199 protein-coding genes, 5 tRNA genes, 4 pseudogenes and 1 riboswitch (2 of these 209 only partly in view) are annotated in these 227,069 nt (G+C 70.4%); of the genes and pseudogenes, 113 read left to right on the forward strand and 95 right to left on the reverse strand.

The features are described 5' to 3' along the window. The 6 genes from IEY95_RS05710 to IEY95_RS05730 all read left to right on the forward strand — a co-directional run. Positions 1–181: the 3' end of a DUF2017 domain-containing protein gene (locus IEY95_RS05710; RefSeq protein WP_189184771.1), read on the forward strand. 425 nt of this gene lie to the left of the window's left edge; the window shows 181 of its 606 coding nt (coding positions 426–606); the start codon falls outside the window, past its left edge; it ends in the stop codon at positions 179–181. Between the two features lie 358 nt (positions 182–539). Then, positions 540–1,991: an amino acid permease gene (locus tag IEY95_RS05715; RefSeq protein ID WP_189184772.1), complete on the forward strand. Its 1,452-nt coding sequence runs from the start codon at positions 540–542 to the stop codon at positions 1,989–1,991. Between the two features lie 121 nt (positions 1,992–2,112). After that, entirely contained in the window at positions 2,113–2,535 is a 423-nt protein-coding gene (locus IEY95_RS05720; RefSeq protein WP_189184773.1) for a M67 family metallopeptidase, read from the forward strand. 79 nt (positions 2,536–2,614) lie between these two features. Next, complete coding sequence (locus IEY95_RS50580; protein WP_313904860.1) at positions 2,615–2,716, forward strand: putative leader peptide; 102 nt, start codon at positions 2,615–2,617, stop codon at positions 2,714–2,716. Positions 2,717–2,829: 113 nt separating this feature from the next. Continuing rightward, positions 2,830–3,108 carry a MoaD/ThiS family protein gene (locus IEY95_RS05725; protein WP_189184774.1) on the forward strand — a complete coding sequence of 93 codons (279 nt, stop codon included), beginning with the start codon at positions 2,830–2,832 and terminating at the stop codon, positions 3,106–3,108. A gap of 17 nt (positions 3,109–3,125) precedes the next feature. Then, the gene (locus tag IEY95_RS05730) at positions 3,126–4,076 is read left to right on the forward strand and encodes a PLP-dependent cysteine synthase family protein (protein WP_189184775.1); all 951 of its coding nucleotides are present in this window, start codon (positions 3,126–3,128) and stop codon (positions 4,074–4,076) included. Between the two features lie 154 nt (positions 4,077–4,230). Here the strand turns inward: IEY95_RS05730 and IEY95_RS05735 are convergent, their stop codons facing one another. After that, positions 4,231–4,692 (reverse strand): type II toxin-antitoxin system PemK/MazF family toxin, encoded by a 462-nt coding sequence (locus IEY95_RS05735; protein ID WP_189184776.1) that lies wholly within the window; start codon positions 4,690–4,692, stop codon positions 4,231–4,233. A 260-nt stretch (positions 4,693–4,952) separates the two neighbouring features. On the opposite strand from IEY95_RS05735, the gene IEY95_RS05740 reads away from it, so the two are divergent. Then, entirely contained in the window at positions 4,953–5,705 is a 753-nt protein-coding gene (locus IEY95_RS05740; RefSeq protein WP_189184777.1) for an MBL fold metallo-hydrolase, read from the forward strand. Between the two features lie 113 nt (positions 5,706–5,818). Here the strand turns inward: IEY95_RS05740 and IEY95_RS05745 are convergent, their stop codons facing one another. Both IEY95_RS05745 and IEY95_RS05750 read right to left on the reverse strand, forming a co-directional pair. After that, on the reverse strand, positions 5,819–7,084 hold the full coding sequence (locus tag IEY95_RS05745; protein ID WP_189184778.1) for a PTS transporter subunit EIIC: 1,266 nt from the start codon (positions 7,082–7,084) through the stop codon (positions 5,819–5,821). A 285-nt stretch (positions 7,085–7,369) separates the two neighbouring features. Continuing rightward, on the reverse strand, positions 7,370–8,659 hold the full coding sequence (locus IEY95_RS05750) for a PTS transporter subunit EIIC (protein ID WP_189184779.1): 1,290 nt from the start codon (positions 8,657–8,659) through the stop codon (positions 7,370–7,372). Between the two features lie 174 nt (positions 8,660–8,833). On the opposite strand from IEY95_RS05750, the gene IEY95_RS05755 reads away from it, so the two are divergent. The 4 genes from IEY95_RS05755 (at position 8,834) to rdgB (ending at position 11,228) form a co-directional block, all read left to right on the forward strand. Then, on the forward strand, positions 8,834–9,067 hold the full coding sequence (locus IEY95_RS05755) for a PTS sugar transporter subunit IIB (protein WP_189184780.1): 234 nt from the start codon (positions 8,834–8,836) through the stop codon (positions 9,065–9,067). 240 nt (positions 9,068–9,307) lie between these two features. Next, entirely contained in the window at positions 9,308–10,054 is a 747-nt protein-coding gene (gene rph, locus IEY95_RS05760) for a ribonuclease PH (protein ID WP_189184781.1), read from the forward strand. Between the two features lie 144 nt (positions 10,055–10,198). Beyond that, entirely contained in the window at positions 10,199–10,591 is a 393-nt protein-coding gene (locus tag IEY95_RS05765) for a hypothetical protein (protein WP_189184782.1), read from the forward strand. A gap of 34 nt (positions 10,592–10,625) precedes the next feature. Further along, positions 10,626–11,228, forward strand: coding sequence for an RdgB/HAM1 family non-canonical purine NTP pyrophosphatase (rdgB, locus tag IEY95_RS05770; protein ID WP_189184783.1), 603 nt, complete (start codon positions 10,626–10,628; stop codon positions 11,226–11,228). 52 nt (positions 11,229–11,280) lie between these two features. On the opposite strand, the gene IEY95_RS05775 is transcribed toward rdgB, so the two are convergent. The 3 genes from IEY95_RS05775 to IEY95_RS48760 all read right to left on the reverse strand — a co-directional run bounded on the left by IEY95_RS05775 (position 11,281) and on the right by IEY95_RS48760 (position 12,569). Next, positions 11,281–11,365: transfer RNA gene (locus IEY95_RS05775), tRNA-Leu, on the reverse strand. Between the two features lie 53 nt (positions 11,366–11,418). Then, on the reverse strand, positions 11,419–11,700 hold the full coding sequence (locus IEY95_RS50365) for an HNH endonuclease (protein ID WP_308429280.1): 282 nt from the start codon (positions 11,698–11,700) through the stop codon (positions 11,419–11,421). A 212-nt stretch (positions 11,701–11,912) separates the two neighbouring features. Next, positions 11,913–12,569 (reverse strand): HNH endonuclease signature motif containing protein, encoded by a 657-nt coding sequence (locus tag IEY95_RS48760; protein WP_229702601.1) that lies wholly within the window; start codon positions 12,567–12,569, stop codon positions 11,913–11,915. 174 nt (positions 12,570–12,743) lie between these two features. Here IEY95_RS48760 and IEY95_RS05785 point away from each other — a divergent pair, with 174 nt between their 5' ends. Beyond that, the gene (locus tag IEY95_RS05785) at positions 12,744–13,310 is read left to right on the forward strand and encodes a GNAT family N-acetyltransferase (RefSeq protein WP_189184785.1); all 567 of its coding nucleotides are present in this window, start codon (positions 12,744–12,746) and stop codon (positions 13,308–13,310) included. Here IEY95_RS05785 and bcp read toward each other — a convergent pair. Next, positions 13,253–13,720: a thioredoxin-dependent thiol peroxidase gene (gene bcp / locus IEY95_RS05790; protein ID WP_189184786.1), complete on the reverse strand. Its 468-nt coding sequence runs from the start codon at positions 13,718–13,720 to the stop codon at positions 13,253–13,255. The genes IEY95_RS05785 and bcp overlap by 58 nt on opposite strands. A gap of 133 nt (positions 13,721–13,853) precedes the next feature. Here bcp and IEY95_RS05795 point away from each other — a divergent pair, with 133 nt between their 5' ends. From IEY95_RS05795 to sugE, 3 genes are all read left to right on the forward strand, one after another. After that, positions 13,854–14,192, forward strand: a complete 339-nt coding sequence (locus tag IEY95_RS05795) for a DUF3618 domain-containing protein (protein WP_189184787.1) — start codon at positions 13,854–13,856, stop codon at positions 14,190–14,192. Positions 14,193–14,289: 97 nt separating this feature from the next. After that, positions 14,290–14,592 carry a GroES family chaperonin gene (locus IEY95_RS05800; protein WP_187285621.1) on the forward strand — a complete coding sequence of 101 codons (303 nt, stop codon included), beginning with the start codon at positions 14,290–14,292 and terminating at the stop codon, positions 14,590–14,592. A gap of 70 nt (positions 14,593–14,662) precedes the next feature. After that, positions 14,663–14,745, forward strand: a riboswitch (guanidine-III (ykkC-III) riboswitch). A gap of 30 nt (positions 14,746–14,775) precedes the next feature. Next, on the forward strand, positions 14,776–15,096 hold the full coding sequence (sugE, locus tag IEY95_RS05805; RefSeq protein WP_189184789.1) for a quaternary ammonium compound efflux SMR transporter SugE: 321 nt from the start codon (positions 14,776–14,778) through the stop codon (positions 15,094–15,096). A 50-nt stretch (positions 15,097–15,146) separates the two neighbouring features. Here sugE and IEY95_RS05810 read toward each other — a convergent pair whose 3' ends face one another. Next, on the reverse strand, positions 15,147–17,705 hold the full coding sequence (locus IEY95_RS05810; protein ID WP_229702603.1) for a transglycosylase domain-containing protein: 2,559 nt from the start codon (positions 17,703–17,705) through the stop codon (positions 15,147–15,149). Positions 17,706–17,907: 202 nt separating this feature from the next. Between IEY95_RS05810 and IEY95_RS05815 the strand changes: the two genes are divergently transcribed. The 4 genes from IEY95_RS05815 (at position 17,908) to IEY95_RS05830 (ending at position 21,555) form a co-directional block, all read left to right on the forward strand. After that, positions 17,908–18,708 carry an ABC transporter permease gene (locus IEY95_RS05815; protein WP_189184791.1) on the forward strand — a complete coding sequence of 267 codons (801 nt, stop codon included), beginning with the start codon at positions 17,908–17,910 and terminating at the stop codon, positions 18,706–18,708. Positions 18,709–18,742: 34 nt separating this feature from the next. Beyond that, positions 18,743–19,609 carry an ABC transporter permease gene (locus tag IEY95_RS05820; RefSeq protein WP_229702737.1) on the forward strand — a complete coding sequence of 289 codons (867 nt, stop codon included), beginning with the start codon at positions 18,743–18,745 and terminating at the stop codon, positions 19,607–19,609. An 11-nt stretch (positions 19,610–19,620) separates the two neighbouring features. Then, entirely contained in the window at positions 19,621–20,631 is a 1,011-nt protein-coding gene (locus IEY95_RS05825) for an ABC transporter ATP-binding protein (protein ID WP_189184792.1), read from the forward strand. Between the two features lie 63 nt (positions 20,632–20,694). Further along, positions 20,695–21,555: a DUF1707 SHOCT-like domain-containing protein gene (locus tag IEY95_RS05830; protein ID WP_189184793.1), complete on the forward strand. Its 861-nt coding sequence runs from the start codon at positions 20,695–20,697 to the stop codon at positions 21,553–21,555. Between the two features lie 164 nt (positions 21,556–21,719). Here the strand turns inward: IEY95_RS05830 and IEY95_RS05835 are convergent, their stop codons facing one another. Continuing rightward, positions 21,720–23,054 carry an SGNH/GDSL hydrolase family protein gene (locus IEY95_RS05835; RefSeq protein ID WP_189184794.1) on the reverse strand — a complete coding sequence of 445 codons (1,335 nt, stop codon included), beginning with the start codon at positions 23,052–23,054 and terminating at the stop codon, positions 21,720–21,722. 421 nt (positions 23,055–23,475) lie between these two features. Between IEY95_RS05835 and IEY95_RS05840 the strand changes: the two genes are divergently transcribed. The 3 genes from IEY95_RS05840 to IEY95_RS05850 all read left to right on the forward strand — a co-directional run bounded on the left by IEY95_RS05840 (position 23,476) and on the right by IEY95_RS05850 (position 26,963). Further along, positions 23,476–24,846 carry a DUF445 domain-containing protein gene (locus IEY95_RS05840; RefSeq protein WP_229702605.1) on the forward strand — a complete coding sequence of 457 codons (1,371 nt, stop codon included), beginning with the start codon at positions 23,476–23,478 and terminating at the stop codon, positions 24,844–24,846. 51 nt (positions 24,847–24,897) lie between these two features. After that, positions 24,898–26,400, forward strand: a complete 1,503-nt coding sequence (locus IEY95_RS05845) for an MFS transporter (protein WP_189184796.1) — start codon at positions 24,898–24,900, stop codon at positions 26,398–26,400. Positions 26,401–26,498: 98 nt separating this feature from the next. After that, positions 26,499–26,963 carry a hypothetical protein gene (locus IEY95_RS05850; protein WP_189184797.1) on the forward strand — a complete coding sequence of 155 codons (465 nt, stop codon included), beginning with the start codon at positions 26,499–26,501 and terminating at the stop codon, positions 26,961–26,963. A 107-nt stretch (positions 26,964–27,070) separates the two neighbouring features. Here IEY95_RS05850 and IEY95_RS05855 read toward each other — a convergent pair whose 3' ends face one another. Both IEY95_RS05855 and IEY95_RS05860 read right to left on the reverse strand, forming a co-directional pair. After that, a complete protein-coding gene (locus IEY95_RS05855) occupies positions 27,071–27,580 on the reverse strand; it encodes a levansucrase (RefSeq protein ID WP_189184798.1) in 510 nt (169 codons plus the stop codon). A 56-nt stretch (positions 27,581–27,636) separates the two neighbouring features. After that, positions 27,637–28,113: a hypothetical protein gene (locus IEY95_RS05860; RefSeq protein WP_189184799.1), complete on the reverse strand. Its 477-nt coding sequence runs from the start codon at positions 28,111–28,113 to the stop codon at positions 27,637–27,639. A gap of 221 nt (positions 28,114–28,334) precedes the next feature. Here IEY95_RS05860 and IEY95_RS05865 point away from each other — a divergent pair, with 221 nt between their 5' ends. After that, positions 28,335–29,384, forward strand: coding sequence for a GlxA family transcriptional regulator (locus tag IEY95_RS05865; RefSeq protein WP_189184800.1), 1,050 nt, complete (start codon positions 28,335–28,337; stop codon positions 29,382–29,384). On the opposite strand, the gene IEY95_RS05870 is transcribed toward IEY95_RS05865, so the two are convergent. After that, positions 29,273–29,818 carry a MarR family winged helix-turn-helix transcriptional regulator gene (locus tag IEY95_RS05870; RefSeq protein WP_189184801.1) on the reverse strand — a complete coding sequence of 182 codons (546 nt, stop codon included), beginning with the start codon at positions 29,816–29,818 and terminating at the stop codon, positions 29,273–29,275. The genes IEY95_RS05865 and IEY95_RS05870 overlap by 112 nt on opposite strands. Positions 29,819–30,012: 194 nt before the next feature. Between IEY95_RS05870 and IEY95_RS05875 the strand changes: the two genes are divergently transcribed. Further along, a complete protein-coding gene (locus tag IEY95_RS05875; protein ID WP_189184802.1) occupies positions 30,013–30,396 on the forward strand; it encodes a tautomerase family protein in 384 nt (127 codons plus the stop codon). 40 nt (positions 30,397–30,436) lie between these two features. Here IEY95_RS05875 and IEY95_RS05880 read toward each other — a convergent pair whose 3' ends face one another. Together IEY95_RS05880 and IEY95_RS05885 are read right to left on the reverse strand one after the other, a co-directional pair. Continuing rightward, a complete protein-coding gene (locus IEY95_RS05880; protein WP_189184803.1) occupies positions 30,437–30,739 on the reverse strand; it encodes a hypothetical protein in 303 nt (100 codons plus the stop codon). A gap of 115 nt (positions 30,740–30,854) precedes the next feature. Further along, positions 30,855–31,172 carry a hypothetical protein gene (locus IEY95_RS05885; protein ID WP_189185461.1) on the reverse strand — a complete coding sequence of 106 codons (318 nt, stop codon included), beginning with the start codon at positions 31,170–31,172 and terminating at the stop codon, positions 30,855–30,857. Between IEY95_RS05885 and IEY95_RS05890 the strand changes: the two genes are divergently transcribed. From IEY95_RS05890 to IEY95_RS05905, 4 genes are all read left to right on the forward strand, one after another. Further along, entirely contained in the window at positions 31,171–31,584 is a 414-nt protein-coding gene (locus tag IEY95_RS05890) for a DUF2267 domain-containing protein (RefSeq protein WP_229702608.1), read from the forward strand. The genes IEY95_RS05885 and IEY95_RS05890 overlap by 2 nt on opposite strands. A 166-nt stretch (positions 31,585–31,750) precedes the next feature. Further along, complete coding sequence (locus IEY95_RS05895; RefSeq protein ID WP_189184804.1) at positions 31,751–32,206, forward strand: alpha/beta fold hydrolase; 456 nt, start codon at positions 31,751–31,753, stop codon at positions 32,204–32,206. A gap of 133 nt (positions 32,207–32,339) precedes the next feature. Then, positions 32,340–33,035 (forward strand): hypothetical protein, encoded by a 696-nt coding sequence (locus IEY95_RS05900; protein ID WP_189184805.1) that lies wholly within the window; start codon positions 32,340–32,342, stop codon positions 33,033–33,035. Positions 33,036–33,241: 206 nt separating this feature from the next. Then, positions 33,242–34,651 (forward strand): HNH endonuclease signature motif containing protein, encoded by a 1,410-nt coding sequence (locus IEY95_RS05905; protein WP_229702610.1) that lies wholly within the window; start codon positions 33,242–33,244, stop codon positions 34,649–34,651. A 213-nt stretch (positions 34,652–34,864) separates the two neighbouring features. Here IEY95_RS05905 and IEY95_RS05910 read toward each other — a convergent pair whose 3' ends face one another. Continuing rightward, a complete protein-coding gene (locus IEY95_RS05910; protein ID WP_189184807.1) occupies positions 34,865–35,083 on the reverse strand; it encodes a DUF397 domain-containing protein in 219 nt (72 codons plus the stop codon). Continuing rightward, positions 35,080–35,928, reverse strand: a complete 849-nt coding sequence (locus tag IEY95_RS05915) for a helix-turn-helix domain-containing protein (RefSeq protein WP_189184808.1) — start codon at positions 35,926–35,928, stop codon at positions 35,080–35,082. Before IEY95_RS05915 ends, IEY95_RS05910 begins: the two co-directional genes overlap by 4 nt. Positions 35,929–36,158: 230 nt before the next feature. Between IEY95_RS05915 and IEY95_RS05920 the strand changes: the two genes are divergently transcribed. Together IEY95_RS05920 and IEY95_RS05925 are read left to right on the forward strand one after the other, a co-directional pair. Next, positions 36,159–36,788 (forward strand): ATP-binding protein, encoded by a 630-nt coding sequence (locus IEY95_RS05920; protein WP_189185402.1) that lies wholly within the window; start codon positions 36,159–36,161, stop codon positions 36,786–36,788. A gap of 133 nt (positions 36,789–36,921) precedes the next feature. Continuing rightward, complete coding sequence (locus tag IEY95_RS05925; protein ID WP_189184809.1) at positions 36,922–37,857, forward strand: YDG/SRA domain-containing protein; 936 nt, start codon at positions 36,922–36,924, stop codon at positions 37,855–37,857. 53 nt (positions 37,858–37,910) lie between these two features. Here the strand turns inward: IEY95_RS05925 and IEY95_RS05930 are convergent, their stop codons facing one another. The 3 genes from IEY95_RS05930 to IEY95_RS05940 form a co-directional block, all read right to left on the reverse strand. Continuing rightward, positions 37,911–38,930, reverse strand: a complete 1,020-nt coding sequence (locus IEY95_RS05930; protein ID WP_189184810.1) for an SEC-C domain-containing protein — start codon at positions 38,928–38,930, stop codon at positions 37,911–37,913. A gap of 187 nt (positions 38,931–39,117) precedes the next feature. Then, a complete protein-coding gene (locus IEY95_RS05935; protein ID WP_189184811.1) occupies positions 39,118–39,555 on the reverse strand; it encodes a DUF3592 domain-containing protein in 438 nt (145 codons plus the stop codon). A 249-nt stretch (positions 39,556–39,804) separates the two neighbouring features. Then, the gene (locus tag IEY95_RS05940) at positions 39,805–41,280 is read right to left on the reverse strand and encodes a glycoside hydrolase (protein ID WP_189184812.1); all 1,476 of its coding nucleotides are present in this window, start codon (positions 41,278–41,280) and stop codon (positions 39,805–39,807) included. A 258-nt stretch (positions 41,281–41,538) separates the two neighbouring features. Here IEY95_RS05940 and IEY95_RS05945 point away from each other — a divergent pair, with 258 nt between their 5' ends. Beyond that, positions 41,539–42,351 (forward strand): class E sortase, encoded by an 813-nt coding sequence (locus IEY95_RS05945; RefSeq protein WP_189184813.1) that lies wholly within the window; start codon positions 41,539–41,541, stop codon positions 42,349–42,351. Positions 42,352–42,485: 134 nt separating this feature from the next. Here IEY95_RS05945 and IEY95_RS05950 read toward each other — a convergent pair whose 3' ends face one another. The 3 genes from IEY95_RS05950 to IEY95_RS05960 form a co-directional block, all read right to left on the reverse strand. Then, positions 42,486–42,923: a cupin domain-containing protein gene (locus IEY95_RS05950; RefSeq protein ID WP_189184814.1), complete on the reverse strand. Its 438-nt coding sequence runs from the start codon at positions 42,921–42,923 to the stop codon at positions 42,486–42,488. Positions 42,924–43,241: 318 nt separating this feature from the next. After that, positions 43,242–43,838, reverse strand: coding sequence for a tetratricopeptide repeat protein (locus IEY95_RS05955; protein ID WP_189184815.1), 597 nt, complete (start codon positions 43,836–43,838; stop codon positions 43,242–43,244). A 25-nt stretch (positions 43,839–43,863) separates the two neighbouring features. Further along, positions 43,864–45,279 carry an MFS transporter gene (locus IEY95_RS05960; RefSeq protein WP_189184816.1) on the reverse strand — a complete coding sequence of 472 codons (1,416 nt, stop codon included), beginning with the start codon at positions 45,277–45,279 and terminating at the stop codon, positions 43,864–43,866. Between the two features lie 114 nt (positions 45,280–45,393). On the opposite strand from IEY95_RS05960, the gene IEY95_RS05965 reads away from it, so the two are divergent. The 4 genes from IEY95_RS05965 (at position 45,394) to IEY95_RS05980 (ending at position 48,298) form a co-directional block, all read left to right on the forward strand. Beyond that, positions 45,394–45,921 (forward strand): winged helix-turn-helix transcriptional regulator, encoded by a 528-nt coding sequence (locus IEY95_RS05965; protein ID WP_189184817.1) that lies wholly within the window; start codon positions 45,394–45,396, stop codon positions 45,919–45,921. A 168-nt stretch (positions 45,922–46,089) separates the two neighbouring features. Then, entirely contained in the window at positions 46,090–46,407 is a 318-nt protein-coding gene (locus IEY95_RS05970) for a DUF6412 domain-containing protein (RefSeq protein ID WP_189184818.1), read from the forward strand. A 111-nt stretch (positions 46,408–46,518) separates the two neighbouring features. Further along, positions 46,519–47,247: a YidC/Oxa1 family membrane protein insertase gene (locus tag IEY95_RS05975; RefSeq protein WP_189185403.1), complete on the forward strand. Its 729-nt coding sequence runs from the start codon at positions 46,519–46,521 to the stop codon at positions 47,245–47,247. A gap of 193 nt (positions 47,248–47,440) precedes the next feature. Next, positions 47,441–48,298, forward strand: a complete 858-nt coding sequence (locus IEY95_RS05980) for a fumarylacetoacetate hydrolase family protein (RefSeq protein WP_189184819.1) — start codon at positions 47,441–47,443, stop codon at positions 48,296–48,298. A 93-nt stretch (positions 48,299–48,391) separates the two neighbouring features. On the opposite strand, the gene IEY95_RS05985 is transcribed toward IEY95_RS05980, so the two are convergent. Continuing rightward, complete coding sequence (locus IEY95_RS05985; RefSeq protein ID WP_189184820.1) at positions 48,392–48,856, reverse strand: heme-degrading domain-containing protein; 465 nt, start codon at positions 48,854–48,856, stop codon at positions 48,392–48,394. Continuing rightward, positions 48,853–49,968, reverse strand: coding sequence for a Gfo/Idh/MocA family oxidoreductase (locus IEY95_RS05990; RefSeq protein WP_189184821.1), 1,116 nt, complete (start codon positions 49,966–49,968; stop codon positions 48,853–48,855). The genes IEY95_RS05985 and IEY95_RS05990 overlap by 4 nt, the downstream gene beginning before the upstream one ends. A gap of 207 nt (positions 49,969–50,175) precedes the next feature. Between IEY95_RS05990 and IEY95_RS05995 the strand changes: the two genes are divergently transcribed. The 14 genes from IEY95_RS05995 to IEY95_RS06060 all read left to right on the forward strand — a co-directional run bounded on the left by IEY95_RS05995 (position 50,176) and on the right by IEY95_RS06060 (position 64,171). Further along, a complete protein-coding gene (locus tag IEY95_RS05995) occupies positions 50,176–51,339 on the forward strand; it encodes an ROK family transcriptional regulator (RefSeq protein ID WP_189185404.1) in 1,164 nt (387 codons plus the stop codon). 192 nt (positions 51,340–51,531) lie between these two features. Beyond that, positions 51,532–52,452: a hypothetical protein gene (locus IEY95_RS06000; protein WP_189184822.1), complete on the forward strand. Its 921-nt coding sequence runs from the start codon at positions 51,532–51,534 to the stop codon at positions 52,450–52,452. A 309-nt stretch (positions 52,453–52,761) separates the two neighbouring features. Continuing rightward, the gene (locus tag IEY95_RS06005; protein WP_189184823.1) at positions 52,762–53,532 is read left to right on the forward strand and encodes a GntR family transcriptional regulator; all 771 of its coding nucleotides are present in this window, start codon (positions 52,762–52,764) and stop codon (positions 53,530–53,532) included. A gap of 173 nt (positions 53,533–53,705) precedes the next feature. After that, positions 53,706–54,830 carry a TIGR03364 family FAD-dependent oxidoreductase gene (locus IEY95_RS06010; RefSeq protein WP_189184824.1) on the forward strand — a complete coding sequence of 375 codons (1,125 nt, stop codon included), beginning with the start codon at positions 53,706–53,708 and terminating at the stop codon, positions 54,828–54,830. Next, positions 54,824–55,543, forward strand: coding sequence for an HAD family hydrolase (locus IEY95_RS06015; RefSeq protein ID WP_189184825.1), 720 nt, complete (start codon positions 54,824–54,826; stop codon positions 55,541–55,543). The genes IEY95_RS06010 and IEY95_RS06015 overlap by 7 nt, the downstream gene beginning before the upstream one ends. Next, positions 55,540–56,592 (forward strand): ABC transporter ATP-binding protein, encoded by a 1,053-nt coding sequence (locus tag IEY95_RS06020; protein ID WP_189184826.1) that lies wholly within the window; start codon positions 55,540–55,542, stop codon positions 56,590–56,592. The genes IEY95_RS06015 and IEY95_RS06020 overlap by 4 nt, the downstream gene beginning before the upstream one ends. A gap of 43 nt (positions 56,593–56,635) precedes the next feature. After that, positions 56,636–57,622, forward strand: coding sequence for a 2-aminoethylphosphonate ABC transporter permease subunit (locus IEY95_RS06025; RefSeq protein ID WP_229702612.1), 987 nt, complete (start codon positions 56,636–56,638; stop codon positions 57,620–57,622). Further along, positions 57,609–58,406: an ABC transporter permease gene (locus IEY95_RS06030; protein WP_189184827.1), complete on the forward strand. Its 798-nt coding sequence runs from the start codon at positions 57,609–57,611 to the stop codon at positions 58,404–58,406. Before IEY95_RS06025 ends, IEY95_RS06030 begins: the two co-directional genes overlap by 14 nt. Positions 58,407–58,493: 87 nt before the next feature. Beyond that, on the forward strand, positions 58,494–59,576 hold the full coding sequence (locus IEY95_RS06035) for a 2-aminoethylphosphonate ABC transporter substrate-binding protein (protein WP_189184828.1): 1,083 nt from the start codon (positions 58,494–58,496) through the stop codon (positions 59,574–59,576). A 295-nt stretch (positions 59,577–59,871) separates the two neighbouring features. Then, positions 59,872–60,060, forward strand: a complete 189-nt coding sequence (locus tag IEY95_RS50585; RefSeq protein WP_373294436.1) for a hypothetical protein — start codon at positions 59,872–59,874, stop codon at positions 60,058–60,060. A gap of 110 nt (positions 60,061–60,170) precedes the next feature. Further along, the gene (locus IEY95_RS06045; RefSeq protein ID WP_189184829.1) at positions 60,171–60,950 is read left to right on the forward strand and encodes an HAD-IIA family hydrolase; all 780 of its coding nucleotides are present in this window, start codon (positions 60,171–60,173) and stop codon (positions 60,948–60,950) included. 340 nt (positions 60,951–61,290) lie between these two features. Continuing rightward, entirely contained in the window at positions 61,291–61,830 is a 540-nt protein-coding gene (locus IEY95_RS06050; RefSeq protein ID WP_189184830.1) for a hypothetical protein, read from the forward strand. A gap of 1 nt (position 61,831) precedes the next feature. After that, complete coding sequence (locus IEY95_RS06055) at positions 61,832–62,497, forward strand: class F sortase (RefSeq protein WP_189184831.1); 666 nt, start codon at positions 61,832–61,834, stop codon at positions 62,495–62,497. Positions 62,498–63,151: 654 nt separating this feature from the next. After that, complete coding sequence (locus tag IEY95_RS06060; protein WP_189184832.1) at positions 63,152–64,171, forward strand: glycoside hydrolase family 6 protein; 1,020 nt, start codon at positions 63,152–63,154, stop codon at positions 64,169–64,171. A gap of 74 nt (positions 64,172–64,245) precedes the next feature. On the opposite strand, the gene glxA is transcribed toward IEY95_RS06060, so the two are convergent. From glxA to IEY95_RS06075, 3 genes are all read right to left on the reverse strand, one after another. Then, positions 64,246–66,183 carry a radical copper oxidase GlxA gene (glxA, locus tag IEY95_RS06065; protein WP_189184833.1) on the reverse strand — a complete coding sequence of 646 codons (1,938 nt, stop codon included), beginning with the start codon at positions 66,181–66,183 and terminating at the stop codon, positions 64,246–64,248. Next, positions 66,180–68,126 carry a glycosyltransferase family 2 protein gene (locus IEY95_RS06070; protein WP_189184834.1) on the reverse strand — a complete coding sequence of 649 codons (1,947 nt, stop codon included), beginning with the start codon at positions 68,124–68,126 and terminating at the stop codon, positions 66,180–66,182. Before IEY95_RS06070 ends, glxA begins: the two co-directional genes overlap by 4 nt. 407 nt (positions 68,127–68,533) lie before the next feature. After that, positions 68,534–68,607, reverse strand: a tRNA-Lys gene (locus IEY95_RS06075). A 186-nt stretch (positions 68,608–68,793) separates the two neighbouring features. On the opposite strand from IEY95_RS06075, the gene IEY95_RS06080 reads away from it, so the two are divergent. The 14 genes from IEY95_RS06080 (at position 68,794) to IEY95_RS06150 (ending at position 93,731) form a co-directional block, all read left to right on the forward strand. Then, positions 68,794–70,194 (forward strand): peptidoglycan-binding protein, encoded by a 1,401-nt coding sequence (locus tag IEY95_RS06080; RefSeq protein WP_189184835.1) that lies wholly within the window; start codon positions 68,794–68,796, stop codon positions 70,192–70,194. Between the two features lie 160 nt (positions 70,195–70,354). Then, positions 70,355–71,593 (forward strand): SPFH domain-containing protein, encoded by a 1,239-nt coding sequence (locus IEY95_RS06085; protein WP_189184836.1) that lies wholly within the window; start codon positions 70,355–70,357, stop codon positions 71,591–71,593. Between the two features lie 109 nt (positions 71,594–71,702). Continuing rightward, positions 71,703–72,311, forward strand: a complete 609-nt coding sequence (locus IEY95_RS06090) for a lytic polysaccharide monooxygenase auxiliary activity family 9 protein (protein ID WP_189184837.1) — start codon at positions 71,703–71,705, stop codon at positions 72,309–72,311. A 135-nt stretch (positions 72,312–72,446) separates the two neighbouring features. Next, positions 72,447–72,917 carry a DUF3592 domain-containing protein gene (locus IEY95_RS06095; RefSeq protein ID WP_189184838.1) on the forward strand — a complete coding sequence of 157 codons (471 nt, stop codon included), beginning with the start codon at positions 72,447–72,449 and terminating at the stop codon, positions 72,915–72,917. Between the two features lie 70 nt (positions 72,918–72,987). Beyond that, positions 72,988–74,691, forward strand: a complete 1,704-nt coding sequence (locus IEY95_RS06100) for an AMP-binding protein (protein ID WP_189184839.1) — start codon at positions 72,988–72,990, stop codon at positions 74,689–74,691. 75 nt (positions 74,692–74,766) lie between these two features. Next, a complete protein-coding gene (locus IEY95_RS06105) occupies positions 74,767–76,149 on the forward strand; it encodes a sensor histidine kinase (protein ID WP_229702614.1) in 1,383 nt (460 codons plus the stop codon). Positions 76,150–76,154: 5 nt separating this feature from the next. Continuing rightward, a complete protein-coding gene (locus IEY95_RS06110) occupies positions 76,155–76,787 on the forward strand; it encodes a response regulator (protein ID WP_308429291.1) in 633 nt (210 codons plus the stop codon). 297 nt (positions 76,788–77,084) lie between these two features. Then, the gene (locus IEY95_RS06115) at positions 77,085–78,287 is read left to right on the forward strand and encodes an MFS transporter (RefSeq protein WP_189185407.1); all 1,203 of its coding nucleotides are present in this window, start codon (positions 77,085–77,087) and stop codon (positions 78,285–78,287) included. After that, on the forward strand, positions 78,262–82,080 hold the full coding sequence (locus tag IEY95_RS48765; RefSeq protein WP_229702741.1) for a type I polyketide synthase: 3,819 nt from the start codon (positions 78,262–78,264) through the stop codon (positions 82,078–82,080). Before IEY95_RS06115 ends, IEY95_RS48765 begins: the two co-directional genes overlap by 26 nt. Continuing rightward, positions 82,077–87,854, forward strand: coding sequence for a MupA/Atu3671 family FMN-dependent luciferase-like monooxygenase (locus IEY95_RS06130; protein ID WP_189184841.1), 5,778 nt, complete (start codon positions 82,077–82,079; stop codon positions 87,852–87,854). Before IEY95_RS48765 ends, IEY95_RS06130 begins: the two co-directional genes overlap by 4 nt. After that, positions 87,838–89,190, forward strand: a complete 1,353-nt coding sequence (locus IEY95_RS06135) for a M18 family aminopeptidase (protein ID WP_189184842.1) — start codon at positions 87,838–87,840, stop codon at positions 89,188–89,190. The genes IEY95_RS06130 and IEY95_RS06135 overlap by 17 nt, the downstream gene beginning before the upstream one ends. A 54-nt stretch (positions 89,191–89,244) precedes the next feature. After that, positions 89,245–89,958, forward strand: coding sequence for a thioesterase II family protein (locus IEY95_RS06140; RefSeq protein WP_189184843.1), 714 nt, complete (start codon positions 89,245–89,247; stop codon positions 89,956–89,958). Continuing rightward, a complete protein-coding gene (locus IEY95_RS06145) occupies positions 89,955–90,809 on the forward strand; it encodes a mycofactocin-coupled SDR family oxidoreductase (protein WP_189184844.1) in 855 nt (284 codons plus the stop codon). Before IEY95_RS06140 ends, IEY95_RS06145 begins: the two co-directional genes overlap by 4 nt. A 165-nt stretch (positions 90,810–90,974) precedes the next feature. After that, positions 90,975–93,731: an amino acid adenylation domain-containing protein gene (locus IEY95_RS06150; RefSeq protein ID WP_229702618.1), complete on the forward strand. Its 2,757-nt coding sequence runs from the start codon at positions 90,975–90,977 to the stop codon at positions 93,729–93,731. Between the two features lie 35 nt (positions 93,732–93,766). Here IEY95_RS06150 and IEY95_RS06155 read toward each other — a convergent pair. The 6 genes from IEY95_RS06155 to ehuB all read right to left on the reverse strand — a co-directional run bounded on the left by IEY95_RS06155 (position 93,767) and on the right by ehuB (position 98,153). Further along, positions 93,767–93,840: transfer RNA gene (locus IEY95_RS06155), tRNA-Lys, on the reverse strand. A 192-nt stretch (positions 93,841–94,032) separates the two neighbouring features. Next, entirely contained in the window at positions 94,033–94,800 is a 768-nt protein-coding gene (locus tag IEY95_RS06160; RefSeq protein WP_189184845.1) for an IclR family transcriptional regulator, read from the reverse strand. 241 nt (positions 94,801–95,041) lie between these two features. Further along, on the reverse strand, positions 95,042–95,818 hold the full coding sequence (gene ehuA / locus IEY95_RS06165) for an ectoine/hydroxyectoine ABC transporter ATP-binding protein EhuA (RefSeq protein WP_189184846.1): 777 nt from the start codon (positions 95,816–95,818) through the stop codon (positions 95,042–95,044). A gap of 10 nt (positions 95,819–95,828) precedes the next feature. Further along, complete coding sequence (gene ehuD / locus IEY95_RS06170; RefSeq protein WP_189184847.1) at positions 95,829–96,479, reverse strand: ectoine/hydroxyectoine ABC transporter permease subunit EhuD; 651 nt, start codon at positions 96,477–96,479, stop codon at positions 95,829–95,831. A gap of 37 nt (positions 96,480–96,516) precedes the next feature. Then, positions 96,517–97,245: an ectoine/hydroxyectoine ABC transporter permease subunit EhuC gene (gene ehuC / locus IEY95_RS06175; RefSeq protein WP_189184848.1), complete on the reverse strand. Its 729-nt coding sequence runs from the start codon at positions 97,243–97,245 to the stop codon at positions 96,517–96,519. Further along, the gene (gene ehuB, locus IEY95_RS06180) at positions 97,242–98,153 is read right to left on the reverse strand and encodes an ectoine/hydroxyectoine ABC transporter substrate-binding protein EhuB (protein ID WP_189184849.1); all 912 of its coding nucleotides are present in this window, start codon (positions 98,151–98,153) and stop codon (positions 97,242–97,244) included. Before ehuB ends, ehuC begins: the two co-directional genes overlap by 4 nt. A 97-nt stretch (positions 98,154–98,250) precedes the next feature. Between ehuB and IEY95_RS06185 the strand changes: the two genes are divergently transcribed. Next, positions 98,251–98,745 carry a DUF3830 family protein gene (locus tag IEY95_RS06185; protein WP_189184850.1) on the forward strand — a complete coding sequence of 165 codons (495 nt, stop codon included), beginning with the start codon at positions 98,251–98,253 and terminating at the stop codon, positions 98,743–98,745. 50 nt (positions 98,746–98,795) lie between these two features. On the opposite strand, the gene IEY95_RS06190 is transcribed toward IEY95_RS06185, so the two are convergent. Together IEY95_RS06190 and IEY95_RS06195 are read right to left on the reverse strand one after the other, a co-directional pair. Beyond that, positions 98,796–100,202, reverse strand: coding sequence for an amidase (locus IEY95_RS06190; protein WP_189184851.1), 1,407 nt, complete (start codon positions 100,200–100,202; stop codon positions 98,796–98,798). A 19-nt stretch (positions 100,203–100,221) separates the two neighbouring features. Then, positions 100,222–101,163, reverse strand: a complete 942-nt coding sequence (locus IEY95_RS06195) for a D-2-hydroxyacid dehydrogenase (RefSeq protein WP_189184852.1) — start codon at positions 101,161–101,163, stop codon at positions 100,222–100,224. A 256-nt stretch (positions 101,164–101,419) separates the two neighbouring features. Here IEY95_RS06195 and IEY95_RS06200 point away from each other — a divergent pair, with 256 nt between their 5' ends. The 3 genes from IEY95_RS06200 (at position 101,420) to IEY95_RS06210 (ending at position 104,230) form a co-directional block, all read left to right on the forward strand. Next, positions 101,420–102,199 (forward strand): maleate cis-trans isomerase family protein, encoded by a 780-nt coding sequence (locus IEY95_RS06200; RefSeq protein WP_189184853.1) that lies wholly within the window; start codon positions 101,420–101,422, stop codon positions 102,197–102,199. Then, positions 102,196–102,927 (forward strand): maleate cis-trans isomerase family protein, encoded by a 732-nt coding sequence (locus IEY95_RS06205; RefSeq protein WP_189184854.1) that lies wholly within the window; start codon positions 102,196–102,198, stop codon positions 102,925–102,927. Before IEY95_RS06200 ends, IEY95_RS06205 begins: the two co-directional genes overlap by 4 nt. A 211-nt stretch (positions 102,928–103,138) precedes the next feature. Continuing rightward, on the forward strand, positions 103,139–104,230 hold the full coding sequence (locus tag IEY95_RS06210) for an LLM class flavin-dependent oxidoreductase (protein WP_189184855.1): 1,092 nt from the start codon (positions 103,139–103,141) through the stop codon (positions 104,228–104,230). A gap of 118 nt (positions 104,231–104,348) precedes the next feature. Here the strand turns inward: IEY95_RS06210 and IEY95_RS06215 are convergent, their stop codons facing one another. Then, positions 104,349–106,268: a putative bifunctional diguanylate cyclase/phosphodiesterase gene (locus IEY95_RS06215; RefSeq protein WP_189184856.1), complete on the reverse strand. Its 1,920-nt coding sequence runs from the start codon at positions 106,266–106,268 to the stop codon at positions 104,349–104,351. Positions 106,269–106,622: 354 nt separating this feature from the next. Between IEY95_RS06215 and IEY95_RS06220 the strand changes: the two genes are divergently transcribed. Beyond that, positions 106,623–108,275 (forward strand): M6 family metalloprotease domain-containing protein, encoded by a 1,653-nt coding sequence (locus IEY95_RS06220; protein WP_373294450.1) that lies wholly within the window; start codon positions 106,623–106,625, stop codon positions 108,273–108,275. 138 nt (positions 108,276–108,413) lie between these two features. On the opposite strand, the gene IEY95_RS06225 is transcribed toward IEY95_RS06220, so the two are convergent. Continuing rightward, positions 108,414–108,487 (reverse strand) — tRNA-Lys (locus IEY95_RS06225). Beyond that, a complete protein-coding gene (locus tag IEY95_RS06230) occupies positions 108,478–109,167 on the reverse strand; it encodes a bifunctional DNA primase/polymerase (RefSeq protein ID WP_189184858.1) in 690 nt (229 codons plus the stop codon). The genes IEY95_RS06225 and IEY95_RS06230 overlap by 10 nt, the downstream gene beginning before the upstream one ends. A 237-nt stretch (positions 109,168–109,404) precedes the next feature. Here IEY95_RS06230 and IEY95_RS06235 point away from each other — a divergent pair. After that, positions 109,405–109,548, forward strand: a pseudogene (locus IEY95_RS06235) (MerR family transcriptional regulator); the annotation flags it as partial. A 92-nt stretch (positions 109,549–109,640) separates the two neighbouring features. Here the strand turns inward: IEY95_RS06235 and IEY95_RS06240 are convergent. The 5 genes from IEY95_RS06240 to IEY95_RS06260 all read right to left on the reverse strand — a co-directional run bounded on the left by IEY95_RS06240 (position 109,641) and on the right by IEY95_RS06260 (position 115,259). Beyond that, on the reverse strand, positions 109,641–110,018 hold the full coding sequence (locus tag IEY95_RS06240) for a DUF8844 domain-containing protein (protein ID WP_189184859.1): 378 nt from the start codon (positions 110,016–110,018) through the stop codon (positions 109,641–109,643). A 142-nt stretch (positions 110,019–110,160) separates the two neighbouring features. Next, the gene (locus tag IEY95_RS06245; protein WP_229702620.1) at positions 110,161–111,531 is read right to left on the reverse strand and encodes an AAA domain-containing protein; all 1,371 of its coding nucleotides are present in this window, start codon (positions 111,529–111,531) and stop codon (positions 110,161–110,163) included. Then, complete coding sequence (locus IEY95_RS06250) at positions 111,528–113,132, reverse strand: amino acid adenylation domain-containing protein (RefSeq protein WP_189184860.1); 1,605 nt, start codon at positions 113,130–113,132, stop codon at positions 111,528–111,530. Before IEY95_RS06250 ends, IEY95_RS06245 begins: the two co-directional genes overlap by 4 nt. Continuing rightward, positions 113,123–114,304, reverse strand: a complete 1,182-nt coding sequence (locus tag IEY95_RS06255; protein ID WP_189185410.1) for a hypothetical protein — start codon at positions 114,302–114,304, stop codon at positions 113,123–113,125. Before IEY95_RS06255 ends, IEY95_RS06250 begins: the two co-directional genes overlap by 10 nt. Then, a complete protein-coding gene (locus IEY95_RS06260) occupies positions 114,255–115,259 on the reverse strand; it encodes a phosphatase PAP2 family protein (protein WP_189184861.1) in 1,005 nt (334 codons plus the stop codon). Before IEY95_RS06260 ends, IEY95_RS06255 begins: the two co-directional genes overlap by 50 nt. Positions 115,260–115,498: 239 nt before the next feature. Here IEY95_RS06260 and IEY95_RS06265 point away from each other — a divergent pair, with 239 nt between their 5' ends. Next, positions 115,499–116,095 (forward strand): histidine phosphatase family protein, encoded by a 597-nt coding sequence (locus tag IEY95_RS06265; RefSeq protein WP_189184862.1) that lies wholly within the window; start codon positions 115,499–115,501, stop codon positions 116,093–116,095. 106 nt (positions 116,096–116,201) lie between these two features. Here IEY95_RS06265 and IEY95_RS06270 read toward each other — a convergent pair whose 3' ends face one another. Continuing rightward, on the reverse strand, positions 116,202–117,758 hold the full coding sequence (locus IEY95_RS06270) for an NsdA family TPR-like regulatory protein (RefSeq protein WP_189184863.1): 1,557 nt from the start codon (positions 117,756–117,758) through the stop codon (positions 116,202–116,204). A 298-nt stretch (positions 117,759–118,056) separates the two neighbouring features. Here IEY95_RS06270 and IEY95_RS06275 point away from each other — a divergent pair, with 298 nt between their 5' ends. Next, positions 118,057–118,494 (forward strand): hypothetical protein, encoded by a 438-nt coding sequence (locus IEY95_RS06275; protein WP_189184864.1) that lies wholly within the window; start codon positions 118,057–118,059, stop codon positions 118,492–118,494. A gap of 53 nt (positions 118,495–118,547) precedes the next feature. Continuing rightward, a complete protein-coding gene (locus IEY95_RS06280) occupies positions 118,548–119,453 on the forward strand; it encodes a spermidine synthase (RefSeq protein WP_189184865.1) in 906 nt (301 codons plus the stop codon). Positions 119,454–119,526: 73 nt separating this feature from the next. Here the strand turns inward: IEY95_RS06280 and IEY95_RS06285 are convergent, their stop codons facing one another. Further along, positions 119,527–120,042 carry a hypothetical protein gene (locus tag IEY95_RS06285; RefSeq protein WP_189184866.1) on the reverse strand — a complete coding sequence of 172 codons (516 nt, stop codon included), beginning with the start codon at positions 120,040–120,042 and terminating at the stop codon, positions 119,527–119,529. A gap of 169 nt (positions 120,043–120,211) precedes the next feature. On the opposite strand from IEY95_RS06285, the gene IEY95_RS06290 reads away from it, so the two are divergent. The 3 genes from IEY95_RS06290 (at position 120,212) to IEY95_RS06300 (ending at position 124,133) form a co-directional block, all read left to right on the forward strand. Next, positions 120,212–120,901 (forward strand): response regulator transcription factor, encoded by a 690-nt coding sequence (locus tag IEY95_RS06290; protein ID WP_189184867.1) that lies wholly within the window; start codon positions 120,212–120,214, stop codon positions 120,899–120,901. 28 nt (positions 120,902–120,929) lie between these two features. Continuing rightward, on the forward strand, positions 120,930–122,309 hold the full coding sequence (locus tag IEY95_RS06295) for a sensor histidine kinase (protein WP_189184868.1): 1,380 nt from the start codon (positions 120,930–120,932) through the stop codon (positions 122,307–122,309). Positions 122,310–122,657: 348 nt separating this feature from the next. After that, the gene (locus IEY95_RS06300) at positions 122,658–124,133 is read left to right on the forward strand and encodes a glycoside hydrolase family 18 protein (protein WP_189184869.1); all 1,476 of its coding nucleotides are present in this window, start codon (positions 122,658–122,660) and stop codon (positions 124,131–124,133) included. Positions 124,134–124,347: 214 nt separating this feature from the next. Here the strand turns inward: IEY95_RS06300 and IEY95_RS06305 are convergent, their stop codons facing one another. Next, positions 124,348–126,531, reverse strand: coding sequence for an MMPL family transporter (locus IEY95_RS06305; protein WP_189184870.1), 2,184 nt, complete (start codon positions 126,529–126,531; stop codon positions 124,348–124,350). A 329-nt stretch (positions 126,532–126,860) separates the two neighbouring features. Between IEY95_RS06305 and IEY95_RS06310 the strand changes: the two genes are divergently transcribed. After that, positions 126,861–127,514, forward strand: coding sequence for a TetR/AcrR family transcriptional regulator (locus IEY95_RS06310; RefSeq protein WP_189184871.1), 654 nt, complete (start codon positions 126,861–126,863; stop codon positions 127,512–127,514). A 211-nt stretch (positions 127,515–127,725) separates the two neighbouring features. Here the strand turns inward: IEY95_RS06310 and IEY95_RS06315 are convergent, their stop codons facing one another. The 4 genes from IEY95_RS06315 to IEY95_RS06330 all read right to left on the reverse strand — a co-directional run bounded on the left by IEY95_RS06315 (position 127,726) and on the right by IEY95_RS06330 (position 132,514). Further along, positions 127,726–129,156, reverse strand: coding sequence for a GH1 family beta-glucosidase (locus IEY95_RS06315; protein WP_189184872.1), 1,431 nt, complete (start codon positions 129,154–129,156; stop codon positions 127,726–127,728). A gap of 99 nt (positions 129,157–129,255) precedes the next feature. Continuing rightward, complete coding sequence (locus IEY95_RS06320) at positions 129,256–130,164, reverse strand: carbohydrate ABC transporter permease (RefSeq protein WP_189184873.1); 909 nt, start codon at positions 130,162–130,164, stop codon at positions 129,256–129,258. Beyond that, entirely contained in the window at positions 130,161–131,189 is a 1,029-nt protein-coding gene (locus IEY95_RS06325; protein ID WP_189184874.1) for a carbohydrate ABC transporter permease, read from the reverse strand. The genes IEY95_RS06320 and IEY95_RS06325 overlap by 4 nt, the downstream gene beginning before the upstream one ends. Further along, a complete protein-coding gene (locus IEY95_RS06330) occupies positions 131,186–132,514 on the reverse strand; it encodes an ABC transporter substrate-binding protein (RefSeq protein ID WP_189184875.1) in 1,329 nt (442 codons plus the stop codon). Before IEY95_RS06330 ends, IEY95_RS06325 begins: the two co-directional genes overlap by 4 nt. Positions 132,515–132,917: 403 nt before the next feature. On the opposite strand from IEY95_RS06330, the gene IEY95_RS06335 reads away from it, so the two are divergent. Beyond that, positions 132,918–133,973 carry a LacI family DNA-binding transcriptional regulator gene (locus IEY95_RS06335; protein WP_189184876.1) on the forward strand — a complete coding sequence of 352 codons (1,056 nt, stop codon included), beginning with the start codon at positions 132,918–132,920 and terminating at the stop codon, positions 133,971–133,973. Positions 133,974–134,219: 246 nt separating this feature from the next. Then, positions 134,220–135,047, forward strand: coding sequence for a serine/threonine protein kinase (locus IEY95_RS06340; RefSeq protein WP_189184877.1), 828 nt, complete (start codon positions 134,220–134,222; stop codon positions 135,045–135,047). Between the two features lie 50 nt (positions 135,048–135,097). Here IEY95_RS06340 and IEY95_RS06345 read toward each other — a convergent pair. The 4 genes and pseudogenes from IEY95_RS06345 to IEY95_RS06360 form a co-directional block, all read right to left on the reverse strand. Further along, a tRNA-His gene (locus tag IEY95_RS06345) sits at positions 135,098–135,170 on the reverse strand. Positions 135,171–135,276: 106 nt separating this feature from the next. Further along, positions 135,277–135,879 carry an oligoribonuclease gene (orn, locus tag IEY95_RS06350; RefSeq protein WP_189184878.1) on the reverse strand — a complete coding sequence of 201 codons (603 nt, stop codon included), beginning with the start codon at positions 135,877–135,879 and terminating at the stop codon, positions 135,277–135,279. Positions 135,880–136,005: 126 nt separating this feature from the next. Next, a pseudogene (locus tag IEY95_RS06355) lies at positions 136,006–137,251 on the reverse strand (helix-turn-helix domain-containing protein). Positions 137,252–137,625: 374 nt separating this feature from the next. Further along, positions 137,626–138,042, reverse strand: a complete 417-nt coding sequence (locus IEY95_RS06360) for a hypothetical protein (protein WP_373294438.1) — start codon at positions 138,040–138,042, stop codon at positions 137,626–137,628. 368 nt (positions 138,043–138,410) lie between these two features. Here IEY95_RS06360 and IEY95_RS06365 point away from each other — a divergent pair, with 368 nt between their 5' ends. Next, the gene (locus IEY95_RS06365; RefSeq protein ID WP_189184879.1) at positions 138,411–138,938 is read left to right on the forward strand and encodes a universal stress protein; all 528 of its coding nucleotides are present in this window, start codon (positions 138,411–138,413) and stop codon (positions 138,936–138,938) included. Positions 138,939–139,297: 359 nt separating this feature from the next. Continuing rightward, on the forward strand, positions 139,298–139,870 hold the full coding sequence (locus IEY95_RS06370; protein ID WP_189184880.1) for a GPR1/FUN34/YaaH family transporter: 573 nt from the start codon (positions 139,298–139,300) through the stop codon (positions 139,868–139,870). A gap of 226 nt (positions 139,871–140,096) precedes the next feature. Here IEY95_RS06370 and glmS read toward each other — a convergent pair whose 3' ends face one another. Together glmS and IEY95_RS06380 are read right to left on the reverse strand one after the other, a co-directional pair. After that, the gene (gene glmS / locus IEY95_RS06375) at positions 140,097–141,914 is read right to left on the reverse strand and encodes a glutamine--fructose-6-phosphate transaminase (isomerizing) (RefSeq protein WP_189184881.1); all 1,818 of its coding nucleotides are present in this window, start codon (positions 141,912–141,914) and stop codon (positions 140,097–140,099) included. A gap of 63 nt (positions 141,915–141,977) precedes the next feature. Further along, positions 141,978–142,235 carry a hypothetical protein gene (locus IEY95_RS06380; RefSeq protein ID WP_189184882.1) on the reverse strand — a complete coding sequence of 86 codons (258 nt, stop codon included), beginning with the start codon at positions 142,233–142,235 and terminating at the stop codon, positions 141,978–141,980. Between the two features lie 165 nt (positions 142,236–142,400). Here IEY95_RS06380 and IEY95_RS06385 point away from each other — a divergent pair, with 165 nt between their 5' ends. Further along, positions 142,401–143,966: a purple acid phosphatase family protein gene (locus tag IEY95_RS06385; protein ID WP_189184883.1), complete on the forward strand. Its 1,566-nt coding sequence runs from the start codon at positions 142,401–142,403 to the stop codon at positions 143,964–143,966. Positions 143,967–144,032: 66 nt separating this feature from the next. Here IEY95_RS06385 and IEY95_RS06390 read toward each other — a convergent pair whose 3' ends face one another. Beyond that, positions 144,033–144,911, reverse strand: coding sequence for a DUF4429 domain-containing protein (locus tag IEY95_RS06390; protein ID WP_189184884.1), 879 nt, complete (start codon positions 144,909–144,911; stop codon positions 144,033–144,035). A 111-nt stretch (positions 144,912–145,022) separates the two neighbouring features. Between IEY95_RS06390 and IEY95_RS06395 the strand changes: the two genes are divergently transcribed. Next, entirely contained in the window at positions 145,023–146,618 is a 1,596-nt protein-coding gene (locus tag IEY95_RS06395) for a beta-N-acetylhexosaminidase (RefSeq protein WP_229702622.1), read from the forward strand. A 45-nt stretch (positions 146,619–146,663) separates the two neighbouring features. Here the strand turns inward: IEY95_RS06395 and IEY95_RS06400 are convergent, their stop codons facing one another. From IEY95_RS06400 to IEY95_RS06425, 6 genes are all read right to left on the reverse strand, one after another. Next, positions 146,664–148,436 (reverse strand): IucA/IucC family protein, encoded by a 1,773-nt coding sequence (locus IEY95_RS06400; RefSeq protein ID WP_189184886.1) that lies wholly within the window; start codon positions 148,434–148,436, stop codon positions 146,664–146,666. After that, positions 148,433–148,990, reverse strand: coding sequence for a GNAT family N-acetyltransferase (locus IEY95_RS06405; protein ID WP_189184887.1), 558 nt, complete (start codon positions 148,988–148,990; stop codon positions 148,433–148,435). Before IEY95_RS06405 ends, IEY95_RS06400 begins: the two co-directional genes overlap by 4 nt. Continuing rightward, positions 148,987–150,270, reverse strand: a complete 1,284-nt coding sequence (locus IEY95_RS06410) for a lysine N(6)-hydroxylase/L-ornithine N(5)-oxygenase family protein (protein WP_189184888.1) — start codon at positions 150,268–150,270, stop codon at positions 148,987–148,989. Before IEY95_RS06410 ends, IEY95_RS06405 begins: the two co-directional genes overlap by 4 nt. Further along, a complete protein-coding gene (gene desA, locus IEY95_RS06415) occupies positions 150,254–151,720 on the reverse strand; it encodes a lysine decarboxylase DesA (RefSeq protein ID WP_189184889.1) in 1,467 nt (488 codons plus the stop codon). The genes IEY95_RS06410 and desA overlap by 17 nt, the downstream gene beginning before the upstream one ends. 161 nt (positions 151,721–151,881) lie before the next feature. Next, positions 151,882–152,757 carry a siderophore-interacting protein gene (locus IEY95_RS06420; protein ID WP_189184890.1) on the reverse strand — a complete coding sequence of 292 codons (876 nt, stop codon included), beginning with the start codon at positions 152,755–152,757 and terminating at the stop codon, positions 151,882–151,884. Between the two features lie 42 nt (positions 152,758–152,799). Then, on the reverse strand, positions 152,800–153,849 hold the full coding sequence (locus IEY95_RS06425; RefSeq protein WP_189184891.1) for an ABC transporter substrate-binding protein: 1,050 nt from the start codon (positions 153,847–153,849) through the stop codon (positions 152,800–152,802). A gap of 250 nt (positions 153,850–154,099) precedes the next feature. On the opposite strand from IEY95_RS06425, the gene IEY95_RS06430 reads away from it, so the two are divergent. Then, positions 154,100–154,528, forward strand: coding sequence for a hypothetical protein (locus tag IEY95_RS06430; RefSeq protein WP_189184892.1), 429 nt, complete (start codon positions 154,100–154,102; stop codon positions 154,526–154,528). 123 nt (positions 154,529–154,651) lie between these two features. On the opposite strand, the gene IEY95_RS06435 is transcribed toward IEY95_RS06430, so the two are convergent. From IEY95_RS06435 to IEY95_RS06450, 4 genes are read right to left on the reverse strand one after another with little or no spacing between them, the layout of a single operon-like run. Continuing rightward, positions 154,652–155,818: an acyl-CoA dehydrogenase family protein gene (locus IEY95_RS06435; protein WP_189184893.1), complete on the reverse strand. Its 1,167-nt coding sequence runs from the start codon at positions 155,816–155,818 to the stop codon at positions 154,652–154,654. A gap of 5 nt (positions 155,819–155,823) precedes the next feature. Then, a complete protein-coding gene (locus IEY95_RS06440) occupies positions 155,824–156,765 on the reverse strand; it encodes a hydroxymethylglutaryl-CoA lyase (protein WP_189184894.1) in 942 nt (313 codons plus the stop codon). Then, entirely contained in the window at positions 156,762–158,690 is a 1,929-nt protein-coding gene (locus IEY95_RS06445; RefSeq protein ID WP_189184895.1) for an acetyl/propionyl/methylcrotonyl-CoA carboxylase subunit alpha, read from the reverse strand. The genes IEY95_RS06440 and IEY95_RS06445 overlap by 4 nt, the downstream gene beginning before the upstream one ends. Before the next feature lie 13 nt (positions 158,691–158,703). Next, complete coding sequence (locus IEY95_RS06450; RefSeq protein WP_189184896.1) at positions 158,704–160,320, reverse strand: carboxyl transferase domain-containing protein; 1,617 nt, start codon at positions 160,318–160,320, stop codon at positions 158,704–158,706. A gap of 96 nt (positions 160,321–160,416) precedes the next feature. On the opposite strand from IEY95_RS06450, the gene IEY95_RS06455 reads away from it, so the two are divergent. The 5 genes and pseudogenes from IEY95_RS06455 (at position 160,417) to IEY95_RS06475 (ending at position 164,353) form a co-directional block, all read left to right on the forward strand. Further along, complete coding sequence (locus IEY95_RS06455; RefSeq protein ID WP_189184897.1) at positions 160,417–161,007, forward strand: SACE_7040 family transcriptional regulator; 591 nt, start codon at positions 160,417–160,419, stop codon at positions 161,005–161,007. A gap of 130 nt (positions 161,008–161,137) precedes the next feature. Further along, complete coding sequence (locus tag IEY95_RS06460; RefSeq protein WP_189184898.1) at positions 161,138–162,295, forward strand: acyl-CoA dehydrogenase family protein; 1,158 nt, start codon at positions 161,138–161,140, stop codon at positions 162,293–162,295. 35 nt (positions 162,296–162,330) lie between these two features. Next, positions 162,331–163,203 carry an acyl-CoA thioesterase gene (locus tag IEY95_RS06465; RefSeq protein WP_189184899.1) on the forward strand — a complete coding sequence of 291 codons (873 nt, stop codon included), beginning with the start codon at positions 162,331–162,333 and terminating at the stop codon, positions 163,201–163,203. 94 nt (positions 163,204–163,297) lie between these two features. Then, positions 163,298–163,498, forward strand: a pseudogene (locus IEY95_RS06470) (cation transporter); the annotation flags it as partial. A gap of 177 nt (positions 163,499–163,675) precedes the next feature. Further along, positions 163,676–164,353 carry a maleylpyruvate isomerase N-terminal domain-containing protein gene (locus tag IEY95_RS06475; protein ID WP_189184900.1) on the forward strand — a complete coding sequence of 226 codons (678 nt, stop codon included), beginning with the start codon at positions 163,676–163,678 and terminating at the stop codon, positions 164,351–164,353. An 82-nt stretch (positions 164,354–164,435) separates the two neighbouring features. Here the strand turns inward: IEY95_RS06475 and IEY95_RS06480 are convergent, their stop codons facing one another. Continuing rightward, a complete protein-coding gene (locus IEY95_RS06480) occupies positions 164,436–165,224 on the reverse strand; it encodes a phosphatase (protein WP_189184901.1) in 789 nt (262 codons plus the stop codon). A 321-nt stretch (positions 165,225–165,545) separates the two neighbouring features. Continuing rightward, entirely contained in the window at positions 165,546–167,072 is a 1,527-nt protein-coding gene (locus IEY95_RS06485; protein ID WP_189184902.1) for a PucR family transcriptional regulator, read from the reverse strand. 228 nt (positions 167,073–167,300) lie between these two features. Between IEY95_RS06485 and IEY95_RS06490 the strand changes: the two genes are divergently transcribed. The 3 genes from IEY95_RS06490 (at position 167,301) to IEY95_RS06500 (ending at position 171,485) form a co-directional block, all read left to right on the forward strand. Beyond that, a complete protein-coding gene (locus IEY95_RS06490) occupies positions 167,301–168,761 on the forward strand; it encodes a sodium:solute symporter family protein (RefSeq protein ID WP_189184903.1) in 1,461 nt (486 codons plus the stop codon). 73 nt (positions 168,762–168,834) lie between these two features. Next, a complete protein-coding gene (gene speB, locus IEY95_RS06495; RefSeq protein WP_189184904.1) occupies positions 168,835–169,803 on the forward strand; it encodes an agmatinase in 969 nt (322 codons plus the stop codon). Next, entirely contained in the window at positions 169,800–171,485 is a 1,686-nt protein-coding gene (locus IEY95_RS06500; RefSeq protein ID WP_189184905.1) for a thiamine pyrophosphate-binding protein, read from the forward strand. The genes speB and IEY95_RS06500 overlap by 4 nt, the downstream gene beginning before the upstream one ends. Positions 171,486–171,509: 24 nt before the next feature. Here IEY95_RS06500 and IEY95_RS06505 read toward each other — a convergent pair whose 3' ends face one another. Together IEY95_RS06505 and IEY95_RS06510 are read right to left on the reverse strand one after the other, a co-directional pair. After that, positions 171,510–172,313: an endonuclease I family protein gene (locus IEY95_RS06505; RefSeq protein WP_189184906.1), complete on the reverse strand. Its 804-nt coding sequence runs from the start codon at positions 172,311–172,313 to the stop codon at positions 171,510–171,512. A gap of 197 nt (positions 172,314–172,510) precedes the next feature. Next, positions 172,511–174,841: an ArnT family glycosyltransferase gene (locus IEY95_RS06510; protein WP_189184907.1), complete on the reverse strand. Its 2,331-nt coding sequence runs from the start codon at positions 174,839–174,841 to the stop codon at positions 172,511–172,513. 230 nt (positions 174,842–175,071) lie between these two features. Here IEY95_RS06510 and IEY95_RS06515 point away from each other — a divergent pair, with 230 nt between their 5' ends. From IEY95_RS06515 to IEY95_RS06525, 3 genes are all read left to right on the forward strand, one after another. After that, positions 175,072–176,010: a serine hydrolase gene (locus IEY95_RS06515; RefSeq protein ID WP_189184908.1), complete on the forward strand. Its 939-nt coding sequence runs from the start codon at positions 175,072–175,074 to the stop codon at positions 176,008–176,010. 226 nt (positions 176,011–176,236) lie between these two features. Further along, positions 176,237–176,452, forward strand: a complete 216-nt coding sequence (locus IEY95_RS06520; protein ID WP_189184909.1) for a hypothetical protein — start codon at positions 176,237–176,239, stop codon at positions 176,450–176,452. Positions 176,453–176,512: 60 nt separating this feature from the next. Continuing rightward, positions 176,513–180,322, forward strand: coding sequence for an ABC transporter ATP-binding protein (locus IEY95_RS06525; protein WP_229702624.1), 3,810 nt, complete (start codon positions 176,513–176,515; stop codon positions 180,320–180,322). 28 nt (positions 180,323–180,350) lie between these two features. Here the strand turns inward: IEY95_RS06525 and IEY95_RS06530 are convergent, their stop codons facing one another. Further along, entirely contained in the window at positions 180,351–180,854 is a 504-nt protein-coding gene (locus IEY95_RS06530) for a hypothetical protein (protein ID WP_189184910.1), read from the reverse strand. A gap of 164 nt (positions 180,855–181,018) precedes the next feature. Here IEY95_RS06530 and IEY95_RS06535 point away from each other — a divergent pair, with 164 nt between their 5' ends. Together IEY95_RS06535 and IEY95_RS06540 are read left to right on the forward strand one after the other, a co-directional pair. Beyond that, positions 181,019–181,408, forward strand: a complete 390-nt coding sequence (locus IEY95_RS06535; RefSeq protein ID WP_189184911.1) for a hypothetical protein — start codon at positions 181,019–181,021, stop codon at positions 181,406–181,408. 112 nt (positions 181,409–181,520) lie between these two features. Next, entirely contained in the window at positions 181,521–182,969 is a 1,449-nt protein-coding gene (locus IEY95_RS06540; protein WP_189184912.1) for a S28 family serine protease, read from the forward strand. 25 nt (positions 182,970–182,994) lie between these two features. Here the strand turns inward: IEY95_RS06540 and IEY95_RS06545 are convergent, their stop codons facing one another. Then, the gene (locus tag IEY95_RS06545; RefSeq protein WP_189184913.1) at positions 182,995–183,636 is read right to left on the reverse strand and encodes a hypothetical protein; all 642 of its coding nucleotides are present in this window, start codon (positions 183,634–183,636) and stop codon (positions 182,995–182,997) included. A 299-nt stretch (positions 183,637–183,935) separates the two neighbouring features. Then, the gene (locus tag IEY95_RS06550; RefSeq protein WP_229702626.1) at positions 183,936–185,825 is read right to left on the reverse strand and encodes a glycoside hydrolase family 3 protein; all 1,890 of its coding nucleotides are present in this window, start codon (positions 185,823–185,825) and stop codon (positions 183,936–183,938) included. Between the two features lie 480 nt (positions 185,826–186,305). Here IEY95_RS06550 and aroA point away from each other — a divergent pair, with 480 nt between their 5' ends. From aroA to IEY95_RS06565, 3 genes are all read left to right on the forward strand, one after another. Then, positions 186,306–187,592 carry a 3-phosphoshikimate 1-carboxyvinyltransferase gene (gene aroA / locus IEY95_RS06555; protein WP_189184915.1) on the forward strand — a complete coding sequence of 429 codons (1,287 nt, stop codon included), beginning with the start codon at positions 186,306–186,308 and terminating at the stop codon, positions 187,590–187,592. Between the two features lie 43 nt (positions 187,593–187,635). After that, the gene (locus tag IEY95_RS06560; protein ID WP_189184916.1) at positions 187,636–188,400 is read left to right on the forward strand and encodes a dienelactone hydrolase family protein; all 765 of its coding nucleotides are present in this window, start codon (positions 187,636–187,638) and stop codon (positions 188,398–188,400) included. Between the two features lie 83 nt (positions 188,401–188,483). Next, positions 188,484–189,128, forward strand: a complete 645-nt coding sequence (locus IEY95_RS06565; RefSeq protein WP_189184917.1) for a GNAT family N-acetyltransferase — start codon at positions 188,484–188,486, stop codon at positions 189,126–189,128. Here the strand turns inward: IEY95_RS06565 and IEY95_RS06570 are convergent. Both IEY95_RS06570 and IEY95_RS06575 read right to left on the reverse strand, forming a co-directional pair. Next, complete coding sequence (locus IEY95_RS06570; RefSeq protein ID WP_189184918.1) at positions 189,032–189,304, reverse strand: DUF397 domain-containing protein; 273 nt, start codon at positions 189,302–189,304, stop codon at positions 189,032–189,034. The two genes, IEY95_RS06565 and IEY95_RS06570, sit on opposite strands and share 97 nt — an antisense overlap. Then, positions 189,301–190,119, reverse strand: coding sequence for a helix-turn-helix domain-containing protein (locus IEY95_RS06575; protein ID WP_189184919.1), 819 nt, complete (start codon positions 190,117–190,119; stop codon positions 189,301–189,303). The genes IEY95_RS06570 and IEY95_RS06575 overlap by 4 nt, the downstream gene beginning before the upstream one ends. A 122-nt stretch (positions 190,120–190,241) precedes the next feature. On the opposite strand from IEY95_RS06575, the gene IEY95_RS06580 reads away from it, so the two are divergent. Then, complete coding sequence (locus tag IEY95_RS06580; RefSeq protein ID WP_189184920.1) at positions 190,242–190,658, forward strand: ATP-binding protein; 417 nt, start codon at positions 190,242–190,244, stop codon at positions 190,656–190,658. Here IEY95_RS06580 and IEY95_RS06585 read toward each other — a convergent pair. Then, on the reverse strand, positions 190,651–191,583 hold the full coding sequence (locus IEY95_RS06585; RefSeq protein WP_189184921.1) for a LysR family transcriptional regulator: 933 nt from the start codon (positions 191,581–191,583) through the stop codon (positions 190,651–190,653). The genes IEY95_RS06580 and IEY95_RS06585 overlap by 8 nt on opposite strands. Before the next feature lie 50 nt (positions 191,584–191,633). On the opposite strand from IEY95_RS06585, the gene IEY95_RS06590 reads away from it, so the two are divergent. Then, positions 191,634–192,221: an RBBP9/YdeN family alpha/beta hydrolase gene (locus IEY95_RS06590; RefSeq protein ID WP_189184922.1), complete on the forward strand. Its 588-nt coding sequence runs from the start codon at positions 191,634–191,636 to the stop codon at positions 192,219–192,221. Here the strand turns inward: IEY95_RS06590 and IEY95_RS48770 are convergent. The 5 genes and pseudogenes from IEY95_RS48770 to IEY95_RS06610 form a co-directional block, all read right to left on the reverse strand. Beyond that, positions 192,199–192,481: pseudogene (locus IEY95_RS48770) on the reverse strand (MFS transporter); the annotation flags it as partial. The gene IEY95_RS06590 and the pseudogene IEY95_RS48770 sit on opposite strands and share 23 nt — an antisense overlap. Positions 192,482–192,523: 42 nt before the next feature. Continuing rightward, on the reverse strand, positions 192,524–193,324 hold the full coding sequence (locus IEY95_RS06595; RefSeq protein ID WP_189184923.1) for a sugar phosphate isomerase/epimerase family protein: 801 nt from the start codon (positions 193,322–193,324) through the stop codon (positions 192,524–192,526). Between the two features lie 39 nt (positions 193,325–193,363). Next, positions 193,364–194,296 (reverse strand): bifunctional helix-turn-helix transcriptional regulator/GNAT family N-acetyltransferase, encoded by a 933-nt coding sequence (locus IEY95_RS06600; RefSeq protein WP_189184924.1) that lies wholly within the window; start codon positions 194,294–194,296, stop codon positions 193,364–193,366. Positions 194,297–194,517: 221 nt separating this feature from the next. Further along, positions 194,518–195,117, reverse strand: coding sequence for a dihydrofolate reductase family protein (locus IEY95_RS06605; protein ID WP_189184925.1), 600 nt, complete (start codon positions 195,115–195,117; stop codon positions 194,518–194,520). Positions 195,118–195,204: 87 nt separating this feature from the next. Beyond that, positions 195,205–196,254, reverse strand: coding sequence for a LacI family DNA-binding transcriptional regulator (locus IEY95_RS06610; protein ID WP_189184926.1), 1,050 nt, complete (start codon positions 196,252–196,254; stop codon positions 195,205–195,207). A 392-nt stretch (positions 196,255–196,646) separates the two neighbouring features. On the opposite strand from IEY95_RS06610, the gene IEY95_RS06615 reads away from it, so the two are divergent. The 3 genes from IEY95_RS06615 to IEY95_RS06625 are packed head-to-tail and all read left to right on the forward strand — an operon-like array spanning position 196,647 to position 199,773. Next, a complete protein-coding gene (locus IEY95_RS06615) occupies positions 196,647–197,798 on the forward strand; it encodes a Gfo/Idh/MocA family protein (protein ID WP_189184927.1) in 1,152 nt (383 codons plus the stop codon). Further along, on the forward strand, positions 197,795–198,949 hold the full coding sequence (locus IEY95_RS06620; protein WP_189184928.1) for a dihydrodipicolinate synthase family protein: 1,155 nt from the start codon (positions 197,795–197,797) through the stop codon (positions 198,947–198,949). The genes IEY95_RS06615 and IEY95_RS06620 overlap by 4 nt, the downstream gene beginning before the upstream one ends. After that, positions 198,946–199,773 carry a sugar phosphate isomerase/epimerase family protein gene (locus IEY95_RS06625; protein WP_189184929.1) on the forward strand — a complete coding sequence of 276 codons (828 nt, stop codon included), beginning with the start codon at positions 198,946–198,948 and terminating at the stop codon, positions 199,771–199,773. Before IEY95_RS06620 ends, IEY95_RS06625 begins: the two co-directional genes overlap by 4 nt. A gap of 66 nt (positions 199,774–199,839) precedes the next feature. Here IEY95_RS06625 and IEY95_RS06630 read toward each other — a convergent pair whose 3' ends face one another. From IEY95_RS06630 to IEY95_RS06655, 6 genes are all read right to left on the reverse strand, one after another. Next, on the reverse strand, positions 199,840–200,253 hold the full coding sequence (locus tag IEY95_RS06630; RefSeq protein ID WP_189184930.1) for a DUF937 domain-containing protein: 414 nt from the start codon (positions 200,251–200,253) through the stop codon (positions 199,840–199,842). Positions 200,254–200,489: 236 nt separating this feature from the next. After that, on the reverse strand, positions 200,490–200,879 hold the full coding sequence (rbsD, locus tag IEY95_RS06635; protein WP_189184931.1) for a D-ribose pyranase: 390 nt from the start codon (positions 200,877–200,879) through the stop codon (positions 200,490–200,492). Beyond that, positions 200,876–201,775 carry a ribokinase gene (locus IEY95_RS06640; protein ID WP_189184932.1) on the reverse strand — a complete coding sequence of 300 codons (900 nt, stop codon included), beginning with the start codon at positions 201,773–201,775 and terminating at the stop codon, positions 200,876–200,878. The genes rbsD and IEY95_RS06640 overlap by 4 nt, the downstream gene beginning before the upstream one ends. 95 nt (positions 201,776–201,870) lie before the next feature. Further along, on the reverse strand, positions 201,871–203,823 hold the full coding sequence (locus IEY95_RS06645) for an ABC transporter permease/substrate-binding protein (protein WP_189184933.1): 1,953 nt from the start codon (positions 203,821–203,823) through the stop codon (positions 201,871–201,873). Next, positions 203,813–205,330, reverse strand: a complete 1,518-nt coding sequence (locus tag IEY95_RS06650) for a sugar ABC transporter ATP-binding protein (protein WP_189184934.1) — start codon at positions 205,328–205,330, stop codon at positions 203,813–203,815. Before IEY95_RS06650 ends, IEY95_RS06645 begins: the two co-directional genes overlap by 11 nt. Further along, positions 205,327–206,343, reverse strand: a complete 1,017-nt coding sequence (locus IEY95_RS06655; RefSeq protein ID WP_189184935.1) for a LacI family DNA-binding transcriptional regulator — start codon at positions 206,341–206,343, stop codon at positions 205,327–205,329. Before IEY95_RS06655 ends, IEY95_RS06650 begins: the two co-directional genes overlap by 4 nt. A 142-nt stretch (positions 206,344–206,485) precedes the next feature. Here IEY95_RS06655 and recD2 point away from each other — a divergent pair, with 142 nt between their 5' ends. Both recD2 and IEY95_RS06665 read left to right on the forward strand, forming a co-directional pair. Further along, complete coding sequence (gene recD2 / locus IEY95_RS06660) at positions 206,486–208,744, forward strand: SF1B family DNA helicase RecD2 (protein WP_189184936.1); 2,259 nt, start codon at positions 206,486–206,488, stop codon at positions 208,742–208,744. A 278-nt stretch (positions 208,745–209,022) separates the two neighbouring features. Continuing rightward, positions 209,023–210,312, forward strand: coding sequence for a citrate synthase (locus IEY95_RS06665; protein ID WP_189184937.1), 1,290 nt, complete (start codon positions 209,023–209,025; stop codon positions 210,310–210,312). A gap of 579 nt (positions 210,313–210,891) precedes the next feature. Here IEY95_RS06665 and IEY95_RS06670 read toward each other — a convergent pair. The 4 genes from IEY95_RS06670 to IEY95_RS06685 form a co-directional block, all read right to left on the reverse strand. After that, the gene (locus IEY95_RS06670; RefSeq protein WP_189184938.1) at positions 210,892–213,177 is read right to left on the reverse strand and encodes a heavy metal translocating P-type ATPase; all 2,286 of its coding nucleotides are present in this window, start codon (positions 213,175–213,177) and stop codon (positions 210,892–210,894) included. A 93-nt stretch (positions 213,178–213,270) separates the two neighbouring features. Further along, entirely contained in the window at positions 213,271–213,510 is a 240-nt protein-coding gene (locus IEY95_RS06675; RefSeq protein WP_189184939.1) for a heavy-metal-associated domain-containing protein, read from the reverse strand. Between the two features lie 99 nt (positions 213,511–213,609). Beyond that, on the reverse strand, positions 213,610–214,560 hold the full coding sequence (locus IEY95_RS06680; protein ID WP_189184940.1) for a PrsW family intramembrane metalloprotease: 951 nt from the start codon (positions 214,558–214,560) through the stop codon (positions 213,610–213,612). Between the two features lie 280 nt (positions 214,561–214,840). Next, positions 214,841–215,491, reverse strand: a complete 651-nt coding sequence (locus IEY95_RS06685) for a TetR/AcrR family transcriptional regulator (protein WP_189184941.1) — start codon at positions 215,489–215,491, stop codon at positions 214,841–214,843. A gap of 166 nt (positions 215,492–215,657) precedes the next feature. On the opposite strand from IEY95_RS06685, the gene IEY95_RS06690 reads away from it, so the two are divergent. Beyond that, on the forward strand, positions 215,658–218,069 hold the full coding sequence (locus IEY95_RS06690; RefSeq protein WP_189184942.1) for an MMPL family transporter: 2,412 nt from the start codon (positions 215,658–215,660) through the stop codon (positions 218,067–218,069). 41 nt (positions 218,070–218,110) lie between these two features. Then, positions 218,111–219,154 (forward strand): zinc-dependent alcohol dehydrogenase family protein, encoded by a 1,044-nt coding sequence (locus tag IEY95_RS06695; protein WP_189184943.1) that lies wholly within the window; start codon positions 218,111–218,113, stop codon positions 219,152–219,154. On the opposite strand, the gene IEY95_RS06700 is transcribed toward IEY95_RS06695, so the two are convergent. The 3 genes from IEY95_RS06700 to IEY95_RS06710 form a co-directional block, all read right to left on the reverse strand. After that, positions 219,135–219,731, reverse strand: a complete 597-nt coding sequence (locus IEY95_RS06700; RefSeq protein WP_189184944.1) for a GNAT family N-acetyltransferase — start codon at positions 219,729–219,731, stop codon at positions 219,135–219,137. The two genes, IEY95_RS06695 and IEY95_RS06700, sit on opposite strands and share 20 nt — an antisense overlap. Before the next feature lie 95 nt (positions 219,732–219,826). Beyond that, on the reverse strand, positions 219,827–220,027 hold the full coding sequence (locus IEY95_RS06705) for a helix-turn-helix transcriptional regulator (RefSeq protein ID WP_189184945.1): 201 nt from the start codon (positions 220,025–220,027) through the stop codon (positions 219,827–219,829). A 479-nt stretch (positions 220,028–220,506) separates the two neighbouring features. Further along, positions 220,507–221,466, reverse strand: a complete 960-nt coding sequence (locus tag IEY95_RS06710) for a sugar phosphate isomerase/epimerase family protein (protein WP_189184946.1) — start codon at positions 221,464–221,466, stop codon at positions 220,507–220,509. Between the two features lie 122 nt (positions 221,467–221,588). On the opposite strand from IEY95_RS06710, the gene iolC reads away from it, so the two are divergent. The 5 genes in view from iolC to mmsA are tightly spaced (at most 14 nt apart) and all read left to right on the forward strand, a layout consistent with a single transcriptional unit that may run on beyond the window. Next, complete coding sequence (iolC, locus tag IEY95_RS06715; protein WP_189184947.1) at positions 221,589–222,539, forward strand: 5-dehydro-2-deoxygluconokinase; 951 nt, start codon at positions 221,589–221,591, stop codon at positions 222,537–222,539. Continuing rightward, positions 222,536–223,513, forward strand: coding sequence for a Cgl0159 family (beta/alpha)8-fold protein (locus tag IEY95_RS06720; RefSeq protein ID WP_189184948.1), 978 nt, complete (start codon positions 222,536–222,538; stop codon positions 223,511–223,513). Before iolC ends, IEY95_RS06720 begins: the two co-directional genes overlap by 4 nt. A gap of 7 nt (positions 223,514–223,520) precedes the next feature. Then, the gene (gene iolB / locus IEY95_RS06725) at positions 223,521–224,354 is read left to right on the forward strand and encodes a 5-deoxy-glucuronate isomerase (protein ID WP_189184949.1); all 834 of its coding nucleotides are present in this window, start codon (positions 223,521–223,523) and stop codon (positions 224,352–224,354) included. Then, positions 224,351–226,234 (forward strand): 3D-(3,5/4)-trihydroxycyclohexane-1,2-dione acylhydrolase (decyclizing), encoded by a 1,884-nt coding sequence (iolD, locus tag IEY95_RS06730; protein WP_189184950.1) that lies wholly within the window; start codon positions 224,351–224,353, stop codon positions 226,232–226,234. The genes iolB and iolD overlap by 4 nt, the downstream gene beginning before the upstream one ends. 14 nt (positions 226,235–226,248) lie before the next feature. Continuing rightward, positions 226,249–227,069 carry the 5' portion of a CoA-acylating methylmalonate-semialdehyde dehydrogenase gene (gene mmsA, locus IEY95_RS06735; RefSeq protein ID WP_189184951.1) on the forward strand. It continues 682 nt past the right edge of the window, so 821 of the gene's 1,503 nt are visible here — the first part of the coding sequence; its start codon is at positions 226,249–226,251; its stop codon lies beyond the right edge, outside the window.

Raw genomic sequence — 227,069 nt, forward strand, 5'->3', positions numbered from 1 at the left:
GTGGCTGCGCGCCCTGAATGACCTGCGCCTGGCGATCGGCTCCCGGCTCGACGTCGTCGACGAGGAGGACACCGACCTCCTCTACCGGCTTCCGGACGAGGACCCGCGCAAGCCGATGGTGATGGCGTATCTGTGGCTGGGCGGCCTCCAGGAGAGCCTCGTCGAAACGCTCATGCCCTGACTGACCTGCCGAAACTCTTATGCCCTGATCTGTCGGCATAAGTGCCCTCTGGTGTTCGCTCAACGGACGCTCAATTCCGGATAACGATCGCGTCACCGCTGTGGCCGGTTATGTACCGCTAGATAGCCGTTCGTCCGCTTTTTCCTGTGGCGTGCCTTACAGCAGCCACCACCGATCAATGTTGCGGCCGTGATAAATCTTCACGACCGCCCGACAGGACACCACCCATGTCCAGTCGGGTGCGCCACCAGCCGGCGGATCGCCGGCCAGGCATAAAGCTCCACCATCCGGGGGGATCGGAACCCGATCCGAAGCCAAGGGACTGGCTCGGATCGGCATGGAGAAAGGCGCACCACACATGACCTCATCGCAGGTCGACAAGCAGTACGACGGCAGTGAGGCCGTGGGCGGCGACACCCCCGAAGAGGGGTACGAGCGCGGGCTCGGCAGCCGTCAGGTCCAGATGATCGCGATCGGCGGCGCCATCGGCGTCGGCCTGTTCCTGGGAGCCGGGGCGAACATCGCCAAGGCCGGACCCAGTCTCATCTTCATGTACGCCCTCGCGGGCGTGATCATCTTCTTCATCATGCGGGCGCTCGGCGAGCTCCTGCTCTATCGCCCGGTCTCGGGCTCCTTCGCGGAGTACTCCCGCGAGTTCCTCGGCCCGTTCTTCGGCTACTTCACCGGCTGGACGTACTGGCTGATGTGGGTCGTCACCGGTATGGCCGAGCTCACGGCCGCCGCGATCTACGTCCACTACTGGTTCCCGCAGGTTCCGCAATGGGTGACGGCGCTGGTCTTCCTGGTCGTCCTGTTCGTGGCCAACCTGATCTCGGTGAAGCTCTTCGGCGAGATCGAGTTCTGGTTCTCGATGGTCAAGGTCACCGCACTGATCGGCATGATCGTGATCGGCCTCGGCGTCCTCACCTTCGGCTTCAGCTCGGCCGGTGACACGGCCTCCGTCGCCAACCTCTGGCAGTTCGACGGCTTCTTCCCCAAGGGCATCGGCTCGTCCCTGATGACCCTGCAGGGCGTCATGTTCGCCTACCTCGCCGTCGAGCTCGTCGGCGTCACGGCGGGCGAGTCCGAGAACCCGGAGAAGACCCTCCCCAAGGCGATCAACACCCTGCCCTGGCGCATCGCCCTCTTCTACGTCGGTGCCCTCACGGTCATCCTCTGCGTTGTGAAGTGGACGGAGTTCGCACCGGGTGTCAGCCCGTTTGTCGAGGCCTTCGCGAAGATCGGCATCCCGGCCGGCGCCGGAATCGTCAACTTCGTCGTCCTGACCGCGGCCCTGTCCTCCTGCAACTCCGGCATGTACTCCACGGGCCGCATGCTGCGCACCCTGGCCGACAACGGCGAGGCGCCCAAGGTCTTCAACAAGCTCTCCTCGACCAAGACCCCCGCGATCGGCATCACGGTCTCGGTGCTCTTCATGGGCATCGGCGTGGTCCTGAACTACATCGTCCCGGAGAAGGCCTTCGGCTACGTCACCTCGGTGGCCACCGCGGCCGGCATCTGGACCTGGCTGATGATCCTGGTCAGCCACATCCTCTACCGCCGCGCGGTCGACGCAGGGCGCCTGCCCGCGTCCTCCTTCCCGGCCCCGGGCGGCGCGAAGTGCAGCTGGATCGCGGTCGTGTTCCTGCTCTTCGTCACCGGCCTGATCGCGTACGACGCCGACTCGCGCATCTGCCTGTACGTGATGGCCGGCTGGGCCGCCGTCCTGGCCGTCGGCTGGGCGATCCTGAAGGCGCGGAACCCGGAGGTCGCCGAGCGCCGCGAGCCGGAGTTCGAGAAGGTCGGCTGACCTTCCGGGCAAGGTCGGCCGGCGTTCCTGGCCGAGGTCGGCCGACCTCCCTGGTTCACCATGTGGGCCGCTCTGTACCACCCTTCGGTACGGAGCGGCCCTTCTGCTTATCCTGGCCAGCATGCTGACCATCACCCAGGCCCTCTTCGACCAGATCGTCGCGCACGCGCGCCAGGACCACCCCGACGAGGCGTGCGGCGTCGTCGCGGGTCCGGTGGGCAAGGGCCGCCCGGAGCGCTTCATCCCGATGCTGAACGCGGCCCGCTCGCCCACGTTCTACGAGTTCGATTCGCAGGACCTGCTGAAGCTCTACCGCGAGATGGACGACCGCGACGAGGAGCCGGTGATCATCTACCACTCCCACACGGCGACCGAGGCGTACCCCTCCCGCACCGACATCTCGTACGCGAACGAGCCCGGCGCCCACTACGTGCTGGTCTCCACGGCGGACGCGGACGCGGCCGGCCCCTTCCAGTTCCGCTCGTACCGGATCGTCGAGGGCGAGGTCACGGAGGAGGAGGTCAAGGTCGTGGAGGCCTACTGATCTCACCTGTCGGCCGAAAACCGTCCGGAATGCGAGATCACACTCCGGGACCCGGACCGGGAATCGATACGATGAGCCCATGGTTTCCCACGACGTGAGCGACAAGACGCCGGGCATGCTGCTCGTGGCGCGGCTGCACGTCGACCTGTGCAGGCTGCAGAGCGCCATCTGTACGCGCTGATCCCTGCCGCCGCCGTACGGCCGTGAGCCGCGGCTCCGCAACCGGCGTACTCCCTGCTTTTCGCGCTGCCGCGCGCCCACCGACTGACTTCCTCCCGACAGGAGCCCCAAGCCATGGCCATCGAGGTCCGCATCCCCACCATCCTCCGCACCTACACCGGCGGCGAGAAGGCCGTCGAGGGCGGCGGCGCGACCCTCGCCGAGCTCCTCGCCGACCTCGAGACCCGGCACGCGGGCATCCAGGCCCGCATCGTGGACGGCGGCGAGCTGCGCCGCTTCGTCAACGTCTACCTGAACGACGAGGACGTCCGCTTCCTCGACGGCATCAACACCAAGCTGACCGACGGCGACAACGTCACGATCCTGCCGGCCGTCGCCGGTGGCATGGCCTGATCGGCTGCTGGCCTCCCATGCGCTACGACTCCCCGCTCGCCGCGGTGGGCAACACCCCTCTGGTGCGCCTGCCGCGGCTCTCGCCGTCCGCGGACGTCCGCATCTGGGCGAAGTTGGAGGACCGCAACCCGACGGGTTCGGTCAAGGACCGTCCGGCCCTGCACATGATCGAACAGGCGGAGAAGGACGGCCGGTTGACGCCCGGCTGCACGATCCTGGAGCCGACCTCCGGCAACACCGGCATCTCGCTGGCCATGGCGGCCAAGCTCAAGGGCTACCGCATGGTGTGCGTGATGCCCGAGAACACCTCGCAGGAGCGCCGTGACCTGCTCGGCATGTGGGGCGCGGAGATCATTTCCAGCCCCGCCGCGGGCGGCTCCAACACCGCCGTGCGCGTCGCCAAGGAGCTGTCGGCCGAGCACCCGGACTGGGTGATGCTCTACCAGTACGGCAACCCGGACAACGCCGGCGCGCACTACGCGACGACGGGTCCCGAGATCCTCGCCGACCTCCCCTCGATCACCCACTTCGTGGCGGGCCTGGGCACCACCGGCACGCTGATGGGCGTCGGCCGATTCCTGCGCGAGCAGAAGCCCGGCGTCAAGATCGTCGCCGCGGAGCCGCGCTACGACGACCTGGTGTACGGCCTGCGCAACCTCGACGAGGGCTTCGTGCCCGAGCTGTACGACGCGTCGGTCCTCACCTCCCGCTTCTCGGTCGGCTCCGCGGACGCGGTGACCCGTACCCGGGAACTCCTCCAGCAGGAGGGCATCTTCGCGGGCGTCTCCACGGGGGCCGCGCTGCACGCCGCGATCGGCGTCGGCAAGAAGGCCGTCGCCGCCGGCGAGTCCGCCGACATCGTCTTCGTCGTGGCCGACGGCGGCTGGAAGTACCTCTCGACGGGCGTCTACACAGCGGCGACCACAGAGGAAGCGATCGAGACGCTGCGGGGGCAGCTCTGGGCGTAGGGACGCGGCCCGTCCCCGACTGCGCAGTTCCCGGCGCCCCCTTCAGGGGCGCGGGGAACTGCGCGATCTTTTAGGGGCGCGATCTTTCAGGGGGGTCTGGGGTCGGAGCCCCAGGTAAGGGACGAGCAGGGGCAGAGGGGGCGCCCCCCCGGCCTCAGCCCGCCAGGTAGCGCACCTGGTCCCACAACACCGGGTCCACGACCCCCACCCGGCGCCGGAAGTCCCACACGGACATGTCCCGCAGCTCATCCGTCTCCAGGAAGCTCGCCCGCCCGTGCGCATCCCCCACGGCCCCGGGCGGCAACGGAATCACCCCGGCCCGCTCATCGTGGTACTTGCTGGTGATCTTCGCGACGGTAGCGCGATCCCCCCGCACGGCCAGCACCAGGCAGGGCCGGTCCTTGACCCCCGGCCCGTCCTCGTACGGAACATTCGCCCACCAGATCTCCGCCGGCCGCGGCCGAGGCGCCCCCCGCCGCCGCAGCACACCCGCCCGTCCGGGCGGACGAGTACGCTGGGCAGGCCGACGCCCACGGCGCCCCCAGCCGTCCACCAGCGTCGCGACCAACGCGAGCAGCACCACCGCCGCCAGCGCGAGCCACCAGGACGTGTCCATACCAATGAAGGTACCGGCGCGTATCCCCGCTCGCCCCTCGCCCGGAACGACCCGCCGGGGCGCGGCCCACTCCACGTCCATCCGAACCGGTGACACCACAGGTGAGTTCGCCCACAACAGCCCCTGGCAGAGGGGCGACCGGCCCTTTTGCCCCTTACGCTCGACGGACCGCACGACCCCCGTTTTCCGTAACTGCTCCGAGTATCTGCACCCCGCATCTACTCTCTGCACTTCCTGCCAGCGCGGAGGTTCCAGCTCTTATGAAGCTCACCGTCGTCGGCTGCTCGGGGTCGTTCCCGTCCGCGGAATCGGCCTGCTCGAGCTACCTCGTAGAGGCCGACGGCTTCCGGCTGCTTCTCGACATGGGCAACGGTGCCCTTGGCGAGCTGCAGCGCCACTGCGGTCTCTACGACCTCGACGCGATCTTCCTCAGCCATCTGCACGCCGACCACTGCATCGACATGTGCGCGTACTTCGTCGCGCGCTACTACCGCCATGACGGCGGTCGCTGCGATCCGCTCCCCGTCTACGGACCCGAGGGCACCGAGCAGCGCCTGACCACCGCGTACGCGGACACCCCCACGGCCTCCTCGATGAGCGAGGTCTTCGACTTCCACACGGTCAAGCCGAGCACGTTCGAGATCGGCCCGTTCACCGTGCACACAGAGCGGATGCGCCACCCCGTGGAGGCGTACGGCATCCGGGTGGAGCACGAAGGGAAGTCGCTCACGTACTCCGGGGACACGGGGGTGACCGAGGCCCTGGACGAACTCGCCCGCGACACGGACCTGTTCCTGTGCGAGGCCGCGTTCACCCACGGCAAGGAGAGCATCCCCGACCTCCACCTCAACGGCCGCGAGGCGGGCGAGACCGCCGCCCGTGCCGGCGCCCGCCGCCTCCTGCTCACCCACATCCCGCCGTGGACGGACTCCCAGGCCAATCTGGAGGACGCGCGCGCGGCGTACTCGGGTCCGGCGGAACTGGCGATGCCTCGACTGTCGTACGAGATCTGACGGCTGACGTACGAGATCTGACGGCTGTCGTACGAGATCCGACGGCCGAGCCCCCTACGCACGACAAGGCCCCCGGAGAGCGCTCCGGGGGCCTTGTCGCGTGTCGGGGGAGGCTACTTGGCCTCGGCCTTCTGCAGCTCCGCCAGCTCCTCGTCGGACTCACGGCCCGGCGTCGGCAGGTTCCACTTCGTGATCGCGAAGCGGAAGACGACGTAGTAGACCGCCGCGAAGCAGAGGCCCACCAGGACCAGGCCCCACGGGTTGGTCGCGATGCCGAGGTTCAGGCCGAAGTCGACCGCGCCGGCCGAGAAGCCGAAGCCGTCCTTCATTCCGAGGGCCCAGGTCAGCGCCATGGAGACACCGGTGAGCACCGCGTGGATCGCGTACAGGACCGGCGCGATGAACATGAACGTGAACTCGATCGGCTCGGTGACACCCGTGACGAAGGAGGTCAGCGCGAGCGAGAACATCATGCCGCCGACGACCTTGCGGCGCTCGGGACGGGCGCAGTGAACGATCGCGAGGCAGGCGGCCGGGAGCGCGAACATCATGATCGGGAAGAAGCCGGTCATGAACTGCCCGGCGGTCGGGTCACCGGCCAGGAAGCGCCCGATGTCACCGCTCTTGCCGTGGTACTCGCCCGCCTGGAACCACGGGAACGAGTTCAGCAGGTGGTGCATGCCGATCGGGATCAGCGCGCGGTTGGCGACACCGAAGATGCCCGCGCCGACGGCGCCCGAACCGACCAGCCACTCACCGAAGTTGTGCAGACCCGTGCCGAGGACCGGCCAGATGTAGCCGAAGACGATGCCGATCAGCAGGCCCGCGAAGGCGGAGAGGATCGGGACGAGCCGGCGGCCGCCGAAGAAGCCGGCCCAGTCGGGCAGCTTGGTGCGGTAGAAGCGCTGGTAGAGCAGGGCGACGACGATGCCCATCACCACGCCGCCGAGGACCTTGGCGTCCACCGGCGCGTCGACCATGACCACCTTGCCGTCGACGGCCGTGGCCACCTTGGGCAGGTTCTTGTCGGAGAAGGTCGCCAGCACGTTCTTGAAGACCAGGTAGCCCACCACGGCCGCCAGCGCCGTCGAACCGTCCGACTTCTTCGCGAAGCCGATCGCGATGCCCACGGCGAACAGCAGCGCCATGTTGTCGAGGATCGCGTTGCCGCCGGCCGACATGAAGCCGGCGATCTTGGTGAGGAACGTGGGGAAGGACGGGCGACCGAGCATGTCGGTGTTGCCGAGGCGCACCAGCAGCGCGGCGGCGGGCAGAACGGCGACCGGCAGCATCAGGCTTCGGCCGATACGCTGCAGAACAGCCATCGCGCCGGCGCCCTTCTTCTTGTCGGCCGCGGGAGCGGCGCTGGCCGTGGACACAACTTCCTCCTGGGGGTCCCCCCGGCCGGAGGCTGGGGGAGGGCAAGGCGCCGCCCAGGGGACAAGGGAGTTTGGGACGGCGTGGTCTACACCACTCAGTGGTGTAGACCTGTTGTAGCACGGTGAAGGCCGGATAAGGAACCCGCGAATTTTGCGGCCTGGACCATGCGGCCTGGACCATCTGGACAATAAGGGGAGGAAGCTGTTCCGGATAGGACGAAGGGCCCCCGGACCAGCAGGTCCGGAAGCCCTGTACCGCCTTCGTGGGGAAGTCCTACGGAAGTCCTACGCCTTAGTGATGTCCTCCCGCTCCTCCTCCGGCTCCCGCCCCGGCGTCTTCAGGTCGAACTTCGTGATCGCGAACCGGAAGATCACGTAGTACACGACGGCGAAGCACAACCCGATCGGGGTGATCAACCACGGCTTGGTCGCCAGGTTCCAGTTGATGACGTAGTCGATGAGACCGGCGGAGAAGCTGAACCCGTCGTGCACCCCCAGCCCCCAAGTCACCGCCATCGACACACCCGTGAGCACCGCGTGGACCGCGTACAGCAGTGGCGCGACGAACAGGAAGGAGTACTCGATCGGCTCGGTGATGCCCGTGACGAACGATGTCAGCGCCACCGAGAGCATCAGCCCGCCGATCTCCTTGCGGCGGTTCGGCCGCGCGCAGTGCGTGATCGCCAGGGCCGCCGCGGGCAGCGCGAACATCATGATCGGGAAGAAGCCCGAGGTGAACTGGCCCGCGCTCGGGTCGCCCGCCAGGAACATGTTGATGTCACCGTGCTTCACCTGGCCTTCCGGCGTCGTGTAGGTGCCGAACTGGAACCAGATGGGCACGTTCAGGAACTGGTGCAGCCCGATCACGAGCAGTGCGCGGTTGGCCACGCCGAAGACGCCGGCGCCCCAGGCGCCCAGCCCCACCAGCCAGTCGCTGAAGTTCTCCAGTGCGTCACCGATCGGCGGCCAGATCCACAGGCACAGAGCGGCGAACGCGATGGCCACGAACGACATGATGATCGGCACCAGCCGGCGCCCGTTGAAGAAGCCGAGCCAGTCCACCAGCCTGGTGCGGTGGAAGCGCTGCCAGAAGTACGCGGTCATCAGCCCCATGATGATCCCGCCGAAGACCCCCGGATTCTGGTAAGTGAACGCCGTCACAGAGAAGTCGGGCGCCTGGCAGCCGATGTCCTGGATGACCTTCGCCTGCTGTGCGCAGCTCTCCGGGAACTCGTGCAGCACGCCGAAGTAGACGAGGAACCCCGCGACCGCCGCCAGCGCGGTGGACCCGTCCGCCTTCTTCGCCATGCCGATGGACACGCCGACGCAGAACAGCATCGGCAGCCCGAACTCGCCGTCCAGCAGCGCGCCGCCAGCGCCCTTCATCACCTTGGAGACGTTGTCCCAGCCGAGCCCGTCGGGGCCGAACACGTCCGGCTGCCCGAGCCGGTTGAGTATACCGGCGGCCGGCAGCACCGCGATGGGGAGCTGGAGGCTGCGGCCCATTTTCTGCAGGCCCTGGAACAGGTTGTTCCAGCGGGCTCGGGCGGGGGAGACAGCGCTGTCGGCACTCATCGGTGTCCTCCCGGCGGGGCCGGTTTGGCGACTGCCTGCACACTGGTGTAGACCAGTTGGCGACCGGTCGCTCTGTCGTGATCGCCATCATTCGGTACCTACGACATGACCGCTCGCGAAGATGGGCCAACTGTGGGTTACTGCGACAAAGCGGTTCGGATCAGGGAGTAGGACATGGCCACCAAGGCTGAGAAGATCGTCGCCGGGCTCGGCGGCATCGACAACATCGAGGAGATCGAGGGCTGCATCACGCGCCTGCGCACCGAGGTCGCCGACCCCTCGCTGGTCGACGAAGCCGCCCTGAAGGCCGCCGGCGCGCACGGAGTCGTCAAGATGGGCACAGCCATCCAGGTCGTCATCGGCACGGACGCGGACCCGATCGCGGGCGAGATCGAAGACATGATGTGAGACCCGGGGTTCCCGGGAACCTTGGCTCACCCCTGGTCGACCGGGGAACGTGCGGTCCGGACACCGAAGTGTCCGGACCGCGTTCGTGTCCGGACCGCGTTTTTGCGCGATGCGCCGGCCGGGCGGGCGGCTCGGTCGGGCGACGGTGGTACCCACTGACGGCCGCGACCGCCGGCCGTCGGACCCTCGGCTTCCGTGACCGGCGGCAGCCCCTCAGCCGTATACGGCTAGGCTCACCGCATGTCTCGAATCGACGGCCGCACCCCCGAACAGCTCCGCCCCATCACCATCCAGCGCGGCTGGAGCAAGCACGCCGAGGGCTCCGTCCTCGTCTCCTTCGGCGACACCAAGGTGTTCTGCACCGCCTCCGTCACCGAGGGCGTCCCGCGCTGGCGCAAGGGCAGCGGCGAGGGCTGGGTCACCGCCGAGTACTCCATGCTTCCCCGCGCCACCAACACCCGGGGCGACCGCGAATCCGTACGCGGCAAGATCGGCGGCCGCACCCACGAGATCAGCCGCCTCATCGGCCGTTCCCTGCGCGCCGTCATCGACTACAAGGCGCTCGGCGAGAACACCATCGTCCTCGACTGCGACGTCCTCCAGGCCGACGGCGGCACGCGTACCGCGGCCATCACCGGCGCGTACGTGGCGCTCGCCGACGCCGTCACGTGGGCGCAGAGCAAGAAGCTGGTGAAGGCGGGCCGCAAGCCGCTGACCGGCACGGTGAGCGCCGTCTCCGTGGGCATCGTCGGCGGCGTCCCCCTCCTCGACCTCTGCTACGAGGAGGACGTGAAGGCCGACACCGACATGAACGTCGTCTGCACCGGCGACGGCCGCTTCGTCGAGGTCCAGGGCACCGCGGAGGCGGAGCCCTTCGACCGCAAGGAGCTCAACGCGCTGCTGGACCTGGCGGTCGTGGGCTGCGACGAACTCGCGGCCATCCAGCGCGCGGCCCTGGAAGCGACGATCGAGGCAACCAAGCGTTAACGCTTCGCGTTCTAAGGGGTACGGGCGTACGGTCCAGCCGTGCGCCCCGCCGATCACGTCACGGGGCGAGTCGACCGCATCACCGGTCGAGCCGACCGCACCACGGGGTCGGACCACATCATGCCCACGGGGAGGGACCGTTCCATGGCCGCGCGCCACCGCCGCCGCACCGCCGCATTCGCCGTTGTCACCGCACTCGTCGCCCTGCCGGCGGCCGTCGGCTGCGACGCGGTCAACAAGGCCCTGGACTGTGTCCAGACCGCCGATTCCATCGCCGACAGCGTCACCGACCTCCAACAGGCCGTCGAGAACGCGGCGAACGACCCGACGCAGACCGACGAGTCCCTCAACTCGATCGAGAAGAATCTCGACAAGATCGGCGACAAGACCGACAACGCCGACGTCAACAAGGCGGTCGACGATCTCAACAAGGCCGTCGGCAATGTCCGTACGGCCATCAAGAACGGCGACAACACCCCCGATATCAGCCCGGTCACGGACGCGGCGGGCGAACTGACGAAGGTCTGCACCCCCTAAGGGCCGGCGGGTGAACTCGGAGATACTGGCGACCATGACCCGCCTGATCCTCGCCACCCGCAACGCCGGAAAGATCACCGAGCTGAATGCGATCCTCGCCGACGCAGGTCTCACGCACGACCTCGTCGGCGCGGACGCCTACCCCGACATCCCCGACGTCAAGGAAACCGGCGTCACCTTCGCCGAGAACGCCCTGCTGAAGGCCCACGCCCTGGCCCAGGCCACGGGCCTGCCCGCCATCGCCGACGACTCGGGCCTCTGCGTCGACGTCCTGAACGGCGCCCCCGGCATCTTCTCCGCCCGCTGGGCAGGCAGTCACGGCGACGACAAGGCCAACCTCGACCTCCTCCTGGCCCAGCTCGCCGACATCGACGAGCCCCACAGGGGAGCCCACTTCGCCTGCGCCGCGGCCCTCGCCCTGCCGGACGGTACGGAACGAGTGGTCGAGGGCCAACTGCGGGGCACCTTGCGCCACGCCCCGGTCGGCACGAACGGCTTCGGCTACGACCCGATCCTTCAGCCGGAGGGGGAGACCCGGACATGCGCCGAACTCTCGCCCGAGGAGAAGAACGCGATCAGCCACCGGGGGAAGGCGTTTCGGGCGCTGGTGCCGGTGGTGCGGGAATTGTTGAGCTGAGGCCGCGCACAAGAACGGCCTGCGTATCCATCGATTCGCAGGCCGTTTGCTGTGCGGCGGAAGGGATTCGAACCCTCAAGCCGTTTCACGGGCCACAGATCCTAAGTCTGCTGCGTCAGCCGTTGCGCCACCGCCGCTAGCCGTCTGACATGGTACCGGTCACGAGGCTGCCGGTGAGCAGGGGTTTCTGTCACGCCGCTTCCCGGCTTCGGCTGCCTCCCCTGCACCAGGTGCTGGTGATTGCATGACAGTTGGGACACAACAGCCGCAGGTTCTCGCGCCGATCATCGCTCCAGTCGCCGTTGACGTGGTCGATCTCCAGTGTCATGGGTTTGCCGTTCCACTCGGGTGGAGTCCCGCACATGTCGCACCGCTCAGGAACACCGATCTCCGACAGGGCTCGGCGCAGCAGAAGCGTGCGGGTGCGACGCGGCCCGTCGTGCTTGGCGAGGATGTCCTCTGCATGTCTCACCGGTGTGGTCCCGGGTTTTCCTCGCCGATGGGCTTGCCCGAGAAAGTGAGTGATCGAGAGCCTGTCTTGCTCGATCCACTCGCTCAGAGCGGCCCTTCGGCTGCCGTTGTCGGGAAACCCAAGCCTCCGTAGTGCCTCCGCCAGGGATGTCGAGTCGGCCACGACCCGGCGCAGTAGATGGGCTTCCGGCTTTGGGACGCGAGGGCGGCCGCTCACGAGGCCGACCCCGTACGGTGGCGCTTGTTCCTGCCTCGGTATGAGTCTGTTGTCGCATGGCAGTTGGGGCACAGCAGGCGCAGGTTCTCCGGCCGATTGTTCCGCCAGTTTCCGTCGACGTGGTCCACTTCGAGTGGCAGTGGACACCCTCGCCAGAGTGGTTCCGTGCCGCACAGTGCGCATTGCGCAGACCTGCCGAGATCCAGTAGGGCGCGCTTGAGTCGATCCGGGTGTTCCCGGCGCCTGTCCTTCGGCTCGTGTTGGACGAGGACCTGGTCGATCGTCCGCGGCCGTCGACCCTCCTTCGACCGGCGGGGGTGAGAGGTGAAGTGCGAGGTGTCGAGACCGTACTCCCTGATCCTGCGGCTGATGTTGGTGTGGTGGCCGCCCACAACTTCGAGGCCGAGGTGACGGAGTACGTCGTTCACTGACTCGGATGCCGCGACGGCGGGTGCGAGTACCGCTCTGCTCCAGCGCGTTCCCTCGCGCTCGAAGTGGGACGTGTTCACCCCCAGCCTCTTCATGCGTCCCCGGATGTACTGCCGAGTCGAACTCCTCGGATCCACCCCGAGCTTCGTCAGGGCCTCCGACAACGTCCGCGACGAACGGGCTGCCTCCTCCAGGCGTTCCTCGGTGTACGGGCTGACCGGCATGTTGTCCCTCCGTTCCGGTCACGCGTTCGTGACCTCGCACGGAGTAACGAACCGTTTATCGGATGGTCACGTCCGCCCCTTGGTATTCTGCTGATCAGCAGTCAGGCCTTCCGGGCTCGGACACATGTCCGCCGGGAGGCTTTTTTCATGCCCGAAAACCACAGGAGGGGGACCGTGCTCGACATCACCGTGCGTCGTGCGAACGCCGTCGACCGTCCTGTGCTGGAGCGCTTCTGGCCGCTGTTCCAGCACGACCTGTCCGGGTTCCGGGGCGGGCTGCCCGACCCGGACAGGTCGTTCCGCAGCGAGTGGCTGGAGGCGGAATGCACCGACGCCGACCGGGTGCCGTATCTGGTGACGAGCCTGGAGCGCCCCGTCGGGTTCGCCTTCGTGTGTAGCCTGGCCGGTCCGATTCGAGTGCTCAACAGCTTCTTCGTCGTGCGCGGGGCCCGGCGGGTGGGGATCGGATCGCGTGCCGTGCGGGAAGTCGTCGCCCGGCACCCGGGCCCCTGGGAGGTCGCCTTTCAGGACAACAACCCGCCCGCCGTGCGGTTCTGGCGCCGCGTCGCCGCCGAGATCGTCGGTGACGCATGGCTGGAGGAGCGCAGGCCGGTGTCGGGGCGACCGGACCTGCCTCCCGACGTGTGGATCTCCTTCCGACCCCGGATCCCCGGGACCCGACCTCAGATCCCCAGGTCCTTGATGATCTTCGCTACGTGGCCCGTGGCCTTCACGTTGTAAAAGGCCCGCTCGACCTTGCCCTCCTCGTCCACGACGATCGTGGAGCGGATGACGCCGACGTACGTCTTGCCGTAGTTCTTCTTCTCGCCGTAGGCGCCGTAGGCCTCGATGACGGTCGTGTCGGGGTCGCCGACAAGCGTCACCTTCAGGTTCTCCTTCTCCCGGAACTTGGCGAGCTTCTCGGGCTTGTCGGGGGAGACGCCGATGACGTCGTAGCCGGCGCTCGCGAGGACGTCGAGGTTGTCCGTGAAGTCGCAGGCCTGCTTCGTGCATCCGGGAGTCAGGGCGGCCGGGTAGAAGTAGACGATGACCTTGCGGCCCTTGTGGTCGGCGAGGGAGATCTCGTTGCCGTCGGCGTCGGGCAGGGTGAAGGCGGGGGCGGTGTCGCCGGGCTGAAGTCGCTCGCTCATCGGTACCTCACGTGGCCGGGGGATGGATACGGATACGGAACGAGCGTAATGGGGGGTGCCAAGGGGTGCGGCTCGGTCGGAGCTGACAGACTGTCGACCGTAGGGACTCGGACACGACCACGGAGGCAGCGCGGTGTCGGATACGTCGAGAACGTCGGATACCAGGACTCCGGCGCAGATCGAGGCGGACATCAAGAGCCGCCGCGAAACGCTCGCCGCGACGCTCGACGAGATCGGCGTGCGCGTGCACCCGAAGACGATCGTCGGGGACGCCAAGGCCAAGGTCGTCTCCCATGTCGATCACACATTGGGGCGCGCCTATGTCGGCGTCAACCGTGTCGTCAGCGATGTGAAGGGCCAGCTCGTGACGGAGGACGGTGCGCCGCGGCTGGAGCGCATCGTGCCGGTGGCCCTGGTCGTGGTGGGGATCGTCGGGCTGTTCGCCGTGGGGTCGCGGCGGCGCAGGGGCTGACCCACCGACGTACGAAAGCGGCCGAGGCAGGTAGGTTCGGGGTGTGAGCGCCAATCGGGAAAAGCACAGCACCCAACACGACAAGTTGCCCATCCGGATGCTGCACGACCGCGTACTGGTGCGGCAGGACGCCGCCGAGGGCGAGCGGCGTTCCGGCGGCGGCATCCTGATCCCCGCGACGGCGGCCGTCGGCCGGCGTCTCGCCTGGGCCGAGGTCGTCGCCGTCGGGCAGAACGTCCGGACGGTGGAGCCGGGCGACCGCGTCCTGTACGACCCGGAGGACCGTGCCGAGGTCGAGGTGCGCGGGATCGCGTATGTGCTGATGCGTGAGCGGGATCTGCACGCGGTGGCCGCGGACCGGTTCGAGGGGTCCGAGGACTCGACCGGCCTGTACCTGTAACGACCGACTTTGCCTGTGGATCGCAGGTGAAAGGGGCTGGTGACCCTCGTCACCAGCCCCTTTCGTCGTTGCTTTGCTACGTTTGAAGGACCCCGACGAGACGCGCCGTACCGGGCGGAGAGCGAGAGAGCCTCCGGGCAAAGACGACGCACCCCCTGTTGATCGACCACGGAGGTGCCTCTCATGGCCTGGGTTCTGCTGCTCGTCGCCGGTCTGCTGGAAGTCGGCTGGTCGATCGGCATGAAGTACACGGACGGATTCACCCGGCTCGTCCCGAGCGTCCTCACGGGCGCGGGCATCGTCGCGAGCATGGTTCTGCTGTCGTACGCCGCCAAATCCCTGCCCATCGGCACCGCCTACGGCGCCTGGGTCGGCATCGGCGCGGCCGGGGCGGCGGTGCTCGGCATGGTCGTGCTCGGTGAGCCGGCGACCGCCGCCCGGATCTTCTTCGTCTGTCTGCTGCTGGTGGCCGTGGTGGGACTGAAGGTCACCTCCGGTCACTGATTGCCACTGTTCGGCCCGGCCCGGTCCTGCTCAGGTGTCCCCGGCCTTCCTCAGTGTTTTCGTGGGGCGGGCCCGCTGAGCGGCCCCGTCCCTGCGGTGGTCCCGGTCGTCCCGCCGTCTGTGCTCCCGCCGTCTGTGCTCCCGCCGTCCGTGGTCCCCCCGTCCGTGGTCCCGCCGTCTGTCGTCCCGCCGTCTGTCGTCCCGCCGTCTGTCGTCCCGCCGTCCGTCGTCCCGCCGTCCGTCGACCCGCCGTCCGTCGACCCGCCCGTGGAGCCGTCCGTGGTGCCCCCGTCCGTCTGGCCTTGGGACTGCCCCTCGGTCTGTCCCTCGGTGTCCTGGCCGCCCGTCTCCGTGCCGCCGTCGTCCTGGCCGCCCGTCTCCGTGCCGCCGTCGTCCTGGCCGTAGGTGGGGGGCGTGCTGGGTACGTAGGTCGGGGGCTCCTGCTGCTCGGCGCCGGGCTGGAGCTGGAGGTCGAAGCTCGTCGCGGGGGTGCCCTTGAGGGCGGCCTTCGTGAACTGGGCCCAGATCTGGGCGGGAGAGCCGCCGCCGTTGATGCGGTTCTGGCCGAGCGCGCCGTACAGGGACTTGTGGGCGCCCGTCTCGGGGTCCTGGCCCATGACGGAGACGACGGTGGCGAGGTCGGGGGTGTAGCCCGCGAACCAGGCGGCCTGGTCCTCCTCTGCGGTGCCGGTCTTGCCCGCGGCGGGGCGGTCGGCGGCCAGCGCGGCCGTGCCGGTGCCGCCCTCGACGACGCTCTGCAGGATGGACGTGGTCGTGTCCGCGGCCTCCCGGCTCACCGCCTGCTCGCTGTCCTTGTCCGGCAGCTCCACATCCGGAGCGCCGTCCTTGGTGATCTTCTCGATGAGGGTGTACGTGCCGTGCTTGCCGTGGTTCGCGAGCGTGGCGTACGCCTCCGTCATGTCCAGGACGCTGGCGGTGGCCGCGCCGAGCGCGATGGACGGGGAGGCGGTCAGGTCGGGGGTGTTGGACGGGATGCCGAGGTTGACGGCCGTCTGCTTGACCTTGGCCGAGCCGACGTCCACGGCCATCTGCGCGTACACCGCGTTGACCGACTTGTCGGTGGCGGTGCGTACGGTGATGTCGCCGTACGAGCGGCTGTCCTCGTTCTCGGGCGCGTAGGAGCCGCCGCTCCAGCCCTGCACGGGGCGCTTGTTGGTGCCGTCGTAGATGGTGTTCGGGGTGATGGTGCGGCCGTCCTGCGTCCTCGAGCCGTTCTGCACGGCCGAGGTGAACACGAACGGCTTGAAGGTGGAGCCGACTTGGTAGTCGCGGCGGGTCGCGTTGTTGACGTACTGCTTGGTGTAGTCGATGCCGCCGTACATCGCGACGACCTTTCCGCTGGACGGGTCGATGGCGACGCCGCCCGCGCGGACGTAGTTGTCGACCTTGCGGTTCTTCTTGTCGAGCTTGTCCATCACCTGGTCGTCGACGGCCTTCACGAAGGCGTCCTGCTTGGGCTTCTGGAGGGTGGTCGTGATGCGGTAGCCGCCGGTGGTGAGGGTGTCCTCGTCGAGGATCTTGTTGCTCGTCAGGTAGTCCTTGACGGCCTGCACGAGATAGCCGCGCTGGCCCGACATGCCCGCCGAGCCCTTGGCCTGCTTCGGCATCGGGAACTTCACGTTGTTCCGGTCCGACGGGGTCAGCCACTTCTCCTTGACCATGCCGTCGAGTACGTAGTTCCAGCGGGCGACCGCCGCGGACTTGTTCTCGGGGTGCGCGATCACGTCGTACTCGCTCGGCGCGTTGAGGAGCGCGGCGAGGTAGGCGCCCTGGCCGACCGTCAGGTCCTTGGCGTCGACGCCGTAGTAGGCCTGGGCGGCGGCCTGGATGCCGTACGCGTTGCGGCCGAAGTAGCTGGTGTTGAGGTAGCCCTCGAGGATCTCGGCCTTGCTCTTCTCACGGTCGAGCTTGATGGAGATGAAGAACTCCTTGAACTTCCGCGTGGCGGTCTGCTCTTGGCCCAGGTAGTAGTTCTTCACGTACTGCTGCGTGATCGTCGAGCCGGACTGCCTGCCCTTGCCGGTGACCGTGTTCCAGCCGGCGCGGATCATCGCCGTCGGGTCGACGGCCGACTCGGAGTAGAAGTCGCGGTCCTCGGCGGCGAGGGCCGCGTGCTGGGCGTCCTTGGAGATCTGCGCGAGCGACACGTTCTCCCGGTTGACCTCGCCGTCGCGGGCGAGTTGGCTGCCGTCCGCGTACAGGTAGACGTTGCTCTGCTTGGTCGCGGCGGCGTTCGCGGGCGGGATCTTCACCAGGTAGTAGCCGAGCGCGAAGAGGCCGATCAGGAGCAGTAACACGCCGAGGGCCGTGCCGAGGACCATCCGCCAGGTCGGGAGGAGCCGACGCCACCCAGTGCGCTTCCGCTTCTGCTTCTTGCCGGGCTTGCCCGGTGCACCCTGTGGTCCCGGCCCAGGCTCCGGCCCTGGTCCCGGTGTCGATCCTGGTCCCGGTTCCGGTTCTGGTGCCGATCCCGGTTCCGGTTCCGGTGTCGATCCCGGTCCCGGTTCCGGTTCCGGTCCCGGTTCCGGTGCCGGATCCTTTGGTGCCCAGCCCTGGCTGTTCTGCTGCGGCTGCGGCTTGTTGCTCATTTGTCGCCGGACTCCTGTTTCGCGTGCGTACGTTCCCGTACGCCCTCGTACGCCTTGTGCGCCCCCTCTTGAAGACTGTCGCACCAAGCGTTCCGTTCCCTCGGCCCGGCGCGCGTCGCGCCCGGAAAATGCCTGGCGGGTCGCGTCAACCCGGGGCTAGGCTCCTGCGCTTTGGCTCAACGCGGCGAACAGGGGCGGAGTTGTGGGCACAGGGCGGTTGTACGCGGCCGTCGCCGTGGGCGGGTTCCGGCGCTTCGCCACCTATCGGACGGCCACGGCGGCGGGGGTGTTCACCAACACGGTCTTCGGGCTGATCCTGGCGTACGTCTTCATCGCACTGTGGGACACCAGACCGCACCTCGGTGGCTACGACCAGGCGCAGGCGCTCACCTATGTGTGGCTGGGCCAGGCGCTGCTCATGGTGGTGGCGGTGATGGGCGGGGGCTTCGAGGACGAGCTGATCGAGAGAATCCGTACGGGTGACATCGCGATCGACCTGTACCGGCCCGCCGACCTCCAGTTGTGGTGGCTGGCCCAGGATGCGGGCCGGGCGTTGTTCCACCTGCTGGGGCGCGGGGTGATCCCGCTCGCCTTCGGCGCGGTCTTCTTCGACCTGGCGCTGCCCGCCTCCCCGTTGACCTGGATCGCCTTCCTCCTCGCGGTGGTTCTCGGGGTGGTCGTCAGCTTCGCCCTCCGCTTCCTGGTGGCGCTGTCCGCGTTCTGGCTCCTCGACGGGGCGGGCACGGCCCAACTGGCCTGGATCACAGGGATCTTCTGCTCGGGGATGCTGCTGCCGCTCAACGTCTTCCCGGGCGCGCTCGGCGAGGTCGTACGAGCCCTGCCCTGGTCGTCGTTGATCCAGGCGCCGGTGGACGTCCTACTCGGAACCGCCGACCCGGTGGGCACCTACGCCTTCCAGGCGGCCTGGGCGGTCGGGCTGCTGGCGGCCGGGCGGCTGGTCCAGTCGGTGGCTACGCGCAGGGTGGTGGTGCAGGGTGGCTGACCCGGTGGACGAGAAGCCCGGGTTCGAGCGGTCGGTGCGTGGCGATGGGCCGGGGCGGGCCGACGCGTCGTGGGCCCGGCAAGGGGCGTACGCCCGTCTGCGGGAGGGAGTGCGCGCCTACGGCATGATCGCCGCCATGTGGATCCGGTCCACGATGGCCTACCGCGCCTCCTTCGTGATGACCACCATCGGCAACTTCGCCGGGACCGCCCTCGACTTCGTCGCGATCCTGTTGATGTTCTCCCAGGTCGACCGGCTCGGCGGCTACTCGCTGCCCGAGGTCGCCTTCCTGTACGGCGTCGCGGGCACCGCCTTCGGGATCGCCGACCTGGCGCTCGGCTCGATGGACCGGCTCGGGCGCCGGGTGCGCGACGGCACGCTCGACACGCTCCTGGTGCGCCCGGTGCCCGTCCTCGCCCAGGTCGCCGCGGACCGCTTCGCGCTGCGCCGCCTCGGCAGAATCACGCAGGGACTGCTGGTCCTCGGGTACGCCATCGCCGTACTCGACATCTCCTGGACACCGCTCCGGCTGCTGATGATCCCGCTGATGCTGCTCAGCGGCGGCGTCATCTTCTCGGCCGTGTTCGTGGGCGGCGCGGCCTTCCAGTTCGTCGCGCAGGACGCCTCCGAGGTGCAGAACTCCTTCACGTACGGCGGCAGTACGCTCCTGCAGTACCCGCCGACCGTCTTCGCCAAGGACCTGCTGCGCGGGGTGACCTTCGTGTTCCCGCTCGCCTTCGTCAACTGGCTGCCCGCGCTGTATGTGCTGGGCCGGCCCTATCCGCTCGACCTGCCGACGTGGGTCGCCTTCACACCGCCGCTGGTGGCGGCGGGCTGCTGTGCGCTGGCCGGGGTCGCCTGGCGCGCGGGGCTTCGGTCGTATCGGAGTACGGGGAGTTAGGGGAGTTGGACGTGGCAGTCGGCGTGCACAGTGAATTCAGCGGCGTGGAGGGCGACTTCATCGAGCTCGACGGCGTCGAGAAGGTCTTCGACGTGCGCAAGAAGACCGGCTTCCTGCGCAGCGAGCGGCGGCAGGTGCGCGCCGTCGACTCCCTCTCCTTCACAGTGCCGCGCGGTGAGATGGTCGGCTATATCGGTCCGAACGGCGCGGGCAAGTCCACCACGATCAAGATGCTGACCGGCATCCTCACCCCGAGCGGTGGCCGGCTGCGGGTCGCCGGCATCGACCCCTCGCGCGAGCGGACGCGGCTCGCGCAGCGCATCGGGGTCGTGTTCGGGCAGCGCACGACCCTGTGGTGGGATCTCCCGCTGATCGACTCGTACCGCCTGATGCACCGCATGTACCGGATCCCGGACGGGCGCTACCGCGAGAACCTCGACCGCTGTGTCGAACTCCTGCAACTGGCCGATCTGTTGGACGTGCCCGTGCGCCAACTCTCCCTGGGACAAAGGATGCGCGGTGACATCGCGGCCGCGCTGCTGCACGACCCGGACGTGCTCTATCTCGACGAGCCGACCATCGGCCTCGACGTGATCAGCAAGGCGCGGGTCCGGGAGTTCCTGCGCGATCTGAACGCGGAGCGCGGCACGACCGTCCTGCTCACCACGCACGACCTCACCGACATCGAGCAGCTGTGCCGGCGGGTGATGGTCATCGACCACGGGCGGCTGATGTACGACGGCCCGCTGACCGGGCTGCACGAGGTGGGGGAGAGCGAGCGGACGCTGGTCGTGGACCTGGAGCGGGAGCTTCCGCCGATCGAGGTGGAGTCGGCGCGGGTGGTGAAGGTGGAGGGGCCGCGGCAGTGGCTCGCCTTTCCCGCCGCTTCGTCGGCGGCTCCGCTCGTGGCGCGGATCGCGGCGGAGTATCCGCTGGTGGACCTTTCGGTGCGGGAGCCGGACATCGAGACGGTCATTGCCAAGATGTACGCACAGGGCGGCGCGGAGAAAGCGGTCTCCTAGCGAGGTCCTCGCGGATTGGCGGGCCGCATGGCCCGTGGGCCGGGGAACTCGTAGGCTGCTTACATGACCGACGACGAACTCCCGGAGCTGCGTGCCTCCGACGCCGATCGTGAACGAGTCGCCGAACAGCTGAGGGACGCCCTCGCGGAGGGCCGCCTCGACATGGAGGAGTTCGAGGAGCGGCTGGAGGCGACGTACAAGGCACGCACGTACGGAGAGCTGACGCCGATCACCCGCGATCTGCCGGGTGCGGCGGCCGCGGCCCCCGTCTCCATGGTCAAGCAGCCTGTGGAGAGCGGGAGTTGGGCGGGGCGGATCGTCGGCGGCGAGGGTTCGTCCTCGTGGGGGGTGGCGATCCTGTCGGGGCTCGAGCGCAAGGGGCGCTGGACCGTGCCCCGGCGCTTCAACTCCTTCGCCTTCATGGGCGGCGGCGAGATCGACCTGCGCGAGGCGAACTTCGCGGACCGTGAGGTGGTCATCAACTGCGTCGCCGTGATGGGCGGGATGAACGTCGTCGTACCGCCCGGCGTCGAGGTCGTCGTGCGCGGCATCGGCATCATGGGCGGCTTCGACCACCGTGAGGAGGGGCAGCCCGGTGAGCCCGGCGCTCCGCGCGTGATCGTCACGGGCTTCGCCTTCTGGGGCGGCGTCGGCGTCGAACGCAAACTGACCCGCGCCGAGCGGCTCCGCATCAAGGAGGAGCGCCGCCAGGAGAAACTCGAACGGAGGGCGGCCCGCAAGGAGTTGCAGGGTTCCCAGGGGGCGCGGAGCGACGGCCTGAGCGACATGTTCGACGCGCTCGACGAGGCCCGCGACCTGATCCGCGAACACCACGAGGACCGCCGCGAACGGCAAGAGGAGCGCAGGGAGCGCCACCGGGAGCGCCGCGAGGAGCGTCACCGCAGGCGCCACGGCGACTACTGAACTCCGGGCGACTGGAACGCCCTTCAGAGGGCGCGGGGTTGTGACATCACGCGGCTCCGTCACGTGGGCGCGACCAGCCGGGACGGCGCCGCGGCCGAGGGACCGCTAGGGCCTGTCGTCACCTTCCCGTCTGCCCCGCGACGACGGGAATGTGACGACGGGCCCTACAGCTGCGCCGGAGCCGACCCCTTCAGATCCTCCAGGTCGAACACCTCGGCCATCCGCTTGAACCCCTTGTCACTGGGATGCAGATGGTCCCCCGAGTCATAATCGCCCCGCAGCCGCCGGGGGTTGTAGGGGTCACGAAGCGCCGCGTCGAAGTCGACGACGGCGTCGTACACCTTCCCCGCACGGATCTCCGCGTTGACGGCCTGCCGTACGGCATTCCGCGCGTCCGTGTACCCCCGGTGCCCCTGAAACGGCATCAGAGTGGCGCCGACGACCCGCAGCCCGCGGGCGTGCGCCTGCCGCACCAGCTTCCGCAACCCGTCGGTGATGGTCCGGGGATCCACCTGATTCGGGTTGCGCAGAATGTCGTTGACCCCGAGGTCGATGACGACGGCCTTGACGTTCGTACGGTCGAGCACGTCACGCCCGAAGCGGGAGAGGCCACTTGGATTGTCGGCAGGGCGGCCGAGCCCCGCGGCCAGGATCTGGTTCCCGCTGATGCCCTGGTTGACGACGCTGTAGCGCGGCACGTCGTCCGATCCGGCCGCGTCGCGCAGCCGGTCCGAAAGGGCGTCGGTCCAACGGTGGTTGGCCCCGACCGTGGAGGTGATGCCGTCGGTGAGCGAGTCGCCCAGCACGACGACGGTGCCCGCCGACTCGTCGCTCAGCACGTCGAGGGCGGTCAGATAGCGCCAGTACTCGCTCTGCTCGGTGTACGCGGTGCCGGTCACGTCCTCCGTGCGGTCGCCGTCGGCGACGTACGACATCTGCCGCGCGTGCGGGTGGTAGGTGACCGGGCCGGACGGGGTGGGCGTGTACGTCGTCACGAGGACGTCCGAGCCGTGCGGGATCCGCACACGTACGGCGTCGCTCAGCACCTGCTCGCCGGCCGGGATGCTCACCGAGGTGCTGCCGCCGAAGGTGAGGCGGCGCATGGTGTCGGTCGCGGCGGCGGCGTTGTTCATGGTCGCGGCGACGGCGATCGTGGCGTGGGTGATGTTCAGCGGCTGCTGCCCGTAGAGGTTGGACAGCGTGACGCGGGCACTCGTGCCGCCGGTGTTCGCGTGCACGACGTTGCGCACGGAGCGGCCCGCCATGCCGGTCGTCTCGGTGCCGGGCTCGGCTCCGACGGGGGAGGCCGACCAGGCGCCGACCCAGGTGCCGGTGGAGGCGGGGGCGGCGGAGTTGTGCGGGGTGCGGCCGCCGGCGAGGTTGTTCTGGTCGCCGCCCTCGTCGGCCGAGACGCCGACGTATATGGCGGCGGAAAGAACCACGATCACGGTGATGATCGCGGCGAGCATGGCGCCGTGCCTTGCGGGGGCTGCTGACATTGGCTGCTCCGCAGCGGGCCCCGCACCCCCGGCGTGACGCTTGGTCATGCGGTGCGTGTCTCCTCGGGCGATGGGAGCCCGAGGCTCCGATGTGATCACCCCATGATGCGTCACGGGGTGGAAGAAGACCGACAGCGCCCCCTAGGGGGCTTCTGATGGATCTCCGCGGCGTCGCGACGCCCGGCACGCACTCTCGCCGCACCGGACAAAAGCCCTAGTAGCTCCGCTACGAGGACTTCCGCCCGGCACACCGAGAGCACGCACCGAACGCCGCTCCTTCTTCCACGGAGATCCATCAGAAGCCCCCTAAGGGTCCCCCCGGACGATTCCCCGACCGAACAGACGCCGGGAACTCCTGTTTCGTTCCAGGAGTCGGTCAGGAAGGGACAATGTGTACGAGGTCACCGGACGGGTGGAGCGGATGGAACGCACGAAACGGGAAGAAGCGGGTGCCGAAGGGCAGCATGCCCGGCCGGAGGCCGCCGTGAACCCCACGGTGACCGCCTCCGGGACGCCGCCTGGCCGGGCGATGACCTCCTTCAGTCCCGCCGACGAGGAGAAGCGTCGCGGCGTCCGCCGGATGAAGATCACAGCGACCGGCCTGCTGCTCTTCGTCGCACTGGTGTACGTCCTCGCCAAGTGGGCGGAGAACTCGGGAGCCGGTGTCTGGGCGGGCTATGTCGCCGCGGCCTCCGAGGCCGGCATGGTCGGCGCGCTCGCCGACTGGTTCGCGGTCACGGCCCTCTTCCGCCGCCCGCTCGGCCTGCCCATCCCGCACACGGCGATCATCCCCACCAAGAAGGATCAGTTGGGCGTCTCGCTCGGCGAGTTCGTCGGGGAGAACTTCCTCTCCCAGGAGGTCGTACGACAGCGGCTGCGCGCCGTCGGCATCGGCAGCCGGCTCGGCTCCTGGCTCGCCGAACCGGAGCACGCCGACCGCGTGACGGCGGAGCTCTCCGCTGCCCTGCGCGGCGCGCTCACCGTGCTCCGCGACTCCGATGTGCAGGCGGTCGTCGGTGAGGCGATCACACGGCGTGCCGACGCCCAGGAGATCGCGCCCGGCATAGGGAAGATGCTGGAGAAGATCGTCGCGGACGGCGGCCACAAGCGGGTCGTGGATCTGATCGTCGCGCGCGCCCACGACTGGCTGGTGCTGCACGACGAGCAGGTCATGGACGCGATCGAGGGCGGTGCCCCCGGCTGGACCCCCCGTTTCGTCGACAGGAAGGTCGGCGAGCGTGTCTACAAGGAGCTGCTCCGCTTCGTCACCGAGATGCGCGACGCCCCCTCCCACCCGGCCCGTGGCGCCCTCGACCGCTTCCTCACCGACTTCGCCTCCGACCTCCAGTCCGACACGGACACCCGGGCCCGTGTGGAGCGGCTCAAGGTCGAGGTCCTCGGCCGCGGCGAGGTCCAGGATCTGATCGCCTCCGCCTGGACGGCCGTACGGTCCATGATGGTGTCCGCCGCGGAGGACGAGCGCAGCGAGTTGCGGCTGCGGGTCCGGGCTTCCCTGCTGTCCCTGGGCGCCCGGATGTCGGTGGAGCCCAAGCTCCAGGCCAAGGTCGACAGCTGGGTCGAGGGCGCGGCGGTGTACGTCGTGACGACGTACCGCACGGAGATCACCTCGCTCATCACGGACACCGTCGCGGGCTGGGACGCCGAGCACACGACCCGGAAGATCGAGGCTCACATCGGCCGCGACCTGCAGTTCATCCGGATCAACGGCACGGTGGTGGGCTCGCTGGCAGGGCTGCTGATCTATGTGGTGTCGCGGGGGCTGGGAGCGTAGCCGCCCCCGCGCGGGGAACTCGGGCAGGGTTCGCTCAAGGGAGAGGGAGCCATGACCCCACCAGCCTCACCGGCGTCCGTACCGGGCTCCACCGGGACCGTCACGACGGACGTACCCGCCCGCCTGGATCGGCTGCCGTGGTCCAAGTGGCACTGGATGATCGTGATCGGCCTGGGAACCGTCTGGATCCTGGACGGCCTGGAGGTCACCACCGTCGGCAACATCGCGAGCCGGCTCTCCGAGGACGGCAGCGGCCTGTCCATCTCCTCAGCCCAGGTCACCGGTACCGCGGCGGCTCTCTATGTGGCCGGTGCCTGTGTGGGCGCCCTCTTCTTCGGCCGGCTGACCGACCGCCACGGCCGCAAGAAGCTCTTCATGGTGACCCTCGCCGTCTACCTCTCCGCGACCGCACTGACCGCGCTGTCCTTCGACGCCTGGTGGTTCTTCACCTTCCGCTTCCTCACCGGTTTCGGCATCGGCGGTGAGTACGCGGCCATCAACTCGGCGATCGACGAGCTCATCCCCGCCAAGTTCCGCGGCCGGGTCGACCTGATCATCAACGGCAGCTACTGGCTCGGCGCGATCGGTGGCGCACTGTTGTCCATCGTGATGCTGAACACCGACATCTTTCCCCAGGACCTCGGCTGGCGGCTGACCTTCGGTCTCGGAGTGGTCCTCGGGCTGGTGATCCTGCTGGTCAGGCGGCATGTGCCGGAGAGCCCGCGGTGGCAGTTCATCCACGGTCGCGGCGCGGACGCGGAGGCGCTGGTCAGCGAGGTGGAGCGGGAGATCGAGGAGGAGAGGGGCGAGCCACTGCCGCGTCCGCGGGGCGAGATCACCATCCAGCAGCGCAAGAGCATCGGCTTCGGCATCATCGCCAGGACCGTCTTCCGGCGCCATCCGAAACGGGCCGTGCTCGGCCTCGCCCTCTTCATCGGCCAGGCCTTCCTCTACAACGCGATCACCTTCGGCTTCGGCGCCATCCTCACCAAGTTCTTCGACGTGCCCTCCGGCGGCACCGGCTACTACTTCGCCGTCATCGCGGCCGGCAATTTCCTCGGCCCGCTGCTGCTCGGCAAACTCTTCGACACGGTCGGCCGCCGGGCGATGATCTCCTCGACGTACCTGATCTCGGGTCTGCTGCTCTTCGGCACGGCCTGGCTCTTCGACCAGGGCTCGCTGAGCGCGGTGACGATGACGGCGTGCTGGTGCGTGGTGCTCTTCTTCGCCTCGGCGGGCGCCTCCAGCGCCTATCTGACCGTCTCCGAGATCTTCCCGATGGAGACCCGGGCGATGGCCATCGCCTTCTTCTACGCCATCGGAACGGCCGCCGGCGGCATCAGCGGACCGCTCGTCTTCGCCGACCTCACGGAGTCCGGAGTCGTCGGCGACACGGTGCTCGCCTTCCAGATCGGCGCGGGCCTGATGTGCGCGGCGGGCCTGGTCGCCGCGTTCCTCGCGGTGAACGCCGAGCGACGCTCCCTGGAGGACATCGCCACACCGCTGTCGGTGGTACCGGCCGGGACCACCGCGCCCTCCACGCCGGCGACATGACGCCGTTGGGCGCCGCACGACTGAGTACTTGGCTGAGTAGGTGGTTCTGAGTACGCGTACTCTGTCGGCCGGCCGCCCGGGCCGGAACCCTCGTACGCATGACCGAGAAGCTGCTCCGCCCCTTGCGAACGCGCCCCTGGCCGGAACGCTGGCTGACGCGCGTGCTCGGCGCCGCCCTCTCCGCGGCGGCGTATCTCCTCTGCCTGCCCTGGGACCTGCGCAACCGTCCCGAGACGGCGGACTCGCCCGTCGAGACGACGCCGGTGACCGGCCTGGGCGTCGTGTTCCTCGTCCTGATCCTGCTGCTCCTCGCCGCCTACTTCGGCCACCGGGACGCGCTGGCCTGGCCGTTGCTGCTGGTGGCGGTGCCGCCGGCGACCCTGCTGTACGTGTCCCTGCGCACGCACCCCGGGCCGCCCGACGGCTTCGCGAACGCGTGGCCGCTGACGTGGGCGTTCTTCACGCTGCTGGGGGCCGCCGGGGTACTCGTCGTGGCCGCGGTGGCACGGCAGTTCAGGGCGGATCTGGTGGACGAGGAGCTGATCCTGGCCCACCACATGTGACACGAGGCGAGGCGCCGGGGGGCGCCTCAAGCCTCTCGCCGGCCGGGCCTCTCGCGTCGGCCAGGCCTCTCGCCGGCCAAGCGTCTCGCTGGCCGCCCACGGGCCTCTCACTGGCCGTAGAAGTACCGCGACCCCTTCTCGATGAAGTACGAGGCGTAGACGCGCCCGAGGGCCGGCTTGCCGCGGTACATGCCCACGTACTGGCGCGCGCTGTCGACCACGACAGGCCGCGTCATGCAGGCGAACTTGATGCGCTGCTGCTCCTCCGCCCACCGCACGGCGGCCGGATCGACCCGGTCGCTGACGAGCACCGGGAAGGCACCGACCCCGTTCTGCATGCCGACGGGGAGGCCGCCCTTGGTGTCCTTGGCGTACTTCATCACCTGGTCGGTGAAGGCGGAGATGGCGGGGACGGTTATCTCCGGGACCGCCGCGGCCACGGTGAACAGGTGCAGCTTCGTCGCCATCCAGCGCATCTTGAAGTCGGCCCGCCGCCCCACGAGGACGGGCACTCCGGCCCAGTTCTCCCACCGTGTGGCGCATCCGTCGGCCGTCAGCCGGCCCTCCACCGAGGCGAGGTAGGCCTGCGGCGCCGCTTGCTCTTGCTGTCCGTACATGGGCGGGATCCTAAGCCCCCGCGCCGGGCACTGGTCGTCGGTGTGTTCGGGGGGCGCTACGCCCCTGTGGTGGACCCCGGTCGAACGATCATCAGGATCGTGACGGTGGCCCAGAGGAGGTTGAAGACGCCGGTGAACATGGCGAGCCGAACGGTCGTTTTCCGCCCCACCGCGACCTCGCCGCCTCCTGCGTCCCAGCCACCCTCCGCGAACGCGGCCTGCCCGGGCAGGACCAGCGCGATGAGGACGACCGCGGCGAGGGCCGTCAGCGCGATCGAGACGATCAGCCAGGTGTCGCCGAGCACGCCCATGTTGCTCGCCGTGGCGAATCCGAAGACGGGAACGACGACGGCGACGGCGGCGTACACGCGACAAATGCGGTGCAGCAGCCGCACCGTCGACACGGCCTGGGCGTTCCCCGGCTCTGCCAGAACCTTGCGCGCGCTGGGCGGGAACATGCTGGCGGCGACGGTAATGGGCCCGATGGCGACGATCGCGGCGAGGACATGGACGGCGAGAAGGAACTTGGTCACGGGGTGACGTTATGCGCGGCGCGGATCTTGCAGAAGTGGCACTTTTGCCACCACCTCACGGATTCTCGCCACAGGTACCTGCGGATTCTCGCCACGGGACCCACCAGGAGGTTTTCCAGCGGTCTCGGGGCATCTCCCGTGGCCCCACCGGACAAGGGTGCCGGGAACTCCGGGTGTGCGACCCGGCTGACCACAACCTGTCGTACCCCTACCCTCTAGCCATGCACACCGTGGCCGTACTGGCGCTCGACCAGGTCATCCCGTTCGACCTCTCCGCCCCGATCGACACCTTCGGCTGGGCCCGGCTGCCGGACGGCCGGGCGGCCTACCGGATCCGGGTCTGTTCGGTCACGGCGGACGAGGAGGTGAGCGCGGGCCCGTTCACGGTGCGCGCGCCGTACGGTCTGGAGGCGCTGGCGGAGGCGGACACGATCGTCCTGCCCGGCGTCGCCGACCCCACTGTCCCGCTCCCGCCAGGCGTGGCGGAGGCGCTGCGCGCGGCGGCCGCGAACGGCACCCGGATCGCCTCGATCTGCGTCGGCGCCTTCGTCTTCGCCGCCACCGGCCTGCTGGACGGGCTACGCGCGACCACCCACTGGATCGCGGCCCAGGACCTGGCGGCCAGGTACCCGGCCGTGACCGTCGACCCGAACGTCCTCTACGTCGACAACGGCCAGTTCCTGACCTCGGCGGGCGCGGCCGCGGCCCTCGACATGTGCCTGCACATGATCCGTATGGACCACGGCTCCGCCGTCGCCGCGCATGCCGCCCGGATGTCCGTCATGCCGCTCGAACGGGAAGGCGGCCAGGCCCAGTTCATCGTCCACGACCAGCCGCCGGTACCGGCCGGCACCACGATGGAGCCCCTCCTCGCCTGGCTGGAGGAGAACGCGGGCCACGACCTGACCCTGGAGGACATCGCCGCCCACGCCGGCATGAGTACCCGTACCCTCAACCGCCGCTTCCGCGAACAGACCGGCACGACGCCTCTCCAGTGGCTGCACCGGGCGCGGGTGCGACGGGCCCAGTACCTCCTGGAGACGACCACGTATCCCGTCGAACGCATCGCGGTCCAGGCGGGGTTCGGCTCGCCGACGGCCTTCCGGGAACGGTTCAAGCGGGTGGTGGGAACGAGTCCGAACGCGTATCGGCGGGCGTTTCAGGGGGCGGGCTCGGCGCCGGGGCCGAGGTCGGGGTCGGTGTCCGCGTCCGGCCCCGTGGCGGTGTCCGCGTCCGGGGTTGTCTCCGTGTCCGCCGCCGCGGCCTCGTAGGCGCGCAGAGTGTCGATGACCAGTTGGCGCTGATCCGGAGTCAGCGGTTCCAGCGCGCGGCGCCAGGCGGTGGCGCCACGCGACAACCACGTGGTGATGGACGGCCGTTGGGCGTCGGTGATGCTGACGATGCGTCGCCGCCGGTCGGCCGGGTCCTCCTGCCGCTCCAGGATGCCCTTCCCGCTCAGCTCGCCGACCATGAGGCTGACGGTCGTCGGCGCGACCTCCAGACGGGTGGCCAGGTCGTTGACGGTCATGGGCCCGTCGAAGAGCAGATACGACAGCAGCGAGAGGTGCCGCGGAGCCAACGCCAGGGACTGGAGTTCCTCGGGCACCGGGATGCGCTTGGCCCGGCCGACCATGCGGGGCATGAGGAGCAGCAGCGCACGTACGGCGTCGTCGACGCCCGGCTCGGAGCGACCCTCGGTTGACATCGGCCACCCCTCCAAATAGCTTTGCGACTAAAGATGCTTTGCATCTAAAGGTGAATCGACCACTTGTCTCTGTGTGATCACTTATCTACGTGATCGCTTGTCTCTGTGTGATCACTTGTCTGTCCGTGATCAATTGTCTGTCTGTGATCACTTGTCTCTGTGTCACGACTGCCGCGACCGAACGGAGATCCACCATGCCGCACTTGACCGTCCAGATCCGCGAGGAGACGCTCGACGGTTCGATCGAGTCGAAGCTCATCCGCGCCCTGACCGACGCGGTGGCCGCCGTGGTCGGCGATTGGGCACGCGCGGTCGCCGTCGTCGAACTGTTCGGCGTCCCGGAGCACCGCTGGGGCACCGGAGGCATACCCGGCGAGGCGCCCGCGCCGGTCATCACCCTCGTCATGCGAGAAGGCGGACTGACCCATCCGCAGATCCCCGACGCGCCCGCCCGCCTGATCAAGTCCCTCACGGAGGCGGCGGTCACGGTCCTCGGCGAGGCCGTGCGGAAGCAGGTGACCGTGCTGATCGCCGGGGTTCCGGCGGGGCGGTCGGGGGTCGGGGGCGACGTCGTCTGAACGGGCGCCGCCGCCGACCCGGCTGCGGCGTGGGCCGGGCTCAGGCCCGGCGGTCGGCCACGGCCCACGAGGCGAGGGCCACGGCCCCGGCGACGCCGAACACGGCGGGCCAGGCGCCCACCTTCTTGGCCAGCGGATGAGACCCGGCGAAGGCGGCGACGTACGCGGCGGTCAGTGCCCCGGCGGCCTTCCCGCCCGCCTGTCGCTTCCACTGCTGTGCGGCCGTGGCTCCGGCGGCGGCGAGCACGACCCCGCCGAGCTGCCGCTTCTTGGTCCAGCGGGCCACGCCGTATCCGCCGATGAGCCCACTCGCGGCCACCGCCGCGGCCGGTACCTTCGCCATTGCTGCCTCCCGCTGCTGCGTCTGTCGAACGAACCGAGGCTAACTCGTGCGTGTTCGCCGTTGGACGCCCGCCCGCCTTGCGGCTCTCCGACCCCTGTCCCGCGTGAACGCAACGCTATACGCGGGTACACCCGATATGTACGGGTACTCGCTTCGCGGGGCCGGGGTCGGAGCCCCGCCCGGAGGGCGAAGCGAGTGAGCACCGGAAGGCGAGGAGAGCCCGAACGATGAGCCTCTTGAGCACCGCGAGAACGACGAGCGAGACGGGCCGTACGAGCGCGACGGCCACCACGACCGCGATGGACCCGGCGTCCACCACGACAGCGGCGGCCACTGCGGGTACCGCGGACACTATGGCTGCGGCGGCCACTGCGGGTGCCGCGAACCCCATGGTCACGGCGGCCACTGTGGGTGCCGCGAACACTGCGGCCATGCCCCCGACCCGTATGACATGGACCGAACTGGTCGACTCCGTAAGGGAATCCGGCCAGTACGCCACCAGGGCGGAGGCGGAGAGCGTCACCCGTATCGTGCTGTCCGCCTTCGGCGGCCATGTGGTCGGCGACGAACGCGTCGATCTGGCCCGCCGACTCCCCGTCGAGGCGGCCCGCCTCGTCGCCTCCCAGATCCCCGTCTCCCGACAACTGACCGCCGCGCAGTTCGTCGAGAGCGTCGCCTTCCGCGTCCTGGGCGCCACCCCGGCCACGGCCCGCTGGGACGTCAGCTCGGTGCTGAGCGTCCTGCCCCGAGCCGTCGGCGACGACCTGGTGGACCGCATCCTGAAGCAACTCCCGCCCGGCTACGCCCTGTTGTTCGGCCGAGCACAACTCACCCCGGCGGCTTGAGGGCACGCCCGACACATCCGACACATCCAGCACGTTCTACACGTCCAGCACGTTCTACACGTCCGACACGTTCTGCACGTCCTACACATCCGGAAAGCTCATCCTCCCAGCACGTACGGCGGCCGCCTGTTCCGCGCGATCAGGCGGCCGCCGTACGTCCGTCTCCGTGACCGGTGAGGCCGCACTCATCCTGATCGAGGCCGGACCGGCGGGCGAGAACCCCGCGCTTCCCTCCGAGACAGTGGCCTGGCTGGACAGCTGGCCCACCCCTTTCAAGTCGCCTGCCGCCGCAGCGGACTTCTTCGGCCACGAGGCCTGGGCGAGAGGCCTGGAAGAACGCGCGGACGGCTGGTACCCCCGAGTGGACCGCGACACGATGGTCTCCGCGGTGGCTGAACTGGCCACCCACTCCTACTGGTTCGACTGGGGCAGAATCCGCTGCCCCACCCTCGTCGTCCGAGGTGTCGACGGAACCATGCCGGAGCCGGAGGTCACGGAAATGCAATCCTGCCGCCCTGGCACAACAGCAGTCCAAGTGATCCCCGACGCCTCCCACGACGTCCACTTGGACCGGCCGACCCACCTGCATGCCACAGTGACCGCCTTCCTGAAGCACATCTGAGCGGACGAATGGCCGCCGCCGAACGCGAGGGTGGGGGGCAGACCGGCGCCTGCTCGCGGTCTTCGCCCTGTGCGACCCGAGCTTGGAGGACCCTCGGGCGGGACTGTCAGTGACACCCGCTTGGATGGGGCCCATGACCGCTCACGATGTCGCCCAGGCGCTCCCCGATATTGATTCCCTGAGAGATCTCTGCCGCTCGATGGCCATGGCGGAGGCGATACTCAACCCCGATGGCGAGCGCTACCACTCGTACAACGCCAAGTGGTCGGAAACCGAGGAACTGGCCTCGATGAGCAACGGATCCGGCGACGAGTACGACATCGTCTTCGCCCCCATCGGCGCATACCTCCGCGGCTTCGACCACGAGTCCCCCCTGAGCCCGTACCACCACGACGACGTGCCCACCCCATGGCCGGGCGTCCTGGACTCCGTACCCGAGCCCTTCCAGTGCTACGTCGACGAGCCCGACTTCACGGACGAGGACGGAACGCCCGTGGTGACGGTGTGCGTGTGGCGCGAGGCCGACGCCCGGTCCTGGAGTGCCGGCCGGATCGCCTTCCCCGAAGGACACCCGGACCCCGACGGCTCGGACTGGCTGTTCGAGCTGCTCCTCACCCCGACGCCGGAGGCCTTCCAGGAGTTCGCCGAGGACTACTACGAGACGACGGTCGACATCGAGGCCGTACGCCACCTGTACGACCTGCGACCACTGGACCGGGCACAGATCGCCAGGCTCAACCCCTCGGCGTCCGTCGAGGAAGTCGCTGAGGCCGCTGCGGTGATCGGCTATCCGATGGCCGAGGACCTGGTGTCGGACCCGGCGGCCTGACGTAGTGGGGTCGTAGAACCAAGCCGGGGTCTGCATGAGGGCAACCGAACTGGTAGACAAATTCGCCCACTCGAAGCCCGCGAGTAATGAGGTGGCCTGGCATTATTACGCTGCGTGAGGGATAATGACGGGAGAGTCAACTCATCCGCTGGGGAGGGAGAGTTGCTGCGTCGCCGGACGCCTGCTGGGGGGTGAGTGCGTTGGCCGTGACCACTGTGGAGTCGGAGTACGAGCCGGCCGTCCTGGAAGCAGGATGTGCGGAGGCCCCGGCCGCGTCGCCGCGGCAGGTGGCGGGGCCTCTGGATACGTGGGCTGCGCTGCTGCGAGACCGGTCGCCGTCGGCCGAGACCGCCGCCGCCCTGGACGCCCTGGACTGCGAGCAGTTGTCGCCGCGCGGGCGGATCGATGCCCTGGCGGTGCTGGAGCGGCACATGTCATGGCTGCAGGCCAAGCAGGTCGAGTTACTGGCCGCGATCGCAGCTCACACCGACACCCCTGAGCTTTCCGCCGAAGAACCCTCCTCGGGAGAGGAGTTCGACGAGCGGATGCTGGCGACGTGGGACTGCGCCGCGGAGGAGGTGGCCTGCGCCCTACGCCTGGCCAATGCCACGGCGGGTCAACGCCTGGCCACCGCCACCCTTCTCCACACTCGTCATCGGGCAACCCTCGGCCTGCTGGCGGGCGGCCAGATCTCCTACCCGCAGGCGAGGGCATTGGCCGACCAGTGCAGGGTCCTGTCGGACGAGGCGGCGGGACAGGTCGAGTCGGTGATGGTGGCCAAGATGCCGTCGCAGTCGGCCGGGCAGACCATGGCGGCAGTGCGCCACCACATCCACCGGGTAGACCCGGAGGGAGCCGAGCAGCGGCACGCACAGCGAGTCCGGGAGCGGAGGACGCTCTCCTACCCGCAAGAGGATGGGATGGCCTTGTTCGGCGCCATCCTGCCCGCCCAGCAGACCGCCATGATGGAACAGGCCGTGGACACCCACGCCGCGACGTACGTCGACGACGGCCGCACCTTGGATCAGAAGCGAGCGGACGCCCTCTACGACCTGGTCGTCAACCAGCCGCGGCCGGCCGCCGCATCAGGCACGGCAGGCTCCCCGGCGGGACGAGGCGCAGCGGTGGTGCAGGTGACGGTCCCCTTCGACATCCTCCTGGGTGCCGACGAGGGGCCGGCGGACCTGAAGGGCTACGGCCCGATCACCGCCACGCAGGCGCGCGAGATCGCCTTCGCCCCGGGCACGATCTGGCGCCGCCTGCTCACCCGGCCGGAAACAGGCCTGCTCATCAAGTCGGACCCGACGACCTACAGGCCGACGGCGGACACGGCTCGCCAGGTGATGGCCCGCGACCGGTACTGCGCGTTCCCGTCCTGCCGCATGCCGGCCCACCGTTGCGACCTGGACCACATCTCCCCCTTCAACCACACCCACCCAAAACACGGCGGCCAGACAACCCCGGACAACCTCCAGCCCCTGTGCCGCCGCCACCACCGCCTGAAAACCCACCACCCAGGCTGGAAGGTCACGCGCGACCCCCACACCGGCACCACGACCTGGACTGCACCCACTGGCCACACCTACACCAACACCCCACCGGTGTACCGCGAGTAAGCCCACGCGCGCCCATGCGAACAGCACCGGGTTATCCCGCTCGCCCACCGACGTCAAGCCGCCAAGCTGAAACTCGGCGCGCGCCGAGACGCGTCCGCGTCCCCACCGGCTGCCCGCAGCCGCTGAGCCGACCCAGCGAGCGCGCCGCCGAGAGGACCAGCGCCCACGAGCTCCGGCCGACAGCCGAGCCCGCCCGAGGGCGCACCTACCCAGTCACACTGTCGCCGGAGCGTCGCTCCCCAAGGCCTGTATGAAGGACCACCAGACGCCTGCGCGGAAGGCGACGACAGGCCCACAGGGCCGCTTGGAATCACGCACGAGGGCGCCGTCCACGCTGTGGGCGCACTCGACACACTCGCCGCCTGCGCCGTTGCTGTAGGAGGACTTGAACCAGGGAGAGACGCGGAGGGAAGCGGACTGCTCAGCGTTCATGTCGCGTATTCCTTCAGGGCGGACTCGATCAGTCGGATGGAGCGCTGAGGGCTCAACGCCGCTGCTCGCAAGCCGTCGAAGGCCCTCGTGTACTCACGCACATGATGAGCCCCTTCCAGATAGACGGCATCGGTGATGCCGTCCCGATACACGATGTCCGGATCCTCCTGGTCGGGGAAGCCGAGCATGGTGAACGATCCTGTGACCGGGCAGGTGCCGGAGTCGAAGGGGAGCACCTGCAGGGTGACGCTTGGCAACTCCACTGATTCCAAGATGCGTTCGAGCTGCTCCCGCATCAGGGGTCGATCTCCGACGACTTTGCGGAGGGCACCCTCGCTCACGACGAACCAGGCATCCGGAGCTCCAGGGCGCGTCAGCATGGCCTGGCGCTCCATGCGTACACGTACAGCACGCTCAATGTCTTCGGCAGGCAGGTGCGCGCCCGTCTTGTGGAGCTCAGAGGCGTACGCCGGGGTCTGCATCAGGCCGGGCAGCAGTTCGCACTGGTACTGGCGGAACGTCGAGGCGTCCTGCTCCAAGCCGATGTAGATGTTGAACCACTCAGGAACACCCGCGCCGTGAACCTGCCACCAACCGCGCGTCTTGGCTTGCCGGGCCAACGACTTGAGAAACTCGCGCAACTCGTCACTGGTGCCGTAGAACCGGCACAGTGCGTCGATGTCGGACGGCTGAATCCTGCCGCTTCCGGTCTCCATCCGGTTGACCTTGGAGCCGCTCCAGTCCAAAGCCTCGCCGACCTGAGCGCAGGTGAGGGCGCTTTTCTCGCGGAGCTTCTTCAGCTCGATCGAGAGGCGACGACGGCGTGCCGTTGGCGAACCGGCCATCCCAACCTTCTTCCTTGTAACGGGAGTTCAGTCTCACGCCAAGACGTGTGCTTGCCAATCACTCGGAAGTGGGAATCCCGCCGTGCACATTGCACGGCGGGATGCGCGGGCGCCATCCTAGCGAGCGACGCCACTCAGCGTGAGCGTGTGTAACGCTCCGCTGATCAGGTGGGGCTCAGGTAGAGAGGTGCCGACCGGTGAGAGGGGTCTCGGTGATTCAGCCGGCGTGTATGCCACGGAAGCCGTGGGACTTGGCCTTTACGGCAGAACCGGAGGAAGTAGCCGCCCTGCGCCGCATCATGCGGCTGCATCTCGGCCTCTGGGGTCTGCACGACTCCATCGACACGGCCCAACTCTGCGTCAGCGAAATGGTCTCCAACGTGATCGCGCATGTGGGCCCCGGCACACCAACCACCCTCGCCGTCTCGATAAACGGCACCTATCTGCGCATCGAGGTCCACGACCCCGACACCCGGGCTCTTCCGGCACTCCTGGATGCAGGCGTCGAGGCCGAGGGGGGACGAGGTATGGCACTTGTCGATGCCATTGCCGATCGATGGGGTGTGCAATTGAGTGCCGATCGGAAGGTGACGTGGTGTGAGCTGGCTACCTGCCTCCCCTCGGTGAGGGGGCAGGGGGAGGGTGCTCGTCTGATGCGAGTAGAGGCGATGCTCGGCCTGTATGGAGAGGTCAAGCTGCCGCGTGTGACGAGCTTCAGCCCGTTAAGCGTGGCTGTCGCGGAGGAAGCTGTGATCGACGTGATCACTGACCTACTTCATTGGCTGAGGGCGTATGGCCGCGACGCTGACGAAGCTCTGGACAAGGCTCAGATGCGCTTCGAAGCGGACGGGTGTGGGTGAGGTCGCGTTCTGTATGCACTCATGTTGATACGTAGGCGCGCGATCCGGCCGTGGTCCGATTATTTTCAGCCATTGGGGACGTGGCTGAAGCGAGAGTGATTGTCGTTGATCGTTCGGTCGGCAGCATGTGTGCATGAGTGCATACGAGGTCGTCATCGGGCATGTGAAGGGCATCGTGCCGGGGGAGCTCTTCGGTTCGCGGATGGCGGTGAAGCGAGCCGGGCTCACCAAGGAGCAGCAAGCGGGGATCTCTTGGGGGTTGGACGCGGAAGGCGTGCCCCTTGCTGACGCGATCGTGCTCAATAAGGGATATGAGGATGATCGTGATGGATGGGGCGAAGTTCTCTATACGGGTGCAGGTGGGCGTGATGAGTCGACCCGTCGGCAGGTCGAAGATCAGAGTTGGGAGAATCCGGGGAACGCCGGATTGGTGCGCAGTCACACCTTGGGGCACCCGGTACGCGTGATTCGCGGCTATAGGGGAGAGCCGAGCTATTCGCCGACCAGCGGATACCGCTACGACGGGCTGTATCGGATAGCTCGGCACTGGCAGGAAAAGGGCATATCGGGATTTCAGATATGCCGGTTCGAGCTGCAGAGGCTCGCGGATGATCGGCAAGAGCTGACCCCGCTCGAGGAGCAGATCCACGATGTGATCGAGGGTCAGCCTCCGAGGAAGGCGAGCACGGTCGAACGCATCGTTCGCGATACGGCGGTCATTCGTCGGGTGAAGCGGTGGCACGGCTATCGCTGTCAGGTGTGTCGTCTTGCCCTGGCGATAGGTCCGGATGACGCCAACTACGCCGAGGGTGCCCACATTCAGGCGCTGGGGAAGCAGGGTAATGGACCCGATGTGGACGGGAATGTCCTATGCCTCTGTCCTAACTGCCATATTCGGTTGGACCGTGGGGCTATCTACCTGACGGATGCATTGGACGTGATCGACAGGTTCGGGTCAGAAGCAGCCCCACGGATGACCAAGCTGGCAACGGTGCCTGAACATCGCATACAGCAGAAGTTCGTCCGGGCTCACCGACGGTTTTGGAACATTGACAGGGTGGACGTCTAGCTCACTGGCAGCGATGACCGGTGCTTAGTCCCGGCTAGCACGTCGGCTGCCGGTCATTCGGCATTCCCCCCGTGGCACTCCGCGTATGTCCGGCCCGACCCGCACCAACACATGGCCCCCTTCTGCGGCGGCCAAGCCACCGCCCGCCCCCGGGCCGCCAAGGTCGTCGCGTACTGCGGTAGCAGCGTCGCGTCCGACGGTGACGATGCCTCCGAGGCGGCGAAGGCCTCGTACGACGGGACCGTGCCCGTGACGATGCCCAGGTTCGGGGTGCCGGAGGCCGCCAGCTCCCGTAGTGACGCCTCTATGGTCGCCAGGTGGTCATCGTGGGACGGGTACTCCGAGGACAGGGGCGCGTACGCCGTCAGGAGCTCTGCCAGTTCGTCGGCCGGCCAGTGGAGGACCGCCACTGGGAACGGGCGGGAGAGGGCCTCCCGGTACGCCCCGAGTTCCGCTCGGAGGCGGCTGATCTCCGCCTCCAGCTCCGCCGGGTTGTCCGAGCCGAGGGACCAGACCCGCTTGGGGTCGTGGAGTTCGTCCAGGGAGACCGGGGACGAGTGGAGGGTGTCGGCCAGGGTGTCCCAGTCGTCGTGGGTCGCGCCCAGCATCCTGCGTACCCGATGGCGGCCGAAGAGTACGGGGAGGGTGGAGTACGGGGGCTCCGGGACGTCCGCCAGCAGCAGGGTGGCGGCCTGCGTGAACGTCTCCTGCGCCGCCTCCAGCTCGTCGTGGTTCTCCAGCGCCTCCGCGACGATCACCCAGGGGGCGGGGTCGCGCGGCGCCGCGGCACGGACACCGTCGATGATCGCGCGTGCTTCCGCCTCGTGGCCGTACTCCCAGAGGTTCGACGCCTTCAGGGCGCGGACCAGGTGGGGGCTCTCGAGCGGGGTGGAGGAGGACAGCAGGCTGTCGTAGAGCGACGTGGCGCCGGGGCGGTCGCCGGACAGTTCGAGGTGGGCCGCGGCCTGCAGGAGCAGGTGTTCGGCATCCTCGGGGTAGAGGCCGGCAATCCGCTCCAGGCGTGCTGCTTCGGCGTTGTGGTCGACGTTCTCGGCAGGCGTGTCGGGGCGCATGGGGGACACCGTACTGCCGTTGACGTACCAGGGAGAGATAGCTGCAGGCCAGAGGGCAGGATCATGCCGCTGCCCGGCCTCCCGGCCTCCCGGCCTCCCGGCCTCCCGGCCTCCCGGCCTCCCGGCCTCCCGGCCTCCCGGCCTCATCAGTACCGGTATTCCTCCGGCAGCGGCGTCGCGATCCGGATCAGTACCGGTATCCCTCCGGCAGCAGTGTCGCGATCCGGATCAGTACCGCCGTCAGCGCGCCCGCCCACAGCAGGACGCCGAGCCATGCGCCGAGCACCGCCGAGCGGTAGCGGTCCGGGGCGTCCAGGGTCACCGAGTCCGGGGAGCCCGGCGTGCACAGGAGGCGGACGCGGCTGCCCTCGGGCAGGGCGTGGGCGCCGATCGTGTCGGGGACCGCGCGTTCGTGCTCCACCCCGTCGTCGCCGGTCCAGCGGACGACGGGGTGGAGGGTGGCGTACGTCGCCTCGCGGGAGGCTATGTGACCGGTGACCGTGCCCTCCACGCGGCGGGCGGTGCGGCGCAGGACGTGTTCGGTGACGGCGACCATGCCCTGTTGGCCGGTCACCGCCACGCCTGCGAGGAAGGGGATCAGGGCCAGCAGCCAGTACGCACTCATGGCCAGGGAGTTTATGGGGGTGGGGAGTTGGGGGCACAGCGTGCCCGGGATGTGGCGTCTCCGGGCCGGGCCTTTCCCCTCTATAGAGCCCTCGCGCAGGGCCCGTCGCACAGGGGCCCCTCCCACAGGGGTCCTCGCGCAGGGCCCCCTCCCACAGGGCCCCCTCCCACAGGGGTCCTCGCGCAGGGCCCGTCGCACAGGGGTCCTCGCCCAGGGGTCCGTCGCACAGGGCTCCTCACATAGGGCCCCTCACACCACCACCCCGTCCACCTGCAACGTCTGCACCGCCCCCGCCGCGAACGGCACGGCGACCGACTTCCCGCTCAGGTAGGTGTCGGAGTGCGCCGTGTACCGGTCACCCGTGCCCGACGTCAGCGTGTTCCAGCGCGGGACCAGGCCGCCCGTGCCGCCCGTCACCGTCGAGAAGCGGGAGAGGTCGAACGTCAGGGTCTGGGAGGACGTCGCCTTGTTCACTGCCACCATCACCAGGCGTTTCGCCGTCGCGTCGTACGCGCCCACCGCGTAGTCCACGCCCACGTCGACGATCGTCATCCCGGGGCGGATGTGGCGGGTGAATTGCGCCATGACGTAATACTTCGTCTGGACCGCGCCGGCTGTCAGCGTGCTCGCGTCGTACGCGATCGTCGCCCAGCCCGAGGACGGGTCCATGACCTGCCAGTAGACCCAGGCGGTCGGGTGCAGCCAGCGGAAGTCCAGGAGGAGGTTGCTCGCCATGGTGAGGCCGGTGCCGTCGCTGTCGCCGTACTCGGAGTTCCACAGGCCCTTGCCCGCCGTGGTCACCACGTCCGTGTAGAGAAGGTCGCGGCGGCCGCCCGAACCCTGGTAGCCGTGTACGTTGACGCGGTTCACCAGCGCCTTCGTCGACGTCCCGAACGAACTCCACGTCGTACGGGCCAGGTCGTAGCTCGTCTCGTCCGATGCCGAGATCTTCGTGCCCGTCAGGCCTCGTTTGTCCAACTCGCTGCGCAGGTACGGGAGTACGGCCGCCTGGACCGACGCGTCCATGTGGCAGCCCTCCTGGGTTCCGGTGGCGGTCCACCAGCTGGAGGACGGTTCGTTGAAGGCCTCGACCGTGGAGAAGTTCACGCCCCAGTTCGTCTTCGCGTAGAGGGCGACCGCCGCCAGGTGGGAGGCGTGCTGGCGGTAGTTCCAGGACTGGAGGTTGTTGCCGCCGCCGGATGCGCCCGAGGGGTTGTGGTTCAGGCACATCCACCACATGGGGGAGTTGGCGAACAGTTCGCTCGTCGCGCCGCGTGACGTCGCCTTCAGCAGCATGGCCCGCTGGGTGGCGTCGGCCGTCCACTTCCAGGCCGAGGAGGTCGGGTCCTCGTTGTTCCAGTCCTGCCAGTAGCCCTCGATCTGCTTGAAGGAGGGGATGTTGGCGGAGGCGACCATCGATTCGCCGTTCACGCTGTTCCAGCTGCACGCGCCCAGGTTGTAGCGGGCGATGTTGAGGCCCAGGCCGGGGAGCGACGTGCCGTTGTACGTCGTCGACTTGGTGGTGAAGAAGATGTCCGCGAAGTCGTCCCGGGCGCCGAACACGTTGGCCCACCAGGCAAGCGAAGTGCCCCAGCCCTCCCATTTCCCGTATGTCGTGGTGGGGTTGACGGCGATCGTCGCGTCCGCGCGGGCGGTGCCCGTCGCCAGGGCGCCGCCGAGGACCGTGCCGCCCGCCGCGGCCAGCAGTGTTCTGCGTCGGATCATGGCTTCTCCGTCCCGCTCGACTGCCGGTCGTCCCATCGGCGCCGGCTCGTTCGGCCGATGCCCTCCCGAGGCATCGGTAGGAAGCATCGGGTGTGGCGTGTGAGGTTGTCGAGGGTTGTGACAGCCCTTTCTAAAACCGGTGTATGAAGTGCTCTCTGGCTTGCGAGGCTGTCAGGAGGCGTACAGGGCTGGTGACTTGGAGGAGCACCGCTTATCGTGCGGGCCCGGCGAGGAGGCGTACCGGAAGGAGGCGTACGGATGCCGGCTCCCGCGGTCGTCCATCACGGCACCCGGCGGCGGCGTGCCGCGTACGCGCGCGTGTTCTGGGCCGGCGGCGAGCTCGCCGTCACCCTCGGAGTCGTCCTCCTGCTCCTCGTCGTCCATCAGCTGTGGTGGACCAACCGGGAGGCCCAGCACAACGCCCAGCGCAAGGTGCAGGCGCTGGAGCGGGAGTGGGGGAGTCCGTCGTCGACGGGAGACGTGAACGGCGCGGAGGGTGCCGGGAGTTCCGACGGCTCGGGTGCCGCGGGCGGATCCGGCGGTCGCGGAACACCGAACTCGGCCGGCGCGCGAGGCGCTGACACCGGCGCCGGCAACGGCGCCCGGTCGGGGCCCCGTTGGTCCCAGGCCTACGCCATCCTCACCATCCCCCGCCTCTCCCTCCGTGTCCCCGTCGCCGAGGGCGTCAGCAAGCCGAACGTTCTCAACAAGGGGTATGTCGGCCACTACAAGGGCACCCAACAGCCGGGCCAGGCAGGGAACTTCGCGCTCGCCGGGCACCGGAACACCCACGGCGAACCGTTCCGGTACATCAACCGGCTGAAGCGCGGCGACACGATCACGGTCGAGACGAAGACCGCGCTCTACACGTACGTCGTCGACAAGGCCCTTCCGCAGACCTCGGCGCGGGACAGCGGGGTCATCCGCAGTGTGCCGCGCAGCACCGAGCGGCCGTCGTACGGGTACAGCGAGCCCGGGTACTACATCACCCTCACCACCTGCACTCCCGAGTACACGTCCAAGTACCGGATGGCGGTGTGGGGGAAGCTGCGGTCCATGCGGCCTCGGTAGACCCGTGGGCCTTATGGGTTCTTATGGCCTCTCATGAGCTCTCATGGGCTCTCATGGGGCCTTATGGGGTCTCGCGGAGCCTCGTGCTGTATCAGGCGGTGTTCCGGACTCCGCACTCTTGTCGATCTCGCGGGTCAGCCTTCGGAGGGACGCGGGGCGCGCAGGTGCGCCCGTTCCTTCAGCTCCTCCTCGTCGACCAACGTGAGCATCGGCTGACCCGGCGCGCACACCATGGTCACCACGAACTTGGTCGATGCGTCCGACAGGGCGTTGCCGTCCTGGTAGTGGATCACGTCACCGCCTGGCTCCCAGAACGTTCCACCGGCCTCGACCACACGCTCCGGCTCACCCTCGAGCTCGAACCGGAGCGCGCCCTCCATCACGTAGCCGAACGACGGGCCCGAGTGGCGATGCGGAGGGAGCCCGGGGTGACCGGGAGGCCACTCGACGAGGATGGTCATTCCCGAACCACCTTCGGGAAAGAAGGGCGGAGTGACTTCCTGCAGCAACTTGACTTCGGGCGGCAAGGAGACCTCGGGGGCGCTCCCGTGCTCTGGGTTCTTCGCTGACATGTACCACACCTCCGTAAGCCCGCCCGGAATGGACGATCTTGCGTCGGCCACCGCATTCCGGACCGGTATTCCGACCCACTCGTTCGGCGGCGACCGAGTTCGCCGGTTCCCGGCTCACACCACTCGCTTCATGATGAGGACAAGCCGCAGCCCGCATCCGTGACAGGCCGTGTGCCTTCTGCCTCGCCCAAACGGTCTCGACACCACCCTGCCTCGCGTCGGCGGCCGCCACAATCCGGGAGCCAGCGGCATCGAGACCGCGTCGCGCCATGTCATCGGCGGGCATCTCTCGTCGCGCCATGTCATCGGCGGGCATCTCTAGAGACGTGGCGGACCCGGCGGGGTCACCGCCGGTCCCCTCCCCTGCGCGTGCAGCAGCGCGGCCAGTTCGTACTGCGCCACCACGTCGCCCGCCTCGGCGTGCGTGCGGTACAGCGCCTCCGCCTCGGCGTAACGGCCCAGCGTCACCAGGCACCGGCCGAGGTCCCGCCAGCAGAAGCGGTGCCCGAGCTCGACCGCGAGGCGGTACCACTCCACGGCGCCCGCCGGGTCGCCGTCCCGCCGCTTCCAGTAGCCCAGTTGACCGGCGGCCCGTGCGCTGCCAGCCCGTGCCATCCCGGCCACCAGGTCCTCGGCCTCGGCCACCCGCCCCGACGCCCAGCGACGCATCTCCTGCGCCATCGTGACCAGCCAGTCCGGGTCCTGACGCACCTCGGCCTCGCGGCGCAGCCAGTGCTCGGCCTCGGCCTCGTACAGGGAGTCCTTGTACGCGAGTCCGCTCGCGCTCCAGGCCAGCTTGCGTACCGCTTCCGCGTGACCGGCCTCGGCCAGGGGAACCAGCCAACGTTTCGCCTCCTCGCGGCGTCCTTGCCGCAACAGGTCGCTGCCGAGTTCGTACCGGGCCGAGGTGTCCATGATCAGAACTTTGGAGTCGCGGGTGTCAGCTCCGCTCCCGAAGCACCAGCACGCTCACCGCCGCCACCGCCGCGAGTCCCGCCGACACGGCGATCGCGATGTCCCAGCCGTGGCCGATCCCGCCGGAGGAGGTCACCAGCGCGATCGTGAGGGCGACCCCGGCGCAGGAACCGATGTAGCGGAACGTCTGCTGCGCGCCCGAGCCCATCGCGGCGCGGGTCGCGGGGACGGACTCGACGGCGAGGTGCGGAAGGGAGGCGTTGAGGAGGCCGCTGCCCACGCCGGAGACGATGAAGCCGGGGAGCAGCCGCGTCCAGGAACCGGCGTCGAGCGCGCCGAGCATCGTCAGGACGCCGACCGCGTGCAGCGCGAAGCCCAGTGCGAGCTGGTGGCGTGGTGAGACCCGGCGCGCGAGGCGCCGCGCCTGCAGGGCGACCGCGAAGGACAGTCCGGACCAGAGCAGGACCAGCCACGCCGTTTCCAGCGCCGACAGGCCGAGCGTCCGCTGGATCAGCGCCGGCAGGAAGCTGAACACGCCGATCACCGCGAGGCCCGTGAACAGCCCGCCCGCGGACGAGGCGAGGAAGCGGCGGTGCCGGAACAGACCGAGGTCGATCATGGGCGTACGGCTACGGCTCTCGATGGCGACGAACACGGCCATCAGGACGAGGAACGCCGCCAGCAGCAGGCCCACCGGGGCGCGCAGCCAGCCGTCGCGGCCCAGGGTGAGCGCGGCCACCAGAGCCATCAGCGCCAGGCCGAAGGTCAGGGCTCCCGCCAGGTCGGGGCGGCCGTCCCGGGGTGCGCGGGACTCCGTGAGAGCGCGGGTCCCCAGCGCGGCGACCATCAACGCGGCCGCGCCCAGCACCGCGTACGCCAGCCGCCAGTTCCACTCGGCCAGCCCGCCCGCGAGCAGCGGGCCCACCGCGATGCCGCCGCTGACGAAGGCGCCCCAGACGCCGGTCGCGTGCAGCCGCCCGCGCGCGGTCGGGTAGGCGTGGACGATCAGCCCCAGGCTGCTCGCGAGGAGCGCCGCGCTCGCCGCGCCCTGTGCGATGCGGGCCAGGGTGAACAGCCAGGTCGAGTTCGCGAGGGCGCCCAGCGCCGTGGTGATGCCGAGCGCGATCGTGCCGGCCAGGAAGATCCGGCGGCGGCCGTAGTCGTCGGCGAGGCTGCCGGCGACCAGGAGCAGCGCGGCCAGGCCCAGCGGGGTGCCGTTGAGCAGCCAGGCCTGGGCGGAGACCGAGGTGTGCAGCGCGGTGGCGGTGTCGGGGAGCGTGACCAGCGGCGCGGTGTACGTCATCAGGGCCACGGCGGTGGCGGCGCTGGTGATGGCGAGGGTGGGGGCCGCGCGAGGTATGGCCTGCGTCGACGCGGGGGTGGCCGGCGCGGCAGGTGTCGGGTGCGTGGTGGTGTCGGCGGTCGGGTCGAGCCGGGTCATGGCCTGCCCCTTCGGAGCTAGTGAGTTCGTTCAATGAACCTTCGTGGGGTTCGACCGTAGCATCCTAGGTTCGTTCACTGAACCAAGATGTCGAAAAGTGGCTACAGTGGGGTCATGGCTCTGGGCAAGGACTACGCGACGCAGGAGTGCTCGATCGCCCGCGCGCTCGAAATCGTCGGCGAGCGGTGGACGCTCCTCGTCGTACGCGACGCGCTCTACGGCGTACGGCGCTACAACGACTTCCTCGTCCACCTCGGCATCCCGCGCGCCGTCCTCGCGGCCCGCCTCCAGCTGCTCACGACCGAGGGCATCCTCGAAAAGCGCCGCTACCAGGAGTCGCCGCCGCGCGACGAGTACGTCGTCACCGACCGCGGCATCGCGCTCTGGCCGACCCTGCGCTCGCTCGGGCTGTGGGGCCGCGAGCACTTCAGCGAGACCCAGCTGCGCGCCTTCCGGCACGCGGCCTGCGGCACGGAGCTAGGCCCGTACGGCGAATGTCCCGCCTGCGGAACCGTCGTACCCCTCCCGGACGTCGAAATGGTGCCGGGACCGGGACTCGATCCGGACCCGACGAATCCGGTCAGCCGGGCACTGCTCAAGCCGAAGCGGATGTTGGAGCCGATCGAGACGGTTCCTGTATGACGGCCGGCAGGGCAAGCTGATGTGGCCGGCCGGTATGGGCAAGCCGGTATGAGACCGGTAGGGGTAAGCCGGTATGAGACCGGTAGGGGCAAGCCGGTATGAGACCGGTAGGGGTAAGCCGGTATGAGACCGGTAGGGGTAAGCCGGTATGAGAAGGGGGAGCAGCCGATGATCCGGAGCTGGGCGAACATGCGCCCCGCCGCCGCGCTGCTGCTTCTGCTGCTCGAAGTCGCGCTGCTCGACACCGGCAGCCTCTCCGCCGCCGTCGCCGTGGCCATCGCCGCGACTGCCGGAGCCGGCTCCGCGCTCGCCGTCTGCACCCTCATCGGCTCGCGCTGCGCGCCCGCCGTCCCCCGTACGCGGGTTCGGACCGCCATCCGCGACCGTGAGCACCGTACGGCCTTCCTGCCCCAACGTGATCCCGACGCCGCGGGGCGTACGCGCCCCCGGGCGCCGGGGCGTGCCCTCCTGACGGCCGCCGCGTAGGGAAACCACCACTGAGGGACCCCGCGCGGGTCGTCATGCCGAATTGCGGTTTCCGCATTCCTTCACCCCGGCACGACGAGACCCCCGGAGGGCTCACCCATGTCCACGTTCATGTCCGCTTTCGCGAGCCTGGTCGAGCAGCTCGCCGACCTGCTCCAGCCCCTGTTCCACGCCTCGGCGGCGGCCGCCGCGATCGTCCTGTTCACCGCGCTCGTACGACTTCTCGTGCATCCCCTGTCGAGGGTGGCGGCGCGCGGTCAGCAGGAGCGCGCCAAGCTCCAGCCGAGGGTCGCGGAGCTGCGCAAGAAGCACGCGAAGGATCCCGAGAAGCTGCAGAAGGCGGTGCTGGCGCTGCACGCTGAGGAGAAGGTGTCGCCGCTGTCCGGGTGCCTGCCGAGCCTGTTCCAGATGCCGGCGTTCTTCCTCCTCTATCACCTGTTCTCCAGCTCGGCGATCGGCGGCGAGGCCAACGCCCTGCTCGACCACAAGCTGTTCGCCGCGCCGCTCGGCGACCGGTGGGCGGACGCGCTGGCGAATGGGGGAGCGTTCGGGGCGTCGGGGCTCGTCTACCTCGGGCTGTTCGTCCTCGTCGCCGCGGTCGCGACCTTCAACTACCGTCGTACGAAGCGGATGATGGCCGCCTCCGCTCCGGTGGCCGACGGTGATCAGCAGGTGCCCGGGCTCGCCTCGGTCAACAAGATCATGCCGTTCATGTCCTTCTTCACGCTCTTCACCGTGGCGGTGGTACCGCTGGCCGCCGCGCTGTATGTGGTGACCAGCACGACGTGGAGTGCGGTGGAGCGGGCGGTGCTGTACTCCGGGCCCGCTCAAACGGCCTGAGTGGTCCGGGCCCGCTCAAACGGGCTGAGTGGTCCGGGCCTGTTCAGACGGGCTGAGTGGTCCGGGCCTCGGGTGGTTACGGTCCAGTCCGTGAACGGGGTATTGCGGACTGGACGGCAAGCTTGGAGGATCGACCAGTCCTCCGATGGCTGCACCCATCGGTCGACTGCCGCGATCGAGGGAGATTGTGATCATGAAGCTGCTGCGAGTCGGTACGGCGGGGTCGGAGCGGCCCGCGCTGCTCGACGCCGAGGGGACCCTTCGGGATCTGTCGGGCGTCGTCCCGGACATCGACGGGGCGCTGCTCGCCGACGACGCGGCGCTCGGCCGGATCCGTTCCGCCGCCGAGGCCCGTGAGCTGCCCGCGCTGGACGCGGCCGGGCTGCGCGTCGGGCCGCCGCTCGCCCGCATCGGCAAGGTCGTGTGCATCGGGCTGAACTACCACGACCACGCCCGTGAGACCGGCGCCGAGCCGCCCGCCGAGCCGGTGATCTTCTTCAAGGCGGCGGACACGGTGGTCGGCCCGAACGACACGGTGCTCGTGCCGCGCGGGTCGGTGAAGACCGACTGGGAGGTCGAGCTGGCGGTCGTCATCGGACGTACCGCCCGTTATCTGGAGTCCGGCGAGGAGGCGCTCGCGCACGTCGCCGGGTACGCGGTGGCGCACGATGTCTCCGAGCGCGAGTTCCAGATCGAGCGCGGCGGCACCTGGGACAAGGGCAAGAACTGCGAGACGTTCAATCCGCTCGGGCCGTGGCTGGTGACGGCGGACGAGGTCCCGGAACCGCAGAACCTGGCGCTGAAGCTCTGGGTCAACGGTGAGCTGAAGCAGGACGGGACGACCGCCGAGCAGATCTTCCCGGTGGCGGAAGTGGTGCGGTACGTCAGCCAGTTCATGACTTTGTACCCCGGCGACGTCATCAACACCGGTACGCCGGCGGGGGTCGCGCTCGGGCAGCCCGAGCCGAAGCCGTACCTGCGGGCGGGGGACGTGGTCGAGCTGGAGATCGAGGGGCTCGGCCGTCAGCGCCAGGAATTGAAGGACGCCTAGGCGCTCCGCCGGGTGGGGCGGGGGGACTGCGGTGCTTCGTTCGCAGCGGTCCGTTGTGGCTGATCGCGCAGTTCCCCGCGCCCCTGACAGGCCCTAGCCGGCGGTGAAGAGTTCCAGGGCCTCCACCACCATGCTGTGGTCCTCCAGTTGAGGCAGGCCCGACACCACCACCGTGCCGATCACTCCCGCGCCCTCGACCGTGATCGGGAACGCGCCGCCGTGTGCCGCGTACACGTCGGGGTCGAGGCGCGAGGACTCCTCGAACGTCGTGCCCTTGGCGCGGAAGCGGGAGCCGACCAGGAGTGACGAGCTGCCGTAGCGCTCGACGACACGGCGCTTGCGGTCGATCCAGGCGTCGTTGTCCGGGGTCGAGCCCGGCAGTGCCGCGTGGAAGAGCTGCTGGCCGCCGCGGCGGATGTCGATGGCGACGGGGGCGTGACGGTCCCGGGCCAGCTCGACGAGGAGTGTGCCGAGGGTCCAGGCGTCGTCGTACGTGAAGCGGGGGAGCGTCAAGCGGCGCTCCTGCTCCTCGAGTTCGGGGATCTGCGGCGCGTTCACAGGGACACCACCACTCCCTCGCGGGCGGAGCGCCGGGCCGCCTCCAGGACGTCGAGGGCGGCTGCCGCCTCCAGCACGGTCACCGGGTTCTCGCCCTTGCCCTGGAGTGCTGCGGCGATCGCCGCGTAGTACGCGGGGTACGCGCCGGGGAGCGTGGGCTCGGGTCGGCCACCACCCGTGAGCGGGGATTCTCCCCCAGAGCTGAACGCCTGGGTGGAGACCCCAGCGCCGACGCGGCCCCACAGGGACTCGGGCTCGACACCCCACTCGGCCGGCGTGCCGGGCCGCTTGCCCTCGCGCAGGTCCGCCTCCTGCGGGTCGAGGCCGTACTTCACATAGCCGGCCTGCGAGCCCAGGACCCGGAAGCGCGGGCCGAGTTGGGCGGTGGTCGCGGAGACGTAGAGGTGGGAGCGCACCCCGCTCGCGTGCGTGATCGCGATGAAGGTGTCGTCGTCGGCCTGCGCGCCCGGGCGGCGGATGTCCGACTCGGCGTACACCGAGGTCGCGGGGCCGAACAGGACCAGTGCCTGGTCGACGACGTGGCTGCCGAGGTCGTAGAGGAGACCTCCGATCTCTGCCGGGTCGCCGGACTCGCGCCAGCCCCCCTTGGGCTGCGGGCGCCAGCGCTCGAAGCGGGACTCGAAGCGCCAGATGTCGCCCAACTCGCCCTCGGCGAGCAGCTTGCGGACGGTCAGGAAGTCGTTGTCCCAGCGGCGGTTCTGGAAGACCGAGAGGAGGAGGCCGCGTTCATCGGCCAGGGCGGCCAGCTCACGGGCCTCCGCGGCCGTACCGGCGATGGGCTTGTCGACCACGACCGGGAGGCCCGCCTTGAGGGCGGCCGTCGCGATCGGGACGTGGGTCTTGTTCGGGGACGCGATGACGATCAGGTCCAGTTCGTCGGCGCGCGCCCACAGCTCGTCGGGCGTGGCGGCGAACCGGAGGCCGTCACCGAACTCGGCGCGGGCCTGCTCCTGCCGCTCCGGGCTGGACGTGACGACCGTGTCGAGGGTCATCCCCTCGGTCGCGGCGATCAGCGGGGCGTGGAAGACGGAGCCCGCGAGGCCGTAGCCGACGAGGCCCACACGGAGGGGGGTATCAGTCATGCCTGTCATGGTGCCCACTTTCGCAACGCTGTTGCCAAAGTGCAAGCGCGGGGGACAATGGGGGACGTGAACAGGAGCGATGCGGGCGATGGGGACGCTGTGGGGTCGGGTGTGGGGGTGCCGGAGGTGCGTCGGCAGCAGGGGCGGGAGAGTGGCCCCGGCGTGGCGGCGGGGACCGGCGTGCCGACCGGAGCGAGCACGTCGGCGGGAGCGGGCGTGGCGGCAGGAGCGGCCTCGTCCGGCTTGCGGGGCCGGCATGCGGAGGCCGGACCCGGAGTGAATCTGCTCGCCCTGCGCAGTCACAACGCCGCGCTCGTGCTGGATCTGCTGCGTACGGCCGGGCCGTCCGGGATCAGCCGGCTCGAACTCGCCGAGCGGACCGGGCTGACCCCGCAGGCCGTCAGCAAGATCACCGCCCGGCTGCGGGCGGACGGCCTCGCGGCCGAGGCGGGGCGGCGCGCCTCCACCGGCGGCAAACCCCGTACGGTGCTGAGGCTCGTCCCCGAGGCCGGGCACGCGGTCGGGCTGCACCTCGACCGGGACGAGCTGACGGCGGTGCTCTGCGATCTCACGGGGGCCGTGGTGGACGAACGGAGGGCCCCGCTGGATCTGGGGGCCGGGGCGGAGGCGGTCGTCGAGGGGGCGGCGGGCGAGGTGGAGGCCCTGACCGCGGGGTCGTCGGTGCTCGGGGTGGGGGTTGCGCTGCCGGGGCCTCTCGATCATGTGCGGGGGGTTTTGCACCGGGTCACCGGGTTTCCCGAGTGGGACGGCTTCCCTTTGCGCGATGCGTTGGTGGGGCGGTTGGGGACGCCGGTGGTCGTGGACAAGGACACGAACGCCGCCGCGTTGGGGGTCGCGGTGCGGGGTGGCGCCCCAGGGGACGCTGGGGCCGGCGGGGTCGCCGAGGCCGTCGGAGGGTCCTTCGCGTATCTGCATCTGGGTACGGGGCTGGGGGCCGGGCTTGTCATCGGTGGGGGTGTGCATCGGGGAGCCCGTACCGGGGCGGGGGAGTTCGGGCATCAGGTCATTCAGCTGGACGGGCCGGTGTGTGGGTGCGGCAACCGCGGGTGCGTCGAGGTGTTGTGTCTGGAGGCGGTGAGGCGGGGGGCCGTGGATGAGGCGGCGCGCGTGCTGGGCGCGGGCGCGGCGAATCTGGTGGGCCTGCTGGACATCGATCTCGTACTGCTGGGCGGGCGCACTGTCGCGGCCCATCAGGAGGCCTTTGTACGGGGGGTCGGGGCTGTGCTGGAGGAGCGGGCTCGGCGGGAGGGGGTGGATGTGGCGGTGCCCGTGCGGGTGGCTCCCGGCGGGGCGCGGGGTGTCGCGGAGGGGGCGGCGCAGTTGTTGTTGGCGCCGTTGTTCGGGCGGGGGGAGGGCTGACGGTGGCTGGGGTGGCTGGGGCGGTGCGGGGCGCTGGACGAGGAGAGCTTCAGGGCCGAACGAGGGTTGCGGTGGGCGTGGCGGACCGGCGGGGGCAGGTGGGCGTGGCAGCGTCATGGGTGCCGTTGCCCGATATCGCCTGATGATTCCGGTCCCGATTCCTCCTGTCCCCGATCGGCCGAAGGCCCCCTCATGCGACTGCGCAAGTCCCTCCCACTCGCTCTGACCGCGACCCCCGCCCTGGCTCTCGCGCCCGCCCCCGCTCTCGCGCTCACCCACACCCCCGTCCCCGCGAGCCCCCGTCCGACCTGCGCCGCCCCCGACACCCGGGACTTCCCCATCAAGACCCGGATCCACGGCGGTCCCGCCACCTATGACGTCGGCGGTGACTTCCGGACCTGGTACATCGACCTCACCAACACCACGGCGCACTCCTGCGCCAGCATTCACCCGATCGTCGTGCTCGTGGACGCCAAGGGCGTGTTGCGGCCGGGGCAGGCGCGGTTGGAGTTCTACGAGGGGGAGCGGACGCATCCGGTGACGTTCGAGACGAGCGACGAGGCCGAGAACGTGGGGGCGTTCGACGACGGGTTCCCGGGGTTCACCGTGGGACCCGGGCGGACGCTCACCGTGAAGGTGCGCCTCTCTGTGACCTCCGACGCGACCGCCCCGAACGACGTCGTCGCGAACGCGGCGGTCGTGCAGCGGCACAACGACGACGGGGACTGGGTGGGGGAGTCGAACGAGTACCGGTTCCGCATCCAGGACGAGGCACAGAGCGAGAGCGAGAGCGAGAGTGGGATCGGGAGCGAGAGCCCGCGCCCGAGCCGGAGCCCGAGCCCGAGCCGGAGCGGGAGTGAGAGCCCGAGCGCGAGTGAGAGCACCGGCCAGGACGCCGGCGCCGCGGTCGGGGTCGAGTCCAGCGCCGACTCGGGCGGTGGTGACGGGCGTGGCGGCAACGCCACGCAGGATCAGGTCCCGTCCCCGGACGAGTTGGCCCGCACCGGCCCGGGCGCGGGCCATCGGCTCGGCGTGGCGGCCGGCCTCGTGCTGTTCGTCGCGGGAGCCGCCCTGTTCGCCGTGACGCGCCGGGTACGCCTCCGCCGTCGCTGATCCCTGCCGCCTCGTGTGCCACCCGTGTCGTCTCCTGTGTCACCGGTCGGCTCCTGCGGCACTTGTGCCGCCTCCTGTGTCACCGGTCGGCTCCCTGTGTCGTCTCCTGTGCCACCGGTGGGCTCCCGCGGTACCTGTGTCGTCTCCTATGCCACCGGTGGGCTCCCGCGGTACCTGTGTCGTCTCCTGTGCCACCGGTCGGCTCCTGCGCCACCCGCGTCACCTGTCTCATCGCCGTGACCCGGCTCATCGGTGTCACCTGTGCCACCTGGACCTCGCGGCGCGAACCCCATCTGCGACGATCCCCCCGTGGACTACCCGAACGACCAGGCCCCCGGCGCCCCCGTCCGCTCCGGCATCCCGGAGCACGGCCGTATCCCGAAGTACTACGCGGTGAAGGCGCACATCGCCCTGTTGATAGAGGAGTTGGGCGAGGGGGGCCTCCTGCCCACCGAGCGTGATCTCGCGGAGAAGTACGAGGTCGCCCGCGAGACCGTGCGCCAGGCCCTGCGTGAGCTGCTGCTCGAAGGGAGGCTGCGGCGGCAGGGGCGCGGGACGGTCGTCGCGGGACCGAAACTGGAGCAGCCGCTCTCCCTCGCCAGCTACACCGAGGGCGTACGGCGTCAGGGGCGCACCCCCGGACGTACGCTCATCTCGCTCGACCGCTTCCCCTGCCCCGAGGCGCTGGCCGCCGAGGCCGGGCTCACGCGGGGCGAACCCGTGTGGCACATGGAGCGCGTTCTGCTCGCGGACGACGAGCGGGTCGGGCTGGAGAGCACGTACGTCGCCGTGGCGCGCGTACCGGGGCTGGACCGTGACTTCGACCCGGACTCCTCCTTCTACGCGTACCTCCACGAACGGCTCGGTATCGCGTTCGGTGACGCCGACGAGCGGATCGAGACCGTGCTGGCCACCCCGCGCGAGGCCCTGCTCATCGGGACGCCGCCCGCGCTGCCGATGCTGCTGATCCACCGGGTCTCGCGGGATACGGAGGGGCAGCCGCTGGAGCGGGTGCGGACGCTGTACCGGGGAGACCGCTTCTCCTTCACGGCCCATCTCGGTGCTCACCTCGGCGGCTGATCCCAGCAGGTTCCCCTGTTTGCGCGGATTCCAGCCGTGATCGGGCGGGCTTCGCCCCGCCCCTTTTTTGATCACGCCAAGATAACGGGTCTAGCCCAAACGTGATGGGCAGTTCACCATCTGGTTGCCGGTCGGACCCTTCCGATTCCCCCGTCCCGAGGAGCGTTGCCGTCGTGAGAGTGATAGTCGTCGGAGCCGGAGTGGTGGGCACCCTGCACGCCTGGCATGCAGTGGAGCGCGGCCACGAGGTCGTACAGATCGAGCGTGAGGCGGAGGCCCGCGGGGCCTCGCTGCGCAACTTCGGGCAGATCTGGGTGAGTGGTCGCGCCGGAGGAGAGGAGCTCGAAACCGCCCTGCGGGCAAGGGAGTTGTGGGAGGCGATCGGGGCGCGTGTGCCGGGGCTCGGGTTTCGGGCGTGCGGGTCGCTGACCCCCGTACGGGGAAACCTCGAACTCGCCGTCGCCGAGGCCGCCCTGGCCCGCCCGGACGCTGCCGCACGCGGCTACAAGCTGCTCACGGCGGACGAGGCGCGCGGCATGAACCCGGCACTGCGGGGCGCGTTCGACGCCGCGCTGTACTGCGAGCGCGACGCCGCCGTCGAGCCGCGCACCGCCCAACTGGCTCTCCGGGAAGAGCTGCTGCGGTCCCCGAACTACACCTTCCTGCCGGGGCGCGAGATCCGTGACGTCGTCGGTGAGAACGCCGTGCGCGACGACCACGGGGAGGTGCACACCGGTGACGTCGTCGTGCTGTGCACGGGGGCCTGGCTGAGCGGTCTCGTACGGGAGTTGGCGGGGCCCGAACTGCCCGTGCGGCGCGTACGGCTGCAGATGATGCAGACCGATCCGCTCGGTGAGCCGCTCACCACCTCCGTCGCCGACGCGGACAGTTTCCGCTACTACCCCGCGTACCGCAGCCCCGCCCTCGACGAACTCGACGCGCACCAGCCGCAGGCCGAGACCGCCGCCACGCACCGGATGCAGCTGCTCATGGTGCAGCGCGCGGACGGCGGGCTGACCATCGGCGACACCCACGAGTACGAGCACCCCTTCGCCTTCGACACCCTCGAAGACCCCTACGACCACCTCATCGAGGTCGTCGAGTCCTTCCTCGGACGGCCGCTGCCGAAGATCCGGCGCCGCTGGGCGGGGGTGTACGCGCAGTGCACCGACCCGAGCCGGGTCGTGCACCGGCAGCGCGTACGGGGCGGGGTATGGCTGGTCACCGGGCCCGGTGGGCGCGGTATGACCTGTTCGCCCGCCATTGCCGAGACAACCGCCAACGAGCTGGGATGGTGACCGAGTTGAACCCCCTACGTCTTGTCGTCCTCGACATGGCCGGCACCACCGTCGCCGACGGCGGGCTGGTGGAGCAGGCCTTCGCGGTCGCGGCAGGGGAGCTGGGCGTCGAGCCCGGCTCCGCCGATCACTCCGAGAAGCTCGACTACGTCCGGGCCACCATGGGCGAGTCCAAGATCTCCGTCTTCCGGCATCTGTTCGGTGAGGAGGCGCTCGCCCAGCGCGCCAACTCCGCCTTCGAGAAGGCGTACGGGGAACTCGTCGACGGCGGGCGGATCGCGCCGATCGCCGGGGCGCGCGAGGCGATCGAGGAGCTCATGGCGGGCGGGCGGACGGTCGTGCTCACCACCGGGTTCGCCCGCGTCACCCAGGACGCCATCCTCGACGCCCTGGGCTGGCGGGACCTGGTGCCGCTCACGCTGTGCCCGGCCGACGCGGGAGGCCGGGGGCGGCCGTACCCCGACATGGTGCTGGAGGCCTTTCTGCGGACCAAGGCCGCCGAGGGCGTCCAGCAGGTCGCCGTCGTGGGCGACACCTCGTACGACATGCTCAGCGGCGTACGCGCCGGCGCGGGAGTCGTCGCCGGGGTGCTGACCGGGGCCCATGACGACCAGGCGCTGCGGGCCGCCGGGGCCGGGCATGTGCTCGGTTCCGTGGCCGAGCTGCCCGCACTGCTCGACGGGCCCGCGCTGCGCGACGGAGGCGGGCGATGAGCAGCGGTATCCGCTTCGACCGGGTGTCCGTCGCGTACGGGGGCAACACGGTTCTCGACTCGCTCGACCTCACCGTCGAGCCCGGCGAGGTGATGGCGCTGCTCGGGCCGTCCGGGTCCGGGAAGACGACCGCGCTGCGGGCCGTCGCCGGATTCGTGCGGCCCGCCTCCGGGCGGGTGCTCATCGGCGACCGCGACGTGACCGATCTGCCGCCGTACCGGCGTGGGATCGGCATGGTGGTGCAGCAGTACGCGCTCTTCCCGCACATGCGGGTCGAGGACAACGTCGCCTTCGGGCTCAAGGCGCAGAAGGTGGCCAAGGGCGAGATCCGCGGACGGGTCGCCGAGGCGCTGGAGATGACCGGGATGGCCGCCTATGCCCGGCGGTACCCCCGCGAGCTGTCCGGCGGGCAGCAGCAGCGCGTCGCCATCGCGCGGGCGCTTGCCATCCGGCCCGGTGTCCTGCTCCTCGACGAGCCGCTGTCCGCGCTCGACGCGCAGTTGCGGTCCGGGATGCTCGCGGAACTGGCACGGCTGCACCGGGAGTTGCCGGAGGTGTCCATCCTGTACGTCACCCACGACCAGGTCGAGGCGCTCACCCTGGCGGACCGGATCGCCGTCATGGATAAGGCGCGGTTGCAGGATGTCGGGACGCCGCAGGAGTTGTACCGGGCGCCGCGGACCGAGTTCACGGCGTCGTTCGTGGGCAACGCGAATCTGTTGCCCGTGACCGTGGCCGCGGACGGGGTTTCCTTCGGCGGGGTCGAGCTCAAGGTCGATACGGGGGGTGCGACGCGGGGCGCCTCGGCCACCCTGTGCGTACGGCCCCATCTTGTGGGGCTGGGTGCGGGGCCCAACCAGGTCGTCGGGACCGTGAGTGAGATCCAGTGGCGGGGGGCCACGCATCGGCTGTACATCGATGTGGACGGCCATCGGGTGATGGCGGATGTCCGTGAACTTCGCGAGCCGCCGGGGCACGGGGAGTCCGTGACTGTGTACTTCGCGCCCGAGGATGCGGTGTTGCTGGCCGCAGGGGTGACCGATGGGTAGGCCCAGCGAGCCCCCGGTGACAAATGGCCCGGCGGCGGTAGCTGTGCCCACCCTCCCCCAAGCTCTCGACTCCGCTCGAGCAGGGGGGACCCCCATCGCCCTGCGGAACGATTGCCCACAGCGGGACCAGCCGGACCAGCGGGACCAGCGGGACCAGGCGGACCAGCGGGACCAGGCGGACCAGCGGGACCAGCGGGACCAGCGACCGGGGCCGTATCAGGCGTACCTGTGGGCCCTGCCCCCCGTCGTCGTCCTCTCGCTCGTCTTCCTCTATCCCCTCGCCCTCGTCGTCCAGCAGTCCTTTCAGCCGGACTCGGGTGGTACGTCCGCGCAGGCCTACGGTGACGTGTTCGCCTCTGCCGCGTTTCGGGAGGCGCTCGGGACGACCGTGTGGCTGGCGTCGGGGTCGACGGTCGGGTGTCTTGTGCTGGGGTTCGTGCTGGCCCTGGTCATCGCGTTCGTGCCGTTCCCCGGGGGGAAGGCCGTCGCCAAGTTCATCGACGTGTTCCTCTCCTTCCCCTCCTTCCTCATCACCCTCGCGCTGCTGTTCATCTACGGCACCGTGGGCATGGCGAACGGGCTGTGGACGGACGCGACCGGTGCCGCCGAGGGGCCGTTCCAGTTCCTCACCACTCCGTGGGGTGTGCTGCTCGCCGAGGTCACGTACTTCACCCCGTTCGTGATGCGGCCGCTGCTCGCCGCCTTCTCGCAGATCGACACCGCGCAGTTGGAGGTGGCGTCCTCCCTGGGGGCACGGCCCGCCCGGATCGTGCGGCAGGTGATCCTGCCCGAGGCGCTGCCCGCGCTCGCGGCCGGCGGCAGCCTCGTCCTGGTCCTCTGCCTCAACGAGTTCGGGATCGTGCTGTTCACCGGGGCCAAGGGGGTCACCACCCTGCCGATGCTCGTCTACAGCAAGGCGATCCTGGAGTCCGACTATCGGGGCGCGTGTGTGGTCGCCGTCGTCAACGTCCTTATTTCCGTGGGGCTCTACGTCCTCTACCGGGTGGTGAGCCGCCGTGTTGGTGCATAGCCGCAAGGGGAAGTGGGCCACCTGGGCCGTCTTCTTCGTCCTCTTCCTGCCCTTGTTCGCCCTGCCGCTGCTGGTCGTCCTCGCCGCGTCCTTCGCCACGAACTGGTCGAGCGCGTTCCCGTCCGGCTTCACCACCGGGCACTACACGGCCGCCACTCGCGGCGAATCGCTCCAGGCGCTGACCACCAGCCTGGTCACGGCGGTCACCGCGAGCCTGCTCGCGCTGCTTGTCGGCACCTGGGCGGCGCTCGCCGCGCACGCACTCGGGAAGCGGGGCAGGCGGGTTCTGGACGCCCTGTTCATGCTGCCGGTCGCGGTGCCCTCGGTCGTCGTCGGCCTGGCCGTCCTGGTCGCCTTCTCCAAGCCGCCGATGCTGCTCAACGGCACCCGGTGGATCGTCATCCTCGCGCACACCGTTCTTGTCACGGCGTTCGCCCACCAGTCGGTGTCGGCCGCCATCGTCCGTCTCGACCCGGCGTACGCGCAGGCCGCGGCCTCGCTCGGCGCCCGGCCCTCGTACGTGCTGTGGCGGGTACGGCTGCCGCTGCTGCTGCCCTCGCTGACCGCCGCCGCGGGGCTCTGCTTCGCCCTGTCCATGGGCGAGTTGAGCGCCACCATGATGCTCTACCCGCCGGACTGGACCCCACTGCCGGTCCAGATCTACGCGGCCACCGACCGCGGAGCGCTCTTCACCGGCTCCGCCCTCGCGGTGGTCCTCATGACCGCCACGGTCGTCGTCCTGTTCGTCGTCTCCCGGATCCGCACCAAAGCGACCTATCGCTGATCCATCGACCCGCGCCACACCAGCGGCTCGCCTTCCGCTGATCCACCAACCCTCGCAAGAGAACGAACGCAAGGAGTTCGCCTCGCCATGCCCAGAAACTCGCGCCTCAAGCCGATCGCCGCCGTCCTCGGCAGCCTCGTCCTCGCCTCCTCCCTCACCGCCTGCGGCGGCGAGTCCGCCGCCTCCGACGCCAAGGTCGTCACCGTGTACAGCGCGGACGGCCTCAAGGGCGAGAACGGCGACGGCTGGTACGACCAGGTCTTCAAGGACTTCGAGAAGGAGACCGGGATCAAGGTCAAGTACGTGGAGGGGGGTTCGGGCGAGATGGTCCAGCGGGCCGTCCGCGAGAAGACCAACCCGCAGGCCGACGTCCTCGTCACCCTGCCGCCGTTCATCCAGCAGGCCGACGGCAAGGGGCTGCTGCAGAAGTACGCCCCCAAGGGCTCCGACCAGGTCGACGGCGCCGACAAGGCGGCCGACGCCACCTGGACCTCCGTCGTCAACAACTACTTCGGCTTCGTCTACAACAAGAAGGAGCTCAAGCAGGCGCCCACCACCTGGGACGAGCTGCTCGACACGACGTACAAGAACAAGCTCCAGTACTCCACCCCGGGTGTCGCCGGCGACGGAACCGCCGTGCTCATCAAGGCGATCCACGACTTCGGCGGCAAGGAGCCGGCGCTGGCCTACCTGAAGAAGCTCCAGGCCAACAACGTCGGCCCGTCCGCCTCCACCGGCAAGCTCGCCCCCAAGGTGGACAAGGGCGAACTCCTCGTCGCGAACGGCGACGTCCAGATGAACTACGCGCAGTCCAAGGACATGCCGAACCTGGGCATCTGGTTCCCGGGGGCCACCGACAAGGCCGCCGACGCCGCCGGAAAGCCCACCACCTTCGCCCTCCCGTACGCCGGGGGGCTCGTCACCAAGGCCCCACACTCGGAGAACGGCAAGAAGCTTCTCGACTTCATGCTCTCCGCCAAGGCCCAGCAGCAGGTCAGCGAGATCGGCGGAGGCTTCTCCGCCCGCAAGGACGTCAAGGCCACCGACGCGAACGCCATCGCCCTGACCAAGCTCATGGACGGCGTCGAGGTCTTCGAGCCGGACTGGGCCGACATCGACAAGAACCTCCAGTCGTACGTCGAGGACTGGAAGTCGGCCACCGGCAGCTGACCTCTCCCGCACAGCGCTCCACCCGCAACGCCCCTGGAACCACCGGGGGCGTTGCCATGCCCGAACACGCCGCAGCCCCTCATCCGTGCCCCACACCACTCCCCTCGACGGAGGATCCCGTGTCGTCACGCAGGCACCCTGCTGAACCGGATCAAGGACGCCGACGCCCCGAATCTCGACGCCCTGACCTTCACGCACACCCCGCCCAGCGGCTGGTCGGTGGACAACTCCGTGATGGGCACGGGCGGGGTCATCGAGTGGCGCGGCTGGTCCTTCACCACGGACGAAGGGCGAGGTGCTCGTCTCCTACGACGGTGCCGCGCCGGTCCCGGTGCGGACGTACACCGCCGACGTGTCCTCCCGTACGGAGGCCATCGGCCTCCAGGTACCGGCCGGCGCGACGACGGCCCGCGTGCGTTTCCGTTACACCGGCGGCAACAACTGGTACTGGGTGATCGACGGAGTGGCGATCAAACAGGCCTGACGAGATGGCGACCGTACGGTCCTGACTAGGCTGTGGGCGTCGGCACAGCGTCGTTCCGGCGCCCCCGGATCGTGTGCGTACGTACGCCAGGACGGCAGGAGACCCAGCACATGTCAGAGCGCAAGCCCATCGAGTCATGGCTCACCGACATGGACGGTGTGCTCATCCACGAGGGTGTGCCGATCCCCGGCGCAGACGCCTTCATCAAGAGGCTGCGGGAATCCGGCCGACCCTTCCTGGTGCTCACCAACAACTCGATCTACACCGCTCGCGACCTGCACGCCAGGCTCCAGCGCATGGGCCTTGACGTCCCGGTCGAGAACATCTGGACCTCCGCGCTGGCCACCGCCAAGTTCCTGGACGACCAGCGCCCCGGCGGCACGGCGTACGTCATCGGTGAGGCGGGCCTGACCACGGCACTGCACGACATCGGGTACGTCCTCACCGACCACGAGCCGGACTACGTGGTCCTCGGCGAGACCCGTACGTACTCCTTCGAGGCGATGACCAAGGCGGTCCGGCTGATCAAGGGCGGCGCCCGCTTCATCGCCACGAACCCCGACGAGACGGGCCCGTCCACGGAGGGCCCGCTCCCGGCCACCGGCGCGGTCGCCGCGCTCATCAGCAAGGCGACCGGCAAGCAGCCGTACTTCGCGGGCAAGCCGAACCCGCTGATGATGCGGACCGGCCTGAACGCCATCGGGGCGCACTCCGAGACCAGCGCGATGATCGGCGACCGCATGGACACGGACGTCCTGGCAGGTCTGGAGGCCGGGATGGAGACGTTCCTGGTACTCACGGGACTGACCACTCCCGCGGAGATCGAGCGGTACCCGTACCGGCCGTCGAAGGTCGTGGACTCGATCGCGGACCTGGTCGACCGGGTCTAGGCCCTGTCGTCAAATTCCCGTCTGCCCCGCGACGCCATGCACGCACTCTCGCCGCACCGGGCACAGACCCAAGTACATCCAGTACGAGGGCCTGTGCCCGGCACGCCGAGAGCACGCACCTGACGCCGCAGGGCCCGCCCTCCGGGCGGACGACGGGAATTTGACGACAGGACCTAGGGCCTGTCGTCACGCGCACACCGGGCGGGATCCGGAACGCGGAGCCGACCCTCCCGGCCCGGGCGCGGCTAAACCATTCACAACTCGTACGGAGCAGTCGCGCCCCTCTGAAGATGCGCGCCGCCGTCCCGAGGGGGAGTCTCCAGGTATCTGGAGGTTCACGATGCGCTCAATGCGACTCACTCTCTGTGCCGGGGCGGTGGTCGCGGCCGCGTGCACACCCCTCGCGTACGCGGCCGACGACGGCGTCTCCGTGACGCCGTCGTCCCCGGCCCCCGGCAGCGACATCCAGCTGCGCGCGACGGGCTGCACGGACCAGGCGGGCACCGCGAAGTCGGCTGCCTTCGTGACGGACGCGCAGCTCACCGGCCAGGGCGGCGGTGTGCTCCTCGGCGAGACACGCGTGCCCACCTCGCTCACGCCCGGCACGTACGCGATCAAGGTCAGCTGCGACGGCGACGACGGCAAGGTCGGCGGCACGGTCGTCGTCGTACCGCAAGGCGGTTCGAACGCGGCCGTGCCCGCCTCACCGGTCGCGCCCGTGCAGGCGGGCGGCGGCGGCACCGCGCGCTTCGCCTCCGTGGACGCCAAGGCGACCGGACCCGGTACCAAGCAGGCGGTGATCGGCCTCGTCCTCGCGAGCGTCGCCGCGGTGGCCGTGGCGCTGCGCAGCGCACGCCGAGGCCGCGACAGCCGCGACTGACATGTCCGAACGGGAGCGTTCCGCCGGCGCCGGGCGTCTGATCACCGGTGTCGCCTGGGTCGTGCTGCTGCTCGGTCTGTGGCTGTGGGGCCGCGAGGTGACGGACGCGGGCCAAGGCATAGCGGCGCCGACCACGGGGGACATCGCGGCCGTCGGGCGGCCGCCGGAGGTGAGCCTGCCGCCCGCGGTGAAGCCGCTCGGGAACGCGCGGCCGCAGCGCATCGACATCCCGGCGATGGGGGTGCAGGCACCCGTCGTGGCCCGCGGGCTCGACGCGCGGGGCGCGATCGATCCGCCGCCGTTCGACCAGTCGGGCGTGGTCGGCTGGTACGCGGCCGGGACGAAACCGGGGGCCGCCGGTACCGCGCTGTTCGTGGGGCACGTGGACACCGAGACCAAGCCCGCGGTCTTCTACAAGCTCAGCACGATGCGGCCGGGCGACAGCGTCCGGGTGATCCGCGACGACGGTACGGTCGCCGAGTTCACCGTGGACGACGTCCAGGTCCTCCCGCGCGACGGCTTCGATGCCCAACAGGCTTACGGAGTGCGCGAGTCGGGGCGGGCCGAGCTGCGGCTCATCACCTGCGGCGGCGCGTTCGACCGGGTGAGCCGCACCTACACGGCGAACGTGATCGTCTCGGCGTACCTCACGGGAACGGGCCTCTGACACCCACCGGAAGCCGATCGTGAGCCGGATGCGAACCGCAGCCCGGATGCGAGTCCTGTGCGAGCCGGGTGCAGCCCGGATGCGAGTCCTGTGCGAGCCGTACCTGGCCCGGTCGACGGCCCGCTCCCCCCGAGACCGCCGACCGGGCTGGTCCTCGACCGCGCGCGCACGGGCTGCGGGAGTAACCCGGCGACCGGCGCGGGAGGTTCTGGGGGCCGTCTGCGAGGCGCGGGCGGACGGCGCAACTGGCTGGGGGCTGGGGTCGTTTGAGGCAACTGTAGAACGGATCAGCGTTCCGGCCTAGAGGTTGTTTGACGCCAAGTCGACCATCCGTGGCTTTGTGTTATCCGCGCAGGTGGATGGCCGCTTTTATGGGAGCGTTCAGGTGGACCGCGGCGGCTCGCCCCCCAGATCGTCCCGGTCCACCGAGCCGTCGATCACCCCCGTCGCGACCTCGTCCAACGGCAGCCGGTGCCGGCGCGTACCGGCGCAGCGTCATGAAGGCCTGGTCGACCCTCGTCCCCTCGCTCAACCGCGCCTACCCGGAGGGTCAGGGCTGTAACAGCTCTCCGACAAGGGTCGGGCGACCTCGTGGGCGGCGCGAGACGTATGTCAGGATTGAGACTTAGGACGGTGCACCCAAGGGGGAGTTGGATGTACGGCACGAGGGGGGCCGGGGCCCGGGCGTCCGTTGCGGTGGCGGGGGCGGCACTGCTGCTCGCGGGGTGTTTCTCCTCCGGGGGCGACAGCGACAAGGGCGACGGTTCCGGTTCCAAGGTCACACAGCAGCCCAAGAACTCGGACCCGTTCTGGGTCAATCCGGATGGGAACGCGGCCGAGCAGGTCGCCACGTATGTGAAGGCGGGCAAGAAGGACGACGCCGAGCAGATCCGCAAGATCGCCGAGCAGCCGACCGGCGAGTGGATCGGGCCGGAGAACCCGGAACAGGAGGCGCGCGGCTTCACCGAGGCCGCCGAGAAGGCCGACCGCGCCGCGATCCTGGTCCTCTACAACATCCCGCATCGCGACTGCGGTCAGTTCTCGCAGGGAGGCGCCGCGGACGGCAACGCCTATCGGGCCTGGATCGACGGGGTCGCCAAGGGCATCGAGGACCGGCCCGCCACGGTGATCCTGGAGCCGGACGCGATCCTGCACCTGGTCAACCAGTGCACCCCGGACGAGTACCACGAGGAGCGCTACGACCTCCTCAAGGGCGCCATCGCCAAGCTCAAGGCCCTGAAGAACACCAAGGTGTACCTGGACGCGGGCAACGCGGGCTGGGGCCACCCCGACCAGATCTTCCAGCCGCTCCAGTGGGCGGGCATCGACCAGGCGGACGGTTTCTCCGTCAACGTCTCCAACTTCTACTCGACCCAGGATTCCCTCGCGTACGGCAAGCAGCTGTCCGCGAAGGTGGGCAACAAGCACTTCGTCATCGACACCAGCCGCAACGGAAACGGCCCGTACACGGGCGGCAAGGCGGACGAGAACTGGTGCAACCCGCCGGGCCGCGCGCTGGGCGAGAGCCCGACGACCAAGACCGCCGATCCGCTCGTCGACGCGTACCTGTGGGTCAAGCGCCCCGGTGAGTCGGACGGCACATGCAAGGGCGGACCGAAGGCGGGCCAGTGGTGGGCGGACTACGCGCTGAAGCTCGCGAAGGCCTCCGAGTAGCGGCCTGTACGTGACTGGGGGCGCCCTCCACCGCGCGGGCGGAGGGCGCCCCCAGTCACGTAACGCTCAAAGGATCAGGGCACCTTGACCCACTGGGCCTTGCTCGGTGTTCCCTGGTCGTCCGTCACGAACAGCATGTACCAGCCGGATTCGACGAGGTTGCGGTTCTTCGGCACGGTCACCGTGATCCCGGTCTTCGTCTTGGTGAAGTCCAGCGCGATGGACCGCTGGTCGACGTCGGTGACATGGGTGGAGGCGCTCGGCCGGATCAGCCGGGCCGTCTTGATGGACGACGCGTGCTGCGAGGTGAACGTCGCCGAGGCACCGCGGGCGATCGTCTTCGGGCCGCCGGAGAGCGAGGGCCGCGAGTCGCGGTAGAAGTACGGCGGCGTGTAGATCTCGATGCGCTGCTCGAAGGTGGCGGGCTTGGTGTTGGCCTTGTCCGCGTAGAGCGAGTTGGAGCCGAAGAACACCACGCGGCCGTCGGGCAGCAGGATCGAGCCCGAGTGGTAGTTGCGGCCCACCAGCGGGTCCGCGACCCGGTCGAAGGTGTTCGACTTGGGGTTGTAGATCCGCGCCTGGAGGATGTTGGAGTCGCTGCGCCCGCGGTAGTCCTCGGAGCCGCCGGACACCAGCACGGTGTCGTCGGGCAGGATCGAGGACTGCGGATAGCGGGTGCCCTTCTCCAGCTCGGGCCCGTCCACGAACTTCGGGTTCTTGGCCTTGAGGTCGATGAGCCGGGTCTTCTTGCTGGACAGCTCGGACTCGCCGACCCCGCCGCCGCCGATCACCATGTACTTCTCGTCCTGCGCGGGCGGCAGCAGCACCGTGCCGGAGGTCTCCATCATGTTCGGGTCGCTCAGCCCGGGGACCTTGGTGAACTTGTTGCCGGCCAGGTCCCAGATGCCGGGGTCGCGGCCCACGTCATCGGGGCCGTAACCGGCGTTCGAGCCCGAGTAGAAGAGCTTGCCGTTCTGCATCAGGGAGATCGCCGGGTAGGTCGGGAACTGCCGGATGCCCTTGGTGTAGGTCCACTTCTTGGTCTTCGGGTCGAAGACCTCGTTCTTGCCCGGGACCAGCTGGCCGATCTCGTCGAGGCCGGAGAGGCTGAGGACCTTGCCGTCCGACAGGGTGGTCAGCGTCGGGTACCAGCGAGCCTCGTTCATCGGGTCGACCTTGATGTACCTCTCGGCGACCGGATCGAACTCGTAGGCGTCCCGGATTCCCTGGAAGTCCTTCTTGTCCAGGGCGAGCTTCTGCGCGATGCCGTATGTGTTGCGGGCGTCCGCGCCCGTCAGGCCCTGGATGCGGTAGTTGTCCTGGGTGCCCGTCTCGTACTTCTGGCCGCTCTTCTGCGCCTCGACGTAGATACGGCCGAGGCCCGGGTCGTTGCGCAGGAACTTGCCGGTCGCCTTGTCGAAGACCTTCTTGGCACGCGGTACGAGCACCGGGTCCTTGGAGACGAACGTCTTGCCGTTCTTCTTGCCGGTGAACTTGGTGCCCGCGGGCAGCGTGATCGGCTGGTCCGGGTTCTCGTTGTGCACCACCATCAGGCCGCCGGCCTTGGTGACGTCACCCTTCAGCGTCTCGTACCGCTTGGTGCCACCGGCGATCAGCAGATTGCCGTTGGCGAGCTGGGTGTGGCCCGTGCAGAACAGGTCGGCCGGCGTCGGGATCTTCTTGATGGTGCCCTTCACCGGGTCCCAGATCCGCGTGTCGAACTTCTTCGCGTCGAAGTTGTCCTGGTTGTTTCCCGAGCCCGCGATCAGCAGGATCTTGCCGGTGTGCAGCAGAGCCGCGTGGATCGTGTTCAGCCGGTACTGCTGGGGGAAATTGATGATGTCCCAGTGACCGTTGGCGGCTTTGTACTCCGGCTTGTTGATCGTGTACTGGTGGTACTTGTCCGTTCCGAAGCGATACAGCCACGGCCCGTTCATCCCGGCCAGCGCGAGCACCACCACCCCGGTTATCCCGAGGCGGCGGGCACGGCGGCGGCGGGCACCGTCTTTCATTTCTTACTTCCCCCAAGGGTGATCTGCATCGTCTGGTCGTTCCCGCCGGTCGCGGCCCAGGTGGGCTTGTGCTGCGGCGAATGCGGGGCGTGCTGTTCCTGCTGCGGCACGGAGGCCTGGGGAGGAACGGTGACGGCTTCGGGCGGCACCGGGGGCTTCTTCCGCTCCTGGCGCATCGCCCAGCGCCAGGCGAAGATCGGCGAAGCGGTGATCAGGAGGGCGAAGGTGGCCCAGGTGATCATCGCGGGGTGGGAGTGCCCGAGCATGACGCCGGCGACGATGGAGCCGGCGAAGACCAGAATGAAGAACAGGTGGATCCGGAAGGTCCCGAACAGCGTGTCGGGGCTTGCCGAATCGCCCTTGGGCGTCACCACGAACTTGCTCTTGCGGCGCAGCACGGCGTCCATCAGGGAGCGGGCGTAGATGGGCGCGGAGAGCGCCGACATCACCATGCCGGCCACGCCGCCCGAGCCCTCGGGCTCGTGCGGGGAGACGTTGTGGCGGCGGTTCCAGATGTACAGGCCGATCTGCAGCGCGGACGCGTTGCCGTACAGCATCAGCCAGACCGTCGGGTCGATGTTCACACCCGAGGCGCCCAGGCCCAGGAAGAGCGCGCAGCTCAGCGCCGCGAGAATCCAGTTGAGGGCCGACATCGGGTAGAAGATGATCATCATCGTGTAGTTGAAGAGCTTGCTCGGCGGCAGCGAGTAGAAGCCCTTCCAGTACTGCTTGAGGATCGTCTCGTACGTGCCCCTGGACCAGCGCAGCTGCTGGGTGAAGAAGTCCGTCCAGGCGTTCGGGCCCTCGCCGACCGCGAGCACGTCCGGGGTGTAGACCGAGCGCCACTTCTTCCCCGTGGCGGGGTTCTTGTGGCGGTGGATCTCGAAGCCGGTCGCCATGTCCTCGGTGATCGAGTCGTACAGACCGCCGATCTGCTTCAGCGCCTTGATCCGTACGGCGTTGGAGGTGCCCACGAACATCGGCGCGCCGTAGGCGTTGCCGGCCCGCTGGATCAGCGCGTGGAAGAGGAACTGCTGGGACTCGGCGGCCTTGGTGATGGGGTTGTCGTAGTTGCCGTACACCTGCGGACCGATGACGAAGCCGACGTCCGGGTCGCGGAAGAAGCCGAGCATCCGCTCCAGGTAGTTGGGCAGCGGCACGTGGTCGGTGTCGACCGAGGCGAAGTAGTCGTAGTTGTCGCCGTGGGCTTCCAGCCAGGCGTTGTAGTTGCCATGCTTGGTCTTGGCGCGGTGCGGGCCCTTGGCCTGGTTCCACTTCGCGATGCCCTTGCGGGAGAAGTGGTGCACACCCAGGCGTGCGCACACCTCCTTCACCTCCGGGTCGTCGCCCTCGTCCAGGAGCCAGACGTGCAGAAGGCCCCGGTGGCGCAGCTTGACGGCCGCCTCCAAGGTCTTCGTCACCATGGCGAGGGGCTCCTTGCCGGGCACGAAGGAGGTGAGGAAGGCGACTCTGGTGCCGGTCTCGGGCACCACCGGGATGGGGTCGCGGGCGACCAGGGTGGCGTGCGCGTTCGACAATACGTTCATGCAGCGGAAGAACTCGATCAAGCCGATCGAGACCAGCATCACGATGTCGAGCGCCGGCAGGAAGTCGTAGGCCGGGTAGTCGCGTTCGGTCCAGTGCTCGGGCTGGAGCAGCCAGCCGAGCAGGATCAGCGAGAGCAGTGGCGCGGCGCCCAGCATGAGCGCGGCCCTGATGCGGTGCGGCTCCTGTGACAGCAGCGTGCGGTACTGCACCTTGTACGGCTTGCTCGGATCGGGCTGCGTGAGGGGGCCCGCGAGCCGGCTGTAGTGCTCGTAGTCGTATCTCGGCAGGCTCTTCCTGATCCTGCGGAAGCCGCCGGTCCGGTGCGATGGCACCCGGAGCTGGGTCGTCTCTGACGGGTCGAAGTTCTGCCGGGCGCCCGTCGGCGTCGACGTCATGAGTCATCCCCCCGCACGCACGGTCGGGTGCGTGTTCGTCGGTTCCTGTCGTCCATTCGGGTCCCCCTCGACCTTCACGGACGCATCACTGGCAGGCCAGCGTCACCACATCATCCACACCCTATAGACATGGAACGACGACCTTCCGGTTGCATGATGCCCCCCTCGGCATCTGTTCATGAACGAGGCCCCCAACCCCCCATGTCCGCAACCGGCCATGCCCCCAACTGTCATGTGTCGACAGTCCCTTGAAGCCCAGGGTTCTACGCCGTCCGTCATGATCGCAAGATGCGAAACGCGGTGTTAACCGGTCATACGCGCTCAATGGGACGCGTGTACGAGCCTGGGGTCGGTGTGTGCGTACGACGATGGGGGCCCTCGCGGCTGCGAGGGCCCCCATCGGTCGGTGCGCCGCCAGGGACTCGAACCCCGGACCCGCTGATTAAGAGTCAGCTGCTCTAACCAACTGAGCTAGCGGCGCCTGCTGACCTGAGAACTCTACCCGACCGGGCGGGGTGCTCCGGACCGTCGGAGAGGCGCTCCGGGGCAGGTCGGAGGGGTCCTGTACATCATTCGGACCGTCAACATGCGACACCGGAGGACAGTTGAGAAACTGACGAGTGTGCAGAACTGCGGACATTTCCACCTGGAGTGTGAGGGGATTCGCATGGCGGCTCCGGTATTCGAGGAATTCGATCCCGCGAGCGACTGCGACTGCCCCGGATGCGTTCACTGGCGACGCGTCATGCCGTATTCCTCGCTTTCCGGGCCCTTGGGCCATCCGGCGGCCCTCCCCCAAGCTCTCGGCTTCGCTCGGGCAGGGGGGACCCCCGTGGCGTTCGTCCTCGCCGCCGCCGCGGGCACCGTCCTCGGTGTGGGCCAGTCGGTACCGGCCGTCGCGGTCGCGCACGGACCCGCCCGGCCGGGCATTCCCGCAGGTGACGAGCCCGACACCCCGCAGGGTGGCAAGGCCCCGCTGCACGAGCCCGCCGACGGGCCGGCGAAACCCGGAAAACCCTCGACGGTGGCCGAGGCGCCCACGACGACCCGAGCCGAGATCATCAACCGGGCCAAGAAGTGGGTGGCCGCGCAGGTGCCGTACAACATGTACGCGTACTGGCCGGACGGGTACCGACAGGACTGCTCCGGATTTGTCTCGATGGCCTGGGGCCTGCCGGGAAACGAATGGACCGGCACCCTGGGCACCTTCGGCGTGCGGATTTCCCGCGACCAGCTGCAGCCCGGCGACATTCTCCTCTTCCACAACCCCGCCGATCCCGACAAGGGCTCGCACGTGGTGATTTTCGGCGGCTGGACGGACTACACGCACAGCTATTACCTCGCGTACGAGCAGACCCGCCCGCACGCCCGGAAACAGGCCACCCCGTACGCCTACTGGAGCAACTCCGACCGCTATGTGGCCTATCGCTACAAGGGGCTGACCGAGGGGACGAGCGGCGCGAGCGCGTCCGCGGCGGGGGCGAAGGGGACCGGCTATCCGGGCGACGCGTATTTCGGTCCCGGCGCGAACAACGCCTACGTCACCCAACTGGGCCGCCTCCTCGTGGAGCGGGGCGCCGGCCGCTTCTACGCCACGGGCCCGGGACCGCGCTGGTCGGACGCGGACCGGCAGGCCATTCGGGCGTTCCAGCGGGCGCAGGGCTGGGCCGAAGTGGACGCCGACGGGCTGCCGGGGCCCGAGACGTGGTCGTACCTGGTGGGGAAGAAAGGCAAGGACATTCCGGGTGCGGCGACGGGTGACCCCGGGGACGAGGGGTCTCCCGGGGCGAAGGGCTCCACGGACACGTCGGGCGCCTCCTCGCACGGGGTGCCCGGCTATCCGGGGCGCGCGATGTTCCGGCCGGGCGCGCAGAACGCCTACGTCGCCCGGCTCGGAAAGCAGCTGATCAAGAAAGGGTTCGGCAAGTACTACAGCGCGAGTCCCGGACCGTGCTGGGACGAGGCGGACCGGCGCAACGTCGAGGCGTTCCAGCGCTCCCAGGGCTGGCGAGGCGGCGCGGCGGACGGTTATCCGGGGCCGGAGACATGGCGGCGGCTCTTCTCCTGAACACCGTTCGAATCCTGCACACCATTCGAGTTCGTGCGACATCCCGAGTTCCGGGCGGTATCCCGAACTCGGGCGGGATTCCGAACTCGGACGAGATCCCGAGTTCGGGTGACATCCGAGTTCTTACGAAACTTCCAGGCGCGGAGGCATGGAGGCACGTATGAGTACGACGACTTCACACACCCCGGAGTCCGAAGGGGCAGAGGCGGGGTCAGACGCATCGGCATCGGAGCCGGCATCGGCATCGGCGTCGGCATCGACATCGGCACCGGCACCGGTATCGACGGCGGAGGGCGGCGGTACGCGCTCCGCACGGCTCATTCAGAACGAGGTGACCACCGAGATCCCCGTCCACCTGCTTTTCCGGGACGACCCCGAGCCGGTCTCGGTGCCCCTCGCGCCCGCCGTCGTGGGCCGGCGGCGCGGCACCGGCGAGCAGCCGCGGATCCGGCGGTCCGCACCCGGCAGGGCCCCGCGCCCGGTCCCGGAGGTCGACCCCGAACTGGTCGAGCACCCCGCCCGCGTGCTGCCCGGAGTGGCGGGAGTGCTGGCCGGGGCCTGTGGTGTGGCCGGATGTGTGCTCACCTCGTGGTGGGCGGGGGCGCTGCCGCCGCCCGTGCTGACGGCGCTGGACCTTCCGAGGCACGTGGGCGCCGGGCTCGGGCCCGCGCAGTGGGCCGCGTATGCCGGGGCCGGGGCGCTCGGCCTGTTCGGCTTCGGCGGACTCGCCCGCGGTCGGACAGGGCGGGCCTGGGTGCTCGGTCTCTTCGGGCGTTACCGCGGCACGGTCCGGCGCACCGGACTGATGTGGGTCAATCCGCTGGTGCTGCGCCGCCGTGTCGACGTCCGGCTGCGGCACTGGCGCAGCGAGCCGATGTCCGTGGTCGACGCGAACGGGGTCGCGCTGCGGGTGGTCGTGCTCGTCGTCTGGCGCGTCAAGGACACCGCGCGTGCCACGCTCGGGGTCGAGGACCACCAGACGTATCTGCGTGAGTGCGTGGAGGCGGCGCTCTCCCGGGTGCTCTCCCAGCTCCCGGCCGAGGTGCCGCCGGCCGTCGTCAAGGACGTGACCCTGCGCAACACGGACGCGGTCGGCGAGGCGCTGACCCGGCTGATCGCCGCCGACACGGCACCCGTCGGGCTGCAGGTGTTCTCGGCCCAGCCGACCCGGATCGAGTACGCGCCCGAGGTGGCCGCCGTGATGCAGCGCCGGCGGATCGCGGCGCTGGACGCCCAGCACCGCGACACCGTGCTCACCTCCGTCGTCGACTCGGTCGAGGACACGGTGACCCGGCTGACCATGCGGGGGCTGGTCGAACTGGACGACTACGAGCGCAAGGCGTTGGTGAAGGACCTGACGGTGGCGTTCTACACGGGGCGCAGGGAAAGCTCGCCGTGATTGGTATGGACATGTTCAACTCTCGGCAATAATCTGGGACTTGGTCTAGACCTGAACCCTGCGCGCACAGCTCACGAGAACTTCCCCCACGTCCTCCAGGAGCGGCAGCATGCGCAAAGCCAAGTTCTACGCGGCCGCGCTCGGCCTCGCCACCGCGGGCACCTTCGTGCTCTCGACCGGCGGCGCCAGCGCCCACGGCTACACCGACCAGCCCCTCAGTCGGCAGAAGATGTGCGCCGCCAACGGCGGCACCGTCGCCAACTGCGGTGACATCCAGTGGGAGCCCCAGAGTGTCGAGGGCCCGAAGGGCTTCCCCGCGGCCGGGCCCGCCGACGGCCGGATCTGTTCCGCGAACCACACCAACTTCAGCCAGCTCGACCAGCCCAAGACCCCCGCGGGCACGGCCTGGCCGACGACCAAGGTCACCAGCGGCCAGAGCTACAGCTTCCGCTGGCAGTTCACGGCCATGCACGCCACGACCGACTTCAAGTACTTCATCACCAAGACCGGCTGGAACCAGAACCACGCGCTGACCCGCGCGGACCTGGAGACCACCCCGTTCCTGACGGTCCCCTACAACGGACAGCGCCCCCCGTCCACGTTCTCGCACACCGGCACGCTGCCGACCGGCAAGAGCGGGCACCACATCATCCTCGGCGTGTGGACGATCGCGGACACGGCGAACGCGTTCTACTCGTGCGCGGACGTGATGTTCTGACGGCGCCCGATTTCTGAGGATCCCTTGAGGCGCAGCCCCGGCACCCGCGGGTATGTTCCCTGCACGCCGTCATGACCACGACGGCGTGCAGGGCGCTGTAGCGGACGCGCGAGTGCGCGAACACGGGGGAATCTCATGGACGACTTCTTCTACGTCATACCCGGACTGATCATGGCCGTGGTGCTTCTTGCGGCGGCCAAGGTGGTCCGCCGCGCGCTGGAGCTCAGGAGTGCCTGGAACAGCGGACTGACCGCGGAGGCGCGCTGTCTGCGCTCGTACACGACGACCAGCGGCGGCGGTGGCGACACATCCGTGACCACGACGCTGCACCACGTCTACGAGTTCATGACGCGTGAGGGCCGCACGGTCCGCTTCGAGGAGGCGAACGGCCCCTCGACCGTCGTCGAGGGCGACATCGTCGTCGTGCACTACGCGGCCGAGCGCCCCGAGAAGGCAACGGCCCAGGCGCCGAGCCCGGTCAAGGCCGCCGCGGGCACGGTCGGCATGCTGGTGTTCTTCGGCGTGATCGTCGCCTTCTGTGTCGGCTTCATGGTCACGTACCACCAGGTGTCGGCAGCGAGCGACGGGTTCCTCGGCGGGATGTAGGCCGCAGGGACGGTAGGGACGTCGTTGCGCCCCTCCCCATCTGACGGTACGTCAATTATGGTGCGCCCCTATGGGGTCCATGAGGCGTACCGTCGCGGAGCTCGTGCGGGAACGGTGGGGCGACCACCGTCCGGGGCTGTGGTTCGAGGGGCGGGTCCTGAGCCACCACCGGGTGGCGGCGGGCGCGGCGGCGCGGGCGGCGCTGCTCGCCGATCTGCTGCCGCCCGGCGCCGAACCGCACCTCGGGGTGCTGCTCGACAACACCCCCGAGTTTCCGATGTGGCTGAGCGCGGCCGCCCTCGCCGGTGCCGCCGTCGCGGGGATCAATCCGACCCGGCGCGGCCCCGAACTGGCCCGCGACATCCTGCACACCGAGTGCCGCGTCCTGATCACCGAGCGGGCCCACCTGCGCCTCCTCGACGGCCTCGAACTCCCCGGCGTACGCGTGCTGGTGACCGACACGGACGCGTACGCCGACCTCCTCGCGTCGTACGACGGCGCGAAGCCGGACGCGTCGGGGGCGACCCCCGACGACCGACTCCTCCTCTACTTCACCTCCGGCTCGACCGGCGCCCCCAAGGCCGCTATCTGCAGCCAGGGCAGGCTCGCCGCCGCCGGGCAGTCACTCGTCGACCAGTTCGGGGTGCGCCCGGACGACACGCACTACATCTGCATGCCGATGTTCCACGGCAACGCGGTGATCGCCGACTGGGCGCCCGCGCTGGCGGCGGGCGCGACGGTCGCGCTGCGGCGGCGGTTCTCCGCGTCGGGGTTCCTCGCCGACGTACGGGCCTGCGGGGCCACGTACTTCACCTATGTGGGCCGCGCCGTGCAGTACCTGCTGGCCACGCCCGCCCGCCCGGACGACCGTGACAATCCGCTGCGGATGGGCTTCGGCACCGAGGCCGGCGCGGTCGACGCGGCCGCCTTCGAGGAGCGCTTCGGGGTGCGCCTCGTGGAGGGGTACGGCTCCTCGGAGGGCGGCGCGGCCATCCAGCGGGTGCCCGGCACTCCGGCCGGGGCGATCGGGCGGGCGGCGCCCGGCGACGACCTCGCGGTGGTCGACCCGGCGACCCGGCGGGAGTGTCCGCCCGCCGTCTTCGCCGAGGACGGGCGGCTCCTCAACGGGGCCGACTCGATAGGAGAGTTGGTGAACCGCGGCCGCAACCTCTTCGAGGGCTACTGGCGCAACCCGGCCGCGGATGCCGCCCGGCGGCGACGGGGGTCCCCCCGCGCCGAGAGCGGGGGAGAAGTCGAGAACGGGGGAGGCTGGTACTGGACCGGCGACCTCTTCTACCGCGACGCCGGCGGATTCCTCTACTTCGCCGGACGCACCGACGACCGCCTCCGCGTCGACAGCGAGAACCTCGCCGCCGCGATGATCGAGAACATCCTCGCCCGGTACCCGGACGCTGCCGCCGTGGCGGTGTACGCGGTGCCGGATCCCGTGGCCGGGGACCAGGTGATGGCGACGGTGGCCCTCAGGGCGGGCGTCTCCTTCGATCCGCTGGACTTCGGTGCATTCCTCCTCGACCAGCCGGACTTGGGCACGAAGATGGCGCCCCGTTTCGTGCGGATCGTGGAGCGGATGCCCGTCACCGCCACCAACAAGATCCATCGGGTGGGGCTGCGAAGGGAGGGCTTCCGGTGCGCGGATCCGGTGTGGTGGCGGCCACCGGGGGAGTGCGCGTATCGGAGGCTGGCGGAGGCGGACGTCGACGGGCTGATGGCCGAGTACCGGGCGCGCGGTCGCGAGGAGTTGCTGATGCGCTAGGTGGGGCTGGGCCCACCACTGGCGCACCCGCTGCTCGTATGGTCCCTGCTGCCCGGCGCCGCCTACCGTGGCCGCATGATCCGCAGGAATCCGGTACGCCCGGTGGGGTATCTCGTGAGCGGCGTACTCGTCGGCGTCCCGCTGCTCGTCGGGCTGCTGGTGCTCGGGGTCGTCGGCGCCGCGCTGACCCCCGTGCTCGTCGGGCTGCCCCTGCTGGCGCTGCTCGCGCTGACTGGAGTGCCCGTGGGGGTGGTGGAGCGGTGGCGGCTGCGGCTCGTGGACCCGGCGCCGGGGACCGGCCTCTCCCAAGGGCGGGGGAGTTTCCAGCCCGACGGTCGGAGGAGCCTCCGGCTCGACGGCCGAGGGAGCCTTCAGCCCGACCGTCGGGGGAATCAGCATCCGGAACATCCGCATACGGAGCATCCGCGTCCGGGGAACCCGTATCCGGGAAGTCCGCATCCGGGAAATCCTCATCGCACGCCGGACGAGCCGGGACTCGCCGCCTGGGCCAGGCTCCGGTTCACCGAGCAGGCGACCTGGCGCGAGCTCGCGTACGCCGTCCTGCTGGCGTTCGTGCTGTGGCCGGTGGACCTGCTGGTGCTGGCGGCGGCGCTGGGCGTGCCGGGCGCGATGCTGGGGGCGCCCGTACAGCTGGCCGTGTCCGGCGGTGACACCCGGATCGCCAAACTGTGGCTGATCGACGCGTACGGGCCGGCGTTCCTCTGCGCGGCCGGCGGGCTGGTCCTCCTGCTCGTACTCCTGTGGCCGCTCGCGCTGTACGCCCGTGCCCGCGCCGCACTCGCCCGGCTGCTCCTCGCCCCGCGCGAGCCCGAACAGCGGCTCGCCGAGGTGACGAAGTCCCGGGCCCGTCTGGTGGCCGCGTTCGAGGCCGAGCGGCGGCGGATCGAACGCGATCTGCACGACGGGGCGCAGCAACGGCTGGTGGCGCTGAGCATGACGTTGGGGCTCGCGCGTCTGGACGCGCCGCCCGAGCTGGCGGAGCGGCTCGCGGCCGCGCACCAGGAGGCGGACCAGGTGCTGGGCGAGCTACGGGAGTTGATCCACGGCATCCATCCGCAGGTGCTCGCCGACTACGGCCTCGGGGACGCGATCGCCGACGCCGCCGACCGGTCCGCCGTACCCGTCGAGGTGGACCGGATCCTGAGCGAGCTGCCGCGGTTCGCCGAAGCGGTCGAGTCCGCCGTGTACTTCGCGGTGCGGGAGGCGCTCGCGAACGTGGGCAGGCACAGTGGGGCGGGGCGGGCGTGGATCAGCGGGCGGTACGGCGAGGACCGGCTGCGGATCGAGGTGCGGGACGACGGGAGTGGGGGAGCCGACCCGGGGCGGGGGTCGGGGCTCACCGGTCTCGCCGACCGGCTGGCGGTCCTCGATGGGACACTGACCGTCGACAGCCCGCCGGGTGGTCCGACCGTGCTGCGTATGGAGATCCCTTGCTGAGAGTCGTGCTCGCCGAGGACAGCGTGCTGCTGCGGGAGGGGCTGGTGGGGCTGCTGGCCCGTTTCGGGCACGAGGTCGTGGCGGCGGTCGGCGACGCGGCGGCGCTCACGGAAGCCGTCTCCGCGCACGTGCCCGACCTGGTCGTCACCGACGTACGGATGCCGCCCGGCTTCCAGGACGAGGGACTGCGCGCGGCGCTCGCCCTGCGGACCGCGGATCCGCGCCTGCCGGTGCTCGTCCTCAGCCAGTACGTCCAGCGGGCGTACGCCGCCGAACTCCTCGACACCGGGGACGGCACCGGCGTCGGCTATCTCCTCAAGGACCGCGTCGGACAGGTCGAGCAGTTCGCTGAGGCGGTGCAGCGGGTGGCCGAGGGCGGGACGGTCGTGGACCCCGAGGTCGTACGGCAGCTGCTGCGCCGTCGGCGCGATCCGCTGGAGGCGCTGACACCGCGCGAGCGCGAGGTCCTCGGCCTGGTGGCGGAGGGCAAGTCCAACGGCGCGATCGCCCGCCAACTGGTCGTCACCGAGGCGGCCGTCGGCAAGCACATGGGAAACATCCTGGGCAAACTGGATCTTCCTCCGGCCGAGGACACCCACCGGCGGGTGCTGGCCGTGCTGGCTTATCTGCGGGGCTAGGGGGCTTCTTTCGAAGGACGGTCGGGGGTCTGGGAAGAGCTCTGTCGAAGGACGTGTGCGAGAGGAATTCCTCTCGCTCCTCGGGGGGAGGATGCACCCGGACACCTGTGTCGAGGGAAGAGGGAACATGCGGCGCCTGAACCGAGTCACAGACATCGAAGCCGTCGACGGTGTTGCGGTGTGGGGTCCTACGGCCCCTCGGGGACGGCTCGTGGTGCGTTGCTCGTGACGGCCGACGGGCGCTATCGCGTCCTGGTCGCCGGCTACTCCGTCTCCTCGTACGGCACCTTCCTCAACATGGTGGCCCTCAATCTGTTCGTCTACGCCACCACCGACAGTGCGCTCGCCATGGGGCTGTTCATGGCGGTGCGGCTCGGGGCGGGGTTCCTGGCCGGGATGGTCGCGGGGCGGACGCTGGCCCGGTTCGCGGTCAAACCGGTGATGCTCTGGGCCAATGTGGTGCAGGCGATTGTCATGCTCCTGCTGGTCGTGACGCCGGACGGCGGGCCCCGGACCGGGGTGCTGTTCATGGTGTCGGCGGCCGTCGGCGCGTGCAGCACCGTCTTCATCGTCGCGCTGCGCAGCTCCATCCCCGACCTGGTCGGGGCGGACCGGCGCGGCTGGGCCAACTCCCTGATGGTGAGCGGGCGTTCGCTGGCCATGGTCGCCGGGTTCGCCTCGTCCGGTGTGGTGGTGCCGTGGCTGGGCTTCACCGCCGCGTTCCTGGTGGACGCGGTGAGCTTCCTGGTGTGCGCCGGGGCGGTGGCCTGGCTGCCCGGGGTGGCGCGGACGGCCGTGTCCGAGAAGCCGGTGTCCGGCGGTGAACTCCGCGAGCGGAAGAGTGTGTTCGGGGCGGCGACGGCCTTGACCGCGGTGCCCGCACTCGGGCTGATGGTGTGTCTGCGCGGGATCGACGCGCTCGGCTCCTCCTCCCACAACGCGGCCCTGCCCGTCTACTCGAGCGCGCTGGACCCGGACGATCCGGCCGCGTTCGTCAGCCGCTTCTGGCTGTTCTGGGCGTTGGGCAATGTGCTCGCACAGCAGGTCATCCAGCGCTGGGCCAAACGCACCGGCCGCTCCGTCGGGGCGCTCGGCTTCGGCCTGGGCACAGTGGTGATGTCCTCGGCGTTCATCCTCGGCTTCGCCGGGTTCCCGATGGCGGCGACGATCGGGATCGCGCTGGGCGCGGGCGCGGCGGACGGGCTCACCGAGGTGTCGTACACCTCGCATCTGCAGACCCTGCCGGAGACCCTGCGCGGCCATGCCTTCGGCCTGTCGGCCACTCTCGAGAACCTCGGCTTCGGGCTCGGCATGATCGCGGTGTCGGCGGCCCTCGAATCGTTCTCGGCGCTCACCGTGGTGGCCTGGTCCCACGGGGTCGCCATCGTGGTCGCGGGGATCTATCTGCTCAGGTTGTACGCCGTCCGGGGAGCCGACGCGAAGGGGGCGAGTGGTGCGTACAGCGATCGTCGGGATGGCGCTGAGGTTTCCGGGAGCTGACTCGCCCGCCGCGTACTGGCGGGACATCCGGGCCGGCGTCTCGCACGTACGGCGGTTCGGTGAGACCGAGTTGGCGGCCGCCGGGTACCCGCCCGAGGAGTACGGCGCCGCCGACTTCGTCGCCGCGAGCGCCCCGCTGCCCGGGATCGACGGCTTCGACGCGGCCTTCTTCGGGTTGAGCGCGCGCGAGGCCACCGTCACCGACCCGCAGCAGCGGCTCTTCCTGGAGTGCGCCCACCACGCTCTGGAGGACGCGGGGTACGCGCGGCCGCGGGCCGGCTCCCCCGGATTACGGATCGGCGTCTGCGGGAGCACGGGATACCGGCTGTACTCACTGCACAGCTACCTCGCCAACAACCTGGCACAGGAGGTGGGTTCGGGAGACTGGCAGACGCTGAAGCAGGTGCAGGTCGGGAACTACCCGGACTTCGCCGCGAATCGGGTGGCGTACCGGCTGGGGTTGACCGGGCCCGCGGTGAATGTGGCCACGGCCTGCTCGTCCTCGCTGGTGTCCGTCCATCTTGCCCGCCAGGCCCTGCACTTCGGGGACGCGGACCTCATGGTCGTGGGGTCGGCCGCGCTGCACATCCCCCAGGTCACCGGCCACCGGCACGCCAAGGGCTCGACGATCTCACGCTCCGGAGCCGTACGGGCCTTCGACGCGGACGCGGACGGCACCGTCGGCGGCAACGGCGTCGCCGCCGTCGTCCTCAAGCCATTGGAGCGGGCGCTCGCCGACGGCGACACCGTGTACGCGGTGATCGCCGGGTCCGCGGTCACCAACGACGGCTCGGACAAGTCGGCCGCGGGGGGCGGTTTCGCCGCTCCCGGCGTGGCCGGTCAGCGGGACGCCGTCCTCGGGGCGCTGCGCGCGGCCGGGGTGCCCGCCGACTCCATCGGCTATCTGGAGGCCCACGGCACCGGCACCCTGAAGGGCGACCCGATCGAGTTCGCGGCGCTCACCGAGGCGTTCCGGCTGCACACCGACCGCGTCGCATTCTGCGCACTCGGCTCCACGAAGCCGGCGATCGGGCATCTCGACAGCGCTGCCGGGCTCGCGGGACTGATCAAGGCGGTTCTCGCACTGCGGCACGCGGAGATACCGCCGCTGGTCGGCTTCGCCCGGCCCAACCCGGCGCTGGATGTCACCGGCAGCCCCTTCGTCCTCCCCACACGGCCCCGGCCATGGCCCGCGGAGGAGGGGCGGCCCCGGCGCGCGGGGGTGCACTCCATCGGCATGGGCGGCACCAACGCGCACGTGATCCTGGAGGAGCCACCGATCCCGGCTCCCCGGCCACGGGACCGCACGCCCGCGCCCGCGCTGCTGCCCCTGTCCGGCCACACGCCCGAGGCGCTCGCCGCGGTGGCGCGGGGCTTCCGCGATCACCTCGCCGCGCATCCCGGGGTCGATCCGGCGGACCTCCTGCTCACGACGGCGCTGGGGCGGCGGCAGCTGGGGCATCGGGTGGTGGTCACGGCTTCGGACTCCGATGCTGCTTCCGATTCGGCTTCGGACTCGGCTTCGAAATCGGCTTCGGCTTCGGCTTCGGCTTCGGACTCCGATTCTGCTTCGGCCTCGGTTTCGGCCTCGGTTTCGGCCTCGGTTTCGGATTCGGCTTCGGATTCGGCTTCGGAATCGGGCGGGGCGGGCGGTCTGGTGGCCGCGCTGGATGCCTTCCTCGAGGGCGAGCCGGGGCCGTATGCGCTAGGTGCTGTGGGAGAGGAGCCGGGCCGTGGTCCGGTGTTCCTCTTCAGCGGGCAGGGGAGCGGGTACGACGGGATGGGGGCGGCGTCGGCGGAGCGGTTTCCCGTGGCGGCACGGACGTTGGAGGAGTGCGCGCGGATCTACCGGGGGGAGACGGGGGAGGGTGGGTTCCTGGAGCGGGTGGCGGGCGGGGGTGTGGTGCCTTCGGGAGACGCCCGGGGGGTGGGTGTCCCGTCGGCCGGGGACAGCTCTGGTGCGGGTGGCTCGGGCTCGGGTGGTGCCGGCGGTGCGGTTGGCGCGGCCGTCTGGGACACCGCCTTCGCGCAGCCCGCGCTCTTCGCGCTCCAGGTCGCGCAGGCGCGGCTGTGGCGGCGGTTCGGGGTCGAGCCCGGAGTCGTCGCCGGGCACAGCGTCGGGGAGTACGCGGCGCTGTGCGTGGCCGGGGCGCTGACGCTGGAGGACGGACTGCGGCTGGTCTGCCGACGGGGGAGGCTGATGCGGGACGCGGTCGAACCAGGGGGCATGCTCGCGGTGTTCGCCGCCGAGGAGGTCGTACGAGATCTGGTGGCCGACGTCGAGGGGCTGGAGCTCGCCGTCGTCAACGGGTCCGCGCAGTACGTCGTCGGCGGTCCGCCGGACGCGCTGGGCGCCGCCCGGTCCCGGCTCGCCGAACTCGGGGTGCCCGCACACCTGCTCCCGGTGGACCGTGCCTTCCACACGGCCCACCTCGCGCCGATCCTCGACGACTTCAGGGATGCCTGCGGGAAGGTCCAACTCCGGCCCACCCGACTGGAGTTCGTGAGCGGGCCGGACGGTGTGCGGCATCCCCCCGGCTGGCTGCCGGATGCCGACTACCTCGTACGGCAGACACGGTGGCCCGTGGACTTCCACGCCGTACTGCGAACCTTGGACGGTGAGTCGGCGTTCGTGGAGATCGGCCCCGACGCACCCCTCACCGGGCTCGTGGGGCGCGTCCGGCCGGACGCCGTCGCCGTCCCCACCCAGCGGCGTGCCGACGCCGGGCTCGACACGCTCTGGGCGGCCGTGGCCCGGCTGCACTGTGCGGGGCATCGCCTGGACTGGGCCGCCCTGCTCGACGGCTGCGGCGGCCGGCGGATCCCGCTCCCCCTCTACCCCTTCCAACACCGGTCCTACTGGGCCGGACCGCCTCCCACTCCCTTGGCCGACGAACGCGACGGCAACCGCAGCGACCACCGCAGCACGGAGGATGGCATGACCGAACAGGCCGTACTGGACCGGGTGTTGAAGCTCAGCGCGCGTCACCTCGGTTACGCGCCCGAGGAGATCACGGCCGAGCAGACCTTCGTCGGCCTCGGCGCCGATTCGCTGCAACTCATCGGGATGCTCCGCCAGCTGGAGTCCGAGTTCGGGGTGGAGATCGCGATGCGGGAGATGCTGGAGGAGGCGGGCACGCCTGCGCTGGCCGCGCGGTTGATCGCGGAGAGGGCGGGGGCGGGGGCGACTGCGTCGGGTACGGGGGAGACCGGTGTCCCTGTCGCGGGCGGTCGCGCGGCACCGGCCGCGCCGCGCCCGGAGGGGGCTTCGCCGGGCGTGGAGGAGCGGGCGGCGGTCGGGGCGTCGGAGGGGGCGGCGGCTTTCCCGCCGGCGGCGACTGCCCCGGTGCCGGCTCCGCGATCTGCGTCGGCTTCCGCGCCCGCGCCGGTTTCGGCTCCCGCGCCCGCGCCGGATTCGGCTCCCGTGTCGGCCTCAGTGGCGTGGGATGTCGAGGTGTGCGGGGCGACGGACGGTGCACCGGGCTCGGGGCCTCGTAGGACTGAGGCGTCGTCCGCGTCCGAGTCGTCCGGTCAGCGGCCTGTTTCGGGGTCGGCTGCCGCGGTGTCGTCCGCTTCCGTGCCGGCCGCGCGGCCCGCGTCACCCCTGAGGTCGGATGGCGTCGCGGCGGAGGCTCCGCCGGGTGCGCAGGACCCCGCGTACGCCACCCGCGCCGAGGTCGAGGAACTGACCCGTCAGATACGTCAGTTGGCCGAGACCCAGGCCCGTATGCTCACTCAGCTCTCGGACGCCGTCGCCCTGCTCACCGACGCTCGGCCGGGGACCGCCCGATGACCACGGCGCATGTGAGGCCCGGGGCGGACGCGGGTGCCGCCGTCGCGCGCGCGGCCGCCCTCTCCGACCAGCTCGACGAACTCCTGGCGGCGGCCCGCCGTCCCCAACGCCAAGCCGAAGCCGAGTCCCAGGCCGAAGCCGAGCGCCAAGCTGCAGCCGAGCCCCGAGCCGAAGCCGAGCGCCAAGGCGAAGCCGTGCCCGGAGCCGGAGCCGAGTCCCAGGCCGCAGCCGAGCCCCGAGCCGCAGCCGAGCGCCAAGCCGAAGCCGAGCCCGCGCCTCGAACCACACCTGCACCCACACCCGCACCCACCCTCAACCCCCCACCCCTCCAACACGGCCCCCACGTACCCCTCCCCCCAACCTCCGGTATGTCCGGCGGCACCGCGACCCCCGCCCAGCGGGCCCACGCCGACGACCTGATCCGGCGTTTCACCGAGCGGACCCGGACCTCGAAGGAGTTGGCTCAGCGGCATCGGCGCGTTCTCGCGGACAGTCGGGCCGTGGTCGGGTTCCGGGCGGCGACGAAGGAGATGCTGTACCCGATCGCGGCCCGCTCGGCGCGGGGCGCCCGGCTGACGGACGTGGACGGGAACGAGTACACCGACATCACCATGGGCTTCGGTGCGCTGTTACTGGGGCACGAGCCCGAGCCCGTGGCGGAGGCCGTGCGGCGGCACCTCGCCGACGGGCTGCGCCTCGGCCCGCGTTCCGAGGACACCGGCACAGCCGCCGAGCTGCTCGCGGAGCTGACCGGCATGGAGCGCGTGGCGTTCGCGAACTCCGGTACGGAGGCGAACTCGGCCGCCGTACGGCTCGCCCGCGCGGCCACCGGACGCGACCGCGTGGTCATGTTCCGCGGCTCCTACCACGGTCACATCGACGCGGTCCTCGGCCGCCCGGGCCCCGACGGCCGCCACGCCGTCCCCGTCTCGCGCGGCATCCCGGCAAGTGCCGTCTCCGAACTCCTCGTCCTCGAATACGGCAGCCAGGAGAGCCTGGACGTCATCGAGGAACTCGGCGACACCATCGCGGCGGTCCTCGTCGAGCCGGTCCAGTGCCGCAACCCCGGCCTCCGGCCCGTCGAATTCCTGTGCAGCCTCAGGGAGTTGACGGCCCGCCGCGGCATCGTCCTCCTCTTCGACGAGATGCTCACCGGTCTGCGCCCGCACCCCCGCGGCGCCCAGCACCACTACGGCGTCGTCCCCGACCTCGCCACGTACGGCAAGGCGCTCGGCAGCGGGCACCCCATCGGTGCGATCGCGGGCCGCGGCGACATCATGGACGGCGTCGACGGTGGCTTCTGGCAGTACGGGGACGACAGCCGGCCGCCCCGCGACACGACCTTCTTCGGCGGTACCTACAACCAGCACCCGCTGTCGATGGCCGCCGCCCGCGCCGTCCTGACCCATCTGAAGGAGGCGGGACCGGGGCTCCAGCAGGTGCTGAACGCCCGTACCGACGCCCTCGCCGCCGACCTCGGCCACTTTTTCCGCGCCGAGGAGTTCCCCCTGGAAATGGCCCACTTCGGGTCCATGTTCCGCTTCACCCACCGCGCCGACATGGAGCTGCTCCACCACCATCTGCTCCTGCGCGGCATCTACGTGTGGGAGTGGCGCTCCTTCTACCTCTCCACCGCCCACACCGACTCCGACATCGAACGGATCGCGGACGCGGTCAAGGGCTCACTGCGGGAACTGCGCGCGGGCGGCCACTTCCCCACGAAGGACTCCTCCGCGAGGGCCCGCCGGGGCCCGACCGCGGCTCCCGAACGCCCGGCCCCCGACTTCGGCGTCTACTTCTTCGGCGACCACCCGGAGGACGAGAGCGGCGCGCAGGCCTACGACCGCATCGTCGAGACCGCCCGGTTCGCCGACGAACGCGGCTTCAGCACCCTCTGGCTCCCCGAACGCCACTTCCACTCCTTCGGAGGCCTGTTCCCCAACCCGTCCGTGCTGGCCGCCGCGCTGGCCCGGGAGACGCGCCGCATACGGCTGCACGCCGGCTCGGTCGTCCTCCCCCTGCACGACCCCGTGCGGATCGCCGAGGAATGGTCGGTGGCCGACAACCTCTCCGGCGGTCGTGTCGGCATCGGCTGCGCGACGGGCTGGCACGCGAACGACTTCGCCCTGCACCCCGACCGCTTCGGCAACCGCACCGAGATCGCCTTCCAGCACCTGGAGGACGTACGGCGGTTGTGGCGCGGCGAGAGCATCCGACGACGTACGGGTGAGGGCCACACCTTCGACGTCCGCGCTCATCCACGGCCCGTGCAGGAGCGGCCGCCGTTGTACCTGGCGACGTCCGGGCGGCGCGCCTCGTACGAGGAGGCGGCCCGCCGCGACCTGGGGATCGTCACCAACCTGATGAACCAGACCGTCGAGCAGCTCACCGAGAACGTCCGGCACTACCGTCGGGTCCGCGCCGAGCACGGACTCGACCCCGACGCGGGCCGCGTCACCGTGCTGCTGCACACCTACCTCGCCGAGGACCACACCGCCGCCCGGGCCGCCGCGCGCGAGCCGATGAGCCGCTATCTGCGGTCCTCGCTCCAGATGCGTTCCGCCGCGACCGCCCTCGGGAACCGGCCCGAGGACGTCGCCGGCGCGAGCGACGCCGACCTCGACTACCTCTTCGACCGCGCCTACGACCGCTACTGCGACCAACGGGCCCTGATCGGCACCCCGGACACCTGCGCCGCCACCGTCGACGTCCTGCGCGCCGCGGGCGTCGACGAGATCGCCGCGCTGGTCGACTTCGGGCTTCCGCCGGAGCTGCTGCGGTCGGGTCTGGAACAGCTCGACGTACTGCGGCGCCGCTACCACGAGCGCCCCCGGCCCCCGGCCGGGCGTCGCGCCCCCGCGACCCCCGCCCAGCGGCGTCTGTGGCTTGCCGCCACGCTGATCGCCAACCCGGCCGCGTACAACGAGATCCAGGGGGTGCGGCTGCGTGGCCCGCTGGACGTCGAGGCGTTGCGCACCGCGGTCGACGGCCTCGCCCGGCGCCACGACGGACTGCGGACCGTCTTCCGGGCCGGGGGCGAGGGGGTCGACCAGGTCGTACGGGAGGAGTCCCGGCCGCGATGGGTGGTCAGCGACGTACGCGGTCAGGACGCCGACACGGCGATACATGCCGCCCTGCGGGAGGAGAGCGCGCGGGCGTACGACCTCGCCGAGGGGCCGCTGTTCACGCCCCGGCTGCTGCGACTGGCCGATGACGACCATGTGCTGATCCTCGGCACGCATCACCTCGTCACCGACGCGCACTCCGCCGAGCTGATGGCCGCCGATCTGGGAGAGCTGTACCGCGCTGCCGTGGAGGGGCGCGCACCCCGGTTCGAGCGGGCCGCCGGAACCACGCTCGGCGTCGCGGGCCCGCCCGTCGTGGCGGCGGACCTCGAGTGGTGGCGCGCGCACCTCGGCGGCACGCCACCCGTGCCCGCGCTGCCCACCGACCGGCCGCGCGTTCGTACCGTCGCCGGACGCGGCGGCGCGGTGGGTGTCCGGCTCGAACGGGATCCGGTCGCACGACTGCGGGAGTGGAGCGGGGAGCGCGGGGTCACGCTGTTCGCGACGCTGCTCACCGCCTGGCGGATCGTGCTGCGGGCGTCCACGGGGCAGGACGACTTCGTCATCGGGTCCACCTTCGGGCGCCGTACCCCCGAGACCCGCGACACCGTCGGCTTCCACGTCGCCCTGCTGCCGCTGCGCGGGGCCCTCACGGACGACACCGCGCTGACCGACGCCGTACGCGCCGCCCGGGACACGCTCTTCGCCGCCGACGAGCACCAACACGTCGACATGGACGCCTTGTTGGCTTCCGTCCACCCCGACCCGGGCAACCCCCGTCCCCTCGTCACGGTCTCCGCCGACCTCGACAGCGCACCCCTCGCGACGCTCGCCCTGCCGGGCCTGCGCGCCGAACTCCTCGACGGAGGAACGGAGTCCGCACCCCTCGAACTCGCCCTGATGGCCACACGGGCCCCGGACGGATCTCTCGGTCTACGCATCCGGTACGACGCCGATCTCTTCGAAGAGCCGACGGCGCGGGAGTACCTCCGCCGACTGGAGCAGGTGCTCGCGGGGATGACCGCGGGCGCCGCGGAGACGGTCGGCGACCTGGCGCCCCGCACGGCGGCGACCGTCGCCCCGGCGAGCGTTGCGGGCACGGCCGAGTACCTGCGCGGCCTCTGGCGGGACGTCCTCGGTGTCGAGCGGCAGCTCACCGGCGACACCAACTTCTTCGAGCTGGGAGGCAATTCGATCACAGCGATCAGGCTGGTCAACCGGGTCCGTGACACGCTCGGCGTGGACTACCCACTGGCCGACTTCTTCCGTGACGCCTCGCTGGGGGCGATGACCGCCCAGCTCGCGCCGACGGCGGGCGTGACCGTCGTGGACAGCGCGCCGGTGAGCGACCAGCAGGCCCGCATGATCGCGTCGGTGCTGAGCATGCCCCGCCCCGAGGTGTGGAACATCCCGACCCGTATCCGCTTCACCGGCCCCTTGGACGCGGCCGCCCTGCGCACGGCGCTGGCCCAGCTCCTCGAACGCCATCACGGGCTGCGCCTCCGCTTCGTGCCGGGCCCGGCCACCCCGGACGACGACGGCACCGGCTGGCGTCAGGAGGTCCTCGACCTACCGCCCCCTCCGCTGCCCGTCGAGGACCTCACCGCCCTCACGGACGCGGAACGCGCCGCCCGTGCCGACGAGTTGTGCCGCGAGGCGGCCGCCACGCCCATCGAGCTGACCGCGCCCGTCCTCCCCGTTCTGCGGCTCCTGCGCCTCGGCCCCGACCGCTGGACGCTCATGTTCGTCGTGCACCACATCTGCATCGACGGCTGGTCGCTTTCGCTGGTCCTCGACGAACTGGCGGCGCTCTACACGGCCGCAGCGCGGGGCCGCCCGCACGGTCTGCCCGAACCGGCCACCCAGTGCCCGGACTACGCGCGCCGGCAGCGGGACGACGCCGACCCGGAGCGGGAGGCACGCAGGGCGGCGTACTGGACCCGGTACCTGGACGGGATACCCGCGAAGGTCGAGATACCCGGCGACCGGGCCCGCCCCGCCGTGCCGAGCGGGCGCGGCGACACACTGCGGGGCACGGTCCCGGGCGACCTCCGCGCCGCTGTCGAGAAGTTGGCGGCGGACCGGCACACCACGCCGTTCGGGGTGGCCGTCGCGGCGCTCGGCGTGCTGCTGGCCCGCCGGTCCGGGGAGCGGGACATCGTGATGGGCACGCCGTACGCGAACCGGGAGCGCGGCGCGTTCGAGTCGCTGGTCGCGTTGACGGCGACGAGCGTGGTCGTCCGGGTCACGCCGGACCCGGACGAGACACGGGGCGCGCTGGTGGAGCGCACGGGCGCGGGAGCGCTGGAGGCGACGGCCCATGTGCTGCCGACGGCCCGGATCGTCCGCGCGCTGCGCGAGAGCGGTGCCCGCGAGGTGCCCGAGCGCTTCCCGCTGACCATCGCCTTCCAGAACTCCCTCGACACGGACATCGAGATCCCCGGACTCGACGTGGAGGTGAGCGACCTCGCCCCGCCCGTGTCCCGTGTCGACCTCTGCTTCGGACTCGCCCCGTGCCGCGACCCGGCCCGGGGCTACCGCACGTTCCTGGAGTACTCCACCGACCTGTGGGACCCCTCCACCGCGCGGGCACTCCTCGACGACTGGATCGCCGTCATGGCCGAACTGTGCACCCGGCCGGACGACCCGGTAGCGCCCCTTCTCCACCCTCAACAGCACCTGAAAGGCACTCATGTCCCCCACGCATGACACGCATGGCACGCACGACGAGCAGGACACGCACGACGAGCAGGACACGCACGGTTCGTACGACCGCGCCCACAGCGACGACCTGCTCACCTTCGTCAAGGCCAGCCCCTCGCCGTACCACGTGGTGGCGAGCGCGGCGCAGCGGCTGGAGAAGGCGGGCTTCGAGGAGCTGCGCGAGACGGACGACTGGACGGTCGGCGCCGAGGGCGGCAGGTATGTCGTACGAGGGGGAGCTCTGCTCGCCTGGTACGTCCCCGAAGGCGCCCCGGCCCACACCCCGTTCCGGATCATCGGCGCCCACACCGACTCGCCGAACCTGCGGGTCAAGCCCGCGCCCGACACCAGCTCGGCGGGGTGGCGGCAGATCGGCGTGGAGATCTACGGCGGCGTACCGCTCAACACCTGGCTCGACCGCGACCTGGGCATCTCGGGGCGGCTGACCCTGCGCGACGGCTCGACCCGGCTCGTCTGCGTCGACAAGCCACTGCTGCGTGTGCCGCAGCTCGCCATTCACCTCGACCGCACCGTGAACGAGGGCCTCGCCCTGGACCGGCAGCAGCACATGGCCCCGGTGTGGGGTCTCGGCGGCACCGAACCCGGCGCCCTGCTCCGCCGGATCGCCGACGAGGCCGGCGTCGGCTTCGCCGAGATCCTCGGCTGGGACCTGATGCTGCACGACATCCAGCCGCCCGGATATCTGGGCGCCGACGAGGAGTTCATCGTCTCGCCGCGCCTGGACAACCAGATCTCGGTGCACGCCGGCGTCACGGCCCTGGTCGCCGCCGCCACCTTGCGGCGGCCCGCGCACCTTCCCGTGCTCGCCGCCTTCGACCACGAGGAGGTCGGCAGCGGTTCGGTGTCCGGCGCCCAAGGCCCGCTGCTGGAACAGGTGTTGGGCCGCGGTGTCACGGCGCGTGGCGGCAGCGGCGAGGACTTCAGCCGGGCCCTCGCGGGTGCCTTCTGCGTCTCCGCCGACATGTCCCACGCCGTCCACCCCAACTACGCCGAGCGGCACGACCCGGACCACCAGCCGCTGCCCAACGGCGGCCCGGTCATCAAGGTCAACGTCAACCAGCGGTACGCCACCGACGGCACCGGAGTCGCCGCCTTCGCCGCGGCCTGCGAACGGGCCGACGTGCCCTGGCAGCCGTTCGCCTCCCACAACACCATGCCGTGCGGCACGTCGATCGGTCCGATCACCGCGGCCCGCCTCGGCGTGGCCACCGTGGACGTGGGCGTACCGGGGCTTTCGATGCACTCGGCGCGGGAGTTGTGCGGGGCGCGGGATCCGGGGCTGCTGACCCGGGTGCTGACCGAGTTCGTGACGTCGGAGTAAGGCACGGGGGCAAGGAACCGTCCGTCAGTCGAGCAGCCCGTGGGAGAGAAGACCGTGGAAGAGACCCACCTCATCTGTCTGCCCTTCGCCGGGGCGGGCGCGTCCTTCTTCAGGCCCTGGCAGGAGCGGGCACCGCAGGGCCTGCGTGTCCTGCCCGTGCAACTCCCGGGCCGCGAGGAGCGGTTCGTGGAGGAGCCGTACACCGATGCCGTGCGGGCGGCCGCCGAGGCGTACACGGCGGCGACCCGGCAGTTGCCGGACGGCGCACGCGTGGCCGTGTTCGGGCACAGCCTCGGCGCGGTGCTGGCGTACGAGCTGGCGCACCGGCTGGCGGAGGACCCCGGGGTCCGTCTCGACGCGCTCGTCGTCAGCGGCTCGCCGGGGCCGTGGAGCGGGCGGGCGGACCGGGCGAGCGGGCTGCCCGACGAGGAGTTCCTGGCCCGGGTCCGCACCTTCGCGGGCTATGCGCACCCGGCCCTGGCGAACCCGGAGATGCGCGACCTCCTGCTCCCGCTGCTGCGGGCCGACGTACGGATGCACGAGACGTACCGGCCCGCTTCCGACCGCCCGCTGTCGGCGCCGGTCCTCTCGTTGCGCGGCCGCGACGACGAGCTGGTGAGCGCGGCCGAGACAGCCGAGTGGTCCGGGGCCACCACCGGCAGGCTCACCACGGCCGATCTGGACGGCGGGCACATGTACCTGACCGAGAACCCGGGAGCCCTGCTACGGCTGATCTCCGCCGAACTCCACGCCGGACGGGCCCGGTGAACCCGCATTCCACCGGGCGCACGGCCCCACGTCTGTCCGGCAAGGTCGCCCTCGTCACGGGAGCCGCCCGTGGCCTGGGCCGGGCCACGGCGGTCGCCTTCGCCCGGGAGGACGCCGACCTGATGCTCGTGGACATCGCGGCGGACCTGCCCGGAGTGCCCTACCCGCTGGGCTCCGAGAGCCAGTTGGCGCACACGGCCGGGCTGTGCCGGGAGGCCGGGGCCGCGGTGCTGACGGCGCGGGCCGACGTACGGGACCTGGCGGCCGTGGAGGCGGTGGTGAAGGAGACCACGGCCCGCTTCGGACGCCTCGACGTGCTCGTCAACAATGCCGGGATCGCCGCCCCTTCGGGCCGTCCCGCGCACGAGATCGAGGAACACGAGTGGCAGCTCATGCTCGACGTGGACCTCTCCGGAGCGTGGCGCGCGATCCGCGCGGCGGGCGCCCTGATGGTCGCGCGCGGCTCCGGCTCGATCATCAACATCGCCTCCACGGCCGGCCTGGTCGGCTACCGCCACTTCGCCGGGTACGTCGCCGCCAAGCACGGCCTGATCGGCCTGACCAAGGCGGTCGCCCTCGACTACGCGCCGCGCGGGGTCCGCGTCAACGCCGTCTGCCCCGGTTCGGTCCGCGACGATCCGCGCGTCGAGGGACGCATGCTCGCCGAGATCGCCCGCTCGCTGGACGTCCCGGTCGCCGAGCACGAGCAGACCTTCGTCCGGTCCCAGCCCATGAACGCCCTCGTCGAACCGGGCGACGTCGCCGACGCCGCCCTCTGGCTCGCCTCGGACGAGTCCCGCCGGGTGACCGGCACCGTCGTCACCGTGGACGGCGGCTACTCGGCCCACTGACCCCACCGGCGCCCGCTCACCCGACAGTTGGAGCCCGCACGTGACGTGCCACGCCCTCGCCGCCACCCTCCCGCCGGGTGACCGGCACCGTCGTCACCGTGGACGGCGGCTACTCGGCCCACTGACCCCACCGGGGTCCGCTCACCCGACAGTTGGAGCCCGCACGTGACGTGCCACGCCCTCGCCGCACCCCTCCCGCCGTCCGCCGATCCCGCGCCCGCCCTGGAGGAGGCCGTACGGCACTGGTGGCCCGAACTCCCCGACCGATGGCCCGTGCTGTGGCGCGATGCCGTACCCGCCCGATGCGCCGAACACCGCCTGCGCGCCGAACTCCACCGGCCCGTCGGCCCCTCGGGCCCGGCCTTCCGCGCGGTCCTGCTCCGGTACGAGGACGGCGGCGCCCATCTCGTCCTGGTCGCCCACCACGCCGTGCTCGCCCCCGCCGCACTCCAGGACATCGGGCACGTCCTGCTCGGCGGCCGCCCGGCCACCGACCTCGCCCCGCCGCTCGGCACCGCCGCCCTTCCAGAAGGCCCGCGCAACCCCCGAATCGACTGGGCGACGGGAGACGAGCGGGCCGGAGACCGGACGGGCGTGGTCACCGTCCCGGTGCCGGCGGGGGCCGCCGCGGCGGCCCTCGTCCTCGCCCGCTACGAGAACCGCGACCCGGCGGACGAACTCCCCATGTACGCCATGGTCCTCGGCGACACCGGCCCTCCCGACCCCACCTTCAGCCACCAACTCCCGTGCCAGAGCGCCCCCTTCCCGATGACGCTCGCCCCCCGAGGGGCCACCGTGGAGCTGCACCACCAGCTCCGGCACATCGACCAGGAGTCCGCCGACGCCTTCGCCCGCCATCTCGCCCGCGCACACAGCCAGTTGGGTCGTCGCCCCCTCGCGGAGATCGAGCTGCTCCCCCGCGAGGAGGCCGAGCTCATGCTCGCTTCCCCCGAAACCGCGCCCACCCCTGCCCGCATCGACGCCGCCTTCGACGAGGCCGGCTGCCGTCCCACGGCCGCTGCCCGCATCGACACTGCCTCCGGCGACCGGGCCGGCCGCCGTCCCACGTCCCCCGCCCGCATCGACGCCGCCTTCGACGAGGCCGACTGCCGTCCCACGGCCGCTGCCCGCATCGACGCCGCCTTCGACGAGGCCGACTGCCGTCCCACGGCCGCTGCCCGCATCGACACTGCCTCCGGCGACCAGGCCGGCCGCCGCCCCACCGCCCCCGCCCGCATCGACACTGCCTTCGACGACCAGGCCGGCCGCCGCCCCACCGCCCCCGCCCTCGTCCACGACGGCACCACGACCACGTACGGCGAGCTGCGCGACCGCGCCGAGCGGCTCGCCGCCGGGCTGCGCACCGCCGGGGTGCGCCCCGGCGACCGGGTCGGGATCTGCCTGGAGCGGTCCGCCGACCTGGTGGTCAGCATGCTCGCGGTGCTGAAGGCGGGCGCCGCGTATGTGCCGATGGATCCGGCCCACCCCGAAGAGCGTCTCGACCGCACGGCGCGCGATGCCGACGTACGGCTGGTGGTCAGGGACACCGCGCCCTACCTGGGCGCCACGCGCCTCGACGCGCCGTGCGGTGGTACCCCGCAGGACCCGGCCTACGTCATCCACACCTCGGGCTCGACCGGCCGCCCCAAGGGCGTCGTCGTCCCCCACACCAACGTCCTCGCCCTGCTCGACGCCACCCGGGAGGACCTGGGGTTCTGCGCGGAGGACACCTGGACGCTCTTCCACTCCGGCGCGTTCGACTTCTCGGTGTGGGAGATCTGGGGCGCACTGCTGACCGGGGCCCGGCTGGTGATCGTGGACCACTGGGTGGCGCGCTCGCCGGCCGAGTTCCACGATCTGCTCGTCCGCGAGTCGGTGACCGTGCTCAGCCAGACGCCCTCCGCCTTCGGCCAGCTGAGAGCGGTGGACCGGACCGCGAAGGAGCGGCTGCCGGTGCGGCTCGTCGTGCTGGGCGGGGAGGCGCTGGACACCCGGCCGCTGCTCGACTGGTTCGACCGCTACCCGGAGGACCGCTGCCGGCTGGTGAACATGTACGGCATCACGGAGACCACGGTCCACGCCACCGCCACGACGGTCACCCGGCGCGAGGCCCTGGCCGCCTCCCGCTCGGTGGGCCGCCCGCTGCCCGGCTGGTCGGTGTCGGTGCGCGACGAACGGGGGCACGTGCTGCCGCCGGGCGCGGTGGGGGAGATCTGGGTCGGCGGTGCCGGGCTCGCCCTCGGATATCTGGGGCGGCCCGAGCTCACGGCGGAGCGGTTCGTGACCGACCCGTACGGCGGGGGGCGGCGCTACCGCAGCGGCGACCTGGGGCGGCTGCGGGCGGACGGTTCGCTGGAGCACCTGGGCCGGATCGACAGCCAGGTGAAGGTGCGCGGTTTCCGGATCGAGCTGGACGAGATCCGCGCGGTGCTGCTGGAGGACCCGGCGGTCACGGCGGCCGCGGTGGTGCTGAGCGGAGATGCCTTCGAGGACGCGGCGGGGGTGCGGATCGACGCGTATGTCGTGATCGACGGGGGCGACACCGGGGGCGTACGCCGTCGGGCTGCCCGGCTGCTGCCGGATCACATGCTGCCGACGACGGTCACGGGCCTGCCCGCGCTGCCGCTCACCCCGAACGGCAAGCTCGACCGGACGCGGTTGCCCGCACCGGCGGCGGGCGCCTCCGTGCCGACGGCCGCTCCCGTCGGAGGGCTGGTCGCGGTGCTCACCGAAGTCTGGGAGGAGATCCTCGGCGTCCCCGTCCGCCCCGACGACAACTTCTTCGAGCTCGGCGGGAACTCCCTCTACGCCATCCGGCTCGGCACCGCTCTGCGCGCACGCGGCCTGCCCCCGCTGCCGCTGCGCCTGCTGTACACGACCCCGACGGTTCGCGCCCTGTCGGACGTGCTGGAACATGCGTGAAGGCCCCCCACTGCTGTGGAGGGCCTTCACCGAGGTGCGCCGCCAGGGACTCGAACCCCGGACCCGCTGATTAAGAGTCAGCTGCTCTAACCAACTGAGCTAGCGGCGCATGACTCCCGCCTCCCGCTCTCGCGGTCGGCGACAAAAGAAATACTACCTGGTCCGCAGGGGTGCTCCTGACCACCCGGAGATGCCCCGGATCGCGAGGAGCCGGAGACCCGGATCGCCAGGGACGGGCGGCCGAGATCACGGGAGTCAGGAGGCCCGGATCGCGGGAGTCAGGCGGCCGAGATCGCGGGAGTCAGGCGGCCTGGATCGCCAGGGACAGCAGGACCGGGGTCGCCCCCCGGTTCAGCGTGTCCGCGGCCTGTCGGAGCCGGTGGGCGTGCTCGACCGGCAGGGACAGGGCGAGGCAGCCGACGGAGGCGCCCGCCGTGATGGGGACGGCCGCGCAGACCGTGCCGACCGCGTACTCCTGGAGGTCGAGCACCGGCACGGTGGGCGGCTGGGCCTCCAGGCGGGACAGCAGGAGCCGCTCGCTGGTGATGGTGCGCGAGGTGAGGCGGGCCATCTTGTGGCGGGCGAGATGGTCGCGCCGGCCGTTGTGGTCGAGCTGGCCGAGCAGGCTCTTGCCGGCCGCGCTGGCGTGGGCGGCGGAGCGGAAGTCGACCCACTCGTTGACCGCGGGGGCCGAGGGGCTCGTGGCGCACTGGGTGACGTGCACCTCACCGTCGATGTAGCGGCTGATGTAGATGGCGGCGCCGACCGAGTCGCGCAGCCGGTCGATGGTCTGCTGGAGCTTCTCGCGCAGCGCCTGGTCGCGGCCGTGGGCGGCACCGAGCCGGCCGAGGGCGACACCGGTGACGTAGGCGCCGTCGGCGATCTGCTCGACGTACCCCTCGCGGCGCAGCATCCGCAGCAGTGCGGTCAGGCGCTCGGTGCCCAGGCGAGTCTGGCGGGCGAGTTCGGCGTCGGTGACACCGGTCGAATGCCGCGACACCGTCTCCAGGACGCGGAGGGCGTCCTGAGCCGAGTGGTACGGCGCGGTCGGCTCGTGCATCAGCGCCACGGTTTCCCCCTGCGCTTCATGGACCCGGCTCGAACAAGACACAGCCCGGACAACCGGGCTCCCTCCACGATAACCGCCAAGGGGCTTGCCGGGAGCGTGTGTTGAGGAGATTCATGGCGCGCTCCGCCCCTCTCAACAGGAGCGCGCCACGCTGGCATATGCCAGCGTCATGGCACCTGGGGCATGCCCCAGGTGCCGGACCTCGCAGCTTGCCGCGCCCGTCCGCGTCGACTCCTCGTCGTCACAGAACGGCGCTGAGAAATTCCCGGGTCCTGTCGTGCTCAGGATCGCTGAAGATCTTCTCCGGCGAACCGGCCTCGATGACGCGGCCGGAATCGAACATCAGGACCTGGTCCGAGATGTCCCTGGCGAAATTCATCTCGTGGGTCACGCAGAGCATCGTGATGTCGGTGGTGTGGGCGATGTCCCGGAGGACGTCGAGGACACCGGCGACCAGTTCGGGGTCGAGCGCGGACGTCACCTCGTCCAGAAGCAGCACCTGCGGACGCATCGCCAGCGCCCGGGCGATCGCCACACGCTGCTGCTGGCCGCCGGACAGCCGGCTCGGCCGCTCGTCGCACTTGTCCGCGAGGCCCACCAGGTCGAGCAGCTCGCGGGCCCGTGCCTCGGCCTCGTCCTTGGAGAGGCCGAGGACGGTGACGGGCGCCTCGGTGATGTTCCTCAGCACGCTCATGTTCGGGAACAGGTTGAACTGCTGGAAGACCATCCCGATCTTCTTGCGCACCTCACGGATCTGCTTCTCGTCCGCCGGGAAGAGCCGGTCCCCGGCGACCGTGATCGTGCCCTCGTCCGGCTTGGCCAGAGTCATCAGCAGCCGCAGGATCGTCGTCTTGCCCGAGCCGGACGGGCCGATCAGGGTGACGTGCTTGCCGGAGTCGACGCGGAAGTCGAGCCCGTCCAGGACGGTGTTGCTCCCGAACCGCTTGGTGACCTTGTCGAAACGGATCAGCTCGGCGCCGTCCACCGGGGGATTGGCGTGCGCGTCGGGGTCTTTCATCAAAGGGGTGTCAGCGGACAAGACGTCGCTCCAGGGCTCGCATGAGGAGGGAAGCCGGATAGGAAATGAGGATGAAGGCCACGCCGATGACCGTGAGCGGCTCGGTGAACTGGAAGTGCTGCTGCGAATACAGCCGCGCCTCGCCGAGCATGTCCAGCACGGTGATCGCCATCAGCAGGGGTGTGTCCTTGAGCATCGAGATGACGTAGTTGCCCAGCGCGGGCACCACGCGGCGGATCGCCTGGGGCAGGATCACCGCGGTCCAGGTGCGCCGCACGGGCAGGCTGAGCGCCGTGGCCGCTTCCCATTGGCCGGGCGGTACGCCCTCGATGCCGGCCCGGTAGACCTGCATCGTGTACGTCGAGTAGTGCAGCCCGATCGCGACGACACCGGTCGTCAGCGCGGAGAACGTGATGTTCCACTCGGGCAGCACATAGAAGAGGAAGAACAGCTGCACCAGGAGCGGGGTGTTCCTGATGAACTCGGTGACGACCCCGATCGGCCAGCGCACCCACCGGGTCGGCGTCCGCATCAGCAGCGCCCACACCAGTCCGAGGGCGAACGAGATCAGCGAACCGAGGGCCAGCGCCTGCAGGGTGACCAGCAGTCCGTCCCAGAAGTGCGGCATGAAGTCGCCGACCGCGCTCCAGTCCCACGTCATGCGGCACCTCCGGTCGTCCGCGCGCAGCTCATGTGGCTCATGCGGCACCTCCGCTCGCGGCTCCCACGCCCGTCGTTTGTGCGCGCTTCAGTTCACGCGCCGCCGCTTCCGTCCCGGGGTCCCGGCCGATCCCGGCCTTCAGCCGCTTCTCCAGACCGCGCATCAGCCGAGTGAGCAGGAAGGCGATCACGAAGTAGATCAGCAGGACGTACGAGTAGATCTCCGCGCTCTGCTGGAGGGCCAGCCGTACGAGATTGCCGCTGAAGGCCAGATCGCCCATCCCCATGATGGAGACCAGGGCGGTGCCCTTGAGCAGCTCGATCAGCAGGTTGCAGAAGGAGGGGATCATCTCCGGCACCGCCTGCGGCAGCAGGACCAGCCGCATCCGCTGCCAGGGCGTGAAGCTGAGCGCGATACCGCCCTCGCGCTGCGCCGGGTCGACCGCGTTCAGGGCGCCGCGCACGATCTCCGCGCCGTACGCCCCGTACGTCAGCCCCAGCGCCAGCGTGCCCGCCCACATCGGGACGAGCTGCCAGCCGAAGGCGAGCGGCAGCACGAAGTACACCCAGAAGATCATGATCAGCGCGGAGGTGCCACGGAACACCTCGGTGTAGAAGCCCGCGAGGAAGCGGACGATCCATCGTCGCGAGGTGCGCGCGATCCCGACCGCGAAGGAGACGGCACCGGCCAACAGGGCGCTGAAGACCAGTAGTTGGACGGTGATCCAGATCCCTTTGAGTACGAGTTCCCAGAGTCCCGAGGTCATCCGCCGCAGAGCTCCTTCGCGGTCATGTCGGTCATCTCGGCCTTGGTGAAACCGAAAGGCCTGAGGATGCGGAACAGTTCGCCGCTGTCCTTCATCTTCTGCAGCTCCACGTTGAAGGCGTCCCGCAGCTTCGTCTCGGCCGACCGGAACGCGAAGCCGCCGCCGTCGACGTGCGGCTTGCCCTTCACCAGGGGCGCGAAGGGCTTGGTGCTCTCCGCCTTGCGGGACTTCTTGACCACTTCGCGTGTGGTCAGCGCGGTCCCCGCGAAGACATCGGCGCGGCCCGCCTCGACCGCGTTCAGCCCGGCCACCTGATCCGGCACGATCAGGATGTCGCTCTCCTTGTATCCGGCCTCGACCGCGTACTCGATCTCCGCGTACCCCGTCCCCGTCGCGAACTTGGCCTTCTTCGCGACGATGTCCTTGTAGTCGTGCAACCCCTTCGGATTGCCCTTGCGCACGATGAACGCGTCGAGCATCTGGTAGTCCGGGTCGGCGAAGATGACCTGTTGGCAGCGCTCGGGGTTGATGTACATCCCGGCGGACACGACGTCGAACTGCTGCGAGTTGAGACCGGGAATGAGCGAGCCGAACTCGGTCGGGACCGGCTGGACGCGATCGACCCCCAGCCGCTTGAACACGGTTTTCGCGAGTTCGGGTGCCTCGCCGGTCAGTTCGCCGTTCTTGTCGATGTAGCCGAAGGGGATCTCGCCCGCGATGCCGAGTCGTACGACACCCTGAGCCTTCAGCCGGTCGAGCAGATCACCGCCGTTGTCGGACGCCGTGGCGACCCGGGTGCAGCCGGCGGCGCCCAGCGCCCCGACGGCACCGAGCGCCGAGGCACCCACGAGCAGCGAACGCCGGCTCGGCCCTCGTTTCCCTGTGTCATTCCCAAGTGGTGGAGCCATGGCCGCGCGACTACCCGGGACCATGCGATGTATTCGGATCGATTTCGGCCCCGTCACCTCCCGATGCCACCTTGACCGCCGCGGGACCATGGAATGCATGGCCGATCGCTTCATTGAAATCTCCCTGGTCAAGCGGGGAGTCCACTGCATGGCGAAGCTCCTCGACGACAGGGCGCCGATCACCTGCGCGGCGGTGTGGGACGCGCTCCCGCTGGGCGGCGACGTCTACCACGCGAAATACGCGCGCAATGAGATCTACGCGCTTTTCCCTCCTTTCGCGAAATCGGAGCCACCCCTGGAAAATCCGACAGTTACCCCGATTCCCGGAGACCTCTGCTATTTCGCCTTCGCGGGCACGGAGTTGGGCACCAAGGCCTACGGCTACGACAGCGACGTACGCCCCGGCACCACCGTCGTCGACCTCGCCCTCTTCTACGAGCGCAACAACCTGCTCCTCAACGGCGATGTGGGCTGGGTGCCGGGCATCGTCTGGGGCCAGGTGGTCGAGGGCCTCGACGCGATGGCCGAGGCCTGCAACGACCTGTGGCGCTCGGGCGCGCTGGGCGAGACGCTCAGCTTCCGGCGGGGCTAGGGCCTGTCGTCACATTCCCGTCGGGGCAGACGGGAATGTGACGACAGACCCTAGGGCGCCGGGACCGGGGGAGTCACTCCCGCGGCTCCCGCCTCGTACAGGGCGTGCGCCGTCCGCAGGACGAGGTCGTCCCGATGCCGGGCGGCCACGATCTGCAAGCCCACCGGGAGGCCGTCCGCGTCCCCCCCGACCGGTACCGTCGCGGCGGGCTGCTGCGTCATGTTGAAGGGGTACGTGAACGGGGTCCACCCGGTCCATCGACGCTGCCCGGAGCCCTGGGGGACCTCGGCGCCCGCCTCGAAGGCGGTCAATGGCAGGGTGGGCGTCACCAGGACGTCGTACGACTCGTGGAAGCGCCCCATCCGCCGCCCGAGCTCCATGCGGACGTCCACCGCGGCGAGATAGTCCAGCGCGCCGAACCGGGCGCCGAGGGCGCAGATTTCGCGGAGGCCGGGGTCGAGCAACTCCCGCTGGTGGGGCCCGAAGTGCTGGGTCACGCGGGCCGCCCCGCTGAACCAGAGCGTGTGGAAGGCGTCGACCGGGTCGGTGAAGTCCGGGTCGGCCTCGGTGACGTACGCGCCGAGGCCCGCGAGCCGCTCCACCGCCCGCCGTACTGCCGCCGCGACGGCGGGACGGACCGCGACCTGCCCGCCCAGCGAGGGCGAGTAGGCCACCCGCAGCCCCCGCACCCCGCCCTCCAGCGCGTCCACGAAGGACCCGCCGACCGGCCCCAGCGCGGACCAGTCCCGTGCGTCGGGCCCGCTGATCACGTCCAGCATCAGCGCGGCGTCGGCGGCGTCCCGGGTCATCGGCCCCACGTGCGAGAGCGTCCCGAAGGCGCTCGCGGGATACAACGGCACTCGCCCGTACGTCGGCTTCAGCCCGAAGATCCCGCAGAAGGCGGCCGGGATACGGACGCTGCCGCCGCCGTCCGTGCCGAGAGACAGCGGGCCCGCGCCCAGTGCCACGGCCGCCGCGCTGCCGCCGCTGGAGCCGCCGGCGGTGCGTGAGACGTCGTACGGATTGCGCGTCACCCCCGACAGCGGCGAGTCCGTGACGCCCTTCCAGCCGAACTCGGGCGTCGTCGTCCTGCCGAGGAAGACCGCGCCGTGCTCGCGCAGCCGGGCCACGGACGGCGCGTCCTCGTCCCAGCGCCCGTGCGGATCGACGGTCCTGGAGCCACGCAGGGTCGGTGCCCCGCGCATGAGCAGGATGTCCTTGACGGTGACCGGGACGCCGTCCAGCAGGCCCTTCGGCTCGCCGCGCCGCCAGCGTTCCGCCGACTCCCCGGCCCGGGTGAGGGCTTCGTCCGCGTCGAGGCGTACGAAGGCGTTCACGACGGGCTGGACGCGATCGGCGCGTTCCAGGGCCGCGCGTGTCGCGTCCACGGGGCTGAATTCGCCCTTGCGGTAGCCATCGACGAGTTGTACGGCGGTCAGCTCGGTGAGTTCCGACATCGGCCCCTCCAAAGGGAGTTCACTGCCCCGGCACGTACCCACGTTTCTTGTCGACGACGTTCGGCAGCGGCTTTCCCGCAGCCCAGCGCTCGTACAAGTCCACGAACTGGGTGCCCAGTTCGTCCCGCCAGCCGGCCGTGTCCCCGCTCATGTGCGGCGACACGATCAGCCCGGGGACCTGCCACAATGGGCTGTCGGGGCCCAGCGGTTCGTGCTCGAAGACATCGAGGGCCGCACCCGCGATCCACCGCTTCGACAGCGCCTCGGCGAGCGCGTCCTCGACGACGAGCTGCCCGCGCCCGACATTGATGAAGCGCGCCGACGGCTGCATCACCCCGAAGCGCCGTGCGTCGAACATGCCGCGCGTGACCTCGGTGAGCGGCGCCGCGCACACCACCCAGTCGGCGCGAGCCATCAGCCGGTCCAGCTCCTCCGGGCCGTGCACACCCCTGCGCGCGGCGCGCCCCACCAGTGCCGTCGTGACGTCAAGTGCCTTGAGCGTCCCGACGATCGCCTGTCCGATGGGCCCGGAGCCGACCACGCACGCGCGGGTCCCCGCGACCCGCTGCGACTCGCGGTGCCGCCACTCCCGCTGCCGCTGCAGCTCCCAGGTCCGCGGCAGATCCTTCGCCATGGCCAGCACCAGCGCGGCGACGTACTCCGCGATCGGCTGGTCGAAGACTCCGCGCGCATTGGTCACCACCGTGTCGGACGCGGCGAGCTCGGGGCACATCAGATGGTCCACACCCGCGCTCGCCGTGTGCACCCAGCGCGGCCGCGGACCCTCGCCGGGCCAGGCCCGGCGCACGGCGTGCGAGGTGAAGTCCCAGACCAGCAGGACGTCCGCGTACGGCAGCCGCTCGGCCAGCGTGGACTCGTCGGCGTGCTCGATCCGCACCCGACCGGTGAGCCTGCCGAGGCGGGGGAGGGGGTCGGCGTCGAGGACGAGAAGGGTGGTCATCGGGGGCAACCGTTTCGCAGGGCGGGTCCGCTTTTGCGGGGCGGTGCGGGCCGCGCGGGGCGGGGAGGGATCAGGGCCGCTTTCCAGGGTTTTCCGGAGAATGGGGGGTATCTGGGTAGGTGTGAGGGAAAAAGTGTGTGCGGGCCGTCTGAGATGCGCGGATTGACCACGCTCGCACCCGAACCTACCTTCGTCAACACGGGCCCGCGTACGGTCCGTTGTCCACCCGTTTCTGTTCGTGAGGCAGGTGCCTGCCATGGATGTCTCCTTTCTGGGTGGCCCTCGCCCGCAGCGCGGCATCGGCGTCGTCGCCCCCTTCGACTTCGCCCTCGACCGGGAGCTGTGGCGCTGGGTGCCGGACGACGTCTCCCTGCACCTCACCCGCACCCCGTTCGTGCCGGTCGAGGTGAGCCTGGACCTGGCCCGCCTGGTCTCCGAACACGAGACGCTCGGCGACGCGGTGCGCGCCCTGAACGCGGTCGCGCCCGAGGTCGTCGCGTACGCCTGCACCTCCGGCAGCTTTGTGGGAGGGGTGGCCGGGGAGCGCGCGATGTGCGAGGCGATGACGCGGGCGGGCGGGGTCGACGCGGTCACCACGTCCGGCGCCCTCCTCGCCGCGCTGGAGGAGCTGGGTGCCCGCCGCATCGCGCTGGTGACCCCGTACACGGTCTCGGTGACCCAGTCCCTGGAGGAGTACGTGGCCGAGGCGGGCATCGCGGTGTCGGGCCGTGCCTTCATGGGCCTGACCAGGCACATCTGGAAGGTTCCCTATCGCGATGTGGTGGAGATGGCCCACCGGGCGGTACGGGGTGAGGTGGACGCCCTGTTCATCAGCTGTACCAACCTTCCGACGTACGACGTCATCCCCCAGCTGGAGGCGGAACTGCGCATCCCGGTTCTCTCGGCCAACCAGGTGACGATGTGGGCTGCGCTGCGTCAGCTGGGTACCCGGGCCGTGGGTCCCTACCAGGCTCTGCTCGACGAGTCCGCTCGTCGGGGGCCCGTACTGCCGGAAGAACAGGAAGGTTGGGCATGACCGCACTCGGATTCCTCTACCCCGGTCACTCGGGCGAGGACGACTACCCGCGCATGGAGCAGTTGCTCGGCAGCGACATCCGGCTTCCCCTCGTCCACACGGAGATCGGCGAGGACGCGCACCGGGTGGACGCGCTCCTCGAGATGGGCTCGGCGGCCCGGCTCGCGGCGGGCGTGGAGGAGCTGCGCCTCTCCGGTGCCGAAGCGATCGTGTGGGCCTGCACCAGCGGCAGCTTCGTGTACGGCTGGCAGGGCGCCCATGAGCAGGTCCGCGCCCTCGCCCGGGCCGCGGGGCTGCCCGCCTCCTCCACGTCCTTCGCCTTCGCGCACGCGGTGCCGGAGATCGGTGCCCGGCGGGTCGCGGTCGCGGCGACCTATCCGGAGGATGTGGCCGCGCTCTTCGCCGCGTTTCTGAAGGACGCGGGGGTGGAGGTGGTCGCCGTGCGCGGCGCCGGTGTCATCACCGCCGTGGAGGTCGCCACCTGGGGGGTCGAGCAGGTCCTCGCCCTCGCCCGTGAGGCCGACCACCCCGACGCGGACGCGATCCTCCTCCCCGACACGGCCCTCCATACGGCATCCCACATCCCGGCCCTGGAGGCCGCTCTCGGCAAACCGGTCCTCACCGCGAACCAGGTCACCGTCTGGGAGGGCCTGCGCCTGGCGGACCGCCGGGTGAACGCCCCCGAGCTCGGCACGCTGTTCACGAGGGAGCCGATCGTGCAGGTGTGAGGGTGGTTCTTCGCGCCCCTTTAAGGGGCGCGGGGAACTGCGCGATCTTTTAGGGGGGTCTGGGGGCGCAGCCCCCAGTACGGGACGGGAAGGGGCGGAGGGGGCGAAACAACCCCCCAACCCCCACGCCGCGCCCCACCCGGGAATAAGCGGAGACCGCCTCCTGTTCGTACCCGGCGGACAACTACGCGCACGCATCAGGAGGCACCCGGTGGACGAGACGGACGAGATCCGAGGCACGGCGACGGGCACCGCCCCCGTACCCCTGTCGGTCCTGGACCTGGTCACCGTCGGAGCGGGCCGCACCGCGACCGACGCCCTGGGCACCAGCGTCAAGCTCTCCCGCCTCGCGGAGTCCCGCGGCTTCCACCGCTACTGGGTCGCCGAACATCACTCGATGCCGGGCGTGGCATCGTCCTCGCCCGCAGTGATCCTGGCCCACCTGGCCGCCCACACGACCCGCATCCGCCTCGGCTCGGGCGGCGTCATGCTCCCGAACCACGCCCCCCTGGTCATCGCGGAGCAGTTCGGCACACTGGAGGCGATGGCCCCGGGCCGTGTCGACCTGGGCCTCGGCCGAGCCCCGGGCACGGACGGCGCGACCGCGGCGGCCCTCCGCCGCACCGACCGGCTCGACGAAGGCGGCGACGACTTCCCCCAGCAACTCGCGGAGCTCACCCGCTTCCTGGACGACGACTTCCCCGACGGCCACCCCTACGCCCGCATCCACGCGGTGCCCGGCCCCGTCCAGTCGACGTCCCCCGGCGGCGTGCAGTCTCCGCACCGTCCTCCGATCTGGCTCCTTGGCTCCTCCGGCTTCAGCGCCCGCCTCGCCGGAGTCCTGGGCCTCCCCTTCGCCTTCGCCCACCACTTCTCGGCCCAGAACACGATCCCGGCGCTGGACCTCTACCGCGAGTCCTTCCAGCCGTCAGCGGTGCTGTCCTCCCCCTACGCCCTGATTGGCGTCTCCGCCCTCGCCACGGACGACGAGAAGGAGGCCCGCCGCCAGGTCATGGCCGCCGCCCTGAACATGGTCCGCCTGCGCACCGGCCGCCCGGGTCTGGTCCCGACGCCCGAGGAGGCGGAGGCATACGAATTCAGCCCCATGGAGCGGGAGTTCATCACCAGCTGGAACGCCAATGTCATTCACGGCACCGCCGACGAGGTCCGCTCCGGCCTCGACGACCTGCAAAAGCGCACCGGCGCCGACGAATTGATGATCACGGGCAACGCCCACGGCGGTGATGTACGCCTGCGCTCGTACGAACTCATCGCGGACGCGTACGGGTTGCCGAAGCCCTAGTAGCCGAGGCTTGAGGGGTCTCAGGCCTGAGCGGGTGTCTCAGGCCTGAGCGGGTTTCCGGCCTGCGGGAGGGGCGAGCGGTTCTCAGGCCTGAGCGGGTTTCCGGCCTGAGTAGGTCTCAGGCCTGACGGCAGTCGATCGCCGTCAATAGTGCGGAGATACGATCCGGCGCCACCGGCCGCGAGTACAGCCAGCCCTGGCCTGTGTCGCAGCCGATGCCGCGCAGCCGGGAGGCCTGCGAGGCGGTCTCCACGCACTCGGCGGTGACCGTCAGGCCCAGCCGGTGGGCGAGTTGGATGAGGGCCTCGACGATGACCTCGTCGGCGGGATTGGGATGAGCCCCCGTGTCCTCGTACTGGAAGCCCCGTACGAAGGAGCCGTCCAGTTTCAGGACGGAGACCGGGAGACGGCTGAGGTAGGCGAGGTTCGAGTAGCCGGTGCCGAAGTCGTCGATGGCGATGCGGACGCCCATGTCGCTGAGGGCCTGGAGGGCCTGGAGGGGGCGGCCGGCCGAGCCCATCACCGCCGACTCCGTCAGCTCCAGCTGGAGCAGGTGCGGGGCGAGGCCGGTCTCCGCGAGGATGTCCGCCACATCGGCGACCAGGTCGGAGTCCCAGACCTGGCGCACCGCCACGTTCACGCTGACGAAGATCGGCGGCGCGTCCGGGTGGTCCAGCTGCCAGCGGCGGGCCTGGCGGCAGGCGGTGGCGAGCACCCAGCGGCCGAGCTGCACGATCGAACCGTCTTCCTCGGCCAATCCGATGAACCGATTCGGCGTCAGCGTTCCGAACTGCGGGTGGTGCCAGCGGACCAGGGCTTCGACGCCGCGCACGCCGCCGTCCTCCATGCCCACCAACGGCTGGTACTCCAGGGCGAATTCGCCGCGCTCGACGGCCGCGCGGAGGGTGGAGGACAGTGCCTGGCGGGTCATCCGGTGGGCGTTGCGCTCCGGGTCGAAGAGGGTCCAGCGGCCTTTGCCGTCGGCCTTCGCCCAGTACAGCGTGGTGTCCGCGGCCTGCATCAGACCGGTCGCGCTGGTCCCGGCGGCGCGCCGTTCGACGACTCCGATCGACGCGGAGAGCGAGAGCCGCTGACCCGAGAGGTCGAACGGCGCCTGGAGCGCCTTGAGAACGGATTCGGCAAGGTCGGCCAACTGGTCCGTGCCCGTGGAGTCCTCGACGAGGAGCGCGAACTCGTCGCCGCCCAGTCTCGCCACCAGGGGAGTGGCCGCTCTCGCGTAACCCGCTTCGTCGGCGCAGCGCGTCAGACGTTCGGCGACGGCCGCGAGCAGCCGGTCCCCGACGCGGTGGCCGAGCGTATCGTTGACGGCTTTGAACCCGTCGAGGTCCAGGTAACAGAGCCCGATCCGGCCGGTGCCGCCCTCCTCGTACACCTCCGCCTCCAGGGCGGCCGAGAGGCGCTCGAAGAACAGGGTGCGGTTGGGCAGCCGGGTCACCGGGTCGTGCATCTGCAAGTGGCGCAGCCGCGCCTGGAGTTCGCGCCGGGCGCTGATGTCGGCGACGGACAGCAGCACGGCCTGCTCCTGCGGAGGCAGCGGCGAGACCGTCACCTGGACCCAGAGGGAGTGCCCGTCGGGGTGCTTGAGGCGCCTGGTGCAGCGCAGCCGGGCCTGCCGCCCGCGCAGCACCTCGCGGTAGGAGTGCCAGGTGCGGGCGTCGGACGCCAGGTCCACGAGATCGGCGGCGATCCGCCCGGTGAGGGCGTCCGCGCCGCCACCGAGCAGGGTGCCCAGCGACTCGTTGGCGGTGACGACCAGGCCCTCGCGGTCGACGACAGCCATGGCGAGGGGCGCGGTGGCGAAGACGGCCCGGAAGGTACGGGGTGACGTTCCGTCGGGCACGGGCGTGTCGGGGGGCGTCCCGGTAGGGGCGTACGGGTCAGGAGGTGACCCGGGGGCGACAGATGCGCCGGGAGGCGGCCCGGCGGACATACGAGGAGATGCGCCGATGTGACGCTCTGTGACGGCCGGCCGGACGAGGTCTGCCGCGGGCGCCGGCCCTTCGGACGTTCCGCTCACCGCTCGCTCCCGCAGTGCACTCGTTCTTCGTATGGGTCTCTCGGGGTGGTCGGCCGGTGCTGGACGGCCGAACAAGCCGTGTCCGTGCAGGAAAGTGTGCCGATCATAGAGGGTGGCCTCGGGGAGTTGCAGCCACTGTCCAGTGTCCCGGAACAACTGCCGGTTCTGACAGATCGTTTCTGCCTCCATCTGGGCGGGTTCCTTCCCTGGCCGATCGCATGTGACGTTCCGTGAGTGTTCGGGGTGTCGGCCTCGTCCGGCCCCTCACCCTTCTGGTGCAGGCAAACAGGGCAAAGTAATACAAACTCACCCAGGCTGGGTGCGGTGTCCCGAAGTCCGCATCCGGAGGTCGACGTGCCGCGTCCGCTCCCCCTGGGAGGCCTCACCCGTGAGGCCCTGCAGGGTTTCACCCGTGAGGCCCTGCGGGGCCTCGCCCGTGACGGGACGCCACGCTGGCGCAGCACCGCGGCCGTGTTCACCTCGATGACCGCGCTCGCCGCGACCTCGCTGATGCCGGGCCCCGCGCTCGCCGAACCCCGCTCGGCCCCCTGCGCCCTGGAACGGACCGAGGCGCACCACTCGGAGGGCGTCGACACCTGGAACGCCACCTATGTGCGCCCCACCCACCCGCTCGACGCGGTGATGGTCTTCCTGTCCTTCCCGGACTCCACGCCCCGGACCACGCCCGCCGAACTGACCACCGACTACTTCCCGGCCACCAGCGACTTCTTCGAGCGCGCCTCGTACGGCAAGTTCACGGTGCGTCCGCATCCCCTGCCCGCCTGGATCCGGATGCCGCACACGTCCAAGTCGTACGCCATACAGCGTGACTGGAACTCCGAGCACCGCGCCGCCTATCTGCGCGACGCCCTCGCCGCGGCCGACCGGCAGGTCGACTTCTCGCGCTACGACATCGTCTACTTCGTGGCCGACCCGGACGCGCCGGGCGTCGACTCGGACGCCACGAAGGTCGTCAACCTCGACACGCCCCTGCAGGCCGACGGCAAGGACATCAGCCGCGTCGTCACGGTCTTCGAGAAGCACCCTCCGGACCGCCTCGTCCTCGCCCACGAGACCGGCCATGTCTTCGACCTGCCCGACCTCTACCACCGTCCCACCGGCGGCAAGGGTGACTGGGACACCTACGTCGGCGACTGGGACCTCATGGGTAGCCAGTTCGGCCTCGCGCCCGACCTGTTCGGCTGGCACAAGTGGAAGCTGGGCTGGCTGGAATCGCACCAGGTGGCATGTGTGCGGGGCACCGGCAGTACGTTGCTGACACTGGAGCCGCTGGGGGCGGAGCCGGCGACGGTGGGGGCGGCCGGGGTCGGGGCGTCCGGTTCGTCCTGGGTCCTGGGGGGCGCCGGGGCTGCGTCGTCCGGTGCTTCCGGGGTCCCGGGCGTTTCCCGGGTCCCGGGTTCGTCGGGGGCATGGGGTCCACCTGGGCCCTTGGCTTCGTCCGGGTCTTCGGGGCCGCCCGGCCTCTCGGGGACGCTCGGCTCCTTGGCTTCGTCTGGCTCCTCGGGGACGCTCGGCTCCTTGGCTTCGTCTGGCTCCTCGGGGACGCTCGGGTCCTTGGCTTCGTCCGGGTCCTTGGCTTCGTCCGGGTCCTTGGTGCTGCCGAGGGTGTCGGGTGCGCCCGGTGTGGCGGGGGCGGGGGCCTTCGGTTCCGGTCGGGGCACCAAGCTGGCGGTGATTCCGACCGGCGCCAACAGCGCACTCGCCCTCGAAGCGCGCGGCTCGGCGGGCAACGACGGCAACACGTGCACGCAGGGTGTCCTCGTCTACCGCGTCCGCAGCGACACCGAGTCGGGCGGCGGCCCGATCGAGGTCCTCGACGCACACCCCCGCACCGAGTCCTGCTGGGAGGACTCGGTCTACCCGCCACTCGCGGACGCCCCGGTGGCGCTCGGGGAGACCTACACCGTGCCGGGCGAGAAGGTCCGGATCGAGGTCGAGGACCGGACGGTTTCGGGGGCGTGGACGGTGAAGATCACGACGGGGTGAGCCGGCCCTCGCGACTCCGGTCGGGCCGACCTCGCGGGGGTGTGGGCGGGGCCCGCACAGCGTGGGGCACAGCCGCGCGAAAACAACGATGGCGAGGCCGGTTCGCGTTTCCGCGAACATGCCTCGCCATCGCTAGCGTGCGCCGCCAGGGACTCGAACCCCGGACCCGCTGATTAAGAGTCAGCTGCTCTAACCAACTGAGCTAGCGGCGCCTGCTGACGTCGTAGACCTTAGCACCCTGATCGGCGGGAGGAAAAATCGATATCCGCACCGCGGCGGAGGCTGCCACGCGGGCCGCCCGGACGGCCGCCCAGAGCAGGATCTCGGGGCCGGGAAGCCAGGGATGCCGGGTGTCGGGGGCGACGAGCCAGCGGGATTCCAGGCGGTCGGCGGCGCTCGTTCCGGCGCCGTCGACGCTCAGTGCGGGGACGGTGACCGCGTCCCCCGTGCCGTGGCAGAGCAGCGGCGGCACCGCGCCGCACCGCCCCACGTGAGCGGCGTCCTCCTGGCCCTCGGCGCGGCGGGAACCCCAGTCCTCCCACTCCAGGAGTGAGGGCAGCCGCTGAGCCGTACCGGGCGCGGCGAACAGCAGCATCCGCCCGCGGTACGCCGCCACCGGGCCGGAGCCGGGCCCGTCGTCCCACAACCGGTCGAGCATCCGCCGCCCGAAGATCGCCGGAGCGTTGACGACGTCGAAGGTGCTGCCACAGGGCAGGACGACCGGGGCGCTCGGCCGTTCCGCCCACAGGGCGAGCGTGCTGCGCGGATATGTTCCTGCCGAGGCGAGCCAGGCGGCGCCCTCGGAGGTGACGCCCGCGATGTCGAAACGGTCGGGCAGCGGTGCGCCGGGGCCGTGGGGGGAGGCGCTTGCCGGGTTCCGTGTGCTGCTCATGCCGATTACATCTACCGGCGGTAAGCGTCCCGTCGCGAAGGGTTGCCGGAAATCGGGACAGGAGGGGGTGAGGGGGAGTATCTTGCCCCGCTGGCATATGCCAGCGAACCTTGTGGCGCCTTGGCGGGCACGGCGGAGTTCAGCCGGCGACGGGTGCCCCCCTCGGCCCCGAATGAGCCGTCGGCTCCCCGGTCCGCTCCGGATGGCCCGTCGGCTTCACGGTCGGCACCAGATGGCGCCGACGGCGGTCCCTCCGCGATCGCCACGCCCCGGCTGGTCGCCGACCTCGCCGCCGAGCGCGACCGCATCGACCGCACGATCGCGGATCTGGTGCGGTCGCGAGAGGTACTGGACGAGGTGATCGACGCGGCGACGGGGTGACGAGGGCTTTACGCGCTTCCGGGCCGCGCCCCGTCAGGGGCGCAGAGGCGGCGGGGTGAAAGCCCGGGCGGGCACCCCCAGGTCAGGTGAGGTCAGGCGAGATCAGTCACGCCATGCCCATGCTCGCTTTCCTCCACCCCACGCAACAGGTCCCGTCCGAATTCCACCATCTTCTTCGCGTAATCCTCGGTCCACTCGGCCCGCTCACCGATGGCTGCCGGCGTCAGCCGGTCAAACCGCCGAGGATCGGCAAGCTGCGCCGCGGCGATCGCCTGGAACTCGACAGCTCGGTCCGCCGCAGCGCGAAACGCATTCGTCAGCTCCGTGGCCCGGTCCAACAGCGCACGCGGATCATCGATCGACTCCAGATCGAAGAAATGCTCCGGATCCCCGGCGGCTTCCGCGGGCTCGAAGAGCAGGGGCGCGGGGCGTAGCCGCGGTTCGTTCCGACGCGGCGTGGGCTCCGCCATGTCTTCTCCTCCTCGTACGGTTCAGCGACCCACCCTCCTCGTGGGTGGGCCACCCTCTATTGTCCCCCGCCCACGCAAGTGGGACCGGGGGACGGGACCGGGCAGGGATCCACAGGGCCCACCGGGGATGGATCCCCAGGATCTATGGCCGCCAAGCCACCCGATGCTCCCCCAGATGGGACAGCACCGCGTGATTCGCCTCCCACCCGTCAGGAAACTTCACCGTGACCCCCAGCTGCACGGGCTCCGTCGACGGATGGTCGTCCAGCAGCTCCGTCACCCCCGCCCGGCACACCACGATGCACGCGTGCCGGTGCCGGGAGGCGAGTACGCACAGCCGACCGGTCTCCAGATGGAACGCGGTCGCGTCCGGCCGTCCCGACAGCGGATGCAGCACAACCGTCACATCGAACTCCCGCCCTTGAAGCCGGTTCGCCGTGTCGACGGTGACGTCCGTGACACCGAGGTCGGCCAGCGCGGCCCGTACGGCCGCGGCCTGGTCCCGGTGTGCCGTGCCGACGGCGATCCGGTCGGCCGTCAGCGGCACCGGATCGTCCGCCCGCTCCGACGTGGCCGCGCCGCCCCGGTCCAGCAGCCGGCGTACGACCTGGGCCACGGCCCGCACCGCCTCGGGGTCCGTACGAGGCGTGTGCCGGGCCGGCAGCTCCAGCAGCCCCCAACCAGCCTCCGCCGCCTCGTCGATGACCCGGTCGGGGCCCGAACCGTCCGACGGTACGGCGAAGTTCAGCCGCCGGTCCTCGTGCCCCGTCCCGCTGCGGAACGGCGTGTACGGATAGAACGCGTCCGAGACCAGCGGTGCCGCCGTAGCGGGCAGCCGCCACGACACCGGCAGACGATGCTGCGGCAGCTCCGGATTGTGCGCGAGCAGCGTCGTCACCGCGGACGCCGACGGGTCGTACGACAGCCCCGCCCACTGCTCGGAACCCACGATCGCGAACGGGTCCAACTGCCCGGGGTCGCCCACGAACAGTGCCCGTTCGAAGAGCCCGGCCACGGCGAGCAGGGCGTCCGACCGCATCTGGTACGCCTCGTCGACGATCGCGTGCCGCCACGGCTCGACGCCCTTGACGTGAGCCCACTTGGCCGCGGTCGAGATGACGATGTCGAGGCCCGCCAGGTCGGCCGCCTTGGTGGACTTGCGCACGTTCTCCAGGCTGTCGAGCGCCTTGTCGTACGGGTCGGAGTCACTGCTGTGCAGCCGCCCGACCGGCAGTTCGGGATCCTTCTCGGCGAGCCGCAGTACCAGGTCGTCGACCTGGGCGTTGGTCTGTGCGATGACCATCAACGGGCGCCCCGCGGCGGCCAGTTCCAGCGCCGCGCGTACGACGAGGGTCGACTTGCCGGCGCCGGGCGGGGAGTCGACCACGACCCCGCGGTGCGAGCCGTGCAGCGTGTCGCGCAGGATCGCCTCGGTGGCACGGGTGGCTTCGGCGCCGGGATCGAACGGGGCGGCGGGTTTCACGGGGACGTCCTCTTCGGTCGCGTGGCTCACAGGACGTCCTCCTCGGTCACCGGGTCGGCGTCCGGAACGGTCGTCTCACCCGGCGGCCCCCCATGCGTCCACGGTGTCTCCTCCGGGTCGGGCAGCTTCGCGCCGCCCCGCTGCTCGTGCTCGAAGAGCGTGAAGCAGACGAGGTCCCCCTTCTCCGGCACGGACCCGGCCTCGGGCTCCTTGCCGCGGCCCATCTTGTCGACGATCCGCAGCACCACGGCGGCACCCCCGGAATCCTCGAACCCGTCGTATCCCACGAACTCCGCGGCCTGCGGCTTTCCTCCCGACGACCGGTACACCTTGGCCCGTTCCCCCAGATGCGGCCGGTCCTCCGTGCGGACCGTCACCAGGGGGCGCGGGCTGGGGCGCTTGCCCTCGCTGTACGCCATCACGACATCCGTGACCTCGCCCGCGAACGCCTCTCCGGCGAGCCGCCGCCCGGCCATGACGAGCGGGTCGTCCAGGGCCTCCTGGGCCTCCAAGCGGGCCTGTTCGCGCTCGCGCGTGGCGAGCTTGTTCGCCGCGGTGACCGCGTCGTCGCGGCGTGGCTGCGGGGGCTCGCCCGCGGTGACCCGGTCCCGGTGGCCGGTGAACGACCAGCGGTCGCGGGTCCAGCGGTCGGCGGCGTGCGTGCCCTCGGGGAGCGCGCGCAGCAGGTCCAGTCCGCGCCACACCGCGTCCCAGGTGGGCCGGGTGACGCTCTCGACGAGGGCCCGGATCTCCCGCTCGGCGGCGGTGAGCGCGCCGAGCCGGTCGTCCGCCTCGACACCGTCCTCGGCGGCGGCGAGTGCCGTACGCGCACGGTCGTAGCGCTCGATGGCGGGTGCCAGCAGTGTGTTGTCGAAGGCGGGGTCTGTGGCGGGTCCCGCGGGCGGGCAGACGAGCTGACCCCGGGCGTCCCGCCGAAGCTCGGCCCGCAGCGCGGCCTCCGCGCCCGACTCGCCCTCCGGTGGGTCGATCCAGGCGAGCAGCGCGCCCAGGTGCTGGTCCTCCAGGCTGCTCTGTCCGGTGGCCCAGTGCCGGGGCAGCACGTCGGTGAGGGCGAGGAGGAGGGAGGAACCCGGCACCCGGGCCCGCTCCCCGTAGTGCGTCAGCCACCGCCCGAGCAACGGCACCCGGGGCGGCGCCGGATGGGGCGTCTCGGGATCCTGCTCGGCGGTACGCCTGAAACGCATGGAACGCCCGAGCAACCGTACGAACTCGATGCCGGCCCGGCTGGGCACGATCAACTGCGGAGCGTCCGCGCACAGTTCGACCTCGACCTTGACCCGCTTCCCGGACTCCGGATCGGTCTCGTTGCGCTCGGCCGCCTCGACCACGTCCGCGTACGCGTCGATGTACGGCAGCACGACGTCGGCGAGCTCCGCGAGAAACGCGAACCGCAGATCCCGGTCCCGGGGCTGCGGCACGACGAGCAGCCGGGGCGCGTCCCGCTCGGTCCCGACGAGCGCTCCGAGCGGAGCCCCTGCCTCACCGGCGGTGATCAGCGGCACGAACACCAGTGGCCGCTCGGTGAGATGGCGGTGCCGCACGGTCGCGGTGGCCTGGGCCACCCCGCTCTCGACGGCCTCCAGCCGGGCGAGCGTGGCGATCAGCGACATACGACCCCCTCCCGCGCTGCCGATGCCCGGGCTCCCAGCGCCTCGGCCCGCAGCCTCGCCGCTCTCCTCAGTGCCGCGACCGCCGGGTCGTCCGGATCCCCGGCCTCGCCGTGGGCCGCCGCCAGCACGTCCCCCACCGTCGTCAGCCCGCCCAGCTCCGCGCGCAGTGAGCGCCCCAGGGACGTCACCGCGCCGTCGGCGCGGGAGCGATCACGGCAGTGGAAGGCCAGTTCGCAGGCGGAGAGGCACTCGGGGGCGTAGGTCGCCGGGACGGATTCGACGGCGGTCGTCAGGTCGGCGGCGGGCAGGTCGGGGGAGAAGCAGGTGCCCTCGGGGAGGGCGGCGGCGATGTCCTCGACGCGGGTGAGGCGGGCGAGCTGGCGGCGGGTGACCGCGCGCTGCTTGCGGATGTCGACGGCGGACGCGGTCGGCAGGTTGGAGAAGTCCTTGGGGCAGACCAGGAGGACCCGGTGGCGGACCTCGGGGACGGCGGCGCCGTCTTGGGCGCTGCGCCCCTCCGGCTCCGCGCCGAGGCGCGCGCCGACCTCCTCCAGGGCGAGGACGTACACCGCGGACTGGCGCGCGGCCGCGCCCACCTTCGCCGGGTCCGCCGAACCGTCCAGCATCGGGAAGGACTTGATCTCGACGACGGTCCAGCCGCCGTCGGGGTGCACGACCACGGCGTCCGGCTCCAGGAAAGCGGGGGAGCCCGCGACGTCGAGCGCGAGCATGGGGTGGTCGAGCAGCGTCCAGACGCCGGCCGCGGTGGCCTCGCGCAGCGCCAGCGCCGTACGGGCCGCGCGTCCCTCGGGGCCGACGGCGCTCAGGTCGGGGACCACACCGGCCGTGGGCGGCTCGGCGCCGGGGTCCAGCCTCTCGTGCACGAGCCGCAGCAGCTCCGCGCCGCCGTCGGCCTTGACCCGTGCCTCGAACGCGTTGCCCCGCATGAAGGCGAACTGCGACTGTCCGAAGGCGGACGGCGATCCCAGCGCGCTCGCCAGCTTCGCCTTGTCCACGCCCGCGCCGTCCAGGAGGGCGCGCCGTTCACACCCGGGGTTCGCGGCGAGCGCCGCGAGGGCGCGCGCGTCGAGCGCCTTGGGTGGTACCGCAGGGCCGCGCAGCTCAGCGAGCTGCTGCCGGAGTGCCGTCCCCCGCGTCCGTGGGAGAGGCACCCGGCTCCGCCGCTCCTGGCCCGGTTCGGGACTCGCGTTGTCGGGGAATTCGCTCACCCGTCGAAGTCTGGCACCCCGCACTGACAATTGAGGAACCTGCACCGCGCGGGGCATCCGAGACCCTCGGGATGCGGTCGCCCAGCAGTGTCCTGAGCCGGTCCGCGAGCCGCATCACGAACGGGGTGAGCAGCAGCCCGACGCCCATCACACAGGCACCCGCGACGGCGTCGAGGAAGTAGTGGTTCGCCGTGCCCATCACGACGATCGTGGTGAGCAGCGGATACGCGACACCCGCGACCTTGGCGGCAGGCGTGCGGCCGTACCGCCACAACATCACTCCGCACCACAGCGCCCAGCCCACGTGCAGGCTCGGCATCGCCGCGTACTGGTTCGTCATGCCGCCCAGACCCCGTGGCGCGCTCGCCTCGCCGGCCCACCAGCCGTACGAGCTGTACTGCGCCATCGTGTCGACGAAGCCGTGGCCGGGGGAGAGCAGCCGGGGCGGGCAGGTCGGCAGCAGCGTGAAGCCGATCAGGCCGATGAACGTGGACGTCATCAGCCAGGTGCGGGCCGCGCGGTAGCGCACGGTCCGGGAGCGGAAGAGCCAGATCAGGATGGCGGGCGTCACCAAGTAGTGCAGGGACGCGTACCAGAAGTCGGCGGGCACGCCCAGCCAGGCCTCGCGGGTGAACAGCCGGTTCAGCGGGTGCTCGGCGTTGAGGCGGAAGACCTTCTCGATGCGCAGGATCTCCAGGCCGTGGTGGACGGCGCTGGAGGTGTCGCCCCGGGCGAGCAGCCGGCCCGCCGAGTACGACGCGTAGACCAGCAGGATCAGCGGCAGCTCGGTCCACCAGCGGAGCCGGGCGTGCGGAGCCGCGGAGTTGCGCAGGTCCGTCCACCGGCGAAGCCGGGCGCGAGGTGCCGCCTCGGCGCGCGGTGCATCGGTCTGCGGCATCCGATCGCCCTCCCCCATCTGCTTGCGGTGACCCGCCGCTCTGCTCAGTCTGCCGAGGACGATCCGTGGCCACATGCGATTTTACGGTGTAGTGATCGCCCTGAAGGGGGCGCCCCCGGTCCTCATAGACGCGGAGATCGCCCGGCGGGTTGCTCGATGTCCCGGTGAGCGATGATGGAGTGACCCACTTCGCATTCGCGCCCGTGGACCCGACTCCGGCTCCGGAAAGGCAACTCTTCATGGAACCGCGCATCCTGCTGGCCCGGCACGGACAGACGGAATGGTCGCTGTCCGGCAAGCACACCGGCAGGACCGACGTCCCGCTCCTTGAGGAGGGCCGCCGCGGCGCCAAGCTGCTGGGGGAGCGGTTGCACCGGGCACCCTTCGACGGCCTCCCGGGTTTCGAGGTGCGCACCAGTCCGCTGGCACGCGCGCGTGAGACGTGCGAACTCGCCGGGTTCGGGGAGCGCGCGACCACCTGGGACACGCTCATGGAGTGGGACTACGGCGCGTACGAGGGCATGACCCCGGCCGAGATCCAGGGGGTACGGCCGGGCTGGTTCATCTGGCGCGACGGCGTCCCCGAGGGGGAGACCCTGGAGCAGGTCTCCGCGCGCGCGGACGAGGTCGTCGCCTGGGCCCGTGCCGCCGACCGTGACGTCCTGGTCTTCGCCCACGGGCACATCCTGCGCTCCATAGGGGCCCGCTGGCTCGGCCTTCCCCTCGACTTCGCGGCCCGCATCCGGCTCAATCCGACCTCGCTGTCGGTGCTGGGGTGGGCCTACGGGGAGCCCGCGATCGAGACGTGGAACGACTGCGGGCATTTGATGGGGTAGCACCTCCGGTGCGGGACTTCGCTGTCACGGCACCGGCCTGGGTGGGTCCCCGGGCCGGACCCCCATCGTCCCTGGCGGCACGCATCCCCACAGCTGCCCACGGCGCTCACGCCGTGCGCGGCATGCTCGCGTGGCGTTCCAGGAAGGTCGAGACGCCCGACGCCCTGCGGTGGGGGAGCAGGACGCGGGCCGTTCCCGCCAGCATGGTCTGGATCCGGGAGGACTGGACCTCGCCCAGGAGGTCCAGGACGCGCAGGCCGGCGAGGGCGGCCTCGTCGGGGCGGCCGCCGCGGGCCAGGTCGTCGGCGAGTTCGGCGGTGTAGAGGGCGATGTTGCGGGTGAAGTGCGGGTCCTGGAGTTCGGCGGCGCGGCGCGCGTGGCGGGCCGCGCGGGGCCAGTCGCCCAGCATCGACCAGCACTGCGCCTCCAGGCCCTCCAGCTCGGCCTCACCGTAGAAGGTCATCCACTCGGGATCCGTCTGCGAAGGGCCCCGTTCGTAGAGTGCCTGCGCTCGCGCCAGTGCCTGTTCGCACCCAGCGCGGTCGGCGAGCCCCGCCCAGCCGCCCGCCTCGCGCAGCGCGAGCAGGGAGAGCAGACGCGGGGAGCCGAGGGGGCGCGCGGCGCGCTGTGCCGCCTGCGCCGCGCGCACGGCCTCGCGCGGGCGTCCCGCGTCGCGCGCCAGGAACGCCGTATTGCAGAAGGCGTGCGCCTCCAGGCCCGGGTCGCCCGACATCCGGGCGGTCGCGAGGGCCTCCGCGTAGTGCGAGCGAGCGTCGTCGAAGCGCCCGGAGTCGTGCGCCAACCAACCTACCGAGATGGCCAGTTCGCCCGCCCCGGCGTACAGCCGGTCGGCGGTCGACTGCCGGGTGGTGCCCGCGTCGAGCAGCGCGTAGGCCGTCCGCAGCGGTGCCGCCGCGCGCCGGTAGAGGCCGTCGGCCCCGTGCCGGTCGTCGAGCAGCCGGATCTTGCGTACGGCCTCTTCGAGGGCGCCCGCCTCGGACGTGCCCGCCCGGTGGACGCGCCGTTCCGCGGCCGCGGCGGTCGAACTCAAGGCGACCGCGAAGGGCCCCAGTGAGGCCGCCATGGTGGCGGTGCCTCCGGTCATGAATGCGCGACGTTGCACGTCGCTCTCCTCGTGGTTCTGATCGTGGTCCTCGTACGGGTCGTACGTGTCGTACGGGTCATGCGGGTCGTACGGGATCTGGGTGTGGTGCGGGTCGTGCGGGAAGTGGATGTGGTGCAGGTCGTGCGGGATCTGGAGGTGCTGCGGGTCCGGCGTCTCATACGTCGCGTACGCCCCCTCCGTCTCATGCGAGGCGTGCGAGAGGCTCGTGGAGTGCGGAGGGGGCGCCTCGTCCATGTCGCGCGCCCCGCGCCCGCGTACCGACGAGCGGGGCGCGAAACCCAGGTCGGTCAACGTGCGGCCGGGGAACATGTGCAGGAACACCCGCTCGTACGCGTAGTTGGGACAGCGGATCTCGCCCGCCTCGACGCGCCCGATGTAGCGCGCGTCGCAGCTGACCCGCTCGCCGATCTCGCGCGCGGCCCGCCGCACCGCCGCGGCGAACTCGCCCGGCGAGCGCTGTCCGCGCAGCCGCCGGAAGGCGAGATTCGGCCGCGGTGGCCGGGGGGACTGGGACGAGGTCACCGTTGACGACGCCATGGCCGGGCCCTCTCTTGCGAACCGTCGAACCATGCCGGATCCAACGCGAGTTACCCGGGTTGTGCCCTGTGGGTGCCCTGCTTCCGGCGGGGCAAGAACGTACCTGCTGTGACGACGCCGCCACGTTGGGTTTGGCTACAAACCGGATATCTCATCCACGATCTGCCATGAACTGCCATCCTTTGCGGCGGTGTTCCGCCGTAGCCGTTGACGTCCTGGCGCGTTGAACTCTGCGGACCGGGAGCCGCCCGAACTCCCGACCCACTCGTCATGAGGAGGGGTTCCGTTGGAGGCCGGGATGGAGACCAGGCAGAGCACCGAGTTCCGTACGTCGCTGTCGACCGCGCAGCACAGGCCGTCCCCGGAGTGCAGCGCCCCACCACAGCCGGTCGCCGAATGCGACCTGGTGACCGTTCCCACGCGACAGGGCCTGGAGGCGGTCGACATCCTCCGCCGCGGCTCCTGCGACGCCGTCGGACCCGTGCTCCACGACGACGGCTGCGACACCCTCGGCTTCCTCGTGCCGCCGGGCACAGCCGACGCCTGGGACGTGCCGGGCAGTACCTGTACGCAGACCAACGGCCGCGGCAACAGCCTGGCGCCGGAACCTCCGGTCGAGGGCTCGGACTGGCTGCTGCCGCCCGACGAGGCGGACCTCGCGACCGACCCGGCCGTACTCCGGGCCGCGCTGGGGGAGGCGGCCCGGCTCATCGAGGCGGCGGACAACTGCCAGTGACCCCGCGGGACCGCCGTTGAGTCGACCCGCCCGTACGCCCCGATAATGGCGGGATGGCAAGGGCGAGGAACAAGCGGTCGGACGACGGGCGCGAGGCGGGGCGCAGCGCGCGGCGCGGGCAGGCGTCCGCCGAAGCCGTCGTCGAGCCGGTCGACGGCGGGCTCGCCCAGCTGATTCCCGACCGGGACCGGGCGCGCGCCTGGACTCTGCTGATCGACGGCGCCCCGCAGTCGCACGTCGACCTCGACGACCCCGCCTACCTGAGCTTCGAGTACCAGCGCCGCCTCGGCCATGTCATCGACCTCGTCGCCCCGCCCGGCAAGCCCGTGCACGCGGTGCACCTCGGCGGCGGCGCCTTCACCCTCGCCCGCTACACCGCGGCGACCCGCCCCCGGTCCACCCAGCAGGTCGTCGAACGCGACGCGGCCCTCGTCCAACTGGTCCGCCGCGAGCTGCCGTTGGACCCGAACGCACGCATCCGGGTGCGCTCCCTGGACGCCCGCGAAGGGCTCGCCAAGGTGCCCGACGGCTGGGCGGACCTGGTGATCGCGGATGTGTTCAGCGGGGCGCGGACGCCGGCGCATCTGACGTCCGTCGAGTTCGTCGCGGAGGTCCGCAGAGTGGTGAAGGCCGGTGGCGTCTACGCCGCGAACCTCGCCGACGGGCCCCCGCTCGCCTACCTTCGCGGCCAGATCGCCACGGTGGCGGCCACCTTCCCCGAACTCGCCCTGGTCGCCGACCCGACGGTGCTGCGCGGCAAACGCTTCGGAAACGCGGTCCTCGTGGCCTCCGACCACCCGCTGCCGATCGCCGAACTCACTCGTCGCGCGGCCTCGGACCCGCACCCCGGACGGGTCGAACACGGCAAGCAGCTCACCGACTTCACCGGAGGCGCGACCCCGGTCACGGACGGTGCGGCGGTGGCGTCACCGGCACCGCCCCCGTCGGTCTTCCGCTGACCGGCGGGCCGGGGTGGTCGGTCGTCCACTGACCGGCAGGCCGGGGCGGTCGTCCACTGACCGGCAGGCCGGATCAATACGTCCCGATCTCCACGTGCGGCGGCCCGTCGTGCCAGGTGCAGAACACCGACACCCGGTCCGCGCCCGAGGCGAACTCCACGCGGATCCAGGTCTCCGTCTTCCACACCTGCATCGACCAACCGGCGCCCGGTGTCGCGGACACCAGCGTCGCGGACGTCTTTCCGAGGTCGAAGACCGCCCGGCCGCCGTCGGTGTCGTAGCTCTTGATCTGTCCGGACGAGGCCGGGGAGGGGGAGACGCTCGAGGGCGTCGACGAGGAGGGCGTCGGGCTCGGCTTCCGGCTCGCGGGCGGCTTGCTCGACGGGCTCTTCGAGGGCTCGGCCCGCCGTGTGGAGGAGGCGAGCGGCTTGGACTCCTGCGTCGTCGCGTCGCCCGCCGTGATGGGCAGGGCGCGCGGCGGGTCGTACGCCGTCCCCGTCATCACCGTGTGGACACCCCACCACGACAGCGTGACCGCCGCGCCCGTGGCGAGCGACCAAGCGAGTACGTGAATGAGTCCTCTGCGCATCGCGGCCATACTGCACCACGAGCCCCACGGGTGTCTCTTGGGTGCGTCACAGTCCTGGTTGTCCACATCCTGGTGATCCGAGTTGTCCACGGGGCCCCGAGCGTCCCCCACTCCCGGCTTCGCTTGAGCGGGAGGTACCCCCATGCCCCTATGGCGTACGGTGCCGCCCATGGCAAGTGTGCTCGTGGTCGAGGACGACCAGTTCGTACGCTCGGCCCTCATCCGGCATCTGACCGATGCCGCGCACACCGTGCGCAGTGTCGGCACCGCTCTCGAGGCGCTGCGCGAGGTCGCCCATTTCCGTTTCGACGTCGTCATCCTCGACCTCGGTCTGCCCGATCTGGACGGGTCCGAGGCGCTGAAGATGCTGCGTGGAATCACCGATGTCCCCGTGATCATCGCCACCGCCCGGGACGACGAGACGGAGATCGTCCGCCTGCTGAACGACGGCGCGGACGACTACCTGACCAAGCCGTTCTCGGTCGAGCACCTGTCGGCGCGGATGGCGGCGGTGCTGCGCCGCTCGCGGACGAGTGCCGGGGACGCGCCGCCGTCGACGGTCATCCGGGTCGGCGGGCTCGCCATCGACCCGCTGCGGCGCCAGGCCGAGTTGGACGGCGTACGGCTGGACCTGACGCGGCGCGAGTTCGACCTGCTCGCCTTCCTGGCCGGGCGGCCCGGCGTCGTCGTACCGCGCAAGGAGCTGCTCGCCGAGGTGTGGCAGCAGGCGTACGGCGACGATCAGACCATCGACGTCCATCTGTCGTGGCTACGGCGGAAATTGGGCGAAACGGCGGCGCGGCCGCGCTATCTGCACACCCTGCGGGGGGTCGGCGTAAAGCTGGAGCCGCCGCTATGAGGTGGGCGCCGGGCGAGGGGTGGGCGTCATGAGGTGGGCGCTGGTCAAGGTGTGCGTGGCGGTGACCACGATGGTCGTGGTCGCCTTCGCGGTCCCGCTGGGTCTGGTGATCAAGGAGATGGCGCGGGACCGGGCGTTCTCGAACGCCGAGCGGCAGGCCGCGGCCATCGCGCCCGCGCTCTCCATCACCACCGACCGGGACCAGTTGGAGCGGGTCGTCGCCTCCGCGGGTTCCGACTCGGGGATGGCCGTGCACATACCCGCCGCCGACGGCGCGGCCGCGGTCGAGATCGGCAAGCAGCGCGCCGCCGGCAAGGACATCGAAACGACCCAGAAGCTGGGCCGCGCCTCCACCACGGAGGTCTCCGGTGGCTCGACGCTGCTCCAGCCCGTCGCGCTGAGCTCCGGCGAGATCGCGGTCGTCGAGGTGTACGTCCCCGAGTCCGAGGTCAGCAACGGCGTCGGCACGGCCTGGGCGGTGCTCGCCGCGGTCGGGGTCGCGCTCATCATCGGCTCGGTCGCGGTCGCCGATCGGCTGGGCGTACGGATGGTGCAGCCCGCGCAGCGCCTGGTCGAGAGTGCGCATGAGCTGGGGGAGGGGAAGCTGGGGGCGCGGGTACCCGAGGAGGGGCCGACGGAACTGCGGCTGGCGGCGGTCGCGTTCAACTCGATGGCCGATCAGGTCGTACAACTGCTCGCGAATGAACGGGAGTTGGCGGCAGACCTCTCGCATCGTCTGCGTACGCCGCTGACGGTGTTGCGGCTCAACACGGCCTCGCTCGGTGACGGACCCGCCGCCGAGCAGACCCGGGCCGCCGTCGCGCAGCTGGAGCGCGAGGTCGACACGATCATCCGGACCGCCCGGGAGGCCAAGCCGCAGACCGCGGCGATCGGTGTCGGCGCCGGGTGCGACGCGTCCGAAGTCGTGCGCGAGCGTATGGACTTCTGGTCGGCGCTCGCGGAGGACGAGGGCCGCAAGGTGCGGGTGGCCGGGATCGACCGGCCGGTCCGCATACCCGTCGCCCGCGCCGATCTGGTGGCCGCGCTCGACGCGCTCCTCGGCAATGTCTTCCGGCACACCCCGGAGGGCACGGCCTTCGCGGTCGACGTGCACAACGGCGAGGACGCCGTGATCGTGCTGGTGTCGGACGCGGGCCCGGGGATCGTGGATCCCGAGGCGGCCATGGCGCGCGGCCGCGGCTCCGGGAACGACGGGTCGACAGGGCTCGGCCTCGACATCGTGCGGAGGCTCGCGGAGGCGACGGGCGGGGATGTACGGATCGGTTCGTCCGTGCTGGGCGGGACCGAGGTGCGGATCTGGATCCAACTGGACGGCCGGGCGACCCCTCTCCGGCGGGGGCACCGGGGGACAGTACGCCGCCGTCGCCGCGGGGCGGGCGTGAGCTGACGGTTCGCCGCGGGCCTTGGCTGACGGGCGCGTCGCCGCGCGGGCTTTGGCTGACGTGTGCGGTTCGCTGCGCGGGTTTTGAGCGGTGTTCGGGCTTCGGCGTGCCGGGCTCTGCCGGTGCGGGCCTTCCGCTGCCAGGACGGTCTTCTGCGCCGCTCCGCGGCGGCTTTGGGCGCCCGAATTGGTCTCTACCTTTAACCGTCCCCGATGCCTTCCTTAAGCGCACCCTAAGATCCTCAACCTCCGTCCGGATGAGGCGGTTTGCCTGATTCCGGATCGCTAGCGTGCTCCGCACCCACCCCTGGGAATCCCTGTGAACCCCCGTGAAACCGCGAAGGCAGGCACGCGATGAGCAGCACGCACCGGCGCAAGGTCAGTGGCAGGAACAAGGCGATAGGCGGCATCGTCGCCGCGGCCGTGGTCGGCGGTGGCGCCATCCTGCTCACCGGGACCGCGCACGCGGCAGGCGTCGGCGCCGCGTACACCAAGACCAGTGACTGGTCGACGGGTTACACCGCGCAGTACGTCATCACGAACGACAGCAGCCAGGTGAAGGGAGACTGGACGCTGGAGTTCGACCTGCCGTCCGGCGCCAAGCTCAGCTCGCTGTGGAACGGCGAGTCGAGCGTGAGCGGGCAGCACGTCACCGTGAAGCCGCCGGCCTGGGACAAGGACGGCCTGAAGGCCGGCGAGTCCGTCACCGTGGGCTTCGTCGTGAACGGCACCGCGGACCCGACGGGCTGTCTCATCGACAGCGCCAAGTGCTCGGTGGACGACGGCGCGACGCCCGAGCCGAGCGGTCGCCCCACGCAGTCCGCGACCCCCAACCCGACGCCGACCCCGACCGCCACCGCTTCTCAGAGCGCGACGCCCACTCCGACCGCGACGGCGACCCCCTCTCCCTCGCAGAGCTCCGGCAGTGGCAGCACGACGACCGCCGGCTTCGCGCCCTACGTCGACACCTCTCTCTACCCGGCCTTCGATCTGGTCGCGAGCGCCACGGCCACCGGTGTGAAGGACTACAACCTGGCCTTCATCACGGACGGCGGCGGCTGCACCCCCAAGTGGGGCGGCGTGTCCGACCTCGCCAGCGACGGGGTGGCGTCGCAGATCGGCGCGTTGCGCGCCAAGGGCGGCGACGTCCGCGTCTCCTTCGGCGGGGCCTCCGGTTCGGAGCTGGCGACGACCTGTTCCTCGGCGGACGCGCTGGCGACGGCGTACGGGAAGGCCGTGGACGCGTACGACCTCACGAAGGTCGACTTCGACGTCGAGGGCGGCGCGCTGCCGAACACGACCGCGAACACGAACCGAGCGAAGGCCATCGCCAAGCTCCAGCAGCAGCACCCGAACCTGGACGTGTCCTTCACCCTCCCGGTGATGCCGGAGGGCCTCACCCAGGACGGCGTGAACCTCCTGTCCAACGCCAAGTCGAACGGCGTGAAGATCAACACCGTGAACATCATGGCGATGGACTACGGCGCCTCGTACAGCGGTGACATGGGCACCTACGCCGAGCAGGCCGCCACGGCCACGCAGGCGCAGGTGAAGAGCGTCCTCGGGCTGTCGGACAGCGCGGCGTGGAAGGCCGTCGCCATCACCCCGATGATCGGCGTGAACGACGTGTCCTCCGAGATCTTCAAGGTCGACGACGCCTCGCAGCTGGTGACCTTCGCCAAGTCCAAGGGCCTCGGCTGGCTGTCGATGTGGTCCGCGACCCGCGACAAGCAGTGCCCGGGCGGCGCGAAGAACTCCGCGGACGCAACGTGCAGTTCGATCGTTCAGGATGCGGGCGCCTTCTCGAAGACCTTCGGCGCCTACAAGTAGCTATCAAGTAGCCATCACCGAAACGGGGGTTGCGCGCCCTGGCCGGATCTCCCCCCACCCGGCCGGGGCGCGCTTCGGCGTACAGCCGTGGCATCCGGCTCATTTCGTACGGCGTCGACGCCCACCGTCGACGCCCAGGGAGCACGCGAGGACCAGGCCGCGGCAAGGCGACCTGGTCCGAGCCGGGGTGCGACTCCCGGGTGAGTGAGGGCCGTCAGCCCTCGGCCGGCGCGCTCCCCTCTGTCAGGCCCAGCCTGCCGTGCACCGCGCGCAGTGGCTTCGGGGCGTACCAGGCCGTTCGGCCCAGGAGCCGCATGGCCGCCGGGACCAGCACACCTCGTACGGCCACCGCGTCGATCAGGATCGCCAGACCGCTGCCGAGGCCGAACATCTGGATGAAGCTGACGTGGGCCGTGCCGAAGGCGAAGAAGCTCACCGCGAGGAGGCCGGCTGCCATCGTGACGATTCGGCCGGTGTGGGAGAGCCCGCTGGTGACGGCGGTCTCCGTGTCGGCGCCCGCGTCGTGGAGTTCCTTGATGCGGCTGGTGACGAAGACCTCGTAGTCCATGGACAGACCGAAGGCGATGCAGAACATGAGGACCGTCATGGACGTGTCCATGGGTTGCGGGGTGAAGCCGAGCAGGGATGCCAGATGGCCGTCCTGGAAGATCCACACCATGACGCCGATGGCCGCGGTGAGGCTGATGGCGTTGAGGACCAGCGCCCGCAGTGGCTGCACCACGCTACCGGTGAAGAGGAAGAGGATCAGGAAGGTGGTGCCGGCGACGAGGCCGATGGCGTACGGGAGCCGGTCCGCGATCGACGACTTGGAGTCGACGAGGCGTGCGTCGGTGCCGCCGACCAGCGCCTCGGTTCCGCCGGGCACGTCCACCGCTCGTACGGCCTTGACCAAGTCCTGTGCCTCGTCCGACTTGGGGGTCAGGCCGGTGACGACGGTGATCCGCTGGGCGTCGGGGCGGGCGAGTGCGGCCGCGGCGGGGCCGGGCCGGGCGGACCGGCCGTCGGTGTAGGTACCGGCGGAGGTCTCGACCCGGGCCGCACCGTCGAGCCGCGAGAGAGCGGTCGCGTACGTACGCAGGTCGGCCGGGGCGACCGGCCCCGTCGTGACGATCTGCACCGCCGACTCGTCGCTGCCGGTGAAGTCGTGCTGCACCGCGGTGGCGACCTGACGGCTCTGCGCGCTCTCGGGCAGCACCCGCTCGTCCGGCGTGCCGAACGTGACGCCGAGCAGCGGACTCGCGGCGAGCAGCAGGACGGCGAGGACCGGCAGTGCGGTCAGGGCGGGCCTGCGCATGACCGTGCGGGACAGCCGGGCCCAGAGGGGGGCCTCGGCGCTCCGCACCGTCTGCGCCCAGGGCAGTCGGCCGTTGTTGATCCGGTGGCCCAGCACGGCGAGCAGCGCGGGGATGACGAGCAGGGCGCTGACGGCGGCGATGGCCACCACGCCGATGCCCGCGTAGGCGAAGGACCGCAGGAAGAACTGTGGGAAGACCAGCAGCGCGGCGAGTGCGGCGGCGACGGTCGCGGCCGAGAAGGTGATGGTCCGCCCGGCCGTCCGTACCGTGTGCCGCAGTGCGTCGGGGACCTCGGCGCCCTCGGCGAGGTGCTCACGGAACCGGCTGATCATGAGCAGCGCGTAGTCGATGCCGAGGCCCAGGCCGAGCGCGGTGGTGAGGTTGATCGAGAACACCGACACGTTGGTGAGGCTGCCCAGTACATAGAGCTCGGCGAAGGTTCCGACGATCGCGATCAGCCCGATGACCAGGGGCAGCAGTGCCGCTACGACGCTGCCGAAGGCGATCACCAGCAGGATCAGGATCAGTGGCACGGCGATCGACTCGGCCAGCGCCAGGTCCTTGGCGACCTGCGTGGGCACCTCGTCGCCGACCGCGGCCTCGCCGCCGGCCCGTACGGTCAGCCCGTTCCGGTCGCCGGTGTACCGCTCGGTGATCACCGAGGCGTTGTCGCCCTGCTCGGTGTCGTCACCCTTCACGTGGGCCAGGACCAGCGCCTCCTTCCCGTCCCGGGAGGTCAGCGCGGAGCTGCCGGTGTCCCAGTACGAGATCACGTTCGCCAGGGTGGACTCGCCCTTGAGCTGCGTGGTGAGGGTGCGCCCCGTGCGCTCGACGGCGGGGGAGTCGATGCCGCCGTCCTTGTCGGCCCGGACCAGCAGGACCAGGTTGCTCTCGCCGCCGAACTTCTCGTCGATGAGCTGCTGCGCGCGGGCCGAGGGCGCGCTCGGATCCTCGAAGCCGCCGCCGAGGAGCTTGCCGAACGCCCCGAAGCCAATGGCCCCCATGGCGACCACGGCCACCACGGTGAGTGTCAGTACGAGCCGGCTCCGGTGGAGCGACAGCTCGGCGATGCGGTCGAACACGGTGATCGCCTCCGGATATGTGCGCCATCATGTTTATGGCGTTAACATGGACAGTGACACAAGATGTTAACGGCGTCAACATAGGAATGTTAATGGCGTCAACTTGGGGCAGGATGAGGTGGTGGATTCCGAAGGGACGGGGCGTGGGGCCGTCAGGCCGTGGGCCCGACAGATCGTGGGGCCCGACAGATCGTGGGGCCCGACAGGTCGTGGGGCCCGACAGGTCGTGGAGCCCGACAGGTCGTGGGACCTGGCAGATCATGGGGTCCGACAGGTCGGGTTCCTGGGTCCCGCAGGGACGGGGGCAGGATTCGGGCAGGATGGAGATCATGGAGTCGATCACGGGCGGCAAGTCCCGCTATCACCACGGCGACCTCCGCAACGCGCTGATCGAGGCCGCCGTCGAACTCGCGGCCGAAGGCGGCCCGGAGCGTGTCGTCCTGCGCGAGGCGGCCCGCAGCGTCGGCGTGTCACCCACCGCCGCGTACCGCCACTTCAACGGCCAGGGAGAGCTCCTGGAGGAGGTGAAGATCCACGGGCAGCAGGCGCTCGCCGCCTCGATGTCCGAAGCCGTGCGCGTACTGCCCGGGCTCGACGATCCGGGCGAGGAGGCCGTACGCAGGACCGAGGCGATCGGGCGCGGGTACGTCCGGTTCGCGATCGAGCACCCCGGGCTCTACCGCACCGCCTTCTGTCGCACATCCGCGGCGGAGGAGCACGACTTCACGGGCCTCGAAGTCCCCGACGGCAGCCCGGAGTTCGCGGCGTTCAGAGAACTCTCGGACACCCTGGACACGCTGGTGGCCGCGGGCCGGATGCGGCCGGACAACCGTCCCGCGGCCGAGGTCGCCGCCTGGTCGGCCGTCCACGGCCTCTCCCTGCTCATTCTCGACGGGCCGCTCGCCCTGCTCCCCGCCGACCAGCGCGACGCGGTGGTCGAGCGCACCCTCACCACCATCGTGGCGGGCCTCACCCGCCAGTAGTCGGCCTCAAGCCCGGGGCCCGAGAAGCTCGACCCCCGAGAACCCCGGGGCCCCGAGCGGTGGACGCACCGCGACCCGAAATCGGACGCCGGCGCGCCGCCTGTCGCCGGCCGGTGCGCCGAGGACGTACTGCACGGCCCCGGACGACACGGGGCGCGGCACCCCCCTCAGGTGCCGCGCCCCGTCCCCCGCCATCCCCCGGTCACATGGTCTACTCGGCGGCCGCCGGCGGCGGCAGCGTGCCCGTCCGCGCCGCCTGCCCGTACCAGAGGGCGCTCGACTTCGGCGTACGGGTCTGGGTCGCGTAGTCCACGTACACCGCGCCGAAGCGCTTGCCGTAGCCGTACGCCCACTCGAAGTTGTCCATCAGGGACCACAGGTAGTAGCCGCGCACGTCCGCGCCGTCGGTGATGGCGCGGCGCACCGCGGACAGATGGCCGTGCAGGTACGCGATCCGCTCGGGGTCGTGGACGCGGCCGTCCGGGTCCGGCTTGTCGTCGTAGGCCGCGCCGTTCTCCGTCACGTACAGCGGCAGACCCGGCGCCTCCCGCGTGTAGCGCATGATCAGGTCGTGCAGGCCCGTCGGGTCGATGGTCCAGCCCATCTCCGTGCGCTCGCCCGGGGTTTGATGGAAGGCGACGTCGTCCGCGCCGGGCCAGGGGGAGTAGGAGCTCGCGCCGTGACCGTCCGCGCGCGGGCCCGCCGCGGTGGCGTCCGCCGCCGAAACCAGCGTCGGTGTGTAGTAGTTGAGGCCGAGCGCGTCGAGCGGCTGGTGGATCGCCGCGAGGTCGCCGTCCAGGACGTACGACCAGTCCGTGAGCGACGACGTCGCCGCCAGCAGTGTCTTCGGGTACGCGCCGTGCAGCATCGGGCCGTGGAAGACGCCGTTGGCGAGGTCGTCGATGCGCCGCGCGGCCGCCAGGTCCGCCGGGTCCTGCGAAAGTGGCCTGACGACTGAGGAGTTGAGGCTCACCGCGACCGTGTTGCGGGCCGGCATCGCGCCGCGCAGGGCCGAAGTGCCGAGCCCGTGGGCCAGGTTCAGGTGGTGCGCCGCCCGCAGTGACGCCACCGCGTCCGTACGGCCCGGGGCGTGCACCCCGGAGCCGTACCCCAGGAACGCGCTGCACCAGGGCTCGTTGAGGGTGATCCACTGCTCGACGCGGTCGCCCAGTGCCTCGCCGACGATCTGCGCGTATTCGGCGAACCGCAGCGCCGTGTCGCGCTCGGGCCAGCCGCCCGCGTCCTCCAGCTCCTGCGGGAGGTCCCAGTGGTAGAGGGTGACGGCGGGCTTGATGCCGTGGGTGAGCAGCTCGTCGACGAGCCGTCGGTAGAAGTCCAGGCCGCGCTGCACGGCGGGCCCGCGACCGGTCGGCTGCACCCGCGGCCAGGAGACCGAGAAGCGGTACGCCGTCAGGCCCAGCTCTGCCATCAGGGCCACGTCGTCGCGGTAGCGGTGGTAGTGGTCGACGGCCACGTCGCCGTTCTCACCGCCCGCCGTCTTGCCCGGCGTATGGCTGAAGGTGTCCCAGATCGAGGGTGTGCGGCCGTCCTCCCGCACCGCCCCCTCGATCTGGTACGCGGAGGTCGCCGCGCCCCAGAGGAAGGCGGGAGGAAAGGTCACGGGGGTAACGGGCTCAGGCATGGAAGCGCTCCCATTAGGGGTCGTGGAGACCGACGAGTCGTAGGAAGGGGAAGAAGGGGACCGGGGCGGCGGTGACCCGGCCCCCTGGAGACGGAAGGGTCAGCCCTTGATCGCGCCCTGCATGATGCCGCCCACGATCTGCTTGCCGAACAGCAGGAAGGCGATCAGCAGCGGCAGCGTGCCGAGCAGCGCACCCGCCATGATCACCGACTGGTCGGGGATGTAGCCGGTGCCGAGGCCGTTCAGGGCGACCTGGACGGTGGGGTTCTGCTGGTTGAGCGCGATGATCGGCCAGAGGAAGTCGTTCCAGGCCATCACGAAGGTCAGCAGCCCGAGCACCGCCATCGCCGGCCGCGCCGCCGGGAAGACCACGTGCCATACGACGCGCAGACTGCTCGCCCCGTCGACCCGCGCCGCCTCGATCAGCTCGGTGGGCAGCGCCTGCACCAGGTACTGCCGCATGAAGAACGTGCCGAAGGCGCTCACGAGGGTGGGCAGGATGACCGTCTGCAGCTGATTGGACCAGCCCAGGTCGCTCATCCACAGGTAGAGGGGTACGACGGCCAGCTGCGGCGGGATCATCATCGTGCCGATGGTGAGCAGCAGCAGGGTGCTGGAGAACTTGAACCGCAGCTTGGCGAAGGCGAACCCGGCGAGCGTGGAGAACAGGACCGTGCCGAAGGTGATGGTCCCGGCGACGATCACGGAGTTGACCATCGCGGTGCCGAGCCCGGCCTGGTCCCACGCGGTCTGGAGGTTCTTGAACAGGTTCCCGCCGAACCACAGCGGCGGCGGTGTCTGTGCGAGCCGCTCGTTGTTGCGTGAGGCCGCGATCGCGGTCCACAGCAGCGGCGCCAGCGAGACCAGCGCGAGAACCGTCAGGACGACATAGGTGGCCGGGCCCGCGTGCAGCTGCTTGCCCGCGCCGAGCACGCGGCGGCGTGCGGGGCGCCCGCCGCCCGCGCCCTTCTCCTTCGCCTGAGGCAGCGTCAGTTCACTTGTGGTCATTGGGATTTCCTCAGCCGTCGGGTGATCAGCAGATTGATCGCGGCGACGATCAGCAGGATCAGGAACATCGTCCAGGCGATCGCGGACGCCTTACCGAGGTTGCCGATGCCCCAGCCCTGGTCGTACATGTACAGGCCGAGCGTCTGGTACTGGTGCGCGGAGCCGCCCTTCGAACCGCTCACCCCGCCGAACAGCAGGGGCTCACCGAAGAGCTGGGTCGCGCCGATCGTGGAGACCACCACCGTGAACAGGATCGTCGGCCGGAGCATCGGGACCGTCACATGGCGGAACTGCTGCCAGCGGCCCGCCCCGTCGAGCGCGGCCGACTCGTACAGATCGGTGGGGATGGCCTGCATCGCCGCCAGATAGATCAGCGCGTTGTAGCCGGTCCACCGCCAGATCACGATCGAGGAGACGGCGAACTGACCGCCCCAGTCGGACTCGCGCCAGTTGATCGGGTCGATCCCGACGAAGTGCAGCAGCCAGTTGATCATGCCGCCGTCCCACGAGTACAGCAGCGTGAAGACCAGCGTCGCCGCCGCCACCGAGGTGGCGTACGGGGTGAGCATCACGACCCGCCACACGGTCGAGCCGCGCAGCCGGTAGTTGAGCAGATGCGCGATCCCGATCGCCATCAGCAGCTGCGGCACCGTCGAGATCACACCGATGGTGAAGGTGTTCTCCAGGGCGTTCCAGAAGAACTCCGAGGACAGCAGGTTCTTGTAGTTGTCCAGGCCCACCCAGGTCTGGTGGTCCAGGCCGGACAACTGCACGTTGTGCAGCGAGTACCAGGCCGTGTACAGCAGCGGCACGAGCCCGAAGGCCCCGAAGACGATGAAGAAGGGGGCGATGAACGCGTACGGCGACGCCTTCATGTCCCAGCGGTACAGCCGGCTGCGCCAGGAGCTCGTGCCCGGGGGCGGCGTACCGCGACCGTGAGCGCGGCGGGCCGCGCCCGGCTGGTCACCGGGCGCGGCGTCGGCGCTCGACGCGGTCTGCGCGAGAGCCTGCTTGGAGCTGGTCACTGGCCGAGCACGTCCTTGATCTCCGACTTGGCCGCGTTCCAGCCCTGGTCGGGCGTCTTGCCCTTCTGCTCGACCTGGAGGATGCCGACGTCCGTGATGGCCGTGCCGATCGGCTGGTCCTTGACGCCGAATATCTGCGTCGGGATGGTCTTCGCCGAGTCGGAGAAGATCTGGGTGATCGGCGCGTCCGAGAAGTACGCCGTGGTGTCGGCCTGCGGCTTCAGAGACGAGTACGCCGACGGGGTCGACGGGAAGCTCGCCTGCTTGCCGAAGACCTTCGCCTGCTGCTCGGGGGCGGTCAGCCACTTCGCCAGCGCGACGGCCTCCTTCTGGTGCTTGGTCGCCGTCGGCACGCCGATGAACGAACCGCCCCAGTTGGCCGCGGTCGGCGCCGCCGCCACGTCCCACTTGCCCTTGCCCGAGTCACCGGACTTCTGCTCGATGTAGCCGATCATCCACGCCGGGCAGGCCACCGTCGCGAAGGAGCCCTTGGCGTAGCCCTGGTCCCACGTCGGGTCGAACTGCTTCAGCTTCGCCGACATGTTGCTGGTCGCCACCGCCATGGCGGCGTTCCAGGCGTTCTTCACGCCCGTCGACTTGTCCCAGATGACATTGCCGTCCTTGTCGTAGTACCGCTGGCTCTCGCCGCCGAGCGCCGCGTTGTAGACCGAGGAGGCGGAGTCCACGTACTTGGTGCCCTTCGGCGCCTTCTTCATGTACTCCTTGCCGAGGTCCACGTACTTGGACCAGTCGCCCTTCCACTGCTCGGCGAGCTTGGTGCGGTCCGTCTCGAGGCCGGCCTTCTGGAACAGGTCCTTGCGGTAGCAGATCGCCATCGGGCCGATGTCGGTGCCGAGCCCGATCAGCTTGCCGTCCTTGGTGGTGGCCTGCGCGTTCTTCCAGTCCAGCCACTGGGACTTGTCGACCTCCTTGCCGAGGTCGACGAACTTGTCGGCCTGCGTCTGCACGGCCTCGGTGATGTTGCCGACTTCGATCGCCTGGATGTCGTCGGTGCCCGAGCCGGCCTGGAGGCGGGTCAGGGTCTTCGGCCAGTAGACGTCGGTACGGGTGGTGACGTTCTCCTTGATGGAGATGTTGGGGTGGAGCTTCATGTACTCGTCGTAGAGGCCGGCCTGCTTGTAGCCGAAGACACCGAAGGTCCCGATGGTCAGCGTGGTCTTACCCTTGGCATTGCCATTGCCGCCGTCCGAGTTCGACGAGCCGTCGTCCGAGTCGTTGGCGCAGCCGGCCAGCAGCCCTGTGGTCAGCGCGGCGACGACCGCGAGGGCCCCCAGCCTGCGGGACCGACGGGTACTCGTGCTCATTGAGTCCTCCTGTTGCCTGACGTGCCGACCCCCCGGCCAACTGCTCTGTTGGGCCCGTTGGTTCTCGCTGCGGCTCGGGCGGGGAACGTGCGGGATGTGTATGTGTCAGGTACTGTGGGAGCGCTCCCACAGGTGATGTGTTGAAGAGTCGTCGGTTCGCGCGGGGGTGTCAAGGGTGGGAGCGCGGAGATATGTGTTCAGTTATCGGCCCGTTAGCTAACTCCGGGACTGGAGGCGGAGGCCGTCCCGGGACGGGTGAGGTGGCTCGTGTCAGTGTGCCCGCCCGGTGCGGGAGGACGAAGTCCGGCGGGACCGGCACCTCGCGCCGGGACTCCCGTCCATGAACACGACTGTTAGATTCCAGGCCAGTCGCGGAGCGCGCGGTGTCGACGGGAGGCGGACCATGGCAAGCCACGGAGCGCGGGGCCGGGGTGGCGGCCGGCCGACCTTGGAAGAGGTCGCCGCGCGCGCCGGAGTGGGCCGCGGCACGGTCTCCCGGGTGATCAACGGCTCCCCACGGGTCAGCGACGCGACCCGCGCCGCCGTCGAGGCGGCGGTCGCGGAACTCGGCTACGTCCCGAACACGGCGGCCCGCGCCCTGGCCGCCAACCGCACGGACGCCATCGCCCTGGTCGTCCCCGAGCCGGAGACCCGCTTCTTCGCCGAGCCGTACTTCTCCGACATGCTGCGCGGTGTCGGCGCGGAGCTCTCGGACACCGAGATGCAGCTGCTGCTGATCTTCGCGGGCAGCGACCGGGAGCGGCGCCGCCTGGCCCAGTACCTGGCCGCGCACCGGGTGGACGGCGTCCTGCTGGTGTCGGTGCACGCCGACGACCCGCTCCCCGACCTGCTCTCCCAGCTGGAGATCCCGGCGGTGATCAGCGGTCGCCGCTCGGCGGACGAGACGCTGCCGTCGGTGGACTCGGACAACTACGGCGGCGGCCGCGCGGCCGTCGAGCACCTGATGGCTCGGGGGCGGCGCAAGGTGGTCCACCTCGCCGGACGCCTCGACGTCTACGGTGCCCAGCGCCGTGTGGACGGCTACCGCCAGGCCCTGCTCGACGCCGGCCGGGAAGTCGACGACCGGCTGATCGTCCCCGGCGATTTCACGGAGAACGGCGGCCGCCGCGCGATGACCCTGCTCCTGGAGCGCTGCCCCGACCTCGACGCGGTCTTCGCCGGCTCCGACGTCATGGCGGCCGGTGCCCGCCAGGTGCTGCGCGAGGCGGGCCGCCGCATACCGGACGACGTGGCGCTGGTCGGCTACGACGACTCCGCCATCGCCCGCCACATGGACCCGCCGCTGACCAGCGTCCGCCAGCCGATCGAGGAGATGGGCCGCACGATGATCGACCTTCTCCTCGGCGAGATCGCGGACCGCCGCCCGGCGGTGTCGCGGGGGCTGGAGAAGCGGCAGTTGGTGCTGCCGGCGGAACTGGTGGTGCGGGCGTCGTCGTGAGACCGCCCGCCGGTTCCGGTCGGCTCCGACACCGGTGAGCGCCCGCCCGAGGTTGTCCGCGGATCCCGTACGGGGCCGCGATGACGGCGGTCTCTCGGAGCGGCCCGGTCGACTCGGCGGGCAGCCGACGCCCCAGCCGCCGTTCGGCGCATCCGCCCCGACAAGATCCCCCAACCTGGCCTCGGTCGACACTCCTCCCGCCGCGTCTGTCCACATGGCGGCACTCTCGTGAGGCACTCTGGCGACATGGTCCTGCACCCCTTGCTCGGAATCGAAGAAGTGCCCGCCGTGGAGCCGTATCTGGGCCGGGTGGGTGAGGTGTTCAGGGAGTTCCGGGAACCAGACTCGGGGCGCGTGTCGTACGGGGTGCGGCTGCTCGACGGGGCGCGTTGGTTCGTCAAGGAGGCGGTCACGGATCACGCGCGCGAGTCGCTCGCGCGCGGCTGGGCGTTCCACCGGGCCGTACGGCACTCGGCGATCGTCCCGCAGGTCCACCGGATCGCCGTACGAGGTGGCGGCTGGGCGGTGGTGATGCCCTGGCGGGAGGGCGAGGTGCTGTACTGCCCCACCCGGAGCGGCCCCCGCGGCCGTACGAGCCCGGAGAGCCCGCTGGCCCGCTTCCGCGCTCTGCCGACGGGCCACGTACTGCGCGCCTTCGACCGGATTCTGGACGCCCACCTGGCGGTGGAGGCGGCCGGCCATGTCGCGGTCGACTTCTACGACGGCGCGCTTCTGTACGACTTCGCCCGCGACGCGACCCACTTGATCGACCTCGACGAGTACCGTCCGGGCCCGTTCGTCCTCGACGAGGAACGCCTGCCGGGCTCACGGCGCTTCATGGCCCCCGAGGAGTTCGTCCGCGGCGCGGTCATCGACACCCGCACGACCGTCTTCACCCTGGGCCGCACCGTACGCCTCCTCCTGGACGCGGGCGACGAGGAACGCGCCTGGCGCGGCACCCCGGCCCAGCAGGCGGTGATCGTCCGCGCCACGCGCGCCGACCCCGGCGACCGCTTCGAGAACGTCCACGACTTCGCGACGGCCTGGCGAGCCGCCGACGGCCGTCTGCCGTGAAACGAAACAGGGCCCGGCCTGCTGTCGCAGGCCGGGCCCTGTTCATCAAGGGTGAGTGACGGGACTTGAACCCGCGACATCCTGGACCACAACCAGGTGCTCTACCAGCTGAGCTACACCCACCACGACCGGTCTTGGTTTCCCTGACCGGCCGAGAAAAAGTGTACAGGGTCCGAAGGGGTGCTCGCGCACGGCTTTTGTGGGGGCCCGGAAGGGCCCCGGCAAAAGCCTATTCGACGGGCAGGACGTGCTTCGCGGCGATGGTGCGGGCGGTGTCCGAGTCGGGGCCGGGCTGGGGGACGAAGATCGCCTCGCGGTAGTAGCGGAGCTCGGCGATGGATTCGCGGATGTCGGCCAGGGCGCGGTGGTTGCCGTTCTTCTCCGGGCTGTTGAAGTACGCCCGGGGGTACCAGCGGCGGGCCAGCTCCTTGATGGAGGAGACGTCCACGATGCGGTAGTGGAGGTAGTCCTCGAGGGTCGGCATGTCGCGCAGCAGGAAGCCGCGGTCCGTGCCCACCGAGTTTCCGCACAGTGGGGCCTTGCCCGGCTCCTTGACGTGCTCACGTACGTAGGAGAGGACCTGCTCCTCGGCGTCCGCCAGGGTCGTGCCCGCGGCCAGCTCGTCGAGGAGGCCGGAGGCGGTGTGCATCTGGCGCACCACGTCCGGCATCGTCTCCAGCGCGGCGTCCGGCGGGCGGATCACGATGTCCACGCCGTCGCCCAGCACGTTCAGCTCCGAGTCGGTGACCAGCGCGGCCACCTCGATGAGCGCGTCATCCGACAGCGAGAGCCCGGTCATCTCGCAGTCGATCCACACCATGCGATCGTTCATACGTCTCACCCTACGGCTCGCTCCGGCCGACTGGACCCGCCCGTGCGCCCCGGCGAGGGCCCGCACCGCTGGAGAAGGGGCCCGCACCCATGGCGCGGACCCCCTTCCCCTCGCGCTACGGCCGTACTACGGCGCGCTTCGCTGCCCTGGCAGGCTGGGCCTGCCCGCCGCGTACAGCTCCGGGCCGGGCTTGCCCGTGTCCGTGGAGAGAGACGCCGACGATGCAGCCGGGCCCAGGGAGCTGGCCGCCGCCGTGCGACGGGTCTGCATCGGGACCGGGCTCTCCTGGGGCAGCGCCGGCGGTGGGCCGGCCGGACCCGCGGAGCCGTCCGTCTCCGACGATCGGTCGGCCTGCGGCCTGCGGGCGCGATACGCCGCCCGGTACGCGGCCGGGGACGATCCGAGCTGGCGCCGGAAGTGACCCCGCAGCGCGACCGGCGAGCGGAAGCCGCAGCGGCCCGCGACCTCGTCGACCGAGTAGTCGGAGGTCTCCAGGAGGCGCTGTGCCTGCAGGACGCGCTGGGTGATCAGCCACTGCAGGGGAGCGCTCCCTGTGAGTGAGCGGAACCGACGGTCGAAGGTGCGGCGGCTCATGTACGCGCGTGCCGCCAGCGTCTCGACGTCGAACTGCTCGTGGAGGTGCTCCAGTGCCCAGGCGACGACCTCCGCGAGGGGGTCGGCGCCGATCTCCTCCGGTAAAGACCGATCGAGATAGCGCTCCTGACCGCCGCTGCGGCGCGGCGGGACCACCAGACGCCGGGCCAGCGCGCCCGCCGCCTCGTTGCCGTGGTCCGACCGCACGATGTGGAGGCAGAGGTCGATTCCGGCCGCCGTACCCGCCGACGTCAGGACGTCGCCGTCGTCCACGAAGAGCTCTCGTGGGTCGACGTGCACCGACGGGTACCGCTTGGCCAGCGTCGGTGCCGTACATCCAGTGGGTCGTCGCCGGGCGGCCGTCCAGCAGGCCTGCCGCCGCCAGCACGAAGGCGCCGGTGCACAGCCCGACTATGCGGGCGCCCTCCTCGTGCGCCCGGCGCAGTGCGTCGAGCGCATCCTCCGGTGGCGGCGAGGTGATCGACCGCCAGGCGGGCACGACCACCGTGCCCGCTCTGGAGATCGCTTCCAGGCCATGTGGCGCAGTGAGTTCCAGGCCCCCTGTGGTCCGCAGCGGGCCTTCCTCGCCGGCGCACACCAACAGGCGATAGCGCGGCACGCCGGCGTCCTGGCGGTCAATCCCGAACACCGACAGCGGTATGGAACTCTCGAAGATGGGGCCGCCGCTGAACAGCAGCACCGCGACGATCTCCTTGCGGCGTCGCCCGGAAAGCTTCCGGGCCGCGGCTTCCGGCGCGGCAGTGGAGTCGTGGCTCATACTGCTAAGCCCCCCTCGGTGGTCGCGGCTCCTCGGTTGTGTCGCTCCTGCACGTTTCCCCTCGGTCCTGCACGAGTCCCCCGCCGTAAGACAAGATCGAATCTACTGTGTCCTGTGGCGCCAAGGTGGCCAGTTCTCCACTCGGGAGAATGTCGACATGGCAACTTGGCGTGAAGCATTCGATCACGAAGCGTTGCACTCGTGGGCCGTGCAGGGAAGTGCGCCTTGTCGCAGTGGCCAATCCACGTAGGGTGTGCGCGCCCTCCGTGGCCCTTTCGGTGCAGGTCGAACGAGGGTTGGAGGGTCGTTCGACCAAGGGGTGCGCGATATGCAGAAGTTGGCTGAAAAGAAGCGGGGGCGTGCGCGCAAACCGGTCAGTCAACCGGCTTGTTTCCCGCACCGTGCCGACCGCCTCTGTGAGCCCCCGCACCACTGCGGCCGTACCCGCCGCCCATGACGCCCGCGCCACCGCGGCCGTGCACGGTGCCCATGACGCCCGCGCCACCCCTGCCGTGCCGTCCGCGGTGCGGGGCCCGCTCCTCGGCGCGCAGCAGCGCCGCGCCGCGCTCAGACTGCCTCAGCAGTACCCGGCAGGCCCCGGTGACGGCTGCCAGGCCCAGGGCCGTACCGGCCGCTCCGGCCAGTGAGGTGCCGTACCAGAGGAGCACCACCGGGACGAGGACACAGCTGAAGGCCGCCCAGCGCACCACGGCGCTCGCCGTGTCGGGCACGGGGGGTGCCGCGGAGTCGGTTCCGGGGAAGTGGTGGGGCGCGGTCTCGGGTCCGGGCACGGTGTGCTCCCTAGTACTCCAGTGCTCTGCATGATCTCCATGGCGGTGGCTCACCGGTTCAACGCGTGTTCGACCGGCCGGTCACTGCCTGGTCACCGGTGCACGACGGGGAAAGGCACTGTTCCCGCGATGAATGGCCTCGTCCCTGGGTGAACCCTGTGCAAACCGCCTGTACGGGGCAGCAACCATTGCGTTACGGGCGCCTCTCATGCATGCTCCGGGGAACGCCGCACAGCGCGCGCGGGATCTGGGCAGAGGGAGGCGTGCCGCCGTACCCTTGGGGGTATGGGGTTGGGAAGATGATTCCCGGACACTGCTCTGCCGATCGTTGTCGTCCCCACCACGAGGATCCAAACGCCGAGATACCCATGGCCGGTCACGAATTCTTCGATCCCGCGGACCGCAAACGCCCGCTCGCCGATCCCACGGCGGCCGAGCCCCTGGCGGCGGAAGAACCCCGCCAGTCCTGCGATCCTGCCTTCAAGCACGGCGTCGTCGTCGGTTTCGACGGTTCGACGTCCAGCGAACGCGCCCTCGCCTACGCGATCGGCATGGCCCATCGCTCCGGCTCGGGCCTGATCATCGTGCATGTCGCGAACCGGCTGCCCACCACGGTGTGGGCGGGCTGTGAGCCACCGGTCTTCGTCGATGTGCCGGACCACCGCACGGAGGTCCTCGGGCTTGAACTCGCCTGCGCCGAGTATCTGGCCGAGGTGCCGTGGATCCTCGTCGAGCGCGGCGGAGACATCTGCCACGAACTCGAAGAGGTGGGACGGGAGTACGAGGCGGACGCGATCGTCGTCGGCTCCACGCACGGCATCGTCGGGCGCATCTTCGGCTCGGTGGCCGGACGCCTCGCCAAGCGCGCGAAGCGCCCGGTGATCGTCATCCCTTGATCCGTGCGGTCGTGCCGTGATGCACGGAGCCATTCCGTGATCCGTGCGATCGTGCCGTCATTCACGGGGTCATTTCGTGATCCACGCGGTCGTCCTGTGCCCCCGGGGTCGTCCCGCTGCGCACCCGGTCGTCCCGTGATCCGCGGTGCCGGACGTTCCTGAGGCGTTGCCGTTCCGTAACTCGCCGTTGTCCCAGGTGAGATGAGTCGTGGGCAGGGCCAACTCCCTTTCGCCGCAGCGTAAATCTACTCGCGCGTAGAGGTGGTTTGTGCCCTTGTGAAGGGTACATACCGGTCGCCGGACCAACCGTACGGCCGGTACCACGCAGCACAACTGCACATGCCTGAAGGGAGCCCGCCGTGGACAACGACGTCTCTGCGGGAAGCACCACAACATCGACCCTCGGCCAACTCGCGCTCGGACTCACCCTGCTGGCCTTCGGCCTCGGTCACACCCGAGTGATCGACGGCGTCACGGCGGCGGACTCCGTCTCCCTCGCCACCTATGTCGGTGGCATCGCGCTCTTCGTCGCCGGTCTGTTCGCCTTCCGCGACCATGACGCCTTCACCGGTACGGCCTTCTCCGCACTCGGCGCGCTCTGGTTCACCTGGGGCGTCACGTCCGACGCGCAGGTCTCCGCCAACGCGGCCGGCCTCTTCCTGCTCCTGTTCGCGCTCGTCGCGCTCAGCCTGACGGTCGCGGCCTCCGGCGCCTCGACACTCGTACGCGGCACGTACGGGCTGCTCTTCGTGGGCCTTCTCCTGCTGGCCATCGGGCAGTTCGGCGACTCCAGTGGGCTGGCCAAGGTCGCCGGCTGGTTCGCCGCGGCCGGTGGGCTGCTGGCCTGGTACGGGGCCACGGCGGCGCTCGCCAACTGGCCCACCGCACTGCCCGGACGCGCCGCCGGCCGGGGGGTGACGGCCACCGGCTGAGCCTGGCGCGGGCCGGGGTAATGGGCGGCCCCGGCCCCTGAAAGAACGATCCCCTGTGTGAAGGTGGCACACACAGGGGATCGTTCAGCTTTTTTTGCGCCTAGACCGGCGCCGCTCTCGCGGACCTGGATGCGCACCTTTTGCGCCTAAACCGGCGCCGCTCTCGCGGACCTGGTTGCTCGCCGCGGGTGTTCCTCAATTATCGCTTCGGTGGTCTTGTGGATTTTTATTCGACCGTGACCGACTTGGCGAGGTTCCGCGGCTTGTCGATGTCCCGGCCCAGCGCCAACGCCGTGTGGTAGGCGAGGAGTTGCAGCGGGATGCCCATGAGGATCGGGTCCAGCTCGTCCTCGTTCTTCGGGACGACGATCGTCTGGTCGGCCTTCTCCTGCTCCTGGTGGGCGACCGCGAGGATCTTGCCGCTGCGGGCCTTGATCTCCTCCAGGGCGGCGCGGTTCTTCTCCAGGAGGTCGTCGTCGGGGACGATCGCGACCGTCGGCAGGGCGGGCTCGATGAGCGCCAGCGGGCCGTGCTTGAGCTCGGAGGCGGGGTAGGCCTCGGCGTGGATGTACGAGACCTCCTTGAGCTTCAGGGAGGCCTCACGGGCCACCGGGTAGCCCCGGACACGGCCGATGAAGAGCATCGAGCGGGCCTCGGCGTACTGCTCGGCCAGCTTCTTGATCTCGTCCTCCTGCTGAAGGATTTCGGAGATCTGGCCGGGCAGCTTGCGCAGGCCCTCGATGATCCGCTTGCCGTCGCGGACCGACAGGTCGCGGGTACGGCCGAGGTGCAGGGCGAGCAGCGCGAAGGCGACGGTGGTGTTCGTGAAGCACTTGGTGGAGACGACGCAGACCTCGGGGCCCGCGTGGACGTACATGCCGCCGTCGGCCTCGCGGGCGATGGCGCTGCCCACCACGTTCACCACGCCCAGGACCCGCGCGCCCTTGCGCTTGAGCTCCTGGACGGCCGCCAGGACGTCGTAGGTCTCACCGGACTGGGAGACGGCGACGTACAGCGTGTCGGGGTCGACCACGGCGTTGCGGTAGCGGAACTCGGAGGCCGGCTCGGCGTCCGCGGGGATGCGGGCGAGCTCCTCGATCATCTGGGCGCCGATCATGCCCGCGTGGTACGAGGTGCCGCAGCCGAGGATCTTCACGCGGCGGATCTGGCGTGCCTCGCGGGCGTCCAGGTTCAGGCCACCCAGGTGCACGGTCGAGAACCGGTCGTCGATGCGGCCGCGCAGCACACGGTCCACGGCGTCGGCCTGCTCGTGGATCTCCTTGTGCATGTACGTGTCGTGGCCGCCCATGTCGTACGACTCGGCCTCCCACTCCACGGTGGTCGGCTCGGCCGTCGTACGGGTGCCCTCGGTGGTGTACGTACGGAAGTCGTCGGCCTTGAGGGTGGCCATCTCGCCGTCGTCGAGGGTCACTATCTGGCGGGTGTGGGTGACCAGGGCGGCGACGTCGGATGCGACGAACATCTCCTTCTCGCCGATGCCGAGGACGACCGGGGAGCCGTTGCGGGCCACCACGATGCGGTCGGGGAAGTCGGCGTGCAGGACGGCGATGCCGTACGTGCCCTCGATCAGGCGGAGCGCGTCGCGGACCTTGTCCTCGAGCTTCTCCTGCTGCGAGCGGGCGATGAGGTGGGTGAGGACCTCGGTGTCGGTCTCGGAGAGGAACTCGATGCCGTCGGCCTCGAGCTTCTTCCGCAGGTCGGCGGCGTTGTCGATGATGCCGTTGTGGACGAGCGCGACCTTGTTGTCGGCCGACATGTGCGGGTGGGCGTTCACATCGGAGGGGGCGCCGTGGGTGGCCCAGCGGGTGTGGGCGATGCCGGTGGTGCCCTTGAAGCGCGCGGGGACCTTGGCCTCCAGGTCACGGACCCGGCCCTTGGCCTTGACCATCTTCAGGCCGGCCGACTTCGGGGTCGTGACGACGATGCCCGCCGAGTCGTAGCCGCGGTATTCCAGGCGCTGCAGGCCCTCCAGCAGGAGCGGCGCCACATCACGCTTTCCGATATATCCCACGATTCCGCACATATAAGGTCCTTCTGTCCTCTCTGTTGATGAGTGCTCGCCCGGCGTCGGTCGTAGCCGGGGCGGTCAGCCGTAGACGATGCGCCGCAGCTGCCTGAGCGTGAGCTCCGGCGGTGCGACCGCCCGGTACTTCAGGTCCGCCTCGATCCGATCGAAGATCGCCGTGTTCACCAGGCCCTGGGCCTGGAGCTCGCGGTGGCGGCGACGGACGTAGTCCTCGGTCGTCTCGTCGAAATAGGCGAGCACGTCCTGGATCACCCGCAGCGCCTCGCCCCGGTTCAGGGGCGAGGACCGCGTCAGATGATCAACAAGTTCGTCGTGCACCCGGTAGATCCTGGGGTACCGGCGGCCGTTTCGCAAGAATCCTGCCCGATATCGGGCAACGGTCTGTTGAAAGTCTTATGGGGGGCTGTTTGGAAGCTGTCCATCCTGTGTCTTGCGCCGCGTCGATTGCCGGGAGCAACTTCTGTGGCCATGGACACTCCACGCATGGGCGTACCGGAGCAGCTTGCCGAGCGCATGAGCATGGCCGAGCAGCACGAGTACCTTCGCGCCAAGTTCTCGCGGCGCAACATGATCAGAGGCGGCGCCGTGACCCTGGGCGCCGTCGCGGGCGGCGCCTTCGTACCGGGCGCCGTCGCACAGGCCGCGGTGCCGACGCAGCGGACCGCGGCTTCGGCGGAGAAGGTCGACGGCGCGCTCGTCGCCCCCTTCGGCCGCCACCTCGCCTACGGCGCCGATCCGCGCACCGAGATGACCGTCTCCTGGCAGGTTCCGACGCCGGTCGACAAGCCGTTCATTCGCATCGGCGCCCACCCCTGGGACCTCTCCCGGAAGATCGAGGCCGAGGTCCGCACCCTCTACACCCCGGCCGGCGTCGGCGCGAGCGGCGACCACACGCAGTACTACGTGCACGCCCAGCTCGCCCACCTGCGCCCCGGCAAGACGTACTACTACGGCGTCGGCCACGCGGGCTTCGACCCGGCCGAGCCCCACCTGCTGGGCACCCTCGGCACCTTCACCACCGCTCCCTCGCACGCCCAGCCGTTCACCTTCACGGCCTTCGGCGACCAGGGCGTCAGCTACCACGCCCTGGCCAACGACAGCCTGATCCTCGGCCAGAACCCGGCCTTCCACCTGCACGCCGGCGACATCGCCTACGGCGACCCGGCCGGCGCGGGCAAGACCACCGACACCGGGTTCGACTCGCGCACCTGGGACCAGTTCCTGTACCAGACCGAGTCGGTCGCCAAGCAGGTCCCGTGGATGGTCTCGTACGGCAACCACGACATGGAGGCCTGGTACTCGCCCAACGGCTACGGCGGTGAGGAGGCCCGCTGGACCCTCCCCGACAACGGTCCGGACAAGAAGAACCTCCCGGGCGTCTACTCCTTCGTCTACGGCAACACGGCGATCATCTCCCTGGACCCCAACGACGTCTCCTTCGAGATTCCGGCCAACCTCGGCATCTCCGGCGGCACCCAGACGAAGTGGTTCGAGGGCCAGCTGAAGAAGTTCCGCGCCTCGAAGGACATCGACTTCATCATCGTGTTCTTCCACCACTGCGCGTACTGCACCTCCACGGCGCACGCCTCGGAGGGGGGCGTGCGCCAGGAGTGGGTGCCGCTGTTCGACAAGTACTCGGTCGACCTGGTCATCAACGGCCACAACCACCAGTACGAGCGCACGGACGTCATCAAGGGCAACCAGGTCGTCAAGAAGCTGCCGATCGGCGAGACGGCGTACTCCGACACCGAGGGTGTGGTGTACGTCACGGCCGGCGCGGCGGGCCGCAGCCTGTACGCCTTCACCGCCCCGGACTCCTACGAGGGACACGAGAACGAGGTCGACTCCGTGGCCTCCTTCGTCAACCTCAAGGACGGCAAGCAGAACGAGACCGTCGCCTGGTCGCGTGTTCGCTACCTGAACTACTCCTTCCTGCGCGTGGACGTCACCCCCGCGCCGAAGGGCCACTACACCACCCTGAAGGTCCAGGGCATCGCCGAGACCGGTGACCGGATCGACCACTTCACGGTGGCGCGCAAGGCGAAGTAGCCCCCACCGTGCGCCCGGACGGCGGGCGCACGACATCCGGGCAGGCGGTCCGCACCGGCGCTGTTCCTACATGCGCCTGAGGACCGCCTGCTTGGCCAGCGCGAACTCCTCGTCCGTCAGGACGCCCTCCTTGTGCAGGTCGCCGAGCTCGCGCAGGCGGCGCAGCAGGGCGTCGTGGTCGGCCTCGGCGGAGGCCGACGCCGCGGCGGGCCGCGGTTCTTTCCCCCGCTCCTGATCGACGGGAGCCGTCGGATGCGGCAGCCGCGCCTGCACGGCCGCCGCGACCAGCGCCATCAGCGGGTCCTTCTTGAAGCCCCACAGCTCCACGGAGTTGGGGTCGTACTTCGGCGGGGCCTTGGTCTCCGCGCCGCGCACGACGAAGCGCAGGCAGCCGTTCTCCAGGCCGACCGCGGGATGCCACTCGACGGCCGTGATGTCGCCCAGGGCGAGCGAGCGGGCGCCCGCGGCGGCCTTCGCGTCCTCCGTCTTCCAGTTCCATTCCAGGCGTACCTGTTCGCCGTCGAAGCTCGCGGTGCCGTCACCGGCGGAGGCGGACAGCGGCACGGAGGGGCCGGGCAGGAGGTAGCCGTCGACGGGGTCGGACGGCACCTGGTCCAGCAGCAGCGCGTTGCGCACCTCGTCCACGAAGTACTCGGCGACTCCGTAGCGGTCGGACTCGACGGTGAGCTGGTACGGGTCGTTCGGCTCGGCGAGCTTGCCGCCGGTCGCCTGGAGCAGCGGGTCGGCGCCGTCGCGCAGTCTGAGCCTCAGCCGCCCGGTCTTCTTGCCCTGTTCGAAGGAGACGCCCGCCAACGCGCCGAGTGGGACCGCCAGTTCACCCAGGGTCTTGCGGAGCAGGCTGACGTTCTTGTCGCGTCCCGGTGTCAGCCGCAGTGCGTCGCCGTCGAAGGCCCATGTGCCGTCCCGCTGGATGATTTCCGCCATGAGGGGGATTGTTTCACCGGGTCTGCGGGAGAGTGGTCTTTACCAATTTGCGGGGCCGTGCGCAGGATCATGCGCACGGCCCGCGCGAAGGGCCATTCGAAGGGAGCGCATGTGAGACAGCACCACAGAACGCCCCGCCTTCTCGGTACGCTGCTGCTCGTGGCAGCTGCCGGTATCTCCGTCGTCGGGGCGGCACCCCCCGCGGCCGACCGAACCGCGACCCCTCTGGGGCAGGTGGTCCCGGCGCCCGCCTCGGTCCACGCGGGCGGACCCGCGTACCGCATCACCGGTGACACCCGTATCCGTATCGACGACGACTCGCGGGAGGCCCGCCGGGTCGGCGAGTATCTCGCGGACATCCTGCGTCCCTCCACCGGCTACCGGCTGCCGGTCACCTCGCACGGCGGGGGATCCATTCGACTCCTGCTCGGCGGCAAGGGACTGGGCGACGAGGGTTACCGCCTCGACAGTGGCCGGGGCGGTGTCACCATCACGGCCGGCGGGCCCGCCGGGCTCTTCCACGGCGTCCAGACCCTGCGCCAGCTGCTTCCGGCCTCCGTCGAGAAGAACTCCGTGCAGCCCGGACCCTGGCTGGTCGCGGGCGGCACCATCAAGGACATCCCGCGCTACGGCTACCGCGGCGCGATGCTCGACGTCTCCCGGCACTTCTTCACCGTCGGCCAAGTCAAGCGCTACATCGACGAGTTGGCCCTCTACAAGGTCAACAAGCTGCATCTGCACCTGAGTGACGACCAGGGCTGGCGCATCGCGATCGACTCCTGGCCGCGCCTCGCCACCCACGGCGGCTCCACGCAGGTCGGCGGCGGACAGGGCGGCTACTACACCAAGGCGCAGTACAAGGAGATCGTCCAGTACGCCGCCTCGCGCTATCTGGAGGTCGTCCCGGAGATCGACATGCCGGGGCACACCAACGCCGCGCTGTCCTCGTACGCGCAGCTGAACTGCGACGGGGTCGCGCCGCCGCTCTACACCGGCACGGACGTCGGCTTCAGCTCGCTGTGCGTGGCGAAGCCGGTGACGTACGACTTCGTGGACGACGTGATCCGGGAGCTGGCCGCGATCACGCCCGGCACGTACCTGCACATCGGCGGAGACGAGGCCCACTCCACCAGCCACGCCGACTACGTCGCCTTCATGGACAAGGTGCAGCCCATGGTCGCCAAGTACGGCAAGACGGTGATCGGCTGGCACCAGCTGACCGGGGCCACTCCGGCGAAGGGCGCCATCGCACAGTACTGGGGGCTCGACGACACCAGTGCCGAGGAGAAGGCGCAGGTCGCGAAGGCCGCGCAGAACGGGACGGGCCTCGTCCTGTCGCCGGCCGACCGGCTCTACCTCGACATGAAGTACACCGCCGACACCCCACTGGGGCAGGACTGGGCGGGCCTGGTCGAGGTGAAGCGGTCCTACGACTGGGACCCGGGCGCCTACCTGCCGGGGGCCCCGAGTTCGGCGATCCGGGGAGTGGAAGCGCCGTTGTGGACGGAGACGATTCTGAACTCCGCCCACATCGACTACATGGCGTTCCCGCGGCTGCCCGGTGCCGCCGAGCTCGGCTGGTCGCCCGCGTCGACGCACGACTGGGACACGTACAAGGTGCGGCTCGCGGCGCAGGCGCCGCGATGGGAGGCGCTGGGGATCGGCTACTACCGGTCGCCCCAGGTTCCCTGGCCCGCGTCCCGGTGACGGAGGTGGGGCTCAGGAGGACCGTCTCCTGAGCCCCACCCGGCTTCAGAGACTCGCGATCGGGTTCTTCAGGTTGCCGACCAGTTGCAGCGCGCCCGACGGATCCGCCAGGTCCACCATTTGCCTGTTGTCGCGCAACTGGAGGCGGTTGAGGCAGGACAGCGCGAACTCGGGCGCGAACATGTCGTACTGCTGGAATTTGTCGGCGAGTTCGGGCGTCGCGTCCTGGTACTCGCGCACGGACGCGGCGACCGTCCGCCAGAAGTCGTCCTCGTCGAGGATGCCCTCGTCGGCGAGGTTCGCGGCGAGGAAGCGGAAGAAGCAGTCGAAGACGTCCGTGAAGATGGACAGGAGCTTCTTGTCCTCGGGCACCTCGACGCGGATCCGCTCGACCGCGGGCGGCAGTACCGCCTGCGGGTCCATGACCGCGATCTCCTCGGCGATGTCCTTGTAGATCGCGCGCTGTACGGCGCCGTCCTTGAGGACCAGGATGACGTTCTCGCCGTGCGGCATGTAGACGAGGTCGTACGCGTAGAAGCTGTGCAGCAGCGGCGTGAAGTAGGCGCGCAGATAGCGGCGCAGCCACTCCACCGGCGTCAGCCCCGACTGTTCGATCAGCGCGCCCGCGAAGGACGCGCCGTCGTGGTCGACGTGCGCGAGGGACGCCATGGTCGCCAGGGTCTCGCCCTCCTGGAGCAAGGGCACCGGGCTCTCGCGCCACAGGGCGGCGAGCATTTTGCGGTACGGGGAGTAGCGGTCCGTGGCGGCCTCGTACTCCAGGTGGCGGTAGCCGACCGCGGCACGCTCGCGGATGACCGACAGGCCGGTCGACTTCAACACCGGGTCGTTCTCGACGAGTTGCGCCAGCCAGTCGTTGATCGCCGGGGTCGCTTCCATGTAGGCGGCGGACAGACCGCGCATGAAGCCCATGTTGAGGACGGAGAGCGCCGTTTTGACGTAGTGCTTCTCGGGGCGGGACGTGTTGAAGAACGTCCGGATCGACTGCTGGGCCAGATATTCGTCGTCGCCCTCGCCGAGGCAGACGAGGTGCCGCTGGGCGACCTCGGCCGCGAAGGTCACGGAGAGCTTGTTCCACCACTGCCAGGGGTGGACGGGGATGAGGAGGTAGTCCTCGGGGTGGAGGCCCTGACCGGCGAGCGTCCCGGTGAACCGCTCGACCGTCCGCTCGCCCAGCTCCTCGCGCACGAAGGACTCGTAGTCGATCCCCACGCCCGCCGTGAACGCGGCCCGCGAGCGGTGTGCGGCCAGCCAGACCAGGCGGACCGGGCTCGCGGTCTCGGGCGCGTACGAGAGGTACTCGTGCACCCCGAAGCCGAGCCGCCCGTTGTTGGCGACGAAGCAGGGGTGGCCCTCGGTCATACCGGTCTCGATGGCCTGGAAGCCCGATCGAACCAGTTCGCCGACCGGGATCTGCGGCTTGGTGAGCTTGAAGCAGGTGCCCGAGAGCGTGGAGGAGATCTCCTCCAGGTAGACCGGCAGGACCTCGTCGCTCAGTCCGAGGGACTTCTTCAGCTCGATGAAGAAGTCGAGCGCGGCGAGCGGCAGTTCGCCGCCGTCGCGGTGCCGGGTGATCGACTCGGCGTCGACCTGCCAGTGGTCGAGGGAGCGGAGGCGGGCGGTGAAGCGGTAGCGGGTGAGACCGTCGTCGCTGCGGACCTCGTAGCGGCCGTCCGGGAGGCTCTCCGGCGTGATGAGCCGCTCGTGGGTGAACTCGGCGAGCGCCTTGCGTATCAGGAGGCGGTTGGCGCGGGCCCAGCGTTCGGGGGAGAGGTGGGCGACGGCGTCGGCGAGGCTCACGCGGGCACCGCCTTCTCGAACTGCTCCCGGGTGCAGAAGCTCAGCAGCGCCTTCTTCTCCGGCTTCTGGATCTCGCGCTCGGGCAGGAAGCCGACGGCTTCGTTGAGGGCGTGCACGGCCTTGTTGCGTACGTCGGGCTCGACGACGACGCGCGCGGTCGCCGGGTCGGCGAACAGGTGCTCCATCACGGCGGTGATCACGGCCCGGGTGAACCCGTGCACGGGCGTGTCGCTCGGCGCGACGAGGAAGTGCATGCCGACGTCGCCGGGTTCCGGCTCGTAGAGGCCGACGAGCTCGACGTGCGCCGGGTCGTAGCGCTCCATGAGGAAGACGGGCTCACCGTCCAGCAGCCCGAGGAACGCGTCGTGGTACTCACTGGCCGCGATGGCCATGTACGCGCGCTCCACGTCGTGCAGTTCGGCCTCCTGCATCATCCAGAAGGCGGCCTTGGGGTGGGTGACCCAGCCGTGCAGCAGCTCCGCGTCCTCGGTGGGGTCGAGCGGGCGGATGGTGAAGGTGCCGATGGCGCTGTTCATACGGCTCGTGGTGCTCATGCGGCGAACTCCTGGAACGCGATCGTCTTCTCGACGGGGTAGTACTCGGTGCCGAGCAGCTCTCGGATGATGTACGCGTTGCGGTACGCGCCCATGCCGAGGTCCGGGGACGTGATGCTGTGCGTGTGGACGCCGGCGTTCTGGAGGAAGACGCCCCGGCCCGTGGTGTCGATCGAGTAGTTGCGGGCGATGTCGAAGTTGCCCTGTGAGTCGTGGCGCAGCCGGTCCTGGACGGGCTTGAGGAACTCCGGCTCGGCGTACTTGTAGCCGGTGGCGAGGATCAGGCCCTCGGAGCGCAGCTCGTAGTCCTTCTCCTGCTCCTCCTGACGCAGGCCCAGCTCATAGACCCCGTCCCGGTAAATGACAGTGTTCAGCGAGGAGTTGGTGAGCAGACGGGTGGGAACCGGGCCGCCGAGGTTCTTCTGGTAGAGCAGGTCGAAGATCTCATTGATCAGGTCGCCGTCGATGCCCTTGAACAGGCCCTTCTGCTGGGCCGTGAGGCGGTAGCGGGTCTGCTCCGGCAGCGCGTGGTAGTAGTCGATGTACTCCGGGGAGGTCATCTCCAGCGTGAGTTTCGTGTACTCCAGCGGGAAGAAGCGCGGCGAGCGGGTGACCCAGTTCAGCCGATAGCCGTGGACGTCGATCTCGCTGAGCAGGTCGTAGTAGATCTCGGCGGCGGACTGGCCGCTGCCGACCAGCGTGATCGACTCCTTGCGCTGCAACTCCGTCTTGTGCCGCATGTAGCGGGAGTTGTGGATGAAGTCGCCGCCCAGGCCCGCGCAGGCCTCGGGGAGGTACGGTGGGGTGCCGGTGCCGAGGACCAGGTGGCGGGCGCGAAACGTTTCGCCGGCCTCGGTCCGTACGAGGTAGAGATCGTCCTCGTCCTCGTACGTCACTTCGGTCACCGTCGTGCCGAAGCGGACGTTGGTGAGTCCGTTGGCGGCCCAGCGGCAGTAGTCGTCGTACTCGACCCGCAGCGGGTAGAAGTTCTCGCGGATGTAGAACGAGTACAGTCGGCCCTTCTCCTTCAGGTAGTTGAGGAAGGAGTACGGCGACGTCGGGTCGGCCAGGGTGACCAGGTCCGACATGAACGGGGTCTGGAGGTGGGCCCCGTCGAGGAACATGCCCGCATGCCACTCGAAGTCCGGCTTCGAGTCCAGGAAGACGCCGTCGAGTTCGGCGATGGGCTCGGTGAGGCAGGCGAGGCCGAGGTTGAAGGGCCCGAGCCCGATCCCCACGAAGTCGTAGGTCTTGTTCGAGGCTTCAGGAAGCGCGGTCAAGGGACTCTCCCAGGTACTGCTCGGCATGGCCGGCGATCAGATCGAGCACGGCGGCGATGTCGTCCGTCGTGGTCTCGGGGTTGAGCAGGGTGAACTTCAGGTAGTGGCGCCCGCCGACCTTGGTGCCCGCCACGACGGCGTCACCGGAGGCGAACAGGGCCTTGCGGGCGTACAGGTTGGCGCGGTCGATCTCGGCCGGGTCGGTGATGGCGGCCGGGATGTAGCGGAAGACCAGGGTGGAGAGGGACGGCTCGACCACGACGTCGTAGCGCGGGTCGGCGGCCAGCAGCTTCCAGCCCTCCGCCGCCAGGTCGCAGACCTCGTCGAAGAGTTCGCCGATGCCGTCGGCGCCCATCACGCGCAGCGTCATCCACAGCTTGAGCGCGTCGAAGCGGCGGGTGGTCTGCAGGGACTTGTCGACCTGGTTGGGGATGCGCTCCTGGACCATGCGGAGGGGGTTCAGGTACTCCGCGTGGTAGGTCGCGTGGCGCAGGGTGGAGGCGTCCCGGACGAGCACGGCGGACGAACTGACCGGCTGGAAGAAGGACTTGTGGTAGTCGACGGTGACGGAGTCGGCGCGCTCGATGCCGCCCAGGCGGTCCCGGTTCTTCAGGGAGGTGAGCAGTCCGCAGCCGTATGCCGCGTCCACGTGCATCCAGGCACCGAACTGGGCGCACAGCTCGGCGATTTCGGGCAGGGGGTCGATGGAGCCGAAGTCGGTGGTGCCCGCGGTGGCGACGACGGCCATGGGGACCAGGCCGTCGCGCTCGCAGCGCTCCAGTTCGTGGGCGAGGGCGACCGTCTGCAGGCGCTGGTCGTGGTCGACGGGGATCGAGACGACGGAGTCCGCGCTCAGGCCGAGGAGTTTGGCCGACTTCTTGACACTGAAGTGGCTGACCTCGGAGGCGAAGATCCGTAGTGTGCCGAGATCGGCTGCCCCTTCCCACCCTGTCCGCACGGGCTTGGCCTCCTCGCGGGCCAGCAGCAGCGCCTGGAGGTTGGACTGGCTGCCGCCGCTGGTGAACACACCGTCGGCCACCGGGCCCAGGCCGATGCGTTCGTTGGTCCAGTCGATGAGCTTGCGCTCGATGAGGGTGCCGCCGGCCGACTGGTCCCAGGTGTCCAGCGAGGAGTTGACGGCGGAGAGGACGGCTTCGCCGAGCACGGCCGGGATGACGACCGGGCAGTTGAGGTGCGCGAGATAGCGCGGGTGGTGGAAGTAGATCGCGTCCCGGAGGTAGACCTCCTCCAGCTCGTCGAGGACCGCCGTGGTGTCGTGCAGCGGGCGGTCCAGGTCGATCTGCTCGATGCGGGGAGCGAGGGTGTCGACCGTGACGCCGGTGAACGGACGGTCGGTGGTGGCGAGTTTGGCCGCCACCCGCTCGATTCCTTCGGTCACGGAGCGGCGGTACCGATCCGCGGTCGTGTCATTGAGCAGGTGCGAGCGCATGTGGGGGTCCTCCGGTGGGGACAGTCCGTGCGGGACAGGAGCCTTCAACTTAGGTTAGCCTAACCTAAGTTGTTGACCCCGAAACCCGCCCCTCCCGTGACCGCCGTCACGCCCCCCTTTTTTTTGGTCGTTCGCCTCCGGGGCGCTCCAGCCGGTACAGCTCACTCTGTTTCGCGCAGTTGCTCCTCGCTGAGCCCGCGCCGCCAGTAGCCGACGAAGGTGACGCGCCTGCGGTCGATCCCGCGCTCGCGCACGAGATGGCGGCGCAACTCCTTCACCTGACCGGACTCGCCCGCGATCCAGGCGTACGGCGCCTCGGCGGGGGGAAGTCGGGCGGCTCGCACGGCGTCGACGGCCATGAGGGTGGGGGCATCTCCCACGCCGTCAAGGCGGTGGGGGACGTCGCCGCGTACGAGCCAGGTGATCTCGGCGTCGGCCGAGGTCACCAGGTCCTGGATGTCGCCGGCGTGATGGACCTCCAGCCAGGCGCGGACGCGGGTGTCCGCCGGCAGTGATTCGAGGATGGCCGAAGCGGCGGGCACGGCGGTCTCGTCGCCCCAGATGACGACGAGGTCGGTGTCCTCGGGCGGGCGGAAGCGGATCGCCCTGTTGTCCTCGATCGCCGGGCCGAGCAGGACGACGCGGTCGCCGGCGGCCGCTCGGGATGCCCAGAGCGACGCGGGCCCCGCGGGTGTCACTGCCCCCGGCTCCACGCCGTGCAGCGCGAAGTCGATGTCGATCTCGTCGGGGTTCCGCCGCAGGGCGCGCAGGGTGTACGAGCGCATCACCGCCCGTACGTCGTCGGGGAGTTCGCGCCAGCCCTGCCACCAGTTGTCGCCCCGTTCGATGGGGATGACGGGCTCGGGCTGGCCCGGGTGCGGCAGGAAGAGCGACAGACTCTGGTCGCGTCCGGCGGAGTGGAACGCGTGCAGATCGGGGCCGGCGAAGGTCACCCGGACCAGAGACGGGCCGAGCCGCCTCGTCCGTACGACCTGGAGGGTGAAGAAACGGAACGGGGCGGCTACGGCCGTCGTCATAAGTGCTCCTGAGTCATCGTCAGGGGGTCACGGCAGGGGGTGTCAGGCGACCTTCTTGGCCTTCTCGATGGCCTCGGCGAGGTTGTCGAGGATCGGGGTGCACTTGTCGTAGGACAGGATCGGCTCGGGCGTGCGCGCGATGACCTGTCCGGCCTTGACGGCGGGCAGCTTCTTCCAGGTGGCCTCGGTGATGTCGGCCGGCTGGATGGTCGAGGAGCGGTCGTCCATGATGATGATGTCGGCCGGGTACTTGTCGACGTTCTCCCAGCTCAGGTTCTCGAACCAGCCGCCGCTGGCCTTCAGGGCCTTCGCGGACGGCTCGACGATGTTCACGCCGAGCGCCTTGAAGTACTCCAGGTCGATGGAGAGGTTGGAGCCGGAGACGTAGAAGATGTCCTGGCTCGCGGAGCCGGCCAGGACCTTGATCTCCGGGCGGGACTTGGCGGCCTTGCGCAGACGCTCGGCGGCCGTCTCGAACTTCTTCTTCGCCTCGGTGATCTTCGCGGACTTCACATCGGCGCCGAGCGACTCGGCGAGCGCGAGCATGCGCTCCAGCGGCTTGGGCATCTGCACGTCGTAGACGGAGATGCCGACGCTCGGGGCCAGCTTGAGGATCTTGGCCTTGGACTCCGCGGGGACGTACCAGAGGGTGCCGGCGGCGTCGAACATCGTCGAGATGAGGACCTCGGGGGCGAGGCCGGCGTACTTCTCGATGTTGAACTGGCCCCACTCGTTGCCGAGGATCGTCACCTTGCTGATGTCCATGTCGCCGGCCTGGACATCGGCCTTGCCGTCCTTGGTCCTGGTCGGGCCGAAGACGCCCTTGACCTCGATGCCGTAGTCGTAGAGCGCGGCGGCGACACCCGTGAAGGCGACGATGTTCGCCGGGATCCTGTCCGTCTTCACCGTCGTGCCACGGTCGTCCTCGAAGGTCCAGGGGCCGGACTTCTCGGCGGCCTTCGTGGAGTCCGCGCCACCGTTTTTCGAGTCTTTGTCGTCGCCACAGGCGGCGAGGACGGCACCGAGGCCGAGGGCGCCGCCCGCGGCGAGGATGCCGCGACGAGTGAGGTGGGTGGCACGGGCGTTGGGCATGAGTGTGACTGCTTTCGGCACGGGGCAGGAACGCCCGCCGGACAAGTTCGAAGATAGGTTAGCCTAACCTCATCTCCTGTCCAGGGGACGGGGATGTGCCGGGGTGATCAATATGTTGCGGGCATGACATGTGTCACCTGCGAGTGATGATCCATATCCGTTGTGGATCACCCTTTTCTCTCCTTAGTGTTCCGATCAACACACTTGGCCCCAGGTCGAGTTGACGGGACATTGGGCAACGGAGGGAATCATGGGCAGATCCAAGAAGGGGCTTGCCGTCGCGGTTGCGGGGGCGGCGCTGACGGTGGGGATGTCGGCCGGGCCGGCGTCGGCGACTTCGTACACGCTGTACTGCGACACCTCGTCGGCGTCGGGCGCCGGCACGATCAACGGCTGGGTCAGCGGTGCGACGAGCCTCGGCGTCATCCTGTCCGTGTACGACGCCAAGGCGGACGGCCACCACGTGGCCATCCGCCTGATCGCCAAGAACGACGGCGGCGGGGTGCTCACCCCCTGGCCGTGGCACCACAATTATTCGGGATACGGCGAGAGCCTGACTCTGAGCACCACGGCCGGCTACTCCGCGGGCATGTACGACGTCGGAATCGAGGTCGCCACCTTCGAGGGCGACACCGAGCTGAACTACTGCAGGGACTGGCTGCGCTCCGACCAGACCTGACGGCCCGGCGGACGGTCTGCGCCGGCACGCCGGACCGCCGGAGTGCCGGTCCGCACCCGCAGGGGCGCGGACCGGTCGATGTGTCCCTGGCCGATCAGGCCTTGCTCGGGTGGGCGGCGGAGGTCAGCCCACCAGCCCCAACTCCCGTGCGATCAGCATCCGCTGGACCTCGCTCGTGCCCTCGCCGATCTCCAGGATCTTGGAGTCGCGCCACATGCGGGCGACGGGGTACTCGTTCATGAAGCCGTAGCCGCCGTGGACCTGGGTGGCGTCGCGGGCGTTGTCGACGGCGATCGTGGACGAGTACAGCTTGGCGAGGGCGGCCTCCTTCTTGAAGGGCTCCCCGCTCACCAGGCGGGACGCGGCGTCGCGCCACGCCAGGCGGGCCGTGTGGGCCTTCATCTCCATGTCGGCGATCTTGAACTGGATCGCCTGGTTCGCACCGATCGGCCGCCCGAACGCGTGCCGCTCCTTGGCGTACTTCACCGACTCGTCGACACAGCCCTGCGCCAGACCCGTCGCCAGCGCAGCGATGGCGATCCGGCCCTCGTCGAGGATCCGCAGGAACTGGGCGTATCCGCGGCCCTCCTCGCCGAGCAGGTTGGCGGCCGGGACGCGCACGTCGGAGAAGGACAGCTCGCGGGTGTCGGACGCGTTCCAGCCCACCTTCGAGTACGGCGCCGCGACCGTGAAGCCCGGGGTGCCGGACGGCACGATGATCGCGGAGATCTGCGGCTTCCCGTCGGGTGTGCGGCCGGTGACCGCAGTGACCGTCACCAGACCCGTGATGTCCGTACCGGAGTTGGTGATGAAGCACTTGCTGCCGTTGATCACCCACTCGTCCGTCTCGGGGTCGAGACGAGCCGTCGTACGCGTCGCGCCCGCGTCCGAGCCGCCGTCCGGCTCGGTCAGCCCGAAGGCGCCGAGGATCTCGCCGGAGCAGAGCCGGGGGAGCCACTCGCGCTTCTGCTCCTCGGTGCCGAAGAGGTGGATCGGCATGGCGCCGAGCGAGACGCCCGCCTCCAGGGTGATGGCCACGGAGGAGTCCACTCGGGCGAGCTCCTCCAGGGCGATGCCGAGGGCGAGATAGTCGCCGCCCATGCCGCCGTACTCCTCCGGGAACGGCAGCCCGAACAGGCCCATGCGGCCCATCTCCCGCACGATCTCGTACGGGAACTCGTGCCGCTCGTAGAAGTCGCCGATCTTCGGCGCCACGACGTCGTGCGCGAACTCCTCGACCGTACGGCGGAGTTCTTCGAGTTCTGGGGAGAGGCGGTGATCGAGGGACATGGGGATCACTCCTGGTGGGAGAGGGCTTTGACGGTGCGGGACGGGCTGGGTCGGCCCAGTTGTCCGGCCATCCACACGCTTGTGGCGGTGAGGCGGCCGAGGTCGACCCCGGTGTCGATACCGAGGCCCTGGAGCATCCATACGAGGTCTTCGGTGGCGAGGTTGCCGGTCGCGGACTTCGCGTACGGGCAGCCGCCGAGGCCGCCCGCGGAGGCGTCGACGGTCGTGACGCCGTGCTGGAGCGCGGCCAGGGTGTTGGCGAGCGCCTGGCCGTATGTGTCGTGGAAGTGCACGCCGAGGGCGCTGGTCGGCACGCCTTCCTCGTTGAGCTCGGCGAGCAGGCTCTGGACATGGCCCGGCGTCGCCACACCGATCGTGTCGCCGAGGCTCAGCTCGTCGCAGCCCATGTCCATCAGGGACTTGCAGACGCGGACGACCTGATGGATGGGGACGGCGCCCTCCCAGGGATCGCCGAAGCACATGGAGAGGTAGCCGCGGACGTGCACCTTGTCCGCCTTGGCCCGTGCCACCACCGGTTCGAACATGGCCAGCGCCTCGTCGACGGATCGGTTGAGGTTGGCCTTCGCGAAGGACTCCGTCGCGCTGGCGAAGACGGCGACGCGGCGGGCGCCGAGGGCGAGGGCGCGGTCGAGTCCTCGCTCGTTCGGCACGAGGACCGGCAGGTGTACCCCCGGCAGGTCGCTGACCAGCGGGAACAGCTGCTCCGCGTCCGCCAGTTGGGGCACCCACTTGGGGTGCACGAAGCTGGTGGCCTCGATCGTGGTCAGGCCCGCGTCGGCGAGGCGCCGGACGAACTCCGCCTTGACCTCGGTCGGCACCGTCGCCTTCTCGTTCTGCAGCCCGTCGCGCGCGCCGACCTCGTGGATCCGCACCCGGGCGGGCAGGTCCTGGGCCGGTACGGCCATGGGCAGTCCCTGAACGGTCATTCCGCCTCCTCATGCGGTGCGATCACGGCCAGCACCTGGTCCATGGCGACGGTCGTGCCCGGGGTGACGTCCAGCTCGCTGACGGTCCCGGCGTGCGGCGCGGAGATGACGTGCTCCATCTTCATCGCCTCGACCACCAGCAGGCTCTGTCCGGCGGCCACTTCATCGCCCACGGCGACCTTCACGACGGTCACCGTGCCGGGCATGGGGGCGGTGAGCGAGTCTGCTCCGGCGTGCGCGGCGCCGGTGAGGGAGGCGGCCACGGGGTCGTGGTCGCGCACGTGCCAGGCGTCGCCGTCCCTGCCGAGCCAGTCGGCGGCGCGGTGGAAGGTGTGGCGTACGCCGTCCAGGGTCACGGAGACCTGGTCGGTGGTGACGGTGTGGGTGCCGCGAGGGGTGTACTCCACGGGGTCGAGTACCCGCAGATGGAAGCCCACCGGCTTGGGTTCGCCCCCGAGCCGCCAACCGCTCGGCGCGGAGAAGGGGTCGGTCCAGCCCTCGCCCCGGGGCCGCAGCGCTTCGAGCCGTACGGCGGCCGCGGCCTCGTACACCTCGTCCGGTACGTCGCCGGCGACCAGGGAGTCCGCCTCGCGCTCCACCAGCCCCGTGTCCAACTCGCCCGCCACCACTGCCGGATGGGCCAGCAGCCGCCGCAGGAAGCCCGCGTTCGTCTGCACTCCCAGCGTGACCGTGTCCGCGAGGGCCGCCCGGAGCTTGCGCAGCGCGGTCGCGCGATCGGGGCCGTACGCGATGACCTTGGAGAGCATCGGGTCGTAGAGCGAACCGACCTCCGTGCCCTCGCTCAGCCCCGAGTCGGTGCGCACGCCGTCGCCCCCCGGCTCGTGCAGTGCGAGCACCGTGCCGCCGGAGGGGAGGAATCCGCGCGCGGGGTCCTCGGCGCAGACGCGTGCCTCCACGGCATGCCCCGTGAGCCTGATGTCCTGCTGCCCGTACGGCAGCTGCTCGCCCGCCGCCACGCGGAGCTGCCACTCCACCAGGTCGATGCCCGTGATCAGCTCGGTGACCGGGTGCTCCACCTGGAGGCGGGTGTTCATCTCCATGAAGTAGTACGACGACGGATCGCCGCCCGGCACGATGAACTCCACCGTGCCCGCGCCCCGGTAGCCGCAGGAGCGGGCCGCCTGGACCGCCGCCTCGCCCATCGCGGTGCGCGTGTCGGCGTCGAGGAGCACGCTCGGCGCCTCCTCGATGATCTTCTGATGGCGCCGCTGGAGGGAGCACTCGCGCTCGCCCAGGTGTACGACATTGCCGTGGCCGTCCGCCAGGATCTGGATCTCGATGTGCCGGGGGCGGTCGATCCAGCGCTCGACGAGCAGGGTGTCGTCGCCGAAGGAGGCGCGGGCCTCGCGGCGGGCGGCGGCGATCTCGTCGGCGAGCGACGCCGTGTCCCGCACGAGTCGCATGCCCTTGCCGCCGCCGCCCGCCGAGGGCTTCAGCAGCACCGGCATGCCGATCTCCCGGGCCGCGTCGGCCAACTCCGCGTCGGTGAGCCCGCTGCCGCTCGAACCGGGCACCACGGGGACCCCGGCCGCCTGCACCGTCTCCTTGGCGCGGATCTTGTCGCCCATCAGGGAGATCGCCTCGGCGGGAGGCCCGATGAAGACGAGCCCCGCGTCGGCGCAGGCGCGCGCGAAGGACGCGTTCTCCGCGAGGAAGCCGTAGCCCGGGTGCACGGCCTGGGCTCCGGTCCGCGCCGCCGCCTCCAGGAGCCGCTCCACGGACAGATAGCTCTCGGCGGCCGGCGCCGGGCCGATCCGTACCGCCGTGTCCGCCTCGCGCACATGACGGGCGTCCGCATCGGCGTCGGAGAAGACGGCCACGGAGCGCACGCCCAGCGATCGCAGCGTACGGATGACCCGGACCGCGATCTCTCCCCGGTTGGCCACAAGAACGGTGTCGAACATGGTCAGAGGTCCCTCACATCCGGAAGACGCCGAACTGGGGGTCACCCAGGGGCGCGTTGGCGCAGGCGGTCAGGGCGAGACCCAGCACCTGCCGGGTCTCCATCGGGTCGATCACGCCGTCGTCCCAGAGCCGGGCCGTCGCGTAGTAGGCATTCCCCTGGTGCTCGTACTGTGCGCGGATCGGATCCTTGAAGGCCTCTTCCTCCTCGAGGGGCCAGGACTCGCCGCGTGCCTCCAACTGGTCGCGCTTGACGGTCGCGAGGACCGACGCGGCCTGCTCGCCGCCCATCACGGAGATCTTGGCGTTGGGCCACATCCACAGGAAGCGCGGCGAGTACGCCCGGCCGCACATCGAGTAGTTGCCCGCGCCGTACGAGCCGCCGATCACGACCGTGAGTTTGGGGACCCTCGTGCATGCCACGGCCGTCACCATCTTGGCGCCGTGCTTGGCGATGCCACCGGCCTCGTACTGGCGCCCGACCATGAACCCGGAGATGTTCTGCAGGAAGACCAGCGGGATGCCGCGCTGGTCGCACAGCTCGATGAAGTGGGCGCCCTTCTGGGCGGACTCGGAGAACAGGATGCCGTTGTTGGCGACGATCCCGACCGGGTGCCCGTGGATCCGGGCGAAGCCGGTGATCAGGGTCTGCCCGAATTCCGCCTTGAACTCGGCGAAGCGTGAACCGTCGACCACGCGCGCGATGACCTCGCGTACGTCATAGGGGGTGCGGGAGTCGACCGGCACCGCCCCGTACAGCCCGTACGGGTCCACCTTCGGCTCGACGGCCGGCTCGACCGACCAGGGCAGCGGTCCGCGCGCGGGAAGCGTGGCCGCGATGTTCCGAACGATCCGCAGCGCGTGGGCGTCGTCCTCCGCCAGGTGGTCGGTGACACCCGACACGCGCGCGTGGACCTCGCCGCCGCCCAGTTCCTCGGCCGTGACGACCTCGCCGGTGGCGGCCTTCACCAGGGGCGGGCCGCCGAGGAAGATCGTGCCTTGGTTGCGCACGATCACGGCCTCGTCGCTCATGGCCGGGACGTAGGCGCCGCCCGCCGTGCAGGACCCGAGGACGGCCGCGATCTGCGGGATGCCGGCGCCCGACATCCGTGCCTGGTTGTAGAAGATCCGCCCGAAGTGCTCGCGGTCGGGGAAGACGTCGTCCTGCATCGGCAGGAAGGCGCCCCCGGAGTCGACGAGGTACACACAGGGGAGGCGGTTCTCGAGGGCCACCTCCTGGGCGCGCAGGTGCTTCTTCACCGTCATCGGGTAGTACGTGCCGCCCTTGACGGTGGCGTCATTGGCGACGATCACGCACTCGCGCCCGCTGACCCTGCCGATCCCGGCGATGACGCCGGCGGCCGGGGCCTGCCCGTCGTACATCCCGTCGGCGGCGAGGGGCGCCAGCTCCAGGAAGGGCGACCCGGGGTCGAGGAGGGTGTCCACGCGGTCGCGCGGGAGCAGCTTCCCGCGCGCGGTGTGCCGTTCCCGGGCCCGCTCACCGCCGCCGAGCCGGGCCGCGGCCAGCTTCTGCCGCAGCTCCTCGCCCAGCGCGCGGTGCGCCGCCTCGTTGGCCCGCCAGGCCTCCGACGCGGGGTCTGCCGCGCTCGTCAGCTCCGGTGCCTCTTGCATCCTGCGGTCCCCTCACCAGTGGTCCACCAGTTAATGAGCGTTAACGCATTTCCTTCAGGTTAACGACCGCTAACCTCCCTGTCTAGAATTGCTTTCATGGCCACCAGAACCGACGCCCCCACCCGCCGCGAGCAGATCCTCAAGGAGGCCGCGCGGCTCTTCGCCGAGCGTGGCTTCCACGGTGTCGGCGTGGACGAGATAGGAGCGGCCGTCGGCATCAGCGGCCCCGGTCTGTACCGGCACTTCGCCGGCAAGGACGCGATGCTCGCCGAGTTGCTGGTGGGGATCAGCGGGCAGCTGCTGACGGGGGGCAAGCGCCGGGTGGCGGAGACCGACGGGAACCCCGAGGCGCTCCTCGACTCGCTCATCGAGGGGCACATCGACTTCGCGCTCGACGACCGCCCCCTGATCACCCTGCACGACCGCGAGCTGGACCGCCTCCGGGACAGTGACCGCAAGCTCGTACGCCAGCTCCAGCGGCAGTACGTCGAGCTGTGGGTGGAGGTCGTGCGCGAGGTCTACCCCGCGCTGGCCGAGCCGGCCGCCCGCTCGGCGGTGCACTCGGTCTTCGGGCTGCTGAACTCGACGCCGCACCTGGGACGGCCGGGATCGCTGCCGGGGCGGGCGGGCACGGCGGAGCTGCTGCACCGGATGGCGCGGGGGGCGTTCGCGGCGGCGGGAGTCTGAAGTGTCCTCCTGGCTGGGGCGGGCGTGACGAGCGTCTCGCACTGGTTGCTCTGGACGACCGTCGTGACCGACGGGTAACCTGGCATCTGAGCAAGCGCTTAGACAGAAACCCCAGGTGGAGGTGGCGGCGGTGCGCCGTACTGTGTTCAACGAGGACCACGAGGCGTTCCGGGAGACCCTCCGGGCCTTCATCGAGGCCGAGGTCGTCCCCGTCTACGACGAGTGGTTCGCCGCGGGCCAGGCGCCGCGCGACTTCTACTACAAGCTCGCCGAGCTCGGCATCTTCGGCATCCGTGTCGACGAGGAGTTCGGCGGCGCCGGCATCGACTCGTACAAGTTCGAGGCCGTGATGTACGAGGAGACGGCCCGCGCGGGCGTCCAGTTCGGCGGCTCCGGCGTGCACGTGCTGCTCGGCCTGCCGTACATAAAGATGCTCGCCGACGACGAGCAGAAGAAGCGCTTCCTGCCGAAGTTCGTCTCCGGTGAGGAGATGTGGGCCCTCGCGATGACCGAGCCGGGCACCGGCTCCGACCTCGCGGGCATGAAGACCACCGCGAAGCTCTCCGAGGACGGCACGCACTACGTCCTCAACGGCGCCAAGACCTTCATCACCGGCGGCGTCCACGCCGACCGCGTGATCGTCTGCGCCCGTACGTCCGCGCCCAGCGCCGAGGACCGCCGCTTCGGCATCTCCCTCTTCGCCGTGGACACCAAGTCCGAGGGCTACTCCATCGGCCGCAAGCTGGACAAGCTCGGCCTGAAGACCTCCGACACCGCCGAGCTCGCGTTCGTCGACGTCAAGGTGCCGGTCGAGGACCTCCTCGGCGAGGAGAACAAGGGCTTCTACTACCTCGGCCACAACCTCGCCTCCGAGCGCTGGGGCATCGCCTTCGGCGCCTACGCGCAGGCCAAGGCGGCCGTCCGGTTCGCCAAGGAGTACGTCCAGGAGCGCGCCGTCTTCGGCAAGCCCGTCGCAGCCTTCCAGAACACCAAGTTCGAGCTGGCCGCCTGCCAGGCCGAGGTGGACGCCGCCGAGGCGGTCGCCGACCGCGCCCTGGAGGCCCTCGACGCGGGCGAGCTGACCCCGGCCGAGGCCGCCAGCGCCAAGCTGTTCTGCACCGAGGTCGCGCACCGCGTCATCGACCGCTGCCTCCAGCTGCACGGCGGCTACGGCTTCATGAACGAGTACCCGATCGCCCGCCTGTACGCGGACAACCGCGTCAACCGCATCTACGGCGGCACCAGCGAGATCATGAAGACGATCATCGCCAAGGACATGGGCCTGTAAGGTCCGCGAAAAAAGTTCACGATACAACTGACGTCATGAGTCAGGCACTTCAGTCCCTGCTCGATCTGCTCGACCTGGAGCGGATCGAGCAGGACATCTTCCGCGGCCAGTCCCGCTCCGCCGTCGTCCCCCGAGTCTTCGGCGGACAGGTGGCGGCGCAGGCACTGGTCGCCGCGGGGCGCACGGTCCCCGAGGACCGGTTGGCGCACTCCCTGCACGCGTACTTCCTGCGTGCGGGGGATCCCGGCGCGCCCATCGTGTACTCGGTGGACCGCATCCGCGACGGCCGTTCCTTCACCACGCGCCGGGTGGTCGGAATCCAGCACGGACAGCCGATCTTCCATCTCTCCGCGTCCTTCCAGACGTACGAGGAGGGCATGGAGCACCAGGCCGAGATGCCGCCCGCACCGGACCCGGAGACGCTGCCCACGGCCGCCGAGCTGCTGCCGCTGTACGCCGACGTCTTCTCGGACCCGGTCGTCCCGGCGCGCCTCCTGGAGGCCCGTGAGTCCGTCGACCTGCGCTACGTCGACGCGCCGCCGTATGGCACCGTCGGCGAGGTCCGCGAGCCGCGCTCCCAGGTGTGGTTCCGCACGAACGGCAAGCTGGTCGACGACCCGCTCCTGCACGTCGTTCTCGCCACGTACGTCTCCGACATGACGCTGCTGGACTCCATCCTGCTCGCGCACGGGCGCGGCGGCTGGGTGACCGGCGACGTCGTCGGGGCTTCGCTGGACCACGCGATGTGGTTCCACCGCCCGTTCCGCGCCGACGAATGGCTGCTGTACGACCAGGAGTCGCCGTCCGCGTCGGGCGGACGCGGGCTCGGCCAGGCCCGCATCTACACGCAGGACGGCCGGCTGGCCATTTCGGTGATCCAGGAGGGCGTGGTCCGGATCCCCAGGTAAGACTGATGCATGGCTGAAGCAGCGGAGCAGAACGGCGGCGGCGAGAGCACCTTCACGGTGATCGTCGCCGCCGTCGCCAATCTGGGGATCGCAGCTGGTGCAGGGGCCGCGGGAGGCGCTGGTCGCGGCCAAGGTCGACTTCAGGGACGTGTCGACCGCGGCCCAGATCGAATGGGCCTGCGAGCAGGCGGAACAGCGGCTGCGGGAGGCGTTTCCCGCGGTGAGCCGGGTGTATCTGGATCCGACGCCGGGGTTTGCGCAGCGGCGGACGGAGGGGCTGAATCCCTGGCCCTGAAGGCCGGTTGAGGTGGTTCGGTGATTCCGTGGTTTCCCGAGGTCCCGAGGTCTCGTGGCCTGTGGTCTCGTGGGCCCGTGGTCCAGTTGTGCGGGATGGGATCTGGGCCGGGCGCCGGTGCGGGTGCGAGGATCGGCCGCCTCACGTGTCGGAGCGTTTCGGACCCGAGGGGGCGGTATGAGCCGTACGGAAGAGTCGTGGAACTGGCGCGGGGGACGGATCCGGGAGGCCTTCCTGGAGGCGGCCGGGACGGTGGCCGAGCTGGTCGCCGAGCCCGCCGTCGCGGCCGCCTGGGAGAAGCCCAGCGCGCTGCGGGACTTCGGCGTCGGGGGACTGGCGGGGCATGTCGCCTGGCAGGAGCTCGCCCTGCCGGAGCTGCTGGCGGAGCCGGTGCCGACGGAGCCGGTGGTGTCCCTGCGGGAGTACTACCTGGAGAGGGTGACCTGGCTGGACGCCGGAGTCGACGGCGCGGTCAACATCCGTATCCGGCGCGGCGGGGAGGCTACGGCGGAGGACGGGCCCGAGGCGCTCGTGGCGCGCGTGCGGGAAGCGGTCGCGCGACTGGGGACCGAACTGCCCGAGGTGCCCGCGGGGCGCCCCATCCGGATGCGGTCCTGGGGCGACTGGTCCCTCGACCTCGACGACTTCCTGCTCACCCGGCTGATGGAACTCGTCGTCCACGCCGATGACTTGGCGTACAGCGTGGGTCTGCCGACCCCGGAGTTCCCCGAGCACGTGACCGCGCCCGTGGTCGAACTGCTCGCCCGGCTGGCGGTGCGCCGACACGGAGCGGTGGACGTGATCCGGGGGCTCGCCCGCGTGGAGCGTGCCCCCGCGTCGATCGCCGGGCTCTAGAAGGGACTTGGACGGGATTTGGAGGGGACCTTGGGGGACTCGGACCGGACTGGGGACCGGACCTGGGCCGGACGTGCGGGACTTACGCGAGTCCCGCCGCCGTGAGCAGGTACGTCGTCATCGGGTCGTAGTACCGGGGGCTCTTGACGTGGTCGTCCAGGGGGATCGTCACCTGGACCGTGCCCTCGGCCTCGGCGAGGAACAGGGCGGGGTCGTTGCAGTCGGCGTAGCCGATGGAGTCGAGGCCGAGCTGGCCGGCGCAGCCCGCCCAGCCGTGGTCCGCGACGACCAGGTCGGGCAGCGGGCGGCCCTCGCGCTCCAGCCCGGTGAGGATCGCGCGCATCGGCTCACCCGAGTGGGTGTGCCACAGCGTCGCGCCGTGCTCCAGGACCGCGACGTCCGCGAACTGGAAGACGTACCCCTCGTCCGTCTGCAGCCCGTCCGGGATGACGACGATCTCGCAGCCTGCGGCGCGCAGGGCTGCGGCGGTGGCGCGGTGCACGTCGAGGAGGCCGCCGGGGTGGCCGGTGGCGAACAGCACCCGCTGTTCGCCGTCCGCCGCCTTGCGCAGCCGGGCCGCGGCACGCTCCAGGGCGTCCACCGTCAGCTCCGGGTCGATGGTGTCCTGCCCGTACCGGTACTCCGGGTCGTCGCTCACGCCGCATCGCTCCGCCATCACCGCGAGTACGTCCTGCTCGTCGGTCCAGCGGTCACCGAGCTCCAGGCCGAGCCAGAAATTGCGGTCGCCGTTCGCGAGCTTGCGGTAGTGGGAGAGGTTGTTCTCGCGGGGCGTGGCCACGTCGCCCGCGATACGGGTCTTTACGAGGTGGTCGACGAGCTCGGCGCGGCTGGGGGTCCCGGGTATCGGCATGCCCCCCATTGTGCCGGTGCGCTCCGATCCTCGGGCCGGTGTCCTGAACCGTGGGACACGGGTCACTCGGCGGTACGGCGCCGGGTGGTCCCCGGGTGCCCTGTCACCGCCGCCCGGCGCGGGCGCTCCCCGCCGCTTCGCGACGGTGCCTGCCCCGGGCCCGGGATCCCTTGCTACCGCCGGCTGGTGCGGGCGCGCCCCGCCGCTCCGCGACGGTGCTTCCCACCCACCCGCCTGACCCGGTCAGTTGGAAAGCCGGCCTCGCGGTCCGGCGAGCCGGCGGCCTCTCGCCCCACGTCCCACGCCCCCTCCCTCCCCCCATCACCCCACCCGCAACGCGAACCACAACTCCATCCGTACATCAGGGTCGTCGAGGTCCGCCCCCAGCAACGTCGCGCACCGGGCGATGCGTTGGCGGACGGTGTTGCGGTGGACGGAGAGGGCCACGGCTGTGCGGTCCCAACTGCCGTGCAGGGAGAGCCAGGTGCGGAGGGTTTCGGTGAGGGCGGGGGTGGCGGCGATGGGGGCGAGGAGGGCGCGGGCGTGGGTCTCGGCGTCGGCCGGGGGGACGAGGTCCGCGAGGGCGGGGCGCTCGCCGTGGCGGACCAGCGGCGCCCGGGTCGCCCGGGCGCGGGCCAGGGCGCGGGCCGCCTGCGTGTCGGCGGCCGCCCACTCGTGCGGGCCGGCCGGCGCGCTGACCCCGCACGCCCAGCCCGCCTGCGCGGTGGGCTCACGGTCGCCGGGCACGAGGACCCGTACGACGTCGCCGCCCGCGTCGACCAGCGCGGAACCCAGCGCCGCCCCCAGCGCGGACGTGGCGACGGCGTCGGGTGCGGGGCCGTCCCCGGCGGGGCGCGCGTGCACGACGAACCACCGCTCGCTCCCGAGGAGCGGCGCCACGTCCTCGGGGGAGGCCCCGAGCAGCACCCGTACGAGCGCGGCGAGTCGCGCCGCCCCACTCCCGCTCTGGTGCTCCCCGGTGAGCAGTGAGAGCAGGACCGCCGCGACGGAGGCGATGGTGTGGTCCCCGGGTTCACGGTGCGCAGACCCGACGCCGAGCACGAAGCCCTGCCCGGCCCCGAGGGCGTAGGCGGCGAGATGGACACCGCCGACGGTGTCGGTGGCCGACGAGGGAGCGGTTCTCCCTTCCCCGGGTCGCACTACGGCGGCCAGCTCGGCGAGCGCCCGCGCCACGGGGGTACTCCCGGGCGGGGCCGCCTTCGCCACCCTTCCCGCCCCGGCCAGCTCGACCCCGTCCGGCCCGTACAGCACCGTCCAGCCCCCCACCCGCTGGGCCAGCTGTCGCAGCACCGCCGGTACCGGGTCCGGGCGGGCCGCGGCCGCCGCCAGGCTCTGCTGGGCCTCCGTCACCCGGCGCAGTTCCGCCAGGCGGGCCTGGGCCATGAGCTGCCAGACCGCGCGGGCCACACCGGAGAAGGTGGTCTGGGGCGGGACCTCCAGGAGGGGGAGGCCGTACGCGTCGCAGGCCGCGACCAGCGCGCGTGGGACCGTGTCGTGGACGGGGGCCAGGCCGAAGCCGAGGGCCGCGCCGCCCGCGGCGACGATCCGCGACACATAGTCGTCGAAATAGGTGCCCGAGCCCGCCGCCTCGGGGATGTGGACCCCGGCGGTCAGGAGCAGCTCGCCGCCCAGCAGATACGGGTACGGGTCGGCCATCTCCGACGTGTGCGCCCAGTGGATCACCGTGTCCGGGTCCGACGGGCCCGCGATCTGGCGCAGCCCCAGGTCCTCCCGGGCCAGGAGAGCGGAAAGCGGGATGGGTGGGGTCGGGGGGACAGGTGGGGCGGGTGGGTTGTGTGTGTCCGGCATGGTGGACGTTCCCTCCATCCGGTTCAGCGACAGTGGATGAAACGTACACTTCAGAGTCTCTTTCCGGCCACCTAGGGTCAGTGCCGTCGGCAGCCGCGGGTACGGGCGTATGTCCCCGCGATCCGCTGCCGGCCTCCCGGCTGGAAGCGATCCACTGCCGGCCTCTCGGCCGGACAACGCTCCCCGCCGCGTCCCCGGTTCCATCTGCACGACACGCCACCGAGAGTGCGCGAAGGAGGGCCCCACATGGCCGTCGACTACACAGTGATCGTCGTCTATCTGGCCGGCATGCTGGCCATGGGCTGGTGGGGCATGCGCCGCGCCAAGTCCAAGAGCGAGTTCCTCGTGGCCGGGCGGCGGCTCGGACCCGCCATGTACTCCGGGACCATGGCCGCCATTGTCCTCGGTGGCGCGTCCACCATCGGTGGCGTCGGGCTGGGGTACCAGTACGGGCTCTCGGGTGCCTGGATGGTGTTCACCATCGGCCTCGGGCTCCTCGCCCTCTCGGTGTTCTTCTCCGCCCGCATCGCCCGCCTGAAGGTCTACACCGTCTCTGAGATGCTGGACCTCCGCTACGGCGGCCGGGCCGGTGTCATCTCCGGCGTCGTCATGTGGGCGTACACCCTCATGCTCGCGGTCACCTCGACCATCGCGTACGCCACGATCTTCGACGTCCTCTTCGACATGAACCGGACGCTCGCGATCATCCTCGGCGGTTCGATCGTCGTCGCGTACTCGACGCTCGGCGGCATGTGGTCGATCACGCTGACCGACATGGTGCAGTTCGTCGTCAAGACGATCGGTGTGCTGCTGCTTCTGCTCCCCATCGCCGTCATCAAGGCCGGCGGGTTCAGCGAGATGAAGGCCAAGCTGCCCACCGAGTACTTCGACCCGCTGGGCATCGGCGGCGAGACGATCTTCACGTACGTGCTGATCTACACGTTCGGCATGCTGATCGGCCAGGACATCTGGCAGCGCGTCTTCACCGCCCGCAGCGACAAGACGGCCAAGTGGGGCGGCACCGTCGCGGGTACCTACTGCCTGGTGTACGCCCTCGCCGGCGCCGTCATCGGTACGGCGGCCAAGGTGCTCTACCCGAAGCTGCCCAGCGCCGACACCGCCTTCGCGACCATCGTCAAGGACGAACTTCCGGTCGGCGTCCGCGGGTTGGTGCTCGCCGCGGCGCTCGCGGCCGTCATGTCCACCTCCTCCGGTGCGCTCATCGCCTGCGCCACCGTCGCCAACAACGACATCTGGGCGAAGCTGCGCGGGGTGGTCAAGCGCGACGGCGAGGAGCACGACGAGGTCAAGGGCAACCGTGCCTTCATCCTGATCATGGGCGTCGCGGTGATCTGTACGGCGATCGCGCTCAACAACGTCGTCGAGGCGCTGACCGTCGCGTACAACCTGCTCGTCGGCGGTCTGCTCGTGCCGATCCTCGGCGGGCTGCTGTGGAAGCGCGGTACGGCGGCCGGCGCGCTCGCCTCCGTCGCCGTCGGCGGCCTCGCGGTCATCGGCCTGATGGCGACGTACGGCATCCTGGCGAACGAGCCGGTCTACTACGGGCTGCTGTCCTCGCTCGCCGCCTACGTGGTGGTGTCGCTGTCCACCAAGCCGACCGACGCCGCCGTACTGGCCGCCTGGCGCGAGCGCCTCGCGGGGCGCACCCCCGAACCCCTGCCCGAGCCGGTCCCGGCTCACCAGTAGAGTCGTCCTAGTAGCACATAGGTGTGCATAGCTGTACATACGCGATGACGCGTAAGAAGGAAGGCAATTCACTATGAGCAGCAACGAGACGCCCCGCGGGCCCGTCGACTCGTCCCGCATCCCGCGGTACGCGGGCCCCGCGACCTTCGCCCGGCTGCCGCGTCTGGACGAGGTCGGCACCGCCGACGTCGCCGTGGTCGGTGTGCCGTTCGACTCCGGCGTCTCGTACCGGCCGGGCGCCCGCTTCGGCGGCAACGCGATCCGCGAGGCGTCCCGGCTGCTGCGCCCCTACAACCCGGCGCAGGACGCCTCCCCCTTCGCCCTCGCGCAGGTGGCGGACGCCGGTGACATAGCGGCGAACCCGTTCAACATCAACGAGGCCGTGGAGACGGTGGAGGCGGCGGCCGACGAGCTGCTCGGCACGGGTGCCCGCCTGATGACCCTCGGCGGCGACCACACCATCGCCCTTCCGCTCCTGCGCTCCGTCGCCAAGAAGCACGGCCCGGTCGCGCTGCTCCACTTCGACGCGCACCTCGACACCTGGGACACCTACTTCGGCGCCGAGTACACGCACGGCACCCCGTTCCGCCGTGCCGTCGAGGAGGGCATCCTCGACACCTCGGCCCTCTCGCACGTCGGCACCCGCGGCCCGCTGTACGGCAAGCAGGACCTCACCGACGACGAGAAGATGGGCTTCGGCATCGTCACCTCGGCGGACATCTACCGCCGCGGCGCCGACGAGGTCGCCGACCAGCTGCGCCAGCGCATCGGCGACCGTCCGCTGTACATCTCCATCGACATCGACTGCCTCGACCCGGCGCACGCGCCCGGCACCGGCACGCCCGAGGCGGGCGGCATGACCTCCCGCGAACTCCTGGAGATCCTGCGCGGGCTGGCCTCCTGCAACCTGGTCTCGGCCGATGTCGTCGAGGTGGCGCCCGCGTACGACCACGCGGAGATCACCGCCGTGGCCGCGTCCCACACGGCGTACGAACTGACCACGATCATGTCCCGTCAGATTGCTGAGGCTCGCTCGAAGTGACCCACGACCACGACCTGGTACTCCGTCCGACGGCGGCGCAGACGGAGGCCGCGCTGAACCCTCCCACCGGCCGCAACGGCGGAGACCTGGTCGTGGAGACCCTCACCGGTCTCGGCGCGACGACCGTGTTCGGCCTGCCCGGGCAGCACGCGCTGGGCATGTTCGACGCACTGCGCCGGTCCTCGCTGCGGTACATCGGCCTGCGCGTCGAGAACAACGCCGGGTTCGCGGCGGACGCGTACGGCCGGATCACCGGTGAGGCCGCCCCGCTGCTGCTCTCCACCGGCCCCGGGGCGCTGACCTCGCTGGCCGCGCTGCAGGAAGCGGCGGCGGCCTCCGCGCCCGTCCTCGCGATCAGCAGTCAGATCCCCACCGCGGGGCTCGGCGGCGGCCGCCACGGCTATCTGCACGAACTCCCCGACCAGCAGGCGTCGTTCAGGGGCGTGGTGAAGTCGGTTCACACCGCCCGTACGCAGTCGCAGATCCCGTCGGCGATCGCGGCCGCCTGGGAGTCGGCGCTGACCGCTCCGCACGGCCCGGTGTGGGTGGAGATCCCGCAGGACGTCCTCCTCGCCGAGACCCACCTGCCGATGGTGACGGCGATGGACGCGACCCCGGAGGACGTCGTTCCGCGTCCCGAACTGACCGCGTTGGCCGCTGACTTGCTGTCACGTGCCGCTCGTCCCGCGATCATCGCGGGCGGCGGTGTCGTCCGCGCGGACGCGTCCGGAAAGCTCCGTCAGCTCGCCGAGAAGCTGAACGCCCCCGTCGTCACCACCTTCGGCGGCAAGGGTGCCTTCCCCTGGAACCACCCGCTCTCCCTCCAGTCCTGGCTGGAGGACCGCCACACCACGGACTTCCTGGAGGACGCCGACGTCCTCCTGGTGGTGGGTTCGGGCCTCGGCGAACTCTCCTCGAACTACCACACGTTCAAGCCCCGCGGCCGGGTCGTCCAGATCGAGGCCGACCTCGGCAAGCTGGAGTCCAACCACCCCGCGCTGGGTATCCACGCGGACGCGCGCCTCGCGCTGTCGGCGCTGCTGGAGACGGTCGAGGAGCGCACCGACCCGACGGCGGCGGACCGCGTGGCCGCGGTGCTGGCGAACGTCGCCGAGCGCATCGCCTCCCAGGAACTCATCCTGGAGCAGGACGTGTTGGCGTCGGTGCGCCGGGCCCTCCCGGACGACTCGCCGTCCTTCTGGGACATGACGATCCTGGCGTACTGGGCGTGGTCCGCCTTCGACGCGCGCGCGGCGAACACCATGCACTCCGCCCAGGGCGCGGGCGGCCTCGGCTACGGCTTCCCGGCCGCGCTGGGGGCGGCCGCCGCCGACCCCGGCCGCCCGGTCCTCGCGGTCTCCGGCGACGGCGGCGCGCTGTACTCGATCGCCGAGCTGGCGACGGCGAAGCAGTACGACCTGAACGTCACCTGGCTGATCGTCGACGACGGCGGCTACGGCATCCTGCGCGAGTACATGACGGACACCTTCGGCCAGGCGACGGCGACGGAGCTGGCCCGCCCGGACTACGTCGCCCTCGCGGAGTCGTTCGGCGTCCCGGGGGTCCGCACGACCCCCGAGACGCTGGAGGAGGACCTGGCGAAGGCGCTGGCGAGCCCCGGCCCGTCCGTGGTGCTGCTCCCGGCGGTCCTGCGGATGTTCGCGGCGACACACCTGGGCTGACGCCCGGCCGCCGGTGGTGGCGGGCTACCAGATCGCGTCCACCCACTCCGGGTGGTCGATGAACGGGTTGCGGTTGTGCTGGTAGGTGTCGTAGATGACCTGGTTGCGCTTCTCCTCGAACGCGCTCGGCGGGTCCTCGTCGTTCCACTGCTTGAGTACGGAGAGCTTGCCGATGTACGGGTTGCTTCCGTTGTTCACCTTCTCGTTGGGCTCGAGGTCGGCGAAGCCGTCGCCGCCGTCGTAGCGGACCGCCATGTAGAGGATCATGCGGGCCACGTCGCCCTTGTCCGCGTCGCGCGGCTCGAAGGAGTCGGAGTCGGTGAGGCTGCCGCCCCCGCCGCTGACCGCGCTGCCGCCGTTGTCGAAGTCCTTGTTGCCACGGATGCTGTTGACCTGGACGTCCGCGGGACGCAGGTGGTGCAGGTCCGTTCCGGGACCGGTCACCTCGCCGAAGTCGCCGTGGGACTTGGCCCACACGTGCTCGCGGTTCCAGTCGCCGGTGTCACCGCCGTTGAGGGACTTGGCGCGCGAGGTGCCGCTGTACAGCAGGATCACGTTGTTGCTGTTGTTCGGGTCCTGGTCGGTGACCTTGAGGGCGTCCCAGACCGCGGCGTACGAGATCTTGCTCTGGCTGCTGATGATCGTGTGCAGTGAGGACTTGAGGCTCGTGCCGGTCTTGCCGACCGCGTTCTTGTAGTACGTGCTGTCGTACGCGGTCGTCGTGGCACTCGCGGGAGTCGCGGTCATCGCCGGCAGGGTGAGGCCTACCAGGACGGCTGAGGTGGTCAGCGCCAGCGTCTTCCAGCGGCGTATGTGCGTGGCGGGCATGTGGGGGCGTCCGTTCTACGCGGGTTGATTGAGCGGGCAACCGGAGCGTGGCATGGACATGCGTTTCAGGGAATGAACGGAGCGTGTCGGTTGCGTGACGGAAACCGGCAAGTCCCTTGTTGTGTACGCGATGTGACAGGCCAAAAGGCCCCTGACCGGAGGCGAAACGGTCAGAGGCCCTTCGGCGTGCGGGGGAGTCAGTTCACGTCGGACGGATCCAGGCGGTAGAGCGTCGACGTCGACGTCGTCTGGCTGGTTTCCGACTTCGACTCCGACTCCGACTCCGAGTTCGTGGTCGAACTCGACTCGGACGACGCGGTCTTGCTGTACGCGCTCCCCTTCACGGCCGTGGCGTTCTTCTGCACCCAGGCGGTGACCGCGGAACTGACGCTGTTGTTGCCGCCCATGCCGCCGCCCATGCCCGAGCCGCCGACCTGGATGTAGTGCAGCTCGCCCTTCTTCACCAGCTCCTTGAGTTTGGCGACCGTCATGCCCTTGTCGGTGCCGGTGAAGCCGTACATGGAGATGACGGGCTTGTGGGTGCTCAGGATCAGCTGCCCTGCGGTCCCCGAGTTGGACACCGCGAGCAGCCACTTGGCGCCGTCCTGATGCTTCTCCAGGTACGAGATCAGCTCGCTGCTGGTCTCGCCGCCCATGCCGCCACCGCCGCCGAAGCCGCCGCGCTGACCGCCCGTGTTGTCCGTGCCGCCCATGCCACCTGGGGGCGTACCGTTCTGGCCGCCCGTGCCGCCGCCCGGGAACTCGCCGTTCTGGCCGCCCGTGCCGCCGGGGAAGCCGCCGTTCTCGCCGCCCTGCGGGGCGCCGCCGGGCAGTTCGCCGGTTCCACCGCCGCCGGGCGTCATCTGGCCGCCCTCCTGACCGGCCGCCTGGCCGCCCTGCTGGGTGCCGCCGGGCATCTCGCCGCCGCCCGGACCGCCCGCGTTGCCGCCGGGACCGCCCCGTCCGCCGCCGAAGCCGCCTCCGCCGGTCGACGGGCCGGCGGTCGGATTGGTGCCGCCCATGCCACCGCCCATGCCACCGCCCGCGCCGCCCGCACTGGCCGGAACGGCGAACGAGTAGGCCGCCGGGCCCGCGAGAGCCGCGACGATCGCCGCCGCCAGGGACGCGGCCAGCAGCCGTACGCGGTTGCCGGAGCGGAAGACGAACAGGCCGACGACGGCCGGCGCCATGACCACCGCGATGGCCGGCCACAGCCAGGTGTTCCAGTCGGTGGCCCGGCGCAACAGCACGACCGCCCAGATACCGGTGACCGCGAGCCCGGCGGGCAGCACCCAGGACCAGCGGACGTCGCCGCCGCGCAAGGCACGGAACAGCATGACGCCGCCGCCACCGCACAGGGCCGCGATGCCGGGGGCGACCGCGGTCGTGTAGTACGGGTGCATGGTGCCCTCGGCTGTGGCGAACGTCAGGTAGTGCAGCAGCAGCCAGCCGCCCCACAGCACCAGCGCCGCACGGGTCGGGTCGATGCGCGGAGCGCGCCCGCACAGCACCAGGCCGCCGGCGAGGGCGATGCCTGCGAAGGGGATCAGCCAGGAGATCTGGCCGCCCAGGATGTCGTTGAACAGCCGGCCGAGGCCCGCGGAACCGGAGAAGCCGCCGCCTCCACCTCCTCCGCCACCGCCGTTGCCCTCACCGCCGAGGACGCGGCCCAGGCCGTTGTAGCCGAAGATCAGGTTCCAGGCGGTGCCGTCCGTCGAACCACCGATGTAGGGACGGTCGTCGGCGGGCACCAGCGAGACGGCCGTCGCCCACCAGAAGCTGGACACGGCCAGGGCCACGGCGGCCAGCAGCAGGTTCCGGATCCGCTTCGCCCAGCCGAGGTCCGACGCGTACAGACAGACCGCGAAGACGGCGGGCAGCGCGATGTATCCCTGGAGCATCTTCGTGTTGAAGGCGAGCCCGAAGCAGACCGCCGAGCCGAGCAGCGGCAGCAGCTTGCCGTCACGGGTCGCGCGCAGTCCGAGGGCCGCGCCCGACACCATCAGGAGGAGGAGCAGGGTGTCGGGGTTGTTGTCGCGGTTGATGGCGACGGTGATCGGGGTGAGCGCGAGCACGAGCGCGGCGATCGTGGCGGCGGCGTGCCCGAACACCCGCTTCACCGAGGAGTGCAGGATCCAGATCGTGCCGAGCGCGGCCACGATCATCGGCAGCATCATCTGCCAGGTGCCGAAGCCGAAGACCCGGCACGACAGGCCCATGACCATGAGTGCGAGAGGCGGCTTGTCGACGGTCAGGAAGTTGCCCGCGTCGAGCGAGCCGAAGAACCACGCCTTCCAGCTCTGCGTACCGCTGAGCACGGCCGCGCTGTAGAAGCTGTTCAGGCCGGAGGAGGAGAGGTTCCAGGAGTACAGGATTCCGGCCAGCACCATGATCGCGATCAGCGCAGGGAGCGACCAGCGGGGCGCGGCGGGTGTGGGGGACGGCCCCTGGGGCGGCGCGGCGGCCGGTACGTCGGGGGCCATGGAGCGGCCGGGGGCCGGGGACAGTGGGTCGGTGGCAGATGTCACCAGTGCACCATGCATACGCCCGATGGGCGCGGGCTGTGCCCTGCCTGGGGGTGAGCTGTGCGTCGATGAAATGCGGGTAGGAGAGCGCCCGCCCCGATGGCCGGCAGGTTCCAGCGGTCCGAACCTCCGCCCCGGGAACGCACGTACAACTTTCGGCCACCCCCATGAGTCAAGGGATGCGAGTGCGCCCGTGGCGCATTCGTATCGGTTCAAGGGGATGGGAAGCCTCCATGACTCACCGGACGTCCCGGGCTACCCGTGTGCTCGCAGCGAGCCTCGGGGCCGGAGTGATCGTGCCGTTCGTGGCGGCCGCGGCGCCCGCCGCCGCTGCCACGACACCGACCGTCAGCTGTACGTCGGCCCAGGCGGGCCTGGCCGCCAAGCTGCAGAAAGACATCACCGCGGCGCTCGCGAACCGCAGCGGCACCGTCGCGGTCGGGCTCTACGACCGCACCACCAAGACGACGTGCAGCCTGCGCGCGAGTTCGGCCTACGACTCCGCCAGCGTCGTGAAGGTCACGGTCCTCGCCACGCTGCTGTGGGACGCGAAGAAGCACAACCGATACCTGACCGACCGTGAGGTCTCCCTCACCAAGGCCATGATCACCCAGTCGGACAACAACGCGACCACCGCCCTGTGGAAGCAGCTCGGCATGACGAAGATCAAGGGCTTCATCGCCGCGGCCGGCATGACCCAGACTGTGCCGGGCGCGAACGGCTACTGGGGCCTGACCCAGATCACCGTGACCGACGAGCAGAAACTGCTCAAGCTCATCACGGCCAAGAACACCGTGCTGAGCGACAACTCCCGTGCGTACATCCTCAAGCTGATGGGCCAGGTCATCTCCTCCCAGCGCTGGGGTACGCCGGCCGGGGCGCCCTCGTCCGTGTCCGTGCACGTCAAGAACGGCTGGCTGCAGCGCTCCACGCACGGCTGGCGCGTGCACAGCGTCGGCACCTTCAACGGGGCCGGTCACGACTACATGATCACGGTGCTCACTCACGGCAACAGCACCATGAGCTACGGCGTCACCACCATCCAGAACGTGGCCAAGGTCATCCACAAGGACCTGGTGCCGACGACGACCACGAGCAGCGCCACCGTCCAGCGGTACACCCCGACGGCCACCCCGCAGGAGGCGTTCCCGGCGGTGCCGTCCGGCGGCTGACGCCTCACGGGGAGTCCACCCCGACGGCATCAACCCGCCGTGACGGCCAGGCGCCCGAGAACCGTACTCGCGACCGTCACCGCCGCAGTGGCGGCGGCCACCTGTCTGTCCGCCGCCACTCCGTCCCCCAGGCTCTCGACTGTCGCTCGAGCGGGGCAGCGGCGTCGACGCCCTCACCGGTCAGGGCGGTGTACGCCTCGCACGCAAGACCCTCCTCGGCGACCTCGTGAACTGTCCTTCACGGGGCGCCCACGTCAAGCAGCCGCAGCCCGATCCCCATCCGCTCCTCGACGACATCGAGGGCCTCGCGGTCACCGGCCGCCCCCACGGCCGTCCGAACCTGCTCCTGGTCAGCGACGACATCCAGAAACCGGTGCAGATCACCCGCTTCTCCTCCCTGCGGGTCCGGCTGCCGTGGGCGACGATCATTGCGGAGGGATGAAATCCGCTTCATTCGGTGTTGGTGTGTTCCGGCGGAGTGAGATCTACGGGAGGCATCGGCGTGGCAGCGCAGCAGGCGGAAGTGCGGGGCCGGGCTGGGCGGGACAAGGGTGCCGGCTGGGCACGGCGCCTGGCCGGGTACGCGTGGCGGTACCCGAAGGACGTCGTCCTCGCGCTCGGCTCCTCGCTGGGCGGCATGGCCGTCATGGCGCTGGTCCCGCTGGTCACCAAGGTGATCATCGACGACGTGGTCGGGAACCACACCAGGGGCATGGCCCCCTGGGCCGGCGCGCTGATAGGCGCCGCCGTCCTCGTCTACGTCTTCACCTACATCCGCCGCTACTACGGCGGCCGCCTCGCACTCGACGTCCAGCACGATCTCCGTACGGAGATGTACGAGACGATCACCCGGCTCGACGGCAGACGCCAGGACGAGCTGTCGACCGGGCAGGTCGTCGGACGGGCGACGAGTGACCTCCAGCTGATCCAGGGCCTCCTCTTCATGTTGCCGATGACCATCGGCAACATCCTGCTGTTCCTGATCTCCCTCGGGATCATGGCCTGGCTGTCCCTGCCGCTCACCCTGGTGGCGCTCGCCGTCGCCCCCGCCCTCTGGTTCATCGCCAAGCGCAGCCGCTCCAAACTGCACCCCGCCACCTGGTACGCGCAGGCGCAGGCCGCCGCGGTCGCGGGAGTCGTCGACGGCGCCGTCAGCGGCGTACGCGTGGTGAAGGGCTTCGGGCAGGAGGAGCAGGAGACCGGGAAGCTCAGGGAGGTCGGGCGGCGGCTCTTCGCGGGGCGGCTGCGGACCATCCGGCTCAACGCCAAGTACACCCCGGCCCTCCAGGCCGTCCCCGCCCTCGGCCAGGTCGCGATGCTCGCGCTGGGCGGCTGGCTGGCCGTGCGCGGGCAGATCACGCTCGGCACGTTCGTGGCGTTCTCCGCGTATCTCGCCCAGCTCGTCGGGCCGGTCCGCATGCTCGCCGTCGTCCTCACCGTCGGACAGCAGGCCCGCGCCGGTGCCGAGCGGGTGCTCGAACTCATCGACACCGAGCCGTCGATCCAGGACGGGACGAAGACCCTGCCCGCCGACGCGCCCGCGACCGTCGAGTTCGACGACGTGTCGTTCGGATACGAGGAGGGGCGGCCGGTACTGGACGGGCTGTCGTTCGAGATCCGGCCGGGCGAGACCCTCGCCGTCGTCGGCTCCTCCGGCTCCGGGAAGTCCACGGTCTCCCTCCTCCTCCCGCGCTTCTACGACGTCACGCACGGCGCCGTCCTCGTCGGCGGCCACGATGTGCGCGAGCTGACGCAGGAGTCGCTGCGCGCCGCGATCGGGCTCGTCCCCGAGGACTCCTTCCTCTTCTCCGACACCGTGCGTGCCAACATCGCCTACGGCCGCCCGGAGGCGACCCAGGAGGAGATCGAGGCGGCGGCCCGCGCCGCCCAGGCCGACCGGTTCATCGCCGAGCTGCCCGACGGCTACGACACCAAGGTCGGCGAGCACGGCCTCACCCTCTCCGGCGGCCAGCGGCAGCGCGTCGCACTCGCCCGCGCGATCCTCACCGACCCGCGGCTGCTCGTCCTCGACGACGCCACCTCCGCCGTGGACGCCCGCGTCGAGCACGAGATCCACGAGGCCCTCAAGGGGGTCATGGAGGGCCGCACCACCCTCCTGATCGCGCACCGCCGCTCCACGCTCAACCTCGCCGACCGCATCGCCGTGCTCGACGGTGGCCGTCTCGCCGCCATCGGCACCCACGAAGAGCTCCAGCAGCGGTCCCCGCTGTACCGGCGGCTGCTCACCGACCCGGACGAGCTGGGCGGGGTCTCCCCGGGACACCCTCAGCCGGTGGCACCGCAGGAGGACACCTCCGTACGGGACGAACTGGACGCCGAGTTCGACGCCGAGCGCGGAGTCACACCGCACCTGTGGACCGGCGAACGCGAGCCCAAGGACAACGCGCTCGCCGGGATGCCCGCCACCCCCGAACTCCTCGCCCTGGTCGAGGCGCTGCCGCCGGCCACCGACACCCCCGGTATCGACGAGGCGCGCGCGGTCACGTCGGAGGAGTCGTACGGACTGCGGCGGCTGCTGCGCGGCTTCGGGCTTCCTCTCCTGGTGAGCCTGGGCCTCGTCGCCGTCGACGCGGGCATGAGCCTGCTGCTGCCCGTGCTGATCCGGCACGGCATCGACCAGGGCGTCACCCGGATGGCGCTCGGCGCGGTGTGGGTCGCGGCCGCGCTCGGGCTGATCACCGTGCTCGTCCAGTGGGCGGCGCAGATCGGCGAGACGCGGATGACGGGACGGACGGGCGAGCGGGTCCTGTACTCGCTCCGTCTGAAGATCTTCGCGCAGCTGCAGCGCCTCGGACTCGACTACTACGAGCGGGAGTTGACGGGTCGGATCATGACCCGGATGACGACCGACGTCGATGCGCTGTCGACCTTCCTGCAGACGGGTCTGGTCACCGCCTTCGTCTCCGTCGTCACCTTCTTCGGCATCATGTTCGCGCTGCTGGTGATCGACGTACAGCTGGCACTGGTCGTCTTCGTCACGCTGCCGCCGCTGATCATCGGCACGTTCTTCTTCCGCCGGGCGAGCGTGAAGGCGTACGAGCTCGCCCGCGAGCGCGTGTCGGCGGTCAACGCCGACCTCCAGGAATCGGTGTCCGGTCTGCTGATCCTGCAGGCGTTCCGGCGCGAGCGCTCGGGCGGGCGGCGGTTCGCGGAGGGCAGCGACAGCTACCGCCAGGCGCGGATTCGCGGGCAGTGGCTGATATCCGTCTACTTCCCGTTCGTGCAGCTGCTGTCGTCGGTGGCCGCGGCGGCCGTGCTGATCGTGGGCGCCCACCGGGTGGACGCCGGCACACTGACCACCGGCGCACTCGTGGCGTACCTCCTCTACATCGACCTGTTCTTCGCGCCCGTGCAGCAGCTCTCGCAGGTCTTCGACGGCTACCAGCAGGCCACCGTCTCGCTCGGCCGCATCCAGGAGCTGCTCCAGGAGCCGACCTCGACGAAGGCCGCCGACGAGCCGCTCGACGTCCTGTCCCTGCGGGGCGAAATCGCCTTCGAGGACGTCGACTTCGCGTACGGCGACGCAGAAGAAGCCCTCAGCGGTGTGGCGTTGCACATCCCCGCCGGACAGACCGTCGCCTTCGTCGGAGAGACCGGCGCGGGCAAGTCGACGCTCGTGAAGCTGGTCGCCCGGTTCTACGACCCGACGGGCGGGCGGGTGACGGTCGACGGTACGGATCTGCGGTCGCTGGAGCTGACCTCGTACCGCCACCGGCTCGGGGTCGTCCCCCAGGAGGCGTACCTCTTCCAGGGCACGGTCCGTGACGCCATCGCCTACGGCCGCCCCGACGCCACCGACGCGGAGGTGGAGGCCGCGGCCCGCGCGGTCGGCGCGCACGACATGATCGCCACGCTCGACGGCGGCTACCTCCATGAGGTCGCCGAGCGCGGCCGCAACCTCTCCGCGGGCCAGCGCCAGCTGATCGCCCTGGCCCGCGCCGAGCTGGTCGACCCGGACGTGCTGCTGCTCGACGAGGCCACCGCAGCGCTGGACCTGGCGACGGAGGCCCTGGTCAACCAGGCCACCGACCGCCTGGCGGGGCGCCGTACGGCCCTCCCGTCGCCCGACCACCACCCCTCAACGAGCGCTCACGCGCGCACCACCTTGATCGTCGCCCACCGCCTGACCACGGCGGCCCGCGCGGACCGGGTCGTGGTCATGGACCACGGCCGGGTGGCGGAGGACGGCACCCACGACGAGCTGCTCCGACTCAACGGTCAGTACGCCGAGTTGTGGCGGACGTTCGTCGGGGCGCCGGAGCCGGAGGAGCCGGTGAGTTCCACCGCCTGAGGTCCGCCGTTCCACCGCCCGACCGACGTCAGGACTTCGCCTTGATGTCGGAGATCTTCTTCGTCGCCAGATCCGACTGCACGGTCAGATACGTGTAGGTCGGATGCTGGGCGGAGCCCCAGGTCAGACGGACCGTCGACCATGTGTGGCCCATCCCGCTGTCGCCGGCCGTCACCTTCCAGGCGCGCGGCACGTCCTGGGCGCGCAGCACACCGTCGGCGTGCTGGCGGTTCTCCCACTTGGCCAGGCGCGACCGGAGGTCCGAGGTCAGATAGAACGTGCGCAGCTGGGAGTCGAGGTGACCGGATCCCGAGTCGGTCACCGCGTCGATGTAGGCGCCGTAGAAGTCGGCCACCCGGTCGTAGACGGGGCCGTTGGCGCCGCTGCGGGCAGGGGGCGGGCTGGTGGAGCTGGCGACCGCCGGTACGGAGGCGCCGGCCGCGGTGAGGAGGGCCGCCGCGACGAGTACGCGGACGGTCGTACGGGAGGGCTTGCGGGAGAGCTTCGTGCGTGCGGGCTTCGTGCCGGACATGGACTACCGCCTTTCGCTTTTGACCAGTTGGACACCGGGTAAACGGGCACGGTTGCCCCAAACACGGAAAAAACTCTCCTGGGTCAGTCCCGAATGAACGCAACCATCCGACGTACGTCGTGCGTCCGTACACCAGTACGCTGATTGCTGCGGGAGGGACGACAGTGGACAGTGGTGCGATACGCCGACGGTTGGCGCTCGGCGTGGCCGTGTTGACCGCGTCCGGGCTGTTCGCGCTCGCGAGCCCCGGCAGCGCGCAGGCGGCAACCTCCTACTGCTCGGGACGCAAGGTCCGCACGCTGCCCTTCTCGACCGGGTACGTGCAGGTCTTCAAGAGCGGCGGTTACGTCTGCGTGGTGACCTTCCCCAAGCACCAGGGGGCCCGCAAGTCGATGTCGGTCAGCGTGCAGGCGCGCGGCAGCCGGCCGGTGGTCGACTCGGGGCTCTTCGCGCATCACGCGGGCCCGGTGACCGTGCACGCCGGCCACCGCTGCGTCTGGATCAAGGGTTCGGTCGGCTCGGGCTCGGTGAGCTCGGGCTGGATTCTCTGCTGAGCCCTCGGGCCGGATCAGGACACATTCACAGGATTGGCCAACCTCCTCTGGTGTCACGGCAGTTGCTCCGCTAGGTTCCGGCGGACATCTGCGTATTCCCAGGGGAGGGTGCATGCGCAAGGCGCTCAGATGGCTGCTGGCGCTCACGGTGCTCATAGGCACGCTGAGCACGGCCGGGGCGGCCACCGCCGCCCAGCCGGAGGCCACGGGTAGCGGGGCTTCCGCCGACATGGACATCAAGGACCGGCTCCTCGCGATACCGGGCATGAGCCTGATCCAGGAGAAGCCGTACACCGGCTACCGTTTCTTCGTCCTCAACTACACCCAGCCGATCGACCACCGGAACCCGTCCAAGGGCACGTTCCAGCAGCGGATCACCGTGCTGCACAAGGACACCGCGCGCCCGACGGTCTTCTACACCGGCGGCTACAACGTCTCCACGAACCCCAGCCGCCGCGAACCGACCCAGATCGTGGACGGCAACCAGGTCTCCATGGAGTACCGCTTCTTCACTCCGTCCCGGCCCGCCCCGGCCGACTGGTCCAAGCTCGACATCTGGCAGGCGGCCAGCGACCAGCACCGTATCTTCGAGGCCCTCAAGCCGATCTACACCCAGAAGTGGATCTCCACGGGCGGCTCCAAGGGTGGCATGACCGCCACGTACTACGAGCGCTTCTACCCGCGGGACATGGACGGTGTCGTCGCATACGTCGCCCCCAACGACGTGGTGAACGACGAGGATTCGGCCTACGACCGCTTCTTCGCGGGCGTCGGTACCAAGGAGTGCCGCGACAAGCTGAACGCCGTGCAGCGTGAGGCACTGGTGCGCCGGGAGCCGCTGGAGAAGAAGTACGAGCAGTACGCGGCCGACAACGGCTACACGTTCACGACCATCGGCGGCCTCGACCGCGCTTACGAGGCGGTCGTGCTCGACTACGTGTGGGGCTTTTGGCAGTACAGCCTGCTGAGGGACTGCGACTCGATCCCGGCGGACGCCGCTCATGCGACGGACGACGCGATCTGGGACTCGGTGGACAGCATCTCCGGCTTCTCGGCCTACGCCGACCAGGGCCTGGAGACGTACACGCCGTACTACTACCAGGCGGGCACCCAACTCGGCGCCCCCACGATCCACTTCCCGTACATCGAGAAGAAGTACATCAAGTACGGCTACCAGCCGCCGCGGAACTTCGTGCCGCGCTCCATCCCGATGAAGTTCCAGCCGTGGGCGATGCGTGACGTGGACACCTGGGTCCGCCACCACGCGCACCACATGCTCTTCGTCTACGGCCAGAACGACCCGTGGGGCGCGGAGCGCTTCCGCCTCGGCGCCGGTGCGCGTGACGCGTACGTCTTCACGGCACCGGGCCTGAACCACGGCGCGAACGTCGCCGGTCTCGTCGCCGACGAGAAGGCCCTCGCCACGGCCCGCATCCTGCAGTGGGCGGGCGTCGCGTCGACGGCCGTCCAGTCGAACCCGTCCGCGGCCAAGCCGCTGGCGAAGTTCGACGCCAAGCTGGACGTGCGTGACGTGGAGCGCGAGCCGGCGCTGCGTCCCTGACGCACCCGCTGCGCCCGCCCGTCGATCACACCGGGCGGGCGCAGCCCACCGGCTTGCCGCCGCCCAGCTGGACGTAGAGGGCCGTCGACGCCGGGCACTTGGAGCGGGCGGAGACCGCCGACGTCACCTTGTACTCCGGGGGTTTCCTGCCCGTGCCGTCGCACGCCGTCTCGCGGACCTGGCCGCTGCCCGCGCTGTAGACGCAGTCGCCGACGATGGTGCGGGGGCCTCCGCCGCCGCCCGGGTCGCCGGGGTGCGGGGGTTCGAGCTTGCGCATGCAGGCGTAGCCCTGGGGGACCGCGCCGTCGCCGTCCTCGTCCGAGGCGGGCGCGGTCTGGCTGATGTGCAGGACGAAGTCCGTCGTCGCGGGGCAGGACGGGCCGTCCGCGACCTTGCCGTCGTAGCGGGCGATCACCCGCGCGGCGGCCCGTTCACTCGTGCAGGGCACCTCCGTGAAGCTGGTCGTCCCGAAGGAACTGCACTCGTCGACACCGAGGAACACCGCCCCGTAGCCGGAGGGGCGTGTCGGCGTCGCTCCCGCGCCGGGCGTGCTGTCCCCGGAATCGGAGGCGGACTGCCAGCGCTGACATCCGCAGAGCACGGCCGACGCAAGCAGCAGCGCGCACACCACCCCGATGGAACGCCGACCCGACGCGCTGGCTCGCATGGCTTCCCCCCGATACCCCGGTCCAGCGTGACCCGCCACAGCGGGCACACGCCAGACATGCGGGGCGCTTTGCGCCAGTTGGGGGTAGTGCGTCGGGTGTGCGGCGTACCTGTCGTACGACGGATGACCTGGCCGTACGACATCTCGTGTCCGAGCCGAACAGGGGCCCCGCCCGTATCCGGTGCGACCGGCGGCCCTGCCCGCATCCGGTGCGAGCAGTGGCCCTGCCCGCATCCGGTGCGACCAGTGACCCTGCCCGCATCCGGTGCGAGCAGTGGCTCAGCTCCCGTCCGGTCCGGTCAGTAGCTCAGCCCGTATCCGATCGGGTACAGCACCTGCGCCGGGTCGTCCGCCCGCTGCACCGGCACCGGCAGCCTGCCGTGCGGGTCGACACGGCCCGCGATCACCCGGACGGCCGCGCGCAGTTCCACGTCCGTCCAGGAGTACGTCGCCACGCAGGCGCCCACGGAGGGGAGTTGAGCCACGTCGTACGGGTTGCGGATGGCGATCGAGACGACCGGGACACCCGTGGCGACGAGCTGCTCCACGAGGATCTTCTGGGAACCGGTCGCCGTCACGTTGTACGTCCCGACCACCACCGCGTCCGCGTCCTGCGCCGCCGCGACCGCCTTGGCGATCGTCGCCGTCGAGGGCGCGGTGCCGGTGGACAGGGCCGTCGCCGTGAAGCCCAGCTCGGTGAGGGCGCGGGCGAGGACGGTGGTGGGCGGTCCGTCGGAGAGCGACGGGGAGGCGGGGTCGGCGCCCACGACGAGGACCTTCGGGGTGCGCCGACGGGACAGTGGCAGCAGGCCCTCCTTGTTGACCAGCAGGGTCGTCGTGCGCTCGGCGATCCGGTCGGCCGCCTTGAGGTGCTCCGGGATGCCGACCGTGCGGTCGACGTCGCCGTCGGTGACGTAAGGCTGGGTCAGCAGCCCCAGCTTCGCCTTGAGGCGGAGCACGCGCAGGATCGACTCGTCGAGGCGGGCCTCGGTGAGCTCACCGCCGCGCACGGCGTTCAGCACCGCGTTCCACGCGACGTCCAGCGAGGGCGGGTTGAGGAGCTGGTCGACACCGGCCTTGAGGGCGAGCACGGGGACGCGGTCGTCGCCGTACTTCTGCCGTACGCCCTCCATGCCGAGCGAGTCCGTCACCACGACCCCGTCGTAGCCGAGCTCCTCGCGCAGGATGCCGGTGAGGATCGGGTGGGAGAGCGTGGCCGGGTCGCCGGACGGGTCGAGTGCCGGGACCATGATGTGCGCGGTCATGATCGAGTCGATGCCCGCCCGGATGGCCGCCCGGAAGGGCACCGCGTCGAGGGTCGACCACAGCTCCCGGCTGTGCGTGATGACCGGGAAGCCGAAGTGGCTGTCGACGGCCGTGTCGCCGTGCCCCGGGAAGTGCTTGGCGGTCGCCGCGACCCCGGAGGCCTGATACCCCTTCACCTCGGCCGCGACCAGGCCGGCCACCGCGTCCGGGGCGGCGCCGAAGGAACGTACACCGATGACCGGGTTGGCCGGATTGACGTTCACGTCGGCGACCGGGGAGTAGTCCTGGCGGATGCCGAGGGCGTGCAGCTCGGCGCCGCCGATGCGGCCCACCGTGCGGGCGTCCTGCCGCGAACCTCCCGCGCCCAGCGCCATCGCGCCCGGGAACAGGGTCGCGGGCTTGCCCACGCGTGCCACTATCCCGTACTCCTGGTCGGTGGAGATGAGGAGGGGCAGTCCGTGCGGCTGGTCCAGGGCGGCCTTCTGAATCCCGTTCGACAGAGCCGCGATCTGATGGGGATCGCGGGTGTTGTGCGCCCAGGCGAAGTAAATGATCCCGCCGACGCGGTACTTGGCGATCAGCTCGGCGGCCGTCCTGACGCCGATCTCCTTGAGGTTGGCGTCGATGTCGGCCTGGTCGGGCGCGGTGGCCGAATGGCCGTACACCCGCATGACGAAGAGCTGGCCGACCTTCTCCTCCAGCGTCATACGGGAGATCAGGGCGAGCAGTTGCTTGTCGTCGTGCCGGTCGTCGTCGGCGGCGTACGCGGTTGCGCCGGAGGCGAGCGCGGCGGTGACGCCGGCGGTGGCGCCGGCGGTGGCGGCGAGAACGGTACGTCTGGATGGTCCGGCCGGGGCGGCCGGTCCGGCCGGTGCGGCGGGTCTCGACGGTCTTGCGGTGCTTCCCGTGCTGGAGTCGCGCACGAGCGCTCCTTCCCTCATGAAGGAAACTTCCGGAGAGCCACGAATATCCGGGAAGTTTCTTCCAGTCAAGGGTGTGCACAGTAACCCGCGTTGGGGCCGCCACCGGCGCAGTTGGAGGGGGGCGCGCCGGTGACGGCGTGCTGCCGGCCGCAGGCGGCGGAGAGGGTGGTCAGCGATCGCAGCCAGCAGCGAGGCCGACACCGCACAGCGGAGACTCATCCGACAGCGTGCGGATTGGACGAAGGGCGCTGTCTCGGGGTTCCCCGGTTTCCGGGTAACTCCGGAAGTCGGGACGGGGGTGTCGGGCGGGGGTGGTGAGGCGCCCCCATCGCGGGCAATCGTGCCGCGAAAGGGCAGCGGCCCACCCGCTCCGACCGCCGGCCGTCGTGCCGCGGCGCGGCGCCCGTCCGGCGGCACCCAAGAGGGTCCATCTGGCGGACGGTCCAGCGAGGGAGCAGGTCAGGGAGCCAGCATGAGGGCATGGCCGTAGTCGACATCCCCGGTTCCAAGTCCATCACCGCCCGCGCCCTGTTCCTGGCGGCGGCGGCCGACGGGGTCACCACCCTGCGGCGCCCGCTCCGCTCGGACGACACGGAGGGCTTCGCGGAGGGCCTGACCCGGCTCGGCTACCGCGTCGGGCGGACCCCGGACACCTGGCACGTGGACGGCCGCCCGCAGGGCCCGGCGGTCACCGAGGCGGACGTGTACTGCCGGGACGGCGCGACGACGGCACGCTTCCTGCCCACCCTGGCGGCCGCCGGCCACGGCACATACCGCTTCGACGCCTCCGCGCAGATGCGCCGCCGTCCGCTGCTCCCGCTGACCCGCGCACTGCGCGACCTCGGTGTGGACCTCCGTCACGAGGAGGCGGAGGGCCACCATCCGCTGCGGGTCGCGGCGGCCGGGGTGGAGGGCGGTGCGGTGACCCTCGACGCCGGCCAGTCCTCGCAGTACCTGACGGCCCTGCTCCTGCTCGGCCCGCTGACCCGCAAGGGCCTGCGCATCACGGTCACGGACCTGGTCTCGGCGCCGTACGTCGAGATCACGCTGGCGATGATGCGGGCGTTCGGGGCGGACGTACGGGTGGAGGGCGACGTCTTCGCGGTGGCGCCCGGCGGCTACCGCGCCACCACGTACGCCGTCGAGCCCGACGCCTCCACCGCGAGCTACTTCTTCGCGGCGGCCGCGCTCACCGGCCGCGAGGTCACGGTCCCGGGCCTCGGCGAGGGCGCGCTCCAGGGCGACCTGCGCTTCGTGGACGTACTGCGGCGGATGGGTGCCCACGTGGAGATCGCACCCGACCGCACGACGGTCCGGGGCACCGGCGAACTGCGCGGCCTCACGGTCGACATGCGCGACATCTCCGACACCATGCCGACCCTCGCCGCCCTGGCCCCCTTCGCCACCGGCCCGGTCCGCATCGAGGACGTCGGCAACACCCGGGTGAAGGAGTGCGACCGCCTGGAGGCCTGCGCGGAGAACCTCCGGCGGCTGGGCGTACGCGTGCGGACCGGCCCCGACTGGATCGAGATCCACCCGGGCACACCGTCCCCGGCCGAGATCAAGACGTACGGCGACCACCGCATCGTCATGTCCTTCGCGGTGACGTCGCTGCACACGCCGGGGATCGGGTTCGACGACCCGGGATGCGTACGGAAGACGTTCCCGGACTTCCACGAGGCGTTCGGGGCGTGGGCGGCGGAGGCCCTCCCGCGTGGCGGAGCCCGGCCTCACCGAAATGGGGAGCACACGCGCTCGGAGATCTGACAGAGTCGGGGAATTGTCATGTTCGACGTTCGAGGGGGCTCTCATGACGTATGAAATCGTCGCGCAGGATGTGGACGTCGCAGTGGGCGGCTCGACGCCGATGACTGCTTACCTGGCCCGTCCGAGCGAGGCCGGCAGCCGCCCGGCCGTGCTCGTCTGCTCCGAACTGTGGGGTGTGACCGAGGAGGTCCGGGACATCGTGAGGCGGGTCGCGGCGCTCGGCTATGTCGCGATCGCCCCGAACCTCTATCACCGCTCCGGCCCGGAGACCGCTGCCGGTCTGGAGGAGAGCGACGCGAACCGCAAGCGCGGCTTCGAACTGCTCGGTCAGCTGACCCGTGAGGGCGTCGAGACGGATCTGCGCGCCTGCACCGCCTACGTCCGGGACCACGCTGCCGCCACGGGCAAGGCCGGGGTGCTCGGCTTCAGTCTCGGTGGCCACATCGCCTACTTCGCCGCGAGCCGACTGGACCTCGCGGCAGCGGCGATCTTCTACCCCGGCTGGCTGCCCGTCGCCGGAACCGCGCTGAGCCGTCCGGAACCGCTGCTGGAGGCAACCGACAGCATCGCCGACCGTGATGTGCGCATGCTGTTGTTCTTCGCGGAACTCGACCATGTCATCGATGCGGACCAGCGCAGCCTGATCGACCAGGCGCTGACGAAGGCGGGGGTACGCCACGAGACGGTTGTGTATCCAGGAGCCCAGCACGCTTTCTTCTTCCCCGGGCGCGACGTCTACGACGAGGCCGCCGCGCAGGACTCCTGGAATCGTGTGCGTACCTTGTTCGCTGCCGAGCTCGACCAGTAGGGCCACTCTCCCGATCGCCGCCGCCCGGGGCCGTGCCGGAATTTCATTCGACGGCCCCGGTCCCGTACGGAACACTTCGCCCGGTGACTTTCAAGCTGGAGGGACCGGTCCTGGAAGGCGCGCTCGTACGTCTGGAGCCGCTGGACCATCGTCATGCCGCCGACCTGGCCGTCGCGGCGGAGCAGGACCGGGGCTCGTACGAGTTCACCTGGGTGCCCCGGGCCGCCGAGGTCGGGCAGTACATCGACGCGCAGCTCGCCCGCGCCGCGACCGGCCAACTCGCGCCGTACGCCCAGGTGTCGACGTCCACGGGACGCGCTGTCGGCGCCACGTCCTACTGGGAGCCCCGCTCCTGGCGCACCGGCGAGGGCCTCGATGCCATCGAGGTCGGCTTCACCTGGCTCGCCCGCTCGGCCCAGGGCACCGGCGTGAACGCCGAGTCCAAGCTGCTCCTCTTCCGCCACGCCTTCGAGCAGTGGGGCGTGGCCCGCGTCGACCTCAAGACCGACGCGCGCAACAGCCGTTCCCGCGCCGCGATCGAGCGCACGGGCGCCCGCTTCGAGGGCGTGCTGCGCAACTGGTCCCGCTCCTGGGCCCCGGGCGAGGACAGCCGCCTGCGTGACTCCGCGATCTATTCGATCACGGAGGCGGAGTGGCCGGAGTGCCGGGACCGGCTGTCCGCGAGGGTGAGGAAGGCGGTCCAGGCGGCGGGGGAGACGGTGAGGTAGGGGAGGTCCGGGGCCTTGGAGTCGCGGATGTGGATGACGGTGGTGGTGGCTATCTCGACGCAATCACCGCCGCTGCTGTCACTATGGCTGCTCTTCCGCCAAGAGAGCGCAGCTTCAAGGCACTCGCCGCCGGTCGAATCGCTGTAGCTGCTCTTGAACCACTTCAGGCCGTTCATAGCTCACCCGCCAACTGCTCGATAAGGCCGATGGATTCCTCCGGTCGGAGGGCCTGCCGACCGATCATCGCATAGCGGCGAGTGAGGATTCCGGCCTCATCCGGCCTGGATACGAGCGTGCTCTGCCCTTCGACCTCCATGTAGACCAGGGCCGTGTCCTCCGGAGTCTCGATCACAGTCATCGGCCCAGGGAGTCCTGCGTGCGCAGCCGTGGCCATCGGCATGACCTGGAGGACCACGTTGGGCCTCCTGGCGCAGGCGGTGAGGTACTCGTACTGCGCGCGCATGACCTCAGCGCCCCCGATCTTCCGTCGCAGCGCCGCCTCTTCCGTGATGATGTTGATGACACACACCGGCTTGCGGTCGAGCAGCGCCTTGCGCTCCATGCGCGCCGACACCAGTTGCTCGACGTCGGCCTCCTCCAACGGCGGAAAGGCGCAGTTCAGCACCGCCTGGGCGTATTCCTTGGTCTGCAGCAAGCCGTGAATGAGCTGTGTGCAGTACGACGACACGCTCAGGGCCTCCTGCTCCAGCTGCACAAACCCCTGAAAGTGCGCCGGATACCGCTCCAGCCGCAGATACTTGGACGCCGCCGAAACAAGCCCCCCGGCCTCCAACGCCTTCTCCGCCGCCTCGATGAACTCATCCGTCGCAGGCTTGGCGCAGGTCTCCACGGCGCTGACGGCCGCTCCCGAGTAGGCCATGCGCTCGCCCAACTCGTTCTGTGAGAGCCCCGCCTGCGTACGCAGCATGCGCAGTACCTCCGCGAAGTACTGCGCGGCGGGCGAGGACGAGTTCTTCTTGGGCTGCCCCATCGCGGCCACCACCCCTCAACACGGCTCAACGCCAATCAACCCGCGCGCAAACCCAGTTGCCGCACGCAGTCGTCGACGCTCGGTCACTGGTGAAGGTAGCGACCAGCGCCGACAGTTTCCGTATGAACACAGAAAGTGACGGCGTAAACCCCCAAGCCCGCTCCTGGCGGCGGATGTTCATGCCGTTGGCCGAAAACGCCTCCGAGGCCCGGCGCGGTGCGCGGCTCGTACTCGCCTGCTGGGCGGTCCCGGACGACGCGGCCGAGACCGTCGCGTTGATCGTGTCGGAGCTGGCCACGAACGCGATTCGGCACGCTCACGTGCCCCGCCGCTGTTTCGAGGTGGCTCTCACCCGCGACGGTGAGAAGGCCATCGAGATCGAGGTCTCCGACGCGTCATCGCGCCACCCGGTCGTGAAGTCCTTTGATCCGGAAGCCACTTCGGGCCGGGGCTTGCTCCTGGTGGAGGCTCTCTCGGACGCGTGGGAGGTCCGGGACCGCGAGTTCGGCAAGACGCTGTGGGCCAGGGTGCTCAGCTGACCAAGTCGGCGGCGGCGCGTAGTTGATCCCGTACGGCGGCCAGTACCGGGTCACGCTCCGAACCCGCGCGTACGGCCACGAAGACGTTGCGGGACGGCGCCGCACCCTCGGTGGGCAGCAGGGCGAGGCGGCGATGGGCATACAGCGGCTGGACCAGGCGGGGGATCAGCGCGACCCCCTGGCCCGCCTCGACGAGCGCGGCGAGTGCGCCCCAGTCGTTGACGGCGTGCCGGATGTCCGGCGTGAACCCGGCGGCCGCGCAGACGGAACGGGCGACCGCGCCGCAGCAGCTGCGCGCGTCGCCGACGATCCAGGCGTCGGTGGCGAGGTCGCGCAGCGCCACCCGGTCGAGGCCCGCGAGGCGGTGGCCGGCCGGGACGGCGAGGTCCAGGACGTCGGTGAACAGGTCGGTGCGGGTGTAGCGCCGGTCGGTGTGCGGCGGTGCGGCGGCGAAGTCGACGGCCACGGCGACGTCGACCTGGCCCGCGTCGAGCGCGGTGAACAGGTCCGGCGGCTCGGCCTCCACGACGTCGACGCGGACGTGCGGCAGTCGTACCGCCAGCGCGCTCAGCGCGCCGGGGAGCAGACCGAGGATCCCGCTGGAGAAGCAGCCGATGGTGACCGACCCGCGCCCGCCCTCCCCGTATGCCGCCAAGTCGGCCCGTGCCCGCTCCAGTTGCGCGGCGATCAGATCGGCGTGGGCCAGCAGGACGCGCGCCTGCCCGGTCAGCCGTACGCCTCTGCCGTCGCGCTCCGTCAGTGGTACGCCCGCCTCGCGGGCCAGCGCGGCGATCTGCTGGGAGACCGCCGAGGGGGTCAGATGCAGGGCCTCGGCGGTTCTCGCCAGGGTGCCGCGACGCCGGAGTTCACGCAGGACGGTCAGGCGGCGCAGATCGACAGTGAAGGTCTCACTTATCTGTTCCACCCGGAAAGATTAACTGGACCGGTGTGCCGGTGATCGGAAACCATCGCCTCATGACCACCAAGCACTTCCTGATCCTGCACGGCTGGCAGAACCACCGTCCTAAGGACCACTGGCAGCACTGGCTGGCCGACCGGCTCGCGGAGCTGGGCCATCAGGTCACCTACCCCCAGCTGCCCGACCCCGACGACCCGGACCCGGAGGTGTGGCTGGGTGAACTGGCCCGCCATCTCGACGGGCTGACCGGCGCCGAGCGCGTCGTACTCGCCCACAGCGCGTCCGCCGTGCTGTGGCTGCATGCCGTCGCACGCGGTCTGCCGGGCCTCGACGTCGACCGGGTGCTCCTGGTGGCCCCGCCGTCCGCATCCGTCCTCGTACGGCACCCGGAGGTCGCGGAGTTCGCCCCGCCGCCGCTCGACGGCCTGACGCTGCCCGGGCCCACCCGTCTCGTCGCGGGCGACGACGACCCGTACTGCCCCGAGGGCGCCCGTACCGTCTACGGCGACCCCTTGGGCGTACCGACCGAGATCATCCCCGGGGCCGCGCATCTCGACCTGGACGCCGGTTACGGCTCCTGGCCGGCCGTACTGGACTGGTGCCTGGACGGCTCGGCGGAGATCACCGGTCGTCCGGTGGCGTAGCCCCGTCGCGCAGTTCGGGTGTCGTCGCGCCCACGGCCGTGACCGCGAGCAGGCACAACAGGCCGCCGCTGACCAGGGCGGTCGCGCCGGAGCTCCAGCCGGCGATCAGGCCGCCGCGCAGGTTGCCGAGGTTGGGGCCCGCCTGGCCGACGATCTGCTCGGCCGCCGTGACCCGGCCCAGCAGGGCGTCCGGGGGTGCGGGTCTGCACGATCGTGCTGCGCGAGATCACCGAGACGGCGTCGGCGGCCCCGGCGAGGGCCTCACCCCGGGGCCGGGCACATGATCTGGCGTGCGCGGGCACCTACGCCGACTCGTTGAGCAGCCGGGCGAGGTGCTCGCGCCCGGCGTCCAGCAGCCCGGGAAGCGGCGCGGCCGCCTCGTACCACCGCTTCTCGTACTCCCAGCACAGCCAGCCGTCCCAGCCGTGGCGGGAGAGGACCTCGACGCACTCGGCGAGCGGCAGGACGCCGGCGCCCAGCGGCAGAGGTGTCGTGTCCTCGGCGGATGCGATGTCCTTGACCTGGACGTATCCGAGGTACGGAGCGAGCGCGGCATACGTCGACGACGGCTGTTCTCCGCCCAGCCAGGTGTGCATCACGTCCCAGAGCGAGCCCACGTGATGATGGCCGACCAGGCCCAGGATCCTGATCGCGTCCGCGCCGGTGCGGTGCGAGTCGTGGGTCTCCAGCAGGATCCGTACGCCCAGGTCGGCGGCGTACTCGGCGGCCGTGCCGAGGCGGCGAGCGGCCGTCGTGTCGGCCTCTTCGGGGCTCTGGTCCGGGCCGGCGCCGGGGAAGACCCGTACGAACGGGGCGTCCAGGTCGCGTGCGAGGTCGAGGAGCCGACGGATCTCGTCGATCACCGGCTCGTCGTCCCCCGGCGCCGCGACACGCGCGTACCCCGCGATTCCCAGCACCTCGATCCCGCCCGCCTTGAATTCCGCCGCCACGGCGGCCCGTTCGGCCGCACCGATGCCCGGATGCACCGGCTCCTCCGGATGCGCCCGCAGTTCCACGCCGTGACAGCCGTGCGTGACGGCGAGTCGTACGACGTCGGGGACGGGGAGCCCGGGCACACCGAGGGTGGAGAAGGCGAGCTTCATGATCTGGACCTTACTCGTCACCCCTGCGTGCCGTACGCGTCACTCCTGCGTGCCGTGCAGATCCAGCCGCCAGTCCTGGCCCACGAGATCCGCGCCGAAGGAGCGGTGCGGTTTCTCGGAGACGAGGACGAAGCCGTGGCGCTGGTAGATGCGGCGTGCGGCGGCGAGGACGTCGTTGGTCCACAGGACGAGGTCGCGATAGCCGACTCCGCGGGCGAAGTCGACGACGGCCTCGACGAGCCGCTCGCCGATGCCGAGCCCGCGCGCGTCCGGCTCGACGAGGAGCAGGCGGAGCCGGGCGGTGCCGGGCGCGTCGTCCCGTACGCACATCACGCACCCCACGGGGCGCCCGTCCACCTCGGCGATCCACACCCGTTCCAGGTGCGGATCGTGATCCTCGGCGAAGTCGGCGACGATCCTCGCGACCAGGCCCTCGTAGTCGGTGTTCCACCCGTACTCGGCCGCGTACAACGCGGCGTTGCGCTGCACGATCCAGCCCAGGTCACCCGGGCCGGGCTCGCGCAGCACGACGTCTTCCGCGCGGGGGCCCCGGCCGTCGCCCAGAATCGTCCGCACCGTGCGCATCGCCTCGGCGAGCCGCTCCCGGTCGGCGGGGGGCACGGAGGCGAGCAGCGAACCGACGGTTTCCCGGGCGCGCTCGTCGAGCAGGTCGGCGGCGTCCCGGCCGCGCGTGGTGAGGGTGATCCGACGGCGGCGCGGGTCCTTCTCGGACGGTGACCGCTCGACCAGCCCGTCCTGCTCGAACTTGTTGAGGATGCGGCTCAAGTATCCAGAGTCCAGCGAGAGTTCGGTGCGCAGGTCGATGGCGTCCGTACGCGGGGAGTGCGCGAGCTCGTAGAGGACGCGGGACTCCGTGAGCGTGTACGGGGCGTAGAGGTGGCGGCCGTAGTCGAGCGCGCCGATGACGTTCGTGTAGAAGCGGTTGAAGGAGCGGATGTCCTGGACGGTCATGATCGGCCCCGGATTGGTCGGCTCTGGTGATCGGCTCCGGCTGGTCGGCCTGGCTGGTCGGGCCATATGGCTGACTCAGTCAGAGATACCGTTGCCCCGAGCATAGAACGGACACCCGCGCGCCGCCTACCCCCTACGCGTCCACTCCGCCCCCTGTCCCCTGCCCCCTCCGCGCGTCCACGCCTTGTCGGTCCTCTACGCCTTGTCGGTTCTCCACCCGTCTACGCCTCGTCGGCCGGCCGGTAGACGCACACCTCCACCCCCGTCTTGCCGGTGACCGTGGAGACCCGTTCGAGCGGGCGCTTCACGCCGTCCTCGGGGAAGATCGTCTTGCCGCCGCCGAGGATGACCGGCATCCGGATGAGCTGCAGCTCGTCGACCAGGCCCTCGCGCAGGAGCGTGCGTACGAGCGTGGGGCTGCCCATCATCGCCAGGTCGCCGCCCTCGGTCGCGCGCAGCTCCCGGAGGCGGGCGACGGCCTCGTCGCCGGGGATGAGCGTGGTGTTGTTCCAGCTCGTCACGTCGTCCTCGCCGAGCGTCCCGGAGACGACGTACTTGGGGAGGGAGTTCATCCGGTCCGCGAACGGATCGCCCGCCCGCTCGGGCCAGGCCGCTGCCATTGTCTGCCAGGTGCGCCGCCCGAACAGCAGCGCCTCGGCCCTGCCCAGACCGTCGGCGAAGGCACTGCCGACGACCTCCGGGTCGAAGTACGGGTGCGACCAGCCGCCGTGCGCGAAGCCGCCGTCGGTGTCCTCGTCGGGACCGCCGGGGGCCTGCACGACGCCGTCGATGCTGATGAACTCGCTGACCACGATGCGCATGGGAGGTGCTCCTGTTCGTCGCTCGGGCGATTACGGCAATGAAGACCGGTGCTCCGCTCAAAACTCATCGCGGGGCGCCGGCGTACGTCAGCCTCGCGGCACCCCCGTGGACCCCCGCACCATCAACTCCCCGCGCACCGTGGCGATCCCGCCCGGCGGCGGCTCCTCGCGCCCCATGGCGATCCGCCCGGCGCGGGCGCCCGCTTCGGAGAGCGGGAGCCGCACGGTGGTGAGGGCGGGCACCGCGTCGATGCTGAAGGGCAGGTCGTCGAAGCCCGCGACGGAGACGTCGTCCGGGATGCGCAGGCCGGAGTCGCGCAGCGCGGCGCAGGCGCCGAGCGCCACCGTGTCGTTCGCGGCGACGACGGCCGTCAACGATGGGTCACGGCGAAGGAGTTCGAGGGTCGCCTCGTAGCCGGAACGGCGGTCGTAGCGGCCGTACACGGTGTGCCGCGGATCGTCCTCGACGCCGTGCGCGGCCAGTGCGGCCCGGTGTCCCTCCAGCCGGTGCCGGGTGGTCGTCCGCTCCTCGGGTCCGGCGATGTAGCCGAGCCGCCGGTGGCCGAGTCCGATCAGGTGCTCGGTGAGCTGCTGACCGCCCCCGCGGTTGTCGAAGGTGAGCGCGATCGCCTCGGCGGCCTCGGGCGCGGGGGGTCGTCCGCACAGGACGACCCGGGTGCCCGCCTCGGCCAGCTTGCGCAGCTTCGCGGCGACGGCGGAGGCGTGCGAGGTGTCCTCGACGGCGCCGCCGGTGAGGACGACCGCGGCGGCGCGTTGGCGCTGAAGGAGCGTGAGGTAGGTGAGTTCGCGCTCCGGAGAGCCGCCGGTGTTGCACACGACGCCGAGCCGTTCCCCGCCCGCGCGCCCCCCGGGGCCGCCGATCTCCGACTGGATCGCGGCCGCCATGATCCCGAAGAAGGGGTCGGCGATGTCGTTGACGAGGATCCCGACGAGGTCGGACGTCGCCGCGGCCAGCGAACTCGCCGGCCCGTTCAGTACATAGTCCAGCTCGTCCACCGCGCGCAGTACCCGCTCACGCGTGGACGCCGCGACGGGATAGTTCCCGTTCAGCACCCGGGACACGGTCGCGGGCGAGACCTGCGCACGCGCCGCCACGTCCGCCAGGGTCACGGTCATCTCGTCGTCCTCCGGTCACGCATCTCGTTGTCGTCGTCCTCAGGACGGCCGTCATGTGGCCGTCACGCGTCCGTCCTCAAGCACGGCCGTCGCACGTCCGTTCTCAAGGGCGGCCGTCCTGTGTCCTCAAGCACGGCCGTCCTACGCCCTCGAGGACGGCCGTCATATGCGGGTACATCCGACCCTGCGCACGCCCTCCGCGTCCAGCCGTCCGGAGGATCGAACATCTCGTCACCCACATGGTCTTGTCCAAGCGGCTGGACAGAGGCTAGCTTCTTCTTGGATAGAAAGCGCTTGCTGTCACGCTCACCAGTGGAGCCTCACACTCACCGTGGGACTCGCGCTCACCGTGGGGCGTACGCGGCGCGGAACCCGCGTACGAAGGGAATGACGTGACACGCAAGACGGTGCGTATCGCCATGAACGGCGTGACGGGACGCATGGGCTACCGCCAGCACCTGGTCCGCTCGATCCTCACCCTGCGCGACCAGGGCGGTCTCGACCTGGGCGACGGCACCGTGCTGTGGCCCGAGCCCGTCCTCGTGGGCCGCCGCGAGCACGCCCTCGAGGCGCTCGCCGAGCGGCACGGTCTGGAGCACTGGTCGACCGATGTGGACGAAGTCCTCGCCGATCCGACCGTGGACCTCTACTTCGACGCGCAGGTCACCTCCGCCCGCGAGGAGGCGATCAAGAAGGCGATCGCGGCCGGCAAGCACATCTACACCGAGAAGCCCACCGCGACCGGCCTCGACGGCGCCCTGGAGCTGGCCCGGCTCGCGCACGCGGCCGGCATCAAGCACGGCGTCGTCCAGGACAAGCTCTTCCTCCCCGGACTGCTCAAGCTCAAGCGCCTCATCGACGGCGGCTTCTTCGGCCGGATCCTCTCGATCCGCGGGGAGTTCGGCTACTGGGTCTTCGAGGGGGACTGGCAGCAGGCCCAGCGGCCCTCCTGGAACTACCGCGCGGAGGACGGCGGCGGCATCGTCGTCGACATGTTCCCGCACTGGGAGTACGTCCTGCACGAGCTGTTCGGCCGGGTCACCTCCGTCCAGGCGCTCACCGCCACCCACATCCCGCAGCGCTGGGACGAGCAGGACAAGCCGTACGACGCCACGGCCGACGACGCCGCGTACGGCATCTTCGAGCTGGAGGGCGGCGCCGTCGCCCAGATCAACTCCTCCTGGGCCGTGCGCGTCAACCGCGACGAGCTGGTCGAGTTCCAGGTCGACGGCACGGAGGGCTCCGCCGTCGCCGGGCTGCGCAACTGCCGAGTCCAGCACCGCAGTTCGACCCCCAAGCCGGTCTGGAACCCTGACATCCCGGCCACCTACTCCTTCCGCGACCAGTGGCAGGAGGTCCCCGACAACGCCGAGTTCGACAACGGCTTCAAGGCCCAGTGGGAGCTGTTCCTGCGCCACGTCTACGCCGACGCGCCCTACCACTGGGACCTCCTCGCCGGCGCCCGCGGTGTCCAGCTCGCCGAACTGGGCCTGAAGTCCTCGGCGGAGGGCCGCCGTCTCGACGTACCGGAGATCGCGCTGTGACCATCCGACTCCCGGACGCGAACGGCCGGTTCAGGACGTACGAGCCGCGCACCGAGCCCCTCGCCCTCGCCACCGGCGCGCCCTTCACCTCCCGTACGGTCTTCTCAGCCGCGCACGTCGTCGCCGACCCGTACGCGGACGTCTCGCCCGACTCGCCCGCGGCCGTCGACTGGGACGCGACGCTCGCCTTCCGCCGCCACCTGTGGTCCCACGGTCTGGGCGTGGCCGAGGCCATGGACACCGCGCAGCGCGGGATGGGCCTGGACTGGGCGGGCGCGGCGGAGCTGATCCGCCGGTCCGCCGCCGAGGCCAGGGCGGTCGGCGGCCGCATCGCGTGCGGCGTGGGCACGGACCAACTGGTGGGCCCGGCGTCCCTGGCGCAGGTCCGGGCCGCATACGAGGAGCAGCTCGCCCTTGTCGAGGAGTCGGGCGCGCAGGCGATCCTGATGGCGTCGAGGGCGCTGACGGCGGCGGCCTCCGGTCCCGAGGACTACCTCGACGTCTACGGCCACCTGCTCCGCCAGGCCGCCGACCCGGTGATCCTGCACTGGCTGGGCCCGATGTTCGACCCGGCGCTCGAGGGCTACTGGGGGTCGAGCGACCTGGACGCGGCCACGGATGTGTTCCTGCGGGTCATCGCCGCCCACCCGGACAAGGTCGACGGCATCAAGGTCTCCCTCCTGGACGCCCAGCGGGAGATCGACCTGCGCCGCAGGCTCCCGCAGGGTGTGCGCTGCTACACGGGCGACGACTTCCACTACCCCGAGCTGATCGCGGGCGACGAGAAGGGTTTCAGCCACGCCCTGCTCGGCATCTTCGACCCGTTGGGCCCGCTGGCCGCGCGGGCGGTACGGGTCCTGGACACGGGCGACACCAAGGGCTTCCGCGAACTCCTCGACCCCACGGTCGAGTTGTCCCGCCACCTCTTCCAGGCGCCGACCCGCTTCTACAAGACGGGTGTCGTCTTCCTGGCCTGGCTGGCCGGACACCAGGACCACTTCACCATGGTCGGCGGGCTGCAGTCGGCCCGCTCGCTCCCGCACTTCGCGCGCGCCTACGAACTGGCCGACGGCCTGGGCCTGTTCCGCGACCCGGAGTCGGCCGAAGCGCGTATGAAGACCCTGCTCGCCCTGTACGGAGTGACGTCATGAGTCTCGCCCGCTTCTCCATCAACCAGATGACGGTCAAGCAGCTGTCGATGCCGGAACTGGTCGAGGCCTGCCGGGAGTTGGGCGTGCCCGGAGTCGGCCTCTGGCGCGAACCCGTTCAGTCGTACGGCGTCGAGGCGACCGCCAAGCTGGTCCGCGACGCGGGCCTCGCGGTGACCACCCTGTGCCGGGGAGGCTTCTTCACGGCGATCGACCCGGACGAGCGGGCCCGTGCCCTGGACGACAACCGGGCGGCGATCGACGAGGCGGCGACCCTCGGCACGGACACCCTGGTGCTGGTGTCGGGCGGACTGCCGGCGGGCTCCAAGGACCTGCACGGCGCCCGGGAACGCATCGCCGACGCGCTGGCCGAGCTGGGCCCGTACGCGGCCGAACGCGGTGTACGGCTGGCCATCGAGCCCCTGCATCCCATGTACGCGTCCGACCGCTGCGTGGTGTCGACCCTCGCCCAGGCCCTGGATCTTGCGGAGCGCTTCCCCGCCGACCAGGTGGGCGTCACCGTCGACACGTACCACATCTGGTGGGACGACACGGCCCCCGCCCAGATCGCCCGCGCGGGCGCATCCGGCCGCATCCACACCTTCCAGCTCGCCGACTGGACCACCCCGCTGCCGGAAGGCGTCCTCAACGGCCGCGGCCAGATCGGAGACGGCTCGATCGACATGCGCGAGTGGCGCTCCCACGTCGAGGCGGCCGGCTACGACGGCCCGATCGAGGTCGAGCTCTTCAACGACGCGCTGTGGGCTCGGGACGGGCGGGAGGTGCTGGCGGAGACGGTGGAGCGGTTCTTGGAGCACGCGGGGTAGTACGGCGCGACGACGGTGGCCGGCCGCCCCGCACGCCGAGGGGGGACCGCCGTCGACGCCGTCGGGCTACCTCTGTGACCCGTGGGCGGCCCGCTTGCTCAGGACCGACACGAGCACCGGGATCAGCAGTTCGATCACCCGGGTCACCGTGGCCGGCGGCAGGCCCGTCTTCTTGGCGACCGCGTTCGCGGCCGGATCGGCGAGACGGGTGAGCAGACCGTCCATCAGGCCGCCGGTGCCGAGGCCGCCCAGGGTGACCACACCCTGGAGCGGGGCCTCCTGCGCTTCCGCGAAGGCCTGCTGGACCTCGTCGGGGGCCGTGACCGCGCGGTCCAGGAGGCCTCCGGAGATCTCCGACACCGTCGTGTCCACGAACTCGCGCGCCCCGGACGCATCCCTGCCGAGCAGCCCCTCGATCTCCTGGAGCCCGTGGTCGCCGAGCTCGTCGAGCACGTCGTGCTGGAGTGACTCATCGTTCATGCGGCAAACGCTACGTGTGCCCCGGTTCGTCGGCGCGCCGAAAAGAATCTCAAAAGACCGTGCAACCCTTCCCGGACCTGGTGGGTCGTACTTGGCATCAGGACTTCTGGAGGGGGATCCGGGGGGATCGCGGGGGTTCTGATACGGAGGGGAAAGCCGAGGGGCCCGGTCGACGGACCGGGCCCCTCGAAGTTTCTTACGCCGTATCGGCGGTGCTCAGCCGTATCGGCGGTGGCTCAGAAGAACACTCCGCAGCGCAGCAGTACATTCGCGTACGGCCGTGCCTCACCGGTGCGGACGATCAGGCGCGCGTTGGCCGACAGTGTCTTCAGTCTCTCGTGCGGGACCAGCTCCAGGGCGGGGAAATGTCCCTCCAGCAGCGCCGTCGCCCGAGGGTTCGCCTCGCGGACCTCGGTGGCCGCCGTGGCGCCCTCCACCACGAGTTCGTCCAGCAGCCCGTCGAGCACCTCCGCGAAGGACGGCACCCCGGCCCGGAAGGCCAGGTCCACCACCCGCGGGCCCGCCGGTATCGGCATTCCCGCGTCGCACACCAGGACCTCGTGCCCGTGCCCCAGCTCGGCGAGCGCGCCCGCGAGATGACGGTTCAGGATTCCGGCCTTCTTCACAGTGCCTCGGCCTCTTCGGCGGTGGGGAAGGACTCCTGCGCCCCCGGCCGGGTGACGGCTGCGGCTCCGACCCGGGCCGCGTACCCGGCGGCCTCTTCCGGGGACTCCCCGCGCCCCAGTCGCCAGGCCAGCGCCGCCGTGAACGCGTCGCCCGCCCCCGTCGTGTCCACGGCCTCGACCTTCACCGACGGCACTCGGGCGATGCCCTCCGCGGAGGCCACCAGCGCGCCCTCCGCGCCCAGGGTGACGACCACCGAGCGCGGGCCGAGGGCCAGCAGGGCCGTCGCCCAGTCCTCGGGGGAGTCCCCGAGAGCCGTACCGGCGATCACTCGTGCCTCGTGCTCGTTCACGATCAGCGGGTCGCAGGCCGCGAGGACCTCGGTGGGCAGCGGGCGCGGTGGTGAGGGGTTCAGTACGAAACGGCTGCCGGGAGCGAGACCCCGTACGACCTCCACGACCGTTTCCAGCGGGATCTCCAGCTGTGCCGAGACCACCCGGGAGGCCTGGAAGAGGCTCCCTGCGGCCCGCACGTCCTCGGGCGTGAGCCGGCCGTTGGCCCCCGGCGAGACCACGATGCTGTTGTCGCCGGACGGGTCCACCGTGATCAGCGCGACCCCGGTGGGTGCCCCGCCGACCAGCACGCCCTCGGTGTCGACGCCGGCCTCGCGCTGCGAGTCGAGCAGCAGCCGGCCGTGCGCGTCGTCGCCGACCCGGGCCAGCAGGGCCGTTCGGGCCCCGAGGCGGGCGGCGGCGACCGCCTGGTTGGCGCCCTTGCCGCCGGGGTGGACGGCGAGGTCGGAGCCGAGCACCGTCTCTCCGGCCGCGGGCCTCCGCTCGACCCCGATCACCAGGTCGGCGTTGGCCGATCCCACGACCAGAAGGTCGTAGTCGTACATGAACTGTCTCCCTGTATAGGTGAGTTGGTGCGCGGGTGCGGGCGGATCCCGTCGGATCCGCCCGTGCCCGTCTGCCGTCCGGCGGCCGGCGACGGTCAGCCGCCGAACCCGGCCACGTTCTCCTTGGTGACCACCTTCACCGGCACCTTCACCGTCTCCTGGACCTTCTTGCCCTCGGCGGACTTCAGCGCGTTGTCCACCGCGATCCGGCCGAGCTCCTTCGGCTGCTGGGCGACGGACGCGTACAGCGTGCCCGCCTGGACCGCCTTCAGACCGTCGGGGGTGCCGTCGAAGCCGATGACGGAGACCGACTTGCCCGCCTTGGAGCCGAGCGCCTTGATCGCGCCGAGCGCCATCTCGTCGTTCTCGGCGAAGACGCCCTGGATGTCGGGGTGCGCCTGGAGCAGGTTCGTCATCACATCGAGCCCCTTGGTGCGGTCGAAGTCCGCGGGCTGCCGGGCGACGACCTTGATGCCCGGGTAGGCCTTCAGGCCCTCGGTGAAGCCCGCGCCGCGCTCGCGGCTCGCGGACGTACCGGCCAGGCCCTGCAGGATCACGATCTTGCCCTTGCCGCCCAGCTTCTCGGCGAGCGCCTGGGCGCCCAGCTTGCCGCCCGCGACGTTGTCGGAGGCGACGAGCGCGGCCGTGTCCGCCTTGTTCACACCGCGGTCGACGCCGACGACGGGGATGTCGGCCTTGTTCGCCGCGCGGACCGCCGGGCCCGCCGCGTCCGAGTCCACCGGGTTGACGATGATCGAACCGAGCCCCGAACTGGTGAAGTTCTGCAGCTGGTTGGCCTGCTGCGAGGCGTCGTTCTGTGCGTCCGTGACGGTCAGGTCCACGCCGAGCTTCTTCGCCTCCTGCTGAGCGCCCGCCTTGATCTGGACGAAGAAGGGGTTGTTCAGCGTCGACAGGGACAGGCCCACCTTCTGGGTCGTCGACGAGGACGAGCCGTTGTGCAGGAAGGACATCGCGCCGACGATCGCCGCCGCGACCACGGCCGCGATGATGTACGTCGCCGCCTGCTTGCCCTTGCCGCCCGGCGTGCCGGCACCGGCGGCCACCGGAGTCGCCCCGGCCTTGCGCCGCACCGTGTCGAGCAGCACCGCCAGCGCGATCACCACGCCGATGACGACCTGCTGCCAGAAGGCGGACACGGACAGGAGGTTGAGCCCGTTGCGCAGCACCGCCAGGATCAGCGCGCCGATCAGCGTGCCGGACGCCTTGCCCGTGCCACCCGCGAGCGAGGCACCGCCGATGACGACCGCGGCGATCGCGTCGAGTTCGTAGCCCTGCGCGGCCTGCGGCTGCGCGGAGGAGAGCCGGGAGGCCAGCACGATGCCCGCGGCGGCCGCGAAGAGACCGGAGAGGGCGTAGATCGCGAGCTTCTGCTTCTTCACCCGCAGGCCCGACAGACGCGCGGCCTCCTCGTTGCCGCCGATCGCGTACATGGAGCGGCCGATGTACGTACGGCCCAGGATCACGGCAGTGATCAGGCCCATCACGACCATGACGAGGACCGGCACCGGCAGCCAGCCGCCGAGGGTGTCACCGAGATGCGAGACCGAGTCGGGGAAGGCGATCGGGCTGCCCTGCGAGATCACCAGGGAGAGACCGCGGCCCACCGAGAGCATGGCGAGCGTGGCGATGAACGGCGGCAGCTTCCCGTACGCGATCAGTACGCCGTTGACCAGACCGCACGCGATACCGGTGGCGACCGCGAGGATCACCGCGATCCAGACCGGGACGCCCTCCGAAGTCGCCATCCAGGCAAGGACGGTGGCCGACAGCGCGGCGACCGAGCCGACCGACAGGTCGATGCCCGCCGAGACGATCACGAACGTGACGCCGAAGGCGAGGATGGCGGTGACGGCCGCCTGGACGCCGATGTTGAGCAGGTTGTCCGTCGTCAGGAAATCGCCGGACAGTGCCGACATCGCGATGACGAGGGCGATGAGCGCGGTGAGCGCTCCGTTGTCGAGCAGGAGGCGGCGGACCGCCGAGGCTCCACTCGCGCCCGATGCGCTCTTGAGCGTGTCAGTGGCCACGGGTGGCCTCCCTTTCAGTGTTCGTGCTGACGGCGAGGGCCATCACGGAGTCCTGCGTCGCCTCGTCGGCGGAGAGTTCGCCGGCGATCCGGCCCTGGGCCATCACCAGGACCCGGTCGCTCATGCCGAGCACCTCGGGCAGATCGCTGGAGATCATCAGGACGGCGGCACCGGCGGCCGTCAGTTCGTTGATCAGCTGGTAGATCTCGACCTTGGCACCGACATCGATGCCACGGGTCGGCTCGTCGAGGATCAGCACCTTGGTGTCGGCGAGCAGCCACTTGCCGATGACGACCTTCTGCTGGTTGCCGCCGGACAGGGTGCGTACGTGCTGGCCGAGGCCCGCCATCCGGACGCCGAGCTGCTCGGCGATCCGCGCGGCGGCCTCCCGCTGGCCCTTGAGGTCGACGAGCCCGCCGCGGGTGGCGGCGCGCATGGTGACCAGGCCGAGGTTCTCCTCGACGGTGGCGTCCAGGACCAGGCCCTGGCCCTTGCGGTCCTCGGGGACGAGCCCGATGCCGGCCTGCATGGCGGCGTTCACGTCGTGGCGGCGCAGCGCGGAGCCGGCGACCTTCACGGCGCCCTTGTCGTACGGATCGGCGCCGAAGACCGCTCGTACGACCTCGGTGCGTCCGGCTCCCACGAGCCCAGCGATGCCGACGACCTCACCGGCCCGCACCTCGAAGCTCACGTTGTGGAAGACGCCGTCCTTGGTGAGCCCCTCGACGGTGAGCAACGCGGCCCCGGTGTCCGCCCGTTCGCGCGGATACTGCTGCTCGATGGACCGGCCCACCATGAGGCGTACGAGTTCGTCCTCGGGCGTGGACGCGGGCACCTGGCCGACGCTCTTGCCGTCGCGGATGACCGTGACCCGGTCTCCCAGGGCGGCGATCTCTTCCAGATGGTGCGTGATGAAGACGATGCCGACACCGGCCTCGCGCAGTTGGCGCACGATGGTGAAGAGCTTTTCGACCTCTTCGGAGGTGAGTACCGCTGTCGGCTCGTCCATGATCAGGACGCGAGCGTTCAGGCTCAGCGCCTTCGCGATCTCGACCATCTGCAGGCGTGCGATGCCGAGTTCGCGCACCCGCGCGCGGGGGGACACGTTCACCCCGACGCGCTTCAGCAGCTCGGCGGCCTCGGCCTCCATCGTCTTGCGGTCGATCATCCCGAAGCGCCGCGGCTGCCGGCCCAGGAAGATGTTCTCGGCGACCGTGAGATCGGGGACGAGGTTGAACTCCTGGTAGATGGTCGCGATCCCGAGGCGCTCGGAGTCCTGCGCACCCTGGATGCGGACCTCCTCGCCGTCGACGAGGACGCGCCCGGCGTCGGGGTGGTAGGCGCCGGAGAGCATCTTGATCAGCGTGCTCTTGCCCGCGCCGTTCTCGCCGAGCAGTACGTGCACCTCACCGCGGCGCAGATCGAAGTCCACGCTGTCGAGCGCGACCACGCCGGGGAAGGTTTTTCGTATGCCCTCGATGCGCAGCAACTCGTCCAGGTTGCTCACGACTGGCTCCTGTTCGTTACGGGGGACTCGCCGCACGAGCGGCGTACGACGAGACGGGCGGGGAGGGTGACGGACTGCGGGGGCCGCCCCTCGATGCGGTCGACCAGGGCGCGCACGGCGGCCCGGCCCAGCTCGCCCGTCGGCTGGGCGATCGCCGTGATCGGCGGATCGGTGTGCACGAACCAGGGGATGTCGTCGAACGCGGCGAGTGCGATGTCGTCCGGAACCCGCATCCCGCGCGCGCGGATCGCGTCCAGCGCGCCGAGCGCCATCAGGTTGTCGGCGGCGAAGACGACCTCGGGCGGCTCGGCCAGGTCGAGGAACCCCTCGGTGACCCGACGGCCGCTCTCGGCCTGGAAGTCGCCCTGGCCTATGTAGGCGTCCGGGAGGGGAATCCCGTACTCGGCCATGGCCTCCCGGAAGGCCTCGACACGCTCACTGCCGGTCGTGGTGGCCGCCGGACCCGCGATGATGGCGAGCCGCCGGTGCCCGAGACCGTGCAGATGGGCGACCAGGTCACGCACGGCCGCGCGCCCGTCCGCCCGGACGACGGGCACGTCCACGCCCGCGATCCAGCGGTCCACGAAGACCATCGGCGTCCCCCCGCGCGCGGCGTCCAGCATCCCGGGGGAGCCACCGTCGGTGGGGGAGACAAGGAGGCCGTCGATACGGCGGTCCAGCAGGGTCCGTACGTGGTGGTCCTGCAGATCGGGCCGCTCGTCGGCGTTGCCGATGATGACGCTGTAGCCGAGCGCGCGGGCCGCCTCCTCGACGGAGCGGGCCAGCTTGGTGAAGTACGGGTTGAGTACGTCGCTGATGACAAGGCCCAGGGTGCGGGTCTGGTCGGTGCGCAGAGAGCGGGCGACGGCGTTCGGGCGGTAGCCCAGGGCCTGCACGGCGGCCAGCACCCGGGTGCGTGCGTCCGCGCTGACCGACGGATGGTCGTTCAGGACCCGCGAGACCGTGGCGACGGATACGCCGGCCTCGGCGGCAACGTCCTTGATGCTCGCCATCGCCGCTCCACCTCCTCGTGGAATCGATTACACGAGGGATTGGAATCGATTACACGAGAGTTTGACAAGACCCCGAGACCGGATCGTGATGAAGTCGTCCCGGCGTCCGCGCGATGTCGGAGGCGGACGGTAGCGTCGGATCATGTCCAATCAGGCGGGGAACCGGCAGGTACACCTGGCGGTTGTGGAAGGCGTACTGGAGCGCATCACCTACGCCAACGAGGAGAACGGGTACACGGTCGCCCGGGTCGACACCGGCCGAGGCGCCGCCGACCTGCTCACGGTCGTGGGCTCACTCCTGGGCGCCCAGGTGGGCGAGTCGCTCCGCATGGAGGGCCGCTGGGGCTCCCACCCGCAGTACGGCAAGCAGTTCACCGTGGAGAACTACACGACCGTCCTCCCGGCCACCGTCCAGGGAATCCGCCGCTATCTCGGCTCCGGACTGGTCAAGGGCATCGGCCCGGTCTTCGCCGACCGCATCACCCAGCACTTCGGCCTGGACACCCTCCAGATCATCGAGGAGGAGCCGAAGCGGCTGATCGAGGTGCCGGGCCTCGGCCCCAAGCGCACCAAGAAGATCGCCGACGCCTGGGAGGAGCAGAAGGCGATCAAGGAGGTCATGCTCTTCCTCCAGACCGTCGAGGTGTCCACGTCCATCGCGGTCCGCATCTACAAGAAATACGGCGACGCGTCGATCTCGGTCGTCAAGAACCAGCCCTATCGCCTCGCGGCCGACGTCTGGGGCATCGGCTTCCTCACCGCCGACAAGATCGCCCAGTCCGTCGGCATCCCGCACGACAGCCCGGAGCGCGTCAAAGCCGGTCTCCAGTACGCGCTTTCGCAGTCCACCGACCAGGGCCACTGCTATCTCCCCGAGGAGCGGCTGATCTCCGACGCGGTGAAGCTGCTCCAGGTGGACACGGGCCTGGTCATCGAGTGCCTGGCCGAGCTGGCGGCACCGGCCGAGGACGGCGAAGAGCCCGGTGTCGTACGGGAGAAGGTCCCGGGCCCCGACGGCGGCGCCCCGGTGACTGCCGTCTACCTGGTTCCCTTCCACCGCGCGGAACTCTCCCTCTCCGCCCAGCTGTTGCGCCTTCTGCGCACCGACCAGGACCGGATGCCCGGCTTCCACGACGTGGCCTGGGACAAGGCGCTGGCCTGGCTGAAGGGGCGTACGGGCGCGGAGTTGGCGCCCGGTCAGGAGGAGGCCGTCCGGCTGGCGCTCACCAAGAAGGTCGCCGTGCTCACCGGAGGTCCCGGCTGCGGCAAGTCCTTCACGGTCCGCTCGATCGTGGAACTGGCGCGCGCCAAGCGGGCGAAGGTCGTCCTCGCCGCCCCCACGGGCCGCGCCGCCAAGCGCCTCGCCGAGCTGACCGGCGCCGACGCCTCCACCGTGCACCGGCTCCTGGAGCTCAAGCCGGGCGGTGACGCGGCCTACGACAAGGACCGCCCGCTGGACGCCGACCTGGTGGTCGTGGACGAGGCCTCCATGCTCGACCTCCTGCTCGCCAACAAGCTGGTCAAGGCGGTGGCTCCGGGTGCCCATCTGCTGTTCGTGGGGGACGTCGACCAGCTCCCCAGCGTCGGCGCGGGCGAGGTCCTGAGGGACCTGCTCGCCGACGGGAGCCCCGTCCCCTCCGTCCGCCTCACCCAGGTCTTCCGTCAGGCCCAGCAGTCCGGTGTGGTGACGAACGCGCACCGGATCAACTCCGGGCAGCACCCGGTCACCGACGGCATGAAGGACTTCTTCCTGTTCGTCGAGGACGACACCGAAGAGGCGGGCCGGCTTACGGTGGATGTGGCGGCGCGACGGATTCCGGCCAAGTTCGGCCTCGACCCGCGCCGGGACGTACAGGTCCTGGCCCCCATGCACCGGGGCCCGGCCGGCGCGGGCAACCTCAATGGCCTGCTCCAGCAGGCCATCACGCCCGGCCGCCCGGACCTGGCCGAGAAGCGCTTCGGCGGCCGCGTCTTCCGCGTCGGCGACAAGGTCACCCAGATTCGCAACAACTACGAGAAGGGCGAGAACGGGGTCTTCAACGGCACCGTGGGCGTCGTCACCTCGCTCGATGAGGTCGAACAGCGTCTGACGGTGCTGACGGACGAGGACGAGGAGGTGCCGTACGACTTCGACGAACTCGACGAGCTGGCCCACGCGTACGCGGTGACCATCCACCGCTCCCAGGGCAGCGAGTACCCGGCGGTGGTCATCCCCGTCACCACGGGTGCGTGGATGATGCTCCAGCGCAATCTGCTCTATACAGCCGTCACCCGCGCCAAGAAGCTGGTCGTCCTCGTCGGCTCCCGCAAGGCGATAGGCCAGGCGGTGCGCACGGTGTCGGCCGGACGACGCTGCACGGCCCTGGACTTCCGGCTCGCACCCCGCGCTGTGGAGGGCTGACGCCCGTTCTCCCGGAGGGCCGGCAACGGCCTTGATTCGGCGGCTCGGAGGCCCGCGCGGGCAGGCATCGCAAAAAATGATCGATCAAATGAGTCGCAAAGGTCACAGAGCACTTCCGGAACCCCGGCGAAGGGGGGCAGGATGAGCAGGTTGGCGGCACTGAGTGCCGCCAATAGGCCCAATGGTCGACCCCGAGTGCACTCTCCAGGGCCAAATGGGGGATGGTAGAGACAGTCAGGGCACCTCGAAGAAGAGGCACAACGTCGGTGAGGGATGACGTGAGCGACAACTCTGTAGTACTGCGGTACGGCGATGGCGAGTACACCTACCCGGTGATCGACAGCACCGTCGGCGACAAGGGCTTCGACATCGGGAAGCTCCGCGCCCAGACCGGGCTGGTGACTCTCGACAGTGGGTATGGCAACACCGCCGCCTATAAATCCGCTATCACCTACCTCGACGGTGAGCAGGGCATCCTCCGGTACCGCGGCTACCCGATCGAGCAGCTGGCGGAGCGCTCCACCTTCCTCGAGGTGGCCTCCCTGCTGATCAACGGTGAGCTGCCGAACGTGGACGAGCTCTCCACCTTCAAGAACGAGATCACGCAGCACACCCTGCTGCACGAGGACGTCAAGCGCTTCTTCCAGGGCTTCCCGCGCGACGCCCACCCGATGGCGATGCTGTCGTCGGTGGTCAGCGCCCTGTCGACGTTCTACCAGGACAGCCACAACCCGTTCGACGAGAAGCAGCGTCACCTTTCGACGATCCGCCTTCTCGCCAAGCTTCCGACGATCGCAGCGTACGCCTACAAGAAGTCGATCGGTCACCCCTTCGTCTACCCGCGCAACGACCTCGGGTACGTCGAGAACTTCCTGCGCATGACCTTCTCGGTCCCCGCCCAGGAGTACGAGCTCGACCCGGTCGTGGTCTCCGCGCTCGACAAGCTGCTGATCCTCCACGCGGACCACGAGCAGAACTGTTCGACCTCCACCGTGCGTCTGGTGGGCTCCTCGCAGGCGAACATGTTCGCCTCGATCTCCGCCGGCATCTCCGCCCTCTGGGGCCCGCTGCACGGCGGCGCCAACCAGTCCGTGCTGGAGATGCTCGAGGGCATCCAGGCCAACGGCGGCGACGTCGACTCCTTCATCCGCAAGGTGAAGAACAAGGAGGACGGCGTCCGCCTGATGGGCTTCGGCCACCGGGTGTACAAGTCCTTCGACCCGCGCGCCAAGATCATCAAGGCGGCGGCGCACGACGTCCTCTCGGCCCTCGGCAAGTCCGACGAGCTGCTGGACATCGCGCTCAAGCTGGAGGAGCACGCGCTCTCCGACGACTACTTCGTCTCGCGCAACCTCTACCCGAACGTCGACTTCTACACCGGCCTGATCTACCGCGCCATGGGCTTCCCGACCGAGATGTTCACGGTCCTCTTCGCCCTCGGCCGCCTCCCGGGCTGGATCGCCCAGTGGCACGAGATGATCAAGGAGCCGGGCTCCCGCATCGGCCGCCCGCGCCAGATCTACACGGGCGTCGTCGAGCGCGACTTCGTTCCGGTCGAGGCCCGCTGAGGTCCAGGTCACCCCGGGGTGCCCTACGGCGAGTGAGCCGAGGGGCACCCGGAGGCGATCCGAGCCCTGACATACGGAAAGCGCCCCGCTACCGGTCCCCCCACGGGCCGGCAGTCGGGGCGCTTTCCTTGTCCCGGTACGGATTCCCCCCACGGGATCCGGCCGGGCGTCTGCGGACAGCGCCTGAATCGCTGCGAGCTTGCTGCGAGCTAAACGAGCAAAACTCTCTGTACTGCGGTACCGCGATGCGATCTGCCGGGACGCGCACGGATCGGGAGGGCCGCTCAAAGCTCCCCGGTGTACGTGCCCCGGCAACGCAATTTCCGGGAACGTCCCCCAAGACATCCCCAGATGTCAGTCACGCCCCCCAAGACGCTTCTGACATCGCCAACTTAGACTCACGAACCCCTTCGATGGTTACGTTCACATCACTGTGATCTGCGTCTCTTGCATATGTCCTGAAGATGCGCAAGAGCCCCGATATGGCGATCGGGGCCCAAGCGTAAGGAAGATGCGCGAGCCTTGTGAAGAGCTTATGTGAGGCTGTCGTTGGACTCTAGAGGGACTCTTACCCCATCGTCATGAGAATGCTCTGAGCCGAAGACTGTTCGTCACCACGAATACCGACGAGAAGGCCATCGCAGCCCCGGCGATCATGGGGTTCAGCAGACCGGCGGCGGCCAGCGGCAGCGCCGCCACGTTGTATCCAAAGGCCCAGACGAGGTTCCCCTTGATGGTCGCGAGCGTCCGCCGCGACAGCCGGATCGCGTCCGCGGCCACCCGCAGATCCCCGCGCACCAGCGTCAGATCGCTCGCCTCGATCGCCGCGTCCGTGCCCGTGCCCATCGCCAGGCCCAGGTCGGCGGTGGCCAGGGCCGCCGCGTCGTTGACCCCGTCGCCGACCATCGCGACGGTCCGGCCCTCGCTCTGGAGCCGCTTGACGACGTCGACCTTGTCCTCGGGCAGCACCTCCGCCATCACGTCCGCGGAGTCGATGCCGACGGCCCGCGCCACGGCCTGGGCGACCGCCCGGTTGTCGCCGGTGAGCAGGACCGGGGTGAGCCCCAGGGCGCGCAGTTCGCGTACGGCTTCGGCGCTGGTCTCCTTGATCGCGTCGGCGACGGTCAGGACACCGAGTGCCACTCCGTCCCGGGCGACCACGACGGCCGTACGCCCCTCCGCCTCGGCTGCGCTCTTCGCGCGGGCCAGCTCGTCCGGGAGTACCTCCAGGAACCGGCCCACCGTGACCTCGTGACCGTCCACGTGCCCGCGTACGCCACGCCCGGGAACGTTCGCGAAGTGCTCCACCGCCGGGAGGTCTCCAGTGCGTTCCTGAGCGCCCACCGCGATCGCCTGGGCAATCGGGTGCTCGGAGGCGTGTTCCAGGGCGCCTGCGAGCCGCAGAACGTCCTTCTCGGCGGCGCCGTCGACGACGTACACCTGTTGAAGTTTCATCCGTCCCGTCGTCACCGTCCCGGTCTTGTCCAGGACGACGGTGTCGACGCGGCGCGTGGACTCCAGGACCTCGGGGCCCCTGATGAGGATGCCGAGCTGGGCGCCGCGGCCCGTGCCCACCATCAGGGCGGTGGGCGTGGCCAGGCCCAGCGCGCACGGGCAGGCGATGATCAGCACCGCGACGGCCGCGGTGAAGGCCGCGGCGGTGTCACTGGTGGCCGCGAGCCAGACCCCGAACGTGACCAGCGCGATCAGCAGCACCACCGGCACGAAGATCCCGGAGATCCGGTCGGCGAGGCGCTGCACCTCGGCCTTGCCGTTCTGTGCGTCCTCGACGAGCCGCGCCATCCGGGCGAGCTGGGTGTCCGCGCCGACCCGGGTGGCCTCGACGACGAGCCGGCCCCCGGCGTTCACGGTCGCGCCGGTCACGGCGTCGCCGACGGTCACGTCCACCGGCACGGATTCGCCCGTCAGCATGGAGGCGTCGACGGCGGAGGAACCCTCCACCACGGTCCCGTCGGTGGCGACCTTCTCGCCGGGCCGGACGACGAAACGGTCGCCGACCGTGAGCTGCCCGACGGGGACACGGATCTCACGGCCGTCCCGCAACACGGCGACGTCCTTCGCGCCCAGCTCCATCAGGGCGCGCAGCGCCGCACCCGCGCGCCGCTTGGAGCGAGCCTCCAGATAGCGGCCGAGCAGGATGAACGCGACCACACCGGCGGCGACTTCGAGGTAGATCGTGGACGCGCCGTCCATGCGCGAGATGGTGAGCCTGAAGTCGTCGTGCATGCCCGGCATGCCCGCGTCCCCGAAGAACAGTGCCCACAGCGACCAGCCGAACGCGGCGAGCGTGCCGACCGATACCAGCGTGTCCATGGTGGCCGCGCCGTGCCGCGCGTTCGTCAACGCGGCCTGGTGGAAGGGCAGTCCGCCCCAGACGACGACGGGCGCGGCGAGCGTCAGCGAGAGCCATTGCCAGCTGTCGAACTGCAGGGCCGGGACCATGGACATCAGGACCACGGGGAGGGCGAGGAGAGCGGAGACGACGAGGCGCGTGCGGAGGGAGGCGAGCTCGGGATCTTCCGCGGGCGCGGCCGCTTCCTCGGGCGACGCGGGCGGTGGGGGCTCCTCGGCCGTGTATCCCGTCTTCACCACGGTGGCGATCAGATCGGCGACCTGTACGCCCTGCGGGTAGGAGACCTTCGCCTTCTCCGTCGCGAAGTTGACCGTGGCGGTGACGCCGTCCATGCGGTTGAGCTTCTTCTCGACGCGGGCCGCGCAGGAGGCGCAGGTCATTCCGCCGATGGAGAGCTCCACTTCCGAGGTCGTGGAGGTCGTGGAGGTCGTGGAGGTCGCGGGTGTCTCGGTTGTCGCGGCTATGGCTGTCGCGGGTGGTGCGGTGGTCATGGTCCGGCTCCAGTGGAGGAACCGGGCCGTACGGAGCCAGTATCAGCTGGTCGGTACGGCCCGGTGTGGCGGAGATGGTTCCTGGGGGGTTGTTCAGGCCTTGCCGACGAACTCGAAGCCCGCCTCGTCCACCGCGGCGCGGACCGCGGCCTCGTCGAGCGGGGCCACGGAGACGACAGTGACCTCACCCGTCGAGGCCACGGCCTTCACCGAGCTGACGCCGGCGATCTCGCCGATCTCGCTGCTGACCGAGCCTTCACAGTGCCCGCAGCTCATCCCGCTCACCTGGTAGACGGCGGTGACGGAACCCGGGGTTTCGGTCTGGGCGGTCATGTCATTGCTCCTCAATGAGGCGTGTGGCGTGTGCCGTATGTAGGGGGAAGGGGCCCTTGGGGTCCCAGGTTTCCCCTCGATGCTCACCACACTATACCCCTAGGGGGTATTTCTCCAGGAGGTGTCGCGGCGCGCCAACGCGTGCATCCAGGCGATTCCCGAGAGCGAGACAAGGACCGGACCGCCGACCGAGAACAGCGTGAAGAGGTGCTTCTGCTCGTCGGTGGACTGCGGCAGATAGCCCTGCCCGAAGAGCGACCTGTCGAGCCCCGAGCCGGTCAGCCGCGCCACCAGCCACAGCGCGATGCCGTGTGTCGAGTCCCACAAGGCGTGCGACAGGGAGACGCCGAGGTAGGTGCCGAGCACCGGAGAGGTGAACTCGAAGCGCCCGTTCGGGCGGCGGTACGCCAGCAGCACCGCACCCGCGATCGCGGTCCACAGGCCGTGCCCGAACGGGGCGAGCACCCCGCGCAGGATCTCGGTCTCGAGGAGCGCCCGCAGATCCACGCCCCGCAGCGAGACCGCGGCGTTGAACGCGTACCCCGCGCTCTCCAGGGCCGCGAAGCCGAAGCCGACGGTTGCGCCGAGCACCAGTCCGGCCCGCAACCCGCGGATACGGGTCTGCCGGCGCAGCACGAACATCAGCGCGGCGAGCTTCCCCGCCTCCTCGATCAGCCCGACGCCGACGTACATCCACAAGGAGGGGTGGAGCAGGTAGTACTCCGTCACCGCCGCGCCGAGCACGCCGAGAGTGCCGCCCGTCAGGAAGCAGCCGAGGATGAGGTGCGCGCCCAGGTCGCGTCCGTGCCGCTCATACGCCCAGAGCACGAAGGTGACGGGGGCCAGGAAGCTGCCGAGCAGGATCAGCGTCGGCAGCAGCGTGGTGTTCTTCGTCGCGTACGTGACCACGGCGGTCAGCGCCCAGAACGCGAGCCCGATCGCCAGGCAGTGCCTCCAGAGTCCGGCGCGGATCTGGGGGTACGGCAGCGGGGGCTGTTGGGGTCCGGGAATACGGGCCCGGGGTGCACCGGGCTGCTGATTCTGGGTCACGGCTCATCCCTTGGGCTCGGACGGGTTGATCGACGCAGGCGAAGGTGAATCGGCACAGGCGCATCGATTTGTCCGAACCTTATGGCAAATGTCGCCTATGTCGCGGGTTGTGACGCTTCCTCATCATGTGCATCGCGGCGCTCGCGGGGTTCGGGGCGTTCGCGCTGCTTGCGGCCGCAGCGGTGTCTTGGTCGGTGCAGTGACTTGGTCGGTGCGGTGTCTTGGTCGGTGCGGCCGGTGGGGTGGGGCCCGCTGCGGTCGGCGGCGGGGTGAGGTTTGCCTAGGTGGTCGTCCGGTCGCCGATCATCGGTGCGAGATAGCGGAACAGGATGTTCTTCAACTCCCTGACGTACGCCTCGCGCTCGGCTCCTTCGTGGGCGAGGACCAGCTCCAGGCCGGCCTTGTACATGCCCAGGCAGACATGCGCGGTGCGGGTGACCTCGGCGGCGGGGGTGTCGGGCAGGAGTGAGGAGAGCAGCGCCTCGATCCGGGAGACCAGGGTCGCGTGCAGGTCGTCGTGCTCCTCGGTGATCCGGCCGGGGATGTCCGGACCGTGCATCAGCGCGAAGAACACGGGATGGTCGCAGTTGAAGGCGATGAAGCGGTCGACGGCGGCGCCGACGGCCTCCTCCAGCGGGGTCGCGGGGTCGACCGGGGCGAGTGCCTCGCCGTACGTCGCGCGCATCTCGTGGATGAGCCGGTCGCCCAGCTCGATGGCGATCGCCTCTTTGTTCGGGAAGAACTGGTACAGCGTGCCCGGGGAGACGCCTGCCTCGCGTGCGATGGCGTTCGTGCTGGCGGCGGTGTAGCCGGTCGTGCAGAAGACGGAGGCGGCGGCCTCCAGCAGCTGGGCGATACGGCGCTCGCCGCGGGCCTGCCGACGGCGGGGCCGTTCGTCGGCGGCCTGCTCCTTCTCGGGCGTCTCGGGCACGAGTTATCCCCAGTTCTCCGAACGAGATTGACAAACGCGAGCGGTCGCTCGCATTCTGGTGAAACGCGAGCGATCTCTCGCGTTTGCCAGTCTATGGCAAGAGACGACCCATGCTGCCTGAACGGATGGGCGGGATGCAGGGTCACGGTGAAGGGGACGCCGCACGATGACCGACGTCAGCAGCGAAGGCCACGGCCCTGAGAGGGGCGGGGGCGACGACCGCGGGAAGCGCTCGGTCGGCGGTCACGGGAGCGGTGCGGGCGGCGGCCGCGGGAGCGGTGCGGACGGCGGATCGCGGGCAGGGAGTGCGCGCGTGGGCGGCTGGACCCGTTTCGTGACGGCGCGGCCCCGGCTCTCCCTGCTCGTCGCGCTGCTGCTCACCGCGCTGGCCGTGGTCGCCGGCAGTGGGGTCGCCGACCGGCTGGGCAGCGGCGGCTGGCAGGACCCGACGGCCGAGTCCACCTACGCGACCAAGGCGCTGGAGCGGGAGTTCCCCGCCTCGCAGCCCAATCTGCTGCTCCTCGTCGAGTCGGGAAGCGCCTCGGTCGACGATCGCTCGATCGCCGCCGAGGCGAATCGGCTCGCGGCGCGGCTCGCCGGCGAGCGGGGCGTCACGGGCGTCGGTTCGTACTGGCAGTCCGGCTCACCGGCACTGAAGGCGAAGGACGGGCACGAGGCGCTCGTCACCGCGCGGCTGACCGGAGACGAGAAGACCGCCGGCGAGACCCTGGACCGCCTCGCGTCCTCCTATCGGGGCACGCACGGCCCGGTCGAGGTCAAGCTCGGCGGACCGGTCGCCGTGCAGCACGAGATGCAGACCACGATCCGCGAGGACCTGACGCGGGCCGAGCTGATCGCCCTCCCGGTGACCCTCGTGCTGCTGGTGATGGTCTTCGGCAGCGCGATCGCGGCTCTGCTGCCTCTCGTGGTGGGCATCATCGCGATCCTGGGCACGAACGCGGTGCTGCGCGGCCTCACCGAGTTCACCGACGTCTCCGTCTTCGCGATGAACCTCACCACGGCCCTGGGACTCGGCCTCGCCATCGACTACGCCCTGTTCATCGTCCGCAGATTCCGTGAGGAACTCGCCGCGGGCGCCGAGCCGTTGACCGCCGTGGGCACCACGCTGCGCACCGCCGGACGTACGGTCCTCTTCTCGTCCCTCACGGTCGCCGTGTCGCTGGCCGCCATGCTGCTCTTCCCGCAGTACTTCCTCCGCTCCTTCGCGTACGCGGGCATCGCCGTGGTGCTGCTGGCCGCGGCCGCCGCGCTGATCCTGCTCCCGGCGGCGCTGGTGCTGCTCGGGGACCGGGTGAACTCTCTCGACCTGCGGCGCCTGTTCCGGCGCGGCAAGCCGTCGGCGACCGGTGGAGGAGCCGCCTGGGGACGCATGGCCTCCCTCGTCATGCGCAGGGCGCCGATCTTCGCGGTGGCCACCACGGTCGGCCTGGTCGTCCTCGGGCTGCCCTTCCTGGGCGTGAAGTTCGGCACCGCGGACGACCGTCAGCTGCCCTCCGGCGCCGAGTCGCATGTGGTCCAGCAGCACATACGGGACGGCTTCCCGGGCAACCCCGGCGGGAGCCTGGAAGTGCTCGCCGAGGGGCAGGCCACCGAGACGCAGTACGCGCGGTACAAGGACCGGATCGCCGCGCTGTCCGAGGTACTGCGGGTGGACGGGCCTCTGGTGAAGGGCGACTCGGCGTACTTCACGGTGCTGCCGAAGGGCGAGGCCGTCGGCGACGGGGCTCAGCGCCTGGTGGGTGAACTCCGCGCGACGGACGCCCCGTTCGACACCTCGGTGACCGGCACGGCCGCCGTCCTGGTCGACTCCAAGCACGCGATCGCCGATCGGCTCCCCTGGGCGGCGGCGTTCATCGCGATCGTCACCTTGCTCCTGGTGTTCCTCCTGACCGGCAGCGTGCTGATCCCGATCCAGGCGGTGCTGCTCAACGCGCTCAGCCTGACGGCGATGTTCGGGGCGGTGGTCTGGGTCTTCCAGGACGGCCATCTGTCGGGCCTGCTGGACTTCACCAGCCCGGGTTCCATCGAGACGACCCTCCCGGTCCTCATGTTCTGCGTCGCGTTCGGCCTCTCCATGGACTACGGCGTCTTCCTCCTCTCCCGAATAAAGGAGGAGTACGACCACACCGGCGACCACCGGGAGGCGGTTCGCTTCGGTCTGCAGCGCACCGGCGGGCTGATCACCGCGGCCGCGGTCATCCTCGCGGTGGTGATGGTCGCGATCGGCACCTCGCGCGTGACCAACACCAAGATGCTCGGCCTGGGCATCGCGCTCGCCGTGCTGATGGACGCGATGGTCGTGCGCAGCCTGCTGGTTCCGGCGGTCATGCGCCTCACGGGCCGCGCGACGTGGTGGGCGCCGGGGCCGCTGCGGCGATTCCACGACCGTTTCGGACTGAGTGAGGGGGATGCCCCGGCGGCCGACGCCCCGGAAGCCGCGGAGGAGGGTGACCGGGACCAGGACCGGGACCAGGACCAGGACCGAGATCAGGACGGGGAGCGAGACCAGGACGGGGAGCGGGACCAGGACCGGGACAAGGCCGAGGCTCGCGGCTAGCGTTCACCCGGAAGGTGATCTCCGGGCGGAGGGCGGGACGGATGCGGGCAGTGGTGTTCGAGCGGTACGGGGAGCCGGCCGAGGTACGTGAGGTGGCGGACCCGACTCCCGCGGAGCACGGGGTCGTGGTGCGGGTCGAGGCCACCGGGCTGTGCCGCAGCGACTGGCACGGCTGGATGGGGCACGACCCGGACATCACGCTGCCGCATGTGCCGGGGCACGAACTCGCGGGGGTCGTCGAGGCGGTGGGCGCCCGGGTGACCGGCTGGCGCTCCGGCGACCGGGTCACCGTCCCGTTCGTCTGCGCCTGCGGAAGCTGTCCCTCGTGCGCGGCGGGCGACCAGCAGGTGTGCGAACGGCAGACCCAGCCGGGGTTCACGCACTGGGGCTCCTTCGCGCAGTACGTGGCACTCGATCACGCCGATGTGAACCTGGTCGCGGTGCCGGACGCGCTGTCCTTCGCGACGGCGGCCTCGCTGGGCTGCCGGTTCGCCACGGCGTTTCGCGCGGTGGTCGCGCAGGGGCGTGCGGCCGCGGGGGAGTGGGTCGCGGTGCATGGCTGCGGAGGCGTGGGCCTGTCGGCGGTGATGATCGCGGCGGCGTCGGGGGCGAGGGTCGTGGCCGTCGATGTGTCTCCGGGGGCGCTCGACCTGGCCCGGAAGTTCGGGGCGGCGGAGTGCGTGGACGCGTCCCGCGTCGGGGACACGGCGGAGGCTGTCCGCGAACTGACGGGCGGCGGTGCGCACCTGTCGCTGGATGCCCTCGGCTCCCCGGTCACCTGCGCGGCCTCGGTGAACGGCCTGCGCCGCCGGGGCCGTCATGTCCAGGTGGGCCTGCTGCCCTCGCCGACGGGCTCCACCCCGGTCCCGATGGCCCGCGTGATCGGTCTCGAACTCGAACTGCTGGGCAGCCACGGGATGGCGGCGCACGCCTACCCGGAGATGCTGGAGCTGGTCCGGGCGGGGGTGCTGCGGCCCGACCTCCTGGTGACGTCCACCATCCCGCTGGACGCGGTACCCGCCGCGCTGGCGGGGATGGGGACGGCAGGGGGGTCGGGGGTGACCGTCATCGAGCCCTGGAGCTGACCCCCGTCTTCGGGTGCCCGCGGTGCGTGGCCCACTCGTGGGCGAGGATCGACATGATCGTCTCGTCGGCCCAGACGCCGCCCCGCATCTCGGTCTGGCGCCGGACGCCCTCCTCGACGAAGCCGACCTTGTCGTAGACGCGGCGGGCCCGGTGGTTGTCGCTGTACAGCTCCAACTCGATCCGGTGCAGGCCAAGTTGCTCGAATCCATGACCGACGATGAGCCGGGCGGCCTCCGTGCCGAGCCCTCTCCCGCGCCCACGGGGGCCGATGAGCGTGCGGAAGGTGCAGCTGCGGCCGGCCGGGTTCCACTCGTGGAGGACGACCTCGCCGACGAGTTCACCCGTCGCGCGGTCGGTCACGGCGAGGTCCAGCCGGTCGGTCTGCGCGCTGCGGGAGCCGTACCAGGTACGCAGCCGTTCCGGCGTGAGTTCGTTCGGCGGCTCGCCGGTGAACCGGATGACCTCGGGGTCCTCGATGATCTCCGCGATACCGAGGGCGTCGTCCTCGGTGAACGGTCGCAGGACGGTCATGTCTCCGGTGAGGACGGGCTTGAGGGAGAAGTCGGCCTGGCTCATCCCCGGATCTTCCGCAACCGACGGGCGTACGGGCAAATGGATTTGCCCTGTGCCCCGCACGCCTGGGGCGGGGCACAGAGCGCGGAGGGCGTACGTCAGTCGTCTCTGCGGCCACGGTTTCCCGGGCGGGAGGCGACCCAGGTCCGGACGGTGTCCGCGTACCAGTAGGGTTTTCCGCGTTCCACATGGTCGGGCGGGGGGAGCAGCCCGTGCTTGCGGTAGGACCGCACGGTGTCCGGCTGCACCTTGATGTGCGCGGCGATCTCCTTGTACGACCAGAGCCTACGGTCGGTCATGGCGGCACCTCCCTGCGCGCACCGCGGCGGCGGCCGGGGGCGGCCGTCGGGGGAGCCGGGCGCTGCGCTGGCGATCACATAGCCTGTGCCCCGTCAACGACCCGGCGTGAGCGCAGGACAGCCCCTGTAGACCGGGTGTGACGCAAGACCCGCGTACACGCAACATGCGTGACAGAAAAGGGTCCTTTGTGACACGAGTGACGCATTGGCGGCCACGTGCTACCGCTGTGCACCGCCGTACGAGCGCGCTGTGCACCGCCGTACGAGCGCGCCGGCCGCACCGCTGTACGAGCACGCCGGCCGCACCGCTGTAAGGGCAAGCCAAGATGGGCCGGACCTTTGCCCAGGCTCTCCACTACGTTCGAGCAGGGGATACCCGTATCGCCAGGCCCGGCCCACCGGCTGTCCGCATCCCCCCGGGTCCGCGGGCGAAGCGCTACGTCCGGCAGTCGGGCGACGGGGGTCCCGCGGGTGAAGCGCTATGCCCCGCAGGACCTCAAGAACGCCCGAGTCCGCTGCGCGATCGGCAGCGGCTTGTCCGGCGGGCACGGGTACATGTCCTGCTCGACGATCGCGAAGAGATCGACGCCGAGCTGCTGCGCGGCGGCGAGGACGGGCTCCAGCGCCGGTACACCGGACGGCGGTTCGCACATCACGCCACGGGCCACGGCGGGCCCGAACGGCACCTCGCCCGCACGGACCTCGGCCAGGATCAGCGGATCCACCTGCTTGAGGTGGAGGTAGCCGATGCGCTCGCCGTATGTCTCGATGAGCTTGACGCTGTCGCCGCCGCAGTACGCGTAGTGGCCCGTGTCGAGGCACAGCGACACGAGCGAGGAATCGGTCGCGTCGAGGAAACGCGTGACGTTCTCCTCGCTGTCGATGTGTGTGTCCGCGTGCGGATGGACGACGACCCGCAGCCCGTAGCGCTCGCGCACCTCGTGGGCGAGCCGCTCGGTCTGGGCGGTGAGATTGCGCCACTGCGTCGGCGTCAGCGTGCTGTCCTCCAGCACCTCACCGGTCTTGTCGTCCCGCCAGAAGGCCGGGATGACGACGAGGTGCTCGGCACCCATCGCCTGGGTGAGCGCGGCGATGTCCGAGACGTGCGCCCAGGTGGATTCCCACACCGCGGGACCACGGTGCAGACCGGTGAAGACCGTGCCGGCCGAGACGGTGAGCCCGCGCCGCGCGGTCTCCTCCTTGAGGACGGCCGGATCGGTGGGCAGATAGCCGTACGGGCCGAGCTCGATCCACTCGTACCCGGATGCGGAGACCTCGTCGAGGAAGCGCTGCCAGGGGACTTGCCGGCGGTCGTCGGGGAACCAGACGCCCCAGGAGTCGGGAGCCGAACCGATCCGGATGCGGGACAGTGAGGACGAAGGCGACGGCCGCGGCGACGGTGACGACTGAGGCGATGACTGCGGTGACGACGAGGTCATGGGCGTCAGCTTCCGGCGACCCCGGAGAGGTGTCAAGGCCTGGTCCGGATGTCCGGACAAAACATTGACAGGGCTCCCCGCGCGGGAATACACCTGGGGGCAGCCGAAGCGAAGGGAAGTCGATGGCGTACGACCTGATCACCATGGGGCGGATCGGCGTGGACCTCTACCCGTTGCAGACGGGGGTCCCGCTGGCCCAGGTGACGTCCTTCGGGAAGTTCCTCGGCGGCTCGGCGACGAACGTCGCGGTGGCCGCCGCCCGGCTCGGACGGCGCACGGCGGTGATCACTCGGACGGGTGAGGACCCCTTCGGCACCTACCTCCACGAGGCACTGCGCGACTTCGGCGTCGACGACCGCTGGGTCACTCCTGTCCCCGGCCTGCCGACCCCCGTCACCTTCTGCGAGATCTTCCCGCCGGACGACTTCCCGCTCTACTTCTACCGTCGGCCCAAGGCCCCCGACCTGGAGATCGACGCGCACGACCTCGACCTGGACGCCGTCCGCGACACCCGCCTGTTCTGGGTGACGGGCACGGGTCTGAGCGAGGAGCCCAGCCGCACGGCGACCCTCGCGGCACTGGCCCACCGCGCCAAGTCCGGCACGACGGTCTTCGACCTCGACTGGCGGCCCATGTTCTGGAAGGACACGGCCTCCGCCCGGCCTTTCTATGCCGAGGCCCTGCGCCACACCACCGTGGCCGTCGGCAACGTGGACGAGGTGGAGATCGCCACGGGCGAGCGTGAACCGCTCGCGGCCGCCCGCGCCCTGCTGGAGGCCGGCGTGGAGCTCGCCGTCGTCAAGCAGGGCCCCAAGGGCGTCCTCGCCGTCCACCGCGACGGCACCTCCGCCGAGGTCCCGCCCCTCCCGGTGACGGTCCTCAACGGCCTCGGGGCCGGCGACGCCTTCGGCGGTTCCCTGTGCCACGGCCTGCTCGCCGACTGGGATCTGGAGCGCGTCATGCGGCACGCGAACGCCGCCGGCGCCATCGTCGCGTCCCGTCTGGAGTGCTCCTCCGCGATGCCGACACCCGACGAGGTCGAGGACGCGCTCAGGGCTGGAGCGGTGCTATGAGGGCGGGACATGTCGGGGGAGCGCGGCACGAAGAAGGGGGAGACGCGCCCACGGGTGCCCCCGTCGCGTACGAGCGACTCCGATCCCCGCACCGGAAAGTCGACGTCGCCGACCTCGTCCGCACGCGCACCCATCACCCCGAGGCGATCGCCGAGGCCGCCGCCCGCCGTCCCCGCCGCCCCCTCGTCGACGATTCCGGCCGGCTGATGATCGTTGCCGCGGACCACCCGGCCCGCGGCGCCCTGGCCGTCGGCGACCGCAAGTTCGCCATGGCCGGCCGTGCCGACCTCCTCGATCGGCTCTGCCTCGCCCTGTCCCGTCCCGGGGTCGACGGTGTGCTCGCCACCGCCGACATCCTCGACGACCTGCTGCTGCTCGGCGCCCTCGACGGCAAGGTGGTCATCGGGTCGATGAACCGCGGCGGACTCGCGGGCGCCTCCTTCGAGCTGGACGACCGGTTCACCGGGTACCGCCCGCGGGACATCGAGCGGCTCGGCTTCGACGCGGGCAAGCTGTTGCTGCGCATCGACTACGACGACCCGGGCTCGCTGCGCACCCTGGAAGCCACCGCCCGGATCATCGACGAGATGGCGGAGCGCCGACTCCCGGTCTTCGTCGAGCCGTTCCTGTGCCGCCGCCGTGACGACGGGACGCTGCGCAACGACCTGAGCGCCGAGGCCGTCACCAAGTCCATCGCCATCGCCGGCGGCCTGGGCGGCAGTTCGGCGTACACCTGGCTGAAGGTCCCCGTCACCGAGAACCCCGACGACATGGCCCGTGTCATGGAGACCTCCACGCTGCCCGCCGTCCTCCTCGGCGGTGACGTCGGAGAGGACCAGGAGGGCGCGTACGAGAAGTGGCGCGGCGCGCTGCACCTTCCCACCGTCCAGGGCCTGGTGGTCGGACGTTCGCTGCTCTACCCGGCGGACGGCGATGTGGCCGCGGCCGTGGACACCGCCGTAGGACTCCTGTGAGGGCCGCATGAGCAACGAGCTGTACGTCCCCAAGGGCACCACCGCCGACGCGAACTACGCGCTCGACATCGACCCCAAACGCGCCGGCTGGACCCACAGCAGCCTGCGGATCGTGGAGCTGGGACCCGGCGGTACGCACACGTTCACCACCGGTGACAGCGAGTGGATCGTCCTTCCCCTCAACGGCGGCTGCGCCGTACAGGTGGAGGACGACGAAGAGTTCCAACTCCTGGGCAGAGAGAGCGTGTTCGCCGGAGTCTCCGACTTCGCGTACGTGCCCCGTGACGCCCGGGCCCAGATCGCCTCCGGCGCGGGAGGCCGCTTCGCCCTGGCAGGAGCGAAGTGCGAGCGCCGACTCCCCGCCCGCTACGGCCCCGCGCCGGAGGTTCCCGTCGAAGATCGCGGCAGCGGCAACTGCGCCCGCAAGGTGCGCAATTTCGCCTCCGCCGACGCCTTCGACTGCGACAAACTCATCGCCGTCGAGGTCATCACGCCCGGCGGCAACTGGTCCTCGTACCCGCCGCACAAGCACGACGAGCACCGGCCCGGTATCGAATCGGAGCTCGAAGAGATCTACTACTTCGAGATCGACGGCTCGAACGGATTCGGCTATCAGCGCGTATTCCCTTCGCACGAGGGCGGATCCGACGTCCTCGCCGAGGTCCGCACCGGCGATGCCGTCCTCGTCCCCGACGGATGGCACGGCCCGTCCATCGCCCAGCCCGGTCACACGATGTACTACCTGAACGTGATGGCCGGACCGGGCGAGGAGCGGGAGTGGCGGATCTGCTTCCACCCGGAACACGTAGACAACACAGCAAGCACAGAGGGATACCGATGACCTCAACGACGAGGCTGACGGTCGCACAGGCGCTGGTGCGGTTCCTGGCCGCCCAGTACACGGAACGGGACGACGAGCGCCGGCGGCTGATCGGTGCCACCTGGGGCATCTTCGGCCATGGCAATGTCGCAGGGCTCGGACAGGCGCTCGTCGAGTACGCCGACGAGATGCCGTACCACCAGGGCCGTAACGAGCAGTCCATGGTTCATGCGGCGGTCGGGTACGCACGACAGAGCAACCGGCTGTCGACGCACGCCGTGACCACCTCCATCGGCCCGGGCGCGACCAACCTCGTCACCGGCGCCGCCCTCGCGACGATCAACCACCTCCCGGTCCTGCTCCTGCCCGGCGACGTCTTCGCGACCCGCCCCGCCGACCCGGTGCTCCAGCAGCTCGAAGTCCCGTACGCGGGCGATGTGTCGGTCAACGACTGTCTGCGCCCGGTGTCGAAGTACTTCGACCGGATCACCCGGCCGGAAGCCCTGATCCCGGCCGCGCTGCAGGCCATGCGGGTGCTCACCGACCCCGTCGAGACCGGCGCGGTCACGCTCGCGCTGCCGCAGGACGTGCAGGCGGAGGCGTACGACTGGCCGGAGGAGTTCTTCGCCGAGCGGACCTGGACCGTGCGCCGTCCGGCGCCGGACCAGGGCGAACTGGCCGCCGCCGTACGGGCGATCCGCGACGCCCGCCGCCCCCTGATCGTGGCGGGCGGCGGTGTGCACCACAGCCGCGCCGAGGAGGCGCTCGCCGAACTCGCCGCCACCACCCGCATCCCCGTCGCCTCCACCCAGGCCGGCAAGGGTTCCCTGCGCTGGGACCACCCGCAGGACGTCGGCGGCATCGGGCACACCGGCACCGCGACCGCCGACGAGCTCGCCCGCACCGCCGACCTGGTGATCGGCGTCGGCACCCGCTACACCGACTTCACCACCGCCTCCGGCACCCTCTTCACCACCTCGGGTGTCCGCTTCCTGAACCTCAACATCGCGCCCTACGACGGCCACAAGCTCTCCGGGCAGACGCTGATCGCGGACGCGCGCGTGGGACTCGAAGAGCTCACCGAGGCGCTGCTGCTGCACAAGCACCGCGCCGAGCCCGCGTACGTCACCGAGTACACGGACGACAAGGAGCGCTGGGAGTACCGGGTCGACGCGGCGTACGAGGCCGAGGACGTCGACATCCGGCCGACCCAGCCGCAGGTCCTCGGCCTCCTCGACGAGCTGGTCACCGAGGACGACATCCTGATCAACGCGGCCGGTTCACTCCCCGGCGACCTGCACAAACTGTGGCGGTCGCGGTCGCGGGACCAGTACCACGTCGAGTACGGCTACTCCTGCATGGGCTACGAGATCCCGGCCGCGATCGGCGTACGGATAGCGGCCCCCGACCGTCCCGTCTGGGCGCTGGTCGGCGACGGCACCTATCTGATGATGCCGACGGAGATCGTCACCGCCGTCCAGGAGGGCGTCGCGATCAAGGTCCTGATACTGCAGAACCACGGGTACGCCTCCATCGGCGGCCTCTCCGAGTCCGTGGGGGGCGAGCGGTTCGGCACCGCGTACCGCTACCGCGCCGAGGACGGTACGCACACCGGGGCGCCGCTGCCCGTCGATCTCGCCGCCAACGCGGCCAGCCTCGGCATGCGGGTCCTACGCGCGAAGACCGTCCGCGACCTGCGGGCCGCGCTCTCCGAAGCCCGGGCCGCGGACACTCCCACATGTGTCTACGTGGAGACCCAAACGGCAGACACAGTGTCGGGCGCGCCTCCGGCCCAAGCCTGGTGGGATGTACCTGTGGCCGAGACCGCGACCCGATCGTCGGCGGTCAAGGCGCGCGAGGAGTACGACCGGCACGTCGCCGCCCGACGCCGCCATCTGTGAAGGAGTTTTTGGCCATGACGAAGACCGTCAACCACTGGATCGGTGGCAAGACTGTCGAAGGTGCGTCGGGTACGTACGGGCCGGTCACCGACCCGGCGACCGGTGCCGTGACCACGCAGGTCGCCTTCGCGACCGTCGACGAGGTCGACGCCGCGGTCGCCGCCGCGAAGGACGCGTACGCGACCTGGGGCCAGTCCTCGCTGGCCAAGCGGACCACGATCCTCTTCAAGTTCCGCGCGCTGCTCGACGCCCACCGCGACGAGATCGCCGAGCTGATCACCGCCGAGCACGGCAAGGTGCACTCGGACGCGCTCGGTGAGGTGGCGCGCGGTCTGGAGATCGTCGACCTGGCGTGCGGGATCACCGTGCAGCTGAAGGGCGAGCTGTCGACCGAGGTGGCCTCCCGGGTCGACGTGTCCTCGATCCGGCAGCCGCTCGGTGTCGTCGCCGGTATCACGCCGTTCAACTTCCCGGCCATGGTGCCGATGTGGATGTTCCCGCTCGCCATCGCCTGCGGCAACACCTTCGTCCTGAAGCCGTCGGAGAAGGACCCGTCGGCGTCCATGAAGATCGCCGAGCTGCTGGCCGAGGCCGGTCTTCCGGACGGCGTCTTCAACGTGGTGCACGGTGACAAGGTCGCCGTCGACCGCCTCCTGGAGCACCCGGACGTGAAGGCGGTGTCCTTCGTGGGCTCGACGCCGATCGCCCGGTACATCCACACCACGGCCGCCGCGAACGGCAAGCGCGTCCAGGCCCTCGGCGGCGCGAAGAACCACATGCTGGTCCTCCCGGACGCGGACCTGGACGCGGCGGCCGACGCGGCGGTGTCGGCGGC

The organism is Streptomyces albiflavescens (assembly GCF_014645835.1).
In the GTDB taxonomy this organism is placed as follows: domain Bacteria; phylum Actinomycetota; class Actinomycetes; order Streptomycetales; family Streptomycetaceae; genus Streptomyces; species Streptomyces albiflavescens.

Excerpts from the sequence above, each read along its gene's own strand:
- IEY95_RS06670 (WP_189184938.1), bottom strand. The coding sequence starts at position 213,177 with ATGACCACCGCACCACCCGCGACAGCCATAGCCGCGACAACCGAGACA.
- IEY95_RS06270 (WP_189184863.1), bottom strand. The coding sequence starts at position 117,758 with ATGGCGTCGTCAACGGTGACCTCGTCCCAGTCCCCCCGGCCACCGCGG.
- IEY95_RS05870 (WP_189184801.1), bottom strand. The coding sequence starts at position 29,818 with ATGTCAACCGAGGGTCGCTCCGAGCCGGGCGTCGACGACGCCGTACGT.
- IEY95_RS06720 (WP_189184948.1), top strand. The coding sequence starts at position 222,536 with ATGAGGGCGGGACATGTCGGGGGAGCGCGGCACGAAGAAGGGGGAGAC.
- IEY95_RS05750 (WP_189184779.1), bottom strand. The coding sequence starts at position 8,659 with ATGAGTGCCGACAGCGCTGTCTCCCCCGCCCGAGCCCGCTGGAACAAC.
- IEY95_RS06290 (WP_189184867.1), top strand. The coding sequence starts at position 120,212 with ATGGCAAGTGTGCTCGTGGTCGAGGACGACCAGTTCGTACGCTCGGCC.
- IEY95_RS06545 (WP_189184913.1), bottom strand. The coding sequence starts at position 183,636 with ATGCGAGCCAGCGCGTCGGGTCGGCGTTCCATCGGGGTGGTGTGCGCG.
- IEY95_RS50580 (WP_313904860.1), top strand. The coding sequence starts at position 2,615 with ATGGTTTCCCACGACGTGAGCGACAAGACGCCGGGCATGCTGCTCGTG.
- recD2 (WP_189184936.1), top strand. The coding sequence starts at position 206,486 with ATGTCCAATCAGGCGGGGAACCGGCAGGTACACCTGGCGGTTGTGGAA.
- IEY95_RS06430 (WP_189184892.1), top strand. The coding sequence starts at position 154,100 with ATGGGCAGATCCAAGAAGGGGCTTGCCGTCGCGGTTGCGGGGGCGGCG.
- IEY95_RS06705 (WP_189184945.1), bottom strand. The coding sequence starts at position 220,027 with ATGACCGACCGTAGGCTCTGGTCGTACAAGGAGATCGCCGCGCACATC.
- IEY95_RS06310 (WP_189184871.1), top strand. The coding sequence starts at position 126,861 with ATGGAGTCGATCACGGGCGGCAAGTCCCGCTATCACCACGGCGACCTC.
- glxA (WP_189184833.1), bottom strand. The coding sequence starts at position 66,183 with ATGAAAGACGGTGCCCGCCGCCGCCGTGCCCGCCGCCTCGGGATAACC.
- IEY95_RS05740 (WP_189184777.1), top strand. The coding sequence starts at position 4,953 with ATGAAGCTCACCGTCGTCGGCTGCTCGGGGTCGTTCCCGTCCGCGGAA.
- IEY95_RS06115 (WP_189185407.1), top strand. The coding sequence starts at position 77,085 with ATGGTGGCCCTCAATCTGTTCGTCTACGCCACCACCGACAGTGCGCTC.
- IEY95_RS05960 (WP_189184816.1), bottom strand. The coding sequence starts at position 45,279 with ATGACCCGGCTCGACCCGACCGCCGACACCACCACGCACCCGACACCT.
- IEY95_RS05965 (WP_189184817.1), top strand. The coding sequence starts at position 45,394 with ATGGCTCTGGGCAAGGACTACGCGACGCAGGAGTGCTCGATCGCCCGC.
- IEY95_RS06630 (WP_189184930.1), bottom strand. The coding sequence starts at position 200,253 with ATGAACGATGAGTCACTCCAGCACGACGTGCTCGACGAGCTCGGCGAC.
- IEY95_RS06000 (WP_189184822.1), top strand. The coding sequence starts at position 51,532 with ATGCGACTGCGCAAGTCCCTCCCACTCGCTCTGACCGCGACCCCCGCC.
- IEY95_RS06260 (WP_189184861.1), bottom strand. The coding sequence starts at position 115,259 with ATGCCGCAGACCGATGCACCGCGCGCCGAGGCGGCACCTCGCGCCCGG.
- IEY95_RS06295 (WP_189184868.1), top strand. The coding sequence starts at position 120,930 with ATGAGGTGGGCGCTGGTCAAGGTGTGCGTGGCGGTGACCACGATGGTC.
- speB (WP_189184904.1), top strand. The coding sequence starts at position 168,835 with ATGAGCAGCAACGAGACGCCCCGCGGGCCCGTCGACTCGTCCCGCATC.
- IEY95_RS05865 (WP_189184800.1), top strand. The coding sequence starts at position 28,335 with ATGCACACCGTGGCCGTACTGGCGCTCGACCAGGTCATCCCGTTCGAC.
- IEY95_RS05975 (WP_189185403.1), top strand. The coding sequence starts at position 46,519 with ATGTCCGCTTTCGCGAGCCTGGTCGAGCAGCTCGCCGACCTGCTCCAG.
- IEY95_RS06250 (WP_189184860.1), bottom strand. The coding sequence starts at position 113,132 with ATGTCGCTGATCGCCACGCTCGCCCGGCTGGAGGCCGTCGAGAGCGGG.
- IEY95_RS06485 (WP_189184902.1), bottom strand. The coding sequence starts at position 167,072 with ATGGAGGGAACGTCCACCATGCCGGACACACACAACCCACCCGCCCCA.
- IEY95_RS06090 (WP_189184837.1), top strand. The coding sequence starts at position 71,703 with ATGCGCAAAGCCAAGTTCTACGCGGCCGCGCTCGGCCTCGCCACCGCG.
- IEY95_RS05735 (WP_189184776.1), bottom strand. The coding sequence starts at position 4,692 with ATGGACACGTCCTGGTGGCTCGCGCTGGCGGCGGTGGTGCTGCTCGCG.
- IEY95_RS06135 (WP_189184842.1), top strand. The coding sequence starts at position 87,838 with ATGTCCCCCACGCATGACACGCATGGCACGCACGACGAGCAGGACACG.
- ehuC (WP_189184848.1), bottom strand. The coding sequence starts at position 97,245 with ATGACCTCGGGACTCTGGGAACTCGTACTCAAAGGGATCTGGATCACC.
- IEY95_RS06675 (WP_189184939.1), bottom strand. The coding sequence starts at position 213,510 with ATGACCGCCCAGACCGAAACCCCGGGTTCCGTCACCGCCGTCTACCAG.
- orn (WP_189184878.1), bottom strand. The coding sequence starts at position 135,879 with ATGAACGATCGCATGGTGTGGATCGACTGCGAGATGACCGGGCTCTCG.
- IEY95_RS06340 (WP_189184877.1), top strand. The coding sequence starts at position 134,220 with ATGGTCCTGCACCCCTTGCTCGGAATCGAAGAAGTGCCCGCCGTGGAG.
- IEY95_RS06055 (WP_189184831.1), top strand. The coding sequence starts at position 61,832 with ATGTCCGAACGGGAGCGTTCCGCCGGCGCCGGGCGTCTGATCACCGGT.
- IEY95_RS06060 (WP_189184832.1), top strand. The coding sequence starts at position 63,152 with ATGTACGGCACGAGGGGGGCCGGGGCCCGGGCGTCCGTTGCGGTGGCG.
- IEY95_RS06605 (WP_189184925.1), bottom strand. The coding sequence starts at position 195,117 with ATGCGCATCGTGGTCAGCGAGTTCATCAGCATCGACGGCGTCGTGCAG.
- IEY95_RS06015 (WP_189184825.1), top strand. The coding sequence starts at position 54,824 with ATGGTGACCGAGTTGAACCCCCTACGTCTTGTCGTCCTCGACATGGCC.
- IEY95_RS05970 (WP_189184818.1), top strand. The coding sequence starts at position 46,090 with ATGATCCGGAGCTGGGCGAACATGCGCCCCGCCGCCGCGCTGCTGCTT.
- IEY95_RS05810 (WP_229702603.1), bottom strand. The coding sequence starts at position 17,705 with ATGAGCAACAAGCCGCAGCCGCAGCAGAACAGCCAGGGCTGGGCACCA.
- IEY95_RS06050 (WP_189184830.1), top strand. The coding sequence starts at position 61,291 with ATGCGCTCAATGCGACTCACTCTCTGTGCCGGGGCGGTGGTCGCGGCC.
- IEY95_RS06420 (WP_189184890.1), bottom strand. The coding sequence starts at position 152,757 with ATGACGACGGCCGTAGCCGCCCCGTTCCGTTTCTTCACCCTCCAGGTC.
- IEY95_RS48765 (WP_229702741.1), top strand. The coding sequence starts at position 78,262 with ATGGCGCTGAGGTTTCCGGGAGCTGACTCGCCCGCCGCGTACTGGCGG.
- IEY95_RS06405 (WP_189184887.1), bottom strand. The coding sequence starts at position 148,990 with ATGAGCACCACGAGCCGTATGAACAGCGCCATCGGCACCTTCACCATC.
- rdgB (WP_189184783.1), top strand. The coding sequence starts at position 10,626 with ATGACCCGCCTGATCCTCGCCACCCGCAACGCCGGAAAGATCACCGAG.
- IEY95_RS06190 (WP_189184851.1), bottom strand. The coding sequence starts at position 100,202 with ATGTCGGAACTCACCGAGCTGACCGCCGTACAACTCGTCGATGGCTAC.
- ehuA (WP_189184846.1), bottom strand. The coding sequence starts at position 95,818 with ATGAAAGACCCCGACGCGCACGCCAATCCCCCGGTGGACGGCGCCGAG.
- IEY95_RS05920 (WP_189185402.1), top strand. The coding sequence starts at position 36,159 with ATGCCACGGAAGCCGTGGGACTTGGCCTTTACGGCAGAACCGGAGGAA.
- IEY95_RS05725 (WP_189184774.1), top strand. The coding sequence starts at position 2,830 with ATGGCCATCGAGGTCCGCATCCCCACCATCCTCCGCACCTACACCGGC.
- IEY95_RS06130 (WP_189184841.1), top strand. The coding sequence starts at position 82,077 with ATGACCACGGCGCATGTGAGGCCCGGGGCGGACGCGGGTGCCGCCGTC.
- rph (WP_189184781.1), top strand. The coding sequence starts at position 9,308 with ATGTCTCGAATCGACGGCCGCACCCCCGAACAGCTCCGCCCCATCACC.
- IEY95_RS06230 (WP_189184858.1), bottom strand. The coding sequence starts at position 109,167 with ATGAGCAGCACACGGAACCCGGCAAGCGCCTCCCCCCACGGCCCCGGC.
- IEY95_RS05955 (WP_189184815.1), bottom strand. The coding sequence starts at position 43,838 with ATGGACACCTCGGCCCGGTACGAACTCGGCAGCGACCTGTTGCGGCAA.
- ehuB (WP_189184849.1), bottom strand. The coding sequence starts at position 98,153 with ATGGCTCCACCACTTGGGAATGACACAGGGAAACGAGGGCCGAGCCGG.
- IEY95_RS06580 (WP_189184920.1), top strand. The coding sequence starts at position 190,242 with ATGAACACAGAAAGTGACGGCGTAAACCCCCAAGCCCGCTCCTGGCGG.
- IEY95_RS05755 (WP_189184780.1), top strand. The coding sequence starts at position 8,834 with ATGGCCACCAAGGCTGAGAAGATCGTCGCCGGGCTCGGCGGCATCGAC.
- IEY95_RS06100 (WP_189184839.1), top strand. The coding sequence starts at position 72,988 with ATGGGGTCCATGAGGCGTACCGTCGCGGAGCTCGTGCGGGAACGGTGG.
- IEY95_RS05835 (WP_189184794.1), bottom strand. The coding sequence starts at position 23,054 with ATGTCAGCAGCCCCCGCAAGGCACGGCGCCATGCTCGCCGCGATCATC.
- IEY95_RS05850 (WP_189184797.1), top strand. The coding sequence starts at position 26,499 with ATGACCGAGAAGCTGCTCCGCCCCTTGCGAACGCGCCCCTGGCCGGAA.
- IEY95_RS05840 (WP_229702605.1), top strand. The coding sequence starts at position 23,476 with ATGGAACGCACGAAACGGGAAGAAGCGGGTGCCGAAGGGCAGCATGCC.
- IEY95_RS06275 (WP_189184864.1), top strand. The coding sequence starts at position 118,057 with ATGGAGACCAGGCAGAGCACCGAGTTCCGTACGTCGCTGTCGACCGCG.
- IEY95_RS05730 (WP_189184775.1), top strand. The coding sequence starts at position 3,126 with ATGCGCTACGACTCCCCGCTCGCCGCGGTGGGCAACACCCCTCTGGTG.
- IEY95_RS06640 (WP_189184932.1), bottom strand. The coding sequence starts at position 201,775 with ATGTACGACTACGACCTTCTGGTCGTGGGATCGGCCAACGCCGACCTG.
- IEY95_RS06475 (WP_189184900.1), top strand. The coding sequence starts at position 163,676 with ATGAGCCGTACGGAAGAGTCGTGGAACTGGCGCGGGGGACGGATCCGG.
- IEY95_RS05855 (WP_189184798.1), bottom strand. The coding sequence starts at position 27,580 with ATGTACGGACAGCAAGAGCAAGCGGCGCCGCAGGCCTACCTCGCCTCG.
- IEY95_RS06440 (WP_189184894.1), bottom strand. The coding sequence starts at position 156,765 with ATGACCGTTCAGGGACTGCCCATGGCCGTACCGGCCCAGGACCTGCCC.
- IEY95_RS48760 (WP_229702601.1), bottom strand. The coding sequence starts at position 12,569 with ATGCCGGTCAGCCCGTACACCGAGGAACGCCTGGAGGAGGCAGCCCGT.
- IEY95_RS06690 (WP_189184942.1), top strand. The coding sequence starts at position 215,658 with ATGACCGACGTCAGCAGCGAAGGCCACGGCCCTGAGAGGGGCGGGGGC.
- IEY95_RS06080 (WP_189184835.1), top strand. The coding sequence starts at position 68,794 with ATGGCGGCTCCGGTATTCGAGGAATTCGATCCCGCGAGCGACTGCGAC.
- IEY95_RS06710 (WP_189184946.1), bottom strand. The coding sequence starts at position 221,466 with ATGACCTCGTCGTCACCGCAGTCATCGCCTCAGTCGTCACCGTCGCCG.
- IEY95_RS05935 (WP_189184811.1), bottom strand. The coding sequence starts at position 39,555 with ATGAGTGCGTACTGGCTGCTGGCCCTGATCCCCTTCCTCGCAGGCGTG.
- IEY95_RS06575 (WP_189184919.1), bottom strand. The coding sequence starts at position 190,119 with ATGGGGCAGCCCAAGAAGAACTCGTCCTCGCCCGCCGCGCAGTACTTC.
- IEY95_RS06560 (WP_189184916.1), top strand. The coding sequence starts at position 187,636 with ATGACGTATGAAATCGTCGCGCAGGATGTGGACGTCGCAGTGGGCGGC.
- IEY95_RS05925 (WP_189184809.1), top strand. The coding sequence starts at position 36,922 with ATGAGTGCATACGAGGTCGTCATCGGGCATGTGAAGGGCATCGTGCCG.
- IEY95_RS06445 (WP_189184895.1), bottom strand. The coding sequence starts at position 158,690 with ATGTTCGACACCGTTCTTGTGGCCAACCGGGGAGAGATCGCGGTCCGG.
- IEY95_RS06285 (WP_189184866.1), bottom strand. The coding sequence starts at position 120,042 with ATGCGCAGAGGACTCATTCACGTACTCGCTTGGTCGCTCGCCACGGGC.
- IEY95_RS05830 (WP_189184793.1), top strand. The coding sequence starts at position 20,695 with ATGACCGACGACGAACTCCCGGAGCTGCGTGCCTCCGACGCCGATCGT.
- IEY95_RS06300 (WP_189184869.1), top strand. The coding sequence starts at position 122,658 with ATGAGCAGCACGCACCGGCGCAAGGTCAGTGGCAGGAACAAGGCGATA.
- IEY95_RS05875 (WP_189184802.1), top strand. The coding sequence starts at position 30,013 with ATGCCGCACTTGACCGTCCAGATCCGCGAGGAGACGCTCGACGGTTCG.
- IEY95_RS06505 (WP_189184906.1), bottom strand. The coding sequence starts at position 172,313 with ATGCCCGCCACGCACATACGCCGCTGGAAGACGCTGGCGCTGACCACC.
- iolC (WP_189184947.1), top strand. The coding sequence starts at position 221,589 with ATGGCGTACGACCTGATCACCATGGGGCGGATCGGCGTGGACCTCTAC.
- IEY95_RS06020 (WP_189184826.1), top strand. The coding sequence starts at position 55,540 with ATGAGCAGCGGTATCCGCTTCGACCGGGTGTCCGTCGCGTACGGGGGC.
- IEY95_RS06320 (WP_189184873.1), bottom strand. The coding sequence starts at position 130,164 with ATGACCACAAGTGAACTGACGCTGCCTCAGGCGAAGGAGAAGGGCGCG.
- IEY95_RS06390 (WP_189184884.1), bottom strand. The coding sequence starts at position 144,911 with ATGGCGGAAATCATCCAGCGGGACGGCACATGGGCCTTCGACGGCGAC.
- IEY95_RS06365 (WP_189184879.1), top strand. The coding sequence starts at position 138,411 with ATGGCCGGTCACGAATTCTTCGATCCCGCGGACCGCAAACGCCCGCTC.
- IEY95_RS06450 (WP_189184896.1), bottom strand. The coding sequence starts at position 160,320 with ATGCAAGAGGCACCGGAGCTGACGAGCGCGGCAGACCCCGCGTCGGAG.
- aroA (WP_189184915.1), top strand. The coding sequence starts at position 186,306 with ATGGCCGTAGTCGACATCCCCGGTTCCAAGTCCATCACCGCCCGCGCC.
- IEY95_RS06330 (WP_189184875.1), bottom strand. The coding sequence starts at position 132,514 with ATGAGCACGAGTACCCGTCGGTCCCGCAGGCTGGGGGCCCTCGCGGTC.
- IEY95_RS06455 (WP_189184897.1), top strand. The coding sequence starts at position 160,417 with ATGGCCACCAGAACCGACGCCCCCACCCGCCGCGAGCAGATCCTCAAG.
- IEY95_RS06425 (WP_189184891.1), bottom strand. The coding sequence starts at position 153,849 with ATGCCCAACGCCCGTGCCACCCACCTCACTCGTCGCGGCATCCTCGCC.
- IEY95_RS06530 (WP_189184910.1), bottom strand. The coding sequence starts at position 180,854 with ATGTCCGGCACGAAGCCCGCACGCACGAAGCTCTCCCGCAAGCCCTCC.
- IEY95_RS06490 (WP_189184903.1), top strand. The coding sequence starts at position 167,301 with ATGGCCGTCGACTACACAGTGATCGTCGTCTATCTGGCCGGCATGCTG.
- IEY95_RS06625 (WP_189184929.1), top strand. The coding sequence starts at position 198,946 with ATGAGTCTCGCCCGCTTCTCCATCAACCAGATGACGGTCAAGCAGCTG.
- glmS (WP_189184881.1), bottom strand. The coding sequence starts at position 141,914 with ATGTGCGGAATCGTGGGATATATCGGAAAGCGTGATGTGGCGCCGCTC.
- IEY95_RS06195 (WP_189184852.1), bottom strand. The coding sequence starts at position 101,163 with ATGACCACCCTTCTCGTCCTCGACGCCGACCCCCTCCCCCGCCTCGGC.
- iolD (WP_189184950.1), top strand. The coding sequence starts at position 224,351 with ATGACCTCAACGACGAGGCTGACGGTCGCACAGGCGCTGGTGCGGTTC.
- IEY95_RS05880 (WP_189184803.1), bottom strand. The coding sequence starts at position 30,739 with ATGGCGAAGGTACCGGCCGCGGCGGTGGCCGCGAGTGGGCTCATCGGC.
- IEY95_RS06595 (WP_189184923.1), bottom strand. The coding sequence starts at position 193,324 with ATGAAGCTCGCCTTCTCCACCCTCGGTGTGCCCGGGCTCCCCGTCCCC.
- IEY95_RS06600 (WP_189184924.1), bottom strand. The coding sequence starts at position 194,296 with ATGACCGTCCAGGACATCCGCTCCTTCAACCGCTTCTACACGAACGTC.
- IEY95_RS06045 (WP_189184829.1), top strand. The coding sequence starts at position 60,171 with ATGTCAGAGCGCAAGCCCATCGAGTCATGGCTCACCGACATGGACGGT.
- desA (WP_189184889.1), bottom strand. The coding sequence starts at position 151,720 with ATGCGCTCGCACCTGCTCAATGACACGACCGCGGATCGGTACCGCCGC.
- sugE (WP_189184789.1), top strand. The coding sequence starts at position 14,776 with ATGGCCTGGGTTCTGCTGCTCGTCGCCGGTCTGCTGGAAGTCGGCTGG.
- bcp (WP_189184786.1), bottom strand. The coding sequence starts at position 13,720 with ATGAGCGAGCGACTTCAGCCCGGCGACACCGCCCCCGCCTTCACCCTG.
- IEY95_RS06540 (WP_189184912.1), top strand. The coding sequence starts at position 181,521 with ATGCGCAAGGCGCTCAGATGGCTGCTGGCGCTCACGGTGCTCATAGGC.
- IEY95_RS05890 (WP_229702608.1), top strand. The coding sequence starts at position 31,171 with ATGCCCCCGACCCGTATGACATGGACCGAACTGGTCGACTCCGTAAGG.
- IEY95_RS06570 (WP_189184918.1), bottom strand. The coding sequence starts at position 189,304 with ATGAACGGCCTGAAGTGGTTCAAGAGCAGCTACAGCGATTCGACCGGC.
- IEY95_RS05950 (WP_189184814.1), bottom strand. The coding sequence starts at position 42,923 with ATGTCAGCGAAGAACCCAGAGCACGGGAGCGCCCCCGAGGTCTCCTTG.
- IEY95_RS05885 (WP_189185461.1), bottom strand. The coding sequence starts at position 31,172 with ATGGCCGCAGTGTTCGCGGCACCCACAGTGGCCGCCGTGACCATGGGG.
- IEY95_RS06465 (WP_189184899.1), top strand. The coding sequence starts at position 162,331 with ATGAGTCAGGCACTTCAGTCCCTGCTCGATCTGCTCGACCTGGAGCGG.
- IEY95_RS06335 (WP_189184876.1), top strand. The coding sequence starts at position 132,918 with ATGGCAAGCCACGGAGCGCGGGGCCGGGGTGGCGGCCGGCCGACCTTG.
- IEY95_RS06315 (WP_189184872.1), bottom strand. The coding sequence starts at position 129,156 with ATGCCTGAGCCCGTTACCCCCGTGACCTTTCCTCCCGCCTTCCTCTGG.
- IEY95_RS06695 (WP_189184943.1), top strand. The coding sequence starts at position 218,111 with ATGCGGGCAGTGGTGTTCGAGCGGTACGGGGAGCCGGCCGAGGTACGT.
- IEY95_RS06035 (WP_189184828.1), top strand. The coding sequence starts at position 58,494 with ATGCCCAGAAACTCGCGCCTCAAGCCGATCGCCGCCGTCCTCGGCAGC.
- IEY95_RS06655 (WP_189184935.1), bottom strand. The coding sequence starts at position 206,343 with ATGGCGAGCATCAAGGACGTTGCCGCCGAGGCCGGCGTATCCGTCGCC.
- IEY95_RS06085 (WP_189184836.1), top strand. The coding sequence starts at position 70,355 with ATGAGTACGACGACTTCACACACCCCGGAGTCCGAAGGGGCAGAGGCG.
- IEY95_RS06515 (WP_189184908.1), top strand. The coding sequence starts at position 175,072 with ATGACTCACCGGACGTCCCGGGCTACCCGTGTGCTCGCAGCGAGCCTC.
- IEY95_RS06105 (WP_229702614.1), top strand. The coding sequence starts at position 74,767 with ATGATCCGCAGGAATCCGGTACGCCCGGTGGGGTATCTCGTGAGCGGC.
- IEY95_RS05845 (WP_189184796.1), top strand. The coding sequence starts at position 24,898 with ATGACCCCACCAGCCTCACCGGCGTCCGTACCGGGCTCCACCGGGACC.
- IEY95_RS05940 (WP_189184812.1), bottom strand. The coding sequence starts at position 41,280 with ATGATCCGACGCAGAACACTGCTGGCCGCGGCGGGCGGCACGGTCCTC.
- IEY95_RS05930 (WP_189184810.1), bottom strand. The coding sequence starts at position 38,930 with ATGCGCCCCGACACGCCTGCCGAGAACGTCGACCACAACGCCGAAGCA.
- IEY95_RS06070 (WP_189184834.1), bottom strand. The coding sequence starts at position 68,126 with ATGACGTCGACGCCGACGGGCGCCCGGCAGAACTTCGACCCGTCAGAG.
- iolB (WP_189184949.1), top strand. The coding sequence starts at position 223,521 with ATGAGCAACGAGCTGTACGTCCCCAAGGGCACCACCGCCGACGCGAAC.
- IEY95_RS06435 (WP_189184893.1), bottom strand. The coding sequence starts at position 155,818 with ATGTCCCTCGATCACCGCCTCTCCCCAGAACTCGAAGAACTCCGCCGT.
- IEY95_RS05990 (WP_189184821.1), bottom strand. The coding sequence starts at position 49,968 with ATGACAGGCATGACTGATACCCCCCTCCGTGTGGGCCTCGTCGGCTAC.
- IEY95_RS06095 (WP_189184838.1), top strand. The coding sequence starts at position 72,447 with ATGGACGACTTCTTCTACGTCATACCCGGACTGATCATGGCCGTGGTG.
- IEY95_RS05915 (WP_189184808.1), bottom strand. The coding sequence starts at position 35,928 with ATGGCCGGTTCGCCAACGGCACGCCGTCGTCGCCTCTCGATCGAGCTG.
- IEY95_RS06610 (WP_189184926.1), bottom strand. The coding sequence starts at position 196,254 with ATGACCGTGACCCTGGCGGACGTGGCGGCGCGTGCGCAGGTCTCGCCC.
- IEY95_RS05765 (WP_189184782.1), top strand. The coding sequence starts at position 10,199 with ATGGCCGCGCGCCACCGCCGCCGCACCGCCGCATTCGCCGTTGTCACC.
- IEY95_RS05980 (WP_189184819.1), top strand. The coding sequence starts at position 47,441 with ATGAAGCTGCTGCGAGTCGGTACGGCGGGGTCGGAGCGGCCCGCGCTG.
- IEY95_RS05945 (WP_189184813.1), top strand. The coding sequence starts at position 41,539 with ATGCCGGCTCCCGCGGTCGTCCATCACGGCACCCGGCGGCGGCGTGCC.
- IEY95_RS06280 (WP_189184865.1), top strand. The coding sequence starts at position 118,548 with ATGGCAAGGGCGAGGAACAAGCGGTCGGACGACGGGCGCGAGGCGGGG.
- IEY95_RS06185 (WP_189184850.1), top strand. The coding sequence starts at position 98,251 with ATGGCCGATCGCTTCATTGAAATCTCCCTGGTCAAGCGGGGAGTCCAC.
- IEY95_RS06590 (WP_189184922.1), top strand. The coding sequence starts at position 191,634 with ATGACCACCAAGCACTTCCTGATCCTGCACGGCTGGCAGAACCACCGT.
- IEY95_RS06205 (WP_189184854.1), top strand. The coding sequence starts at position 102,196 with ATGACCGCACTCGGATTCCTCTACCCCGGTCACTCGGGCGAGGACGAC.
- IEY95_RS06200 (WP_189184853.1), top strand. The coding sequence starts at position 101,420 with ATGGATGTCTCCTTTCTGGGTGGCCCTCGCCCGCAGCGCGGCATCGGC.
- IEY95_RS06240 (WP_189184859.1), bottom strand. The coding sequence starts at position 110,018 with ATGGCGGAGCCCACGCCGCGTCGGAACGAACCGCGGCTACGCCCCGCG.
- IEY95_RS06480 (WP_189184901.1), bottom strand. The coding sequence starts at position 165,224 with ATGCCGATACCCGGGACCCCCAGCCGCGCCGAGCTCGTCGACCACCTC.
- IEY95_RS05800 (WP_187285621.1), top strand. The coding sequence starts at position 14,290 with ATGCTGCACGACCGCGTACTGGTGCGGCAGGACGCCGCCGAGGGCGAG.
- IEY95_RS06700 (WP_189184944.1), bottom strand. The coding sequence starts at position 219,731 with ATGAGCCAGGCCGACTTCTCCCTCAAGCCCGTCCTCACCGGAGACATG.
- IEY95_RS05910 (WP_189184807.1), bottom strand. The coding sequence starts at position 35,083 with ATGAACGCTGAGCAGTCCGCTTCCCTCCGCGTCTCTCCCTGGTTCAAG.
- IEY95_RS06265 (WP_189184862.1), top strand. The coding sequence starts at position 115,499 with ATGGAACCGCGCATCCTGCTGGCCCGGCACGGACAGACGGAATGGTCG.
- ehuD (WP_189184847.1), bottom strand. The coding sequence starts at position 96,479 with ATGACGTGGGACTGGAGCGCGGTCGGCGACTTCATGCCGCACTTCTGG.
- IEY95_RS05720 (WP_189184773.1), top strand. The coding sequence starts at position 2,113 with ATGCTGACCATCACCCAGGCCCTCTTCGACCAGATCGTCGCGCACGCG.
- IEY95_RS05900 (WP_189184805.1), top strand. The coding sequence starts at position 32,340 with ATGACCGCTCACGATGTCGCCCAGGCGCTCCCCGATATTGATTCCCTG.
- IEY95_RS06385 (WP_189184883.1), top strand. The coding sequence starts at position 142,401 with ATGGGCGTACCGGAGCAGCTTGCCGAGCGCATGAGCATGGCCGAGCAG.
- IEY95_RS05715 (WP_189184772.1), top strand. The coding sequence starts at position 540 with ATGACCTCATCGCAGGTCGACAAGCAGTACGACGGCAGTGAGGCCGTG.